This is a genomic window from Agrobacterium tumefaciens (assembly GCF_005221325.1).
Classification (GTDB): Bacteria; Pseudomonadota; Alphaproteobacteria; order Rhizobiales; family Rhizobiaceae; genus Agrobacterium.
In genome coordinates this window covers 1,734,729-1,965,414 of the sequence record NZ_CP039889.1, presented here as the reverse complement: position 1 = coordinate 1,965,414, position 230,686 = coordinate 1,734,729, and the positions used below count along the sequence as shown (strand labels likewise).

Annotated in this window: 207 protein-coding genes (2 of these 207 only partly in view); 78 read left to right on the top strand and 129 right to left on the bottom strand. The window is 60.0% G+C overall.

The features are described 5' to 3' along the window. A protein-coding gene (locus CFBP5499_RS23965) for a LysR family transcriptional regulator (protein WP_080827809.1) crosses the window boundary here: on the top strand, positions 1-419 show its 3' portion. 475 nt of this gene lie to the left of the window's left edge; only the last 419 of its 894 coding nucleotides appear in the window; its start codon lies off the left edge, out of view; it ends in the stop codon at positions 417-419. Between the two features lie 68 nt (positions 420-487). Here the strand turns inward: CFBP5499_RS23965 and CFBP5499_RS23960 are convergent, their stop codons facing one another. The 9 genes from CFBP5499_RS23960 to CFBP5499_RS23920 form a co-directional block, all read right to left on the bottom strand. Further along, complete coding sequence (locus CFBP5499_RS23960) at positions 488-1,441, bottom strand: substrate-binding domain-containing protein (RefSeq protein WP_080827810.1); 954 nt, start codon at positions 1,439-1,441, stop codon at positions 488-490. 86 nt (positions 1,442-1,527) lie between these two features. Continuing rightward, a complete protein-coding gene (locus CFBP5499_RS23955) occupies positions 1,528-2,529 on the bottom strand; it encodes an ABC transporter permease (RefSeq protein ID WP_080827811.1) in 1,002 nt (333 codons plus the stop codon). 52 nt (positions 2,530-2,581) lie between these two features. After that, the gene (locus CFBP5499_RS23950; RefSeq protein WP_080827812.1) at positions 2,582-4,105 is read right to left on the bottom strand and encodes a sugar ABC transporter ATP-binding protein; all 1,524 of its coding nucleotides are present in this window, start codon (positions 4,103-4,105) and stop codon (positions 2,582-2,584) included. A 188-nt stretch (positions 4,106-4,293) separates the two neighbouring features. Then, entirely contained in the window at positions 4,294-4,923 is a 630-nt protein-coding gene (locus CFBP5499_RS23945) for a TetR family transcriptional regulator (RefSeq protein ID WP_080827813.1), read from the bottom strand. A 115-nt stretch (positions 4,924-5,038) separates the two neighbouring features. Continuing rightward, positions 5,039-8,173 (bottom strand): efflux RND transporter permease subunit, encoded by a 3,135-nt coding sequence (locus tag CFBP5499_RS23940; RefSeq protein ID WP_080827814.1) that lies wholly within the window; start codon positions 8,171-8,173, stop codon positions 5,039-5,041. 11 nt (positions 8,174-8,184) lie between these two features. After that, positions 8,185-9,375, bottom strand: a complete 1,191-nt coding sequence (locus CFBP5499_RS23935) for an efflux RND transporter periplasmic adaptor subunit (RefSeq protein ID WP_080830103.1) — start codon at positions 9,373-9,375, stop codon at positions 8,185-8,187. 442 nt (positions 9,376-9,817) lie between these two features. After that, a complete protein-coding gene (locus CFBP5499_RS23930) occupies positions 9,818-11,323 on the bottom strand; it encodes a sensor domain-containing diguanylate cyclase (protein WP_175416876.1) in 1,506 nt (501 codons plus the stop codon). A 169-nt stretch (positions 11,324-11,492) separates the two neighbouring features. Further along, on the bottom strand, positions 11,493-12,317 hold the full coding sequence (locus tag CFBP5499_RS23925) for a bifunctional allantoicase/(S)-ureidoglycine aminohydrolase (RefSeq protein ID WP_080827816.1): 825 nt from the start codon (positions 12,315-12,317) through the stop codon (positions 11,493-11,495). Positions 12,318-12,408: 91 nt separating this feature from the next. Continuing rightward, a complete protein-coding gene (locus CFBP5499_RS23920; RefSeq protein ID WP_175416875.1) occupies positions 12,409-13,455 on the bottom strand; it encodes a class I SAM-dependent methyltransferase in 1,047 nt (348 codons plus the stop codon). Between the two features lie 315 nt (positions 13,456-13,770). Between CFBP5499_RS23920 and CFBP5499_RS23915 the strand changes: the two genes are divergently transcribed. Next, positions 13,771-15,765: a putative bifunctional diguanylate cyclase/phosphodiesterase gene (locus tag CFBP5499_RS23915; protein WP_080827817.1), complete on the top strand. Its 1,995-nt coding sequence runs from the start codon at positions 13,771-13,773 to the stop codon at positions 15,763-15,765. A gap of 43 nt (positions 15,766-15,808) precedes the next feature. Here CFBP5499_RS23915 and CFBP5499_RS23910 read toward each other — a convergent pair whose 3' ends face one another. Further along, on the bottom strand, positions 15,809-16,885 hold the full coding sequence (locus CFBP5499_RS23910; RefSeq protein WP_175416874.1) for an Ldh family oxidoreductase: 1,077 nt from the start codon (positions 16,883-16,885) through the stop codon (positions 15,809-15,811). Between the two features lie 92 nt (positions 16,886-16,977). Further along, positions 16,978-19,752 carry a DNA translocase FtsK gene (locus CFBP5499_RS23905; RefSeq protein WP_080827818.1) on the bottom strand — a complete coding sequence of 925 codons (2,775 nt, stop codon included), beginning with the start codon at positions 19,750-19,752 and terminating at the stop codon, positions 16,978-16,980. 466 nt (positions 19,753-20,218) lie between these two features. Between CFBP5499_RS23905 and CFBP5499_RS23900 the strand changes: the two genes are divergently transcribed. Beyond that, positions 20,219-21,163 (top strand): rhodanese-related sulfurtransferase, encoded by a 945-nt coding sequence (locus tag CFBP5499_RS23900; RefSeq protein WP_080827819.1) that lies wholly within the window; start codon positions 20,219-20,221, stop codon positions 21,161-21,163. 150 nt (positions 21,164-21,313) lie between these two features. Here CFBP5499_RS23900 and CFBP5499_RS23895 read toward each other — a convergent pair whose 3' ends face one another. From CFBP5499_RS23895 to CFBP5499_RS23825, 12 genes are all read right to left on the bottom strand, one after another. Next, on the bottom strand, positions 21,314-23,557 hold the full coding sequence (locus CFBP5499_RS23895) for a bifunctional diguanylate cyclase/phosphodiesterase (protein ID WP_175416873.1): 2,244 nt from the start codon (positions 23,555-23,557) through the stop codon (positions 21,314-21,316). Between the two features lie 195 nt (positions 23,558-23,752). Next, on the bottom strand, positions 23,753-24,532 hold the full coding sequence (locus CFBP5499_RS23890; RefSeq protein ID WP_080827820.1) for a MetQ/NlpA family ABC transporter substrate-binding protein: 780 nt from the start codon (positions 24,530-24,532) through the stop codon (positions 23,753-23,755). A 33-nt stretch (positions 24,533-24,565) separates the two neighbouring features. After that, entirely contained in the window at positions 24,566-25,234 is a 669-nt protein-coding gene (locus tag CFBP5499_RS23885) for a methionine ABC transporter permease (protein ID WP_010973896.1), read from the bottom strand. Next, positions 25,224-26,339 (bottom strand): methionine ABC transporter ATP-binding protein, encoded by a 1,116-nt coding sequence (locus CFBP5499_RS23880; protein ID WP_175416872.1) that lies wholly within the window; start codon positions 26,337-26,339, stop codon positions 25,224-25,226. Before CFBP5499_RS23880 ends, CFBP5499_RS23885 begins: the two co-directional genes overlap by 11 nt. 293 nt (positions 26,340-26,632) lie before the next feature. Further along, on the bottom strand, positions 26,633-27,262 hold the full coding sequence (locus tag CFBP5499_RS23875) for an NAD(P)H-dependent oxidoreductase (RefSeq protein WP_080827822.1): 630 nt from the start codon (positions 27,260-27,262) through the stop codon (positions 26,633-26,635). Positions 27,263-27,548: 286 nt separating this feature from the next. Beyond that, positions 27,549-28,703, bottom strand: coding sequence for an IS4 family transposase (locus CFBP5499_RS23870; RefSeq protein ID WP_080824456.1), 1,155 nt, complete (start codon positions 28,701-28,703; stop codon positions 27,549-27,551). Positions 28,704-28,834: 131 nt separating this feature from the next. Next, entirely contained in the window at positions 28,835-30,214 is a 1,380-nt protein-coding gene (locus tag CFBP5499_RS23865) for a GH1 family beta-glucosidase (protein WP_080827823.1), read from the bottom strand. An 802-nt stretch (positions 30,215-31,016) separates the two neighbouring features. After that, positions 31,017-32,327 (bottom strand): xylose isomerase, encoded by a 1,311-nt coding sequence (xylA, locus tag CFBP5499_RS23850; RefSeq protein WP_080827824.1) that lies wholly within the window; start codon positions 32,325-32,327, stop codon positions 31,017-31,019. Between the two features lie 237 nt (positions 32,328-32,564). Next, a complete protein-coding gene (xylB, locus tag CFBP5499_RS23840; protein ID WP_080827825.1) occupies positions 32,565-34,019 on the bottom strand; it encodes a xylulokinase in 1,455 nt (484 codons plus the stop codon). A gap of 47 nt (positions 34,020-34,066) precedes the next feature. After that, entirely contained in the window at positions 34,067-35,089 is a 1,023-nt protein-coding gene (locus CFBP5499_RS23835) for a LacI family DNA-binding transcriptional regulator (protein WP_080827826.1), read from the bottom strand. A 231-nt stretch (positions 35,090-35,320) separates the two neighbouring features. Continuing rightward, a complete protein-coding gene (locus CFBP5499_RS23830) occupies positions 35,321-36,904 on the bottom strand; it encodes a DHA2 family efflux MFS transporter permease subunit (RefSeq protein WP_080827827.1) in 1,584 nt (527 codons plus the stop codon). Between the two features lie 21 nt (positions 36,905-36,925). After that, positions 36,926-38,143, bottom strand: coding sequence for an HlyD family secretion protein (locus tag CFBP5499_RS23825; protein ID WP_080827828.1), 1,218 nt, complete (start codon positions 38,141-38,143; stop codon positions 36,926-36,928). Between the two features lie 160 nt (positions 38,144-38,303). On the opposite strand from CFBP5499_RS23825, the gene CFBP5499_RS23820 reads away from it, so the two are divergent. The 5 genes from CFBP5499_RS23820 (at position 38,304) to lysS (ending at position 45,325) form a co-directional block, all read left to right on the top strand. Then, on the top strand, positions 38,304-38,990 hold the full coding sequence (locus CFBP5499_RS23820; RefSeq protein ID WP_080827829.1) for a TetR/AcrR family transcriptional regulator: 687 nt from the start codon (positions 38,304-38,306) through the stop codon (positions 38,988-38,990). A gap of 181 nt (positions 38,991-39,171) precedes the next feature. Then, positions 39,172-39,930, top strand: a complete 759-nt coding sequence (locus CFBP5499_RS23815) for a TerC family protein (RefSeq protein WP_080827830.1) — start codon at positions 39,172-39,174, stop codon at positions 39,928-39,930. 242 nt (positions 39,931-40,172) lie between these two features. Beyond that, on the top strand, positions 40,173-41,945 hold the full coding sequence (locus CFBP5499_RS23810; RefSeq protein WP_080827831.1) for an SLC13 family permease: 1,773 nt from the start codon (positions 40,173-40,175) through the stop codon (positions 41,943-41,945). A gap of 211 nt (positions 41,946-42,156) precedes the next feature. Next, positions 42,157-43,614 (top strand): glutamate--tRNA ligase, encoded by a 1,458-nt coding sequence (gltX, locus tag CFBP5499_RS23805; protein WP_080830107.1) that lies wholly within the window; start codon positions 42,157-42,159, stop codon positions 43,612-43,614. Positions 43,615-43,825: 211 nt separating this feature from the next. Further along, a complete protein-coding gene (gene lysS / locus CFBP5499_RS23795) occupies positions 43,826-45,325 on the top strand; it encodes a lysine--tRNA ligase (protein WP_080827832.1) in 1,500 nt (499 codons plus the stop codon). Positions 45,326-45,570: 245 nt separating this feature from the next. On the opposite strand, the gene CFBP5499_RS23785 is transcribed toward lysS, so the two are convergent. Further along, a complete protein-coding gene (locus CFBP5499_RS23785; RefSeq protein ID WP_233284232.1) occupies positions 45,571-46,500 on the bottom strand; it encodes a hypothetical protein in 930 nt (309 codons plus the stop codon). Positions 46,501-46,784: 284 nt separating this feature from the next. Here CFBP5499_RS23785 and CFBP5499_RS23780 point away from each other — a divergent pair, with 284 nt between their 5' ends. The 5 genes from CFBP5499_RS23780 (at position 46,785) to CFBP5499_RS23760 (ending at position 50,656) form a co-directional block, all read left to right on the top strand. Then, the gene (locus CFBP5499_RS23780) at positions 46,785-47,675 is read left to right on the top strand and encodes a metal ABC transporter substrate-binding protein (protein WP_175416871.1); all 891 of its coding nucleotides are present in this window, start codon (positions 46,785-46,787) and stop codon (positions 47,673-47,675) included. After that, the gene (locus tag CFBP5499_RS23775) at positions 47,672-48,580 is read left to right on the top strand and encodes a manganese/iron ABC transporter ATP-binding protein (protein WP_175416870.1); all 909 of its coding nucleotides are present in this window, start codon (positions 47,672-47,674) and stop codon (positions 48,578-48,580) included. Before CFBP5499_RS23780 ends, CFBP5499_RS23775 begins: the two co-directional genes overlap by 4 nt. Further along, positions 48,561-49,421, top strand: a complete 861-nt coding sequence (locus CFBP5499_RS23770; RefSeq protein WP_080827836.1) for a metal ABC transporter permease — start codon at positions 48,561-48,563, stop codon at positions 49,419-49,421. The genes CFBP5499_RS23775 and CFBP5499_RS23770 overlap by 20 nt, the downstream gene beginning before the upstream one ends. Next, entirely contained in the window at positions 49,418-50,272 is an 855-nt protein-coding gene (locus CFBP5499_RS23765; protein WP_080827837.1) for a metal ABC transporter permease, read from the top strand. Before CFBP5499_RS23770 ends, CFBP5499_RS23765 begins: the two co-directional genes overlap by 4 nt. Before the next feature lie 210 nt (positions 50,273-50,482). Continuing rightward, the gene (locus tag CFBP5499_RS23760; protein ID WP_003499086.1) at positions 50,483-50,656 is read left to right on the top strand and encodes a DUF1328 domain-containing protein; all 174 of its coding nucleotides are present in this window, start codon (positions 50,483-50,485) and stop codon (positions 50,654-50,656) included. Positions 50,657-50,709: 53 nt separating this feature from the next. Here the strand turns inward: CFBP5499_RS23760 and CFBP5499_RS23755 are convergent, their stop codons facing one another. Beyond that, positions 50,710-51,441 carry an SDR family oxidoreductase gene (locus CFBP5499_RS23755; protein WP_003499083.1) on the bottom strand — a complete coding sequence of 244 codons (732 nt, stop codon included), beginning with the start codon at positions 51,439-51,441 and terminating at the stop codon, positions 50,710-50,712. A 196-nt stretch (positions 51,442-51,637) separates the two neighbouring features. Between CFBP5499_RS23755 and CFBP5499_RS23750 the strand changes: the two genes are divergently transcribed. Further along, the gene (locus CFBP5499_RS23750) at positions 51,638-52,405 is read left to right on the top strand and encodes an IclR family transcriptional regulator (RefSeq protein WP_080827838.1); all 768 of its coding nucleotides are present in this window, start codon (positions 51,638-51,640) and stop codon (positions 52,403-52,405) included. Positions 52,406-52,510: 105 nt separating this feature from the next. Here CFBP5499_RS23750 and tal read toward each other — a convergent pair whose 3' ends face one another. Continuing rightward, positions 52,511-53,476, bottom strand: a complete 966-nt coding sequence (tal, locus tag CFBP5499_RS23745) for a transaldolase (protein ID WP_080827839.1) — start codon at positions 53,474-53,476, stop codon at positions 52,511-52,513. Positions 53,477-53,683: 207 nt separating this feature from the next. Between tal and CFBP5499_RS23740 the strand changes: the two genes are divergently transcribed. Beyond that, positions 53,684-54,688 carry a sugar-binding transcriptional regulator gene (locus CFBP5499_RS23740; RefSeq protein WP_175416869.1) on the top strand — a complete coding sequence of 335 codons (1,005 nt, stop codon included), beginning with the start codon at positions 53,684-53,686 and terminating at the stop codon, positions 54,686-54,688. On the opposite strand, the gene CFBP5499_RS23735 is transcribed toward CFBP5499_RS23740, so the two are convergent. The 4 genes from CFBP5499_RS23735 to CFBP5499_RS23720 all read right to left on the bottom strand — a co-directional run bounded on the left by CFBP5499_RS23735 (position 54,685) and on the right by CFBP5499_RS23720 (position 56,754). Then, the gene (locus CFBP5499_RS23735) at positions 54,685-54,972 is read right to left on the bottom strand and encodes a type II toxin-antitoxin system mRNA interferase toxin, RelE/StbE family (protein WP_080827841.1); all 288 of its coding nucleotides are present in this window, start codon (positions 54,970-54,972) and stop codon (positions 54,685-54,687) included. The two genes, CFBP5499_RS23740 and CFBP5499_RS23735, sit on opposite strands and share 4 nt — an antisense overlap. Positions 54,973-54,977: 5 nt before the next feature. After that, positions 54,978-55,214: a CopG family ribbon-helix-helix protein gene (locus CFBP5499_RS23730; RefSeq protein ID WP_080827842.1), complete on the bottom strand. Its 237-nt coding sequence runs from the start codon at positions 55,212-55,214 to the stop codon at positions 54,978-54,980. A gap of 52 nt (positions 55,215-55,266) precedes the next feature. Beyond that, positions 55,267-56,139, bottom strand: a complete 873-nt coding sequence (locus CFBP5499_RS23725) for a methylated-DNA--[protein]-cysteine S-methyltransferase (RefSeq protein ID WP_080827843.1) — start codon at positions 56,137-56,139, stop codon at positions 55,267-55,269. A 132-nt stretch (positions 56,140-56,271) separates the two neighbouring features. After that, positions 56,272-56,754, bottom strand: a complete 483-nt coding sequence (locus CFBP5499_RS23720; RefSeq protein ID WP_080827844.1) for a DUF2244 domain-containing protein — start codon at positions 56,752-56,754, stop codon at positions 56,272-56,274. Positions 56,755-56,791: 37 nt separating this feature from the next. On the opposite strand from CFBP5499_RS23720, the gene nth reads away from it, so the two are divergent. After that, the gene (gene nth, locus CFBP5499_RS23715) at positions 56,792-57,574 is read left to right on the top strand and encodes an endonuclease III (RefSeq protein ID WP_080827845.1); all 783 of its coding nucleotides are present in this window, start codon (positions 56,792-56,794) and stop codon (positions 57,572-57,574) included. Here the strand turns inward: nth and CFBP5499_RS23710 are convergent. Then, on the bottom strand, positions 57,536-58,273 hold the full coding sequence (locus tag CFBP5499_RS23710; RefSeq protein WP_080827846.1) for a sulfate transporter family protein: 738 nt from the start codon (positions 58,271-58,273) through the stop codon (positions 57,536-57,538). The genes nth and CFBP5499_RS23710 overlap by 39 nt on opposite strands. A 298-nt stretch (positions 58,274-58,571) precedes the next feature. Between CFBP5499_RS23710 and CFBP5499_RS23705 the strand changes: the two genes are divergently transcribed. Beyond that, complete coding sequence (locus CFBP5499_RS23705; protein WP_080827847.1) at positions 58,572-59,405, top strand: MurR/RpiR family transcriptional regulator; 834 nt, start codon at positions 58,572-58,574, stop codon at positions 59,403-59,405. Positions 59,406-59,475: 70 nt separating this feature from the next. Here CFBP5499_RS23705 and CFBP5499_RS23700 read toward each other — a convergent pair whose 3' ends face one another. From CFBP5499_RS23700 to CFBP5499_RS23655, 10 genes are all read right to left on the bottom strand, one after another. Next, positions 59,476-61,050 (bottom strand): FGGY-family carbohydrate kinase, encoded by a 1,575-nt coding sequence (locus tag CFBP5499_RS23700; protein ID WP_175416868.1) that lies wholly within the window; start codon positions 61,048-61,050, stop codon positions 59,476-59,478. A 57-nt stretch (positions 61,051-61,107) separates the two neighbouring features. Continuing rightward, entirely contained in the window at positions 61,108-61,827 is a 720-nt protein-coding gene (locus tag CFBP5499_RS23695; protein ID WP_080827849.1) for an HAD family hydrolase, read from the bottom strand. 7 nt (positions 61,828-61,834) lie between these two features. Continuing rightward, complete coding sequence (locus CFBP5499_RS23690; RefSeq protein WP_080827850.1) at positions 61,835-63,319, bottom strand: mannitol dehydrogenase family protein; 1,485 nt, start codon at positions 63,317-63,319, stop codon at positions 61,835-61,837. Positions 63,320-63,444: 125 nt separating this feature from the next. Next, positions 63,445-64,443 carry an ABC transporter ATP-binding protein gene (locus tag CFBP5499_RS23685; RefSeq protein ID WP_080827851.1) on the bottom strand — a complete coding sequence of 333 codons (999 nt, stop codon included), beginning with the start codon at positions 64,441-64,443 and terminating at the stop codon, positions 63,445-63,447. A gap of 12 nt (positions 64,444-64,455) precedes the next feature. Continuing rightward, positions 64,456-65,280 carry a carbohydrate ABC transporter permease gene (locus CFBP5499_RS23680; protein WP_080827852.1) on the bottom strand — a complete coding sequence of 275 codons (825 nt, stop codon included), beginning with the start codon at positions 65,278-65,280 and terminating at the stop codon, positions 64,456-64,458. A 12-nt stretch (positions 65,281-65,292) separates the two neighbouring features. Then, positions 65,293-66,165, bottom strand: coding sequence for a carbohydrate ABC transporter permease (locus tag CFBP5499_RS23675; RefSeq protein ID WP_080827853.1), 873 nt, complete (start codon positions 66,163-66,165; stop codon positions 65,293-65,295). A gap of 167 nt (positions 66,166-66,332) precedes the next feature. Continuing rightward, positions 66,333-67,646, bottom strand: coding sequence for an ABC transporter substrate-binding protein (locus CFBP5499_RS23670; RefSeq protein WP_080827854.1), 1,314 nt, complete (start codon positions 67,644-67,646; stop codon positions 66,333-66,335). Positions 67,647-67,790: 144 nt separating this feature from the next. After that, complete coding sequence (locus CFBP5499_RS23665; RefSeq protein WP_080827855.1) at positions 67,791-68,744, bottom strand: sugar-binding transcriptional regulator; 954 nt, start codon at positions 68,742-68,744, stop codon at positions 67,791-67,793. 304 nt (positions 68,745-69,048) lie between these two features. Continuing rightward, positions 69,049-70,899 carry an ABC transporter ATP-binding protein gene (locus tag CFBP5499_RS23660; RefSeq protein WP_080827856.1) on the bottom strand — a complete coding sequence of 617 codons (1,851 nt, stop codon included), beginning with the start codon at positions 70,897-70,899 and terminating at the stop codon, positions 69,049-69,051. Positions 70,900-70,947: 48 nt separating this feature from the next. Beyond that, a complete protein-coding gene (locus CFBP5499_RS23655; protein ID WP_080827857.1) occupies positions 70,948-72,111 on the bottom strand; it encodes a M20 aminoacylase family protein in 1,164 nt (387 codons plus the stop codon). Positions 72,112-72,416: 305 nt separating this feature from the next. Here CFBP5499_RS23655 and CFBP5499_RS23650 point away from each other — a divergent pair, with 305 nt between their 5' ends. From CFBP5499_RS23650 to CFBP5499_RS23640, 3 genes are all read left to right on the top strand, one after another. Next, positions 72,417-74,126 carry a peptide ABC transporter substrate-binding protein gene (locus CFBP5499_RS23650; protein ID WP_080827858.1) on the top strand — a complete coding sequence of 570 codons (1,710 nt, stop codon included), beginning with the start codon at positions 72,417-72,419 and terminating at the stop codon, positions 74,124-74,126. A 137-nt stretch (positions 74,127-74,263) separates the two neighbouring features. After that, positions 74,264-75,274, top strand: coding sequence for an ABC transporter permease (locus tag CFBP5499_RS23645; protein WP_080827859.1), 1,011 nt, complete (start codon positions 74,264-74,266; stop codon positions 75,272-75,274). Next, complete coding sequence (locus CFBP5499_RS23640) at positions 75,267-76,187, top strand: ABC transporter permease (RefSeq protein WP_080827860.1); 921 nt, start codon at positions 75,267-75,269, stop codon at positions 76,185-76,187. Before CFBP5499_RS23645 ends, CFBP5499_RS23640 begins: the two co-directional genes overlap by 8 nt. Before the next feature lie 68 nt (positions 76,188-76,255). Here the strand turns inward: CFBP5499_RS23640 and CFBP5499_RS23635 are convergent, their stop codons facing one another. The 14 genes from CFBP5499_RS23635 to CFBP5499_RS23570 form a co-directional block, all read right to left on the bottom strand. Beyond that, positions 76,256-76,606 carry a ribbon-helix-helix domain-containing protein gene (locus CFBP5499_RS23635; protein WP_065117712.1) on the bottom strand — a complete coding sequence of 117 codons (351 nt, stop codon included), beginning with the start codon at positions 76,604-76,606 and terminating at the stop codon, positions 76,256-76,258. Positions 76,607-76,677: 71 nt separating this feature from the next. Continuing rightward, the gene (locus tag CFBP5499_RS23630) at positions 76,678-77,244 is read right to left on the bottom strand and encodes a DJ-1/PfpI family protein (RefSeq protein WP_175416867.1); all 567 of its coding nucleotides are present in this window, start codon (positions 77,242-77,244) and stop codon (positions 76,678-76,680) included. Positions 77,245-77,340: 96 nt separating this feature from the next. Next, positions 77,341-78,738 (bottom strand): amidase, encoded by a 1,398-nt coding sequence (locus tag CFBP5499_RS23625; RefSeq protein ID WP_080827861.1) that lies wholly within the window; start codon positions 78,736-78,738, stop codon positions 77,341-77,343. 52 nt (positions 78,739-78,790) lie between these two features. After that, complete coding sequence (locus tag CFBP5499_RS23620; protein WP_175416866.1) at positions 78,791-79,612, bottom strand: ABC transporter permease; 822 nt, start codon at positions 79,610-79,612, stop codon at positions 78,791-78,793. Beyond that, the gene (locus CFBP5499_RS23615) at positions 79,609-80,559 is read right to left on the bottom strand and encodes an ABC transporter permease (protein ID WP_080827862.1); all 951 of its coding nucleotides are present in this window, start codon (positions 80,557-80,559) and stop codon (positions 79,609-79,611) included. Before CFBP5499_RS23615 ends, CFBP5499_RS23620 begins: the two co-directional genes overlap by 4 nt. Before the next feature lie 193 nt (positions 80,560-80,752). Further along, on the bottom strand, positions 80,753-82,288 hold the full coding sequence (locus tag CFBP5499_RS23610; protein WP_080827863.1) for an ABC transporter substrate-binding protein: 1,536 nt from the start codon (positions 82,286-82,288) through the stop codon (positions 80,753-80,755). A gap of 207 nt (positions 82,289-82,495) precedes the next feature. Next, positions 82,496-83,398 (bottom strand): LysR family transcriptional regulator, encoded by a 903-nt coding sequence (locus CFBP5499_RS23605; protein ID WP_080827864.1) that lies wholly within the window; start codon positions 83,396-83,398, stop codon positions 82,496-82,498. A gap of 177 nt (positions 83,399-83,575) precedes the next feature. Continuing rightward, positions 83,576-84,325, bottom strand: a complete 750-nt coding sequence (locus tag CFBP5499_RS23600; RefSeq protein WP_080827865.1) for an ABC transporter ATP-binding protein — start codon at positions 84,323-84,325, stop codon at positions 83,576-83,578. Continuing rightward, positions 84,322-85,158 carry an ABC transporter ATP-binding protein gene (locus tag CFBP5499_RS23595; protein ID WP_080827866.1) on the bottom strand — a complete coding sequence of 279 codons (837 nt, stop codon included), beginning with the start codon at positions 85,156-85,158 and terminating at the stop codon, positions 84,322-84,324. Before CFBP5499_RS23595 ends, CFBP5499_RS23600 begins: the two co-directional genes overlap by 4 nt. After that, the gene (locus tag CFBP5499_RS23590; protein WP_080827867.1) at positions 85,155-86,087 is read right to left on the bottom strand and encodes an ABC transporter permease; all 933 of its coding nucleotides are present in this window, start codon (positions 86,085-86,087) and stop codon (positions 85,155-85,157) included. Before CFBP5499_RS23590 ends, CFBP5499_RS23595 begins: the two co-directional genes overlap by 4 nt. Beyond that, positions 86,084-87,151 (bottom strand): ABC transporter permease, encoded by a 1,068-nt coding sequence (locus CFBP5499_RS23585; RefSeq protein ID WP_080827868.1) that lies wholly within the window; start codon positions 87,149-87,151, stop codon positions 86,084-86,086. The genes CFBP5499_RS23590 and CFBP5499_RS23585 overlap by 4 nt, the downstream gene beginning before the upstream one ends. Before the next feature lie 18 nt (positions 87,152-87,169). Beyond that, positions 87,170-88,810, bottom strand: a complete 1,641-nt coding sequence (locus CFBP5499_RS23580; RefSeq protein ID WP_080827869.1) for an ABC transporter substrate-binding protein — start codon at positions 88,808-88,810, stop codon at positions 87,170-87,172. A 49-nt stretch (positions 88,811-88,859) separates the two neighbouring features. Continuing rightward, entirely contained in the window at positions 88,860-89,915 is a 1,056-nt protein-coding gene (locus CFBP5499_RS23575; RefSeq protein ID WP_080827870.1) for a dipeptidase, read from the bottom strand. Between the two features lie 203 nt (positions 89,916-90,118). Beyond that, positions 90,119-90,826: a phosphoribosyltransferase gene (locus tag CFBP5499_RS23570; RefSeq protein ID WP_080827871.1), complete on the bottom strand. Its 708-nt coding sequence runs from the start codon at positions 90,824-90,826 to the stop codon at positions 90,119-90,121. 212 nt (positions 90,827-91,038) lie between these two features. Between CFBP5499_RS23570 and CFBP5499_RS23565 the strand changes: the two genes are divergently transcribed. The 3 genes from CFBP5499_RS23565 to CFBP5499_RS23555 all read left to right on the top strand — a co-directional run bounded on the left by CFBP5499_RS23565 (position 91,039) and on the right by CFBP5499_RS23555 (position 94,097). Then, positions 91,039-92,211, top strand: a complete 1,173-nt coding sequence (locus CFBP5499_RS23565) for a M20 aminoacylase family protein (RefSeq protein WP_175416865.1) — start codon at positions 91,039-91,041, stop codon at positions 92,209-92,211. Positions 92,212-92,435: 224 nt separating this feature from the next. After that, the gene (locus tag CFBP5499_RS23560) at positions 92,436-92,897 is read left to right on the top strand and encodes a hypothetical protein (protein ID WP_130932530.1); all 462 of its coding nucleotides are present in this window, start codon (positions 92,436-92,438) and stop codon (positions 92,895-92,897) included. A 6-nt stretch (positions 92,898-92,903) separates the two neighbouring features. Further along, positions 92,904-94,097, top strand: coding sequence for a hypothetical protein (locus tag CFBP5499_RS23555; protein ID WP_080827874.1), 1,194 nt, complete (start codon positions 92,904-92,906; stop codon positions 94,095-94,097). 64 nt (positions 94,098-94,161) lie between these two features. Here the strand turns inward: CFBP5499_RS23555 and CFBP5499_RS23550 are convergent, their stop codons facing one another. The 8 genes from CFBP5499_RS23550 to CFBP5499_RS23515 form a co-directional block, all read right to left on the bottom strand. After that, positions 94,162-95,955, bottom strand: a complete 1,794-nt coding sequence (locus CFBP5499_RS23550) for an adenine deaminase (RefSeq protein ID WP_080827875.1) — start codon at positions 95,953-95,955, stop codon at positions 94,162-94,164. Beyond that, on the bottom strand, positions 95,952-96,872 hold the full coding sequence (locus tag CFBP5499_RS23545; RefSeq protein WP_080827876.1) for a nucleoside hydrolase: 921 nt from the start codon (positions 96,870-96,872) through the stop codon (positions 95,952-95,954). Before CFBP5499_RS23545 ends, CFBP5499_RS23550 begins: the two co-directional genes overlap by 4 nt. Before the next feature lie 2 nt (positions 96,873-96,874). Then, positions 96,875-97,900, bottom strand: coding sequence for an ABC transporter ATP-binding protein (locus CFBP5499_RS23540; RefSeq protein ID WP_080827877.1), 1,026 nt, complete (start codon positions 97,898-97,900; stop codon positions 96,875-96,877). Beyond that, positions 97,893-98,672 carry an ABC transporter permease gene (locus CFBP5499_RS23535; protein WP_006315562.1) on the bottom strand — a complete coding sequence of 260 codons (780 nt, stop codon included), beginning with the start codon at positions 98,670-98,672 and terminating at the stop codon, positions 97,893-97,895. The genes CFBP5499_RS23540 and CFBP5499_RS23535 overlap by 8 nt, the downstream gene beginning before the upstream one ends. Next, on the bottom strand, positions 98,669-99,496 hold the full coding sequence (locus tag CFBP5499_RS23530) for an ABC transporter permease (RefSeq protein WP_080827878.1): 828 nt from the start codon (positions 99,494-99,496) through the stop codon (positions 98,669-98,671). Before CFBP5499_RS23530 ends, CFBP5499_RS23535 begins: the two co-directional genes overlap by 4 nt. A gap of 165 nt (positions 99,497-99,661) precedes the next feature. Further along, positions 99,662-100,684 carry an ABC transporter substrate-binding protein gene (locus tag CFBP5499_RS23525; RefSeq protein WP_080827879.1) on the bottom strand — a complete coding sequence of 341 codons (1,023 nt, stop codon included), beginning with the start codon at positions 100,682-100,684 and terminating at the stop codon, positions 99,662-99,664. After that, positions 100,681-101,742 (bottom strand): LacI family DNA-binding transcriptional regulator, encoded by a 1,062-nt coding sequence (locus CFBP5499_RS23520; protein WP_080827880.1) that lies wholly within the window; start codon positions 101,740-101,742, stop codon positions 100,681-100,683. Before CFBP5499_RS23520 ends, CFBP5499_RS23525 begins: the two co-directional genes overlap by 4 nt. A 134-nt stretch (positions 101,743-101,876) precedes the next feature. After that, positions 101,877-102,797, bottom strand: a complete 921-nt coding sequence (locus CFBP5499_RS23515; protein WP_080827881.1) for a LysR family transcriptional regulator — start codon at positions 102,795-102,797, stop codon at positions 101,877-101,879. Positions 102,798-102,893: 96 nt separating this feature from the next. On the opposite strand from CFBP5499_RS23515, the gene CFBP5499_RS23510 reads away from it, so the two are divergent. The 3 genes from CFBP5499_RS23510 to CFBP5499_RS23505 all read left to right on the top strand — a co-directional run bounded on the left by CFBP5499_RS23510 (position 102,894) and on the right by CFBP5499_RS23505 (position 105,058). Then, positions 102,894-104,081 (top strand): acyl-CoA dehydrogenase, encoded by a 1,188-nt coding sequence (locus CFBP5499_RS23510; RefSeq protein ID WP_080827882.1) that lies wholly within the window; start codon positions 102,894-102,896, stop codon positions 104,079-104,081. A gap of 81 nt (positions 104,082-104,162) precedes the next feature. Beyond that, the gene (locus tag CFBP5499_RS30155; protein WP_173990039.1) at positions 104,163-104,303 is read left to right on the top strand and encodes a hypothetical protein; all 141 of its coding nucleotides are present in this window, start codon (positions 104,163-104,165) and stop codon (positions 104,301-104,303) included. A 26-nt stretch (positions 104,304-104,329) separates the two neighbouring features. Continuing rightward, positions 104,330-105,058, top strand: a complete 729-nt coding sequence (locus CFBP5499_RS23505) for a 4'-phosphopantetheinyl transferase family protein (RefSeq protein WP_080827883.1) — start codon at positions 104,330-104,332, stop codon at positions 105,056-105,058. Positions 105,059-105,074: 16 nt separating this feature from the next. Here CFBP5499_RS23505 and CFBP5499_RS23500 read toward each other — a convergent pair whose 3' ends face one another. From CFBP5499_RS23500 to CFBP5499_RS23450, 11 genes are all read right to left on the bottom strand, one after another. Further along, positions 105,075-105,470, bottom strand: a complete 396-nt coding sequence (locus tag CFBP5499_RS23500; protein WP_080830111.1) for a c-type cytochrome — start codon at positions 105,468-105,470, stop codon at positions 105,075-105,077. Between the two features lie 69 nt (positions 105,471-105,539). Then, on the bottom strand, positions 105,540-106,100 hold the full coding sequence (locus CFBP5499_RS23495) for a gluconate 2-dehydrogenase subunit 3 family protein (RefSeq protein WP_080827884.1): 561 nt from the start codon (positions 106,098-106,100) through the stop codon (positions 105,540-105,542). Then, positions 106,100-107,785 (bottom strand): GMC oxidoreductase, encoded by a 1,686-nt coding sequence (locus CFBP5499_RS23490; protein ID WP_080827885.1) that lies wholly within the window; start codon positions 107,783-107,785, stop codon positions 106,100-106,102. The genes CFBP5499_RS23495 and CFBP5499_RS23490 overlap by 1 nt, the downstream gene beginning before the upstream one ends. Positions 107,786-107,935: 150 nt before the next feature. Continuing rightward, positions 107,936-108,790, bottom strand: a complete 855-nt coding sequence (locus CFBP5499_RS23485; protein ID WP_175416864.1) for a sugar phosphate isomerase/epimerase family protein — start codon at positions 108,788-108,790, stop codon at positions 107,936-107,938. Between the two features lie 122 nt (positions 108,791-108,912). Continuing rightward, positions 108,913-110,082 carry a Gfo/Idh/MocA family protein gene (locus CFBP5499_RS23480; protein ID WP_080827887.1) on the bottom strand — a complete coding sequence of 390 codons (1,170 nt, stop codon included), beginning with the start codon at positions 110,080-110,082 and terminating at the stop codon, positions 108,913-108,915. A gap of 11 nt (positions 110,083-110,093) precedes the next feature. Beyond that, complete coding sequence (locus tag CFBP5499_RS23475; RefSeq protein ID WP_080827888.1) at positions 110,094-111,143, bottom strand: sugar phosphate isomerase/epimerase family protein; 1,050 nt, start codon at positions 111,141-111,143, stop codon at positions 110,094-110,096. Between the two features lie 33 nt (positions 111,144-111,176). Next, entirely contained in the window at positions 111,177-112,199 is a 1,023-nt protein-coding gene (locus CFBP5499_RS23470) for a LacI family DNA-binding transcriptional regulator (RefSeq protein WP_080827889.1), read from the bottom strand. A gap of 3 nt (positions 112,200-112,202) precedes the next feature. After that, a complete protein-coding gene (locus tag CFBP5499_RS23465; protein ID WP_080827890.1) occupies positions 112,203-113,171 on the bottom strand; it encodes an ABC transporter permease in 969 nt (322 codons plus the stop codon). 1 nt (position 113,172) lies between these two features. After that, a complete protein-coding gene (locus CFBP5499_RS23460; protein WP_080827891.1) occupies positions 113,173-114,117 on the bottom strand; it encodes an ABC transporter permease in 945 nt (314 codons plus the stop codon). Next, positions 114,114-115,607: a sugar ABC transporter ATP-binding protein gene (locus CFBP5499_RS23455; RefSeq protein ID WP_080827892.1), complete on the bottom strand. Its 1,494-nt coding sequence runs from the start codon at positions 115,605-115,607 to the stop codon at positions 114,114-114,116. Before CFBP5499_RS23455 ends, CFBP5499_RS23460 begins: the two co-directional genes overlap by 4 nt. A 103-nt stretch (positions 115,608-115,710) precedes the next feature. Beyond that, positions 115,711-116,733: a substrate-binding domain-containing protein gene (locus tag CFBP5499_RS23450; protein ID WP_080827893.1), complete on the bottom strand. Its 1,023-nt coding sequence runs from the start codon at positions 116,731-116,733 to the stop codon at positions 115,711-115,713. Positions 116,734-117,030: 297 nt separating this feature from the next. Between CFBP5499_RS23450 and CFBP5499_RS23445 the strand changes: the two genes are divergently transcribed. Next, positions 117,031-117,426, top strand: coding sequence for a (R)-mandelonitrile lyase (locus tag CFBP5499_RS23445; RefSeq protein ID WP_080827894.1), 396 nt, complete (start codon positions 117,031-117,033; stop codon positions 117,424-117,426). Between the two features lie 157 nt (positions 117,427-117,583). Beyond that, positions 117,584-118,459 carry a hypothetical protein gene (locus CFBP5499_RS23440; protein WP_080827895.1) on the top strand — a complete coding sequence of 292 codons (876 nt, stop codon included), beginning with the start codon at positions 117,584-117,586 and terminating at the stop codon, positions 118,457-118,459. Here CFBP5499_RS23440 and CFBP5499_RS23435 read toward each other — a convergent pair. Then, entirely contained in the window at positions 118,449-119,513 is a 1,065-nt protein-coding gene (locus tag CFBP5499_RS23435; RefSeq protein WP_080827896.1) for a LacI family DNA-binding transcriptional regulator, read from the bottom strand. The genes CFBP5499_RS23440 and CFBP5499_RS23435 overlap by 11 nt on opposite strands. A 139-nt stretch (positions 119,514-119,652) precedes the next feature. On the opposite strand from CFBP5499_RS23435, the gene CFBP5499_RS23430 reads away from it, so the two are divergent. The 6 genes from CFBP5499_RS23430 to CFBP5499_RS23405 all read left to right on the top strand — a co-directional run bounded on the left by CFBP5499_RS23430 (position 119,653) and on the right by CFBP5499_RS23405 (position 125,819). Beyond that, the gene (locus tag CFBP5499_RS23430) at positions 119,653-120,687 is read left to right on the top strand and encodes a Gfo/Idh/MocA family protein (RefSeq protein WP_080827897.1); all 1,035 of its coding nucleotides are present in this window, start codon (positions 119,653-119,655) and stop codon (positions 120,685-120,687) included. Between the two features lie 12 nt (positions 120,688-120,699). Next, positions 120,700-121,602 (top strand): sugar phosphate isomerase/epimerase family protein, encoded by a 903-nt coding sequence (locus tag CFBP5499_RS23425; RefSeq protein ID WP_080827898.1) that lies wholly within the window; start codon positions 120,700-120,702, stop codon positions 121,600-121,602. A 62-nt stretch (positions 121,603-121,664) separates the two neighbouring features. Beyond that, on the top strand, positions 121,665-122,897 hold the full coding sequence (locus CFBP5499_RS23420; RefSeq protein WP_080827899.1) for an ABC transporter substrate-binding protein: 1,233 nt from the start codon (positions 121,665-121,667) through the stop codon (positions 122,895-122,897). 113 nt (positions 122,898-123,010) lie between these two features. Next, a complete protein-coding gene (locus CFBP5499_RS23415; protein WP_080827900.1) occupies positions 123,011-123,913 on the top strand; it encodes a carbohydrate ABC transporter permease in 903 nt (300 codons plus the stop codon). Then, the gene (locus CFBP5499_RS23410) at positions 123,910-124,737 is read left to right on the top strand and encodes a carbohydrate ABC transporter permease (protein WP_080827901.1); all 828 of its coding nucleotides are present in this window, start codon (positions 123,910-123,912) and stop codon (positions 124,735-124,737) included. The genes CFBP5499_RS23415 and CFBP5499_RS23410 overlap by 4 nt, the downstream gene beginning before the upstream one ends. Then, positions 124,734-125,819 (top strand): ABC transporter ATP-binding protein, encoded by a 1,086-nt coding sequence (locus CFBP5499_RS23405; protein ID WP_080827902.1) that lies wholly within the window; start codon positions 124,734-124,736, stop codon positions 125,817-125,819. Before CFBP5499_RS23410 ends, CFBP5499_RS23405 begins: the two co-directional genes overlap by 4 nt. Positions 125,820-125,894: 75 nt before the next feature. Here CFBP5499_RS23405 and CFBP5499_RS23400 read toward each other — a convergent pair whose 3' ends face one another. Then, positions 125,895-126,560, bottom strand: a complete 666-nt coding sequence (locus CFBP5499_RS23400; protein ID WP_080827903.1) for a transglutaminase-like cysteine peptidase — start codon at positions 126,558-126,560, stop codon at positions 125,895-125,897. A 232-nt stretch (positions 126,561-126,792) separates the two neighbouring features. Here CFBP5499_RS23400 and CFBP5499_RS23395 point away from each other — a divergent pair, with 232 nt between their 5' ends. Then, entirely contained in the window at positions 126,793-127,809 is a 1,017-nt protein-coding gene (locus CFBP5499_RS23395) for a DUF1402 family protein (RefSeq protein ID WP_080827904.1), read from the top strand. Positions 127,810-128,186: 377 nt separating this feature from the next. Further along, the gene (locus CFBP5499_RS23390; protein ID WP_080827905.1) at positions 128,187-129,743 is read left to right on the top strand and encodes a TerC family protein; all 1,557 of its coding nucleotides are present in this window, start codon (positions 128,187-128,189) and stop codon (positions 129,741-129,743) included. A 3-nt stretch (positions 129,744-129,746) separates the two neighbouring features. On the opposite strand, the gene CFBP5499_RS23385 is transcribed toward CFBP5499_RS23390, so the two are convergent. Continuing rightward, positions 129,747-131,417, bottom strand: a complete 1,671-nt coding sequence (locus CFBP5499_RS23385; protein WP_080827906.1) for a metallophosphoesterase family protein — start codon at positions 131,415-131,417, stop codon at positions 129,747-129,749. Positions 131,418-131,676: 259 nt separating this feature from the next. Here CFBP5499_RS23385 and CFBP5499_RS23380 point away from each other — a divergent pair, with 259 nt between their 5' ends. From CFBP5499_RS23380 to proP, 3 genes are all read left to right on the top strand, one after another. Further along, entirely contained in the window at positions 131,677-133,635 is a 1,959-nt protein-coding gene (locus CFBP5499_RS23380; protein WP_175416863.1) for a putative bifunctional diguanylate cyclase/phosphodiesterase, read from the top strand. 166 nt (positions 133,636-133,801) lie between these two features. Continuing rightward, a complete protein-coding gene (locus CFBP5499_RS23375; protein WP_080827907.1) occupies positions 133,802-134,098 on the top strand; it encodes a PRC-barrel domain-containing protein in 297 nt (98 codons plus the stop codon). 165 nt (positions 134,099-134,263) lie between these two features. Continuing rightward, entirely contained in the window at positions 134,264-135,784 is a 1,521-nt protein-coding gene (gene proP, locus CFBP5499_RS23370) for a glycine betaine/L-proline transporter ProP (RefSeq protein ID WP_175416862.1), read from the top strand. Positions 135,785-135,888: 104 nt separating this feature from the next. Here the strand turns inward: proP and CFBP5499_RS23365 are convergent, their stop codons facing one another. The 13 genes from CFBP5499_RS23365 to CFBP5499_RS23305 all read right to left on the bottom strand — a co-directional run bounded on the left by CFBP5499_RS23365 (position 135,889) and on the right by CFBP5499_RS23305 (position 150,381). Beyond that, the gene (locus tag CFBP5499_RS23365; RefSeq protein WP_080827908.1) at positions 135,889-136,614 is read right to left on the bottom strand and encodes an SDR family oxidoreductase; all 726 of its coding nucleotides are present in this window, start codon (positions 136,612-136,614) and stop codon (positions 135,889-135,891) included. A gap of 57 nt (positions 136,615-136,671) precedes the next feature. Continuing rightward, positions 136,672-138,282 carry an FGGY-family carbohydrate kinase gene (locus CFBP5499_RS23360; RefSeq protein ID WP_080827909.1) on the bottom strand — a complete coding sequence of 537 codons (1,611 nt, stop codon included), beginning with the start codon at positions 138,280-138,282 and terminating at the stop codon, positions 136,672-136,674. Positions 138,283-138,372: 90 nt separating this feature from the next. Further along, positions 138,373-139,104, bottom strand: coding sequence for an SDR family oxidoreductase (locus CFBP5499_RS23355; RefSeq protein WP_080827910.1), 732 nt, complete (start codon positions 139,102-139,104; stop codon positions 138,373-138,375). A gap of 39 nt (positions 139,105-139,143) precedes the next feature. Continuing rightward, on the bottom strand, positions 139,144-140,121 hold the full coding sequence (locus tag CFBP5499_RS23350) for an ABC transporter permease (RefSeq protein WP_080827911.1): 978 nt from the start codon (positions 140,119-140,121) through the stop codon (positions 139,144-139,146). Further along, the gene (locus CFBP5499_RS23345; protein ID WP_080827912.1) at positions 140,111-141,613 is read right to left on the bottom strand and encodes a sugar ABC transporter ATP-binding protein; all 1,503 of its coding nucleotides are present in this window, start codon (positions 141,611-141,613) and stop codon (positions 140,111-140,113) included. Before CFBP5499_RS23345 ends, CFBP5499_RS23350 begins: the two co-directional genes overlap by 11 nt. A 71-nt stretch (positions 141,614-141,684) precedes the next feature. Beyond that, the gene (locus CFBP5499_RS23340) at positions 141,685-142,596 is read right to left on the bottom strand and encodes an ABC transporter substrate-binding protein (RefSeq protein ID WP_006315917.1); all 912 of its coding nucleotides are present in this window, start codon (positions 142,594-142,596) and stop codon (positions 141,685-141,687) included. Between the two features lie 97 nt (positions 142,597-142,693). After that, a complete protein-coding gene (locus CFBP5499_RS23335) occupies positions 142,694-143,578 on the bottom strand; it encodes an AraC family transcriptional regulator (protein WP_080830114.1) in 885 nt (294 codons plus the stop codon). 370 nt (positions 143,579-143,948) lie between these two features. Next, positions 143,949-145,001, bottom strand: a complete 1,053-nt coding sequence (locus CFBP5499_RS23330) for an NAD(P)-dependent alcohol dehydrogenase (RefSeq protein WP_080827913.1) — start codon at positions 144,999-145,001, stop codon at positions 143,949-143,951. A 347-nt stretch (positions 145,002-145,348) separates the two neighbouring features. Further along, complete coding sequence (locus CFBP5499_RS23325) at positions 145,349-146,647, bottom strand: FtsX-like permease family protein (protein WP_080827914.1); 1,299 nt, start codon at positions 146,645-146,647, stop codon at positions 145,349-145,351. Then, the gene (locus tag CFBP5499_RS23320) at positions 146,644-147,333 is read right to left on the bottom strand and encodes an ABC transporter ATP-binding protein (protein ID WP_080827915.1); all 690 of its coding nucleotides are present in this window, start codon (positions 147,331-147,333) and stop codon (positions 146,644-146,646) included. The genes CFBP5499_RS23325 and CFBP5499_RS23320 overlap by 4 nt, the downstream gene beginning before the upstream one ends. 4 nt (positions 147,334-147,337) lie before the next feature. Next, the gene (locus CFBP5499_RS23315; protein ID WP_080827916.1) at positions 147,338-147,802 is read right to left on the bottom strand and encodes a hypothetical protein; all 465 of its coding nucleotides are present in this window, start codon (positions 147,800-147,802) and stop codon (positions 147,338-147,340) included. A 114-nt stretch (positions 147,803-147,916) separates the two neighbouring features. Then, complete coding sequence (locus CFBP5499_RS23310) at positions 147,917-149,671, bottom strand: alkaline phosphatase (protein ID WP_080827917.1); 1,755 nt, start codon at positions 149,669-149,671, stop codon at positions 147,917-147,919. Between the two features lie 119 nt (positions 149,672-149,790). Then, complete coding sequence (locus CFBP5499_RS23305; protein ID WP_175416861.1) at positions 149,791-150,381, bottom strand: TetR/AcrR family transcriptional regulator; 591 nt, start codon at positions 150,379-150,381, stop codon at positions 149,791-149,793. A 122-nt stretch (positions 150,382-150,503) separates the two neighbouring features. On the opposite strand from CFBP5499_RS23305, the gene CFBP5499_RS23300 reads away from it, so the two are divergent. Then, complete coding sequence (locus tag CFBP5499_RS23300; protein ID WP_080827919.1) at positions 150,504-151,733, top strand: MFS transporter; 1,230 nt, start codon at positions 150,504-150,506, stop codon at positions 151,731-151,733. 49 nt (positions 151,734-151,782) lie between these two features. On the opposite strand, the gene purU is transcribed toward CFBP5499_RS23300, so the two are convergent. The 6 genes from purU to CFBP5499_RS23270 form a co-directional block, all read right to left on the bottom strand. Then, on the bottom strand, positions 151,783-152,652 hold the full coding sequence (purU, locus tag CFBP5499_RS23295) for a formyltetrahydrofolate deformylase (RefSeq protein ID WP_420043089.1): 870 nt from the start codon (positions 152,650-152,652) through the stop codon (positions 151,783-151,785). Between the two features lie 119 nt (positions 152,653-152,771). Continuing rightward, positions 152,772-154,040: a serine hydroxymethyltransferase gene (gene glyA / locus CFBP5499_RS23290; RefSeq protein ID WP_080827920.1), complete on the bottom strand. Its 1,269-nt coding sequence runs from the start codon at positions 154,038-154,040 to the stop codon at positions 152,772-152,774. A 17-nt stretch (positions 154,041-154,057) separates the two neighbouring features. Continuing rightward, a complete protein-coding gene (gene soxG / locus CFBP5499_RS23285) occupies positions 154,058-154,612 on the bottom strand; it encodes a sarcosine oxidase subunit gamma family protein (protein ID WP_175416860.1) in 555 nt (184 codons plus the stop codon). Positions 154,613-154,625: 13 nt separating this feature from the next. Further along, positions 154,626-157,616, bottom strand: coding sequence for a sarcosine oxidase subunit alpha (locus CFBP5499_RS23280; protein ID WP_080827922.1), 2,991 nt, complete (start codon positions 157,614-157,616; stop codon positions 154,626-154,628). Further along, a complete protein-coding gene (locus tag CFBP5499_RS23275; protein WP_080827923.1) occupies positions 157,613-157,933 on the bottom strand; it encodes a sarcosine oxidase subunit delta in 321 nt (106 codons plus the stop codon). The genes CFBP5499_RS23280 and CFBP5499_RS23275 overlap by 4 nt, the downstream gene beginning before the upstream one ends. A gap of 11 nt (positions 157,934-157,944) precedes the next feature. After that, on the bottom strand, positions 157,945-159,198 hold the full coding sequence (locus CFBP5499_RS23270; protein ID WP_080827924.1) for a sarcosine oxidase subunit beta family protein: 1,254 nt from the start codon (positions 159,196-159,198) through the stop codon (positions 157,945-157,947). Between the two features lie 85 nt (positions 159,199-159,283). On the opposite strand from CFBP5499_RS23270, the gene CFBP5499_RS23265 reads away from it, so the two are divergent. After that, complete coding sequence (locus CFBP5499_RS23265; protein WP_175416859.1) at positions 159,284-160,330, top strand: GlxA family transcriptional regulator; 1,047 nt, start codon at positions 159,284-159,286, stop codon at positions 160,328-160,330. 11 nt (positions 160,331-160,341) lie between these two features. On the opposite strand, the gene CFBP5499_RS23260 is transcribed toward CFBP5499_RS23265, so the two are convergent. The 9 genes from CFBP5499_RS23260 to CFBP5499_RS23220 form a co-directional block, all read right to left on the bottom strand. Further along, the gene (locus tag CFBP5499_RS23260; RefSeq protein ID WP_080827926.1) at positions 160,342-160,674 is read right to left on the bottom strand and encodes a cytochrome C oxidase subunit IV family protein; all 333 of its coding nucleotides are present in this window, start codon (positions 160,672-160,674) and stop codon (positions 160,342-160,344) included. 14 nt (positions 160,675-160,688) lie between these two features. Next, positions 160,689-161,411, bottom strand: a complete 723-nt coding sequence (locus CFBP5499_RS23255; RefSeq protein ID WP_080827927.1) for a heme-copper oxidase subunit III family protein — start codon at positions 161,409-161,411, stop codon at positions 160,689-160,691. A gap of 10 nt (positions 161,412-161,421) precedes the next feature. After that, positions 161,422-162,126, bottom strand: coding sequence for a cytochrome c oxidase subunit 3 (locus CFBP5499_RS23250; protein WP_080827928.1), 705 nt, complete (start codon positions 162,124-162,126; stop codon positions 161,422-161,424). After that, positions 162,123-163,901 carry a cytochrome c oxidase subunit I gene (locus CFBP5499_RS23245; protein ID WP_080827929.1) on the bottom strand — a complete coding sequence of 593 codons (1,779 nt, stop codon included), beginning with the start codon at positions 163,899-163,901 and terminating at the stop codon, positions 162,123-162,125. The genes CFBP5499_RS23250 and CFBP5499_RS23245 overlap by 4 nt, the downstream gene beginning before the upstream one ends. 55 nt (positions 163,902-163,956) lie before the next feature. Continuing rightward, positions 163,957-164,772: a cytochrome c oxidase subunit II gene (locus tag CFBP5499_RS23240; RefSeq protein ID WP_080827930.1), complete on the bottom strand. Its 816-nt coding sequence runs from the start codon at positions 164,770-164,772 to the stop codon at positions 163,957-163,959. A 129-nt stretch (positions 164,773-164,901) separates the two neighbouring features. After that, positions 164,902-165,288: a c-type cytochrome gene (locus CFBP5499_RS23235; protein ID WP_080827931.1), complete on the bottom strand. Its 387-nt coding sequence runs from the start codon at positions 165,286-165,288 to the stop codon at positions 164,902-164,904. 103 nt (positions 165,289-165,391) lie between these two features. Continuing rightward, positions 165,392-166,207, bottom strand: coding sequence for a DUF2189 domain-containing protein (locus tag CFBP5499_RS23230; RefSeq protein ID WP_080827932.1), 816 nt, complete (start codon positions 166,205-166,207; stop codon positions 165,392-165,394). 275 nt (positions 166,208-166,482) lie between these two features. Next, on the bottom strand, positions 166,483-167,316 hold the full coding sequence (locus tag CFBP5499_RS23225; protein WP_080827933.1) for an aldo/keto reductase: 834 nt from the start codon (positions 167,314-167,316) through the stop codon (positions 166,483-166,485). A gap of 81 nt (positions 167,317-167,397) precedes the next feature. Continuing rightward, positions 167,398-168,579, bottom strand: a complete 1,182-nt coding sequence (locus CFBP5499_RS23220; RefSeq protein WP_080827934.1) for an MFS transporter — start codon at positions 168,577-168,579, stop codon at positions 167,398-167,400. Between the two features lie 155 nt (positions 168,580-168,734). Here CFBP5499_RS23220 and CFBP5499_RS23215 point away from each other — a divergent pair, with 155 nt between their 5' ends. Next, positions 168,735-169,643 (top strand): LysR substrate-binding domain-containing protein, encoded by a 909-nt coding sequence (locus CFBP5499_RS23215; protein WP_080827935.1) that lies wholly within the window; start codon positions 168,735-168,737, stop codon positions 169,641-169,643. 78 nt (positions 169,644-169,721) lie between these two features. After that, entirely contained in the window at positions 169,722-170,846 is a 1,125-nt protein-coding gene (locus CFBP5499_RS23210) for a zinc-dependent alcohol dehydrogenase family protein (RefSeq protein WP_080830115.1), read from the top strand. A 25-nt stretch (positions 170,847-170,871) separates the two neighbouring features. Here CFBP5499_RS23210 and CFBP5499_RS23205 read toward each other — a convergent pair whose 3' ends face one another. Then, complete coding sequence (locus tag CFBP5499_RS23205; RefSeq protein WP_080830116.1) at positions 170,872-171,771, bottom strand: LysR family transcriptional regulator; 900 nt, start codon at positions 171,769-171,771, stop codon at positions 170,872-170,874. Between the two features lie 188 nt (positions 171,772-171,959). On the opposite strand from CFBP5499_RS23205, the gene CFBP5499_RS23200 reads away from it, so the two are divergent. Both CFBP5499_RS23200 and CFBP5499_RS23195 read left to right on the top strand, forming a co-directional pair. Continuing rightward, positions 171,960-172,652 carry a type 1 glutamine amidotransferase domain-containing protein gene (locus CFBP5499_RS23200; protein WP_080827936.1) on the top strand — a complete coding sequence of 231 codons (693 nt, stop codon included), beginning with the start codon at positions 171,960-171,962 and terminating at the stop codon, positions 172,650-172,652. An 80-nt stretch (positions 172,653-172,732) separates the two neighbouring features. After that, on the top strand, positions 172,733-173,572 hold the full coding sequence (locus CFBP5499_RS23195; protein ID WP_080827937.1) for a type 1 glutamine amidotransferase domain-containing protein: 840 nt from the start codon (positions 172,733-172,735) through the stop codon (positions 173,570-173,572). 144 nt (positions 173,573-173,716) lie between these two features. On the opposite strand, the gene CFBP5499_RS23190 is transcribed toward CFBP5499_RS23195, so the two are convergent. The 6 genes from CFBP5499_RS23190 to CFBP5499_RS23165 form a co-directional block, all read right to left on the bottom strand. Continuing rightward, entirely contained in the window at positions 173,717-174,391 is a 675-nt protein-coding gene (locus CFBP5499_RS23190) for a 4-carboxy-4-hydroxy-2-oxoadipate aldolase/oxaloacetate decarboxylase (protein WP_080827938.1), read from the bottom strand. Positions 174,392-174,486: 95 nt separating this feature from the next. Next, a complete protein-coding gene (locus CFBP5499_RS23185; RefSeq protein ID WP_080827939.1) occupies positions 174,487-175,323 on the bottom strand; it encodes an ABC transporter substrate-binding protein in 837 nt (278 codons plus the stop codon). A 28-nt stretch (positions 175,324-175,351) separates the two neighbouring features. Then, positions 175,352-176,116 carry an amino acid ABC transporter ATP-binding protein gene (locus CFBP5499_RS23180; RefSeq protein WP_080827940.1) on the bottom strand — a complete coding sequence of 255 codons (765 nt, stop codon included), beginning with the start codon at positions 176,114-176,116 and terminating at the stop codon, positions 175,352-175,354. Further along, on the bottom strand, positions 176,113-176,871 hold the full coding sequence (locus CFBP5499_RS23175) for an amino acid ABC transporter permease (protein WP_080827941.1): 759 nt from the start codon (positions 176,869-176,871) through the stop codon (positions 176,113-176,115). Before CFBP5499_RS23175 ends, CFBP5499_RS23180 begins: the two co-directional genes overlap by 4 nt. Continuing rightward, positions 176,868-177,575: an amino acid ABC transporter permease gene (locus CFBP5499_RS23170; RefSeq protein WP_080827942.1), complete on the bottom strand. Its 708-nt coding sequence runs from the start codon at positions 177,573-177,575 to the stop codon at positions 176,868-176,870. Before CFBP5499_RS23170 ends, CFBP5499_RS23175 begins: the two co-directional genes overlap by 4 nt. Next, positions 177,572-178,351, bottom strand: a complete 780-nt coding sequence (locus CFBP5499_RS23165) for an SDR family oxidoreductase (RefSeq protein ID WP_080827943.1) — start codon at positions 178,349-178,351, stop codon at positions 177,572-177,574. The genes CFBP5499_RS23170 and CFBP5499_RS23165 overlap by 4 nt, the downstream gene beginning before the upstream one ends. A gap of 240 nt (positions 178,352-178,591) precedes the next feature. On the opposite strand from CFBP5499_RS23165, the gene nac reads away from it, so the two are divergent. Beyond that, positions 178,592-179,497 (top strand): nitrogen assimilation transcriptional regulator NAC, encoded by a 906-nt coding sequence (gene nac / locus CFBP5499_RS23160; RefSeq protein ID WP_080827944.1) that lies wholly within the window; start codon positions 178,592-178,594, stop codon positions 179,495-179,497. Positions 179,498-179,544: 47 nt separating this feature from the next. On the opposite strand, the gene CFBP5499_RS23155 is transcribed toward nac, so the two are convergent. The 8 genes from CFBP5499_RS23155 to CFBP5499_RS23120 form a co-directional block, all read right to left on the bottom strand. Continuing rightward, positions 179,545-180,750, bottom strand: a complete 1,206-nt coding sequence (locus CFBP5499_RS23155; protein ID WP_080827945.1) for a pyridoxal phosphate-dependent aminotransferase — start codon at positions 180,748-180,750, stop codon at positions 179,545-179,547. A 45-nt stretch (positions 180,751-180,795) separates the two neighbouring features. Further along, positions 180,796-181,563: a 5-oxoprolinase subunit PxpA gene (locus tag CFBP5499_RS23150; RefSeq protein WP_080827946.1), complete on the bottom strand. Its 768-nt coding sequence runs from the start codon at positions 181,561-181,563 to the stop codon at positions 180,796-180,798. Between the two features lie 30 nt (positions 181,564-181,593). After that, positions 181,594-182,589, bottom strand: coding sequence for a biotin-dependent carboxyltransferase family protein (locus CFBP5499_RS23145; RefSeq protein ID WP_080827947.1), 996 nt, complete (start codon positions 182,587-182,589; stop codon positions 181,594-181,596). Further along, positions 182,586-183,293, bottom strand: a complete 708-nt coding sequence (gene pxpB, locus CFBP5499_RS23140; protein ID WP_080827948.1) for a 5-oxoprolinase subunit PxpB — start codon at positions 183,291-183,293, stop codon at positions 182,586-182,588. The genes CFBP5499_RS23145 and pxpB overlap by 4 nt, the downstream gene beginning before the upstream one ends. Continuing rightward, entirely contained in the window at positions 183,290-183,724 is a 435-nt protein-coding gene (locus CFBP5499_RS23135) for an acetyl-CoA carboxylase (RefSeq protein ID WP_080827949.1), read from the bottom strand. Before CFBP5499_RS23135 ends, pxpB begins: the two co-directional genes overlap by 4 nt. Continuing rightward, entirely contained in the window at positions 183,721-185,112 is a 1,392-nt protein-coding gene (gene accC, locus CFBP5499_RS23130; protein ID WP_175416907.1) for an acetyl-CoA carboxylase biotin carboxylase subunit, read from the bottom strand. Before accC ends, CFBP5499_RS23135 begins: the two co-directional genes overlap by 4 nt. Next, positions 185,112-185,555, bottom strand: coding sequence for an acetyl-CoA carboxylase biotin carboxyl carrier protein (locus CFBP5499_RS23125; RefSeq protein WP_080827951.1), 444 nt, complete (start codon positions 185,553-185,555; stop codon positions 185,112-185,114). The genes accC and CFBP5499_RS23125 overlap by 1 nt, the downstream gene beginning before the upstream one ends. A 311-nt stretch (positions 185,556-185,866) precedes the next feature. Further along, positions 185,867-186,220 (bottom strand): antibiotic biosynthesis monooxygenase, encoded by a 354-nt coding sequence (locus CFBP5499_RS23120; RefSeq protein ID WP_175416858.1) that lies wholly within the window; start codon positions 186,218-186,220, stop codon positions 185,867-185,869. 124 nt (positions 186,221-186,344) lie between these two features. Here CFBP5499_RS23120 and CFBP5499_RS23115 point away from each other — a divergent pair, with 124 nt between their 5' ends. Continuing rightward, positions 186,345-187,232: a LysR family transcriptional regulator gene (locus CFBP5499_RS23115; protein WP_080827952.1), complete on the top strand. Its 888-nt coding sequence runs from the start codon at positions 186,345-186,347 to the stop codon at positions 187,230-187,232. A 103-nt stretch (positions 187,233-187,335) separates the two neighbouring features. On the opposite strand, the gene CFBP5499_RS23110 is transcribed toward CFBP5499_RS23115, so the two are convergent. The 4 genes from CFBP5499_RS23110 to CFBP5499_RS23095 are packed head-to-tail and all read right to left on the bottom strand — an operon-like array spanning position 187,336 to position 189,904. Then, on the bottom strand, positions 187,336-187,911 hold the full coding sequence (locus CFBP5499_RS23110; protein ID WP_080827953.1) for an NUDIX domain-containing protein: 576 nt from the start codon (positions 187,909-187,911) through the stop codon (positions 187,336-187,338). Positions 187,912-187,936: 25 nt separating this feature from the next. Beyond that, entirely contained in the window at positions 187,937-188,782 is an 846-nt protein-coding gene (locus tag CFBP5499_RS23105) for a PhzF family phenazine biosynthesis protein (RefSeq protein ID WP_080827954.1), read from the bottom strand. A 55-nt stretch (positions 188,783-188,837) separates the two neighbouring features. Next, positions 188,838-189,467, bottom strand: coding sequence for a LysE family translocator (locus CFBP5499_RS23100; RefSeq protein WP_080827955.1), 630 nt, complete (start codon positions 189,465-189,467; stop codon positions 188,838-188,840). Between the two features lie 17 nt (positions 189,468-189,484). Further along, on the bottom strand, positions 189,485-189,904 hold the full coding sequence (locus CFBP5499_RS23095) for a VOC family protein (protein ID WP_080827956.1): 420 nt from the start codon (positions 189,902-189,904) through the stop codon (positions 189,485-189,487). A 135-nt stretch (positions 189,905-190,039) separates the two neighbouring features. On the opposite strand from CFBP5499_RS23095, the gene CFBP5499_RS23090 reads away from it, so the two are divergent. After that, the gene (locus CFBP5499_RS23090) at positions 190,040-191,386 is read left to right on the top strand and encodes a PLP-dependent aminotransferase family protein (RefSeq protein WP_080827957.1); all 1,347 of its coding nucleotides are present in this window, start codon (positions 190,040-190,042) and stop codon (positions 191,384-191,386) included. A 20-nt stretch (positions 191,387-191,406) separates the two neighbouring features. Here CFBP5499_RS23090 and CFBP5499_RS23085 read toward each other — a convergent pair whose 3' ends face one another. Beyond that, positions 191,407-192,303, bottom strand: a complete 897-nt coding sequence (locus tag CFBP5499_RS23085) for a LysR family transcriptional regulator (protein WP_080827958.1) — start codon at positions 192,301-192,303, stop codon at positions 191,407-191,409. Positions 192,304-192,411: 108 nt separating this feature from the next. Here CFBP5499_RS23085 and CFBP5499_RS23080 point away from each other — a divergent pair, with 108 nt between their 5' ends. The 8 genes from CFBP5499_RS23080 (at position 192,412) to CFBP5499_RS23045 (ending at position 201,728) form a co-directional block, all read left to right on the top strand. After that, the gene (locus tag CFBP5499_RS23080; RefSeq protein WP_175416857.1) at positions 192,412-193,494 is read left to right on the top strand and encodes a 4-oxalomesaconate tautomerase; all 1,083 of its coding nucleotides are present in this window, start codon (positions 192,412-192,414) and stop codon (positions 193,492-193,494) included. Positions 193,495-193,539: 45 nt separating this feature from the next. Continuing rightward, positions 193,540-194,541, top strand: coding sequence for an ABC transporter substrate-binding protein (locus CFBP5499_RS23075; RefSeq protein ID WP_175416856.1), 1,002 nt, complete (start codon positions 193,540-193,542; stop codon positions 194,539-194,541). A gap of 63 nt (positions 194,542-194,604) precedes the next feature. After that, on the top strand, positions 194,605-195,372 hold the full coding sequence (locus CFBP5499_RS23070; RefSeq protein WP_371507030.1) for an ABC transporter ATP-binding protein: 768 nt from the start codon (positions 194,605-194,607) through the stop codon (positions 195,370-195,372). Then, complete coding sequence (locus tag CFBP5499_RS23065) at positions 195,359-196,135, top strand: ABC transporter permease (RefSeq protein WP_080827961.1); 777 nt, start codon at positions 195,359-195,361, stop codon at positions 196,133-196,135. The genes CFBP5499_RS23070 and CFBP5499_RS23065 overlap by 14 nt, the downstream gene beginning before the upstream one ends. A 287-nt stretch (positions 196,136-196,422) precedes the next feature. After that, positions 196,423-198,018 (top strand): peptide ABC transporter substrate-binding protein, encoded by a 1,596-nt coding sequence (locus CFBP5499_RS23060; RefSeq protein WP_080827962.1) that lies wholly within the window; start codon positions 196,423-196,425, stop codon positions 198,016-198,018. Between the two features lie 54 nt (positions 198,019-198,072). After that, a complete protein-coding gene (gene oppB, locus CFBP5499_RS23055) occupies positions 198,073-198,996 on the top strand; it encodes an oligopeptide ABC transporter permease OppB (protein ID WP_080827963.1) in 924 nt (307 codons plus the stop codon). Beyond that, complete coding sequence (locus CFBP5499_RS23050; RefSeq protein WP_080827964.1) at positions 198,989-200,119, top strand: ABC transporter permease; 1,131 nt, start codon at positions 198,989-198,991, stop codon at positions 200,117-200,119. Before oppB ends, CFBP5499_RS23050 begins: the two co-directional genes overlap by 8 nt. A gap of 1 nt (position 200,120) precedes the next feature. Beyond that, positions 200,121-201,728 carry an ABC transporter ATP-binding protein gene (locus CFBP5499_RS23045; protein ID WP_175416855.1) on the top strand — a complete coding sequence of 536 codons (1,608 nt, stop codon included), beginning with the start codon at positions 200,121-200,123 and terminating at the stop codon, positions 201,726-201,728. Positions 201,729-201,827: 99 nt separating this feature from the next. On the opposite strand, the gene CFBP5499_RS23040 is transcribed toward CFBP5499_RS23045, so the two are convergent. Further along, entirely contained in the window at positions 201,828-202,352 is a 525-nt protein-coding gene (locus tag CFBP5499_RS23040; RefSeq protein WP_080827965.1) for a GNAT family N-acetyltransferase, read from the bottom strand. A gap of 226 nt (positions 202,353-202,578) precedes the next feature. Here CFBP5499_RS23040 and CFBP5499_RS23035 point away from each other — a divergent pair, with 226 nt between their 5' ends. From CFBP5499_RS23035 to CFBP5499_RS22995, 9 genes are all read left to right on the top strand, one after another. Further along, complete coding sequence (locus tag CFBP5499_RS23035) at positions 202,579-203,637, top strand: LacI family DNA-binding transcriptional regulator (protein ID WP_080827966.1); 1,059 nt, start codon at positions 202,579-202,581, stop codon at positions 203,635-203,637. Between the two features lies 1 nt (position 203,638). Continuing rightward, positions 203,639-205,249, top strand: coding sequence for an FAD-dependent oxidoreductase (locus CFBP5499_RS23030; RefSeq protein WP_080827967.1), 1,611 nt, complete (start codon positions 203,639-203,641; stop codon positions 205,247-205,249). Positions 205,250-205,278: 29 nt separating this feature from the next. After that, complete coding sequence (locus CFBP5499_RS23025) at positions 205,279-206,538, top strand: ABC transporter substrate-binding protein (RefSeq protein WP_080827968.1); 1,260 nt, start codon at positions 205,279-205,281, stop codon at positions 206,536-206,538. 54 nt (positions 206,539-206,592) lie between these two features. Beyond that, positions 206,593-207,519, top strand: a complete 927-nt coding sequence (locus CFBP5499_RS23020; protein WP_080827969.1) for a carbohydrate ABC transporter permease — start codon at positions 206,593-206,595, stop codon at positions 207,517-207,519. Beyond that, positions 207,509-208,351 carry a carbohydrate ABC transporter permease gene (locus CFBP5499_RS23015; RefSeq protein WP_080827970.1) on the top strand — a complete coding sequence of 281 codons (843 nt, stop codon included), beginning with the start codon at positions 207,509-207,511 and terminating at the stop codon, positions 208,349-208,351. Before CFBP5499_RS23020 ends, CFBP5499_RS23015 begins: the two co-directional genes overlap by 11 nt. 15 nt (positions 208,352-208,366) lie before the next feature. Beyond that, positions 208,367-209,410, top strand: a complete 1,044-nt coding sequence (locus CFBP5499_RS23010; protein ID WP_080827971.1) for an ABC transporter ATP-binding protein — start codon at positions 208,367-208,369, stop codon at positions 209,408-209,410. Positions 209,411-209,423: 13 nt separating this feature from the next. After that, positions 209,424-209,906 carry a hypothetical protein gene (locus CFBP5499_RS23005; RefSeq protein ID WP_080827972.1) on the top strand — a complete coding sequence of 161 codons (483 nt, stop codon included), beginning with the start codon at positions 209,424-209,426 and terminating at the stop codon, positions 209,904-209,906. A gap of 214 nt (positions 209,907-210,120) precedes the next feature. Next, a complete protein-coding gene (locus CFBP5499_RS30150) occupies positions 210,121-211,119 on the top strand; it encodes a hypothetical protein (RefSeq protein ID WP_175416854.1) in 999 nt (332 codons plus the stop codon). Positions 211,120-211,344: 225 nt separating this feature from the next. After that, positions 211,345-212,967 (top strand): EAL domain-containing protein, encoded by a 1,623-nt coding sequence (locus CFBP5499_RS22995; protein ID WP_080827973.1) that lies wholly within the window; start codon positions 211,345-211,347, stop codon positions 212,965-212,967. Between the two features lie 88 nt (positions 212,968-213,055). Here the strand turns inward: CFBP5499_RS22995 and CFBP5499_RS22990 are convergent, their stop codons facing one another. After that, positions 213,056-214,960: a helix-turn-helix domain-containing protein gene (locus CFBP5499_RS22990; protein ID WP_130932531.1), complete on the bottom strand. Its 1,905-nt coding sequence runs from the start codon at positions 214,958-214,960 to the stop codon at positions 213,056-213,058. 115 nt (positions 214,961-215,075) lie between these two features. Between CFBP5499_RS22990 and CFBP5499_RS22985 the strand changes: the two genes are divergently transcribed. The 7 genes from CFBP5499_RS22985 to CFBP5499_RS22955 all read left to right on the top strand — a co-directional run bounded on the left by CFBP5499_RS22985 (position 215,076) and on the right by CFBP5499_RS22955 (position 222,949). Next, a complete protein-coding gene (locus CFBP5499_RS22985) occupies positions 215,076-216,299 on the top strand; it encodes an MFS transporter (protein ID WP_080827975.1) in 1,224 nt (407 codons plus the stop codon). 9 nt (positions 216,300-216,308) lie between these two features. Next, a complete protein-coding gene (locus CFBP5499_RS22980) occupies positions 216,309-217,700 on the top strand; it encodes an amidohydrolase (protein ID WP_080827976.1) in 1,392 nt (463 codons plus the stop codon). A gap of 341 nt (positions 217,701-218,041) precedes the next feature. Further along, positions 218,042-219,073 (top strand): amino acid ABC transporter substrate-binding protein, encoded by a 1,032-nt coding sequence (locus tag CFBP5499_RS22975; RefSeq protein WP_080827977.1) that lies wholly within the window; start codon positions 218,042-218,044, stop codon positions 219,071-219,073. An 18-nt stretch (positions 219,074-219,091) separates the two neighbouring features. Then, complete coding sequence (locus CFBP5499_RS22970) at positions 219,092-220,276, top strand: amino acid ABC transporter permease (protein WP_080827978.1); 1,185 nt, start codon at positions 219,092-219,094, stop codon at positions 220,274-220,276. After that, positions 220,273-221,367 (top strand): amino acid ABC transporter permease, encoded by a 1,095-nt coding sequence (locus tag CFBP5499_RS22965; RefSeq protein ID WP_080827979.1) that lies wholly within the window; start codon positions 220,273-220,275, stop codon positions 221,365-221,367. Before CFBP5499_RS22970 ends, CFBP5499_RS22965 begins: the two co-directional genes overlap by 4 nt. 312 nt (positions 221,368-221,679) lie before the next feature. Beyond that, positions 221,680-221,868, top strand: a complete 189-nt coding sequence (locus tag CFBP5499_RS22960; protein WP_080827980.1) for a hypothetical protein — start codon at positions 221,680-221,682, stop codon at positions 221,866-221,868. Between the two features lie 34 nt (positions 221,869-221,902). After that, complete coding sequence (locus CFBP5499_RS22955; protein WP_080827981.1) at positions 221,903-222,949, top strand: isopenicillin N synthase family dioxygenase; 1,047 nt, start codon at positions 221,903-221,905, stop codon at positions 222,947-222,949. Between the two features lie 114 nt (positions 222,950-223,063). On the opposite strand, the gene CFBP5499_RS22950 is transcribed toward CFBP5499_RS22955, so the two are convergent. Further along, entirely contained in the window at positions 223,064-224,038 is a 975-nt protein-coding gene (locus CFBP5499_RS22950; RefSeq protein ID WP_080827982.1) for a fatty acid desaturase, read from the bottom strand. A 233-nt stretch (positions 224,039-224,271) separates the two neighbouring features. Between CFBP5499_RS22950 and CFBP5499_RS22945 the strand changes: the two genes are divergently transcribed. Genes CFBP5499_RS22945 through CFBP5499_RS22925 form a run of 5 tightly spaced genes read left to right on the top strand, consistent with a single transcriptional unit; the run spans position 224,272 to position 229,632 of the window. Next, positions 224,272-225,834 (top strand): ABC transporter substrate-binding protein, encoded by a 1,563-nt coding sequence (locus tag CFBP5499_RS22945; protein WP_080827983.1) that lies wholly within the window; start codon positions 224,272-224,274, stop codon positions 225,832-225,834. 42 nt (positions 225,835-225,876) lie between these two features. Then, a complete protein-coding gene (locus CFBP5499_RS22940; protein WP_080827984.1) occupies positions 225,877-226,857 on the top strand; it encodes an ABC transporter permease in 981 nt (326 codons plus the stop codon). Next, positions 226,854-227,687 carry an ABC transporter permease gene (locus CFBP5499_RS22935; RefSeq protein ID WP_080827985.1) on the top strand — a complete coding sequence of 278 codons (834 nt, stop codon included), beginning with the start codon at positions 226,854-226,856 and terminating at the stop codon, positions 227,685-227,687. Before CFBP5499_RS22940 ends, CFBP5499_RS22935 begins: the two co-directional genes overlap by 4 nt. Further along, a complete protein-coding gene (locus tag CFBP5499_RS22930) occupies positions 227,684-228,658 on the top strand; it encodes an ABC transporter ATP-binding protein (protein ID WP_080827986.1) in 975 nt (324 codons plus the stop codon). Before CFBP5499_RS22935 ends, CFBP5499_RS22930 begins: the two co-directional genes overlap by 4 nt. Beyond that, on the top strand, positions 228,655-229,632 hold the full coding sequence (locus tag CFBP5499_RS22925; protein WP_233284231.1) for an oligopeptide/dipeptide ABC transporter ATP-binding protein: 978 nt from the start codon (positions 228,655-228,657) through the stop codon (positions 229,630-229,632). The genes CFBP5499_RS22930 and CFBP5499_RS22925 overlap by 4 nt, the downstream gene beginning before the upstream one ends. Here CFBP5499_RS22925 and CFBP5499_RS22920 read toward each other — a convergent pair. Beyond that, complete coding sequence (locus tag CFBP5499_RS22920; RefSeq protein WP_080827988.1) at positions 229,614-230,420, bottom strand: phosphate/phosphite/phosphonate ABC transporter substrate-binding protein; 807 nt, start codon at positions 230,418-230,420, stop codon at positions 229,614-229,616. The genes CFBP5499_RS22925 and CFBP5499_RS22920 overlap by 19 nt on opposite strands. An 84-nt stretch (positions 230,421-230,504) precedes the next feature. Between CFBP5499_RS22920 and CFBP5499_RS22915 the strand changes: the two genes are divergently transcribed. After that, positions 230,505-230,686 carry the start of an FAD-dependent oxidoreductase gene (locus tag CFBP5499_RS22915; RefSeq protein WP_080827989.1) on the top strand. Its footprint extends 1,432 nt past the window's final position, so the window shows 182 of its 1,614 coding nt (coding positions 1-182); its start codon is at positions 230,505-230,507; its stop codon lies beyond the right edge, outside the window.

The window sequence follows — 230,686 nt, the reverse complement described above, 5'->3', positions numbered from 1 at the left end:
CCGATTTCCGGGTCTATGCGGTGGCGACGGCGGATTTCGTGGCGAAACACGGGCCGCTCGACGGGCCACAGGATTTTGCCCGCGTGCCCTTCATCATCGACACCAATACCCGCTTTCATAATACCGTACGTTATTTCGAACCGGATGGCGGCTCGAACTCGGTCGCCATCAGCGGGCCGATCGAGGTCAACAGCCCGCAGGCAACGTTGCGCGCCGCCCGCGCCGGGCTCGGCATCGCCATGGTGCCGGATTTCATCGCCCGCCCGCATATCCAGTCGGGTGAGCTGGTGACCCTGTTCGACGACTATATTTCCAAGGATCGCGGTATCTATGCGGTCTATCCGCACCGCCGTTACCTGCCTGCCAAGGTGCGCAGCTTCGTGGATTATCTTTCGGCGTGGTTTCGCAAGAGCGGCTGAGGAATGGTTTTCATCAGCCACCAATAAAAACGCCCGCCTTCCAGCGGGCGTTTTCACGTATGGGATTCTCAGAACGGCGAATCCGGGAAGTAGAACTGCTTGGCATTGTCCTTGGTGATGAGCGTCGCGTCGAGAATATACTCTCCGGCAACCGGCACCTGATCGTAGAAATGACCTGCTGTCAGCTGCATGGCGGTCGCCACCATCGCCGGCGGATAAAGCACATCGACCGGCACCAGCTTGTCGCCGTCCATGACCTTCTTGATCATGTCCTTCGAACCGGCGCCCGCAACGATATACTTGATATCGGTGCGTTTCGCCTGCTGGATCGCTTCCAGCACGCCGATCGCCATGTCGTCGTCCTGACACCAGACGACATCGATCTTCTTGTATTTGGTCAGATAGTCCTGCATCACGCGGAAGGCGTCGTCGCGGTTCCAGTTGCCGTACTGGCGGTCGAGAACCTTGACGCCGGAGCCGGCGATACCCTTGTCGAAACCATCCTGGCGCTGCTGGTCGATCGGGATCGGCAGGCCGCGAATGACCACCACCTCCGCATCAGGCGTGGTCTTCTTGATATATTCGCCCGCCACCTGTCCGAGTGCCGGGTTGTTACCCGCGACATAGAGATCGCGGATGGAATTGTCGTTGACGCTCGGCGCGCGGTCGACCAGCGCGACGAAGGTGCCCTTGTCCTTGATTTCCTTGATGGCGTTGACCAGCGGATCGGGGTCCGACGGCAGCACGACCAGCGCGTCCAGCCCCTGCACTGCAAGATCCTGAAGCGCGTTTGCCTGGTTGGCGGCATCCGGCGAGGTCTTGACGATGACGTTGAGCCCCGGATGCTCCTTCATCAGAAGCTTGGCCACGCGCTCGGCGTGATAAACGACGCCCGCCGTCCAGCCATGGTCGGCCGCCGGAATGGACACGCCGATCGTAACCTTCTTGTCCTGCGCATGAGCAGAACCCGCAAGGACGGCAGCCAGCGCGACAAATGCCACGCCGATGAATTTTCTACGCATAGTCTCTTTCCTCCCAAGACCGGGGCGTTCCTCCTCTTACAACCGCGCCTGCCCCACATGGCGCGGCCAAACTCCCCATCCTCCCGCTACCTGCGGCTCAAAGAGCGCTGCACCAGCATGGCGATGATGATGATCGCGCCCTGAATGGCACCGATCAGATATTCGCTGACGAAGTTCGACAGGATCATGATGTTGCCGACGATCTCCAGAATGAAAGCGCCGCAGATCGTACCCCAGATGCGACCCACCCCGCCGCGCAGCGCCGTGCCGCCAACGACAACGGCGGTGATGGCCTGCAATTCCCACAACATGCCTGTCGTGGCGGATGTGGAGGCAAGGCGCGGCACGTAAAGCAGCACGGCAACCGCGACGCAGAGCCCCTGCACCACATAGGCAATCGTGCGGACCCGGACGACGGAAATGCCGGAATAACGCGCCACATCCTCGCTGGAGCCGACAGCGGTCAGATGCCGGCCGTAACGGGTGCGGTAAAGCACGAAGGCAGCGATGGTGGCCGTCACGAAAATCACGACGACCGGCACCGGCACGCCGAGGATATTGCCGAAATAAATCGGGCGATAAAGCGTCTGGATTTCCGGGTTGCGCAAGGTGATCGCTCCGCCCTGCGATAGCCAGGTGGTCAACCCGCGATAAATGCCCATGGTGCCGAGCGTGGCGATGAAAGGCTCGATGCGGCCAATGGTGGTGATGAGACCATTCGTCAGCCCGCAGGCCGCCCCGATTGCAACGGCCAGTACCATGGCCGTGAGCAGCATCAAGAGCGGGCTGGCGATGACGCCGCTGTTCATGAACAGGATCATCAGGCTGGCGACGAAAGCGACCATGGCGCCGACGGAAAGATCGAGCCCGCCCGACGTGATGACATAGGTGGCGCCAAGCGCGATGATGGCAATGAAGGCGCTGCGGGTCACGACATTCAAAAGATTGTCGATGCCGATGAAATTCGGATTGGCGATGGTGCCGAGCACCAGCAGCAGGGCCAGCGCCACGAAAGGCGCAACGGCGCGCAGGTCCCAGTCCTTCGAGGTCTTCGGCGTTTTGCCGTTATCAAGTGCGGCCTCAGTCATATGTCCCCTCAATTGTCTTTTCTTCAGGCCTTATTCGAATGACAGGCGGGCCTCAGGCGAATTCCTGCGTATGAACGCCCGTTGCCAGCGCCACGATGTCGTTTTCGGTCATCCGCTCGCCCGCCACCTCGCCGACGATCCGGCCCGAACGCATCACCAGAATACGGTCGCAGATGCCGATCAGCTCCGGCATTTCAGAGGAAACGACGATGATCGACCGCCCCTCATCCGCAAGGTTCGCGATGAAACGGTAAATCTGCTCCTTGGTGCCGATATCGATACCGCGTGTCGGCTCGTCGATGATGACGATGGACGGATCGAGCAGCATCATCTTGGCCAGCAGCAGCTTCTGCTGGTTACCGCCGGAAAGCTGCCCCGCAAGCAGGTCCTTGCGGCCGGTACGGATGTCGAAATCGCGCACCGCGTCGTCCAGCGCCTGCGCCTCCCGGCGGATATCGATCTGAAACAGCCGGCTGAACTTGTTGAGTGAAGCGAGTGTGAGATTGACCCGCAAATCCTTGGTCAGGAGCAATCCCTTGCCCTTGCGATCCTCGCTCAGATAAACGATGCCGGCCTTCAGGCTGTCCTCCGCCTTCGCGAAATGCACGGGCTGGCCGAGATGGCGAATATTTCCGCGCCCGGCCCGCAGGCCAAGTATCCCTTCCATCAGCTCCGTTCTGCCCGCCCCGACCAGGCCCGCAAAACCAAGGATTTCACCCTTGCGCAGGCTGAACCCGGCATCCTGCGCATAACCGGGAACGGTAAAATGCTCCACCTGCAAGACCGGTTCGTGCTCGCCGCCGGCATGCCGGTCCGGATAGAGCTTGGCGACATCACGCCCCACCATCAGCCGCGCCATATCGGCCGGCTGCAGTTCCGATGCCGGATGCGAGGCGACCAGTCGGCCATCACGCAGGACAGTCACCCGGTCGGCGATCTCCTTCACTTCAGGCAGGCGGTGCGAAATATAGAGCACGGCCACGCCCTTGGCCCTGATGTCCCTGATGACATTCAGCAGCGCATCAGTCTCAATGGGCGTGAGGCTGGCGGTCGGCTCGTCGAAAATGACGACGCGATGCGGCACGAGCAGAACACGGGCAATCTGCACGAGCTGCCGCTGGGCAATCGAAAGGCTGCCGACGATGGCGTCCGGATCGATCGTGCCGCCGAGATCGGCTATCGCCTGTCGAGCTCCGGCCCGCATGGCCCGGTCGTCCATCATCGGGCCCCGGCGCAATTCGCGACCAAGATAGATGTTCTGCGCTACCGTCAGATCCGGCGCCAGCAATATTTCCTGATGCACGAGGACGATGCCGCGATGTTCGGCGTCCACAGGTCCGCTCAGCGCAACGGCTTCGCCATCGATGCGGATTTCCCCGCCCGACGGCTTCTCATTGCCAGCCAGGAGCTTCATCAGCGTCGATTTGCCGGCACCGTTTTCACCGATGATCGCGTGGACCTCGCCGGCCCGCACCGCAATCTCGATATCCTTCAGAACCTGTACCGGACCGAAGGACTTCGACAGCCCAACCGTCCGGATCAGGGTCGGGTCTGGAGATTCGTCAGCAAAAGCCATGTGCCGTCACCGATATCCAGCGGAAACGGACGGCGCTTGCCCCTTGATTATACCTGAAATGATCATCTGCGAACTCCTCCCAAAGCTCGAAGAAGAAGCTAGCGTCCGTTTTGAGGTACGTAAAGCAATTTTCGCTGGTCTTTTAGAATACACTGAAATTTGACCGGCGCGGCAGGGTGATTCAGCGTTTAGGTCAAGGTGGCAGGAGGACGCTGGAACCCCTTCATGAGGCGATGCATGGCCTCGGCCCCTTCCTTGACCAGATCGAAACGTTGACCGAACAGCAGCCAGTCGTAAACGATGCCTTTCAGCAGCCAGTAAAGCGCACCGAGCGCCGACTCCGCCGTCCAGTTGTCATTGAAGACACCCTCCGCTTGTACACGCTGAAAAGCGGCCTCCAGCACATCCTTGTGGTGACGGTCAAGCTCTTCCTGCGCGTGCAGGACCGGGGCGAACTCGTCGGAGTAATTGGTGCGCAGGCTGATGGTCATGATGCGCTGGCGTTGTTCGTCTTCTGCCAGAAGCGCAAGCCACTTGCACGTCGCCTCCTCGATCTTGGCCAGCAGTGCTGTCCCCTTGAGGTCCGGATCGCCAAAATCCAGCAGATCCGATTCCGGCAGCGCCACGGATTCGTAAAGGCCGATAAAAAGGTCGGTCTTGCTGGAAAAATGCCAGTATATCGCGCCGCGCGTAACACCGGCCGCGGCCGCCACCTCATCAAGAGAGCTATTGGCCACGCCCTTTTTGAAGAACACCCGCTCGGCGGCGGCAAGGATCGCCTGACGCGTCTCTTCTGCCTCGGCCTTGGTTCGGCGCATGCTGATGTCTCCTTTCAATCACGGCACGGTGCTTTCGCACCGTGCCTCTTTGCGGTGCCGGGCTGTCAATCAGATGAATGCTTCATCGGATATCAACTCGGCCTTCCCATTCGTTTTATTCGGCCAGCGATACGGCGTCAGCAGCAATCTTGTCGTCCTTCTTCCGATCCCCGAAAAACTTCATGACAAAGACGAAGAACACGGGAACGAAGAAGATCGCGAGGATGGTCGCCGAGATCATGCCGCCGAGAACGCCGGTGCCGATGGCGTTCTGGCTCGCCGCACTGGCGCCCGATGCGATTGCCATCGGCAACACGCCGAGCGAGAAGGCGAGCGAGGTCATCAGGATCGGCCGGAAGCGCAAATGCGCCGCCTCCACCGTCGCATCATAGGTGGATTTTCCCTCCGCCCGCAAATCCTTGGCAAATTCGATGATCAGGATCGCATTCTTGGCCGAAAGGCCGATGATGGCGACAAGGCCGACGAGGAAGTAGACGTCGTTCGGCATGCCGCGCAGCATCACCGCCGCCACCGAACCGATGACGCCGAGCGGCACTACCAGCATGACGGAAAGCGGAATCGACCAGCTTTCGTAAAGCGCTGCCAGAAGCAGGAAGACGAACAGCACGCTGAGGCCGATCAGCGCCGGCGCCTGCGAACCCGACTGGATTTCCTGCAGCGACTGGCCGGTCCATTCGAAACCGAAACCGCCAGGTAATTCGCGCGCCAGACGCTCCATTTCGGCAATCGCATCACCGGAGGAGTAACCCGGTGCGGACTGTCCGCCGATACGGATCGCCGGATAGCCATTATAACCGACCACCTGCGAGGGACCGCGAACCCATTCAACAGAAGCGAATGAGCTGACCGGCACCATGCCGCCATTGGCATTGCGGACGTTGAGGTTCAAAAGATCCTCGGTCTTCATGCGCTGACCCTGTTCCGCCTGCACCGTCACGCGCTGCATGCGGCCGGCATTGGGGAAGTCGTTGACGTAGGACGACCCCATATTGGCCGAGATGGTGGCGTTGATGTCGCTGAAGGTCACACCGAAGGTATTGGCCTTTTCACGGTCGATGATGAGGTTGACCTGCGGCGAATCCGGCATGCCTTCGACACGCAGGCCGGCGAGAACAGGGCTTTGCTGCGCGGCCGCCATCAGCTGCGCTCCGGCGGCGCTCAGCGCCGCTTGTCCCGCACCCGCGCGGTCCTGCAGGCGGAAGGTGAAGCCGCTGGAATTGCCGAGACCCTGAATGGGCGGCGGCGACAGCGTGAAGGCCATGGAACCCGGCAGGCCCCACAGCTTGCCGTTGATGCGTTGTGCAATGGCGGATGCGGAATCCTCCGGCCCGCGCTCGCTCCAGTCCTTCAGCGTCGCGAAGGCGAGACCGGCATTCTGACCGGAACCGGAGAAGGAGAAGCCCGACACCGCAATCACACGATCGACCGCCGGTTCCGCGAGAAAGATCTTTTCGATCTGCTGGATGGATTGCAGCGTGCGTTCGCTGCTGGCTTCCGCCGGCGCCTGAATATCAACGATCAGGTAACCCTGGTCTTCGTTCGGCAGGAAGGAGCTCGGCAATTGCATATAGGCCCAGCCAAGACCGGCAAGCAGCGCCGCATAGATGATCATGAAACGGCCGGAACGCTTGATGATGCTGCCGACCGAAGACGAGTATTTATGCGAGGCCTTGTCGAAGCCGCGGTTGAACCAGCCGAAGAAGCCCTTCTTCTCATGATGGCCGGCCTTGATCGGCTTGAGGAACGTCGCGCAGAGCGCAGGCGTGAGCGACAGTGCGAGGAAGCCCGAGAACAGGATGGAGACCACCATGGTCAGGCTGAACTGCTGGTAGATGATGCCGACAGCGCCGGGGAAGAAGGCCATGGGCACGAACACCGCCGTCAGAACCAGCGTGATGCCGATGATGGCGCCGGAAATCTGGCCCATCGCCTTGCGGGTCGCCTCCTTCGGCGACAGATGCTCTTCCGCCATGATGCGCTCGACATTTTCCACCACGACGATCGCGTCATCGACGAGAATGCCGATGGCGAGAACCATGGCGAACATGGTGAGCACGTTGATGGAGAAACCCGAGACATACATGATGGCGCAGGTGCCGAGCAGCGCCACGGGCACCACCAGTGTCGGAATGATGGTGTAGCGGATGTTCTGGAGGAAGACGAACATCACCACGAAGACGAGGATGATCGCCTCCACCAGCGTGTTGATCACCTTCTGGATCGAGATTTTCACGAAGGGGCTGGTGTCGTAGGGAATTTCATATTCCAGACCCGCCGGGAAATACTGCGACAGCTCCTCCATGGTGGCGCGCACGCCCTCAGAGGTCTGCAGCGCATTGCCGGTGGGCGACAGCTGCACGCCGATGGCCGCACTGGGCTTGCCGTTCAGGCGGCTGGAAAAGGCGTAGCTTTCGCCGCCCACTTCCACCCGCGCCACATCCCGCAGCCGCACGGACGAGCCATCCGGATTGGCGCGCAGCACGATGGAGCCGAATTCCTCCGGCGTCGTCAGCTGGCCCTGCACGTTGACGGTGGCCGAAATCTGCTGGCCGATCGGGTTTGGCGACGCGCCGATGCGGCCCGCCGCAACCTGCGAGTTCTGCGCCTGAATGGCGCCGATCACGTCGGACGAGGTGAGGCTGAGGCCGAGCATCTTGTCCGGGTCCATCCAGATGCGCATGGAGCGCTGCGTGGCAAACAGCTGCGCGCTGCCGACGCCCGGCACGCGGCGCAATTCGCCGACCACGTTGCGGCTGAGATAGTCACCGAGGCCGATGGCGTCGGTATTGCCATCGACGGAGGTGAGCGCCACCATCATCAGAAACGAGGTGCCTGCCTGCTCAACGCGCAGACCCTGCTGCGTGACTGCTTGCGGCAGACGCGGCTGAACGCGGGCGATGCGGTTCTGCACCTCCACCTGCGCTTCACCGATATTGGTGCCCGGCGCGAAGGTGACGTTGATGGAAATGCTGCCTGAGGATTCAGAGGTCGATTCGAAATAAAGAAGCCCCGGAACCCCGTTCAGCTCTTCCTCGATGGGACGCGTGACGCTCTGATAGATGTCTTCCGGCGCAGCACCGGGATAGGTGGTCGCTATCGAAATCTGCGGCGGGGCAACATTCGGATATTGCGCAATCGGCAGCATGGGAATGGCGAGCAGGCCCGCCAGCATGATGAAGATGGCGACGACCCAGGCAAAAATGGGCCGATCGATGAAAAAACGTGCCATGAAATCGGTCCTTATTGCTTCGCGGCCGGGGCAGCGCCCTCGCTGCCGGCGGCGGCAGTGACATCGGGCTCCGCAGACCACGGCTCAGGCTTCACCTTGGCGCCCGGCGAGGTCTTCTGGAAACCTTCGGCAACGACACGGTCGCCCTCCTTGAGGCCTTCCGAAATCACCCAGCGGTCGCCGATGGAGCGGCCAACGCTGACGCGCCGCTGTTCGACGGTATCTTCAGCATTGACGACAAGCACGCTCGCCTGCCCGCCCGCATCACGCTGCACAGCCTGCTGCGGCACGGCAAAGGCCGCTTTCTCAATGCCCTGCTGGATCTGGACGCGGACATACATGCCCGGCAGCAGATCGCCGTTCGGGTTGGGGAATTCGCCGCGCAACGTCACCTGACCGGTGGTTTCATCCACAGCCGCCTCCGAAAACAGCAGGCGGCCGGGAACCGGATAACGGCTGCCGTCATCAAACAGCAGGTTGACTTCGGCCTCGTTCGCGCCGGTCATCAGTTGACCGTCCTGCAGCGCCTTGCGCAGGCGAATGAGATCAGCGGCGGGCTGGGTGAAATCGGCATAGATCGGATCAAGCTGCTGGATCGTTGCCAGGCTTTCCGAACCGGTGGCGCTGACCAGCGCACCTTCGGTGATGCGCGCCCGGCCGATGACGCCGCTGATAGGGGCTTTCACGTCGGCATATTGCAGATTGAGCTTTGCTTCCGCCACGCCGGCTTCGGCCACCGCCACTTCGGCATCGGCCTGCGCCAGCAAAGCGACGGCATTGTCGAATTCCTGCTGCGAGCCGACATTGGATCGGCGCAACTGCTGCTGACGGTCTGCGGTCTGCCGCGCCTGCAACTGCGCGGCCTGCGCCCGGCGCAACGTGCCTTCGGCGCTATCGACGCGCACCTGGAACGGCGCGGGATCGATCCGGTAGAGCACATCGCCCTCCTTCACCAGCGAGCCCTGCTCGAACACCCGCTCCACGATGATGCCGGAAACGCGCGGGCGCACTTCGGCAAGCCGCGTCGGCGCGATGCGTCCCGGCAATTCGTTGGTGATTGGCAGTTCTTCCGGCTTCACGGCCACAACCTTGACCGCGCCGGGCGGCGGAGCGCCGGGCGCGGACGCCTGCTCGTCGCTACATCCGACCAGAACGATGCCTGTCAACAACACCGCTACGATCTGCCCAAATCTCTTCGCCATACTGCGCTCCGAATCCACAAAATAGGTCACATTTACATACATACTAAGACGTATGTAAAATTTCGGCAATAGAATTGTTGCAGTGCAAAAGCGCTCTCACGCGCTTGTGAAGATGTGTGGGCCCCTGACGGAACCAAGGAAGAGCGGAACCGTGAAATGGGTGGGAGAGTCGGACCAATTGCGCCGACGTCATCCTCGGGCCTGTCCCGAGGATCTGCCAACGTATTGATTTTATTCGACGTGGTTAGATCCTCGGCACAAGGCCGAGGATGACGTTGAGTGAATGTTCGCCCTTCATCACCGACTTCATGGGGAGAGCGACCTGCCCGGAAACTTAAACCGGACAGCAGTGGGACAAGCCCGAGGATGACGTCGAGACGATGCAAACCGTCGCGGAAGACAAGAACGCCTCGCGCCTTGATGCGCCCTCACCGCGTCATCCTCAGAATAGACGCTTCAGCGAGGTGGTTTCCGGCTGCGCGCCGCTCTTCGTCGTATCGCTATTGTCGGCGGAACGGTTGCGCAGGGCTGCGTAATAGGCGTTCTTCTGTTCATACATATTCATGTCGGCCCGGCGCACCAGCGATTCCATGGCCTCGCCGGCTTCACTCGTCGCCACGCCCAGCGACAGGCTGAGCGGCGCGCTGGAATAGAACTGGTTGTTGATCTTCAGTAACTCATAGACCGTTTCGACCATGGCTGCGGCCACCTGCTTGTCCGCGCCGGGAAGAAGGATGGCGAATTCGTCACCGCCGATGCGCGCGGCATGGTTCGGCGCGGTCACCACGCCGTTCAGCACCTCGCCCATGCGCCGCAGCAGGGCGTCACCGGCATCGTGGCCGAGCTTGTCATTGGCGTCCTTCAGGCCGTTAAGATCGATGACGATGGCCGAAACGGGCCTGAGCGCACTGCGCTCCAGCCGGTTCAGCTCGTCCGAATAGAAGGCGCGGTTATGCAGCTTGGTCAGCACATCGTGCTTGCCGAGATATTCGAGATAGGCTTCCGCCTTCTTGCGCGCGGTAATATCCGTCAGCGCCACCTGCACCAGCGACCAGTCCCGCTCATGGCCGGGGAAGACGGAGAAATGCAGGAGAACGTGCCGCTCCGAACCATCAAGCGCATAGTTCACCACCTCGCGGTGGTGGGTGAGATTACCGTTCCAAAGCTCGATCAGCTGTTCCCGGAACGGCTTTTCCATCTCGCCGCGGAAAATATCGCCAAGCCGCTGCAACAGGACCTGCCGGTCCGGCGCGCAGAAAAGATCGAGCGTCGCCCGGTTGACATCGATGACGCGGATTTCGCTCATGCATTGCCGCACAAATTCGGGATGCACATCCATGAACACCCGGAAATCGACGATGCCGCGATCCCTCACCTCCTCGATCAGCCGACGAACGCGGCTGAAATCTTCCACCCACAGGGAGACCGGCGAATGTTTGAACATGCCTTCGGCATAACGGCGGTTGAGAAGCTCCTTGCGGCGGGCCTCCTCCCGCTCCGTCACATCCTCGGTGGTCAAAAGCAGCCGGCCGAGCGTATCCTCGTGGCCGGGAATGACTGCGCCGCGCAGCTGGATATCGAGCCGCCTGCCGCCGATCGAATAATTCACCGCATTGCTGGTGAATTCCGTCCGACCGGCCCAGAGTTCGGAAAGCTCGTTCACATGGCTTTCCAGCATGTCGTCGCGAAAAATCCGGTGCAGATTGTCGACAAGATGCGCCTGGTCGCGGGCCTCGAACAGTTCCAGCGTCTTGGCATTGACTGCGATCACGCGGATTTTCTGCGAACAGGCTGCCACCCGTGATAAATCTTCCAGAAGAAAGGCCCTGATATCTTCGACACCGTCGGCCCGCCAGATATCGAACTGGCTCTTCACCGCGCTGAAATCTTCGATCCACATCGCCACGGGTGCAAGATTGAAGACATTGGTATCGATCGTCTCACTCATACGGGCATTCTTCTCGAAAAGTAGATGCAGGCGGATGCCGGAATGGTACGGAACGGCGACAGCCGCCCGCATATCGGGATTTATTAGGGATATTCGATTTTACGCAAGCAATTATCGCGCAAACCGCCGGATTGCGCGATAATTCACGGATTTCGCCGATGGATGCCCGTTACCAGAGCTTCACATGGCGGTTCACATCCTTGTAGAGCAGGTAACGGAACCGGCCCGGCCCACCCGCATAACAGGCCTGCGGGCAATAGGCGCGCAGCCACATGAAGTCGCCGGCCTGCACCTCCACCCAGTCCTCGTTCAGCCGGTAGACGGCCTTGCCTTCCAGCACATAAAGGCCGTGTTCCATCACATGGGTTTCCATGAACGGAATGGTCGCGCCCGGCTCGAGGGTGACGATGTTGAGATGCATGTCGTAACGCACATCTTCCGGATCGATGAAGCGGGTCGTCGCCCATTTGCCATCCGTGTCAGGCATGGCCGACATGGCGTTCTCATCTTCATGCGTGAAGATCGCCGGTGGCGGCTCAAGACCGTCAACCGCCTGGAACGCCTTGCGGACCCAGTGGAACTTGACGGGCGCCTTGCCCGAATTTTTAACCTGCCAGCGCGCGCCGGCCGGCAGGTAGGCGAACGAGCCCTCCCGCAGCGCATGCTGCACGCCTTCGAACACCACGGTCATCTCGCCTTCCACGACGAAGATCGCGGCTTGCGCCCTTTCGTCCGGCTCCGGCCGGTCGCTGCCGCCGCCCGGCTGCACCTCAACGATATATTGCGCGAAAGTCTCGGAAAAACCGGTCATCGGCCGAGCGATGATCCAGGCCCGCGTGCCGGTCCAGTGCGGCAGCACGCTCGTTACGATATCGGACATCACGGTCTTGGGGATGACGGCATAGGCGGTCTTGAAAACAGCCTTGCTCGACAGCAGTTCCGTCTGCCCCGGCAGACCGCCCATATCCGAATAATATCTCTTCATTTCAGCCATTCCATTCTGCAACGCATTCGGCGCGGATTCTTAAGGCCGCGACGAGGTTTAAGCAAATGGTTATTGGCAGGCGGAGACCGGCCGAAGGATGTCACGCCTTCTTCCGCATCGTCGCATAGACGATGTTGTGGTTCTCGCCGAAAAACACCTCTGCCTCGATGCTCGAGGGGTCGGCACTGGCATTGACGATCCGCCACATATCCGCCTTGGAGCGCAGGAGCAGCGCCCAGTTCATGAAGGTTTCCATGTAACCATCGACGACGATGTCTTCGGAGAAATTGGCGAAGAGGAACATGCCGCCGGGTTTCAGCATCTCCATGCAGCGCCGTGTCAGCTTGATCGCCACGCGATCGTTCAGATAATCATAGAGACCCGCCGCATAGATGAGATCGAAACTGCCGAGTTCCTGTGTCCGCAGAACGATATCACGCACCGAACCATCGATCGCCTCGATGCAGGTGCCGTTGAAATCGCGGGCGACGGAGCCGACGCTGAGCGGGTCCTGATCAAGCGCCACCCAGCGCTTGATCCCGCCTTCCTTCAGCGCCGCGGAGGCATCGGCCTCGCGCAGATGGCCCGAGGCGATGGTGAGGATTTCCGTCTCCCTGCCGTGCCGGGCGGCGGCCTCATCGACAAACCGCGTCAGCAGATCGCGCCGCTCGCGCACGGCAACCGAGGAACTCGCATCCTTCGTATAGTCGTAAAGGGCCGCGCCGAGCGGGGTCGCTTTGTTCACCTGCTCGGCGACGCTGGGATGGCCATAGATGAAATCCAACAATTGCGCGTCGCCCGAATAACCACGCGGCTTTTCGAAGGACCAGCGCGTGAAGGGGTCTTCCAGAAAATGGCGCGACACGGGGTGATTCTGTACCAGCGGAATCAGTTCAGCCCACACGCTGGAGTGGAGCTTCTCTCGCAGGAGATGAAGTGCACCCGCCGTCCGATGTATTATCTCACGTACTGAAACACGATTGTCGAATTGCTGTTGTGCCAATTCGAGAATGAGCGCCACCTCTGCTTTCGCAACTGCGAACTGCTCATCGAATGTTTCCGTTTTGCGCGCAAAAATCTCTTTTGCGACAGTATCCGGGGTAATCAGACTTGCCCCGTCAAGATTTTTCTTCTTTACCCGCACCACATCAGCCTCCAGTATTAACACATTGTTAACTATACGTTTCTGGGAGACGGATGGCCACTCGCTTTCGATTTTTCGGCGGTGTAGGGATACATTAGTAAATTAGCGTACTTTTTTGGTCACACTCGTGGGCAGGGGAGAAAGCGGATACGTGATTTAGTGAAACTTAATGTTGCGAACGTATGATGCGTTCTTCCTCCCGGTGTCTTCCGCTCACATTGGGACAGATCGACAGGAACCCGCGCCGGTGCATTAGTGCACGGAAAAGTGGAATAAGCAGTTACTTGAATAAGTATACGCAACACTATGGGAAAGTGCATGAAGCACACATTGGGAGAGGTGAGTGGACAGCAAGACTATCGGCGGCCGGACTCCCGGTTTTCTGATGAACTTCTTGCCCTTTACCAGCAGGAAGGCGAGCGTAGCCGCCGCGGTTCAATCCGGCGGGGCCTGTGGACTGCCGTTTTCATCTATATGCTGTTTGCCGCAACCGACATCATTCTGATACCCGACGTCGCGTTTTATACCATTCTCGCGCGCTTCATCGTCGTCCTGTCATCCTTGCTGACCCTGGAGATCCAGCTGCGCAAGGGCGCCAGCACGGCAGCCCTCGACCTTACCTGCGCCACCGCGCTGGTCATGGGCTATATCGGCTGGCTGCTGCCTTCGCTTTTGACCGACAATCTCGAAAACATGTCCTATTACATGGTTTTCGGGGCGATCTTCATGATGGGCGCCAATCTGTTCTTCAGCTTCCGCTTCCATCTGTCGCTGGTGTCATCAGGCATCATTCTGGTCACCTATTTTCTGGCGGCGACGCAGTTTCCCGAGGATATTTTCTACAAATTCGCGTTCGGCACCTTCTACATTTCGTGCTTCGTCTTCACCTCCTATGTGAACTGGAACCTCAACCGCGAGCGTTACCATGTCTTCCTCAACGCGCTGGAGGCAAAGGCGCAGCAGAAGGCGGCCGATGAGCGTGGGCAGGCGCTGTTGCGACTTTCCAACACCGATTCCCTGACCGGCCTGCAGAACCGCCGCGCCATCGACCATCATCTGCGCCTGCTGTGGGACAATTGGAGCAAGAAGGAAGAGGGCTTTGCCGTCCTTCTGATCGACGTCGACTTCTTCAAGAAATACAACGACCGCTACGGCCACCAGGATGGCGACAAATGCCTGATGACGGTGGGCAACGCGCTGCAGGATGCCATCATCGATCACGGCGCCTCCATCGGCCGTTATGGCGGCGAAGAGTTCATCGTGCTGGCGCCCTTCAAATCCAAGCAGCAGGTGGGCGAGCTTGCCGAGACCATCCGCCACACCGTCGAAGAGCTTTCGCTTGCGCATGACCAGCGCCGCGACGGCACCTTCGTCGTCACCGTCAGCATCGGCGCCTCCTTCACCCGCCCCAATCCGGACGGCAAGCTGGAGAAAATCATCAACGAAGCCGACCGTGCGCTCTATATCGCCAAGGGCAACGGCCGCAACTGCATGAAGCTGTTCGATCCCGAAGATCCGCAGACCAGCGATGAGACCGAGAACATTGCCGCCCTGCTGAAGATCGCCATCGCGGAAAATCTCGTTTCCCTCGTCTATCAGCCGATCCTCAACATCTCCACCAACGAGACAGCGGGGGTCGAGGCGCTGATGCGGCTTCGCCTGCTGGATGGCAATTCGGTCTCGCCCGGTATTTTCATTCCGATTGCCGAACGCACCGGCACGATCATGGAACTGGGCCTGTGGACCATCAAGACCGTCTGCAAGCAGCTTCTCGCCGATGACAGGGTGGATGTCGTCAGCGTCAATGTCTCGCCGATGCAATTGAAAAATCCGGGTTTCGCCACCTCGGTGGCGGCCATTCTCGTGGAAGCCGGCATTGCCGGCAACAGGCTCGCCTTCGAGATCACGGAAGGCGTCGACATGGAAATGCATTCCGACGTATTGCGCTGCCTGAGCGACCTGAAGACGCTCGGCATCAATATCTGGCTGGATGATTTCGGAACCGGTTTCGCCGGTCTTTCCTGGCTGCGCATGACGGATTTCGACACCGTCAAGATCGACCGCTCCTTCCTGCAGGACAGCAACACGCCGCGCGGCCGGGCGATGCTGCAGGACATGATCCGTCTCATCCGCAATCGCGGCCACAAGATCCTCATCGAAGGCGTGGAAACGGAAGACCAGCTGAGGCTCGTGCGCCAGATGGAGATCGACTACGCGCAGGGCTATTATATTGGTCGTCCGGTCGTCGCCGAAAGACTGGGCGCGGCGGCAACGCCCTACCCGCGCCCCAACATGCTGCTGCGCCCCGCATGATCCTGCGACGGCAGCGGCAGGCTGCCGTCATGCACAGGCCGCTTTAATGATAGGCGGGCAGGCTGACCGAGAACTTTTCCGCAAGCTCCGAAAAGGCCGCCCGTGTGACGGGATCGACCGGCGCGCCTTCCCTCTCGCGTTTTGCCGCAACCGCCCATTCCCGGTCGCCCGGCGCCATGACCTTGCAATCTTCGCGGGCGGGTGATCCGCGCAGCACTTCGAGATAACGCTTCATGCCCTCGTCGAACACGTCGCGCTCCAGGAAGGCCTCCGGCTTCAGCGCCAGAACGAAGGCTCCGAGCCCGCGCGGCGTTGAAAAATCCGGACCGCCCATGGGGGCGAGATCGAAGCTGAGTTTCATGCCGGAGAGAACGGCGCTGAAAATCTCGACCACGCCCGCCAGCGCCGCCCCCTTGAAACCGAATTCACCGCCGACGGGGGCAAGCATCTCGGCCGCATTGGGATCGCGCGTATCGACGCCGTCGCCATCCGAGGCGACACCTTGCGGCAGTTGCTGGCCAAGGCTCCGGTAAAGCAGAACGCGGTTATACGGCACGGCGCTGGTGGCCATATCCAGCAGCCAGGGCATGTCATCCGCCGCCGGCACGCCGACGGCAATCGGGTTGGTGCCGTGGAACCGCATGGCGCCATCATGCAGGCGCACGAAACTGTCCGAATTGCAGAAGGCAAGGCCGATATAACCCTGCCGGGCCGCTTCCAGCGCGTAAGCACCGGCCGGGCCGAAATGCGAGGAGTTGCGGATGGCCACCGCGCCAATGCCGAATTTCTCCGCAAGCACCATGGCATTCTCCATGGCCGCATAGGTGGCGCGGGCGCCATGGGCATGGTCGGCATCGATCGTTTCCACCGCCCCGAAGCCGGAAACGCGGCTGATCTGCGGCCGCCGATTGAGACGCCCGCCTTCAAGAGCAGTGACATAATGGGCGAGCAGGCGCACGCCGTGGCTATCCACGCCAAGCCTTGTGCCATGCATCATGGCGCGGGTCGCCGCGTCGGCCGTTTCCTCATCCGTGCCGACGGCCAGAAAAACCGTGCGGCAAAACCGCTCCAACTCGTCCAGCCTCGCCAGAACAGAGGCCGTTTCGTTACCGTGCACCATGAGGGAACCCTACCCAATTCCAGAATCTATGCCGCACAGGCTATTCACGGGGCGCGTTTTTGCAATCGAATATCGCGCGCCCCAGGGCTCAATCAGTCTTCGGCCCCCATGGCATCATAGGAAGAGCGCTCACCGGCGATGATGGCGCGCTTGCCGACATGGTTGGCAGGCCCGACAATGCCTTCCTGCTCCATGCGCTCGACCAGCGAAGCGGCACGGTTATAGCCGACGGACAGGCGGCGCTGGATATAGGAGGTCGAGCACTTCTTGTCGCGCATCACCACCTTGACGGCTTTCTCATAGAGATCGTCGCTGTCTTCCTCGCCCATGGCGGTCTTGTCGAAAACAGCGGCTTCCTCTTCCACCTCTTCATCGGCCTCATCAGCATCTTCCGTCACGGTGCCGAGATATTCCGGGCGACCTTGGGTCTTCAGATGCGCCACGACCTTTTCCACTTCCTCATCGGAAACGAAGGGGCCGTGGACACGGGCGATGCGGCCGCCGCCCATCATGTGCAGCATGTCGCCCTGGCCGAGCAGATGCTCCGCGCCCTGTTCGCCAAGGATGGTGCGGCTGTCGATCTTCGAGGTCACCTGGAAGGAGATGCGGGTCGGGAAGTTCGCCTTGATCGTGCCGGTGATGACATCGACCGACGGGCGCTGGGTGGCCATGATGAGGTGGATGCCGGCAGCACGCGCCATCTGTGCCAGACGCTGGATCGCGCCTTCGATTTCCTTGCCGGCGACCATCATCAGGTCGGCCATTTCATCGACGATGACGACGATGTAAGGCATGGCCGTGAGGTCCATTTCCTCCTGCTCGTAAACCGCTTCGCCGGTGGCGCGGTCAAAACCGGTCTGTACGTTGCAGAATACGGTCTCGCCCTTGGCGCGGGCGGCAGCCGCCCTTGCATTGTAACCATCGATATTGCGCACGCCGAGACGCGACATCTTGCGATAGCGGTCTTCCATTTCGCGCACGGCCCATTTCAGTGCCATGACCGCCTTTTTCGGATCGGTGACAACGGGCGTCAGGAGATGCGGGATGCCGTCATAAACGGAAAGCTCGAGCATCTTCGGATCGACCATGATCAGGCGGCATTCTTCAGGCTTCAGACGGTAGAGCAGCGACAGGATCATGGTGTTGATGGCGACCGACTTGCCCGAACCGGTGGTGCCGGCGACGAGCAGATGCGGCATCTTCGCGAGTTCGGCGATGACGGGTTCGCCGCCGATGGTCTTGCCGAGGCAGAGCGCGAGCTTCTGGCGGGTTTCGGCGTAGTCCGTCGCTTCAATCAGTTCACGCAGATAGACCGTCTCGCGCACGGGGTTCGGCAGTTCGATGCCGATGACATTGCGACCGGGCACAACGGCGACACGCGCCGAAAGCGCCGACATGGAGCGGGCGATATCATCGGACAGACCGATGACACGCGAAGACTTCACGCCGGGGGCCGGTTCGAATTCGTAAAGCGTCACGACCGGGCCGGGACGGACATCGATGATCTCGCCCTTGATGCCGAAATCCTCAAGCACGCTTTCGAGAAGCCCGGCGCTCTGCTCCAGCGCTTCGGGCGTCATGGTCGTGGTCTGCTGGACGCGGGCCTGCTGCAGAAGATCGATGGAGGGATATTCATATTCTCCCTCGGCAAAGACCGGCGCTTCGCGGAACATCGGCTGCGAGGCCTGGATGGGGGCGCGAGCGGCGAAACGCGGCTCCGCCACTATTCTTTCTGCCGGCTGGCTTTCAATCGGCTGGCTTTCAAGCGCCTGGACTTGCTCGACGGGCCGCTGTGGCTCGACAAACACGGCGGCCTCCGCCACCGGCTGTGGCGTGATCTCTGGTTCGGCAGCCGGAACGGCGGCATGACGCACGCCGATTTCCCGGTAAAGGCGGATTGCGGAACCGCCCGGCACGGTAACGACCGGAGGTTCGGACGAAAGCACGACGGCAGCGGCAGCGGGCATAGAAACGGCAGAGACGGACGCCGTCAGCGCCGGGTTCGTCAGAACGGGGTTTGCCAGGGCGGGATTTGCCAGGGCGGGACTTGTAAGAGCCGCATCGGCGAAACTGGCGCGCAGATTGGCGGGAATGGTCTCAACTGCCCCACCCGGCAGATCGAGCGTCATGACTTCCCAGAATAGCTCATCCGGCAGGTAAGCCGCAAAGGCTGGGACGGACGCAGCCGGCACGGTTGCCTGCGCGTCAGCGGTGGGCTGGACGGCGGGCAGCGGCTGAACGGGGGAAAATACCCGCTGTACCGGCGCTTCCACGTTGGGCACGGGCGTCTGGGCCGGCGCCAGCGAGGCGGCAGCGGCTTCTTCCGCCTGTTTGCGGGCAAGCTCCAGACGCAATTTATAGGTCAGCGCCCTTGCACCGCGCGCATCAGGCGGCTGCGGCAGAAACGGCATGCGTTGCGGCGGCACGCGCTGCTCTGCCGTTTTTACGACCGGCTGTGATGTGACGACGGTTTCTTCCTGCGCCATCGCCTCCGGCTCTACCGTTTCCGGCACGGCGACAGCGACGACTTCCTCTTCGGAAATAGTAGGCTCTTCCGGAAGATTCGGCGTCTCGACCGGCATGCGGCGGCTAAAGGCGCTTTCCGGCGTGCGGGTGAAGCGCACATTGGGGCCGAGCACAAAAGCATTCTGCCAGCCGGGCATTTCGGCGCGGCCTTCAATGGCGTCGGCGGCGCTGACATCGGCATTCGGCCGGGGCGCGGCTCCTGCCTTCATCGTGGCCGTCTGCTGCCCGGCAGCTGTCTGGCCACCGACATGACGAGCCTTCTCGCTCCCCTCCCCTGCGCTATTGGACGAATTCTGGAATCTGGATCGGGAGAAGCTCATGGCAGCGTGCACACTCATCATAAACGTACATATTTCGATCTCCCTGAAATAGAAAATAAAGGTTAATTACCCCTTTCCAAACGCGACCACCGAGGCAGATTTTCACTGGACCAAAAGACACAGAAACCATTCAAACAATTGTTTTATTTTATTATTTTTATTTTTTGAGGCTGGATATTTACCGGCGTTTAGAAAAGAGTGGGGCAACCCGGTGCAAGTGCGATAACAAAATTCGAAAACTTGTCCTGCCTCACCCTCGGGCTTGTCCCGAGGATCGGCAAGGTTTCAATTTTACACGCCGTGATCGGATTTTTGGGAAAGGCCCGAGGATGGCGGAAGGGAGGCCTCGCCTCCTCCTCGATGGCGGATTGGACGTACGAACCGCCCCCCTTTTGCCCCCCTTCGTCGAATATTTGACGATTTTCAAAATAGCGCGATCCGCTGATAAATATTGCTTTGCGGCCGCCGTCGCTGTATTTCAGCGCCCATGACCGACACGACCATTCTCCCTCGCCCGGAAGTCTCTGGTGATTTCCTTGTGGCCGCGCTTTATCATTTTGCCCGCCTGCCGCGGTTCGAGAGCCTGCGCGAGCAGCTGTTCGAGCTCTGCCAGAAAAACGGCGTGAAGGGCACGCTGCTGCTCGCCGCCGAAGGCATCAACGGCACGATTGCAGGGCCGGATGCGGGTATTCATGCCGTCCTCTCCTTCCTGCGCGCCCAGCCGGAATTTGCGGCACTGGAGCACAAGGAAAGCCGTGCCTCGCACATGCCTTTCGTGCGGCTGAAGGTGAAGCTCAAGAAAGAGATCGTCACCATGGGCGTGCCGGATATCGATCCGAACCGCATCGTCGGCACCTATGTCGATCCGCGGGACTGGAACGCGCTGATTTCCGATCCTGATACCATCGTCATCGATACCCGTAATGACTACGAGACCGCCATCGGCATCTTCAAGGGCGCGGTCGATCCGCAGACGAAAACCTTCCGCGAATTTCCCGACTGGGTGAAGAACAATCCCGGCCTGCACAACAAGCCGAAGATCGCCATGTATTGCACCGGCGGCATACGCTGCGAAAAGGCCACGGCCTTCATGAAGGAACAGGGTTTCGATGAGGTCTATCACCTCAAGGGCGGTATCCTGAAATATCTGGAAGAGGTGCCGGAAGAAGAGAGCCTCTGGGAAGGCGCCTGCTTCGTCTTCGATGAGCGCGTGTCCGTGGTGCACGGCCTTGCCGAAGGCGACCACCAGCTCTGCCACGCCTGCCGCAACCCGATTACGCCGGAAGTGCGCCTGTCGCCCAAGTTCGAGGAAGGCGTGTCCTGCCCGAGCTGTTACGACGAGCGCAGCGAAGACGACCGCCAGCGTTTCCGCGACCGGCAGCAGCAGATCGAGCTGGCAAAGACGCGCGGTGAGCGGCATCTGGGGCGCTGAGCCGAGGCTCTCGCCATTCTATCCTCCGTCATGCCGGACTAGATCCGGTATCCAGCCACGGCGCGTCCGCGCCGTGAGAAGAGTCTTCGCAATCGAGGACTTGATCGCACTGGACCCCGAACTAGTCCGGGGCGAAGGGGTTCACATCACTCAAGCCCCTGCCCGCAGCGCAAAGAGCGGTGCATCCTGCCCATCCAGCATGGCAGTGATATCTTCGGCAGCAACCGGCCTGGAGAACAGGTAACCCTGCAATTCATCGCAGCCGCACAGATGCAGGATGGCCGCCTGCTCTTCGGTTTCGATGCCTTCGGCCGTCACCGGAATATCGAGCGATTTCGCCAGCGCCACGGTGGCCTGCAGCATTTCCAGCGACCGGCCGCCCTGATCGAGCGCCATGACCAGCGAGCGGTCGATCTTCATGCGGTCGAAACCGAAGCGGCGCAGATAACCGACGCTCGCAAAACCGGCGCCGAAATCATCGAGCGCTATATGCAGGCCGAGCTGTTTCAGCTTGTCGATCGCCGCACTTGCGCGCTCCGGATGCTGGATGAAATACCCCTCCGTCATCTCCAGCCGCAGCCTTTCAGACGGCGTCTGCGTCGCGTCTAAAATATCCGCGACATGGCCGGAAAAGGCTGGATTGCGGAACTGCACGGGGGAAATATTCACCGATAGCTTGATGGAGGGCCATTGCCGTGCGGTCTCGCAGGCCTTGCGCAGAACCAGAAGGCCGAGCCGGTCGATCAGACCGCTGGTCTCGGCGGCGGCAATGAAAATATCCGGCGGCACGAAGCCATAACCCGGCCGCTGCCATCGGGCCAGCGCCTCCACGCCGGTAATGCAGCGCGTGGCGGCGTTGACGACCGGCTGGTAAACCACCTGTATCTCGTCGTTGAGAATTGCGGCGCGCAGATCCGCTTCCAGCTGTAATTTTTCCTCACGCAGCGCATCCATCTTCAGCTCATAGGAGACGTAGCGCCCGCGTCCGTTCTCCTTGGCCTGATACATGGCCATATCGGCACGGCGCAACAGCTCCTCGCCATTGATATCGCCGGCGCGGGAAACGGACGTCCCGATGCTGCAGCCGATGCTCGCCACCCTCTCGCCAATGCTGAAAGGCTCGGTGAAGAGTTCGAGAAGCGCCAGACACAGCTTGCGGCCTTCCGCCCAGACATCGTTGCCCTGAATGGCGATGGCGAATTCATCGCCGCCGAGACGTGCCAGCACCGCACCCTCGGGCACCAGCACCCGCAGCGCCGCCGCCACGCCCTTGATCAGCCGGTCGCCGGCGGCATGGCCATAGGAATCATTGATTTCCTTGAAGCCATCGAGATCGAGATAAAGCAGCTTGATATCCGTCTTGTCGTGGCGGGCCTTGCCGACCATGCGGTTCAGGCGGGCAAACAGCCCGGCGCGGTTGTCGAGCCCGCTCAACCGGTCGCGCAGCGCCTCTTCCCGTGCCGCCGCCTCATCCGCCTTCAGCCGGTCGAGCGTAGCCGAGCCGATGATGAGAAGCACCAGGAAAAACGTGCCGGCAATGCCGAGCGCGGTGAAGACCACCGGCCGCGCCTCATGAAAACTGACATCCCCCGGCAGATGCGAACGCCAGACGAGCCGTGCCAGCACCTGCCCCAGCGGATTGACGATATCCACATGGTTGGCGGCAGGTCCGTCGCCATATTGAAGTTCCAGTCCCTCGACGACGTAATTGCGGGCGAGCTTATCCACCGTCGCCTGTTTGAGGTGACGGGCGAAGATCAGATAACGACGCTCAGCGCTATCCGTGGCCAACGCGCCGGATTTGAGCCGCACAAGCGCGACACCGGCAGCGGCGATGCCGTCTTCGGTTTTGACGAAACCGGTCACCTGCGAGGTAATGCCCGGACGCATGGCCTGCACTCGTTCGATCATCTCCTTCAGGCCAGCGGCAAAATAGCTGTCATAGGCCCATTTGGCCGGTTTGCCGTCCTGATAGGCCATGCGGACGCTGCCGTTCTCATCGACAATGACGGCCGTATCGAAAAGATCGCTATTGACCGTCATCTCGCCGTAATTGCTGGCCACCCAGTCGAAGCGATCAGGAGCATAGACGTACTCGGCGGCGTCGTCCCAGGCGGCGTAGTCGTTGAGCGTGGCGCCAAGCTGTTCGCGGAAGGTGACGAGAGCACCCGCCGTCGTCTCGCGTGAGCGGGCATTGTCGAGCAGATTGGCCTTTTCGCGGACCTGGCTGAGAGCGGAGAGGACGAGCGCGGTGACGATGAGAAGCACCAGCGCGAAGGTGGACAATACGACGCCGACGGCGGTTCTGCGCCCGACCGGCAAATAGTCCCCAATGTTGCGCGGCGCAATCCGCATAAAATCCCCTTTGAAAGCATCATCTTGCGAAGGAAACATTCAAAAGGCGTTAAACTGCCTTGGAGCGACGCCCCAAAAAACAACGGGTATAAACCGATAGTCCGGGCAAGTGACTGAAAAATCCTTCCCTAAAATGGCGGGGGTTTTCATGGAAAGCGGCTTATCGCCTTTCCCTAAACAAAAAACCTCCCCCGCGAACGGGAGAGGTCCTCATTTCCACAATGTGGCAGTTTCTTACCAGGACGGGATGACCGTGCCGTTGTACTTTTCCAGAATGAAGGCCTTCACTTCCGGGCTCTGGTAGGATTCGACCAGAGTCTTCACCCAGGGCTTGTCCTTGTCCTGTGCACGAACGGCGATGACATTCGCATAAGGGGACTTTTCGCTTTCGATGGCGATGGAGTCTTTCTTGGGGTTCAGGCCGGCAGCCGTCGCATAGTTGGTGTTGATGACCGAAGCGTCGGTGTCATCAAGCGAGCGCGGCAGCTGGGCGGCGTCAAGCTCGACGATCTGGATGTTCTTCGGGTTTTCGGTGATGTCGGCAGGCGTTACCTTAAGGCCGGCTTCTTCCTTGACCTTCAAAACGCCCTTGGAGGCGAGCACCAGCAGCGCACGGCCGCCATTGGTCGGGTCGTTCGGAATGCCGATCGTCGCGCCGTCCTTCAGCTCGTCAAGGCTCTTCACCTTTTTCGAATAAACGCCCATCGGGGTGGTGATGGTGGTGCCGACGCTGACGAGATCGAACTTGCGGTCGGCGATCTGGTTGTCGAGGTAAGGCTGGTGCTGGAAGGAATTGGCCTGCAGCTCGCCATCATTCAGCGCCTGGTTCGGCACGACATAGTCGGAGAATTCGATGATATCGATATCCAGACCCTTGGCGGCCGCGATCTTCTTCACCTGTTCCATGATCTGCGCATGCTCGGCGGGGGTTACGCCGATCTTGATCGTCTCTGCCAGCGCCTGACCGGCGGTGAAGAGAGCGGCGAGCGAAGCCGCGAGAATGAGTTTTTTCATGGGTGTCTCCTTGGGTTGTTATTATAAATGCAGTTAATTCTTGCGGGTCCGCTTGTCGAAGCTGCGCGCCAGCCGGTCGCCGGCGCTCTGCACCAGCTGCACCAGCACGATCAGCACCAGAACCACGGCCAGCATCACGTCAGGCATGAAGCGCTGGTAACCGTAGCGGATGCCGAGATCGCCCAGCCCGCCGCCGCCGACCGCGCCGACCATGGCCGAATAACCGATGAGGCTGACCAGCGTGAGGGTGAGCGCCAGCGTGATGCCGGGCTTGGCTTCAGCGAGCAGCACCTTGGTGACGATCTGCAACGGTGTCGCGCCCATCGCGCGGGCGGCCTCGATCAGGCCCTTGTCCACCTCGCGGATCGCCGCTTCCACCAGCCGCGCGATGAAGGGCACGGTCGCGACCGTCAGCGGCACGATGGCCGCACTGGTGCCGATGGACGTGCCGGCAACCAGCCGGGTGAAGGGAATGATCGCCACGACGAGGATGATGAAAGGTGTGGAGCGCGCGGCGTTCACGATGAGGCCGAGGATGCGGTTGGTCATTGGTGCGGGAAACAATTCGCCCTTGCCGCTGGTGGCAAGGAAAACGCCCATCGGCACGCCGATGATGGACCCAACGATGCCGGCGACCGCAACCATGTGCAGGGTCTGCCAAAGGCCCTTGAAAAGAAGGTTGAAGATCATATCAGGCGACATAACCAAGCACCTCCGTGTGAAGACCGGTTTCCGCATAAAAGCGGTTGGCGCGGGCGGTGACCTCAGCCGAGGCGGGATAGGAGACCACGAGCGAACCGAAGGGTTCGCCGGAAATTTCCTCGATGGTGCCGGCAAGGATGTTCACGTCAGGGCCGATTTCAGCAACGAGACGGGCCGTCAGCGGCTGGAAGGCCGTCTCGCCAAAGAAGACCAGACGCACCAGAACGCGGTCGCCTTCCGCCGCCTGCGGCTTCAGCCCCGAGGTGACCCAGTGCGGCAGCTTCACGCCGACAGAGGACGACAGCAGGCTGCGGGTCGTCTCGTGTTTCGGCGCGGTGAAGATGTCGAAGGTCGTGCCTTCCTCAACGATCAAGCCCCTGTCGATGACAGCCACCTGCGAGGCGATGGTTTTCACCACTTCCATCTCATGGGTGATGAGCAGCACCGTCAGGCCGAGTTCGGCATTAATCCGCTTCAGCAGTTCGAGAATGGATTGCGTCGTTTCCGGATCGAGCGCTGATGTCGCCTCGTCGGAGAGGAGCAGCTTCGGCTGCGTCGCGAGCGCGCGGGCAATGCCGACGCGTTGCTTCTGACCGCCTGAAAGTTCAGCCGGATAACGCTTCGCCTTGTCCGAAAGGCCGACGAGATCGAGCAGCGGCGCGACGCGCGTTTCGATCTCCTTCTTGCCCATGCCTGATATTTCGAGCGGCAGGGCCACATTGTCGAAAGCGGTGCGCGAGGACAGGAGATTGAAGTGCTGGAAGATCATGCCGACGGAACGGCGCAGCGTGCGCAGGCTCTTTTCATCAAGCGCCGCGACATCGACGCCATCGACGACCACACGGCCGGCCGAGGGCTTTTCAAGGCCGTTGGCGAGGCGGATGAGCGTGGATTTGCCCGCGCCTGAGCGTCCGATGATACCGGTGATGGAGCCTTTCGGCACGGTGTAGTCGATACCGGCAAGGGCTGCGAAGCCGGGCTTGCCGTCGGCGCCTCCAAAGGTCTTGGTCACGCCTTCAAACGTGACCATCGGCTCCTTTGCCGCCCCTTGCGGGACTGCCTGTTCTGGGCGCGCGGGCGAGGCCGCACTGGATGGAAAACTCATTGTGAACTCTGGGAATGCGTGACGGATCGGGTCTCAAAAAATCCTGTTGCGGTGCTGAACCGCTCTCTTCATGCAGCCTTCGGGCACATTCGATGACAGCTGATTTTCCGGGTCATTTCGTCAGGCTTTCACTCAGAAATGCCGGGGATCGGCAATTCGATGGCGCATACTTGCCCGCACACGCCACCTTTTAACAGGGATGTTTTTTCAATTATCTGAAAACAGAGAAAAAATCTACCGCAAAGCCGCGCAAGCGGCCCTGCGGCAGTAACACTTTTGCGAATAATCTGAAATCAGACGCGGCTGACGAATTCATCTGCCGGGCGGCGCACCTTCTTGAGGTTCACCAGCCAGTCGCCTTCCGGCTGACGATACCCGAGCGGCAGGATGGTGACGGAGCGCAGGCCCTTCTCACGCAGGCCGAGAATCTCGTCGAGCTTGGCAGGATCAAAACCTTCCATCGGGGTGGAATCCACACCCTCGAAGGCGGCCTGGGCCACGGCCATGCCGAAGCCGATATAGGCCTGACGGGCAGCATGTTCGAAATTCACCTGCTCGTCGCGCTGCGGATAGGTGGACAGCAGCATCTGGCGATAGGCTTCCCAGCCTTCATTCTTGATGCCGCGCTCTTCATTGACCAGATCGAACATGTGGTTGATCCGCTCTTGCGTGTAATTGTCCCACGCCGCAAAGACCAGCAGATGCGAACCATCGGTCACCTGCGCCTGGTTCCAGGCGATCTCGCGGATTTTTGCGCGCACTTCAGGATCGGTGACGACGATCACTTCGAAGGGCTGCAGGCCGCTGGAGGTGGGGGCAAGCCGCGCCGCCTCGACAATGCGCTCGACCTTGTCTTCCGAGACCGGCTTGGAAGGATCCATTTTCTTGGTGGCGTAACGCCAGTTGAGTTTTTCGATAAGCATCTTCGTTTTCCCTGGGAGGACCAGCCCGCCCTGCCCCTTGACCGGCAGAAACGGACGCTACGCTTCGCAGCCCGTCTCACATAGGAGACGGGACGGCGCGTGCAAGCAGGCACCGCCGGGTAACCGATAAAAAAGTTTGGAAAACTGATAATAAGGAGATAGAACTTTATTGCGTGAGCGCCTTGCATCCTCTCAACGTCATCCTCGGCCCTGTGCCGAGGATCTAATCACGTTGAATAAAATCAGCAGGCAGCAGATCCTCGGGACAAGCCCACTGCTGTCCGGTTTAAATTTCCATTCCGAGAAGTGTCATCTGTCTTGGATCGGCGGTTTTCGCTGGTGGCGGCCTTGTGAGGCTGTCGGTTCTTCGGCGATGCATAAGATTGGCGCGCACCAGGCGTGCGAATGCCAGTGGGCTTTGGACGAGTTTCTGGTCTGCCTGCGCCATGCGCAACAATAGATAGGCGATGAGCGCCACGGCGATCTGAATGCGCACGGCGTTCTCGCTGTTGCCAAGGAAATGCCGAATCCTCAGCGTCTGCTTGACCCAGCGAAAGAACAGTTCGATCGCCCAGCGCCGTTTGTAGAGATCGGCGATCTCCTGTGCGGGCGCGTCGAGATCGTTGGTCAGCAGTCGCAGCACCTTGCCCGTCTGCGTCCTGACTGTGATCTCCCGCACGGGGTCGCCAAACCGATTGCGGCGGCTTGCCGCCATGCGGGCGGGCAGAAGCCCGATGCGATCGAAGAGGACGATGCCATCGCCGCTGACAGCTTGCTGGCTTGTTACGGTCAGCTTCGTATGGGACTTGAACCGCGTGACGATGCGGCAGCCGGCCTTGTCGAGCGCCGCCCACCAGCCGAAATCATAATAGCCAAGATCGAACACATAGGTCGCACCCGCCGCGATCGGCATGGCCTTGGCGGCTGTGATGTCGTTGACATTGGCGGGCGTGACCGCCGCATAGATCGGTCGCTCGGCATCGGCGTCGTAGACGACGTGAACCTTGGCGCCGCAGGCCTGATGGGAAAACCGTGCCCAGTCGCACCCGGCTCCGCTCAGCCGAACGCCGGTCGCGTCGATGAGATAGGTGGCCTCCGACACCGACCGGCGCAACCCGCGGCCCGCGCGGGCGACCATCTCGCGAAACAGACCGGCAAAGACCTCGCTTGAGCGCCGTGCATTGGCATCGCACAGCGTCGAGCGCGACACCGGCCTTGCACCGACGTGATAAAGCCGCGCGGCATGGCTTTCGAGGCCGCCGACGATCTCGCGCAGACTGACGGCTCCGGACAACTGGCCGTAAAGCAGGGCGATGAACTGGCTCTTCGTTGACAGCCGGCGCACATGCTTGTCGGCGCCATGCTCATCCACAAGCCTGTCGAACCTGCTCCACGCCACCCGCTTCAACAGATCGTGGAATACGCTATTGTAGTGCCGCACGGTGTTTTTCCTGTTCGTGTCCGAGATCGTCGCCAAACGTTCGAATACGAGTAGAATCAACACCGTGCGCCATGTCTACAAATTTAAACCGGACAGCAGTGGGACAAGCCCGAGGATGACGGTGGAGAGTATCACCCCTTCATCACCCCATGGTTGCCCTTCGGAAAGCCCGAAGCCAGCGCGCTGTACCACTTCCCGCTGTTCTTCAGTGTACGTACCTGCGTGTCATAATCCACATGCACCAGACCGAAGCGCATGCGATAGCCCTCGGCCCATTCGAAATTATCCATCAGGCTCCAGGCGAAATAACCGCGCATCGGATAACCGTCGCGGATGAGATCGGCGACGATGCCGAGATGTTCGGCGTAATAGTCGAGACGCGGCTGGTCATCCACTTCGCCGTTTTCGACGCCCATATTATAGCAGGCGCCGTTTTCGGTGATGTAGCATTCCGGCAGGTCGTAACGTTTGTAGAGTGTCTCCACCAGCGACTGGAGCGCCGGGGCGTAAACCTCCCAGCCGATATCGGTTTTCACATCGCTGACGGCCGGGGCCAGTGCGGTGGCGGGAAACTCCGCATCCGGCGTCGCATCGTCCGCAACGCGCATCGGCGTGTAATAATTCAGACCCCACCAGTCGAGCTTCTGGCTGATGATGGCGAGGTCTTCCGCCTCCACGACAGGCATGCGATCACCGAGCGCTTCCATCATTTCAGCCGGATATTCGCCCTTGAAGACCGGATCGAAAAACGCACCGTTGTGGAACTGGAATGCCCGCTCAGTGGCCTTGAGATCGGCCTCGCTGTCGGAAGCCGGGATGACGGAATGGGCATTCAGCACCAGTCCCACCGGCACTTTCGGCGCGACATGGCGGGATGCCTCGACACCGAAACCATGGGCGAGATTGATGTGGTGCATGGCGGCAAGGGCCGCTTCCATGTTGCGCTCGCCCGGCGCGTGAATGCCGTAGAGGTGGCTCAACCACACCGCACACCAGGGTTCGTTGAAGGTCGCCACCGCATCCAGCCGGTCACCGAGGCGGGCCATGACGGTTTTCGCATAACGCTGGAAGGCGTGCGCGGTGGAGCGCGAGGCCCAGCCGCCGTCGCCCATCAGGGTCAGCGGCAAATCCCAATGGTAGAGTGTCGCATAGGTCTTGATGCCGCGCGCCTTGCAGCCATCAACGAGGCGGTCGTAGAAATCCAGACCCTTTTCGTTGATCGGCCCGAAACCATCGGGAATGATGCGCGGCCAGGCGATGGAGAAACGATAGGCCTCGACACCCATCTCCTTGATGAGATCGAGGTCATCCTCCCAGCGATTGTAATGATCGCAGGCGATATCGCCATTGTGTCGCCCGAAGACATGGCCCGGCATGTTGCAGAAGGCATCCCAGATGGAGGGCTTGCGGCCATCGGCCTTGGTTGCGCCCTCGATCTGGAACGAGGCGGTCGCAACGCCGAACAGGAAATCACCGGGGAAACGGGCAGCAAGCGCTTGGGGATCGGTCATCTGAGAGCCTTTCTATCCATCGAGCGTAAAAAGATCAGCAGCGGTTTAGACCATGTCGTCTGCGAGGTACAGCCGCGCTGGCAAAATCTACAACGTTTCAGGATGCGCGGTTAACAAGTCCAAAGCGCTTTGCATACACAAATGCCGCCGCAGCGGTTTAGCCGGCGGCGCAAGGCATCAGCCCGGCGAATGCGGATGGAGTGGGTAAGTGGTGGAGGTTTGTTGCATTCACCGGGCCTCGTCATCAGTGCCGTGCCCTTCGGTCTTTTCACGGCATCTATCCGATCAGCCCTTCCCGCCTCTGGCCCGGCGGGATGCCTTTCGGAAACACGGTTTGCCAGAACCATGCTTGTCGATACCGGCCTCCGGTTCGCAAAGGGCGCCGCGCGTATCGCCCTTCCGTTCCGGTTGCGGGAAGAATGATGCGGCCAAATGGGCTGACGGGGATGAGTGGGGACGTATTTTTCGGGAAGTTGCTGAAAAGCAAGGAGGGGTGGCGCGGAATTATCCTCACCTGTGAAAGCCTGACAGGGAGCGAGCCGCCTTATCCGGCGTGCGACCTTCTTCATCTCGCTATGGAATGGTATCTGCAGCATCAGGGCAGGAGACCGAATGGGCGGCATCCTGCATATTCAACGTCATCCTCGGGCTTGTCCCGAGGATCCAACCACCTCTCAATCAATTGAGAGGTTGCAGATGCTCGGGACAGGCCCGAGCATGACGGAAGAACGGTTTCGCAACTTGAACCAGCCTGTGAATGGGGGAGGTTCCCCCATCCACTGTCTTTGAACGAACCGGTCCGTCAAACGTAACGATTGACCACGTTTTCGAGATATTCCTGGCGACCGGACTTCGGCTGGGGATTGATATCCTGGCGCTCGACAAGCGCTGCGATCTCTTCGAGCTTCAGCTCGCCGCGCAGCATCTTCTGCGCTTCGGCGGAATCCCACTTGGCGTAACGCTCGGAAAGCGGCTTGGAAAGCGCGCCGTCCTCGACCATCTTCGCCGCCGCCTTCAGGCCGCGGGCGCAGCAATCCATGCCACCGATATGGCCGATCAGCAGATCCTGCGGATCGAGCGACTGACGACGGAGCTTGGAATCGAAATTGGTACCGCCATTCTTGAAACCGCCACCGGCGAGAACATGGTAATAGGCGAGCGCCATTTCCGGCACGTTGTTGGGGAACTGGTCGGTATCCCAGCCGGACTGGTAATCGTTGCGGTTCATGTCGATGGAGCCGAAGATGCCGAAGGCATTGGCCATGGCCAGTTCATGCTCGAAGGAATGGCCGGCGAGGATGGCGTGGCCCTGCTCGATATTGACCTTCACTTCCTTTTCAAGACCGTTCTTCTGCAGGAAGGCATAAACGGTGGCGACGTCATAGTCATACTGGTGCTTGGTCGGCTCCTGCGGCTTCGGCTCGATCAGGATCGTGCCTTCAAAGCCGATCTTGTATTTGTACTCCACCACCAGATTGAGGAAGCGGCCGAGCTGGTCGAGTTCGCGCGACAGATCGGTGTTGAGCAGGGTCTCGTAACCTTCACGACCGCCCCACAGAACATAATTCGCGCCGCCGAGCTTCTTGGTGGCGTCCATGCAGGTCTTCACGGTCGCGGCGGAGAAGGCGAAGACGTCAGGGTCCGGATTGGTCGCGGCACCCGACATGAAGCGGCGGTTGGAGAAGAGGTTGGCCGTGCCCCAGAGAAGCTTCACGCCGGTATCGGCCTGCTTCTGGGCAAAATAATCAACGATCTCGTTGAGGTTCTTGGTGTTCTCGGCGAAGTTCCGGCCTTCCGGGCGCACATCCGCGTCATGGAAGCAATAAAACGGCGAACCGAGCAGCGAGAAGAATTCGAAAGCGACATCGGCCTTCAGCTTGGCAGCCTGCATCGTGTCTTCAAACCACGGGCGCTCAAAGGTCTGGCCGCCGAAGGGGTCACCGCCCGGCCAGGTGAAGGTGTGCCAATAGGCGACCGCAAAACGCAGGTGATCTTCCATGCGCTTGCCGGCGACGATCTCGTCGGGATTGTAATGGCGGAAGGCCAGCGGGTTGGTGCTGTCGGGGCCTTCATATTTGATCTTGGCGATATCGCCGAAGAAGCCTGTGGTCATTGGGTGGTTCCTCCTCTTGGGGTGGGTTGTGTGGTGTTTTGTATAGGTTGGAGGGTGTGGCTCACCCCCCTCTGTCCTGCCGGACATCTCCCCCTCAAGGGGGGAGATCGACAAGCGGCTACGTCTTGTCCTCACGCGAGGCTGAAGACGGAGCGAGAGGTAGCGTCCTGCTGATCTCCCCCCTTGAGGGGGAGATGCCCGGCAGGGCAGAGGGGGGTGAGCCGCACGCTCCGCGTCTCAATGCGAAAGCGCCCGAATAGCCGGATAAAGCGCATGATACCGCCGGTATGCCTCTTCATAAGCCCCAGCCAGATCAGCCACCGGCTCAATCGTCCGCGCCGTTTCCGGCTGCGAGCAAACCGCCACCGGATCAGCCCCGGTCGCGGCAATCAGGCCGAGACGCGCCGCACCGAAGGCCGCGCCGAAATCGCCCTCGGCGGGAATATCCACCGGCACGCCGAGCGAGGTGGCGATCGAAGCCAGCCAATAGGCCGAGCGCGAGCCGCCGCCGATGGCGGTGACGCGCGAAATCGAGGTGCCGGCAGATTTCAGCGCTTCGAGATTGTCCCTGATCGCAAAGGTAACACCTTCCAGCACGGCCTGGGTCAGCGCCTTGCGGTCGCTTTCATGCGAAAGACCTATGAAGGAGCCGCGGATGGCAGCGTCGTTGTGCGGGGTGCGCTCGCCGGAGAGATAGGGCGCGAAAGTGACGCCGGAGGGCGCAAGCAGCGTTTCGCCGAGTTCACCGGTCAGATCGGCGGCGGACTGGCCGGTGAGGCGCGAATACCAGTTCAGCGCATCCGTGGCGGAAAGGATGACGCCCATCTGGTGCCAAGTGTTGGGCAGAGCGTGGCAGAAGGCGTGCACAGCGCTTTCCGGCTTCGGCAGGTAGGTCGCATTGGCGGCGAAGAGCACGCCCGATGTGCCGAGCGACACGAAGGCATGGCCTTCCTTCACCGTGCCCATGCCGCAGGCCGACGCCGCATTGTCGCCCGCGCCGCCGGCGACGACGGCACGGCCGGAAATGCCCCATTCGCCGGCGAGTTCGGCGCGAAGAACGCCCGCCTCATCGGTGCCTTCCACCAGCAACGGCATGTGTTTTTCATCAAGCCCGGTGGCGGCAAGCAGTTCGGGTGACCATTTGCGCGCGCCGGTATCGAGCCAGGAGGTGCCGGCGGAATCAGACATTTCCGAGATATATTCGCCGGTCAGCCAAAGGCGGAGATAATCCTTCGGCAGCAGCACCTTGGCCACTTTCGCGAAGATTTCAGGTTCGTTCTTCGCCACCCAGGCAAGCTTCGGTGCGGTGAAACCGGGGAAGACGATATTGCCTGTGATCTTGCGGAAACGCGGATCGGCATCGAGCGCGGCGGCTTCGGCATGGGAGCGCGTGTCGTTCCACAGAATGCAGGGGCGCAGCACCTTGCCATCGGCATCAACAAGCGTCGCTCCGTGCATCTGGCCGGAAAGGCCGATGCCCTTCACGGCGGCAAGCTCTTTCGCAAACTTCTGCTTCAGGCCGGCAACGGCGGTTTTTGTCGCGGCGATCCAGTCCGCCGGGTCCTGTTCGGACCAGCCGTGATGCGGGCGCGAAACATCCAGCGAGCCGTTGGCCGAGCCGATGATTTTCTGATCGCCGTCCATCAGCAGGGCTTTGACGCCTGACGTGCCAAGATCGAGACCGAGATACATGTATTTCTCCATTCCGGCGCTCCATGCGCCACTTCCAGCCTATTTGCTCAAGGAAGATTGTCCCTGAGGAATATGTCGATACGGATACGTTCCTGCGCGGCGATAACGGGCAGGCCATCGGCGCGCGCCTTCAACACGCGGATGGCGCTGCGCACCTCGTGGCCGGCATCCTGGTTGAGCACGGCATCAAGCAGCCCTTCCCTCAGCGCACTGGCGGTGTTTTCCGTCAGCTCATGGGCGATGACCGAAAGCGCTCTTTCGCCATCTGCGGCCCCAAGCGCGCGAATGAGACCGCGATTACCGGCGCCGAGACTGTAGATGCCTGACAGTGAGGCATTGCCCAGCGCCTCGCGCACCAGCGTCTCGACGGTGAGCGGATCGTCCCTGCCCTCCAGCACCGGCAACAGCCGCACCTGCGGAAATTCGGTTTCGATGACGGCGCGAAATCCTTCCAGACGTTCACGATGGTCACGCACCAGCATGGAGCCGGCAACGACAGCGACATCGCCGCCGCGCCCGGAGAGGAAACGCCCCATCAGGCTCGCCGCCGTGCGCCCGGCCGCGACGTTGTCCACGCCGGCATAATGATCGCGCCGCGAACCGGAAAGATCGGAGACCAGCGTCACCGTGGCGATGCCATCTTCCGCCAGCCGGTCGGCGGCTTCGGCCACATCTTCAGAATCGGTGGCGACGAAGGCGACGCCGGATGGCTTTTCCCGTCGCGCAACCTCGAGAGCCTCGGTCAGCGCCGCGGCATTGAAGGGCGGCACCTCGATGACGCGGATGGCTGTGCGCTCCAGATGGGAGCGGCTGGCCGCAGCCCGCACCTCGGCGCGCAATGTCGCCATGAAGGAATTGTCATTGCCCGGCAGAATGAAAATCATGGAATAGTTGCGGCCCTTGGCCAGATTGGCGGCGGCGATATCGCGCACATAACCAAGCTCGGCAATGGCCGCTTCCACCCGCGCACGCGTGGCGGCATGCACGCCGGGGCGCATGTTCAGCACCCGGTCGATGGTGGCGAGACTGACGCCCGCGCGCTCGGCGATATCGTGAACTGTCGGCTTCATGGCTCCTCCCTCCCCTTTGCATATCCAGCTTTGCCGCCGCCGTAAATCAAAAAATGATGTACGTACCTCACATTTCACGGAAAGCCGGATGATGAATTGAGCGTGGCTCTTTTCACGCGTTGCGGCGGGAGAAGAAAGAGGCGGCCCTCCCGTTCCCTCCATATTCAAAACAAAAAAGGGGCCGTCATTTCCGACGGCCCCAGCTCTGCGGTGGATGGGAGGGGATTTTTATCAGTGCGCCGCGTCTGGCGGCGGCGCTGCCTTGGGTTTCTGGATCAGCACGGTCATGAAGATCAGGCTGGAGAACAAAATCGTCAGCGCGAAGAACACATCCGCGAAGGCCAATATCCAGGCCTGCTGCGAGACCATGCCGACCATTTTCTTGACCGCGACGGACGCGCCGTCCAGCCCGTAGGAATCGTAGTTGGCGCCTACACTGTTCAGCCATTCCAGCGCCTTCGGGTTGGAATAGCTGATATGTTCGGCCAGCCGCACATAATGGTCGTCCGTGCGCTGCGACAGCATGGTGTTGATGATGGCAAGACCGACCGCGCCGCCGAGGTTACGCGTGAGGTTGAACAGGCCGGACGCGTTGCGGATACGGGCCGGCGGCAGGGTGCCGAGCGCGATGTTGTTGATCGGCACCATGCACATCATCAGGCCGAAACCGCGCAGGATCTGCGGGATCAGCAGCTCGTAGAAATCCCAGTCGGTCGTGACATAGGTCATGATCCATGTGCCGCAGCCGAAGCTGATGAAGCCGATGGCCATCATCGCCCGCGGATCGAGCTTGGTGGAGACCTTGCCGGCGATCGGCGCGGTGAAGAACATCGCAAGACCTGAGACGAACATGGTCTCGCCGATCATCAGCGCATCATAACCCCTGACCCGGCCGAGATAGAGCGGATAGAGATAGGTCAGCCCGTAAAGCCCGATGCCCATAACGAAGGAAAACAGCGAGCCGATGGAGAAGTTGCGGTCCGCGAAGGCGCGAATATCCACCACGGGGAATTCCACCTTGAAGGCGCGCCAGAAGAACACCACAGCGCCGATGACCATGGCGACGGCGCCAAGGACGATATGTTCGTCGTTGAACCAGTCCTTGTTGTTGCCCTCTTCCAGCACATATTCCAGCGAGCCGAGGAAGACCGCCATGGAGATCAGACCCCACCAGTCGAACTTCTTCCACAGCGAACGCTCCGGCTTGTCGAAATCGATCAGGCTCCAGGTGAGGATGGTGACGATGATGCCGGGGATGATGTTGACGAGGAACAGCCAGTGCCAGGAAAACGCATTGGAGAGATAACCGCCGACCGTCGGGCCGATGGTGGGCGCAAGCGTGGCGACCAGACCGATGATCGGCGAGACGACCGAGCGCTTCGAGGGCGGGAAAATGGTGAAGGCGGCCGCGAAGACCGAAGGGATCATGCCGCCGCCGATAAAGCCCTGGATCGCGCGATAGACGATCATCTGGTCGATATTGGTGGCGGTGGCGCAGAGCGCGCTCGAAAGCGTGAAGCCGGCCGCACAGGTGGCAAACAGCACACGCGTGGAGAGGATGCGCGCCAGCGTGCCCGACAGCGGGATCATGATGACTTCGGCGATCAGATAGGAGGTCTGCACCCAGGCAATCTCGTCCGAGCCGGCACCGAGGCCAGCCTGGATTTCCGCAAGCGAGGCGGAGACGATCTGAATGTCGAGAATGGACATGAACATGCCGAAGACCATCGCGAAGAACGCGATGAGCCTGCGCCTGTCCATCGGGGGATCGGCGGGGATGGACGCCCCGCCCGTACCGACAACCGTAGCCGCCATGATCTTGCCCTCAACGAAGCCTTACTTGGCCTGCGGGTTAACTTGCGCCGTTTTGGTGGTTTCCGGTGCAGTCCGGGTATCGACATCGACGACGACGCTGAGGCCTGCGCGCAGATTGTGCTTTTCAAGGTCTTCCTTGGAGAAGACGATACGAACAGGCACGCGCTGGATGACCTTGGTGAAGTTGCCCGTGGCATTTTCCGGCGGCAGCATGGAGAAGACCGAACCCGAACCGGGCGAGATCGACTGCACGGTGCCCTCGATCGTCGCATCGTCGAAGGCGTCGACATGCACGCGCACCTTCGAGCCGGGCACGACGCGGGCAAGCTGCGTTTCCTTGAAATTGGCGTCGATATAAAGCTCGTTCATCGGCACCAGAGAAGCCAGACGCTTGCCGACAGACACCAGATCGCCGTTCTGCACCGCCAGATTACCGATGACGCCGTCATAAGGCGCTTTCAGAACCGTGAAGGAAAGGTCGCGGGCGGCCTTGTCACGGGAAAGCTGCAGCGAGCGGATGGTGCTTTCGGCTTCCTCGCGCTGGGCGCGCAGAAGTTCGACATTGGCCTTGGCCGAGGCGATGGCGGCATCACCGGCCACGACATTCGCCCTGGCCTGATCGAGCGCGACCTGCGCATTGTCGGAAGCGGCAACCGTGCCGACATCCTTGGCCTGCAACTCGCTGGCACGCTTCTGGGTGATTTCAGCACCGCGAAGCGCGGCATCCAGCGCGCCCTTCTGGGCAACGGCCTGTTCCTGTGCAGCCTCGCCGCCGATGATCTGCGCATCGATGCGCTTCAGCGACAGTTCCTCGGTGCGGATCTGGGCCTCGGCCTGATCGAGCGCGATGCGATAATCGCCATCGTCAAGCGTCACCATCGGGTCGCCCGCCTTGACTTCCTGGTTTTCGACCACGTTGACCTTGGCGACATAACCCGAGACCTTCGGCGCGATGACGGCGATATCACCTTCAATATAGGCGTCATCAGTCGATACCATGAAGCGGCCGTCGATCCACCAGTTGTAGCCATACCAGCCGGCACCGGCGAGAAGGGCGATCGCGAAGATCGGCAGAAGCGGCGAACGCTTCTTCGCCTTCGGTGCGGCAACGGTGGGAGCCGGGGCCGCCTGCTGCGGGGCGTCTGCCGGTTTTGCCGGGGAGGTCTCGGCCTTGGCGGAGATGTCCGCTTCTTCCGCATCGTTGACGGCGCGAACCGCGCTATTCTTCTGGGCCGACATGAGAGCTTACCGTGATAAATTGAAGAAAGTTTTTCGAACTGAACCGTTCGGTTCGATTGACATAATCTCTTTCCTGACACATATCAAGTGTTATCGAACTGATTGGTTCGACGTTCGGTTAATTTTTTTTACGTCATTACGATGCTAAGGGGCATCAGTGATGGCAGGCGAAGACAGGGATATGGAGACGGAAACGGAAACGGGCTGTCCGGGCAACACCGCCGGGCGTTTTGCGGCGGGCGAAGACCCAGCCAAGCGCGATCAGATTTTTGCCGGCGCCTGGCGTGTGTTCAAGCGCAAGGGCTTTGATGCCGCCAGCATGAACGACATCACGCGGGAAGCCGGCGTTTCCAAGGGAACGATCTACGTCTATTTCTCCAACAAGGAGGATTTGTTCGTCGCCCTCATCGACCAGCACCGGCAGGAATTCGCCGCCTCCATGCGAAACATTCTCGCCGGCACCGAGGAGGTACGCGACGGCCTCAGGCAGTTCGGCACGGCCTTCGCCAACAAGATGATTTGTTCCGACATGATCCCGGCCATGCGCTCGGTCATCGGCGTCATCGACCGCATGCCGAAGCTGGCGCAGCGTTTCTTCATCGCCGCACCCAATAACGTCCGCACCGTGCTTCAGGATTTCATCGAGCATCAGGTCGCGCTCGGCCATCTGAAGGTCGATGACGTTGAACTGGCCGCCCGGCAATATATCGAGCTTTCCACCGGCACCTTTTTCAAGCAGCGCCTGTTCGGCGAGATCGACGGCCCGGTTCCCGACGAGGAACTGGAACGGGTGATCGGCAGCGCCATCACTGTATTCATGGCCGCTTACGGAACCGACAAGGCCTGAAATCATTCAGCAACGTGGAGCCCGACCGGTAACGGAATGGCGCCCGATGCGCGGTTTGCGCGAAATTTCGATGAAATCTTGCCAAACACAGGAGCCATCTCCTTGTTTCTCGCGTATTGCGCTATAAATTCCACCCACCGAATATTCGGGTGGCCTTGTTGCTGAAAGGAAAAATTCCCTGATGGAGTCCGTTCTCCCGCTTCTGTCCGACCCCGCCGCCTGGGTGGCGCTTGTCACTCTGATCGTCATGGAGGTCGTGCTCGGCATCGACAACCTGATCTTCATCTCCATCCTCACCAACAAGCTGCCGCCGGAACAGCGAGAAAAAGCCCGCAAGATCGGCATCGGACTTGCGCTCATTATGCGCCTTGGCCTGCTCGGCACCGTGGCGTGGATCGTGCAGCTCACCACGCCGGTCTTCGAAGTCTTCGGCCATGCCTTCTCGTGGAAGGACATGATCCTCATCGCCGGCGGTCTCTTCCTGATGTGGAAGGCCACCAAGGAAATCCACCACAATGTCGATCCTGAAGACCACAAGGAAGACATGGTGGGCGGCCCGGCCGCGATGAATTTCGGCGCCGCCATCGGCCAGATCCTGCTGCTCGACCTCGTTTTCTCGGTGGACAGCATCATCACCGCCGTCGGCATGACCCCGCATCTGCCGATCATGATCGTCGCGGTCATCGTCGCCGTTGCCGTGATGCTGCTTGCAGCAACCCCGCTTGCCAACTTCATCGAGCGCAACCCGACTATCGTCATGCTGGCGCTCGCCTTCCTGATGATGATCGGTACGACGCTGATCGCCGAAGGCATGGGCTTCCATGTACCCAAGGGCTACGTCTATGCCGCCATGGCCTTTTCGGCACTAGTGGAACTGCTCAACATGCTGGCCCGCAATGCGCGCCGCCGTAAGAAGGCGGGCGCGGGCGAGGTTCACTGACTTAATTTTCTCCGTCATGCCGGACCTGATCCGGCATCCAGCCAGCCCAAGTCCTTGGGCTGGCAAGACTCCTCCCGCCGCGCAGACGCGCGTCGGCTGGATACCGGCTCAAGGCCGGTATGACGGAGGGATAGGAATGACGACCCTCCTCTGCGGAACCGCTTCACCCCACCTTGCGTTCTTCGATATCATCACCGATAGAGCCCTTTATCGGTGCCTCACCTTCGAAAGCATAAGCAAGCATGACGACCGACCAGATCCTCGCTTTCACCGTCATCGCCGGCATGATGGTTGCGTTCATCTGGGACAGGTTCCGTTACGACGTCATCGCCTGCAGCGCATTGCTGGTGGCCGTGGCGCTTGGTGTCGTGCCCTTTAACAAGGCTTTCTCCGGTTTTTCCGACGATATCGTGATCATCGTGGCCAGTGCGCTGATCGTCAGTTCGGCCGTGGCGCGGTCGGGCATCGTTGACATGACGATCAAGAAATATTTCCCGGAAATGCATTCCAAGAGCCTGCAGCTGGCCTTTCTGATGATCGTCGTTGCCATCATGTCGGCCTTCATCAAGAATATCGGCGCGCTCGCCATCATGATGCCGGTCGCCTTCCAGTTCGCCCGCAAGTCGGGCAGCCCCGTTTCTTATTATCTGATGCCGATGGCCTTTGCCGCGCTCTTGGGCGGGCTGATGACTCAGATCGGCACCTCGCCCAACATCGTCGTTTCCCGGCTGCGCGAGGAAATGACCGGGCAGAGCTTTTCCATGTTCGATTTCACCCCCGTCGGTGCCGGCCTGACGGTGATCGGCATCTTCTTCCTGACCTTCGGTTACCGGCTGCTGCCGGTGCGCAACCGTCAACAGGCATCCGTGGAGGATGCGCTCGACCAGGCGGCCTATACGGCGGAGGCGACGCTTCCGGCCGACAGCACCTTTGCAGACAGGCCGCTGCGCGAGCTTTTGAAACAGGCGGATGGCGACGTGATCGCCAGCACCATCCTGCGCGGGCCGAGACGCATCTCCCCCTTCCCCGACGTCAAGCTGAAGGCCGGCGACACCGTTCTGCTCGAGGGCAGCCCCGAGGGGCTGGACCGCATCGTCTCGCAGGCGAAGCTGCTTTTATCCGGCAAGCCGCTGATGGAGAATGGTCAGAAAACCGCCGATCTCATTTCCATGGAAGCGGTGATCAGCAATGAATCGGTGCTATCAGGTATTTCCGCGCGTGAGCTTTCCTTGTCCTATACGCGCGGCGTCAACCTCATCGCGGTCAGCCGTCGCGGCCAGCGTGTGAGCCAGCGGCTCTCTGACCTCACCTTGCAGGCGGGCGACGTCATTCTTTTGCAGGGCAGCCGCAAGAACCTGCCGCAGGTGCTGCAGGAATTTTCGCTGCTGCCGCTGGCGCAGCGGGAAATCCTGCTTGGCGTGCAGCGCCGCGCGCTTTTGCCCGTCTTCGTGCTGGCCGCCGCCATGCTGGCCGCCGGCAGCGGAGTGGTGCCGGTTTCAGTTGCTTTTTTCGCCGCCGCCTTCCTGATGATCATCGTCGGCGCGATACCGCTAACCGAAGTCTATAAATCGATCGACGGGCCGATCCTCGTCATGCTTGCCGCCCTTATTCCCGTCAGCGATTCACTTCGCACCAGCGGGGCCAGCGAACTGATCTCCGCCTGGCTCGGTAATGCGGCGCAGGGGCTGCCGCCTTTCGCAGCGCTCGGCATGATCCTGCTCACCGCCATGGCGGTGACGCCCTTCCTCAACAATGCCGCCACCGTGCTGGTCATGGCCCCCATCGCCGCCGGTTTCGCTACCACGCTCGGTTTCCGGCCGGAGGCCTTCCTGATGGCGGTGGCAATCGGTGCCGGCTGCGATTTCCTCACCCCCATCGGCCACCAGTGCAACACGCTGGTCATGGGCCCGGGCGGTTATCGTTTCAGCGACTATCCGCGTCTTGGCCTGCCGCTGTCGATCATGATCGTCATCGCCAGCATTCCCATGCTGCTTTACGTCTGGCCGGTGAACTGAGGCCGGGCGGCAGGACCGGACGACCCCTCGAGACTCCATATTTCCTTGACGCCTGCGGCAGAATATGGCCTAAGCCGAAGCCGAACGGGAATATGAAAAAGGCGCTTTCTTTTCGCCTTTCGACATGATGTCCTGCCGCATCCAAACGAAAACTCCGTGATATCAGGGTGAACCGTCCCGATGTCACTCCACGTCACGACGAGTGAATTTCATGACCACTTCCGGCGTTCGCGTCCGCATCGCACCTTCCCCCACCGGCGAGCCGCATGTCGGCACCGCTTATATCGCGCTGTTCAACTATCTCTTCGCCAAGAAACATGGCGGCGAGTTCATCCTGCGCATCGAGGATACCGACGCCACCCGCTCGACCCTTGAATATGAGCAGAAGGTGCTGGAGGCGCTGCGCTGGACCGGCCTCACCTGGTCGGAAGGCCCTGACGTCGGCGGCCCTTACGGCCCCTACCGCCAGTCCGAGCGCAAGGCCATGTACTGGCCATACGCCGAAGAGCTTCTGGAAAAAGGCCATGCCTTTCGCTGTTTCTGCACGCCGCAGCGTCTGGAAGACATGCGCGAAGCCCAGCGCGCCGCCGGCAAGCCGCCGAAATATGACGGCCTTTGCCTCCACCTGAAGGCAGAAGAAGTCACCGCCCGCGTTGCCGCCGGCGAGGCCAATGTCGTGCGCATGAAAATCCCGACCGAAGGTTCGTGCGATTTCCACGACGGCGTTTACGGCGATGTCTCGATCCCCTGGGATTCGGTTGACATGCAGGTGCTGATCAAGGCCGACGGCATGCCGACCTATCACATGGCCAACGTCATCGACGACCATCTGATGAAGATCAGCCATGTGGCGCGTGGCGAGGAATGGCTGGCCTCGGTGCCCAAGCACATCCTGCTTTACCGTTATTTCGGCTGGCAGGAGCCGGTGTTCATGCATCTTTCCCTGATGCGCAACGCCGACAAGTCGAAGCTTTCCAAGCGCAAGAACCCGACCTCGATCTCCTATTATTCCGCGCTCGGTTACCTGCCGGAAGCGTTGATGAACTTCCTCGGCCTGTTCTTCATCCAGATCGCCGAAGGTGAAGAGCTGCTGACCATGGACGAGCTGGCGGCAAAGTTCGATCCGGAAGCGCTTTCCAAGGCCGGCGCCATCTTCGACATCCAGAAGCTGGACTGGCTGAACGGCCGCTGGCTGCGTGAAAAGCTTTCGCCGGAGGAATTCATTTCCCGCACGCTGGAATGGGCGATGGAAAATTCCCGCCTGACCGAAGGCCTGAAGCTTTCGCAGAGCCGCATTTCCAAGCTCGGTGAATTGCCGAACCTCGCCGGCTTCCTCGTGTCGAGCGATGTTGGCCTGACTCCGGCTTCGTTTGCCGGTTTGAAAAGCAAACCGGAGGAAATCCACGAGATCCTCACCACGGTCGCCGCCGACCTCGAAAAAATGCCGGACTGGAATGTGGAAGCCATCGAAGCCGAGCTGCGCGATGTGGCTGAACGCACGGGCAAGAAGCTGCGCGTCGTGACCCCGCCGCTTTTCGTGGCGGTCTCCGGTTCATCGCGCTCGCTGCCGCTGTTTGACAGTATGGCGCTGCTTGGCCGCTCCGTGGTTCGCCAGCGACTGAAGGTGGCAATTGCCGTTGTGGCCACGATGGTTGGCAGCGGAAGCTGATAATTTGGTGTTGGCGGTCACGCCGGCATCCTAGAATACCCCCCTCTGCCCTGCCGGGCATCTCCCCCACAAGGGGGGAGATCGGATGCTGAACCCGCTCGTTCAATGGGCAAGGTGCCAGCCACTTGTCGATCTCCCCCCTTGTGGGGGAGATGCCCGGCAGGGCAGAGGGGGGTAACCGCAACGAACAAGCCCTCTGAAGGCGAACACAATGAACGACAAGACAACCGAAACCACCGCCCTTTCCTCCGACGCGACAGAAGTGCGCCGCCAGAAACTTGCGCTGCTGCGCGAGCAGATCGGCGACGTCTATCCGGCGCATTTCCACCGCACGCTGACCAATGCGGAGCTTTCGGAAAAATATGCCGAGATCGAAGCCGACGTCGAAACCGGCGATACGGTGACGGTGGCGGGCCGCGTTTATTCCTCGCGCAATTCCGGCATGTTCATGGATATCCATGACGCCTCGGGCAAGGTGCAGATATTCTCCCACAAGGATACGACGCCGGAAGCGGCGCGCAATCTTCTGCCGATGATCGATATTGGCGACATCATCGGCGTGACCGGCAAGGTGCGCCGCACCAAGCGCGGCGAGCTGACGATCAATGCCGAAGAAATCACCATGCTGACGAAGTCGCTGCTGCCGATGCCGGAAAAGTGGCATGGCGTCTCCGATATCGAACTGCGTTACCGCAAGCGCCACCTCGACATTCTCTCCAATGAGGACTCCAAGCTGCGCTTCCTGCAGCGCTCGAAAATCCTTTCCGGCATTCGCCGTTTCATGGAAGCCGAAGGCTTCCTCGAAGTGGAAACGCCGATGCTGCAGACCGTTTATGGCGGCGCGACAGCCGATCCGTTCAAGACCTTCCATAACACGCTGAAGATGGACATGTATCTGCGCATCGCGCCGGAACTGTTCCTGAAGCGCACGCTGGTATCAGGTCTTTCCGACAAGGTCTTCGAAATCAACCGCAACTTCCGCAACGAAGGCGTCTCTACCCGGCACAATCCTGAATTCACCATGATGGAGTGCTACTGGGCCTATGCCGACTACGAGGACATCATGGGTCTCGTGGAGCGGCTGTTCGAGACGCTGGCGATTGCCCTGCATGGCACCACCGAGGTGGAATTCCAGGGCCAGACGATCTCCTTCAAGGGTCCGTTCAAGCGCGTGCCGATGCCTGATGCTGTGAAGGAAGCAACCGGCATCGATTTCCTCGCCATCAAGACGGATGAGGAAGCCCGCGCCGCCGCCAAGGCCGCCGGTTTTGCCGTCGAGAAGGACTGGACCTGGGGCGAATGCCTTGCCTTCATCTTCGAAGAGAAGGTCGAAGGCACGCTGATCCAGCCGAGCCATGTGACGCATTTCCCCAAGGACATTTCGCCCTTCGCCAAGGAGGTGCCGGGTGAACCGCGCCTCGTCGAGCGTTTCGAAAGCTATTGCAACGCCTGGGAAGTGGGCAACGCCTTCTCCGAACTCAACGATCCGGAAGAGCAGCGCCGCCGCATGGTGGAACAGCTGGAACAGGCGCACGCCCGCGGCGAAAAGGACAAGCAGCTGGACGAGGAATTCCTCGACGCCATCGACCAGGGCATGCCGCCCGCCGGTGGTCTCGGCATTGGCGTCGATCGCCTGATCATGCTGCTCACCAACGCCCCGTCGATCCGCGACGTCATCCTCTTCCCGGCCCGCCGTAACAAGGCGGACTAAGTGGATCAAGCCAGGCGGCCAAATAAGCCGCCTGCTCTTGATGGATGTTCTTTGACATCCAGGCTGTCAGCAGCTCGCGCTCACACTCAACGTCATCCTCGGCCTTGTGCCGAGGATCTAACCACGTCAATAAAATCAATACGTTGCAGATCCTCGGGACAGGCCCGAGGATGACGGTAGAGCATAAGGGACCAAGAGAGCAAGACAGCCCGGATGTCAAAGACATCCCATCGCGGCCGCTATCTTTAATGCCCCGACTTCCCCACACCCGGCTCTTCCGCCGCGGCATTCTCACCAGCCGCCGCCTTCTCCTCCGCCGCTTGCGCAGTCGTCGAGCCTTTTCCGAAGATCAGTGATTTCAGATAGGACAGGCTGAAGATACTGCTGCCCTCGGCTTCCGGCGTCGAGGTCAGAAGTTCGTCGGTGACGGGTTCGCCATGCGCTTCGGGAGACGGGGTTTCACCATTGGTTTCCGGGCCCGCTTCGCCATGGCCGCTCTCTGCCGGGGCGGCGCCGTGTTCGCCGCCGGCCTCGCCCTTGTTTTCGCCATGACCTTTCGTGGCCTTGCCCTCGTGACCTTCAGAGCCGGCATCCAGCACCGGGGTGGCGCAATCGGCGGAATCGCTGAGGCTTGCTGCCATTGCTTCGGTATCTTCTAGCGGCAGATCGATGCGCAGACCATAAAACTGGCCGCTGCCATTGGCCGCGCCATCGTAATAAAAGGCGGAATAACGATGGGCGTTCGCGCCTTCGGGAATTTTTGCCGGGTCGGGAATGAAGACCACCTGTGCGGCAATGGCGCGGCCGCGCATTTCCGAGCGCAGCTGCGGGCCGTTCTTGTCCAGCACGGAAACCTGCACCAGATCGGGCTTCTGCTTGTCGTAAACCGCCCTTGCAACACGAAGCGCGGTCTTCAACCGCTCGGGGCCGTCACCGCCGCCGGTGCGGATGAATTTGCGCACCCACAAGGCGCCGTTCTTGCGGATGTTGACTGTCTGGACCGCGTCGCAGGAAAGCCCGTTGGTGGAGGCATAGGATGGACCAAGCAGCCGATCGCTGCCGATGAACACGGCAGCAGAACCGGTCGCACCCGCCAAAAGCAGGATCCCGCCTCCAATCATAACGAGCTTGCGCGAAAACCGCATTCGTCCGAACACAGCTTTCACCCGCAACATCCTGCCATCAAGTACCCCGTCTTACGCCCTCACCCCAAAACGTGGCTCGAAAGACGAGGAACACACGCGGGACAAGCCACGGACCACGCTGTCCGAGCCCTGCGATAGTGCCGCTTTCTCATTGAAAAAAGTTTAACCCGCCCGCCACCGCGCGGGCAAAAACGCACCAATTTCGGACATTTCCGAAATCAGCTAAATTGCGAATGATTTGCAATAGCGTTGACAAGTGTGATTCTATAACAGATGGTACTGCGAGTTAATCGCAACAAAAATCGGTGACAGACGTGAACCTCCATAGAATCCGCCATGCCCTTTTTGCTTTTTCGCTTTTCCTGCCGGCCGTTGCCGTCGCGCAGGAAAAACCGAAGGTGGTCACCACTTTCACCATCATCGCCGATATGGCGCGCAACGTGGCGGGCGATGCGGCGGATGTGGAGAGCATCATCAAGCCGGGTGCGGAAATTCACAATTACCAGCCGACACCGCGCGATATTCTTAAAGCCCGCAAGGCCGATCTGGTGCTGCGCAACGGTCTCAATCTGGAATTGTGGTTCGAGAAGTTCCTGACCAATCTCTCCGGCGTGCCTGATGTGACGGTGAGCGAGGGCGTGGAACCCATGGCGATCAGCGGCGGCGCCTATCAGGGAAAGCCCAATCCACACGCCTGGATGTCGCCCGATAACGCCTTGATCTATGTGGAAAATATTCGAAAGGGCCTTGCCCAAATCGACCCTGCCCATGCCGATGTCTATGCCGCCAATGCCAAGGCCTATTCGGATAAGATCAAGGCCACCGTGCAGCCGATCCGCAATACGCTTTCGGTTCTGCCTGACAACAAGCGCTGGTTGGTGACGAGTGAAGGCGCCTTTTCTTATCTCGCCCGTGATTTCGGCTTGAAGGAACTGTTCCTTTGGCCGGTCAATGCCGATAGCCAGGGCACACCGCAACAGGTTCGCGGCGTGATCGACGCCATGCGCGAGCACAATATCCAGGTCATCTTCAGCGAAAGCACGGTTTCCGCCGATCCCGCCCAGCAGGTGGCCAAGGAAACCGGTGCAGCCTATGGCGGCATCCTCTATGTGGATTCGCTGAGCGAGGCAGACGGCCCGGTTCCGACCTATCTGGACCTCCTGCGCGTAACGAGCGAGACCATCGCCAAGGGACTGTCTTCATGAGAATGGGCAGTAAAAAATCCGGCGGCGGCCTGACGGTTCAAAATGCGACAGTGACCTATCGCAACGGCCACACCGCATTAAGAAACGCCAGCTTTTCCATCCCCCGCGGAACGATCACTGCACTTGTCGGCGTCAATGGCGCCGGCAAGTCCACGATTTTCAAGGCGATCATGGGTTTTGTGCCGCTGGCCGCCGGTTCCGTCTCGATTTTCGACCTGCCGGTGAAGGACGCGCTCAGGAAAAACCTTGTCGCTTATGTGCCGCAGGCCGAGGAGGTGGACTGGAGCTTTCCGGTGCTGGTGGAGGATGTGGTGATGATGGGCCGTTACGGCCACATGAATTTCCTGCGCATCCCGTCGAAACGCGATCACCAGATGGTCGAGGAAGCGCTGAAACGCGTCAACATGCTCGATTATCGCAAGAGGCAGATCGGCGAGCTTTCCGGCGGGCAGAAGAAGCGGGTGTTTCTGGCCCGCGCGCTGGCGCAGGAAGGCCAGGTCATCCTGCTGGACGAACCTTTCACCGGCGTCGATGTGACGACGGAAGAACAGATCGTCGTGCTGTTGAAAGCGCTGCGTGACGAGGGCCGGGTCATGCTGGTCTCCACCCATAATCTCGGCAGCGTGCCGGAATTCTGTGACCGTGCCGTCTTCGTCAAGGGCACGGTTCTGGCATCGGGCAAGACGGCGGATACCTTCAACGAGGAGAACCTGCAAAAAGCCTTTGGCGGCAGCCTGCGCCACTTCGTGCTGGGTGGGGCGGACCTGCATAGCGATGCCGATCCGCGCCGGGTGAAAGTGATTACCGATGACGAGCGTCCCTTCGTGATCTACGGCAAGAATGGCCAGAACGGGCATGAGGCACAGGCTGCGAAAGAAAAAGTCGATGATAAGCAGTCTTCTTGAGCCCTTCACCTATGGCTATATGCTGAACGCCATCTGGGTCAGCGCGCTGGTCGGCGGCGTCTGCGGTTTTCTCTCCGCCTATCTGATGCTGAAGGGCTGGTCGCTGATCGGCGATGCGCTTTCCCACGCCATCGTCCCTGGTGTGGCCGGGGCCTATATGCTCGGCCTGCCCTTTTCGCTGGGCGCCTTTCTTTCCGGCGGGCTTGCAGCCGGTTCCATGCTGTTCCTGAACCAGAAGACACGGCTGAAGGAAGACGCGATCATCGGGCTGATCTTCACCTCGTTTTTCGGGCTTGGCCTGTTCATGGTGTCGCTCTCGCCCACCTCGGTGAATATCCAGACCATCGTGCTCGGCAATATTCTGGCCATCACCGCCGAAGACACCATCCAGTTGGCGCTGATCGGCGGCATCAGCCTCCTCGTGCTGGCGCTGAAGTGGCGCGATTTCATGGTGGTGTTCTTTGATGAGAACCATGCGCGCACCGTGGGGCTGAAACCGGAAGTGCTGAAGGTGATCTTCTTCACCCTGCTCGCCGCCTCCACGGTTGCCGCTTTGCAGACGGTCGGCGCCTTCCTCGTCGTCGCCATGGTGGTGACGCCGGGCGCCACTGCCTATCTTCTGACCGACCGTTTCGAACGGCTGATCCTGATGAGCCTCATCATCGGCGCGGCCACCAGCTTCGTCGGCGCCTATCTCAGCTATTTCCTCGATGGCGCGACCGGCGGTGTAATCGTCGTGCTGCAGACGGCGATCTTCCTTGCCGCCTTCGTCTTTGCGCCCAAGCATGGCCTACTGGCGTCGCGCGCCAAGGCCCGCAGGGCACTGGAGGAAACGCCATGAGCGACTATCTCGAACTCGCCATCCTGCCATTTCAGCTACCTTTCATGCAATATGCCTTCGTCATCACGCTGATGATCGCGGTGCCGATGGCGATGCTGTCCTGTTTTCTGGTGCTGAAGGGCTGGTCTCTGATGGGGGATGCGGTCTCCCATGCCGTGCTGCCCGGCGTGGTGGTGGCCTATATCGCCGGCATACCCTTATCCATCGGCGCCTTCATCGCCGGCATGATCTGTGCACTCGGTACCGGTTTCATCAAGGAAAACAGCCGCATCAAGGAAGATACAGTGCTGGGCATCGTTTTTTCCGGCATGTTCGGGCTGGGGCTGGTGCTGTATGTGAAGGTGCAGAGCGACGTGCATCTCGACCATATCCTCTTCGGCGACATGCTCGGCATTGCGCCATCAGACATGCTGGAGACGGGTCTGATCGCACTTTTCGCCACGCTGTTCCTTGGCATCCTGCGCAAGGACCTGCTGGTCAACGCCTTTGATGCGCAGCATGCCAAAGCCATCGGCCTGCCGGTGCGTGTGCTGCATTATGGTCTGCTGATGGTCCTGTCGCTCACAGTCGTCGGCGCATTGAAGGCGGTGGGCATCATCCTCTCGGTCGCCATGCTGGTGACGCCTGGCGCTATCGCCTTCCTGCTGACCCGGCGGTTTTCCGCCATGCTGCTGGTGGCCATTATCGTGGCGGTCGCCTCATCACTGGCGGGCATATGGGTAAGTTTCCTGATCGACAGCGCGCCGGCCCCCACCATCGTGATGTTCATGACCCTTGCTTTCGTCGCCACCTTCATCCGCACCACCTGGAAGGCCCGTAGGATCGATGCTGCGGGGGAAACAGGCTTCTAGAGCATTTCCGGCGAAAGCCAGTTCACCTGAAATGCTCTATCTCTTTGTTTTTGCGCAGTCCGGACGCAAAACCGCTAACGCACTTTTGCTGGACGTGCTCTAAAACAACGATTTTTGCGGGCGTGTGGAACATTTTCGCCTTTTGCGCGTCATTTTGCTGAGCCTGTCGCGGGGCGGCGGGCTCGGCAAATTATGCAAAGGGGAAGCGCCATGCTGAAGTGGGCTCTTATTTTCTTCGTTATTTCTTTGATCGCAGGCGTATTCGGCTTCACCGGCATTTCCGCGGCGGCCGCGGGCGTGGCCCGCATCCTGTTCTTCATCGCCGTGGTAATCTTCCTGGTCTTCCTCGTGCTTGCACTGATGGCCGGAAGCGCCGTCGTCTGAACAAAAAAGGCGACCGGTTTTCACCGGTCGCCTCTCTCTTATTCCATCGATAATCAGCCCGTCCAGCCGCCATCGATCACATGGATCTGGCCGGTGGTGAAACCTGCTTCGTCGGAAGCGAGATAGGTGACGAGTGCTGCGATTTCTTCCGGCGTGGCGATGCGACCCATCGGCTGGCGGGCGATGAAATCGGCCAGCGCCTGTTCGTAATTGCCGGTGGCGCGCAGGCGGTCATGCAAAGACGGGCTGTCGACCGTGCCGGGGCAGATGGCGTTGCAGCGAATACCCTTGGTGACAAAATCGGCGGCAATCGCCTTGGTGAGACCCACCACGGCAGCCTTGGAAGCCGTATAGGCGAAACGGTTCGGCACGCCCTTCACACTTGAGGCAACCGAGGACATGTTGACGATCGCGCCCTTGCCCTTTTCCAGCATGCCGGGCAGGAAGGCGCGGCAGGTGCGGTACATTGCCTTGGCATTGAGATCGAAGGAGAAATCCCAGTCCTTCTCTTCACAGTCGAGAATGGTGCCGGAATGAACGAAACCGGCGCAGTTGAACAGCACATCCGCATGGCCGATATCGGCAGCGAAATCCTTGACGCCATCACCGTCAAGCACGTTCAGAACCCGGGTTTCCGCACCTTTGAGCGTCGAAAGCGCCTGCTCGTTGATATCGGTGGCGATGACGCGCGCGCCGAGCGATATGAAACGCTCCGCCGTCGCCCGGCCGATACCCTGGCCGGCGGCGGTGATCACCACTGTCCGGCCGTTAAAATCCTGCACCATGAATAGCCTCCCGCTAAAGCCGACCGCCAGCGTGGCCGAGCCGTTGAATTTCAGTGATCTCAAATATGGATCGACAATTCATATGTAAACGCGGTATTCATATGGCGTCAAGCAAACTTGCGCGGATGCGGGGTATCGGGCAACCATATTTTAAACCACCCCGCCCGGCGCGCATCAGAAACACCATCGAGGCCAGATGACCGACGACGACAGCGAAAGATATCGCGCCCCCGCCCTCGACAAGGGATTGGACATTCTCGAGCTTCTGGCCCGCACGGATGGCGGGCTGACACAGATCGAGATCGCCAAATCGATCGGAAAGAGCCCCAACGAACTCTACCGCATGCTGGACCGGCTGGTGCGACGGGGTTATGTGCAGCGGCTCGACGGCGACCGGTTTTCGCTGACGCTGAAAATGTTCGGGCTGGCGCATTTCCATGCGCCGATCCGCCGGCTTGTGTCTTTCGCAGCACCTGTCATGCGTGATTTTTCCGCAAGCGCCGAACAGGCCTGTCATCTCGCCGTTTATGATCGCGGCAGCGTCGTCGTCATCGCCCAGCAGGAATCTGCCACCTATTGGGCCATGTCCATGCGGGTCGGCGCGCAGATGAGCCTGTTCCACACCGGCTCCGGCCATGTGCTTCTGGCCTTCCAGACGGATGCGCAGCGCGAGATCATGATGACCGAACAGGTGCGCGGCAGCGGCGAGACCGTGCCACCAGACCTTGCCGAGCGGCTGCGGCAGGTGCGCAGCAACGGTTTTGAATCCATGGACAGCCTGCAGACCGCAGGCGTGCGCAATATTTCCGCTCCTGTTCTGACGCTGGATGGCTCAGCACTCGCCGTCATCACCTGCCCCTATATCACCACGCTTGGCGGCAAGGCCCCAACGCGGGAGGTCTGTGAACAGCTGATCCGCGACGCGGCAAAACGCATCTCCGAAGTGGTGACGGGAAGCGCCTGAAAGGCACAAAAAAACGCGACCGGCAGGGACCCGATCGCGTTTCAATTGACTGGAGATTTATGTCTCGTAAACGCAGAGGGAACGCGGATGGTTCCCCCTTTTTTGTCAGGCGGCGGCGGCCGTCAGTTCCTTGCGGACCATCTCGCGCAGCGTCACCAGATCCTTGGCGAACAGGCGGATGCCTTCGGAAAGCTTCTCGGTGGCCATCGCGTCTTCGTTCATCGCCCAGCGGAACGCCTTTTCATCGAGCGACTGCAGCGGCTCGGCCTTGACATTGTCAGGCGAAAGCTTGCGCTCGAGCTTGCCATTGTCCTTGTCCAGCTCTTCGAGCAGCGCCGGGCTGATCGTGAGGCGGTCGCAACCGGCCAGCGCTTCGATTTCGCCGACATTGCGGAAAGACGCACCCATGACAACGGTGCTGATGCCATTGGCCTTGTAATAATTGTAGATGCTGCGCACCGAAACGACGCCCGGATCGGTCTCGGCGGTGTAGGTCTCACCGGTCGACTTCTTGTACCAGTCGAGGATACGGCCGACGAAGGGCGAGATGAGGAAGACCTTGGCTTCGGCGCAGGCAATCGCCTGGGCCTGCGAGAACAGGAGCGTCAGGTTGCAGTCAATGCCTTCGGACTGCAGAACTTCGGCAGCCTTGATGCCTTCCCAGGTGGAGGCCAGCTTGATGAGGATGCGTTCACGCTCGATGCCGCGCTCCTTATAGGAGGCGATGATGTGGTGTGCCTTGGTGATGGAAGCCTGCGTGTCGAAGGACAGGTCGGCATCGACTTCGGTCGAAACGCGGCCGGGAACGAGACCGGCAAGGGCTGCACCGACGGAAATGGCCAGACGGTCGGCAACCGCAGCAACAACGGCGTCGGACTGGCCGCCCTGCTTCCTGCCCCAGGCGACAGCTTCCTTCACCGCATCGGCAAAGGCCGGCGTGCCGAGCGCTTTCAAGACGATGGTCGGGTTGGTGGTGCAATCCACCGGCTTCAGGCGTGCGACCGCCTCGATGTCGCCGGTATCGGCAACAACCGTGGTGATGGCGCGAAGTTGTTCGAGTTTGGACGTCATGGCGAATGATCCTTCATGATCTCTGGTAAACTTGCTCAGCCGTCTTTTCGTTCCCGCACCGGGGGTGCGCCCAAGGCCGAAATCACGGTTCTGTCCGGCTCCGACTATCGCAAGCGGCGCGGTCGAAAGTCAAGACATTTGCGCATCGCAATTGACATAAGTTTCATGCCTGCGATACTCGACCGCACATAAGGAATGGCGAAAACCGTGGCGAAACTGAGAAGAGAGACCCATACGACCTACTCGGAAGCGGCTTCGCTGAGGCTGCGCGCGGCATGGCTCTATTATAACCAGGGCATGACGCAGAAGGATGTCGCCGAGAAACTGGGGATCAGCCGCTCCACCGTCATCCGCCTGCTCGATGAGGCGATGAAACGCTCGGAAGTGCAGATATGGATCAATGAGGGTATCGAGGATTTCGTGTCGCTGGCCGGCCAGCTGGAGGCCGCCTATGGGCTGGACGAGGCCGTCATCATCCCCTCGCCCGGCTCGTCTCCCGCCAGCCCATCTCCCGCAAGCAAGGCAAGCGCGGAAGGCACCGCCAAGGCCGTCGGTCTCGCACTCGGGCAGTTCCTCTCCGAAGTCGTGCCAAACGGCGCCACCATCGGCGTCGGCTGGGGGCGCACCATGACCGCCTCACTCTCCAGTTTCCGCCCGCCGCGCCGGGAAAACTGCAAGGTCGTCTCACTGCTCGGCGGTATCGTGGCCGTGCACCAGACCAACCCGCTCGATTACACCTGGCGGCTGGCAAGCGCGCTCGGGGCGGAATGTTACATGTTCCTCGCACCGCTTTTGGTGGATTCGGTCGAGACCAAACGGGCGCTGATCGAAAAATGCGGGCTGGCGACGCTTTACGATCTCGCCGAGACGCTCGATCTTGCCATCGTTTCCTGCGGCGATATCGGCCCGCATTCCACCTCGCTGTCGGAAGGTTTCATCTCCAAGGAGACCCTGCGCGAACTCGTCGATGCCGGCTGCGTCTGTGACACCATGTTCAACTTCATCGATGCCGAAGGCCGCTCCGTCGATCATCCGATCAACCAGCGCGCCATGGCGATCGATCTCGATACGCTGCGCAAGGCCAAACACATCGTCCTCGCCTCCGGCGGCGCCCACCGCGCCACCGCCATCCGCGCGACGATCAAGCGGATCGGGTGTAATACGCTGATAACGGACGAAGCGGCAGCGCGGGCTTTGATGGAACTGGTTTAGGCGTCGTCAGGCCATTCACGGGCGGCGTGTTGCACGAACAGAATTTCGACCTGTTTCTCCGTGACGCGATAGGCGACGATGTACGGCAGCCCAGGAATAACCAACTCTCTGGTTCCTTCGATTTCGCCACTGCGCCCGAGATGAGGATTATCGGATAAAAGACGTGCCGTCGTCTGGTGAATTACTCTAACGACTTTTGCTGCCGCGCGCGGATTACGTTCGGCAATATAGTCGCCTATGGCATCAAGTTCCCGGAGATAACGGCGCGTCCAAATCAACCGCACGCGTTTCAGACCTTGGCATATTTATTCAGAACGACGTTGATCTCTTCTTCAGTAACAAACTCCCCTGCATCGGCCTCTGCCAATCCTGCCCTCACGCCGCTCGTCCATTTCTCTTGCCAGGCCAGAGAACGTCCATGTGAAAGCGCATCTTCTATGATGCGGCTTGGTGTCGAATTCGAGCGCTCAGCCAAGATATCCAGCCGGTGTTTAATATCGTCGGGAAGTTCAATCGTGCTTTTCATGGGCCAAGAATAGCCGATCCCAAGGAGATCGGCAAAGACAATTAAGACCCAATCAAGCCTTCCCCGTTTCCCATCCCAGCATCGCCCGCTTGCGGGTCAGGCCCCAGTGATATCCAGTCAACGCACCGCTTTTGCCGACGGCGCGGTGGCACGGAACAACGAACGAGACCGGGTTTGCCCCAACCGCGGCACCTACGGCTCGGGATGCGGTGGGCTGGCCGATATCGCAGGCGATGTGCGAATAGGTGACGGCGCGGCCCATCGGGATTTTCAGCAGGCTTTCCCAGACGCGCACCTGAAAATCCGTACCGAGCAAAACCACGCGCAACGGCTTGTCCTCTGTCCACAGCGACGGTTCGAAGATGCGCGCGGCATAGGCCGCGGTCGCTTCGCGATCCTCGACATAATCCGCATTCGGCCAGCGGCCGGCCATATCCTCGAAACAGGCTCTTTCCTCGCCCGGATCGGCAAAGGCGCAGCCGGCAAGACCACGATCGGTGATCATGACCAGTGCAAGCCCGAAAGGCGAGGCGTGAAAGCCATAACGGATCGTCAGCCCGCCGCCTTTCGCCTTCCATTCGCCGGGCGACATGGCCTCATGGGTGACGAACAGATCATGCAGGCGGCCCGGGCCGGACATGCCGACCTCGATCGATGTTTCAAGCAGCGGCAGGTCCTCTTCGCGCAGCAGCCGCTTGGCGTGATCGAGCGTCACGGCCTGCAGGAAGGCCTTGGGCGAAAGGCCGGCCCAGCGGGTAAAGGTCTTCTGCAATTGCGTCGGCGACTGGCCGAGTTCTGCGGCGATGGCTTCGAGGGAGGGTTGATCGCGATAATCCAGCGTCAAAAGCTCGATAACCCCGCGCACCGTCTCGTAATCGGAGCCGATGGGGGTGATGTCTTCGTTCAGCATTATGTTGGCGTTCATCGCATTTCTCCTAACGGGGAAGAGAAAACCATTAAAGCGCGCCAGTCTCCACCCGTTTCTTGCGCCATGCTCCGCTTCTGCCGTCATACAGGCCTCAAGCCGGAATGATGGAGGGAGAGCGCGATTATCCGCTCACATCCTCCGCCGCACAGTCGCAAGCGCGCCGCCGAAGGCCTTCGCAAAGCTTTCCCTATCATCCGGATTGAGGAACGAGCCGATATCGGTCGCCCGTCCCTCGCCCGTTACATGCATGGAAACGATACCGATCTCGTCATGCCGCCTCACCCGGAAGCGCGCCCAGAACGGATTGAAGCGATATTCCACCATGCGCCCGGCGGGAGAAAATTTGCGGATCGACAGGTTGGTGCGTGACACGCTGACCTCCTCCCGCGCTTTCGCCGCCCGGTAATTGGCGCGGAAGGCGATATAAAGCAGCAGGAAATCCACCCCGAAAAACAGGCCGACCGGCCAGGCTCCGGTGGCGAGGAAAAAGCCGCCATAGATGAGGCAGGCAAATGCGGACAGGATGAGAAGCAGCCGGAAACCTCTTCTGCCAAGCGAACGATGCGGAACAAGTTCCGCCGCGAAAATCGGCTGATCGTTGAGCGTATCCACGTTGATTTCCTTCGGGCGGGCTGGCTATAGATAGTTCATGACAGTCGCCAAAAAACGATCCAGCACCCAAACCTTGAAAAAGTCAAATACGACATCCACCCGCAAGCCGATGCGCGTGAAGACGATCTATTCGAAGGACGAACTCACCGAAATCTTCCGCCGTTTCTCCATTCAGCGGCCGGAGCCGAAAGGCGAGCTGGAACACACCAATCCCTTCACCCTGTTGGTAGCAGTAGCGCTTTCCGCCCAGGCGACCGATGTGGGGGTAAACCGGGCCACAAGGGCGCTTTTCAAGGTGGCAGATACGCCCGAAAAGATGCTGGCGCTCGGCGAGGAAGAACTGATCGGCCATATCAAGACCATCGGCCTTTATCGCAACAAGGCGAAAAACGTCATCGCGCTGTCGCAGATGCTAATCGACAATTTCGGCGGAGAAGTGCCGAAAACCCGCGAGGAACTGGTAACGTTGCCGGGGGTGGGCCGCAAGACGGCCAATGTGGTGATGTCGATGGCCTTCGGCGTGCCCACGCTTGCGGTGGACACGCATGTATTTCGTATAGCCAACCGGCTCTGTCTTGCGCCGGGCAAAACCCCTGACGAGGTTGAAGACCGGCTGATCCGCATCATTCCCGAACAATATCTGTTCCATGCGCATCACTGGCTGATCCTGCACGGGCGTTATTGCTGCAAGGCGCGCAAGCCGGAATGCGAGCGCTGCGTGATTGCCGATATCTGCAAGTCGCCGGAAAAGACCTTCGATATTCCCGCACCGCTGGTGGAATTACCCGCGCAGTTGTTCGGTGCGGCCAGCGGCGAATGAGGGATCGCGCCGGCTGACGGCCTTGTGCAGATGCACCATCATCGAGGCGGCAAAAAGCGGCGTCAGCAGATTGAGGAACGGCACCGCCAGGAATGCCGCAATCACCAGCCCGGCCATGAACACCGTGGTGCGGTGCTTCACCCGGAACAACCGGGCGTCAGCGGGCGAGCGGAAACGCATGGCCGCGAACTCGAAGAACTCCCGGCCGAGCAGATAACCATTCACCAGAAAAAACGCGATGAGATTGACGCCCGGCACCAGGAGCAGCAAAAGTGCGACGAGGTTGCCGGCAATGACCACGCCGAAAAACTTGATCGATGACAGCACGGCTTCGCTGATCGGCATTGCCTTGCCGGGCGGATCATCCGGATAGGTCTTCTTTTCCACCACTTCGGCGACATCATCGAGAAACAGGCCGGCGATGACCGCCGTGACCGGCGAGATGAGCAACGCCAGCGCCAAGGCAAGCCCGATGCCGGCGAAAATGGCAAAAACAAAGGTCAGCCAGCCGGCCCAGTCAGGCACGCCGGGGATCAGCGTATCCACCCATGGCAGGGCGAAATAGATAAAGATGGAGCGGATCGCGAACCACAGCGCCGCCAGCACCAGCAACGTCAGCCCCAGCACCTTCCAGAATACCGACCGGGTCTCGGTAGCAAAGAGATTGTGAAATGCCAGCCGCGCCGCATCAAATATCATTCGGAACTCCCTTGACGCCTCTGGCGTTGAAACTCTCTCCTCAACGAGATAGGCGCTGACCGCCCGCTCCGCAAGGCGGGGCGCAAAGACCCAAGCTGTTGGGAATTAAACCGCAGATGGAATTTCCCTTGAATAAAAGGTAGCCCTAAAATATAATAATCCATCTACTATAATTCGCATTCCGGTCCGGTGGAGGACATGGCCGGGAAAGCTCGCCCCCACCGTCAAATCGCGGTTCGCACGCTTTCACGGGCGCGCGAATGCATCATCGTTCAATAACTATAAAATAAACGAGGCGTTGGTGGAAAAGCTGTTGTTGAATCTTACGCGCGCCATGAAGGCAGGCACCCCTTCAGAGCGCAAGATTGCCAAATATCTGATCGAGCATCTGGATGAGTTGCCGTTCGAAACGGCACAGACGCTGGCCGCCAAGCTCAGCCTCAGCCCGATGACGGTCGGCCGGTTCCTGCGTTCTCTGGGATACCGGCAATTCAGCGATATCCGTGCCGACCTGCGCCACGCGGAAGAAACCGTCGGCGCAGACGAGCCCATGCCGACCGAAGGTGGCGAACGGCACTCCAACCCGTTCTCACAGCTTCTGTCGCAGCAGATCCAAGCCATCCAGACCGCCTTCGACATGACCACCCAGACGATCTGGCGTCTTGCCATGAACGAGATCACCGCCGCGGGCGATGTCTTTCTGGCGACCTCTCCGGAAGGCCTCGATGCCAGCAGGCATTTTTACGGGCGGCTGCTGGAGTGCCGGAGCCATATTCATTACCTCGGCAGCGACAATGCGGCCTATGTCGCCCTGTGGGATTTCGATCCCGCGCGCACCCTGCTCGTCATCATGGATTGCGGCGGCGACCTCCTGCCCCTGCAGCGCCTGTCGGCCATGGCCCGCAAGGGCGGCTACAGGACACTTTTGATCACCACCCGTTTTTACGAATGGGGACCGGAAAGCGTCGATCTCTGTCTTGCCATGCCGCAGAGCCAGAATAGCGGCCAGGGCCTGCTGCAACTGGTCTCCCTGCTGGAATTCACCCTCTGCGCGCTGAGCGCCGGGGCGGACGACGCCGGCAGGGCCCGGGCAAAAAACCTCGCAGCCCTGAAGCGCTCACTGCGCAGCTGACCGGCAAGGCGTGTAGCAGCGTCGATATGGATCGAGCGGCACCCGTCAGCCGTCGTTCCATCCTGATAAATCAAAGACTTTCCAGTTCCTGGCGATGCCGGTACATGGCGAGGAAACGGCGATAATCCCGCTCGTAATGCGCCGTCAGCGCCGGATTGCCCGAGATTTCCGCATTGCCCGGATACATGGCGGCCCCTGCCGCCGCGAGGCTCGCATGCACGCCGCCGGCCGTCGCCGCCGTCATCGCCGTGCCGAGCAGCACCGCGTCAGCGGTGGCGGGAACCACGATACGTTTGCACGTCACATCGGCGTAAAGCTCCATCAATAGCGGGTTCTTCACATGCCCGCCGGTAACATGCAGCGTTTCCACCGCATAACCGAAACGCTCCATGGCATCGAGCACATGGCGTGCGCCGAGCGCGATCGCGACCGCGGTACGCCAATAAAGACGGCAGAGGCTGTCGAAGGAAGTATCGAGCGTCAGCCCGCTGATGACGCCGACCGCATGCGGATCGGCAAGCGGTGAACGGTTGCCGTGGAAATCCGGCAGAACATGCAGCCGGTCCGCAAAGGCCTCACCCTCCAGTTCGCGCAACTCGGTGACGCGCGCAACGATGCGGGCATGCAAAGCCGTATCCGGCTCGCCACCCGCCGCATGCATGCGCACGATATGATCGAGCAACGCGCCGGTGGCCGATTGCCCGCCTTCCACCAGCCAGTGGCCGGGCAGCACCGCCTGCCAATAGGGGCCCCACAGGCTGCGGCCCGGCATCGGCTGCGCGGACATGGCGACAAGGCAGCTCGACGTGCCGGCTATCAGCGCAACATGTTTGCCGACATCCTCGGCAAGGCATCCGCCCAGGGCACCGAGCGTGCCGGCATAGGCATCGATCATGCCCGCCGCCACCTGGCAGCCGGTGTCGAGACCGAGTTCGGCAGCAGCCTCCGGCGAAAGCGGGCCGATGGCACACCCCGGCATGACTGTGGTTTCGGGCAGGCCTGCCCGTTCCTTCAGGTCGGCAAGTCCGGCAAACGCCAGATAATCCGCCTGCCAGCCGGGATTTTCCTGCGCCAGGAAGTTCCATTTCGCCGTCTGCGTGCAATTGGAGCGCTGTGCCGAGCCGGTCGCCTTCCAGGTGAGGAAATCCGCAAGATCGAAGGCGAAGGACATGCGCTCCCAGCTCTCCGGCATATGCGCCTTCAGCCACATCAGCTTCGGCATCTGCATTTCCGGCGAGACGCTGTTGCCGGCGAAATCGAGCACCCGATGGCCCGATGCCGTCAGCCGGTCGGCCTCGCTGATGGCGCGGTGGTCGAGCCAGACGATGGTATCGAAGCGGTCTTCACCGGTCGTGGAAACCGAAACCGGCTCACCCTCTCCATCGCGGATGACGAGTGAGCAGGTGGCATCGAAGCCAATGGCGGCAATGCTTTGCGGCAGGACGCCGGCATCGGCAAGGGCCGCCTTCACGGCAATGCAGACGGCATTCCAGATGTCGGTGGAATCGTGCTCGGCGTGGTTTTCACGCGGCCGCTGCATGAGGATGGGATGGGTGGAGCGCGCGAGCAGCCGGCCAGCCGGATCGAAAATCCCGGCCCGGGCGCTCGCCGTACCGACATCGACAGCGACGAGATTTTGACGCATCAAGACTGCAATTCCATCCCTGGCGCAACGACCTGGCGGCGACGGGCAAGATCAGGTTCAACCTGCGTCACGTTCCACCTGGCCGTCAAAACCGCCCCTCCCCACATAGCTGCCGACAAGTTGGACCAAATCCGGCATGGCGTCAAACACGGCGTCTGCCGCGAGACCGGCGATCTTTTCACGGAATGCGGGAAAGCGCGCGTGCGACCCGCCGGTGAAGGCAAAAACGCCCATGCCCGCCGCCTTTGCGGCGGCAATGCCGGCCGGGCTGTCCTCGATCACGATACAGTGACGCGGCTCGACGCCCATGGCGCGCGCCGCATGCAGGAAGAGATCGGGGGCCGGCTTGCCGTTCTTCACCATGGTGGCGCTAAAGACATGTGGTTCAAATTTGTCGATCAGGCTCGTCAGCCCCAGCGAATAACGGATGCGCTCCGGCTGGCTGGATGACGCGACACAGCGTTTCAGCGGCAGAAGCCGGTCCAGCGTCTCGGCAATACCGTCGATCGGCTTCAACTCGGTGCGGAAGCGCTCGAACAGCGTCGCCCGCATATGGTCGAGAAAATCGATGTCGGTTTCGACACCATAATCCTCGAACAAAGTCGCCGTCATGCTGGCGACGCTGCGGCCGAGAAAGCGCTCATAGGCTTCCTCCTCTCCCATCGTCACGCCGAGATGGGAGAGCATGTCGAGAAGCACCGCAATCGAAACCGGCTCGCTATCGACGAGAACGCCGTCGCAGTCGAAAATCAGCAGAGGCCCGGTCTCGTCTTCCATCTCATGGTCACTTTTCAGCCAGCTTGTCATCCAGATAAAGCTGCAAGGTCTTCGCAGTGCCTTCTTGCCACAGCGTCTTCAATGCATGGGCGAAGCGTTTACGGAAAAGCGCCGATTCGGCAACTGCCCCGAAAATATCGTCTAGCGCGAGGAAGGCCATCGGATCGTCCTTGGCCTTGATGGCCGCCGCCTGCAGGCGCTCGGCGCTGGCATCGTTGAAGGTGATCTCTTTGCCGCTGTCCGACGTGCCGTAGAAATAACGGCACCACAGCGCCGAAACCAGCGAAAGGCCGATGATATCCTCGCCGCGCGACAGCCGGTCAGCAGTGGAAGGCAGGATGAATTTCGGCTGGCGGTTGGAGCCATCCTGCGCCAGGCGCGGAATGGTGTCCCCAATCTTCGGGTTCAGGAAACGCCGCTCGATCAGCGCGAAATAGTCGTTGAGATTGGTATCAGGCACCGGCGGAATGACCGGGATGATTTCGTCCTTTTCCAGCTTTGCGAGAAACGCCCGGATCAGCGGATGCTCCATCGCCTCATGGACAAAGTGGATGTCGAGCAGTGCCGCCGGATAGGCGATTGCCGCATGGCCGCCATTGAGGATGCGGATTTTCATGTGCTCATAAGGCGCGACATCCTGCACGAACTGCACGCCCGCCTTCTCCAGCGCCGGGCGACCGGCGGGGAAATTATCTTCCATCACCCATTGCTTGAACTCTTCGCAGAAGACCGGCCAATTGTCCTCAGTGCCGAAATCGTCGCGGGCGATATTGCGTTCGCGCTCGCCGGTAGCGGGGGTGATACGGTCAACCATGGAATTCGGGAAGGCCACGTTTTCGCTAATCCAGTTGGCGAAGGCCGGATCGGAGAGTGCTGCCAGCCCAACCACAGCGTTTTTGGTGACCTTGCCATTATGGGGGATGTTGTCGCAGGACATGACGGTGAAGGGCTGCAGGCCCCTGTCACGCCGCGCCTTCAGCCCTGCAACGATGAAGCCGAACACGGTTTTCGGCGCGGACGGGTTCTTGCCGTCTTCGGCAATGGCCGGATGCTGCGGATTGAAGGAACCGGAGGCATCGATGAAATAACCGCCTTCGGTAATCGTCATCGAGACGATGCGGATTTTCGGATCGGCAAGCGTGTCGATAGTGGCCTTGATATCACCGACCGGCAATATGTCGATCATCGGCCCGGTAACGCGCGCGCCGGTGCGGTTATTGTCCTGCTCCACGACAGTGGTCAGAAAATCCTGTGCAGCAAGCTTTTCGCGCATCGTGGCATCGGAGGGAAGGACACCGGCACCGATGATGGCGAAGTCATGGTCCGCACCGGTGTTGAACAGGTCATCCAGATAGACCGCCTGATGGGCGCGGTGGAAATTGCCAACGCCGAAATGCACGATGCCGGCGGACAGATCGGCGCGGGAATAGGCCGGAACCGCCGCCGTCTTTCTGGCTTCTGCAAGCGTTGCGAGGGAGAGTTTGCATGTCATGTCACGATCCTTGAAGGGGAAACGTTGGTCGTGCCGATCGCCCTGTTGCCGGGCAATCGGCCTGTCGGAGCACCGCCCGCCGCCAGAAGGCAGCCAGGCAGCAGAGCTTTCGGAGTTGCCACCTCCTAGATCGCCAACCCCTTGTCATCGAACCTGTGGATTTTGCTGTCATCTGGGGTGATGAAGACGGTATCGCCGTGTTTGCATTCGAACTCGCCATCGGTTCTGGCGGTGATCGGGCCGATGCCTGATACCTCGAGGTGCAGGAAGGTATCGGAGCCGAGATGTTCGGCAACCGTGACCTTGCCCTGCCACAGGCCGCTCTCCTTCGACAGCACCAGATGCTCGGGCCGCACGCCGGCGGTGGTAGCGTTCTTGCTGCGGGCGAAGTCGCCGGTCACCAGGTTCATGCGCGGTGAGCCGATGAAGCCGGCGACGAAGAGATTGGCGGGGGTGCGGTAAAGCTCCATTGGCGAACCGACCTGCTCGATATTGCCGCGGTTGAGGACCACGATCTTGTCGGCCATGGTCATGGCCTCGACCTGATCGTGGGTGACGTAGATCATCGTCGTCTTCAGCGTGTTGTGCAGTTCGGAGATTTCCAGCCGCATGGTGCCGCGCAAGGCCGCATCGAGGTTGGAGAGCGGCTCATCGAACAGAAAGGCTTTCGGTTCGCGCACGATGGCGCGGCCGATGGCGACACGCTGGCGCTGGCCGCCAGAGAGCTGCGAGGGCCGGCGTTCGAGATAATCGGTGAGGTTCAGCACCCGGGCGGCATCCTCGACCTTTTTATCGATCACCGCCTTGTCGAGCTTGGCCATCTTCAGCGGGAAGGCGATGTTGTTCCTGACACTCATATGCGGATAAAGCGCATAGGACTGGAACACCATGGCAAGGCCACGCTCGGCCGGGGCCTTTTCGGTGGCGTCATTGCCGTCGATGACGATCTTGCCGCCGGAGACGTCCTCCAGCCCGGCAATCAGCCGCAGCAGCGTGGACTTGCCGCAGCCGGAGGGACCGACGAAGACGACGAACTCGCCGTCGTTGATATCGAGATCGATCGACGGGATGACTTTCGCCTCACCGAAGAGCTTGGACACGTTCTGAAGGGAAATGCTGCCCATGTTTGTCGTTCCTTATTTCACGGCGCCAAAGGTCAGGCCACGCACGAGTTGTTTCTGCGAGAACCAGCCGATGACGAGAATGGGGGCGATCGCCATCATCGAGGCGGCCGAAAGTTTTGCCCAGAACAGCCCCTGCGGGCTTGAGAAGGAGGCGATGAAGGCGGTCAGCGGCGCGGCATTGGTGGTCGTCAGCCGGATAGTCCAGAAGGATTCGTTCCAGGCGAGGATGACGTTCAAAAGCAGCGTCGAGGCAATGCCCGGAACCGCCATTGGCGTCAGTACATGGACGATCTCGTTCCACAAGGATGCGCCATCCATGCGGGCTGCCTCCAGAATCTCGCCGGGGATTTCCCGGAAGTAGGTGTAGAGCATCCACACCACGATCGGCAGGTTGATGAAGGTGAGCATGACGGTGAGGCCAATACGGGTATCGAGCAGGCCGGCATTGCGGAATATCAGGTAGATCGGCACAAGAACGGCGACGGCGGGCATCATCTTGGTGGAGAGCATCCACATCAGGATGTCCTTGGTGCGCTTGGTCGGCGAGAAGGCCATGGCCCAGGCGGCGGGAATGGCGATGATCAGCGCGATGATCGTCGAGCCGAGCGACAGCACAACCGAGTTCATGAACGGCTTGAAGTAATCGCGCTGGGTCTGGACCGTCACATAATTCTCAAGCGTGCCCGATGGAAGAAGGCTGAAGCCGGCGATCGCCTCCGGCTCGGTCTTGAGTGAGGTGAGGAAGGCGTAAAGGATCGGGAAGAACAGCAAAAGCGCCACCGCCCATGCCGCGATGGAAAAGCCGATCTTTGCGCGTGTGGTTGTCTTGCGGGCCATGATCGGTTCTCCTTAACGGTCGAGGTTCTTGCCGACGGCGCGCATCAGGAAGATGGCGACGATATTGGCGAGCACGACGGCGATGATGCCACCGGCCGATGCGCCGCCGACGTCGTAACCGAGAAGCGCGGTGCGATAGATGAGGAAGGCAAGGTTGGTCGAGGCATAACCCGGCCCGCCATTGGTGGTGACGAGGATTTCCGCGTAGACGCCGAGCAGGAAGATCGTCTGGATGAGAATGACGACGGTGATGGCGCGGGCAAGATGCGGCAGGGTCAGATAGATGAAGCGGTTGACGAAATTGGCGCCATCCATCTCGGCCGCTTCCTTCTGCTCGCCATCGAGCGACTGCAGGGCGGTCAAGAGGATCAGTGTCGCAAAGGGCAGCCATTGCCAGGCGACGATGATGATGATGGAGAGCAGCGGAAACTGGGCGAACCAGTCAACCGGCTGGAAACCGAAGAAGCGGGAGAGATCGGCAAGCACGCCGTAACCGGGATGCATGATCATGTTCTTCCACACCAGCGCCGCGACAGGCGGCATGACGAAGAAGGGCGAGATGATCATGATGCGCACGATGCCCTGGCCGAAAATGTCATTGTCGAGCAGAAGCGCAATGGCGATGCCACCGATAACGGTGATCAACAGCACGCCGCCGACGATCAGCAGCGTGTTCCAGATCGACTGGAAGAAGGCCGGGTCGGTGTAGAAATACTGGTAATTGAACAGGCCGGCAAAGCTGACATTGGCAGGGTTCAGGAGATTGTAGTTCTGGAACGAAAACCACAGGGTCATCGCCAAAGGCACGATCATCCACACCAGAAGCAGCAGAACCGAAGGCGCAAGCATGACCCGCGCAAGGCCGCTCGTGTTTCGTGTTGCCATTGCACTCACCTCCCCTTGGGCCGAGGCGTCACGACATGCGCCCGGCATATCCGGAAGAACCGGCTCATTCTTGTTTTGATTTGAAAGGCATTAAAGCCGAATAGTGGCTTCCGACCCTGAGAGTTCGCTGCCCGGCACTCGGGGCCGGACAGCGATCTTCGGGAGGATTACTTGATGTAACCGGCGCGCGTCATTTCACGCGTCGCGGTCGACTGGGCGCCCGCAAGCGCATCGTCAACGCTGGACTGGCCGGCAACGACCGCCGAGAACAGCTGACCAACCGTGGTGCCTAGCGCCTGGAATTCAGGGATCGCCACGAACTGTCCACCGGTATAAGGCACAGGCTTTACGGTCGGCTTGGTGATGTCGGCGGCATCCATCGCGGCAAGCGTCGGCTTGGCGAAGGCGGCTGCCTTTTCATAATCGGCATTCTTGTAAAGCGAGGTGCGGGTGCCCGGAGGCACGTTTGCCCAGCCTTCCTTGGAAGCGACGAGCGTGGTGTAGTCCTTGCTGGTCGCCCAGGAGATGAATTTCTCCGCAGCTTCCGCCTTCTGCGAGCTTTTCGGGATCGCAAGGTTCCACGACCACAACCAGTTGCCGTGGTTCTTCAGCTCGCCATGCGTCGGGAAGAGCGCATAACCAACCTTGTCGGCAACGGTGGAATCCTTCGGGTTGGACACGAAGGAAGCGGCGACCGTGGCGTCGATCCACATGCCGCACTTGCCCTGCTGGAACAGCGTCAGGTTTTCGTTGAAGCCGTTGGAGGAAGCACCGGACGGGCCGGCATCCTTCATCAGATCGACGTAGAACTGCAGCGCGCTCTTCCATTCCGGCTGATCGAACTGCGGTTTCCAGTTTTCATCGAACCAGCGGCCACCGAAGGAATTGGTGAGCGCACTGATGAAGGCCATGTTCTCGCCCCAGCCGGCCTTGCCGCGCAGGCACATGCCGTTGATATCGGCCTTGCGCTCGGTAATCTTGCGGGCCGCATCACCGATGAATTCCCAGGTCGGCTTTTCAGGCATCTTCAGGCCGGCTTTTTCAAACAGGTCCTTGCGATACATGATCATGGCGGATTCGCCGTAGAAAGGCGCCGCGTAGAGCTTGCCCTCAGCGGAGAGACCGCCACGGATCGCCGGCAGAATGTCATCCACATCGTATTTGTCGCCGAGCTTTTCGAGCGGCAGCAGCCAGCCCTGCTTGGCCCAGATCGGCACTTCGTAATTGCCGATGGTCATGATGTCATATTGGCCGCCATTGGTGGCGATATCGGTCGTCACGCGCTCGCGGAGAACGTTTTCCTCGAGCGTGACCCATTCGACCTTGATGTCGGGGTTCTTTGCCGTGAAGTCGGAGGTCAGACCCTGCATGCGGATCATGTCGCCGTTATTCACGGTTGCAATGGTCAGCGTCTCGGCGGAAGCAAGGGTCGTAAAGGCGAGTGCCGAGCATGCGCCCAGCAAAATGGTCTTCAATGTCATATCTTCCTCCCAGAAGAAAAATGATGAGCATTCGCTTTGCTCTGGGGCATTTACTCACCCGGAGAGCAAAAATGTCAAGCAACATCCTGTGCTGCGACGCACAGGGAAAAACCAAGCCATTGATTTTGCGTGTTTAATTTTTGCTCAATGTGTGAGCAAATATTCGCCTGCCGCTTCGTCGGTGATGAGGCCGTTCAACAGGCCACCCCTCAACGCCGCCAGAATCGAGGCGTTCTTGCGCGCGCCCTGCGCCATGCCGATGACGGTGCAGGTATCCCGTGAGGGGATGGGAACGGAGGCGACACGCTCGTTGACGGAGTGCTCGAGAATGCGACCTTCGGCGTCATATATCCAGCCGCAGATTTCACCCACCGCACCGCTCGCCATCAGCGCCTTCATCTCATCGACACCGAGGAAACCATCAACGCAGAGCGGCGCATTTTCGCCGAGTTCCCCGACACCAACGAAGGTGACGTTGGCGGCAGCGCCGAGCGCCAGCGTGGAGCGCACCATGGACTGGTCATGCAGCAATTCACGCTCCTCCGCCGACGAGCACAGAACTGGCAGCGGCATCGGGAAATGCCGCGCCTTGATGGCATCGGCCATGCTGAAGATGACGTTGTAATAGGCGGCAGAACCGTCCGGCCCGATATTGCCGGTGAGTGAGACGATGCGATGCTGCGGGCACTCCATCGGCGGCAACTGGTCCACGGCGGCCTTCAAGGTACGGCCGGTGCCGATGGCGAGCACGATGGGATCGGCATTTTTCAGCCAGCGCTCGATTTCCGCCGCGCCCGCCTCGGCGATACCGACGGTGGAGGAAACGCCGGCCGGATCGCTCGGCACCACCTCGATATATTTGAGGTCAAATTTTTGCCTGAGTCGCTCAGCCTTTTCGAGACAGGCGGCAATGGGGTGATCGAGCCGCATCTTGATGAGATGCTCCGCGACGGCGAGCGACACCAGCCGCTGTGCCGATTGCCGGGAAATACTCATGGCAGCGGCAATCTCATCCTGCGTGCGGCCGGCGACATAATAAAGCCAGCCGGCGCGGGCCGCATCATCCAGCCGTCCATGTGCGTCGTTTCGTCTGGCCATGCCGCCGCCCTCTGAGAATTATGCTTGTCGCATTTGCTGGCATTTTTTTGCGTCGGCTGTCAAACGGCGGGATGCGGAAGGGAACGTTCGGTAGGACGAAAAGCTTCGTCGCAGCGGTGCGGCATATTTCTTCTCCCCGCCGGGGAGAAGGTGGCCCGAAGGGTCGGAATGAGGGGCACCCTCTCCGGATTTCGGGACGCTCGCCCCCTCATCCCGCTGCCGCGACCTTCTCCCCGGCGGGGAGAAGAAACCAAGATGCGCCCGCTCGGTCCCTTACGGATCACTCAATTCGGCACGCGCTCAATCAAGCCGCTTCCTGCACCAGATGCCCCGCCGAAACCTCCCGGTAACGCCGCTCAGGCGGCACATAATCCACCGGGCGGATCGGGCTTTTGATCTCGTCCGTGGCCATATTGCGCCGTATCTGCCGCCGCGCCGGGTCCGGCACCGGAACGGCAGACATGAGTTTTTTCGTATAGGGGTGCTGCGGATTGTCGAACACCGCGGCGCGCGGACCGATCTCGACGATCTCGCCGAGATACATCACTGCCACCCGGTGGCTGACGCGTTCGACGACCGCCATGTCATGGGAGATGAACAGGAAGGCGAGGTTGAGGCTCTGTTGCAGGTCGAGCAGCAGGTTGCAGACCTGCGCCTTGATCGAGACATCCAGCGCCGACACCGCCTCGTCGGCAACGATGACCTTGGGATCGAGCATCAGCGAGCGGGCAATGGCGATGCGCTGGCGTTGGCCACCGGAAAATTCATGCGGGAAACGCTTCATCATATCCGGGCTGAGGCCCACCTTTTCCATCAGGTCTGCCGCCTTTTCGCGCGCCTGCGGCTTGGCTCCGAGCCGGTGCTCGATGAAGGGCTCCATGATTGCCGTGCCGATGCTCATGCGCGGATCGAGCGAGGCGAAGGGGTCCTGGAAGATCATCTGCACGCTGCGGCGCATGGTGCGCAACGTCGTCCGGTCGAGTTTCAGCACCTCGTAACCGTCAAGCGTGACATTGCCCGATGTCGGCTCGATCAGCCGGGTGATCGACCGGCCCGTGGTGGACTTGCCGCAACCCGATTCCCCGACAAGAGATAGGGTTTCACCCTCTGCGAGATCAAAGGAGACCTTCTCCACCGCATGCACGGCGCCGGATTTGCGGCCGAACAGGCCGGAGCGGATATCGAAGCGCGTCGTCAGATCCCTGACCGAAAGAATGGGCGTCTTGCCGCCGGACACCGTGTCCTTCGTCTCCACCACCGGCTGGCTCTCGCCGGTCTTGATATCGATGATGGGAAAACGGGCGGGCAGCACTCGCGATCTCATCGAACCCAATTTCGGCACCGCCGAAAGCAGAGCGCGCGTGTAAGGATGGTGGCCGCGATGGAAGATGTCGGCGGTCGTGCCGGTTTCCACCACATCGCCACGGAACATGACAATGGTACGATCCGCCACTTCCGCCACCACACCCATATCATGGGTGATGAACAGGACCGACATGCCCTCCTCTTCCTGCAATTGCTTGATGAGGTCGAGAATCTGGCCCTGAATGGTCACATCAAGCGCGGTCGTCGGCTCATCGGCGATCAGCAGTTTCGGTTTGGAGGCGAGCGCCATGGCGATCATCACGCGCTGGCGCATGCCGCCGGAAAACTGGTGCGGATAATCGTCGAAACGGTTCGCCGCATTGGGAATGCGGACCTTTTCCAGAAGACGGATAACCTCGGCTCTCGCCGCGGATGACGAGATATCCTGATGCACGGTCAGCGCTTCCGCAATCTGTTTGCCGATCGGGAAGATTGGGTTGAGGCTGGTCATCGGTTCCTGGAAGATCATCGAAATGTCCTTGCCGCGAACCTTGCGCATCTCCTCTTCCGGCAGCGCCAGCAGGTCGCGCCCGCCGAGCATGACCTTGCCTTCGATGCGGCTCGTCTTTTTATCGAGCAGCCGCATGATGGACAGTGACGTGACGCTTTTACCCGAGCCGCTTTCACCGACGATCGCCACCGTCTCGCGCGGCGCGATCTCGAAACTCATGTTGCGGACGACGGATTTCCAGCCGCTATCAACGCGGAAGGAGGTGGTGAGATTCTGAACCGACAGAACCGGGCTTACCGAACCGCCGGTCTGTTCCATTGAAGTTGCCGCCAAAAGCATGCCGTTCTCCTGAAAAGCAGAAGGCGGCCATGAAGGCCGCCGGATGTCTTATGCAGCAAGTGCGGTTTCGGCCATCGAAACCCAGTAGCTGATGCCATAAGGCAGTGCATCATCGTTGAAATCGTAAGCCGCATTGTGCAGGCCGGCGGTATCGCCGTTACCGATGAAGATGAAGGCGCCGGGGCGCGCTTCCAGCATGTAGGAGAAATCCTCCGCCCCCATATGCGGGTTGGGATTGGTGTTGACGGCATTGACCCCGGCCACGCCCATCGCCACGCCGGTCGCAAATTCGGTTTCGTCTGCGTGGTTGAAGGTTACGGGATAACCGCGGTCATATTTCACCTCGGCCGTCGCGCCATGCGCCATGGCGGTGGCTGTCGCGACTTCCTTCAGTCGCTTTTCGGCGAAATCGCGGGTTTCCGGCAAAAGCGTGCGCACCGTGCCCGTCAGCGTCACGGAACCGGGGATGACGTTGGAGGCCGTGCCGCCATGGGTGGTGGCGACGGTGACGACCAGCGACTTCAACGGGTCCGTCTCGCGAGAGACGATGGATTGCAGGGCGATGATGATATAGGCCGAGGTCAGCACCGGGTCGACGGAGAGATGCGGAGCGGCCGCATGGCTGCCCTTGCCGGTGATGACGATCTCGAAACTATCCGCCGCCGCCATTGTCGAGCCCTTGCGGATGGCGAATTGGCCGACCGGGATGCCCGGCTCGTTATGCATGCCATAGACCTGCGAAATGCCGAATTTCTCCATCATGCCGTCATTGAGCATGGCAAGCGCCCCTGCCCCGCCCTCTTCGGCCGGCTGGAAAATGACCGCGACGGAACCCTTGAAATTGCGGGTCTCCGCCAGATATTGCGCCGCGCCTAAAAGCATGGCGGTGTGCCCGTCATGGCCGCAGGAATGAGCCTTGCCCGGCGTCTTCGAAGCCCATGGCTTACCGCTGGTCTCGAGGATCGGCAGCGCATCCATATCGGAGCGGAAACCGATGGTCGGGCCATCCCCGTGCCGGCCCTTGATGATGCCGACCACGCCGGTCTTGCCGATACCGGTCTCGACAACGTCGCAGCCGAAGGACGTCAGTTTTTCCGCCACGAATTTCGACGTTTCGAAGACATCATAAAGCAGTTCCGGGTGCTCATGCAGGTGACGCCTCCAGCCGGCAACGTCTTCCTGCATTTCAGCCACACGGTTCAATATCGGCATTCTCTTTATTCCCTTTTTAGTTCCCCGCCGGGTTGTCGGACGACATATTGCGTTTGGAATTTCCGCTTTTGCAAGCATGAATCTTGATAGATGAGTGAAAAATAGGCCGAATGGCAAGCGGCTCAAATTTTGTTCACCAATGCGACTTTTGCGCTTGATTTTCAGAAAAACTACAATAGCATCACCTGAAATGGAGGATTATTCCTCAGTAAAGTCAAATACTTATAATAACAGACTTTGCACATGACGACGGGAAAAGCGTCAAACATTCGAACAGATAAAATCCAAAAAGGGGAAAAATCACCATGAAGAAACGCAGCATTCTCTTTGCCAGCACGGTGGCAGCGATGGCCTTGGCGGGGTCTGTCGCCCATGCCGAGCGCGGCAGTGACGGCGAACTGAAGATCCTGTTCTGGCAGGCCGTATCGACACTTAACCCTTATCTTTCCGCTGGAACGAAGGAAGTCTACAGCTCGTCCATGGTCATCGAGCCGCTCGCGCGCTATGACGAAAAGGGCGAGCTGGTGCCGACGCTGGTGAGCGAGATTCCGACGGTCGAAAATGGCGGCGTCGCAAAGGATCTGCTCAGCATGACGTGGAAGCTGAAAAGCGACGTCAAATGGTCGGACGGCACGCCACTGACCGCTGAGGACGTGATTTTCACCTGGAAATATTGCAAAGCACCGGATGGCGGCTGCGCGCAGGCGGCGCAATATGAAGGCGTGAAAAACGTCGAGGCGATCGATCCCCACACCGTCAAGGTCAGCTTCACCGAACCGAAGCCCTATCCTTACTCCGCCTTCGTGGGCGCGCAATCGCCGGTCATCCAGAAGAAGCAGTTTGAAAATTGCCTCGGTGCTGCCGCCCCCGGCTGCACCTCCGCCAATTTCGGTCCCATCGGCACCGGGCCTTTCATGGTAAAGGATTTCAAGCCGAACGACGTTATCAGCTACGTCGCCAATCCCAATTACCGCGATCCGTCCAAGCCTGCCTTTGCGACCGCCACGCTGAAGGGCGGCGGTGACGCCGCCTCCGCTGCGCGCGCCGTGCTTGAGACGGGCGAATTCGATTATGCCTGGAACATGCAGGTGGAGCCGGAAATTCTGGCCACCATGGTCGCCGCCGGCAAGGGCAAGCTGGAAACCGCCTTCGGCACCCAGGTCGAGCGCATCAACCTCAATTGGTATAACCCCGATCCCGCTCTGGGAGACAAGCGCTCCACCAAGGAAGCCGGTCCCCATCCAGCCCTGTCCGACCCGGCCGTCCGTCGCGCCCTCTCGCTCGCGATCGATCGCGACATCATCGATGAAGCAGGTTATGGCGAAGCAGGCAAACCGACCTGCAACATCGTGCCGGCCCCGGAAGCTGTCGCTTCCACCAAAAATGATAGCTGGTGCCTGAAACAGGATCTCGAAGGCGCGAACAAGCTGCTGGACGATGCAGGTTGGGTCAAAGGTGCCGATGGCATCCGCGCCAAGAACGGCGTGAAGCTTTCCTTCCTCTACCAGACCTCCACCAACTCCGTTCGCCAGGCGGCGCAAGAACTGGTGAAGGACATGTGGTCGCAGATCGGCGTTGCGGCTGAACTGCGCAATGTCAGCGCCTCGGTTTTCTTCGGCGGCGATCCGGCAAGCCCGGACACGTTCCAGAAGTTTTATGCCGACGTTGAAATGTACACCAACAACTTCGACGGAACCGACCCGGAAAAATATCTGGCGGAATGGCTGTGCGACAAGATTCCCGCCCCCTCTAATGGCTGGCAGGGACAGAATGTTCCGCGTTATTGCAACCCGGAATTCGACAAGCTGGTGGGTGTCCTGTCCAGGACGACAGATTTCGCCAAGCGCGGGGAAATCGCCAAGCAGCTGAATGACATGCTGACCGAAGAAGGCGCGCATATTCCGCTCATCCACCGCGGCAGCGTCTCCTCGCATTCGCTGACGCTGGAAGGCGTTCGCATGAATGCCTGGGATTCGGAACTCTGGAACGTCGCGGACTGGTCCCGCAAGAAATAACACGCAGATGCGCCGGCTCCCAAATGGGGCCGGCCTTCTGCATGCCCTGGACCATGATCTGAGGACACATTTGCAGCGTCACGGCGAAGACACTCCCAATTTTCGCCCTGCCGCGCTCTGGGTCTGGAGAGTTTCAGATGTTTACCTTTACGCTCAGACGGCTCGCCTTTGCCGTACCGACGTTGCTCGTCATCAGCTTCGTCATCTTCGCGCTGCTTGATCTGGCGCCCAACGACCCGACCGGCGACCTGCCGCTTACCATCCCGCCAGAGGTGCGCGAGCAGATCCGCGCCTCGCTTGGCCTTAACCAACCCTTCTTCATCCGTTACCTGATGTGGCTGCAGCAATTCTTCATCAACGAACCGCTGAACCTCCTGGAAAAGTTGACCGGCTGGCAGATTGGCGATGGCAGCCGCACGCGGATCCTCTCGTGGGCGACACGCAGCCCGGTGGTCGATCTCGTCATTCAACGCATGCCGCAGACGCTCTGGGTCGTCGGCCTCGCCTATCTCTTCGGCGCGCTTCTGGCGATCCCGATCGGCGTCATCTCCGCCTATAAGCAATATTCGATCTTCGATCAGATCGGCACCTTCATCTCCATGGTCGGTTATTCTGTCCCGACCTTCTTCACCGGCGTGCTACTGGTCGTCATCTTCAGCTCGTATCTGCAATGGTTCCCTTCCGTCTACGACACCAATCTGCAGGTCAGGGACTGGGCGAGTTTTGTGGCGCAGGTGAAACAGATGTTCCTGCCGGTTCTGGTATTGACGCTCTACAACGTCTCACAGATCAGCCGTTTCGTGCGCGCCTCCATGCTCGACAATCTGCATCAGGATTATGTGCGTACCGCGCGTGCCAAGGGCGTGAAGGAAAAGTCCGTTCTGCTGGTTCACGTTCTGCGCAACAGCCTGATCCCTGTCGTGACCGTCATCGCGCTCGGTGTACCGACGATCTTTTCCGGCGCGATCATCACCGAACAGATTTTCCGCGTGAACGGGCTTGGTCAATTGCTGATAACGGCCGTTCAGGGCGCGGACATTCCGCTGGTGCAGACGCTGACCTTCATCTTCGCGGTGCTGATCGTGCTCTTCAACCTGATTGCCGACGTGTTGTACGGCATTCTCGACCCGAGGATCCGCTATGACTGACGCCACCATCGCAGCGCCGACGGTTGCAGCCACACCCACACAATCCGCCCTTGCCGATATCTGGAAACAGTTTCGCGTCCACAAGGGCGGCGTGGCGGGGCTTTTCGTCTTCACCTTCATCCTGCTTGCGGTCTATGTCGGCCCCTATATCCACACCGTTGCGCCCAACGCCCTCAACGTGAAGGCGCGCAACCAGTGGCCGTCGCTGGCACATCCCTTTGGCACTGATAATCTCGGCAAAGACATGCTGGCGCAGGTTCTGGCCGGCGGGCGCATCTCGCTTGCTGTCGGCATCACCGCCATGCTGCTGGCGCTGTTTCTCGGCACGCTGGTGGGCGTGCTATCAGGTTATTTCCGCAGGCTCGATGGGCCGCTGATGCGGTTGACAGACCTCTTCCTGGCCCTGCCGCTTTTACCGCTACTGCTCGTCATCCTGATGCTGTTCCGCGATACGCTGCGCACCGCCTTCGGCCCGGAAACCGGTATCTTCATCCTGATCGTCTTCGTTATCGGGATAACCAGCTGGATGCATACCGCGCGTATCGTGCGCGGTGATGTGCTGACAATCAAAAGCCAGGAATTCATCATGGCGGCGAAATCGAGCGGCATGCGCGAATATCGCATCATCATCAGGCATATCCTGCCGAATGTGCTGAGTTCGATCATGGTCTCGGCCACGCTCGGCATTGCCGCCGCGATCATCACGGAATCGGCGCTATCCTTCCTCGGCCTCGGTTTCCCGTCCGATTTCCCGACCTGGGGGCGGCTATTGTTCGATGGTGCCAACTTCCTGCAATTAACGCCCTCGCGTGTGTTGTGGCCGGGGCTGGCGATTTCACTGACGGTCCTGAGCGTCAACTACATCGGCGACGCCGTGCGTGATGCGCTTGACCCGCGGGCGCTGAAGAGCTGAGCCGCCGCATCCCTGCGCTTGTCACAGGGATGAGGTGGAGTGGATGTCGCGGCACAAAAAAGACGCGCCTAGTGGTAATTCACCTTCTCCGCATCGAGAATGCTGTCCGCATCCAGCGCCGCAATCGGAATATCTGTCCGTGCCGGAATATCGCCGGAGAGTTGAAGCGCAAGATAACGCCCGCAGCAGACCCGCAGGAACGAGGTGAAGTTGCCGAGATCGTGCCCGGCATCGATCGATTCATTATAAAGCTTGGCGATCAGCTGAACGCTGTTCATGCCGTCGCGGCGCGCGATCTCGTCCAGTGTCGTCCAGAAGAAATTTTCAAGCCGCACACTGGTCACCATGCCATCGATCCTGAGCGACCGTGTATGGCTTTCCCAGAGTGTCGGGTCTGCTTTGATGAAAAGCTTGCACATGGTTTCCTCCCTCACCACGCTCAAAAACATAGGCGGAAAACGGGGCCGGCAAAAGCCCCGTTTCGCTGGTCTTATTTGCCGAGCACCGCCATGAATTGCGAAAGCCAGGCCGGATGCGCCGGCCATGCGGGCGCCGTCACCAGCTTGCCGTCGGTGAGGGCGGCATCGATGGCGATATCGGCATAGGTGCCGCCCGCCTGCTCCACCTCGGGGCGGCAGGCGGGATAGGCCGAGCAGGTGCGGCCCTTGAGCACACCGGCGGCCGCCAGCAATTGCGCACCGTGGCAGACGGCCGCCACCGGCTTGTCGGCCTCGAAAAAGTGTTTCACCGCCGCCAGCACGTCCGGATTAAGGCGGAGATATTCCGGCGCGCGGCCGCCCGGAATGACCAGCGCATCGTAATCCGCCGCCTTGATATCAGCGAAGGTGGCGTTGAGCGCGAAATTGTGGCCGCGCTTTTCCGAATAGGTCTGGTCGCCTTCGAAATCGTGGATGGCCGTGGCGATGGTCTGGCCCGCCTTCTTGCCGGGGCAGACGGCATGCACCGTGTGGCCGACCGCAGCCAAGGTCTGGAACGGCACCATGGTCTCATAGTCCTCGGCGAAATCGCCGGTGATCATCAAAATCTTCTTCGGCATGTTTGCTCCTCCCATTTTCGAATGCCTTTCAGTACCCTAACAGGCAGGACGGAGATGCGGGTATTATGGCAATACTACATGTCCAGAAAGGCACGATCAGCGACGCTGTGGCGGCTCCGGCCAGCGCCGCACACCACCGCCCCAGCTCTCGAAGGCCTTCGAAAGCCGGAGCACAAACAGGTCCTCATAACGTGGGCCGACGATCTGCAACCCGATGGGCATTCCGGATGTCGAGAAGCCGCAATTGATCGAGGATGCCGGCTGTTCCGACATGTTCCACGGCACGGTGAAGGCAATATGTTCGAAGGGCCGCTCGGGGTCGTTGGTGGGCGAGGCCCAATCTGCGGGGTAGGAAACGATGGGATTGACGGGCGAAATCACCACATCAACCGATTGCATCAACCGTCCGCAAACCTTACGCATTTCCATGGTCTGGTTGAAACCGAAAACGGCACGCGCGCCGGAGACATCAGCGCCCTTTTCCGCCCATTCGTGAATATAGGGAAGGATCGCAGCACGGCGATCCGCGCTCAGCGCCGCCATGTCGCCCCAGAATTTCGCGCGCCAGAAATCATCCAGCCCATCCAGCATATCCCGCGTCAGCACGGGCTCGACCGGGATGATGATGGCGCCTGCCGCCTCGAACAGCTTGGCTGCCGCCACCACTGCGTCGCGCACCTCTTCATTGAGCGGTAGGCCGCAGCCGGCATCCAGCATCAGGCCGATTTTCAAGCCCTTCACATCGATATCGAGATTCATCCAGTCGATGGCGTTTGGCGGCAGCGATGTGCCGTCGCGCCAGTCCGGGCGGGAGAGCGTTGCCATGGCATAAGCGGCATCCGCGACGGTGCGGGTCATCGGCCCGGCGCAGCGGCCGGTATAATAGGGATCGACGGGTATGCGACCCTGACTTGGCTTGAAACCGAACAGCCCGGTCCACCCGGCCGGCAGCCGCACCGAGCCGCCAATATCCGTGCCGATATGCAGCGTGCCATAACCCGCGGCACCCGCCGAGGCCGCACCGGCACTGGAGCCGCCGGGGTTCTGGGTCGGATCCCAAGGGTTGCGGCTAAGCTTGTGGAAGCTGGAGAGGCCGGAAGAGAGCATGCCGTAATCCGGGCAGGTCGTCTTGGCATAGAGGATCGCGCCGTCTTCGCGGCAGCGGGCAGCCACCGGTGCGTCCTCCAGCGCCGGCACCAGTTCCACCGCCTTTGTGCCAAGCGGCACGGGATGGCCTTTCGTTGCGATGAGTTCTTTCAGCGAGACGGGAAGTCCATCAAGCGCACCGAGCGTTTCGCCGCTGTGCCAGCGCTGCGTCGAGGCTGCCGCCTGCCTGCGGGCATCTTCCGGGTCATAGGCGTAAAGCGCATTCACGATAGGCTCGAAAGCCTCGATCCGCGCTTCCACCGCCTGCCAGTATTCCGAGGGCGACAGCTTCTTTTCCCGGTAGAGCGCCAGGATTTCGAGCGTGTTGAGGTCTATGAGATCGGTCATGGCATCGTCTCGTCATAAAAACAGAAATAGGGGCGGTATCGGCTTGAGGCCGTCAGCTGGTATCGCGCGGGTCAAGCAGATCGCGCAGGCCGTCGCCGAGAAGATTGAGGCCGAAGACGGCGAGCGCAATGGCAAGGCCCGGCATGATGGCAAGCCAGGGGGCCGCACCGAGATAGGTCTGGGCATCCGCCAGCATCCGCCCCCAGGTAGCGGCGGGCGGCGGCATGCCGAGACCGAGGAAGGAAAGGCCTGCTTCCGTCAATATTGCAAGACCGAGCTGGATCGTCACCTGCACGATGATCTGGTTGGAGATATTCGGCACGATATGAAAAAGCGTGATCTTGGCGCGGTTCTGGCCGATGCTGGTGGCGGCGGTGATATACTCCCGCGCCCATATCTGCAGCGCGGCACCCAGCGTCAGCCGCGCGAAGACCGGCACCATGAAGGTGGCGATGGCGATGATGGCGGTAAAGCGCCCCGTGCCGATGAAGGCGCCGAGCATCATGGCCGAGAGGATCGGCGGCACGGCGAAGATGATGTCGCAGATGCGCATGATCACGGTTTCGGTAAAGCCGCGCAGGGCTGCGACCGCAACACCGATCGTCGTGCCGATAAAGGCGCCGATGGCGACGGCGGCAATGGCGGTGGAGAGCGAGTTCCACGCACCGGCCATCAGCATGGAGAGCACATCGCGGCCGAAATGATCCGTGCCGAGACCGCCATAAACCAAGGGCGATTTCAGCTTCTGGACGATCTGTATCTTGGTTGGCGAAAGCGGCGTCCAGACCAGCGACAGCAAAGCGACGGCGACGAGAAAGCTGGTGACGGCGATGCCGACAACGAAGGCCGGGCGGCGGCGGATAAATCGCATCATCGCGCACCTGCCCGCAATCTCGGATCGATGAAGAGATAGGCGATATCGACCACGAAATTCATGATGATGACCAGCGCCGAGAAGAACAGCACGACGGATTGCATCACCACGATATCCCGCTGCGTCAGCGCCTGATAGGCAAGCCGCCCGAGACCCGGCAGGTTGAAGACATTTTCCACCAGCACCGCACCGGCAATGAGAAAAGTGAATTGCAGGCCGATCATGGTGACGACGGGGATCATCGCGTTCGGCACCGCATGCCGCCACAGCGCCACCCGCTCGCTTAAGCCCTTGGCCCGGGCGGTGCGCACGAAATCCTCGTTCATCACCTCCAGCACGGCGGAGCGGCAGACGCGGGTGAGAACACCGGCCTGCGACAGCGCAAGGGCGATTGCCGGCAGCACCAGCGCCACAAGCCCTGCCGAAAAGCTTGGGCTCCAGCCGGGAAAACCACCCGATGGCATCCAGCCGAGCGTGGTGGAAAAAACGATGATGAGCAGCAACCCAACCCAGAAGCCGGGCACGGCAATGCCCACATGGGAGAACAGCCCGGCCGCAAAATCCAGCGCCCCATTGCGGTTTTTCGCTGCGGCGACGCCGAGCGGAATGGCAATAGTAACAGACAGGCAGATGGCGAGCAGCGCAAGCGGCAGGGTGACGGCCAGCCGCTCGATGATCAGTCCCGCCACCGGCACGCCATAGGTATAGGATTGCCCGAGATCGCCCCGGAAGACACCAGCCAGCCAGTGGAGGTAACGCAGCGGCAAGGGCTGATCGAGACCCATCTGCTTTTGCAGGGCCGCCAGCGTATCCGGGCTTGCCGAAGTGCCGAGCATGATGGCGGCCGGATCACCCGGCAACAGACCCATGACGAGATAGATGATGAGGGAGACGGCAAACAGCGTGATGACGAGGCTTACGAGACGCCGGATGAGGACGGCTAACATCTGGCATCTGCTCCTTGCGTGGTTTTGTTTGCTTTGGCGTCTGCCACTCTGCTTCCCGTCATTCCGGCCTTGAGCCGGAATCCAGCCGTCGCGCGTCTGCGCGGCGAAGAGAGTCTTTTCAGCCCAAGGACTTGTGCTGAACTGGATGCCGGATCAGGTCCGGCATGACGGAGATGGAGAATATCCGCAAACCCTACTCTTCCCAATGCACTTCCGTCAGCACATTGGAGGGAATAGGCTCGTTTTCCCACAGCCCCTTCACCTTCCTGTCCCATACGCCAAGTTTGGGCATCACGAACAGGAACAGCGCCGGCACATCTTCGGCTAGGATTTTCTGGGCGTCACCATAGAGCTTCTCTTGCTTGCCGGCATCCGCCGTCTTTTCCACATTGGCGATGACCTCGTTGAAGGCCGGGTTCTTGTAGTTGAAGTAGTACGGATCGCGGGCATAGATATCGATATCCATCGGCTCGGCATGGGCAACGATGGTCATGTCGTAATCCGCGCCCTTCAGGACATCCGCCACCCATTTGGCCGGAAACTCGGTAGTCTCGATGGTCATGGTGACACCGATTTCGGCCAGCATCGCCTGCAGGATTTGCGAGGTGCGCTGGGCATAGGCCATTTGCGGGGCTTTGATGGTGAAGCTGAAACCATCGGCATATCCCGCTTCCGCAAGCAGCGCCTTGGCCTTGTCTATATCGAAGGGGTAGACGCCAGTCGTATCGACGTATCCGCGGTCATTCGGCGTATAGTGGCTGCCGATGGCCGTGCCGTAACCGGACCAGGCGCCTTCGATGACCGTGCCGCGATCCACCGCCATCATCAGCGCCTGGCGCACACGCTTGTCGCTGAAGGGTTTGCGGGCATTGTTCATGCCGGCCACGACCTTCAGCTCGGTATTGCCGACAAAGGTGCCGAGGCGCTTATCGCCGTCAAAGGAGGTCATCAGTTCCGGCGCGCCGAATTCCGGGAAGGCATCGATATCGCCTGATTTCAGCGCCGCCGCCTGCGCCTGCGGATCGGCGACGAAGCGGAAGGTCGCCTTGTCGAGCTTTACCGCCACGGCCTTGTCCCAATAGGCGGCGTTCTTTTCCAGCTCCACCTTGTCGCCCTTCGCCCAGCTGACGAATTTGAACGGGCCGGTGCCGACGGGCGCGGTGCGATTATTGTCAGCGCTCTTCGGCGCGACCATGACGGAGGCTGGCCAGCCGAGCCAGTAGATGAGGCTGCCGGCGGGCTGCTTCAGTTTCAGCACCAGCGTGTCCGCGTCCGGCGTCTCGATGCTGTCGATTGCCGCAAAGAAGCGCTTCTGCGGGTTGACGGAAGCTTCTCCGCGCGCCCGGTCCAGCGAAAACTTCGCGACGGCGGAATCGAACGCCTCGCCGTCATGGAAGGTCACACCCTTGCGCAGCTTGAAGGTGTAGCTCTTGCCGTCAGGCGAAATCTCCCAGCTTTCGGCAAGCTGCGGCTTCACCTTGCCCTTGCTGTCGATGGTGACGAGACCTTCGAAAATATTCTGCCAGGTGACCTGACCGATCGCGACGGGGGCGGCAATGGTCGGATCGAGACCGGTCGGCTCCACCGTCATGCCGAGCGTCAGGGCGGTTTTCGGCGCGGCTTGCGCCTCCGCAATCGAAAGCGGCAGCCAGAGCGCCGTGCCCAGTGCGAGCGTCAGCGCGGCACGGCGGGAAAGCCTTGCCGCCTGCGAAAGATAAATGCGTGGCATCCTTAATCCCCTGTCTGGCGGCCGGGGCATTTTTGCCCTTCCAAAGACCACCCGTTGCAAAAAGAGTGTCATGTTGCAGGCGCACACACAATCTCCGTTTTTGTGTGCTCCGTGTAGCTGAAATGGCTACACGGAATTGCGGGTGGAAATCAACCTTGTGGGCAATTCCCGAAGCTGGCTAATTCCTCTCCCCGCCGGGAGAAGAAACTACCCCGCCGTCGCCTCACGCATGAAACGCTCGATGAAATCGGCAAGCTTGGAGGCGGCGAAAGAAAGCTGCCGGTCGGGAGCAACACAGAGATCGATCTGGGTGTGGATGCCCTTCTTGCCGGAAAGCGGAACGGCGACCATCTGGCCGCTGCGAATTTCGCGCGCCACCGAAAGCGCCGGCAGCAGCGTGGCAGCGGCATGGCCGAGCACCAGCTCCTTCAACATCTCCAGCGAACTGGTGATGAAGACGGGATCGAGCTCGATGCCGGCATCGGCAAACAGCGCATCGAAGGCCTGCCGCGCCGCAAAACTCTTGTCCGGCAGGGCAAGCGGCAAGCCAGCCAGTTCCTTCAGCGAAACTTCCGGCTGGGCGGCGAGCGCGTGGCCGGCGGGGAAGATGACATCATAGCTGATGCGGGTGCGCGAGCGCACCTTCACGCCGGAAACCTTCGGCGCGAACAGGCTGACGACGAGGTCTGCTTCCGCCGCACCCAGCGCCTCCATCGCCTGCCGGGCGCTGGTAATATGCACCTCGAACCGCAATTTTGGGAATTTCAGGCTGAACTGCGCCAGCACCGGCGCCAGAAGGTTCGCCACCGTCGCGCCATTGGCATAGACCGTGACCCGGCCGCGCTGCAGGCCTTTGAGATCGTCGATCAGCTGGTGCACATGGTCGAGTTCCCGCAACGTCTTGCCAGCGCGTGCGGCGAGCAGCTCTCCCGCAGCGGTCAGCTTCACGCCCCGGCTGGAGCGCTCCACAAGCGGCGAGCCAAAATAATATTCGAGGTTCTCGATCTGACGGCTGACCGCCGTTGGTGCGACATTCAGGTTTTCCGCCGCGGCGCGCATGGAATTGGTGCGGACGAGTTCGTCGAAATACATCAAGGCGCGCAGTTGCATGGGGTGGATACCTTGTTTTGGCCGACACTGTCCGTCATGCCGGGCTTGACCCGGCATCCAGCGCGATCAAAGACTTGATCGCAATAGAGTCTCTAACCGTGCAGACGCGCGGTCTCTGGATTCCGGCTCAAGGCCGGAATGACGGAATATGTCATTTGACCTGACTATAGCGGCAGTTCAAGCGCGTTTGAAACCCTCGCTCGCCACCAGCAGCTGCCTTGTATAATCCGCGCTGAACTCGCGGCTTTCCAGCGCCTCGGCTTCCAGCATTTCCACCACCTTGCCGCTTTTCATCACCGCGAGCCGATCGCACATATGGCTGATGACGCCGAGATCGTGGCTGACCATGACGAAGGTGAGGTTGCGGTCCTTGCGGGCCTGTTCCAGAAGGTTGAGGATTTCAGCCTGGATGGAAGCATCGAGCGCCGAAGTCGGCTCATCCAGCAACAGGATTTTCGGCTCGACGATCAGCGCGCGGGCAATGGCGATGCGTTGCCGCTGGCCGCCGGAAAGCTGGTGCGAATAGCGGAAACGGAAACCGGAGCCGAGGCCCACCTCGTCCAGGGCGCGGGCGATACGCTGCTCGCGATTGTCGAGACCATGGATGACGAGCGGTTCGAGCAGCAGCGCATCCACCGTCTGGCGGGGGTGCAACGAGCCATAGGGGTCCTGAAACACCATCTGCACGTCGCTATAAAAGCTCTTGTCGCGGTGCTTGCTGGAATAGGAGCGCCCCGCCACCATCAGCGAACCTTCATCGAAATGGTTGAGGCCGGCAATGGCGCGCAGCAGGGTGGATTTGCCGGAACCGGATTCGCCGACGATGCCGAAGGATTCGCCCTCGGCGACATCGACGCTGACGCTGTCGAGCGCGATGTAACCGTCGAAATCCACCACCATGTCTCTGATAGAAAGAACTGTGCTCATGCGCGCCACTCCGGCTTGCGTTCCAGAACGGGCAGCGGATGCCGGTGGCCGCCGATCTGCGGCAGGCAGTTCAACAGGCCCTGCGTATAGGGGTGCTTCGCTTCCTTCAGATTGGCGGAAGACAGTTCCTCCACCACCTTGCCGGCATACATGACCAGAACACGGTCGCAGAAGGAGGAGACGAGTCTCAGATCATGGCTGACGAAGATCAGCCCCATGCCACGGTCGCGCACCAGCTTGTCGAGAATGTCGAGCACTTCCAGCTGCACCGTCACATCGAGCGCCGAGGTTGGTTCGTCGGCGATCAGAAGCTCCGGACCGCAGACCAGCATCATGGCGATCATGACACGCTGACCCATGCCGCCGGAAACCTCGTGCGGATAAAGATCGAAGACGCGCTCGGGGTCACGGATCTGCACGGCTTCGAGCATCGCAAGCGTGCGCTGGCGCGCTTCGCTTGAGCTGATATTCTCATGCGTCCGCAGGGTTTCCATGATCTGGCGGCCGATAGTCATGACCGGGTTCAGCGAATATTTCGGGTCCTGCAGGATCATCGCCATGCGCTTGCCGCGCATGATCCGCCGCTCTTTTGCGGAAGCCTTTAGCAGATCGATATCACCGAAACGCAGGGTATCAGCCTCGATGCGCGCGCTTTTCGGCGTCAGCCCCATGATGGCGCGGCCGGTCTGCGACTTGCCGGAGCCGGATTCGCCCACGATGCCGAGGCGCTCGCGCCCAAGCGTGAAGGACACGCCGCGCACCGCTTCCACCAGCCCGGTGCGGGTGGGGAAGGACACACGGAGATTATCTACGGTCAGAAGCGGCGCGCTCATTGGTTCGCCTCCTTGGGATCCAGCGCATCGCGCAGGCCATCGCCCAGCAGGTTGAAACCAAGGCTGACGATCAGGATCGCGATACCCGGCATGGCCGCAACCCACCATTGATCGAGAATGAAACGGCGGCCCGAGGCGATCATCGCGCCCCATTCCGGCAGCGGCGGCTGTGCGCCGAGACCGAGGAAGCCGAGGCCGGCGGCGGTGAGGATGATGCCGGCCATATCCAGCGTCACACGCACGATGAGCGATGACAGGCAGAGCGGCATGACGTGCTTCAGCACGATGCGGAACGGCGATGCCCCCATGAGCTTCACCGCGGCGATGAAATCGGAATTGCGGAAGGTCATGGTTTCAGCACGGGCGATGCGCGCATAGGGTGGCCACGAGGTCACCGCAATGGCCAGCACCGCATTTTCGATGCCCGGCCCGAGCGCCGCCACCAGCGCCAACGCCAGAACAAGTTTCGGAAAGGCAAGAAAGATATCGGTGATGCGCATCAGAATGGCATCGACCCAGCCACCGGCATAACCCGAGACGGTACCGACGATGAGCCCTATGGGTGCGGCGATGATGGCCACCAGCAACACCACGAACAAAGTGAGCCGCGAACCGTGAATGAGGCGCGAGAGAATATCGCGCCCCTGATCATCGGTGCCGAGCAGGTAGCCTTCCGTGCCGGGTGGCAGGAGCCGAGCATTGCGCAGGTCACCCTGCACCGGGTTATGCGGTGCCAGCACATCGGCAAACAGCGCGACGAACAGCAGCGCGATGATGATGGCGAGCCCAAGCAGTGCCAGCCGGTTTTCCGAAAACCGCCGCCAGATGACATAGGCACGGCCAAGGCGCGCCTGTTTGCGCGAGGCCGGCCGGTCGGAGAGCAGCCACTCACGGCTATAGGGTCTGAGTGTATCGGTCGAAATTGTCATCGGCTGCGCGTCCTTGGATCGAGCGTCCGGTAAAGCAGATCGGAGAAGAGATTGATGCCGACGAAGATGGTGCCGATCACGATCGTGCCGCCAAGAACGGCATTCATATCCGCATTCTGCAGGGAATTGGTGATGTAGAGGCCGAGCCCCGGCCAGGCGAAGATGGTTTCGGTCAGCACCGAACCCTCCAGCAGACCGGCGTAAGACAGCGCAATGACGGTCACCAGCGGCACGGCGGCATTGCGCAGCGCGTGGAACCATATGATGCGCGTTTCCGAAAGCCCCTTGGCACGGGCCGCGACGATATATTCCTGGCCAAGCTCGTTCAGCATGAAGGAACGCGTCATGCGGCTGATATAGGCCAGCGAGAAATAACCAAGCAGAGAGGCGGGCAGGATGATGTGGCGGAACAGATCCCACAACACGTCCCATTGCCGTTGCCAGATCGCGTCGATCAGGAAGAACCCCGTCACCGGCGTGAAAGTGAATTCATAGACGATGTCCATGCGGCCGGGATAAGCGACCCATTGCAGCCGGGCGTAAAACACCAGCAGCGCGAGTAGGCCGAGCCAGAAGATCGGCACGGAATAGCCGATGAGGCCGATGACGCGCACGACCTGGTCGGCAAAGCTGCCGCGCTTGACGGCGGCAAGCACGCCGAGCGGAATGCCGAAGACGGCGCCGATGATCGTGCCGATCGTGGCAAGCTCGATCGTCGCCGGAAACACCCGCTTGATATCCTCCATGACAGGATTGGTGGTGAGGACGGAGATGCCGAAATCACCCGAAAGCGCCTGCTTCAGATAAAGCAGAAATTGATGCCAGAGCGGCAGGTTGAGGCCGAGCTGCTCACGCACCCGCTCGACCACATGCGCAGGCGCACGGTCGCCGACGATCGCCAGTGCGGGATCGATCGGCACCACGCGGCCAATGAAAAATGTGACCGCCATCAACCCCAGAAAGGTGGTGATGACGGTGACGGCGAAGCCGAGAATGGCCTTGGCACGGGCGTTGGCACGGCGTTTGCCCTGCCTCGCCCGGCTGTTTGCTTCAACGATGCTCAAGAGACCGATCCTTCCGGATCATTCCTTGGAGATCGTATAGACGTAGTTGGTGTCGAAGCTCGGTCCGAGTTTCAGGCCCTTGAGCTTGGCGGAATAACCGGCCACTTCCGTCTGCTGGAAGATGATGACGAAGGGACCCTTCGCCAGAACTTCCTTCTGCAGGTTCTGATAGATCGCCGCACGCTTGGCGCTGTCCTTCTCCAGCAGAGCCGACTGGGTTTCCTTGGTCAGGTCAGGAACGTCCCAGGCGTTGCGCCAGGCGAGCGTCTTGTTCTTGCCTTCATCCGAATTGTCGTAGTTGATGGTGAAGGTTTCCGCATTCGAGTTCGGGTCGAAATAGTCCGAACCCCACTGGCCAATGTAGATATCATGCGTGCGGGCGCGATATTTCGTCAGCGTCTGCTTGCCGTCACCCGGAATGATTTCGAGCTTGATGCCGGCCTGCGCCAGCGTCTGCTGCACGCTTTCGGCAATGCCGGTCACCGGCTGCGTGTTGCGCACATCCATGGTCACGGTGAAGCCGTCCTTCAGGCCGGCCTTGGCGAGAAGTTCCTTCGCCTTGGCGACGTCGAGCTTGTAGGGGTTTTCGTCAAGCGCACCCAGCTGGCCCTTCGGAAGGAAGGTCTGGTGGATTTCACCGATACCCTTGATGATCGTCGCGCCGATCGCGTCGTAGTCGACCAGATATTTCAGAGCTTCGACCACTTCCGGCTTCTTCAGGTTCTCGTTCTTCTGGTTGAGGCTGAAGTAATAGACAGTGCCCTTCGGCGCAGAGGTGATAGCAAGGCCTTCCTTCTTGGAAACGGCTTCCATGTCGCCCGGCTCGAGGTTACGGGCAACGTCGATATCGCCGTTTTCAAGCGCCAGGCGCTGGCCCGAGCTTTCCTTCATGTGGCGATAGACGACGCGCTTCAGCTTCGGCTTCTCGCCGTAATAATTCGGGTTGGCTTCCAGAATGACGGCCTCGTTAGCCTTCCAGCCGAGGATCTTGTAGGGGCCGGAACCGGCATAACCGGTTTTCAGGAATTCATTGCCGAAATCCGTGTCGTATTTGTAATCGGCGCTCGGCGTGACCGACTTCGCCTTTTCGGTGACGAGCTTCTTGTCGACCACCGAAGCGACGGTCGCGGTCAGCACGTTCAGCACGAAGCTCGGCGCATAGGGCTTGTCGACCGTGAGCACGAATGTGTTTGCATCCGCAGCCTTGGCTTTCTCGTTAACGTTATCGCCCTTGAGGCCGAACTGTGTCAGCAGGAATGCCGGCGACTTGTCGAGCTTCACGGCACGCTCGAAGGAGAAGGCCACATCATCAGCGGTGACCGGATTGCCGGAGGCGAATTTCAGGCCGGATTTCAGCTTGAACGTATAGGTCAGGCCGTCCTCGGAGGTCGTCCAGCTCTCGGCGAGATCACCGATAACCTTGGAGGTGTCGTCGAGATTGATGGAAACGAGCTTGCTGTAGGTGTTACCGGTGACTTCAGCGGCAGACAGTTCGAATGCTTCGCCCGGGTCGAGCGTGATGATGTCGTCGATGGCGAAACCTTCCACCAGCGTATCGGCCGGCGTGGCGGCAAAAGCGTGCGGTGCGGAAAACATCATCAGCGACAGGGCAGCGCTGGTGCTAAGGATCCGCATGGATTTGTTGAGCGATTTGATCATAGGATCTCCCCTTTTGTTATGAGATTGATTTGGTTCGCTTAAACTGTTTTCAGGCCGCTTCGTGCCAGGCCTGAGACAAAACACGCAGCCAGTTTTCCCGGCATATTTTAGCAAGCTCTCCATCACCGTAGCCTGCCGATTTCAGTGCCGCAACCAGATTGTGGTTGCCGCTGGCATCGGCCACTCCAACGGGCACCGTCGCGCCGTCGAAATCCGATCCGAGGGCCACGCAATCGATGCCCATGCGTTCCACCATATAGTCGATATGGCGAACCATATCGGAGAGCGGCGTATCGGCAATGTCACGCGCATCGGGCCTGAGCATCGTGACGGCATAGTTGAGACCGACGAGCCCGCCGCTCTCTCTGATGGCATCCATCTGCCGGTCGGTGAGATTGCGCGCGACGGGGGTAAGCGCATGCGCGTTGGAATGGCTGGCGATCAGCGGCTGGTTGGTGGTCTTGGCCACATCCCAGAAGCCCTTTTCGGTGATATGCGCGAGATCGATGAGAATACCGAGGCGGTTGCATTCCTTCACCAGCGCGAAACCGGCATCGGTGAGGCCGGGCGCAGTATCGGGCGACATGGGATAGGAAAACGGAACGCCATGGCCGAAAATATTGTGCCGGCTCCAGACCGGGCCGAGCGAGCGCAGGCCGGCGGCATAAAACACCTCCAGCGCATCGAGATCGGCGCCGATCGCCTCGCAGCCTTCCATGTGCAGCACGGCGGCGAAAACATCCTCAGCAAAGGCCTTACGGATGTCGGCCGTGGAGCGGCAGAGCCGCCAGGCACCGGCGCGATCGAGCCGCAGCGCAATCGCCGCCTTTTCCATGGCGATGTCGAGGGAAGGCAGGCGCTCAAGCGGAGAGGCAAGCGGCGTGTCGTAATGGCCCTGTTCGTCCGGTTCCTGCAGGACCAGATCGCCGGAGGGGATATAAATGGCGCAGATGCCACCGCCGAGACCGCCTGCCCGTGCGCGCGGACCATCGATATGACCTTCGCGCGTGCCGTTCTTGAATTCGGCCACGGGATCGGCACCGGCCTTGCTGTTGCGCCACAAACGAAGCAGCACATCATTATGACCGTCAAACACTGCATGCATGGGAAGAAATTCCAGTCATCGGCAAGAACAAAGGGGTGCGGGCAGACGCCGGGATGACACCGCGCGTAAGCAAACCGGCGTTATTCGCCGACCGCTTTTGTCTGTCGGAAGCGATCTTAGGACGATCTCCCGGAGCTCCGCAAGACACAAATTAGGCCCGGTGAAATTATCACCACTTGCCTTTTGCCGGAACTTGCGAAACGTCAAGCGCGCCAGCCGCCTTCCGCTTTTGTCAGCAGCGGCGTGGCAAAAACGCCCCTCACCCGCTCCGGCCATTCCGGCCCGAAAGCGGCGATTTTTTCCCGCCAGCGATCCGATTGCAGCATGGCCGCACCGATGACGGCGGGGCGGATGCCGGAGGCGGCGAGAAGCGAAAGACCTGATAGAATGGAACTGCCACTGGAGATCACATCATCCACCAGCGCCACCCGCCGGCCCTCGATCAAGGGCAGCATGCGCGGATCGATATAAAGCCGTTTTTCCTGCCGGGTGGTGATGGAGGACATCGGCACCGACAGCTCCTCCAGATACCAGAACTTGCGCGAGGTGCCGAGCGGCACGTAACGGGAGTGGCCAAGATGGCGGGCAACGGCGGCGGCGAGCGTCAAGCCCAGCGTCGGCAGGCCGATCACGACATCCGGGCTGAAGGGCGCGAGCCTGGCGGCCAGATCAGCCGCCAGCGCCTCCAGCACCTCGAAGGAGGCCTGATTGACGATGAGCGATGCCAGCGCATGTTCCCCATCCGCAAGCGGCCGGATGGGCAGGCAGATCTGCCTGTTGTCATCCAGTTCCGCCGGAAAGAAGGTGGAATGCGGACCCGCCGTTGCAAAAGTGCCGGGCGGAAGAATGTCCTGCCAGAACTCGTGCGGCACGGCGGGAGACTGGGCGACGGGCGATGCGGATGACGGCATCGGTTTTCCTTTCAGGAGCGGAATGGCGCAAGGCGGATATAGTCTCTCCCGCCGAGCCAACCCCGTTTGGCATAATCGGCATTTCAGCAACCGCAAACATGCGACGGGTTCATTTCATTGGCTTTTTCCGCTAGAACGGAAACAAAGCAACAGGCATTCGGACAAACCCACCTATGACGCGGGTTTTTCCCATATTCAAGGACAAGGTTCCCATGAGACTGCTGGACCGGATCGGCGAGGACCTGCCATTCCTGACGGAGCTTCGTCATGATCTGCACGCACATCCGGAACTCGGTTTCGAGGAGGAAAGAACAAGCGCCATTGTCGCCGATCTGCTCGAGCGCGCCGGGCTGAAGGTGCATCGCGGTCTCGGTGGTACAGGTGTGGTCGGCACGTTGCAGGTGGGTAACGGCACCCGCAGCATCGGCCTGCGGGCCGATATGGATGCGCTTGCCATGCCTGAGGTGCCCGACCGGCCCTATAAATCGAAATTTCCCGGCAAGATGCATGCCTGCGGCCATGACGGTCACACCGCCATGCTGCTGGGCGCTGCACGTTATCTTGCCAAGACCCGCGACTTTTCCGGCACCGTGCATTTCATCTTCCAGCCGGCCGAAGAAGGCCGGGGTGGTGCGAAAAAAATGGTGGAAGACGGGCTTTTCAACCTGTTTCCCTGCGATGCGGTCTATGGCCTGCACAATATGCCGGGGCTTGGGCTTGACGAAATGGCCGTGGTGGAAGGCCCGCAGCTTGCCTCTTCCGACAGCTGGCGCGTCACCTTCAAGGGCATCGGCACCCATGGCGCCAAGCCGCATCTCGGCCGTGACCCCATAACGGCGGCGGGCACCTTTCTCGCCTCGCTGCAAAACATCGTCGGCCGCGTCATCGATCCTTTGCAACCCGCCGTCGTCAGCGCCTGTTCGGTGCAGGCGGGCGACCCGCAGGCGCTCAACGTCATTCCCGATCTCGTTGAAATCGGTGGTACGGCGCGGGCCTATGCGGCAGATGTGCGCAACCAGCTGGAGGCGGAAATCGGCCGGCTGGCGAAGGGCACGGCGGCGATGTTCGGCATCGAGGCGCATTACGAATTCATCCGCCGCATTCCCCCCGTCATCAACGATGCGGACACGACCAAACGGGCGCTGCGCGCCGCAAAGACCGTCTTCGGCACGAAGGCCCGCACCGCCTTCCCGCCCTCGACCGCCGGCGACGACTTCGCCTTCTTCGCCGGCGAAGCCCCCGGCTGCTACGTCTGGCTCGGCAACGGCCCGGCGGTGGATGGCGCGCTGCACCACAACACCTCCTACGACTTCAACGATGCGGCCATCGTGCCCGGCGTCGCGTTCTGGGCGACATTGGTGGAGCAGGAACTGGCGGCGGATTGAAAGTGGCCGTTCCGGCAGAGAAACCGGGACAGCCTTCAAACGTGAAGTCTCCACACAACAATCATTCCGGGGTACCGAAGCACAACAATACTTAAAAATATTGACGTATCCCGATGCACATACATCAATATTCAATGGACCCAACCAATTAATTAGTGTAAATATGCGGAATATTCGCATTTACTATTCAGATTCTGCTCAACAATTTCAAACGGGCAATCATTATGGCAAGACTTGTTGTGCCACAGAGTGCGATCACCGGGCGGTTGGCCTCCGCCAAATCATTGAAAAATCTTCCTCCCGATGACTATCGCGACCGTCTCGTCAAATATATCCCGGCTGAATCCGTCGCGCTCTACGTCGCCGTCGATAAAATGGTCAATTCCCACTATGGGCTGAGCGCGCTGACGACAGACAGCGTCATCTCCACCCAGGCCGTTATCGTTAGCTGGGTCATTCTGGCCCTCGGCATCATCGGTACGCCCATCTATCTTCGTCAACGGAAACTGCCGGGCCAGCCCTGGGTGCTGAATGCCAGCATCTCAACCATCGCTTTCGTGCTCTGGGCCTACACTTTGAGCGGCTCGGTCTTTCTCGTACACGGCTGGTACAGCGTTTTTGCGGCCGGTCTGCTCGCGCCGATCTTCACCTTCGTAGCGGGTTTTTTCGAACCAAGACCGGAGTAAGCAGCCATGCCGACCTATGAGGACTTGCGAGCCTATTTCGACGCTTCCGAAGCCATGACACGACTGGCGCAGGCGGCCTCGGAAATCCCCATCGTGCATGGCTTCACGCTCGACGTGGATCCATTATGGATGCTGCTTTACGACTTGGAAGACGGTGTCTTGCCGGACAGCGAACGCTACCGGTATGAATATCTTCTCGACGGCCGTCCGTTCCGCGACTGGTGGAGGTTGCCCCTCGCCTTTCCCGAGTGGCCATTCCAGACACCTTACCAAGGATACAGGCGCCGTGACCTCAAGCGTGACGTCTCGCTGTGGGCTGCAATCCCCCGCCCCACGAAAAGTGGGCCGGTCGTGATGACTATTGTTTACGGCCCCTTAAAAACTCCGGTAAAGGGCGCGGCTGCGATAGGGGAAGATGACGGCGATATCGCCGCGCTTCGCCAACTGACCACTCTCGTCAACCAAAGCCCCGCCGCCGCCCGCATCGAGGAACGCCCAAGGGCGCGGTTTGCCTTTGCGGGGGGCGACGAAATCACTACCAGCGCCGGTGAAACCGGTACCTATGGCGGGACGCTGACCAACGCGCACAACAAGAAATACGGCATGACCTGCGCCCATGTCGCCGACACCGGCGACGACATTTTCGATGTGTCGGGGAAACGGATCGGTACGGTGATACATCACACCAAGCTCCATCCCCTGCCGGCACAGACGGTCTGCGATCCGGTTGCCCTGCCAGTGCCAAACCCCTATCCCGGCAATAGCGGTTCGGTGAATATGTTCGACTTCTCGCTGATCGAACTTACCGTCGCTCCGGCAGCGTCTTCATTGGCCGGGGTGGCCGCCAGCCTGACATCGGGGCAGAACGTCACGCTCAAGGGCAAAAGCGGTATCTATAAATGCAAGCTCGGCTCGCTGGCGATCAGCTACGCTTTCACGGATGGCAGTTCGACCTATTGTTTTCGCGACCAGATCGAACTCAAGCCGCAGCCGGTCATCCCGATCGGCGGCGCCCTCGGGCATCTCGTCACCCCCATGCCTACGCAGGGCGATTCCGGCGGCTGGGTTTTGACGGATGACGCAACGCCACTCTGGGCCGGCGTGTTTTTCGGTGAGGATGGCAGTCGCGGTTATTTCTCGCGTGCCAGCTGGGCACATGACTGGGCCGAAAAACAAGTTAAAGGCTCCCTCTCCGTTTAAGTTCCGCCCCACGTCTGAACCCACTCGCAGGGGTGGAAAAGAGCCTGCGGCAAATGCCGGGCGTTCACTCCACCACTGCAATCACCGGACTTTCCATCACCTTCCCCGTCAACACATCGGCAATGCCCATATCCGTCTGGTGCGGGCCGATATTGCAGGCGAGCGTGGCGCCGAAGCAGGCCTTGAAGACGAGATAGGGCGGCTGCCATTCCACCACCTTGCCCACGGCTTCGCGCAAGTCCTCGAAAGCCCGCGCCACCTCTTCGAGCGGCGCATCGGATACGAGGCCGGAAAACGGCAGCGGGAGGAGCGCGGTAACCTTGCCCTTAGAAGTGACGGCCATGCCGCCGCCGGTGCCGATCACCGCATTGGCGGCGAGCGCCATGTCTTCTGCATTACCACCGAAGACGGTGAGGTTGTGGCTGTCATGCGAGACGGTGGTGGCGAAGGCGCCGTTCCAGCGTCCCCAGCCGGTGAGGAAGCCGGTTTTTGTGATGGGCTCGGCCTTGCCGTGGCGGTGGGTGACGGAGATCATCGTCGCACCTTCGGGCGGAACCACGAAACCGTCCTTCACATCGGCTTCCGTCTCACCCCATTGCGTGAAACGCGGGCGGTCGATGGTAGCGAGGCGTACCTTCGCACCTTCGGATTTTACCCTGACATCATCGGCCATGCGTGGCGGAAGCTTCATCGAGCCTTCGAGTGCGGTCGTATCGCAGGCGGGAATGTCGACCAGCATGCTGCCGCCTTCTGCAACGGCCCGACCGCTTACGAGCACATGACGGGCGGTAAAACCGCTCAAATCCTCGAAAACGGCGATATCAGCGCGGCGGCCTGCAGCTATGAGGCCAAGATCGGGACGGCCAAGCCTTTGTGCGGCATTCAGCGTAGCGGCGCGCAGCGCCCATTCGGACTTCAGGCCATAACGCACAAGACGGCGCACCACATCATCCAGCCCGCCGCCGTGCAACAGGTCGTCCGGGAAGACATCGTCGGTGCAGAGCGTCACCGTCTGCGGCAGGTGGCCGAGCGTATTCAGCGCCTCCACGAATTCCGGCAGCAGGTGATCGTGCGAACCGCGCAGCTCGATCGTCAGCCCTGCCCTGAGCTTCGCCATCAGGTCTTTGCCCGAGACAAGCTCGTGATCGGAAGAAACGCCCGCCGCCATGAAGGCATTGAGATCGGCATCCTTCAGGCCACGCGCATGGCCGCAGACCAGCTTTTCCGAGGCGAGCCCGGCCTGGACGATGCCGCTCATGCGCGGATCGCGTTCGATGACGCCGCGCATGTTCATGATTTCCGCAATGCCGCCGATTTCCGGCCAGGAGAGGAGATCGGTCAGAATAGCGGCATCGAAATCCGCGCCGCCACGCTCCAGCCCCGGTGCTGACGGCACGCAGGAAGGGGCGAGCAGAATGGCGCGCAGCGGCAGGTTTTCGATCGCCCTCGCCGCCCAGCGCACGCCTTCCACACCGTGCACATTGCCGAATTCATGCGGGTCCCAGACGATTGTGGTGACGCCGCGGGCAACCACCGCCGCCGCATAGGCGGCCGGCGTGATCATCGAGCTTTCGATGTGCATATGCGTGTCGATCAGCCCCGGCGAGACATAGGCCCCGGCCGCGTCGATCACCTGCGCGGCATCCCTGCGGCTTGCCGGTTCGTGCACGCTGGCGATCAGCGCGCCGACGATGCCGATATCGGCAGGGCGAAGCTCGCCCGTCACCACATCCACCAGCGTTCCGCCGGTGATGAGAACATCAAAACGCTGATCACCACGCGCGGCGGCAACCGCACGGGCGCGCAGGGTGTCGTCGTTGAGATCGGCGGGTTCAGCCAGGCGGATTTGCGCACTCATCGGGCGGCCTCCCGGCGCAATGCCTCGAGAACAGCGGACTTCGCGGCTTCCGCATCAACAGTGGCGGCAAACCGGGCGTTAAACCCTGTCACCTTCTCCGCGCGTGTCTCGACCACGGTTCTTCCCCGCGTCAGCGAGGCATGGAGTTCGACATCGATGCGCGCCTGCTGCCAGCCAAGATGATCGGAGATGAAGCCGACTGCGGCGACGGGATCGTAAAGCGCCATGGCAGCCCTACCGCGGCTGGTGGCAATGCCGATGAAACCATCAAGCAGATCGGCAATCAGCCCGGCATTCCTGCCGCCGGCAGTGCGGATCGGCAGCACATCGGCCGGCGAGGCCGTGACCTTGCGGCAGGCATCGAGATCAACCATGCGCAGCGGCAGGCCGTGGGCGAGCACGATGGCCAGCGCCTCGGGATCGGCGAAGGCGTTGAATTCGGCCGATGCCGTGTGGTTGCCGCTGGTGACCCCGCCCCCCATCCAGGTCAGGTCGGAAATTCTGGCGGCAAGATCGGGTCGCGCGAGACACAGGGCGGCGATATTGGTGAGCGGGCCGAGTGCGAGAATGCGCTTTTCGCCTTCCTCCTCCAGCCAGTTGCAGAGTGCGGCAAAGGCATCGCTTTTTGGCAGAGCCGGCGCATCCGGCAGGCTTTGGCCGGCGGTCGGAATGCCGCTTTCACCGAGAATCGACTGCGCGGTTTCGAGTGCGCCAAGCACCGGCATGGCGCGGCCCTGATGGATCGGCATCGACCAGCCGAAGGCAGCAACAGCGCCTGCGGCATTGCCGCAGACGGCGTCCAGGGTCGCATTGCCGAAGACCAGCGAGATGCCATCAATGGTAAGGCCCGCCGATTGCACCACCATGATGGCGGCGATATCGTCAAAGCCCATATCGGTATCGATCCACACGCCCATGGTCAGTTGAACACCTTCAGGCTTGCCGCCTTTTCGACCGGCAGGTCGAAGGCGAGCGTATCACCGATGGCGTGCGCAACAAGGGCGGCGTCGGTTTCCGCCTTGATGGGACCAAGCGGCGTATCGAGCAGATATTCGCGGCTGTTGCCGGCAAAGGATGTGCCGCGCACGGTTCCCTGGAAAGGACCTGAACCAAGGGTTACCATGCGCGGCCGCCAGGCCAGTCCAGATGCTGAAGGGACTGGTCCGGTAAGCGGTATCGTGCCGTTTGCGGTTTTCAGCGCGCCGCTTTCCAGCGCGAAGATGTTTTCAAAGCCGACGAAATCCGCCACGAAAGACGAAACCGGCGCGTTATAAATCTCTTCCGGCGTACCGATCTGCTCAATCTTACCACCCTTCATGACGACAATGCGGTCGGCCAGCGCCAAAGCCTCGATCTGGTCATGGGTGACGAAGATCATCGTCACGCCGGTTTCCTTCTGCACACGCTGCAATTCGGTGCGCATTTCAAGGCGCAGACGGGCATCGAGATTGGAGAGCGGCTCATCGAGCAAGAGCACCTTCGGCTCCATGACCATGGAGCGTGCCAGCGCCACGCGCTGCTGCTGGCCGCCGGAAAGCTCCGCCGGTTTGCGTGATGCGAAATTGGACAAGCCCACCGATTTCAGGCCGGAGGCAACCTTGTCCTCCAGCGCCTTGCCGCTCATGCCTTTGAGCTTGAGGCCGAAGGCAACGTTTTCATAGACCGTCAGATGCGGGAAGAGCGCATAGGACTGGAATACCAACCCGACGGCGCGCTTGTTGGCCGCGACCCGGGTAATATCGGCTCCATCGAGATCGATGCGCCCGCCCGCCACCGGCATCAGCCCGGCAATGGCGCGCATCGTCGTGGTCTTGCCACAGCCGGAGGGCCCGAGAAGGGCGAGCAGCTCGCCCTTGCGGATATCGAGATCGAGATTCTTGACGGCGACATTGCCGCCATAAGCGAGCGAGACTTTGTTGAGCGAAAGGTAATTTGCGTCAGACATAACGGGAGAACCCCAGAAAACGTTCGGCCATGAAGACGATGCCGATGGAAAGGAAGGCGAGCAGCGAAGAAAGCGCTGCAACGGAGGGATCGAAGACGATTTCCATGTAGCCCAACATGTCGATGGGCAGCGTGCGCACGCCGGGACCAGACAAGAACAGCGACACCGGCACCTGGTTGAAACTCGTTACGAAACCGAGAATGAAAGCCGACAGGATACCGCCGCGGATATTGGGCAGCACCACCCGGAAAAACGCGCCAAGCCGCGACGAGCCGAGCAGCACCGCGGCCTCCTCGATATCGGACCGAAGATTGTTGAGGCTGGCTGACACGACCCGCACCGCATAGGGCAGGATGAGCGCGGTGTGGGCGAGAAACAAAGCAAGCGTGATGCCGATGCCGAAGGGCACGACGAAATACCGCAGCAGCGCTAAGCCGACGATGATGCCGGGCACGATGATCGGCGCGGAAACGATGGTGCGCACGGTTTCGGCAAAGGGCAGCTTGTAGCGCGACATGGCGTAGGAGGCCGGGATACCGAGGATGAGCGCCGTGAAGGTGCCGCCGATGGCGAGGAACATCGACATGGCGAAGCTTTCGCGAAAACTTTCGACCGTGAAGACCTTGGCGATCCATTTCAGCGAAAAGCCCTGTGGCGGAAAGGCGAGCGTATCGCCGGCCGAAAACGAGGCCGCAACGATGATGAGGAACGGCCCGATCAGGAAACCGACGACAAGAAGGAGCGTGAGCGGAATGAAGAGCTGCCGGGTCATTTCTTGTTCCTTGCGGTAGCGATGCGCTTCAGCAGGATATTGGCGGCAAAGCTCATGACGATCAGGATGAAGGCGATGACGCTGGCGGCGACGAAGTTATTGGAGACCGTGACCTGCTGGTAAAGCAGGGTTTCAAGCATCAGCACCTTGGAACCGCCGAGAATGGCGGGCGTGATATAGGCCGTCAGCGAACCGGTGAAGACCAGCGTGCCGCCGACGACCAGCCCTTCCTTGGTGAGCGGCAGGATGACCTTCCAGAACACCTGCAACCAGTTGGCGCCGAGCACGCGGGCAGCCGCGATCGTATCCTTCGGCATGTTCTCCAGCGCGCTGATGAGCGAAATGATCATCAGCGGCAGGAACAATTGCAAAAGGCCGATGAAGACAGCCGTTTCGGAAAACAGGATGCGGATCGGCGCATCGCTCAACCCAACCGCCTGCAGCGCCTGGTTGACGATGCCGGTTCTGCCGAGAATGACGATCCACGCATAGGTTCTCGCCACCGGCGAAATCATCAGCGGCAACACGACGAGATTGACCACATGGCCCTTCTTGCCCGGCGACAGGTTGACGATGGCGAAAGCCGCCGCATACCCAACGACCGCCGAGACGACGGTGACGAGCGCACCGAGCTTCAGCGTGCGCAGGAAAACCGTCTGGTTCAGCGGATCGGAAAAGAATGCGGCATAGGCCGACAATGTCCAGCCGTCAGCGGTGCGAAAGCCCTCCGACAGAAGCATGAAGACTGGCACAAGAAAGACCGCCGCCGCGAAAATTGCGGCGGGCAAGGCAAGCGCCAGCGCTTCGGCCCGGTTCTGAAACATGGGTTTATTCCCTGAACGGCCTGAAGGCCGGTTGTTACGGCAGCCGGACGGACCGACCTGCAAAATGGCGGGTGGAAAAGCGGTCAGGGGACGACCGAACCGCTTTTCCCGGAATGGAGCCGTCCTTACGGACGTTTGATGCCCCATTCCAAACGGTGAAAGGAGTTACTGGCCGACCTTGGCGTTCCACTCCGACAGCCACTTGTCGCGGTTATCAAGCGTCACGTCGGACGGAATGAGCTGCAGGCTGCGGGCGGTTTCGTCACCATAGGTGATGTTGTTCGCCACCTCATCGGACACCTTGACCTGTTTGTTGGTCGGGCTATCCACCAGCTTTTCAGCCAGCGCCTTCTGAACGTCGGTCGACAGCCAGAAATCCATGAATTGCAGCGCAAGCTCCTCGTTCTTTCCGCCCTTAGGCACCACGAGCACGTTCATGCCGCCGGTCTGGCCTTCCTTGGGCGTTGCCCAGGCGAGCGGCAGATCAAGCTTGGTGAAAGGCGCCCAGGAGAAGCGGCCGATCGGCGCTGCCCAGATTTCTTCCTGCTGCATGAGCTGCACCAGCTGCGAGGACTTGACGTAGAAGGTGACGATATCGTCCTTCTTCTCACCCACAGCCTCGATGGCGCCAGCAAGATCAGGTGTATCCTTGCCGATGGCCTTGCCCAGCATGTAAAGCGCCGGCGGGCCCTGGTTGGTGGTGACGTTCGGGAAGGCGACGTGGTCGACAATGCCGTCCTTCAAAAGATCGGCCCAGCTGTCGATCTTCATCTTGTCCGTGCGGTAGACGATGGAGGTGGCGTAGAAATTGACGCCGACGCTCATGCCGTCGCCATTCGGATCCTTGGCAATGTCGTAGAGGTTTTCGATATTCGGAACCTTGGACGCGTCGATCTTCTGGATCAGGTCCTTGCGGGTGGCGGAGAGGGCATCGGCCATGGAAACGATGGCGAGATCGACAACCGGATTGGCCTTGTTGGCCTCCATCTTGGCCAGTCGCTCGACGCTGTTACCGGTCTCAACCACCAGCTTGCAGCCGCATTTCTGCTCGAAAGGCGTATAGACCAGTTCCTTGAATTCATCCTGCGCAAAGGCGTAGACGGAAATCGTCAGCGTCTTGTCCTGCGCCTGCGCCGCTCCCATCGTCAGCATCAGGGCGGTGCCCGATGCAAAAATGATTTTTTTCATGGTGTGAGTTCTCCTGCTGTCGTTTTTTTGGCTTCAATCGCATCATGCTTTGTCTTGCCGGTGGAACCGCGCATGATCAGCGCCATCGGTACTTTCGAGACTTCCGCGGTCACTTCGCCCGCGATGCCGTTTTCGCCCGCGCTGTCGATGGCGCGCAGCAACGCTCCAACCGCCAGATCGGCGATGCGGCCCATGTCCATGCGCATGGTCGTGAGCGGCGGGGTGACGACGGCGGAAAAGATGAGATCGTCAAAGCCGGTGACACTTGCCTCTTCCGGCACCTCGATGCCCTCGCGCTGCAATTCGGTCAGCGCCCGCAGGGCATGCAGATCGGAAACGGCGGCAAAGGCGGTAAAACCATCCGCCACCAGATCGGCAAGCCCCAACCGGCAGCCCGCCCCGTCAGCCTCTTCGATGCTGTCGATCCAGAGCGTCCGGGTCACGCAGACCTTGCCGAGACCATCCCGAATGCCGCCGAGACGGTCGTTCTGCACGTTGGAATCCCGGTTTTTGCCCACCAACACCACCTTGCGGTGGCCAAGGCTTGCCAGATAGTCACCCACCTGCCGGCCGCCATCCCAATGGTCGGCGGCGACAGTATTGCCTGGTGTCGAAGGGCTGTCGATGACGGCAACCGGGCAATCGACGTCTGAGATACGCGTGCCGCGACGGGGAACAATCACCATGCCATCCACCCCGCGCTCGATCAGCCGATTGATGGCGTCCGTCTGCATGGCGATCTCGCCGCGCGCATCGGCAATCAGCACGCCGTAGCCGGCGGAGACAGCCGCCTTTTCAATGGCCTGGGCAATCTGCGGGAAGAGAGGGTTGGCGATATCGGGCAGTACCAGCCCCAGAACGCCCGATCTGCCGGTGCGCAGCGCCCTGCCCGCCGAACTCGGCACATAACCCAGTTCGCTGGCCGTCCTGCGGATACGCTCCACCAGATCAGGTGAAACGCGGCCCTTGCCGGAGAGTGCATTAGACACCGTTGCCACCGACACGCCGAGTGCCGCTGCTATCGCGCTCAGATTGGTGGCAGGCCGTGACGACGCCATGGATGGTCCGGAAGGGCTGATTAAACGTTTAATCATGATAAGCGAGGCGCGGGCCGCTGTCGAGTCCTTCGCCGGCGAAATGCGGCGAAAAGCTGGGCACAAGGGTTAAATGCCCGAAAAAAGAGCGATTATTTTTACAAGGCCTGGGTGCTGGCTGCGCGATAAGCCTCCACCTGCCGCACCAGCCAGTCACGAAACAGCACGACCGGGGCGTGATTGGCACGCGAAAGCGGCGCCACCGCATAATAGGAACTGGGGCTTCGTGCCTGATGATCGAAGGCCTTCACCAGCTGGCGGGACTTCAGTTCATTATCGATCAGGAACAGCGGCATCAGCGCCACGCCAAGCCCGGCGATACAGGCCTGCGCCACGCTGGAAAATTGTTCGAAACGCATGCCCTGTGGCAGCGCGAGTGACAGGCCGAGACTTTCGAACCAGTGACCCCATGCTCCCGGCCGCGACGCCATATGCAGCAGAGGCAGGGCGGCGATATCCTCCCCCTTTTCCACCGGGTGGGCGCTGAGGAATTGCGGGCTGCAGACCGGCGCGACCATTTCATGCATGAGAAAGGTGCTTTCAGCCCCCGGCCAGTCGGCCTGGCCGATATGGATCGCCATATCCAGCTGCTCACGCTCAAAGTCGAACTGGCCGATGCGGGTGGCGAAATTGATGGTGATTTCCGGATGGTTCGCCACGAAATCCGGGATACGCGGCAGAAGCCAGCGGGTGCCGAAGGTGGGCAGCATCGCGAGGTTCAGCGTATTGCCATGCGTTTTGGTCATGATCTGCAGCGAGGCGGAGCGTATCTCGCCAAGCGCCGAGGCGATGGATTTCGCATAAGCACGGCCTTCGGTCGTCAGCGCCACGCCGCGCGCGCCGCGCTCGAAAAGCCGCACGCCAAGCTGTTCTTCCAATGACATAACCTGCCGGCTGATCGCCCCCTGTGTCAGCGCCAGCTCATCGGCCGCAGCTGAAAAGCTACCGAGCCTGGCAACGGAATCGAAAGCGGCGAGCGCGCTGGTGGATGGCAGGAGTTTACGGCGGAGAGACGTCATGACCTATTACTATAGGTAATGCAAAAATGAGTAAACATGGCTTGTGCGCATGGGCTGGGATAAGAATAATCCGGCCAGCAAATCCGGAGGCATAAAGTGAGCGAACGCGCAGCATTCAATTGGCAGGACCCTTTTCTGCTGGAAGACCAACTGACCGATGACGAGCGGATGATCCGCGACAGCGCCGAGGCCTTCGGCAAATCGGAACTTTTGCCGCGCATCTCGGAAGCCTATCTTTCCGAAACCACCGAACCGGAACTCTTCCGCCTGATGGGCCGCACGGGTCTGCTTGGCGTCACCCTGCCGGAAGAATATGGCGCGGCCAATGCCAGCTACGTGGCCTATGGTCTCGTCGCCCGCGAAGTGGAGCGGATCGACAGCGGTTACCGCTCGATGATGAGCGTGCAGTCCTCGCTCGTCATTCACCCGATCTTCGCTCACGGCTCGGACGAACAGAAGAAGAAATACCTGCCGGGCCTCGTTTCCGGCGAACTGATCGGCTGTTTCGGCCTCACCGAGCCGGACGCCGGCTCCGATCCGGGCGGCATGAAAACCCGCGCCGAAAAGATCGCAGGCGGATATCGCCTGCGCGGCTCGAAGATGTGGATTTCCAACGCGCCGATCGCCGATGTCTTCGTCGTCTGGGCGAAATCGGAAGCTCATGACAATGAGATCAGGGGTTTCGTGCTGGAAAAGGGTATGAAGGGTCTTTCCGCCCCGAAGATCGGCGGCAAGCTTTCGCTGCGCGCCTCTATTACGGGCGAAATCGTCATGGATGGCGTTGAAGTCGGCGAAGACGCGCTGCTGCCCAATGTTTCCGGCCTCAAAGGCCCGTTCGGCTGCCTCAACCGCGCCCGCTATGGCATTTCCTGGGGCGTGATGGGTGCCGCTGAGGATTGCTGGTTCCGTGCCCGGCAATATGGCCTCGACCGCAAGCAGTTCGGCAAGCCGCTCGCTGGCACGCAGCTTTACCAGAAGAAGCTTGCCGACATGCAGACCGAAATCGCGCTCGGCCTTCAGGCATCGCTGCGCGTCGGCCGGCTGATGGATGAACATAAGATGGCCCCGGAAATGATATCCATCGTCAAGCGCAACAATTGCGGCAAGGCTCTGGATATCGCCCGTCAGGCCCGCGACATGCATGGCGGCAACGGCATCCAGATCGAATACCACGTCATGCGCCACGCGCAGAACCTCGAGACGGTCAATACCTATGAGGGCACGCATGACGTCCACGCGCTGATCCTCGGCCGGGCGCAGACCGGCATTCAGGCGTTTTTCTGAGGCTTCCTCCGCATCGTTTACACCACGAAAAAAAAAGGCCTTCGAAGACCGCTTCGAAGGCCTTTTGTTTTTCGAGTTCGGATGCCGACGTTCCAAGCACTTGGCGAGGGGATTGCAAGACCGGATGATATGACCGATAGGATGCTGTTTCTCGCCTCCCGTCATGCCAGCCAGGTGATGATTCACCAGATCACGGTTGACGAGGCGATGCTCCCGGCCTGACCCGGCCGGTGAAACAAGGGGAGGTTATGGCGATCGTGCCGGCATCTTATCACGAAACCGCTTTCTACGATGCACCGGAGGCCGTCTGGCCCTGGCCGGATAACAGCGGCGAATGCCATTGCCTCACCCTTCGCTATAGCCCCGACGACGAACCCAGTGCCGATATGGCCGCTTCCCTGCCGCCGCAGCTTCTGCGGGCGGTGCCCAAACGCAAGGCGGAGTTTCTGGCGGGACGCAAATGCGCGGCGGAAGCCATACGCCGTCTCACCGGGCAGGCAATATTTCCCGGGATGGGCGAAGACCGTGCGCCGATCTGGCCTGAAGGCGTGGTCGGCGCGATTTCCCACAGCGGTGACCGGGCGATCGCCCTTGCCGGCGCAGGCAGCAGGTTTCTCGGCATCGGCATCGATATCGAGAAGCTGTTGAGCGAAGAGGAAGCCGCCGATATCGCCACGCAGGCCTTGACGGCACATGAGCTTTACAGCCTCGGCACCGGTATCGATCCGTTCATGACCGGGCTGATTTTTTCGGCGAAGGAGAGCCTGTTCAAGGCGCTTTATCCCACTGTCAGACGGCTTTTCTTTTTCGAGGTGGCGGAATTATCCGCTTACGATGAGGAGGGTTCAGGAACCCTGCGGTTGACCGCCGACCTGGACGGCGGATGGCGCAAGGGAACAGAGGTTCCCTTCCGCTTTGGCCATTTCGAAGGCTTTCTGCTCACCCGTATCCTTCTCCCGCCAAGGGACGCGCCATGACCAGACAGCCCGCCGCTCACTCAGCCGGTTTCGAAGCAGCGCTTTCGATATAGGCGATGAGATTGTCCAGATCTTCCGGCTTGCTGATGCCAGCCAGCGCCATCTTGTTTCCGGGTATTTTCTTTTTTGGCGCGCTCAGAAAATTCCGCAATTCTTCCGGCGTCCAGACGAGTCCGTCCTCACCCGCTTTTTTCATCGCGCCCGAATAAGTATAATCAGGCACGCCGCCCGCTGCGCGGCCGATGATGCCGTTAAGCTGCGGACCGACCCTGTTTTTGGCGCCCTCACCGATGGCATGACAGGCGGAACAGCGCTTGAAGACCGCTTCCCCTTTGGCAACATCGCCCTGCGAAAGAGCGGGAATGGCGCTTGCGGTCAGCATTGCCGCCGCGATGATTGATATATTACGCATCATGTCATCCTTGTCTTGCCGCATGAATGCGGCCCGCCCGCAAATGTGGACGGGCCAGTGGTTCTCTGTTCAGGTCGTGCCCCAGGCAGGCGTGCCCTTCTTGTAGGGAACGCGGTCTTCGAAACCTCCGGGAATCTCGTCGTAAACGAGAACTTCCGTCGCACCGATCTTCGAGGTGAAGAAACCCAGCAGCGTCAGCTGCTTGACGAGGGTAAAGGAATGCGGCTTTGTCGGCGTCTGTTCCGCCTTGGCCTGCTTGTCCAGCGCGGAAAGCAGCCCCTGCCGCTGCTCAGCCGTCAAATCCAGAAAACCTTTTTTGTGGTCGGTCTGACTGCGCTTCTCGATTTCAGGGATTGCCGAAAGGAAGAGCGTCCGCTGCTCGTCGGTGTAACAATCGGCGGCATAGACGGCCATGAATGCACCCACTTCAGCATCCTTCGCACCCGGCGTGGATGTGCGGGGAATGATGGTTTCCGCCACCTCGTCCAGAAACCGGATTTCCTCCGGGCTGAACACATGGGCAGCGCCGGTGGGCTTGGCAGCGTTTTCGGCGGCCGTCAGGACATCCGCGCCGATCAGCGGAAGGCCGGTGGCAATGGCTATCAGTTTCAGTAGTTCGCGTCTGTTCATCACAGGTTCCCCTTCTTGCGTTCGGAAACGGCAAAATCGGCCGCACGCGCCGTCAGCGCCATGTAGGTCAAGGACGGGTTGACGCAGGAGGCCGAGGTCATGCAGGCGCCGTCCGTGACAAAGACGTTCTGTGCATCCCATACCTGATTGTTGCCGTTGAGGACGGAGGTTTTCGGGTCGCGCCCCATGCGGGCCGTTCCCATTTCATGAATGCCCATGCCCGGCGCATAGCTGCCCCGCGCGGGCTTGACGTTCTTGATGCCGACCGCCTCGAACATCTCGACGGCGTCATTGACCATGTCTTCGCGCATGTCGAGTTCGTTCTGCTTCATCTCGACATTCATGGAGAGGACCGGAAGGCCCCATTTGTCCTTTTTCTCATGATCGAGCTTCACGCGATTGTCGTGATAGGGCAGCATTTCACCGAAGGCGGTCATGCCGATGGTCCAGCCGCCGGGCTCGGTCAGCGCTTCCTTGTAGTCGGCACCGATATTGAGTTCGGCGATCTCCCGCTCCCAGCGCGAACGGCTGGCGGAGCCCTGATACCCGAAACCGCGCAGATATTTGCGCTTGTCGTCGCCGGTATTGCGGAAACGCGGAATATAGAAACCCGCCGGGCGGCGGCCCTTGAAGTAGAAGTCCTCGAAACCTTCCACCTGGCCGGTGGCGCCCATGCGGAAATGGTGGTCCATCACGTTATGGCCGAGTTCGCCCGAACTGCTGCCGAGCCCGCCTTCCCAGACATCGGTCGCCGAATTCATCAGCACCCATGTCGAGTTCAGGGTCGAGGCGTTGAGGAAGATGATGTCGGCGGTATATTCATAGGTGAGGTTCGTCTCGGCATCGATGATCTCGACACCGCGCGCTTTCTTCTTATCCTTGTCGTAGAGGATTTCCTTGACGATGGAAAAAGGCCGCAAAGTGAGATTGCCGGTGGCGACTGCCGCAGGCAGGGTCGAGGCTTGCGTGCTGAAATAGCCGCCGAAGGGACAGCCCAGCCGACACTTGTTGCGGAACTGACAGCGCGTGCGGTCCTGATCGGGAAGTTCCTGCGTGATGTTGGCGCAGCGTGAATTGATGAGGTGGCGCTTACCCTTGAACGCCTTCTTCAGCCTGCTGGCCACATCCTGCTCGACAAAATTAAGCGGAATGGGCGGCAGGAATTCGCCGTCGGGCAGAATATCCAGCCCCTCGCGGCTGCCGGAAATGCCGGCAAAACGCTCGACATAATCATACCACGGAGAAACGTCCTCATAGCGGATCGGCCAGTCGACGGCGATGCCGTCTTTCGCATTGGCCTCGAAATCGGTCTGCGACCAGCGATAGGTCTGGCGTCCCCACAGCAGCGAGCGGCCACCGACATGATAACCACGGAACCAGTCGAAACGCTTTTCCTCGACATAGGGCGTTTCCTGCTCATTGGCCCACATGCCGAGGGTCGCCTCTTCCAGCAGGTAATCGCGGCTGAGGACGGGATATTTCGCCTTCATTTCCTGCGTGGCGCGGTTGCGGTGGGGGTAATCCCAGGCTTCCTTGTCGGCATTCTGATAATCGGTAACGTGCTCGATATTGCGGCCACGCTCCAGCATCAGGACCTTCAGGCCCTTTTGCGTGAGTTCCTTCGCGGCCCAGCCTCCACTGATGCCTGAGCCGACAACAATCGCATCATAATGATTGTCTGCCATGATAACTCCTCCGAGTGGTCTTTGGGAAAAACTCGACGAGACGAAGCGCTTCCCGTCGCAATGCGGCGGAAACTGGATATGCGTCTGTCGAACCTCATGCGCCCCGGCGAAACCCGCCGCCGGGGAGCGGTTCTGGTTTACTGGCAGTGTTTACTGAATGGTCGGGAGGCGCTCATTGAGGAACGCGTTACCCTTGGTCAGCACCGCTTCGGCATCGAGCGGAAGATCGTGCTCAAGGATGAACCATTTTGCGCCAGCCTGTTTGGCCGCCGGCAGGATCGTTTTCCAGTCGAGCGTACCGGTGCCGAGTGTGGCAAAACCCCGCTCGTTTTCCGCCGTGCCGGCAGGTGCGTTGTCCTTGGCGTGGATGGCAAAGACCTTGCCCTTCAAGGTGCCGAGGAATTCGGCCGGATCATTGCCGCTGCGCGCCACCCAGGCGACATCGACTTCGGCGTGCAATTTCGGACCGGCGGCATCGAGTAGCAACTCAAGCGCCGTCTTGCCGTCGAACTTGACCATTTCAAAATCGTGGTTGTGATAGGCCATGGAGAGGCCTGCCGCGGAAAGCTTGTCCGCGTAACCACCAAGCTCCTTGCCAAAGGCGGTCCAGCCAGCGGCATCCTTCGGGCGGTCTTCCGGCTTCAGGAACGGCACGGTCACGACAGGATTGCCGACGGCCTTCTGTTCGGTGATGACCTCATCGAGGTTGCCGCGCAGCTTGTCGATCGGCACATGCGAGGAAATGACCCTGATCTTGTGCTTTTCCAGCAGCGCGTTCAGCTCGCTGGCGCTGACCTTCTGCAAATCCACCGTTTCCACGGCCGAAACGCCGGCGCGGTTGAGAATGGTCAGCTGCTCCTCAAGCGTTCCGGAATTGCGCAGCGTGAACATCTGCGCGGCAATCGGCAGCGTCTTGCTGTCCTCGGCAAAAACCGGATTTGCGAAACCGGCCGCCAGTCCGACGACGAATGCCATGCCTGCAAGTTTTGACTTGAACGTTTTCAAACGCGTAACTCCCTTTCCGTTTGATCAATCTGACGACACGCCCGCCATTGCCGGTCTCATGAACCGGGTCATGCCGGGCACAGCCTCAACTGCCCGCGCCGTCTCCTCCGATGGGCTGCGACCTAGATGTCGATCCCGACCCAGGTCGAGGTCTGGCTGGAGCGAACGGCCGCATCGATGAATGCGAGACCCGCAAGGCCGTCCTCCATGCCGGGGTAAATCACCTCCCCGGCGACTGTCTTTCCCTCCCTCTTTGCGATGATTGCATCTGCGGCTTCGCGGTAGATCGTCGCAAAACCCTCGAGATATCCTTCCGGGTGCCCTGACGGCACACGGCTGACACGGTTGGCGGCGGCACCTGCCCCCGCGCCGTTGCGGGTGATAAGCCGCTTCGGTTCGCCATAGGGCGTAAACCACAGCTCGTCCGGCACCCGGTGGTGCCATTCAAGTCCGCCCTTGTCGCCATAGACCCGGAGCGACAGCGCGTTTTCGTTGCCGACCGCGATCTGGCTCGCCCAGAGCATGCCCTTGGCGCCGCTTTCGTAACGCAACAGAATATTGGCGCTGTCATCCAGCTGCCGGCCCGGCACGAAGGACGTGAGATCCGCATAAAGGCTTGTCGGGATTTCGCCCGTGACGAAGGCAGCGGCATTGAAGGCATGGGTGCCGATATCGCCGATTGCCCCGCCGGCGCCGGAGCGGCTGGGGTCGGTGCGCCATTCCGCACCCTTTGCACCCGTCTTTTCGACGGCTTCCGTCAGCCAGTCCTGTGCATATTCGGCCTGAACGTGGCGCAGCTTGCCGATGGATCCATCAGCGATCATCTCGCGCATCTGCCGCAGCATCGCGTAGCCGGTGTAATTATGCGTCAGGATGAACAGGCTGTCGGACGCCCTGACGATCTCGGCCAGCGCCTTCGCCTCTTCCAGCGTCGCGGTCACCGGCTTGTCGCAGATGACGTGGATGCCGGCGTCGAGAAATGCCTTGGACGGGGCAAAATGCAGGTGATTGGGGGTGACGATGGCGACCGCCTCGATACCGTCTTCACGGCCGGATTCTGCCGCCGCCATCTCCTCGAACGACGCATAGGACCGCTCCGGCGCAATGCCAAGCAGGGTCGCCGAAGCGGCCGCACGCGCGGGATCGGAGGAAAGCGCGCCGGCCACCAGCTCGTAACGGTCATCCAGCCGGGCCGCGATGCGGTGCACCGCGCCAATGAAGGCGCCCTGACCGCCGCCGACCATGCCGAGACGGATGCGACGGCTATCGAATTTTGCTGTTTTGGGAGACATGGGATTTCCTTTCAGAGACCGAGAAGGCGACGGTTGGCGGCATCATCGACACCGCTTTTGGCGAAATCGTCGAAAGCCCGCTCGGTCACGCGGATGATGTGGTTTTGAATGAAGCCTGCACCCTCACGCGCGCCGTCTTCCGGGTGTTTCAGTGCGCATTCCCACTCCAGCACTGCCCAGCCGTCGAAGTCATATTGGGTGAGCTTGGAAAACACCGCGCCGAAATCAACATGCCCGTCGCCGAGCGACCGGAAACGGCCCGGCCGGTCCACCCAGCTCTGATAACCGCCATAAACGCCGGAACGGCCAGTCGGATTGAACTCGGCATCCTTGACGTGAAAGGCACGGATACGCTCGTGGTAAACGTCGATGAAACCGAGATAATCCATCGCCTGCAGCACGAAATGCGAGGGATCGTAGAGCAGGTTGGCACGCGGGTGGTTACCGGTAGCTTCGAGAAAGCGCTCGAAGGTGATGCCGTCATGCAGGTCCTCACCCGGATGAAGCTCATAACAGAGGTCAACGCCATTCTCCCCGAAGGTATCGAGAATGGGTGTCCAGCGCTTGCCGAGCTCGGCAAAGGCCATTTCGACAAGGCCTGCCGGGCGCTGCGGCCACGGGTAAACGAACGGCCAGGCCAGCGCGCCTGAGAAAGTCGCATGACTCTTGAGGCCAAGATGCTGCGAGGCTTTCGCCGCACATTTCAGCTGAGTGACGGCCCATTCCTGCCGCGCCTGCGGTTTGCCGCGCAGCTCTGCCGGCGCAAAACCGTCGAACATCTCGTCATAGGCCGGGTGAACGGCAACAAGCTGGCCCTGAATATGGGTCGAAAGCTCGGTGATCTCGATACCCATCTCGGCGAGGCGGCCTTTGATGTCGTCGCAATAGGTCTTGGACGCAGCGGCTTTTTCGAGATCGAAGAGTTTGGGATCGGTCGGCACCTGAATGCCCTTGTAACCGAGGGAATCCGCCCATTGGCCGAGATTGTCGAGCGTGTCGAAGGGGGCCTTGTCCCCGACAAATTGCGCGAGGAAAATCGCGGGGCCTTTGATCGTCTTCATGTCCTTGCACTCCTTGCATTCACAGTCTGGCCGCTACCGATGCGGCGGGCGGCAGGGCGCGACCGAGCCGCGCACCACGAGTTCCGTATCCAGCACGATGGTTTCGGCCGTGCGTTTGCCGTTAAGCCGGTCCACCATCAGCGCCATGGCCTTACGGCCCATCTCCTGCCGGGGTTGGCGCACCGTCGTCAGCGGCGGTTCGAAGGCGTTGGCGAAAATGATGTCGTCGAAGCCGATGACGGAGACATCGGCCGGAACCGACAAGCCCCTGCCCCGCAACTCGCTGATCGCGCCAATCGCCATCTGGTCGCTCGATGCGAAGATCGCGGTGAAGGCGATGCCACCTTCGAGAAGGCCTGTAATCGCCTGACGACCGGCCTCGATGCTGTAATCGCCCGTCACCACCAGTTCATCGGTGTAAGGAATGCCAGCCTCGGCAAGCGCTGCGCGGTAACCGTCGAAACGCTCCTGCGCCAGACTTTCGGGCACGGGGCCGGCCAGATGCACGATCCTTTGATGTCCCGCCTCGATGAGGTGGCGCATGGCGTTGATGGAGGCGGCGCGGTTATCCACCTTGACGGTGGGCAGCGCGAGGCCGGGCACGGTTTCCGAAGCGATGACGATCGGCGGCAGCACATCGCCCTGATCGAGAAGCTCGGACGGGAACTGGCCGGTCATCAGGATGAGGCCATCGGCATGTTTTTGCCTGACCATATCGATGTGGGTCGCCACGCGGTTCTCGTCGTTGCGGGCATCGCCCATCAGCACCTTGAAGCCCGCTTCACCAGCCGCTTCCTCGACGCCCTTGTAGATTTCGAGATAAAACGGGTTGCCGATATCGCGAACGAGAAGGATGACGGTGTTGTTGGATTGACGCCGGAAGCTTGCCGCCTGGGCGTTGGGGACGAAGTTCGCCTGCCGCACGGCGTCGAAAACCTTCTTTCGGGTTTCCGGGCGAACCTTGTCGGGTTGTTGCAGCGCCCGCGATACGGTCGCGATGGAAACGCCCGCGAGAGCTGCAACTTCTCTGATATTCGAACCTTGGTCTTTGCTCATCTGTCACACACGCAACTGCTTTTGGCGGCCATAAAGCAGCATCAGCGCTAGCAACGTGACACCGAATATGATCTGCCGTGCCCATACATCGAGGTTGAGCGTTATCAGTACGCTTTGCAGAATGGTGAGCGCAACTGCCCCGGCCATGGTTCCGACATATCCGCCCGCACCGCCGGCAAGCGAAGTGCCGCCGATGACAACAGCGATGATCGACGGAAGCACATATTGGTCACCGACTGAGATGAAAGAGGTGCCGGTATAACCGATGACGCAGACCCCGGTCAGCCCGGCAAACAGGCCGGAGAGACCATAGAGCAACGTGCGGATCAGGGAGACCGGCAAACCGGTGAGCGTTGCCGCCCGTTCGTTGGAGCCGATGGCATAGATGGCGAAACCGAAGGCCGTGCGGCGCAGCACGAACAGCATGATCGCGGCGATGCCCAGCCAGACGAAGAGCACGCCGGGAATACCGAAGATGAGCGGACGGTTGATGAATCCCGCCAGCAGGGGTGCCGCCGCACCTGATGGAACGCCCTGCGAATAGACCACCAGCCCGCCCTGAATGACCGCCGTCATGCCGAGCGTCATGACCAGCGGCGGAATGCGCACGAAGGTGATGCCGAGGCCGTTGATGAGGCCGATCAGGAAGGGAATGCCGCCGGCAACGAGAATGGCAAGCGGAATGCCGGCATTCTGGCCGTTCATCATATTACCGGCAAGAACGGCACCAAGCGAGATCATCGCGCCGACGGAAAGATCGATGCCTTCGCGCCCACCGAGGATGACGAGGTTCTGGCCCGCCGCGACAATGCCGAGAATGGCGGCAATCGTCAGCAGCCGCACGATCTGCGAGCCCTGCGCAAAGCCGGGCGACAATAATTCGCCGACCAGCAGCAGGAAGGCTGATGCGCCAATGGCAATGGTCAGGGGATCGGTGATGATGGTTTTGAGTTGCAAGCCGGGATTGGTCATATCAACGCCTCGTCACCAGAACGCCGCCGGCCAGCGCCGTCAGCACGATCAAACCCTGCACCAGTGTCTGGTACTCGAAGGGCAAGCCCGCAAAGAAAATCACATTACCGATCATGCCGAGCACCAGCGCACCGGCGATAGACCCCGTCGAACTGCCAAACCCGCCGGAAAGTGCGGTGCCGCCCAGAACCACGGCCGAAATGGAGGAAAGCGCCAGACTTGCGCCGAGCAGAGGATCGCCCGAGGCCGTCTCCCCGGTGAGGCACAGCGCAGCCAGCGCCGAAAACAGGCCGGAAATCATGTAGGCGCCAATGCGGATACCCGAGAGGCGCAGACCCGTCTGGAAGGCGCCGGTGCGATTACCGCCGACAGCCAGCAAATGGGTGTGGAAGGGAATGCGCGACACGATGAGCGTGAAGGCGATGCCGGCCAGCAGTACCCAGAGGACGAAGGGCAAACCGATGAAGCTGCCGGAATAAGTCTGCCAATAGGCTTCCGGCACCGGAAGGCCGGCCTGCGGCAGCACCCAGATAGCCAGCCCGGCGAAAATGATGCCGGTTGCGAAGGTCGTAACGATCGGCTGGAAGCGCAGGCCTGATATGAAGAGGCCATTGACCAGTCCACACAGCAGCCCGACAGCCGCACCCGCCGCCATGCCGGCGAAGACGGCACCCGTCGTGCCACCGAGTGCGGCGATGACGCTGACGGTGACGACATTGGCGAGCGCCACGATGCTGCCGACCGACAGATCGATATCTCCGGCCAGAATGACATAGGTCTGGCCGATGGCCACCAGGATCAGCGGCAGAAATGTCGTCAGGTTCGATTGCAGCACGGAGGGCTGAACAAAGGATGGCTGCAGAAACGTGTTCACGGCAACGAGCACGGCCAAAACGAAGAGGGTGATGATCCAGGGTTGCCTGCGCAGAAAACCGGACGAACTCATGCGGCGTCTCCATAGGCGGCGCGGGTCATGTTGACGGATGTCATGTCGGCTCCGGTCAGTTCCGCAGAAATACGTCCACCGTTGAACACAAGAATGCGGTCGGCATATTCGAGGATTTCCGCATCTTCCGAGGAATAAAGAAGGATGGTCGCGCCAGCATCGGCCTGCTGCCGCATCAGCGCGAAGAGATCGGCCTTTGCGCCGAGATCGATGCCCTTGGTCGGATCGTCGAGCAGAAGCAGCTTGGGCGATGTGGCGAGCCAGCGGGAAATGAAGATCTTCTGCTGGTTGCCGCCGGAAAGCGTGCCGATGGCCATGTCCATGCCGGCAAACTTCGTCTTCATATCATCAGCGACCTGCTGTACGCGCGGCCTCAGCGTTGCCGGCCGGACCAGCCGCATCTTCTCGCGCACCATCAGCGCGGCGACAAGATTTTCGAAGATCGACCGGCCCTGAAGAGACGCGTCGCGCCCACGGTCGCCCGAGACATAGGCAAAACCGTTGTGGACCGCCTGCGAAGGCTTGCCGACGATGATTTCGCGGCCCTCGAACCGGACTTGCCCCGTTGCAAAGGGGGTGGCGCCGAAGAGGCCTTTCAGCAAGGCCGATTGTCCCTGCCCCTGCAAACCAGCCAGACCGACGATTTCGCCCGGATAGGCTTCCAGAGAGACGCCGCGAACGCCTTCGCCCGCAACGTCGGTCACCTTTAGGCTCGGTGCGGCAGCGGCGCGTCCCTGCTGGCGGGCGGGTGCGGCGCGGACATCACCGACCATATCATGCACGACGGCTTCGCGGGTGGTAGCCGCGGTGTCGAGTTCGGAAATCGTCGCACCGTTGCGCATCACAGTAATGCGGTCGCAGACGGCAAAGACCTCGTCGAGACGGTGGGAAATCATGATGGTGGAAACACCGTCGGCCTTCTTGGCCCGGAGTATCTCGAAAAAGCGCTGGGACTGGCGGCCATCGAGTGCCGCCGTCGCCTCGTCCATGATCATCAGGCTGGCATTCTGAGCGAAGACCTTGAGGATTTCGACGAGCTGGCGCTGATCCGGCGGCAGATTGCCAACGATCGCATCCGGCTCCAGCCCCTCACCCGCCACGCCGTCAAACAGCGCAATCAGCCTGGTCGCCTCGGCCGTCAGCGCCTTGCCGTCAACAAAAATGCCGCGTTTCGGCTCGCGGCCGAGAAAGATGTTATCGGCGACGGAAAGCTGCGGAATGAGGCTCAGCTCCTGATAAAACAGGGCGATGCCGGCATTCTCCGCGTCACGCGGACTTTTGAAGCGCACTTCCGTGCCGTTGAACCGGATCGTGCCGCTGGTTGGCGCGACCGCGCCCGCAACGATCTTGCAAAGCGTGCTCTTGCCGCAACCATTGGCGCCCAGCAGCGCGTGAATTTCACCGCGACCGACGGTCAGCCTGCCGGCCGAAAGCGCGCGCACGGCACCAAAATTCTTCGTTATGCCGGCCGCTTCCAAAGCGTTCGCCATCGCAAGTCCCCGAATAATGCTTGTTACAGGCGGATGGCCAAGGCCCTTTCCGCACTCGAAATTCCGGTTCGGGCCGGCGTTTGCCGCCGGCCCGGTACGGATATTACTTGAAGAACTCGCCTGCCTGCTCCGGCGTCACGGTTGCCGTGACGGACCAGTAGCCGGGCTTGCCATCGGCGGCCTTGATATTGTCGGCAAGGTTGTCGTTGCTGACGAAGGGGATCGGAATATAGATGGCGTTACCATAGGTGCCGCCGAAGATACCGTCCTTGAATTCCTTGCCCTGCAGCTTCAAGACAGCGACATTGAGCGCGCTGGCCATGACACCAGGAGGATTGACCGAAGCGCCGGAATTGAACTTTTCCTTTTCCCAGCGGGTCATGAAGTCCTTGCGGATTTCACCGGTTGCGGCAATGTCCTTGGTCTTGCCGGCGCCCTCGATGGCGCGCCATGCGCCGTCCGCCATGCCGTCCTGCACCCAGACGCCGCTGATGTCGGGATAGGTAGCGAGCAGGTTCTGCATGGCCTGCTGGCCCTGCGCCTGATCCCAGCTCGCATTGGCTTCGTTCAGCACCTTGATGTCAGGATATTTCTTGAACACCTCACGGTAACCGGCGACGCGGGCTTCGTTTGCCGGGTTGCCGGCGATGCCGTTGATGGCGACCACGCTTCCCTTGCCCTTCAGCGAATCCGCAAGCCATTGCGCGGATTGCGCCGCCCATGCCTTCTGGTCGATGCCGACATAGATCGCATCCTTGGAGGACACTTCGGCGTCGGTGGCGATGACGAGGATGTTACGCGCCTTGGCCTGCGCGAAGATCGGATCGAAAGCGGTCGGGCTGCCGGGATTGATGAGGATCGCATCAACGCCCTGGTTCATGAAATTGCGGATATGGCCGATCTGCCCCTGCACATCGACATTGCCGCTCTGAACGACGACTTCGACCTTGACGCCCTTTTCGCCCCACGCCTTGGCGGCGGCCTGGGCCTCTTCGATCATCTGCGTGCGCCATTCGCTGCCGACGAAGGAATTGGAAAGACCGATCTTGAAGCTCTGCTCCTGCGCGTGCACGGACGTGCCGGCCGCCAGCACCATCGCGGCGGCAGCCATCAAATGTCTAAACATGAAAGTTTGCTCCTCCAAGCACGGTTCTCAATGATGAAACCGTTTACATTGGCGAATGTAACCGGTTTCATATTCGAGTCAATCCCGAGAATGATTTTTATCGGGATAGGTGTGAGGGAGCGAAATGCCGCCCGGCAGCTATGGAAAAGGCACCAACTATGAGCAAAGATAACCCCTTCAAAAACGGGATATAAAGACGCACACCAGCCTGCCGCGTGATCGGCTCTTCACTCCCCTGTGGACAAAAGGGGCATTCCCGCATCAAATCGCCGCACGAGACTCGTCAGGAGAATGACCATGGAAATATTGCGCTCGGGAACACGGGCATCGGCCAAAGGCCCGGACGGCTGGTTCACCGGTACGGTCCGCATCGATCCCCTCTTCAACCCTTTCGATGCCGAGCGGGTGCAGGGTGCCCAGGTCACCTTTGAACCCGGCGCGCGCACCGCCTGGCACACCCACCCCCTTGGCCAGACCCTGATCGTGGTATCCGGCCTTGGCCGCGCGCAGCGTGAGGGTGGGCCGGTGGAGGAAATTCGGCCCGGCGATATCGTGTGGTTCGCACCGGGCGAAAGACACTGGCACGGCGCAGCACCCAATATGGCCATGACCCATATTGCGCTTCAGGAGGTGAAGGACGGCAAGGTGGTGGACTGGATGGAACATGTGTCGGATGATCAATACGGCAGTTGACGAAGTGGCGGCGGGTGGCTCAGTGCCGTTTCGCCCTGCCCGCTCGCGACACGTTCTGAAACCGCCATGCCAAAGATAGCGAAAGCCATATGGCTTGAATCATCCATGCCAGTATAAAACTTTTTCATCCTGTTGATGGAAACCCGGGGGATATCGGATGAATTCAGGACGTCGTGGAGTTCTCGCATTTCTGGGCGGGCTTGTGCTGGCAAGGCCGTCTCTCAGCGCAGCATCAAGCAAGCCGGCAGCCTTTGCCGCCTCCCGTTCCAGCTACAAGCCGCGACATATCCTTTGTTTTCTCGGCCCTGAAAACGGGCTGGAGGCGCTCCAGAAGAGTGCCCGCGCCGCGATCGGTGATTTTGCGCCGGATTTCAGCCTCGACGAGGATTATTCGCAGGATGAGCCGGACGACCGGATGGACCGTTCCTTCAATGTCTGCTGGGACCGCGTCGACCCCGATGCCTACCAGCCGGAAGATGAGGAGGCCGTCGCCAGGCACGGCTCGGTTCTTTATGTGCTTGGCCCGTCCATGGATGCCGAAGCAGCCGTGAAGACAACCACAGATGCCCTCAGATTCGTACAGCATATGCTCGACAGCGGCGCCATCGCCGTGAAGGGGGAAAGTGCAGGCGTTGCCCATGGAGCAAGGCGCTGGAAGCAGCTCTTCGAGCAATCGCGCAGCGAAGCAGCTGCCGATGATGGAATGGCGCTTGCCAGAACCTGCCGTCTGGCTTTCGCGCGCCGCCCCATAGGCGACGATGCCGAGGGTATGACGAGCGTGGGGTTTCACCTGATTGGATTGCCAGATGTGCAGGTGCGCTTTACCAAAAATGGGGATCAGCCGTCCACGAACGCCGAACAGTTGAAGATCGCTGCGTTGATGGACGATGTCGCCGATCAAATGGCGCGTGACGGCGTCGAGGCAGCCGTGAAGGATCGTCGCGCCACCCTCGCCGACGACACACGGTATGAGGAAGACGAATATAAATTCAATCCTTTTGGCGTCGTCAGCATTAACGACGTCAAGCTTTGACGCCACCGGACGCAGCGGCCTGTGGAGCAGGCGCGGGATCGCTCTCGCCTGGCACCAGAAGCATGGGCCAGACGCAATGACGGGCCTGCTCGGGATAAAACGGCGCATAGGCCGGCATGGTCGACAATAGCGTCTGCGCCACCGTCACGCCGAGATCATGCAGGGACATGCGGAAACTGGTGAGGCGCGGCTCGAGAAACTGGCCGCGTGGACCATCGCGGAAGCCGATGACGGCGAGATCCCGCCCCGTTTTCAGGCCCGCTTCCGCAAGACGGCGATAAAGACCGACCGCCATCAACTCGTAGATCAGCACGATGGCCGTTGGCCGGGGCCGCATCTGCAGCCATTCGCTGGCGGCGTGATAACCGCCCTGCTCGCTCGATTTGGCGCGGATGACCAGGGAGGAATCATAGGCGATGCCATTGTCTTCCAGCGCGCGCCTGTATCCTTCCAGAAAAACGTAACCGAGATTGATATCGCTGTCGGGCGCAGCCACAGCGATCGAACGATGCCCGGCGGCAACAAGCCGGTCGACGGCATTTTTCGCCACACCCTCGAAATCGAGGTCGATCCAGGCGTGATCATCGCTGGAAGCTGTTCGGCCGAGCGCCACGAAAGGCAGGCGGTTCTGCTTCAGGAAATCGACACGTTTGTCGGTGCGCCGGGTCGCGGAAATGATCATCGCATCCACCATGCGGCGAGCCACCATGCGCTTCAAATATTCATCCGGATCCTCCTCCCCCGGGCAGGGCAGCACGATGAGATCGAGATTATGTCCGGAAAACACGCTTTGCAGGCCATCCGTCACACCCAGAAAGAAGTTGTCGGAGTTTTCAACGGTCTGCGCGTCGCTGCCGGTCATCAGGCCGATGACATTGGTGGTTCCCTGCCTGAGGCTGCGGCCGGACTGGTTGGCGACATAACCGAGCTTTTCCGCCGCTTCGAGAACACGGCGTCGCGTCTCTTCGTTCACATCGGGCTTGCCGTTCAGGGCACGGGAAACGGTGCCTATCGATATCTCCAGATAGTCGGCAAGCTGCCGGATTCCTTTCATGCATTCCCCTCCCAGGCCTGACGCGAAATCAACGCGTCTCTTAACGGTCTTGACATATCTAACATCGTTGGCATAGTCTCGTAAACGTTTACGACGCTCTGCGCAAAGAGGAGTTTGCAAAAGAGCCCGGGGAGATGAGATGACAGTTAATGCGGTTTTATGCGGGTGCGGAGCCATGGCCAAAGGCTGGTTGCGCGCCATTCAATCCACGCCGGAAATCGCCGGCGCGATAAGGATCGCCGGGCTGGTTGATCTGAACGAGGGCACGGCCCGCGCACTTGCCGAAGAATTCGCTCTCACTGACGCGGTCATCGGCACCGATCTTCGCGCGGTTCTTGCTGAAACGAAAGCCGACATCCTTTTTGATATCGTCATCCCGCAGGCACGCTTTGCCGTGGTTCAAGCCGGTCTCGCGGCCGGATGCCACGTCCTCAGCGAGAAGCCGCTTGCCGCCTCGATGGAGGAAGCCGCCACGCTGGTGGAGCTGGCGAAAAAAGCCGGCAAAATTCATGCTGTGGTGCAAAACCGGCGGTTTATTGCCGGTATCCGGCGGCTGCGCCGCGCACTGGAAGACGGCGTCATTGGTGACCTGACGGCCATCCATTGCGATTTCTTCCTCGGCCCGCATTTCGGCGGCTTTCGTGAGGAGATGAAGAACGTCCTGCTTCTCGACATGGCGATCCACACCTTCGATGCAGCCCGTTTTGTTGCCAATGAAAAGCCCCTTTCCGTCTTTTGCGTGGAGAAGAACCCGGTCGGCTCCTGGTATGCCCATGGGGCGAGCGCCAACGCCATTTTCGAATTCTCAAATGATGTCGTCTTCACCTATCGCGGTTCATGGTGCGCCGAAGGCGAGCGGACCAGCTGGGAAGCGCGCTGGCGGCTGATCGGTTCCAAGGGCATGATCCTCTGGGACGGCGAAGACAATTTCTCCGCCTCCGTGGCCGGGGACGAACCGGGGCTTCTGCGTGGATTTAAGACCGTAAACGTTTCCGATGCCGTTTCCGAGAAGGACACGCGCGGCCATGCCAGCGTCATTCTCTCGTTCCTCGAATCCATCCGCACGGGTGAGATGCCGGAAACGGCCTCCTTCGACAACATCAACAGCCTTGCCATGGTGATCGGCGCGATCGAAAGCGCCCGCCTCGGCCAGCGTGTTTCCATTGCAGCATAAGGACTGAAAGACGTGAGCAATCCGGCAACATCCATCCGCATCGGCACCATGGTCAGCGCCAGTAAGGGACAGGCGGCTGAGCGCATCGGCCAGATCGCCGATCTCGGCTTTGAAAGCTTCGAGCCATTCTTCTGGCAGACGACCAATGGGCAGGACCTTGCCGAACTCGGCAAGCGCTGCCTTGAGGCAATCGGCGACCGTGACATCACCATCGGCACGCTCGGCATGTTCGGCAATCCGCTTGAGGAAACCGAGATCGACCTTGAGACATTGCAGGGCTGGAAAGACTGTATCGACAACGCCCATCATTTCGGCGCCACCTGCGTTGCCGGGTTCACCGGCAGGCTGCGCGGCAAACCGCTGCCGGAAAGCCTGCCCAGATACAGGCAAATCTGGAGCGAGCTTGCCAAGCGCGCCGCCGACAAGGGCGTGAAGATCGCCTTTGAAAACTGTGCCATGGACGGCAACTGGCAGACAGGCGACTGGAACATCGCGCATAATCCCGATGCCTGGGAACTGATGTTCAACGAAACGCCGGATGAGCACATCGGCATCGAATGGGAACCCTGCCACCAGATGGTCTATCTCATCGATCCGCTGCCGCAGATCCGCAAATGGGCGGACAAGATTTTCCATGTGCACGGCAAGGACGCGACCATTCGCTGGGACGTCATTCGCGAGCACGGCATTTTCGGCAAGGAGAAATTCGTCTTCATGCGCACGCCGGGCTTCGGCGACAGCAACTGGACGGACATTATTTCCGAACTGCGCCTCGCCGGCTGGTCCGGCTCGATCGACATCGAAGGCTGGCATGACCCGGTCTATCGCGACGCGCTGGAAATGACGGGCCAAGTGCATGGCCTGAACTATCTGAAAAAATGCCGCGGCGGCGATTTCGTCGTCGATCCGACATAACGGAGACCTTTCGGGAGAAGGTTTCCAGATAAAGCAGCGACGATAACCAAGAGGAGGAGATTATGGGTATCGCGAAATACATGATGGCCGGTGCGCTTGTTCTGGCAAGCGTATCTGCCGGTGCGATGACTGCGCATGCGGAAGATGTGACCTTGACCTTGTGGTCGCTGGATCGTGATATCCAGCCCGCGCCGAACCTCATCAAAGAGTTCAACGCGCTCAACAACGGCATCAAGATCGAATATCGGCAATTGCAATTCGATGATGTGGTGAGCGAATCCATGCGCGCCTATTCGACCGGCAATGCACCTGATATCATCGCCATCGATAACCCCAACCACGCCATGTTCGCCTCACGCGGCGCCTTTCTCGACGTGACGGACATGATTGCGAAGTCGGATGTCATCAAGACGGAAAACTACTTTCCGGGTCCGCTGAAATCGGTGACGTGGGACGGCAAATATTTCGGCGTTCCGAAAGCGACGAACACGATTGCGCTTTATTACAACAAGGACCTGTTCAAGGCCGCCGGTCTCGATGCGGCAAAACCGCCGCAGACCTGGGACGAGCTGGTGGATGCTGCCCGCAAACTCACCAACCCCGCGAAGAATGTCTACGGCATCAGCTTCAGCGCCAAGGCGAACGAGGAAGGCACCTTCCAGTTCCTGCCCTGGGCGCAGATGGCGGGCGCGACCTACAAGAACATCAACACCGATGGCGCGGTGAAGGCGCTTGCGACGTGGAAAACCCTGCTCGACGAGAAGCTCGCTTCGCCGGATACGCTGACGCGCAGCCAGTGGGACTCCACCGCTACCTTCAATGCTGGCAACGCGGCCATGGCAATCTCCGGCCCCTGGGAAATCGACCGCATGCTCAAGGACGCCAAGTTCGATTGGGGCGTGACGCTGCTGCCGGTTCCGACACCGGACGCGCCGCGGTCTTCGGCCATGGGCGACTACAACTGGGCGATCTTCTCCAAGACCAAACATCCCGCCGAAGCCTTCAAGGCGATCGAGTTCTTCGCCTCGAAGGACAAGGACATGTTCAAGAACTTCGGCCAATTGCCGGCACGTTCCGATATTCCGGTTCCGCCCACCGGCAATGCGCTGAAGGACGAAGCGCTCAAGACCTTCGTTGAACAGCTGAAATATGCGCAGCCGCGCGGTCCCTCACCGGAATGGCCGAAGATTTCCAAGGCCATCCAGGATGCCATCCAGGGCGCCCTGTCGGGTCAGATGACGCCGAAGGCGGCACTTGATCAGGCCGCTGAAAAGATAAAGCTGGTCGACGGCTGATCCATATGGGTAGGTGGCCGGGTTCATCCGGCCCCATCCACGGGTTCCTCCCGGTGGGGCTGCCTGCTGCGACATGCAGCGGCGGCCCCGATCGGAGCTTGTGAGGATGTTTCATGAAAAAACTGTTTTCCAGCGTCAACGACGGTCGCGGGTTCGACATCGTCCTTGTCGCTTTTCCTTTGGGCTTCCTGTTCGTCATGGCGGGACTGCCGCTCATCTACAACATCGTCATGAGCTTTCAGGAAGTCGATATGTTCAGTCTGGGCACCTTCGTGCGCCCATTCGTCGGCTTCAAGAATTATGTCGATCTGTTCCGGCAGCCGGAAACCCTACCGATCCTGATGAACACCGTCACCTTCGTGGTCGCCTCGATTGCCGGGCAGTTCGCCATCGGTTTCGGACTTGCGCTGTTCTTCTGGGTGAATTTTCCGGGCGCCACCTGGCTGCGCGGCCTGTTCCTCGTGTCCTGGGTCATGCCCGGCCTCGTCGTCGGCGCGATCTGGAACTGGATCCTGTCGGGTGATTTCGGCGTCCTGAATTTCTTCCTGCGGGAAAGCGACCTGATATCGGGCAATATCTTCTGGCGTTCGGACGCGAATTTTTCGCTCTGGGCCGTCGTCATCGCCAATGTCTGGCTCGGCACCTCCTTCAATATGATCCTGCTTTCGGTGGGCCTCGCCTCCATTCCCGGCGATCTCTACGAGGCGGCGGAACTGGATGGCGCCAGCGCCTGGCAGCGTTTCTACACCATCACCCTGCCGATGATGCGCTCCACCATCGGCGCGATCGTCTCGCTCGGCCTGATCTTCACGCTGCAGCAATTCGATCTTTTTGCCGCAATTACCGATGGCGGGCCGAACAACAGCTCCAACGTGGCGCAATATTGGGCCTGGGATCTTTCCTTCCGGCAATATGATTTCGCCAAGGGCGCGACGATATCCGTCATCATGATCGTTTTCGTCATGCTGGCTTCCGTCGTCTATGTACGCTCGACACGGCATGAGGTGCGCGGATGAGCATCACCAACCGCAACCGCCTGATGCTGGCAATCGCCATCATTCTCGCGATCATCTATCTCTTTCCGCTGTACTGGATGTATCTGACCTCGCTCAAAAGCGGCTCGGAAATGTTCGCCAATCCGCCCGCCTTCTGGCCCGGCGACCCGCAATGGCAAACCTATGCCTATGTCTGGGAAAGCCGCAACATGGGGCGTTACCTGTGGAACTCTGTATTGATCGCCTCCAGCGCGGTGCTGCTGATCACCATTCTCGGTGTCGGCTGCGCCTATGTTCTCGCCCGATATCGAAATGTCTGGGTGGATATCGGCCTGTTCCTCATCCTCATGCTGCAAGTCCTGCCGGCATCGCTGATGATCACGCCGATCTTCGTCGGCTTCTCGCAATTCGGGCTTCTGGACTATCCGCGCCTGTCGGTCATCCTTGCCATTGCGGCCAAAAGCATGCCCTTCTTTGTCGTGCTGGTGCGCGCCACCTTCATGGCCGTGCCGCAGGAGCTGGAAGAGGCAGCACTTGTGGATGGTAACTCGCGGGTCGGCGCTTTTTTCTACATCGTGCTGCCGCTGGCCAGAAACGGCATTCTCGTCAGCGCCATTCTCATCTTCATGCAGGCCTTCGGTGAATTCGTTTATTCGAAATCGATGATCCAGGCAGCGGAATTGCAGCCAGCCAGCGTCGGCCTCAATTCCTTCATGGGCCCCAATACCAGCGAATGGAACAACATCATGGCCTATGCGACCATGTATGTGACGCCCATTCTCGCCCTCTTCATTCTCTTGCAGCGCCGCATCGTGTCCGGCCTGACATCAGGAGCGCTCAAATGACCCTTCAGATCGAACTTTCCGGCGTCAACAAATATTACGGCGCTTTCCATGCTCTGAAAAATATCGACCTTTCCATCAAGAAGGGCACCTTCGTCGCACTTGTCGGTCCTTCCGGCTGCGGCAAGTCCACCCTTTTGCGCTCGCTGGCCGGGCTGGAGAGCATCTCGGCAGGCGATATGCGCATTGCCGGCACGCTCATGAACGGTGTGCCGCCGCGAAAGCGCGATGTGGCCATGGTGTTCCAGTCCTATGCGCTCTATCCGCATATGACGGTGGAGGAAAACCTCACCTATTCGCTGCGCATGCGCGGCGTCGCCAAGGCAGAAGCCCGCAAGGCAGCGGAAGAGGTTGCGGCCACGACCGGACTTTCCAAGCTGATGAAGCGTTATCCGCGCGAACTCTCCGGCGGCCAGCGCCAGCGTGTGGCCATGAGCCGGGCGATCATCCGCAACCCGCAGGCCTTCCTGTTCGATGAGCCGCTTTCCAACCTCGATGCGGCGTTGCGCGTCCATATGCGCAAGGAAATCCGCGCGCTGCATGATCGCCTGCATGCAACCTCGGTCTATGTCACGCATGACCAGATCGAGGCGATGACCATGGCCGATCATGTCGTCGTCATGCGCGATGGTGTGATCGAGCAGCAGGGCACGCCGCTCGAACTCTACGACCGCCCGGTCAATCGTTTCGTTGCAGGCTTCATCGGCTCGCCGGCGATGAATTTCATTCCGGCCGTGGTCAGCCCGGACGGCGCTTCGCTCCTGCTGCAATTCGGCGAAGGCGAGCCGCAGCAGTCCATCGGAAACCCGGCTCCCTTACCGCCCGGCAAGCGCATCATTGTCGGTATCAGGCCGGAACATATCCGGCCCGCAACAGCAATCGGTGCGGCGCTGACGTTACCCGTTTCGGCCGTGGAAACCACCGGTTCTGCCACTTTCCTCACCCTCGGCACATCGACCGAAGTGGTCATCGCGATACAGGGACGCAGTGAGGTCAGGAGCGGCGAAGTCGTCGGCCTCGACATCAACCCGACCGACCTGCATTTGTTCGATGAAGAAACGGGAGCCGGCCTCGGAGGCCGGTGAAGCGAAACATGCGGCATATTGGGACCGGACAGCCCCTTTGAGGGCTTTCCGCGTCCACAATGAGAGGCGAAAGCTTCAGCGCCCCATGATGATGTCGAGGATGTTGCGACGCGAGGTGGCGGAGGTGGCGGTGGCGCGGCCAACCTCACGGGCGGCGATGGCGGGCGAACCGGAGCCTTCAATATCCACCCACCGACCGGCATGCTCCGTGGATTGACGCTTGAGATAGGTATAGGGCGTTTCGTCCCAGCGAAAAATCTTCGACTTCATATTGTCGAGAATGAAATCTCCGCGGTCAGTTCTCACCGTGAGGATGGCGTGGCCATCGCCTTTTTCGTCCCTGACGACGGTGATCAGCAGGTCGGAAACCGGCAAACCGGCATCCATAAGCCGCTTCCGTTTCTCCAGCGCAAGGTCCTCGCAGTCTCCCGCGCCGTTATAGGGATATTCCCAATAATCTTCGTAACCCCACACTTCCATGTCGGTCCGCTGGTCAATCTCGGTATTGACGGCATTGTTGACCGAAACGAGGGTAGCCCAGACATCAGGGGTAAGACTGAGCGGCGGCATTTCCTTGATCGGCTGGCATTCAGCCGAATGCCGCTGGCAGAAGTCATAGTGCCCGACGGGTTGTGACGTGATCCTGCCCGTCTGCATCGAGGGAGACGCCTGCGCCGGCGCGGCCAAACCCACGACGGCCAGAATGAAACATGCTTGCAGCGATTTGATGAGATGGGTCATGTTCGTCTCCTGACGACATGAGCTATCCGTGGCGACTTGAGGTCCCATGAAACAAAATGCTCGACTTTTAACGACTCCGAAAATTCCGGCCCGGATGGTTGCAGAAGGAGCGGCGACAGCATTCCGGGCGGCAACAACGGTAAAGTGAGCGGCGGCAACTTGCCACGCGCAGGCGGCCTGCCTTAAGAAGGAGCCCTCACCGCAACACGACCCCCATCATAGAGAACGCTGTATGAGCCTGTTTGCGAAGTCCACCCGCGCGGCCGCTGTCCTTCTGGCGCTGACCTTCCTGCCTTCTTATGCCGCAGCCCAGCAGATGGTCGTTGTGCCCCCCGGTAACCGCTCGGCAGAACAGCCCGAAATACCGCAGGCCTCGGCCATCAGGACGAAAGCCTTCTCCACGACCTACGAGGAAAAATTCCGCAAGACGGTCGATCTCCTGAACAGTGAACCCGGCCTGCTGGGCAAGATCAGGAAGGCCGGTGCGGCCTACGGCATCGACCCGATCCACATCGTTGGCGCGATCGTCGGGGAACATACCTTCAACGTCTCGGCCGTGGATCGCATGCAGACCTATTATATCAAGGCCATCTCCTATGCCGAACTCGATATCAAGTTCAGCTATAACGGCGTGGCCCTGAAGACATTTCTCCAGCGGCCGGAATTCCGCTCCTGCGAAGCCCTTACCACCACGTCGGAACAATGGAGCTGCCGCGATACCGTCTGGGACCAGAGCTTCCGTGGCAAGGTAGTGGATGGCGCGAGCTATGAGGCAATCTCCTTCCAGCGGGCCTTCTTCCAGCCCTTTTACGCGGGGCAGACTTTCGGGCTCGGCCAGATCAGCCCGCTGACGGCCCTGCAGGTCACCGATCTCGTGAACAAAACGAGCGGCCTGCCGAAACTCTCGGCAGACAGGCCGAAGGATATCTACCGCGACGTCATGGATCCCGACCGCAGCATCCTCTACATCGCCGCCATCATCAGGGATTCCATCGACGCCTACAGGGAAAAGGGCTTCGACATTTCCGGCAACCCCGGCATCACCGCCACGCTCTACAATGTCGGCCAACCAAGACGACGCGCGGAACGACTGCGGACCGCCGTGGATGCCGGCGCAAAAAAACTGCTGCCGGTTGAAAACTATTATGGATGGCTGATCAACGACCGTCTCGACGTCCTGAAAAACATTCTCGACGGCAAGGCCCTCGACCGGCGCACGACCTCCGATATCGGCGAGAAAAAGCAATAACGGCCTTTTTCCGCCGAACAGCCGGCAATCGCTCAGATTGCATGGCGCTGGGTGGTTTCGGTAAATAATCGCGCATTTTGCGCGCAAAAATTGCTGAACCGCATCGTTTCGGCAGCAAAAAATCGAAAACCGCTTTTCCAACCGTCGAAAATTTGCTAGTTGGACCGGCACAAGAATTTACTGATAGTGGGATAAATCCGCCCTATGCCTGACGAAGGCGACAGTACCGACAGTAGTCAACACCGAACGAGGCTGGCTCGCATAACGCGACGCCAGCCTCGGATTTTCTTGTTTTCCTTAAAGCAGATGCTTCCACCCTCGGATGTTCGGTCCGGGGTTTTGCGCGTTCGCACCCATTCCCATAAAGGCTCCTGAACATGGAATTCCTCGCAGATCCGAATATATGGATCGGCCTCGTCACCCTTATCGTTCTCGAAGTCGTCCTCGGCATCGACAATCTCGTCTTCATCGCGATCCTTGCCGACAAATTACCGCCGCACCAGCGCCATCGGGCGCGGATCGTCGGCCTGTCGCTTGCGCTCATCATGCGCCTCCTGCTGCTGTTTTCGATTTCATGGATCGTCACGCTGACGCGGCCGCTTTTCACCGTCGCGGATTTCTCCTTTTCCGGTCGCGATCTCATCCTCATCCTCGGCGGCGCCTTCCTGCTCGCCAAGGGCACGATGGAACTGCACGAACGGCTGGAGGGTGACCAGAAGCCGAAACAGGGCAAGGTGGTGCATGCGGTCTTCTGGCAGGTCATCGTGCAGATCGTCGTGCTCGACGCCGTCTTCTCGCTCGACAGCGTCATCACCGCCGTCGGCATGGTCAATAATCTCTGGGTGATGATTACCGCCGTCTGCGTGGCCATGGCCGTGATGATGGCGGCTTCGCGGCCGCTGATGGCCTTCGTGTCGAAACACCCGACCGTGGTCATTCTCTGCCTTGGTTTTCTCCTGATGATCGGCTTCAGCCTGATCGTCGAGGGTTTCGGTTTCCATCTGCCCAAGGGTTATCTTTATGCCGCCATCGGTTTTTCCGTGCTCATCGAGGCGGCAAACCAGATCGGCCGGCGCAACCGTGAAAAGCGCATCACCGCCGGTGATATGCGCGAGCGCACCTCCGATGCCATTTTGCGACTTCTGGGTGGCCGGATCGGCGAACAGCCGTCCCTTGGCGAGACCGCCGACGTTATTGCCGCGCAGGCCGCGCAAGGCGATTTGTTCAAATCCGAAGAAAAGGACATGATCCGCGGGGTGCTCACGCTTGCCGAACGCCCCGTCATCTCCATCATGACGCCACGAACGGAGATCGACTGGCTCGATATCGACGCCGATCACGACACGTTAAGAAGCCGCCTGCTGGAACTCGACCATTCCCGGCTGATGCTGGCGCAGGGCAAGCTGGACTCCTTCCTCGGCGTCGCCGCCACCAGAGACCTGCTACGCGATCTGCTGCATGACGGAAAACTGAACCTCGAACGCTCGCTGCGCGAACCCCTTGTCGTGCATGAAAGCGCCACGGCCTTGCAGGTCATGGAACAGCTGCGCACATCGCCACTCCAGATGGCCGTCATCATCGACGAATACGGCACGCTTCAGGGTATCGCCACGCCCACGGACATCCTTGAGGCGATTGCGGGCGAGTTTCCGGACGAGGGCGAAGAAGCCCAGATTTCCGGCCTCAATGAAGATGGCTCCTGGCTGATCGACGGAACCGTCGATATCCGACGCGTCTCCTATCTCCTTGATATCGATCTGGTGGATGATGCCGACCGTTACTCCACGATTGCCGGCTACATCCTCTGGCGCCTCAGCCGCCTTCCCGAAATCGGCGAACGTATTTCCGGCGAAGGGTTCGAGTTCGAGATCGTTTCCTGCTCGGACAGGAACATTGAAAAAATACGGGCATGGAACACCAGCCTTGCCGCTTGACGGTCACACGGAAACAGGCTCGTGTTTCCGTGCAGGCTCAATCTCCACGCGCCGCGGGCTCGCTTCGGCGCGATCGAGAAACAGGCCGAGTGCAGCAAAGAAGATTTCGAGAAAACTTTTAACGGAACCGTCATGGCGATCAGCCTCGCGGCCGAGACGCTCAGCCAGTATCCGGTAAAGGGTAAGCCGCTGAGGCGCGATATGTGGCAGGGCCAGCCCCACGCCCTGGCGCAGGCAATACCAGTCAGTGATAAGCTCGATCATCGGCATATCGGCCTGTTCAGAGGCAATGCTCTTTTCCCCGAGTAGGCCAACGACATCCCGCACCGTTTTACCGGCCATCGCCGCAACGAATTCCGCCCTCCATTCCCGGGGGAAATAACGATGCGTGATCAATGCCCGCTGGTGGGCGCGCAGAAAGCCGCCGTAATCGCGCGCCGCAAAGGCCCGGTCCTGCGCCTCGCCGGCAAGTGTCATTTCCTGCGCATATCCACGGCAGATGCGGCCATTCACCGGCAGATGGGCCATCTCCACCGTTTCCACGGCGATTTCCTGACGCGACGGGTGGACGACCTTGAAAGCCGGTGGGAAAGCGACGAGCGACGGAACGGCGATATTGGTGAGTGATTTCTCCCCCTTCCTGCGCCGTGTAACCCCTTCCACATGCAGATGCCCGCTGAAATGCACGGCAAGTCCGGCCTTTATCAGCGCGTTCTCCACCGCCTTGCGCGGCATGCGCCGCACGGCGGTGGTTTCGCCGAACAGGGCGCTTTCCACGCTGATTGCACCATCAAAGGGATCGAGCGCCGGATAATGGGAAAAGCCGAGCAAAGTCTTGCCGAGCGCTTCTGCCCTGGCGCGCACATCGGCGATCCAGTCGAGAATGAACGGTTTGCAGCGCAGAAGCGCATTCCAGCCGGCGCCGGTGCTGTCGATGAAGGCCGCCTCCTCGCCTCGTTTAAAGCTGCCGTCGCGCGGTTCGAAAATATTGGCGTCGATCATCATGAGCCAGAGGCCAGGCTCCGGCTCGACCAGATAGGAGGCATCCATCAGAGTATAGACATTGCGGCCGTCGAGGGAGCGCACCTCATAGAGCCGGTCCTGCGGCGCATCGGAGAGGCCGAAAGGTGTTTCCCAATGCAGATAATCCGGCTGTCGGAAATAACCGAAGGCCGTCATGGGGCCGAGACCTTCCGGGTAGCCTTCGCAATACATGCGCTCGCTGATAACGACCCGTTCCCCTGCCCGGTTCGCATCGCTCGAGACGGAGAGGCGCTCGCCGTTCTCCACCAGGAACTCCTTGGTTTGATGCCGGCCGCACGGCCCGAAAACATCGTGGTTTCCGGGCAGCGCATAAAAGGCGGTGCCATGGGCATCGCGATGGCGCTCAAGAATGCCCTTCAGCGTTTGTGTCGTCGCGCGCTGGCCGTCATCGGTGTAGTCGCCCAGCAGCACCACATGGCGAATGCCGCGCTGCCGCACCTCTTCCAGCGCCGCGTGCAGCGCATCGGCGCTCTCGTTAAAAACCCGGGTGGAGTCGCGCGTTTCCGACCAGCTGCGCATGGTGATGCGCTGGCCATCGACCTCGATCCCAGTAAATCCGAAATCCGCGGCCGTGTCATGAAAATGCGCGTCGGCAATGACGGCAACGGAAGGAAGCAAAGATGTCAGCATGAGTAAACGGTCTTTCTGCCAAGCAATTCGAGATAACCATCGGAACGGCCGTTCAATGTTTTAAAGTTTGTCGAACCCGACCACAATATGATCCGGATGCTGCTGCAACGGCATTTAACGGCGAAAATGGCGGTATGTTGCGAAGATACGTAGCTGCACCTTGCAGTTGATGCAGTTGTCTCCCGGTTAACCCTGTGTATTTCCAATGATGTAACTGGGCTTATGCTACCGATGTCGTCCTGTATTTGATGAGCCATAAATGAAAATACTGATCGCCGTACAAAAACTGCTCGACTTCATGTCTGTTCGGTCTGACAATCCCGACCTTTTGAAAGCGCAGTACAGAGCCTTCACCCGGCAGATGCCGATGATGTATTTCATTTTGCTCTCAAGCACATGGGCGCTTGCCATTACGCATATGCAATTGGCGCCGCTTTGGCTCACCGTCGGGGTTCCCGCCGTTTTTACCGTCGGCTGCACCCTTCGGGTCGCTTTCTGGTGGAGGACACGGGGTATCGATCCCCGGCCGGAGATGGCACTTGCCGCCCTTCGCCGCACCAACCGCCTGGCCGCCGGCATCGCGCTCGCCTTCACGCTTTGGTCTTTTTTGCTGGTGCCCTATGGAGATGCCTATACGAGATCCCATGTCGCCTTCTACATGGCGATCACCGTCATCTCCTGCATTTTCTGCCTGATGTATGTGCGGTCCGCCGCCTTCACGGTGACACTCATCGTCAATGGCGCTTTCATCGCCTTTTTTGTGGCGTCACGGCAACCGACATTCATTGCCATCGCCATCAACGTTCTGCTGGTCTGTGCCGGCATGATGTCCATCCTGCTGACCAATTACCGCAACTTCGAGCGCATGGTCGTTTCACAGCAGCGCACGGAGGCGCTCAGCAACGAAAACCTGCTGCTTGCCAATATCGACAGTCTGACGGGACTGCCGAACCGCCGCGCCTTTTTCGCCCATCTTGAGGCCGAGCTCGAAAATGCCCGAGAAAAGGGAACCCGGCTGGCGCTGGGGGTCATCGATCTCGACGGCTTCAAGCCGGTCAACGATCTCTACGGACACTCGGTGGGAGACCGGCTGCTGATCAATGTCAGCAAGCGTCTCACCGACAATCTGAAAGCCAGCAAGGCTTTTCGACTAGGCGGTGACGAATTCGCCATCGTCGCCCCGATCATACCGGATGACGTGCAACTCGTCGCGAACGCCAATGCGATTTCCGAAGAATTGAGGGCGCCTTACCATATGCCGGAGGGAACGGTGCATGTTTCCGCATCGATGGGAATAGCGGTCTTTCCGCACCTCGCCTCCACGCTGGAGCAGCTTTTCGACAGGGCGGATTATGCCCTTTACCATGCCAAGAAAACCCGGCGCGGCGATGCCGTCCTGTTTGATGCGGAACACGAAAAGCAGATCAATATCGAAGCCCGCATCGAGAATCTGCTCAAGCAGAGCGATGTGAAAAACGAACTTTCGGTGATGTTTCAGCCGATCGTGGATATACGCGACGGAAAAACGGCGGGCTTTGAAGCGCTGGCCCGCTGGCACAGCCCGGTTCTCGGGCATGTGCCGCCTGCGCAATTCTTCGCCATCGCGGAACGGGCCGGCATCGTGAGTTCGCTGACCCGGCCGCTTCTGAAGATGGCACTGGCGTCGGCATCGGCATGGGATCCTTCCCTGCGCCTCTCATTCAACCTTTCCGCCCAGGACCTCAACTCCCACGAGGGCGTGCTGTCCCTGATCGGCATCATCGAAAATAGCTGTTTCGACGCCCGCCGTCTCGATCTTGAAATCACCGAGACGGCCTTTGCCCATGATTTCGAGCAGGTGAGGCAATCGGTCGATATCCTGCGCCGTCTCGGCTGCGGCATTTCACTTGATGATTTCGGCACCGGATATTCCAGCCTCACCCGGCTGCACGCATTGCCGTTGACCAAGATCAAGATCGACCGCAGCTTCGTCACCGATCTGCACGAAAGACCAGCCAGCTACAAGATCGTGAAATCGCTTCTTGCCCTCAGCCGGGACATGGAGCTGGAATGCGTGGTCGAAGGGGTGGAAACGCCAGCAGAACTCGCCACACTGGAAAGCCTCGGCGCCACGCTGGTGCAGGGCTATATTTATGCACCGCCGCTGAGGGAGTGGGACGTGGCCGAGTTTCTTTCGGGGCAAATACGCGTAGGCCGCACGGCCACCGGCAAAAGCTAGAACATCCATCTGGCGCGAGTTCCTCGTCCGCTTTGACAAAGACACTCTTGCGACCCCCAAAATGCACCGATCAGAAATAACCTGTCTCCGCCAGCCGCGATATTGGATGGAACGGTTTTGCAGTGCGGGAGTTTGTTTTGTGCAAACCAAGACAGGAGGAAGAACGATGGACCATACCAATCACGTACGCCTGGTTGAAACGGAACTCACACCCTCGGTGCTCGAAGGCGCGACCGTTTATGGTGCGGACGACCACAAGGTCGGCAAGGTTGACCATGTCCACGGCGTTGGGGCCGGCAGCACCGCGATCATCGATGTCGGCGGTTTTCTCGGCATTGGCGCAAAGCCGGTCGCAGTCCCGCTCAGCGACCTTGATTTCATGCGCGACGAGGACGGCGACGTCCACGCAGTGACCTCATGGACCAAGGACCAGCTGAAGGACATGCCTGAGCATCACCACTAAACCATCCCACCAGACTTCAGAAGCGCCCGGCCATTTGCCGGGCGTTTGTTTATATGGGCGCACCACGTCCCCCGTTCCCCTTTGCCGGCAGATGGAACACTTGCGCATGTGAGGCATTTTCATGGCGCGCAATAATCGATTGCGCAGCATTCAAGGGGACAACAATTGAACAGTCAGATTCAGGCCAGCCCGCTGAGCATTGACGACGTGACAGTCATTGATGACGAGAAGGTCAAAAAAGCGGTGACGGCAGCCGCCCTCGGCAACGCCATGGAGTGGTTCGACTTCGGCGTCTACGGTTTTGTCGCCTATGCCGTCGGCAAGGTCTTCTTTCCCGAGGCCGCTCCCGCCGTTCAGACGGTCGCGGCGCTTGCGACATTTTCGGTGCCGTTTCTCATTCGTCCGCTGGGCGGCATTTTCTTCGGTGCGATGGGCGACAAGTTCGGGCGACAGAAAGTCCTCTCCCTCACCATTATCATCATGGCCGCCAGCACCTTCTGCATCGGTCTCATTCCGGGCTATGCGACCATCGGCATATGGGCGCCCATCCTACTGCTGCTCTGCAAGCTCGTTCAGGGCTTTTCCGTCGGCGGCGAATATACCGGTGCGGCCATCTTCGTGGCGGAATATGCGCCGGACCGCAAACGCGGTTATCTCGGAAGCTGGCTCGATTTCGGTTCGATTGCCGGCTTTGTGCTTGGCGCTGGGTTCGTCGTGCTACTCAGCACCGCCATGGGGGAAGCGAAATTCATCGACTGGGGCTGGCGCATCCCGTTCTTCCTGGCCGCGCCGCTCGGGCTCATCGGCCTTTATCTCCGCCACGCCGCGGAAGAAACCCCGGCTTTCACCGAACGGCTGCAGCGTGCTGAAGAAGAGGATCGCCAGTCGCTCAAGGAGCGGCCGATGGTGCCGATCGCGGAAATTGCCAGAGAGCATGCCCGATCGCTGGCGATCTGCATCGGCATGGTTCTCGTCACCAACGTGACCTATTACATGCTGCTCACCTACATGCCTACCTATCTGTCGAAAACGCTTGACTACAGCGAGGATCACGGCGTTCTCATCATCATCGCAGTCATGGTCGGCATGCTGTTCGTCCAGCCTGCCATAGGGTTGCTGAGTGACCGGATCGGCCGCAAGCCGTTTCTTGCCGTCGGCAGCACGGCGATCCTGTTATTCTCGCTGCCGGCCTTTCATCTCATCGCCAGCGGCCAGGTGGTGCAGATATTCTTCGGGCTGCTTATTCTCGCAGTCGCACTCAATTGCCTGATCGGCATCATGGCCTCGACCCTGCCCGCACTCTTTCCGGCCCGCATCCGCTACAGCGCGCTGGCAATCGCCTTCAACATCTCGATCATCGTCGCCGGGCTGACACCAACGGTAACCGCCTGGCTGGTGGAGGTGACCGAAAACATCTACATGCCAGCCTATTACCTCATGGTCGCAGCCGTTTTCGGCATCGTCACGACCTTCTTCCTAAAGGAAACGGCCAACCGGCCGCTTTATGGCGATACACCGAATGCCTCCAGTCGAAAGGAAGCGAAATCGCTTCTGGCCGAGCAATATCTGCATATCGAAAAAAGCGTCGAAGAGATTGACGAGGAACTCGTCAAACTGGAGGAGCAGAAGAAGATACTGCAGGCCAAACGCGACGAACTCGTCGGGCGTCATCCCGACCTGACCTGACAACGCCGCATCCTAAAATGAAATGCGCGGCGATGCATCTTGCACCCCGCGCATTCATTTTAGTGGTTTTCAGCGATCCGCTTTGAGACCAGCTGTGACCTGTCTCAAACGGCGAGGAAACCGCCATCGACGGGCAATACGGCGCCGGAAATCATCTTGCTGTCATCCGAGAGCAGCAGCGCGATGCTTTGCGCCACCTCTTCGGCTTCGGCAAACCGGTTGAGCGGATGGCGAACCATCATTGGTTGGCTCTTTGCGGGATCGTTCCACGCCTCCGCGGCCAGTTCCGTGAGTGTGATGGTCGGTGCGACAGCATTGACGCGGATGCCATGCGGGCCGAGTTCCTTCGCCAGAACACGGGTTGCTCCCTCAAGTCCCGCCTTCGACGCCGCATAACACAGGTGATCCTGAAAACCGCGATGGCCGGCGATGGACGTGATGTTGACGATGGCGCCACCGCCGCCATTTGCGACGCGGGCGCGGGCAAATTCCTGGCAGGTGACGAGCGCAGCGCGCAGGTTGATGCCGAGAACGGCTTCATAACCCGCATCGCTCATGTCGAGCACGCTTTCCAGCACGTTGATGCCGGCACTGTTGATCAGGAAGTCGCACGGGCCAGCTTCCGCCATGGCGGCACGGGTGGCGGCGACATCGGCAAGATCGACGCGGATCGAACGGCCGCCGATTTCGCTTTTCAGGCTGTCGAGATCGGACTGCGTGCGGCTGATCGCCACCACTTCCGCACCGCGCGCGGCCATCAGTTGCGCGCAGGCGCGGCCGATACCTTTGCCTGCGCCGGTGATGATGACGGATTTTCCGGAAAACTGCATGGAATCCTCGTTATTTTGCGGCCGACACGGCCGGATGATCTAAGTTTGCGACAGCGCTCAGGAGTGGTCGGCGGCACGAATGGCGCGCGCCGCATTCTGCAGCGCCAGAAACGCGTCGTAACGCGCCTGGTGGACCTTTTGAAAAGCAGGATCGGGTGCAGCACAGCTGGCGATGCGCGACATTGCGGGCATGGCGGCCATCAGGTCGGGATAGGTTCCGGCGGCAACCGCGCCAAGCATGGCCGACCCCAGAAGCACGGGCTCTTCACATTCGGTGAGTTCGACCGGAAGCCCGGTCGCATCCGCCAGCAACTGCCGGGCAAGCGGATGTGCACCCGCCCCACCGCTGACGCTGATGGTTTCCACCGGCGCGCCGTTGCGGGCCTGCGTCTCGATGATCTGGCGAAGCCCGTAACCGAGGCCGAGAAGCCCCGCCACATAAAGCGCAACGAGAGAATCCACGCCGGTCTCCATGCCATAACCGGCAATGACGGCACGGGCATGCGGATCGGCAAAGGGCGCTCGATTGCCAAGGAACTCCGGCACCACATGAAAATCTTCGGCGATCTCAGCTGCGGCGGAAGCGGATGCGGCAAGGCTGAGAGCGCGGTCGGCGAGCCAGACCGGCAAGGCTTTGCCTTCCTTGTCGGCAAGCGCCCTCGCCTCGGCAAAGGCCGGGTGCAATTGCACGAGGTAATCGATGGCTGCACCGGCGGCGGACTGGCCGCCTTCATTGAGCCATGCGCCGGGAACCATGGCGGAATAATAGGGACCCCAGACACCCGGCACGAAAGCGGGTTCAGCGGTGGTGGTCATGGTGCAGGACGAAGTGCCGAAGACATAACCGAGGCATCGCAATGCATCGCCGCCCGCAGCCACCGTGCCGACACCGCCGGCATGGGCGTCTATCAGGCCCGCGGCAACGGCCGTGCCCGCAACCAGCCCCATGGCCTTTGCGGCATCTTCCGTCAGGCCCGCGCCCAGCGCCGTGCCGGGATGGACGACGTTTTCACCGATGCGGCGGAAGCCCTGCTCGGCCAGATCGCCAAGGCCGATCTTGGCGAAATATTCCGCATCCCAGCGGTTTTCATGGGCGAGATAGGTCCATTTGCAGGTTACCGTGCACGCGGAACGATCGAGCGCGCCGGAAGCCTTCCATGTCAGAAAATCCGTCAGATCGAAGAAATGCTCGGCTCGCGCATAGATATCCGGCCTGTTTTCGCTGAGCCACAGCAGCTTGGGCGTCTGCATTTCCGGGGAAATGCGGCCGCCGACATATTTCAGCACGGCGTGTTCGCCGGCATTGATCCGCTCCGCCTGTTCAACGGCGCGGTGATCCATCCAGACGATGATATCGCGTTCGGGATGATCAGGGGCGCCGACCGACAGGGTCTCATCATCAGGCCCGCGAACAACCAGCGAGCAGGTGGCATCGAAACCGATGCCGGCAACTTCGGCCGGATTAATGCCGGTGCGCGAAACGCTTTCGCGCACGCTGTCGCAAACCGCCTGCCACACCTCACCGCTCGACTGTTCGGCAATGCCGCCATCCTCGCGGTGCATGCTGATCGGGCGCTTGGCGGTAGCGAGAAGCTTACCTGCGACATTGAAGACACCGGCCCGCGCCGAGCCTGTCCCGACATCGACGCCAACAAGGTAGGAAGCCATTTGCGATACTCCTCGGAGCGGATCATCCGGTGCTTGAACGATATGGAGCGGCTGGACCGGTTCCGATTTCCCCAGCCGCTCCAGAGGTTTTTAAACGCGGTCGAAGTTGGTCGGAAGAACCAGCATGTCGCGGATGGTGACGGTGCGCTTGCGCGTCAGCATGTAGATGACCGCATCGGCCACTTCGCTCGCATCGATAAGGCTACCCGATTCCTTGGCCTTGCGGAGGTTTTCCTCCGGCCAGTCCGCCAGAAGTGCGGAGACGACCGGGCCTGGAGAGACCTGCGCAACGCGCACGCCGTGCGGGATCATCTGGCGGCGCATGCCCTGCACGAAGCTGGTGATCGCCCATTTCGAGCCCGAATAGACCGGCTCCCAATAGGTCGGGAAATGCCCGGCGATCGAGCAGGTGACGATGATATCGCCGGTCTTGCGCTCCGACATGTGCGGCACGACGGCCTGAACGTTCTTCATGACGGCGTTGACGTTGAGGTTCAGCATCTTGTCGATGGCTTCGGGCGTCGTCTCGGTCAGCTCGCCACCGATATAGGTGCCGGCATTGCAATAGAGAATGTCGATATGATCGACTTTCTTGAGGATTTCCGGGATCATGGCATTGCAGCTGTCCGCGTCCAGAAGGTTAGTGACCTGCGGAATGGCGCGGTCGCCCAGCTTGGCGGCCAGATCATTCAAGGCTTTCTCGTTCCAGTCGACCATGACCACGGTTGCGCCCTGTTCCAAGAGCGCTTCTGATGTGGCAAGCCCGATGCCGGATGCGGCGCCGGTGATGACCGCGATCTTGCCTTGCAGCGATTCAGACATTTAATTCTCCTGCGTTTATGAAGGTGTTTCCGGGCCGGCTCAGCGCCATTCGCGCCCGATATAGATGGCCAGCAGAATGATGCCGCCCTTGATGACATCCTGCAGATAGGGGTTGATGCCCATCAGGTTGAGGCCGTTATTGAGAATGCCAAGCAGCACCGCGCCGATCAGCGTGCCGAGAATGAGCCCCCTGCCGCCGGCAATTGCCGTACCGCCGAGAACGACGGCCGCAATCGCATCAAGTTCGAAGCCGACGCCGGCATTGGGCTGGCCGCTCATCAAGCGACCAGTCAAAATAAGGGCGGCAAAAGCTGCCGTGACGCCCGAGATGCCATAGACGGCAAGCTTGACGCGCCGGGTCTTCACACCCGAAAGGCGCGCCGCCAGTTCGTTGCCACCAAGCGCGTAGACGTGGCGGCCGAAGGCCGTGCGCTGCAACAGCACCCAGGCCACGGCATAAATCACCACCATGATGATGACAGGCACCGGAACGATGCCGACACGGCCGACGCCGAACCAGGAAATCCAGCTCGGAATGCCGCTGACCGGATAACCGCCGGAATAGATGAGGCCAAGGCCGCGCGCCATGCCCATGGTGGCGAGCGTGACGATGATGGCCGGCATCTTGCCCCAGGCTACAAGCGCCCCGTTGAAGATGCCGATACCGAGACCGATGAAGAGGCCAGCCGGCAGGGCAACCGCGGGAGACAGACCGGTATTCACCATAAGCCCGGCCGACAGCGTGCCGACAAGCGCCATGACCGCACCGACCGAAAGATCGATGCCGCCGGTGAGAATGACGAAGGTCATGCCGACGGCGAGAATGCCAACGACGGAAACCTGTCGCAACACATTCATGATGTTGTTGACGCTGAAGAAATTGTCGCTCGCAAGCCCCATCAGGATGGATACGACAATCAGGCCCGCCAGAGGCAGGGCGAGCGGTGAACGCAGCATGGCGCTGAGACTGAAACCGCCCGTTTTCGCGGCAACGCCGGTGTTTGCATCAAGCGACATGTTCAACTCTCCCGGTGGTGGCGTTTGTCATTATTGTTTCTGAATTGATATCCGCACCCTCGACGGTGGCGACGATGCCGCCGGAGCGGAAGACGCAGACCCTGTCGGACATGCCGATCACTTCCGGCAGTTCCGAGGAGATCATGATGATCGAATGGCCCCTGGCGGCAAATTCGCGCATCAGCGAATAGATTTCCGCCTTTGCGCCGACATCGATACCGCGTGTCGGCTCGTCGAAGATCAGCACGCGCATGTCATGGTTCAACCAGCGAGCGATGACGATCTTCTGCTGGTTACCACCCGACAATGTATCAACGCGGGCGTAAGGTCCCTGCGCCTTGACCTGCACCTGCGCCATGGCCTTCGTCGTGTGCTCCAGTTCCTTCTTGAGATCGAGGAACCAGTGGGCCTTGCGGTATTTGCGGTAATTGTTCAGCGAAATATTCTGCAGAATGGAGAAACTCGTGATCAGCCCCTCCTCCTTGCGGCTTTCCGGCAGCAGGCCAATGCCGCGCATCAACGCATCATCGGGGCCGGATAAACGCGTATCCACGCCATCGAGCTTGATCTTGCGGCGCGAGGCCGAATGCGCGCCGAGCATGGCGAGAACCGTTTCCGTGCGGCCCGAGCCGACGAGCCCGGCAAAGCCGAGGATTTCGCCCTTGCGCAGCGAAAAGCGGGAGACGGGGCCGCCTTTCTTCAATTGCAGCTCTTCGACTTCGATCACCTTTGCAGCGGAAGGGTCGAGCTGCGGCTTCGGCGGGAAGCTGGCTTCGATGCGCCGGCCGACCATCATCTCGACCAGACGGTCATTATCGACCTCCGACGTCAGGCAGGAGCCAATCAACTCGCCATCGCGCAGAACGGTGATACGGTCGCAGATTTCGAATATTTCTTCGAGATGGTGCGAAATGAAGATGATCGCCACGCCCTGACGGCGCAGTTCGCGCATGACCTTGAACAGGTGCTCTGTCTCGGAGGGCGTGAGCGTCGCGGTCGGCTCGTCGAGCACGAGGATGCGGGCATCCAGCGACAATGCCTTGGCGATTTCGACAAATTGCTGCTGGGCAACCGAAAGGCGGTGCACCGGCACGTCGAGCGGAACATCCACGGCCAGACGGCCCATGATTTCGGCCGCGCGCTTGCGCATGGCGCCCTTGTTCAAAAGGCGCAGCGGGCCGCGGATTTCGCGGGCAAGAAACATGTTTTCAACGGCATTGAGATAGGGGATCAGGCTGAACTCCTGAAACACGATGCCGACGCCGGCGGCAATCGCCTCGTCATAATTGGCGAAGCGGCGATCCTTGCCGTCAATGCGGATCGTTCCCTCGGAGGGCTGCAAAATGCCGCACAGGATCTTCATCAAAGTCGACTTGCCGGCACCGTTCTCGCCCAGAAGCGCATGCACCTCGCCGGCGCGCGCCTCAAGGTCGACGCCGCGCAGGACTTCGATCTTGCCAAAGCTTTTTCTTATTCCATTCAGTTCCAGCATTTCACCCTCCTCAATGGTCGGGATTTAACCCCGCCCCCGCACAAGACGGGGACGGGGCCTGGGAGGAGTTCTTACCAGCTGAACTCACCGGCGTTCTTGCTGTCAACGACCATGACGTCGATCGGGACTTCCTTCGGCACGACGCGGGCGCCCCACTTCTGGGCAAGCGCCATGGCAAGGCCAACACGCACCTGGTCACGCGGGAACTGCGCGGTGGTCTCGATGAAAGGGCCACCGTCGGCAATTGCCTTCACCGCTTCCGGAGCGCCGTCTACCGAGGTCAGCTTGATGTCCTTGCCGGAACCCTGGATCGCGGCAAGCGCACCCATTGCACCGCCATCATTCACCGAGAAGATGCCGGCGAGGTTCGGACGCGACTGGATCATGTTTTCAACGACGCCGAGAGCGACCGAGCGGTCCTGACGGCCGTTCTGCGTATCGACCAGCTTGATGTCGGCGAATTCGGCGAGAGCCGCCTTGCAACCTTCGACGCGCTGAAGGATCGGCACGACCGGGATACCGTCGAGGATTGCGACTTCACCCTTGCCGCCGAGCGCGTCACCGAGGTGTTTGCACGACTTGTAGCCCGCGTCACGGTTCTTCGAGCCGACGAATGTGTCGACCGGGCCGTTTGCGTTGGCGTCAACCGCCACGACAATCACGCCGGCGGCCTTGGCAGCGTGAACGGCGGCTTCGATGCCGGCACTGTCGGTCGGGTTGAGGAGCAGGATGTCGATCTTCTGCTGAAGCATGTCTTCAACATCGGAAATCTGCTTTGCGACATCATGGCCAGCGTCGGTGACGACGACGTCAGCACCGATGCTTGCGGCGGCTTCCTTCAGCGCTTCCTGCATCGATACGAAATAGGGGTTATTCAGCTCCTGGAAAGTCATGCCGATTTTCAGCTTTTCCTGCGCCAGCGCCGGAGCGGCCATCATTGCAATTGCGGCTGTCGCCATCAGAAACTTGGATTTCATTTTCATCTCACTCTTCCTCCCATTAGGAAAGTTGGGGCAACAAGTGCCCGTTTCCGGACAGACCTCTGCCCGAATTCTTAGAAATTGGCGATGTGTCGCTGGTTTACTCCGCCATCACAGCTGCCTTCTGGGCCGCAAAAATGGTTCGGAACCTCGACGGTGACATTCCCTTGAGTTTGAGGAAATGCCGGTTGAAATTGGAAAGGTTGGAGAAGCCAACATCGTAGCAGACCTCCGCCACCTTCACATCCTGATCCGCCAAAAGCATCTGGCAGGCGAGATCAATGCGTAACTGATTGCGATACCGCACCAGCGTCGTACCCGTATGGCGCTTGAAGGCGCGGGAAAAGGCGCTCGGGCTCTGGCCAACCATGTCGGCCAGATCGATTTCCTCGACCTGCTCGGTCAGATGTTCGCGCAGATGCGACAAAGCGCGGTTTATGCCGCTATCGCCAATGCCCGTCAGATCAAGCTCGTAGCTCAGGCTTGCCAGCACCTCGGATGTCGGCGCATTAACCAGCAGATCGAGAATTTCCCAGAAAAGCGCCAGACGCGTCAGGCCCTGCGCCTCGATGAGCCGAAGGATCAGCGGACGAACGCGGTCGCTCGTCTCGTCGTCAAAGAGAATACCGCGACGGCTGCGGTCCAGCAGGACGCGCACCACTTCCATCTCAGACATGGAGGCGCAGGCATCCTCGATAAAACTCTCCGGAAACTGGATCACGAGGGAACGTGTCGGCACGATTTCGTCAGGCTCGATCTCGCTGATCCAGTTCTGGGGGAGATTGGGGCCGGTCATGATAAGCTGACCGGGGCCGAAGCGGCCGACGAAATCACCGATATAAAAGGTGCCTGATGTCGCGACGACCAGATGAATTTCATATTCGGGATGATAATGCCAGCGCACGGTGCGGAACGGATAGCCATGCCGCCAAGCAGCGAAAGATTCGCCCTTGCGGATGTGCACCAGTTCCAGATCGGGCTGCATCATAGTTCCTCCCATTCATACGTCCGCCGCATTCACGGAGCGGGCCATTCCTCTTTATGGCTCGTCCCAGGCGTTGATGAGGAGCATAGGGCGGGCCGTGGCTAAACATCCACATCACGCCGAAGAAATTGCTGATACTTTTTTGACTCATTTTTGTCGAGAAATGAAGAGTCGCCCGATAGGACTGATTACGGACGCGGCGAAGGCGGCGATTTTTTCGCTCAATTTGCCGTGATGCGCTCAAACAATGCGCAACCGAATAAGATTTCTGGTGAAATTTTGACGTGTGGCCCGCCGGATGCCGGCAGGCCACACTCATACTTTTCCGTAACGTCTTTGCCGCTCATTCATCAGCGGCAAGCCATGTCCGTTATTGCGGCATCACGATCTGCAGTTTCACATCCGTTTCGCGCGCTTCCACCGCGCGGTCGAAACCGGCAATGCTATCTTCGAAGGGAATTGTCGCGGAAATCAGCGGCTTCAGGTCGACCTTGCCGGAGGCGATAAGCGCCACGGCGCGGTCATAGACATTGGCGTAGCGGAATACCGTCTCCACCCGCAGCTCCTTGGCCTGCAGGCCGACAATATCGACCGGAACCGGATCGACCGGCATGCCAACCAGCACAATGGCGCCGCCCGGACGCGCCAGTTTCGCCATGCCGAGCACGGCGGGCGCCGCGCCTGAGCATTCGAAGACGATATCGCAGCCCCAGCCATCCGTGGCGGCCGAAACTGCTTCGGCAAGGTTGCGCTCGCGGATGTTGACGGTCTCGATGCCGTCATAGGCGGCGATGATATCAAGCTTCGGTTGAGCGAGGTCGGCAACGATTACCTTGGCGCAACCGCCGGCAAGTGCTGCCAGCGCCACCATCATGCCGATCGGACCTGCGCCCGTGACAACGGCGATATCACCTGGCTGAATGCGTGCCCGCAGCGCTGCCTGCATGCCGATGGCAAAGGGTTCGACCATCGCGCCTTCGGCAAAGGACACATTGTCTGGCAGCTTGTAGGTGAAGGCGGCGGGGTGAACGATCTCAGGCGTCAGGCAGCCATGGATCGGGGGCGTCGCCCAGAATCGGACAGCGGGATCGACATTATAGATGCCAAGCTTCGAGGCCCGAGATGTGGGATCGGGAATACCTGGCTCCATGCAAACGCGGTCGCCGGCCTTCAGATGGGTAACGTCGGAACCGGTTTCGATCACCGTACCGGACGCTTCGTGGCCCAGTACCATGGGTGCGTTGACGACGAAGTGGCCGATCTTGCCATGGGTATAATAATGGACATCGGAGCCGCAGATGCCGACCGTATGGGTGCGGATGCGCACATCCTTCGGTCCGAGTTCTCCCGATCCTGCTCCACCCGGAATATCAAAATCCCTGAGCGAGAGCTTGCCTTTTTCTTCCAGCACCAGTGCCTTCATCTCATCCTCCATGGTTTGCGATACGCCTGGCAGCGAATTCAGTAAGCGTGATGGCGTGCAACTTCGGCAAAAGTAAATAGAAATCCGCCGGATCGGCGGGTTTTTCTTCGCGAAGGAAAAACTGTATCGAGACGCCTGCGATTTCTCATCACTGGCGGGATGCCGTAGCCTTTCGGGACCGGGACAGAGGGCATGATTCGTCCGCCGATACGGTACGACATTACATCCCACAGGGCTTGCCGGCCGCCCCCCCTGGAACTCCCCGCCCGGAAATCGCTCGGCATCGGCAGCAATTGTGCACGTAACGCGATCTGCTTGTGGCATTAAAACACGCCAGTATCGTTGTCTTAGGCCCGCAGCGCGGCGGCGGGCGACTGGCGATAGGCGAGCAGTGCCGGTATTGCCGCAAGAATAGCGGCAAAGCCCAGCAGGAAGAACGCAAGACGCAGATCCTCTCCGGTGAAGCCAACAGGGAGGATCACACCGCTTTTTGCGGTGAAGAGCTGCGCCCCAATATGGGCAGCACCCAATCCCAGCAGAAAACCGATGCCGACGCCAAGCGCCACCAGAAAGAAGAGCTCCAGCCAGACGATGGCGAAGACCGAGCCACGGGGCGCACCGAATGCCCGCAACGCGCCGATCTGTCGACGCCTTTGCCCGACATGGATGACCGTTACCAGCATCAGCGCCGCCGCCACCAGCCCTTGCGAACCGGCGGCAACTGCGCTCAGCACCGCCTTGGCGTCGCCAAGCGTCGCATAAAGGCCGGTCAGCACCTCGCCCGGAAATACGCCGAGCGTATTGCCGCTGCGATACTCCTGTCGCAGGCGATAGGCATCGGCAATCGTCTTCGGCTTGACGAGAATGGCCGGCAGGCCGGGCAGGCCGTCGCCAAAATTCTCGACGATCGGCGCATCAAGATCGATACCGCCATGATGCTCACCATCTTCATGAGCGTGATCGTGACCGCCCCCGTGTTGGTTTTCGCCGGCATGTGCATCCGCATCGCCCTCACCATGTCCGTGCTCATGACCATGATCCACACCGAGGCCATGAACGTGCCAGACGGCCTGGATCGGCACGAGAATGGCGCGATCCCAGGGCGTGCCTGTTGGCTGCAACCTGCCGACAACCGTATAGGCGATCTCGGTATGGGTGTGGCCGCCGGTCTCGGCACTGCCATGCATCGGCTTGATCTCGGCACCAATGGAGAGATTGACGGCGGCCCCAAGCACGGCCTCACCTTCCAGCACGAAGATTTTGCCCTCGGCAAAACCCGACGTCGTATTGCTGACGAGGCTCGTCGTCGTGCCAACAATGGGGTAACCGGCGAAAGAATCGCCAAACCCGACCGGCGCGGCCCAGGCAACGCGCGGATCGGCGGCAAGCCGGGTGAGAACGGCACCATCCACGAGCGGCAATGGCGCTGCCTGCAGGAAGATGGATGAGAGGACCAGCTGGGTTTCGCTGCCGGCCGCGCCGATGACGAGATCGAATTTATCGGCGGCGCGGGCACTGCCGAGGCGCAGCGACCGTTCCTGCAGCGTGACCGCCACACCAAGCGCGGTGGCCAGCGCAACAAGCAGAACCACAACGGCCCCGCCCAGCCACAGGCGACGCAGGTCGGCGAGGATGAAGCCGATCATGCCGCGATCTCCTTCTGGTCCGTATCGGCGACGATACGGCCGCCGCTGAGGGTCAGACCCCGGTCTAGACGGCCGATCAGATGCTGGTCGTGGCTGGCGACGATCAGCGTGCTGTGGGTGCTAGCCGCAACAGAAAGCAGCAAGTTCCCGACGGCCTCGCCGCTTTCGAGATCGAGGCTTGCGGTCGGTTCGTCGGCGATGATGACGCCGGGGCTGCGCAGCAAGGCCCGCGCAATGGCGACACGCTGCATTTCACCCCGCGACATGGTTTCGACGTGCTGCCCGGCGCGTTTGAGGCCGACGGTCGCAAACAGGGATTCGGCGCGCTTCATCAGGTCCGCATCCGCCACACGCGACAGGCGGGCGGGCAGCAGGATATTATCCAGCGCGGACAGGCCGGGAAAGAGATGAAACTCCTGCATGACAAGGCCGATATTGGCGGCCCGCCAGCTGTCGCGGCGACCCTCCGACAAGTCAGCGATATTCTGCCCGCCCCAGACGACACTGCCGGTCTGCACGCGCTCAAGACCGGCGATGATGTTGATAAGGGTGCTCTTTCCCGAGCCGGAGCCGCCCGTTAGCGCAACGCGGCTGCCGGCGGCGATGTGCAGATGGTCGAGAACGAGGACCGGCGCAGCAAGCCCCGGAAAGGACACGGCAAGATGATCTATTTTCAGGGACAGCATGGTCTCAAACCACCGCGTATTCTGCCTGGCGAATGCGCAGCAGGCTAACGAAACCGGTCTCGGGATCGGTCCATGAGCCCGTTTCCAGCGTGCCGCGCACTTCGATCGTCTGGCCGGGCTGGGTAAAGGTCTGTTTCTCGCCGAGATAAACGACGACGATATTGTCCGGCCAGTCGGCATCCGTGGAGCAGAACGGGCAGATCGACATGGGTATTTCGGTCAGCACGAAAAACTGCGCTTCGGCCTTCAGCGGCGGCGCCATGAAACCGCGTATGGCGATTTCCTTGCCCTTCAGCTCCTTGACCTTTTCCGAAAATTCCAGCCCGAGGACGCTGACCTTGCCGTAGAGTTCGTCAAAGGTGAGGTCGCTTGTCGCCTGCGCGCGCGTGCCGGCGGCCAGCAGCGGCAGACCGGCGATGAGACCCAATGTCTGGCGGCGGTTAAACCGCGCCTGATCAAGCTTGCCCATGACCATTCTCCTGTTTGAAAGGTCTTTCATCGCCAACCGCCGGGACCGGCAATGCAAAACCGCAAGTGACGGCAAGGGCACACCATGGGGGTGCGCCCTTGCCCGGTTCATATCTTAGTTGGTCTGCTTCGCGCCGAGTGCGAAGGCCTCGGCAAGACCCTTGTAGACATCGCTCTGTTCCATATAGCCACGGAAGCCTTCGGCACCGGGGCCTTCGGCCTGCAGCACGACGTCGTCAACGGCGTGGACGCCGCTGTCCGAGCTCTTCGGGATGATGCCGGTGACGAACACGGCGCCGGGAACATCCTTGTACTGCTCGTTGGCGATATATTCCTTCTTTTCGTTCTGGACGGCGGGCGTGAACGGGCCATCGAGCTTCGGACGGAAGGTTTCGTAGTGGTCCGGACCGTTATTGGCGTTCAGGAACAGACGACGGGAAACGTCGACACTATCAGGATAGCCATCGCCGTCCTTGTCTTCGTAGTTCGGGAAACCGGCTTCGGCATAGGTGCCCACTTTTTCGCGCATGTCGGTGCCGGGCTTGTTGTCATCAACGGTGCCGATGATGGAAACGCCATGCGTGTGGTCGCCGGTGACGATGATCAGCGTATCGGGGTTCTTCGCCGCAAATTCGCGGGCGATGCCGATGGTCTTGTCGAATTCGATCGTATCGACAACGGCGCGATCCCAGTCGAGCGGGTGGGACATCTTGTCGACATTGGCCGCTTCAACCATCAGGAAGAAACCTTCCGGGTTCTTCGACAGATTGTCGAGCGCGACCTTGGTCATTTCAACGAGACCGGGCTGATCCGGGAACTTGGCCGTGGTGCCCTTTTTCAGGAATTCGCGGTCAAGCGTGGTATCCATGTTGCCGGTGTGGAACAGGCCGAGGATCTTGCCGGTATTGGTGCCGGAAGCAGCGGCGAGTTCCGTTTTGCTGGTCGCCAGCGTGTAGCCAGCTTCCTTGAACATGGCGATATAATCCTTGTCGTCCTTGCGCTTGGAACCCGCCGTGGCCTGCGGCAGGAAATAAGCGGAACCGCCGCCGAAAAGAACATCCGGCTTCACGTCGAACAGCATGCCATTGATTTCGGCCTTGTCGCCGCGCTTGCGGGTGTGGGCAACGACAGCAGCCGGTGTCGCATCTTGCACTTCGGCGGTGGAAATGATGCCGATCGACTTCTTGGTCTGGCGGCGCAGCGCTTCGGCCAGCGTTTCCACCTTCGGATCGTCGAGCGAGGCCGGGGTGCGGTCGGCATAAACGCCGATGGCGTTCACGGCGGTCTTGTGACCGGTCATGTAGGCCGACATGGTGTTGGCGCTGTCGGTGGCGACGGCGTCAGTGGCGGAGGTGCCGACGAAAGCGACCGGCGGCACGTCGTCCATGTTGAGACGGCCATTGGCCTTGCCCTCGGTCATGCCCTTGGACATGATGCGGGCGGCGGTGCGATGGGCAACGGACAGGCCGTCGGCAATCAGGAAGATGACGTTCTTGGCCTTCGCCTGGGCAGGCGTGCCATAAACGGTCCAGGTGACGTTCTTGGTTTCGGCACCGGCCGAAACTTCGACCTTGTAGTCACCGGCATTGGTGAGCGTCACGCCACGCAGGATAACGGCCGAACCCAGCACCTTGTCCTTGTTTTTTTCCTCGGCGACGAATTCCGCGTCCTTGCCGAGAGCAGCCTTGTAATCCTGGCCATTGACGGTGATCTTGATGTCTTCCGGCTTCACGACGGAAGCGAACTCGACTTTGAAATCGAACGGCGAACCGGTCAGGATCGTAGCACGATCAAGCGGATAAACCTCGGCAGCCTGAACGGCGCCGGCAAGAACGGTCGTGGCGACCAAAGCAGCAACGATTTTGCGCATATTCCCCTCTCAAGACGTGTGAAAACCACGTCCTGTCCTAGACCCGCCAGATGACAGTTGCATGACTTGCAGCCAGCCATATTGTGCGTTGCAGGAATTCGGAGGCCTCGTACCTAGGATCAGCCTTTGATCCGCAGTCCCTCCAGAAAAGTCCGGAAACTCTTCACCGCGCGTTTCGAGGTCGTTTCGGGGTCGTCGGAATTTGCGATCCACTGGGCGGCGCTACTGCTCGCCGCATTGATGAAGCGGGCACATGCCTCCGGATCGATGTCGCCGATTGTGCCCTCTTCCTTCAGCGCGCTGAGGCTGCGCGCAACGGCCGAGATGCAGCCATTGGCATTTGGCCAGCGGGATGGATCGCCGAGCACCGCCGGCCCGTCGCGAAACATGATCCGCTGGATTTCCGGTTCAAGAGCCATGCGTACATAACCGACATTCTCTTCGACAAAACCCTCCCACGGGGTCTCAGCACTAGACGAAATGTCGCAAAGCCTCTTTGTCATCTCCGCGTCGATCTCGGCCACAACGGCCATCAGCAGGCCCTTTTTATCGCCAAAATGGTGATAGAGCGCGCCGCGCGTGAGACCTGCCCCGGCGGTGAAGTCGTCCATCGAGGCTTCCGCATAACCGACGCTGCCAAAAGCCTTACGGCCGGCAGCCAGAAGCTTCGCCCGCGTCTCGGCAATCATTTCACTGCGAGGTTTGCGCACTCTTTTCTCCAATCTTCACATACGAAGCGTATATTAGTTGACATATGCTCCGTATGCAATTATCTCATTTACATACGCCACGTATGTATGTGGTGGACACCCGTTGAACAAGGTGCACTCCGATGTCTAATCCATACAGAGAAATTTTCCGCGCTCCAGGTGCAAAAGGCTTTTCCGCTGCGGGTTTCTTCGCCCGCCTTCCCATCGCCATGGCCCCGATCGGTATCGTCGCCATGCTGTCGCAGACCCACGGGGAATATTGGCTGGCCGGCGCCGTTTCGGCCACCTTCGCCTTGACCAATGCCGCTGCGGCACCACAAATCTCCCGGCTGGTGGATCGCAAGGGGCAAAGCCGCATCCTCATCCCCGCCACCATCGTCTCGGTCATCGCCTTTGCGGCGCTGATCATCGCGACAAATCAGAGATGGCCGGCCTGGACATTGTTCCTGTCCGCGTTCCTTGCCGCCGCCATGCCGAGCATTCCCGCGATGATGCGCGCCCGCTGGACGGAAATCTTCCGCGACCGGCCGGAACTCAATACGGCCTTCGCCTTTGAATCCGCCGCAGACGAGCTTGTTTATATCGCCGGTGCATCGCTATCCGTCGGCCTTGCGGTTTCGCTCTTTCCGGAAGCCGGCATGATGATCAGCACCACCTTCCTGGCGCTCGGCACCTTTGCCTTCCTGCTGCAACGCGCGACCGAACCGAAAGTGCGGCCGGTGGAAAGCGGACACCGGCAGCGTTCGGCCATATTCCTGCGCCCGGTCCAGATCATCACGCTCGCCCTGATCTTCGTCGGCTCGACTTTCGCCACGGCCGAGGTGAGCGCCGTCGCGATCACCAAGGAGCTTGGCCAGCCGGAAGCCGCCAGCCTCGTCATCGGCGTTTATGCCATCGGCTCCTTCGTGGTCGGCCTCATTCTCGGTGCGATCAATCCGAAAATGCCGCTGCAGCGCCAATTGCTGATTGCCGTCAGCGTGCTTGCGCTCACCGCGCTGCCGCTCCTCGTCGCCAATACCAGCGTTGCCCTGCTCGCCTTTGCCGTCTTCCTAAGCGGCGTGGCAATCTCCCCCGTCTTCATCACCTCATTCGGCCTGATCGAGCGCCGCGTGCCGGAATCGATGCTGACGGAGGGTGTCACCTGGGTCATGACCGGCATTGGCATCGGCATGGCGTTCGGCGCTTTCATCTCCGGCTGGGTGATCGACAATTTCGGCGCGGATAACGGTTTCTGGGTATCGGTTGTCGCGAGCCTGACCACAGTCGCCATCATCGGGCTCGGTCAGCGTAGCCTGTCGGGAGAAACACGGGATTCGGGCTCGGCACCTGCCGTACAGCAGCCTGCGGAATAAGAATAACCTCTTCAGACAAACCGGAATTGAATGGGCTGAGACTGCGGGATCAGCCCATTCGCTCGGATACATGTTCCCCGGGTGATGCGGGGAAGACGACTGTCCTGTTTCCGTTCAGGAAGACCCGCTGATGAATATGAGCGTGGATGGCGCGCGCCAGAACCTGGCTTTCCACATCGCGTCCCAGGCTCACATAATCCATCGCGCTCTGGGCATGGGTGACGCGGATCGTATCCTGCTCGATGATCGGCCCTTCATCGAGATCGGCGGTGACATAATGGGCGGTCGCGCCGATCAGTCTCACCCCGCGTTCATAGGCCTGCTTGTAAGGGTTGGCACCCTTGAAAGACGGCAGGAAGGAGTGATGGATATTGATGATGCGACCCGACATCTCCTGACACAGCCGGTCCGACAAAACCTGCATGTAGCGCGCCAGCACCACGAGTTCGGCGCCCGTATCCCGCACCACCTGCAGGATCGCCCCTTCCGCCTCGGGCTTGGTTTCCGGCGTGACACGGATGTGATGGAAAGGAATATCCTCGTTCACCACCTGCTTCTGGTAATCGAGGTGATTGGAGATCACCGCGACGATCTCTACCGGCAGCGCGCCGATGCGGGAGCGATAAAGCAGATCGTTCAGGCAATGGCCAAAGCGCGAGACCATGATCACGACCTTCTTTTTTTGCGAAAGATCGTGAATGTCATAATCCATATCGAAATCGGCCGCGACAGGACCGAACCCGTCCAGCAGCGCTTCCCGTCCCGATCCCTGCTCGGAAACAAAGCTCAGCCGCATGAAAAACCGGCCGGTCTCCTGATCGGTGAATTGCGAACTGTCGTTGATATTGCAGCCGGACTTGGCGAGATAACCGGAGACGGCGGCGACGATGCCGCTGCGGGCCGGGCATGAGACTTTCATGATATAGGTGTTCAAATCCTGCTCCCCTGACTGATGAACGCACGGATTGATCGTCCATCAACCGCCCGGCTGCGATCTTGGATGCCGGTCCCGAATATATCCAGGACCGGCAGAGTGATTTACGAGACGTAGATCGGGAACGCCTCGCAAAGCGCGGCAACCTCTCCCCGCACCTCGGCCTCTACCGCGATGTCGCCCTCGGCATTCGCCGCCAGCGCGTCGATGACACGCAGGATCAGCACGCCGATCTTTTCGAACTCGGCCACGCCGAAACCGCGCGTGGTGCCGGCCGAGCTGCCGAGCCGGATGCCCGAGGTGACGAACGGCTTTTCCGGGTCATTAGGAATGGAGTTCTTGTTGCAGGTAAGTCCCGCCCGTTCCAGCGCGATTTCGGCAATCTTGCCCGTGACGCCCTTCGGGCGCAGATCGACCAGCACCATATGGCTGTCGGTTCCGCCCGAGACGATACCGAGACCACCATCTGTCAACACCTTTGCCAGCGCCTGTGCATTCGCGATGACCTGACCGGCGTAATCGGAAAATTCCGGGCGCAGCGCCTCACCGAAAGCCACGGCCTTGGCGGCGATGACATGCATCAGCGGGCCGCCCTGATTACCGGGGAAGACGGCCGAGTTCAGCTTCTTGGCGAGATCGGCGTCATTGGTCAGGATCACGCCGCCCCGCGGGCCGCGCAATGTCTTGTGGGTTGTCGAGGTGACGACATGCGCATGCGGCACCGGGTTCGGATATTTGCCGCCGGCGATCAGGCCGGCATAATGGGCCATATCGACCATCAGATAGGCGCCGACTTCATCGGCGATCTCGCGGAAGCCGGCAAAATCGATCTGGCGCGGATAGGCAGATGCGCCGGCCACGATCAGCTTCGGCTTCGTTTCCAGCGCCTTTTCCCGCACCTTTTCCATGTCGATCAGATGCGTCTCGGCATCAACCTCATAAGAAACGACATCGAACCACTTGCCCGACATCGTCACCGGCGAACCGTGGGTCAGGTGGCCGCCATGGGCAAGCGAGAGGCCCATGATGCGGTCGCCCGGCTGCAGCAGCGCCAGAAACACCGCCTGGTTGGCCTGCGCGCCGGAGTGCGGCTGCACATTGGCGAATTCCGCGCCGAAAAGCTGCTTCAGCCGCTCGATGGCGACCGCCTCGACCTTGTCGACAAATTCGCAGCCGCCATAATAACGCTTGCCGGGGTAACCCTCGGCATATTTGTTGGTCAGCACCGAGCCCTGTGCCGCCAGAACATCGGCGGAAACGATGTTTTCCGAGGCGATCAACTCGATCTGCGTCTTCTGGCGGTCGAGTTCCTCGGCGATGGCATCAGCGATCACCGTGTCCGAAACGGTATTGTGTGACAGGCGGTTGAGCATGGTTTTCTCCTCCAAGATCAGACGATGTCGGCCGCAAGTTCCTTGCAGCCGGTTTCAAGCAAATGGCCAAGATGCGATACGAAGCTGTTCCAGACATCCATGCGGAAACGGTTCTCCGCATCACGCCACAGCACCACGGTCACACCGTCGAAAATCGTCCGGCGTCCCTCGCCGACGGCAATCGTCTCGATATCGCGGGCACAGCCCAGCGTCAGCAATTCGGCGGCCTGCGGACCCTCGATCAGCAGCGTGACTTCGCGCCCGGAAATATCAACGAGACTGTGTGGATTGCTGGCATAAACGCCCGCGCAGGCGGCGACCAGCCGGTCGATTTCGCTAATCGGCGCAAGGATGGTCCATTCATCCGGGCCCAGTCGCAGGGTCTCGGTTTCACCTGAAGCGGCGCGGGTGCCGATCCGGTCGGGCAAGCTCAGGCCAAGGGCGGCACTGAGCGGCGCCAGATCGCCGCGCGCGCGCAGCGACAGCCGCGCCTGCGCGGCCAAGATGCTGACCCGGGCTGCTTTGCTCTCGGCCAGCGTGCCGGGAACGGGGGAGGAAACGCGCATGTTCATTGTCATCTCCGGGTCAGATTTTCAGGCGGGTGTTTTCAGGATCGACAAAGACCATCCCGGTGATTTTCGCGGCAATGGTACGGTCCAGCATGGGAATATAGACGGTCTCGCCCATACGCTCGTGCCCACCTTCCACCAGCGCCAGCGCAATCGGCTGGCCGGCCGCATCCGAATGATAGGAGGAGGTTACATGCCCCACCATCTTCATCGGGACCGGCTGTTTCGCATCAAAGACGATCTGCGCGCCCTCTTCCAGCTTCGAGCGGTCTTCCGTCAGAAGACCGACGAGGTGGCGGCGGCCCTTGGCGACGAGATCGGGGCGGGCAAGGCCGCGCTTGCCGACGAAATCGGGCTTGTTCTTGCCCACGGCCCAGCCCATCGCGGCGTCATAGGGCGTCACCGTGCCGTCAGTATCCTGACCAACGATGATGTAACCCTTTTCGGCGCGCAGCACATGCATGGTTTCCGTGCCATAGGCGGTGATGTCGTATTGCTGGCCAGCCTCCCACAGGATTTCCCAGAGCTTGCGGCCGAGAGGTGCTGGCACATTGACCTCGAAACCGATCTCGCCGGTGAAGCTGACGCGGAAAAGCCGCGCCGGCATGCCTGCCACGGTGCATTCCACGCAGGACATGTGCGGGAAGGCCTCTTCCGTCAGCTCGACGCCTTCCACCAGCGGCGCGAGCAGCTTTGCCGCATTCGGGCCGTTCAGCGCAATGGTGGACCATTGCTCGGTGGTCGAGGTCAGCCAGACATTGAGATCAGGCCATTCGGTCTGGAGGTAATCCTCCATCATGTTCAGCACGCGGGCGGCACCGCCTGTCGTGGTGGTGACATGGAAACGGTCCTCGGTCATGCGGCCGATAACGCCATCATCACGGATGAAGCCGTCATCGCCGAGCAGCAGGCCGTAACGGCAACGGCCGGCGGCGAGCTTCGTCCAGGGATTGGTATACATGCGGTTCATGAACTCAACCGCGTCGGGGCCGACCACCTCGATCTTGCCGAGCGTCGAGGCGTCGAAAATGCCGACGCTCTGGCGCACCGCCCGGCATTCGCGGCCGACGGCCGCATCCATGTCTTCGCCAGGCTTCGGGAAATACCAGGCGCGACGCCATTGCCCGACAGGTTCATAGACCGCGCCATGCTCCTTAGCCCAGCTGTCGATCTGTGTCTTGCGCGTCACCTCGAAATGCTCGCCGCGGTGATAGCCCGCGAAAGCACCGAAGGTCGTTGGCGTATAAGGCGGGCGGAAGGTGGTCAGCCCCACCTGCGGCTGGGGTTTGCCAAGCGCTTCCGCCGCGATATTGAGGCCGTTGATGTTCGACATCTTGCCCTGATCGGTGGCCATGCCATTGGTCGTATAACGCTTGACATGCTCGATGGAGCGCATGCCCTCGCGCACGGCGAGCCGCAGGTCCTTGGCAGTCACATCATTCTGGTAATCGACGAAAGCCTTGGCCTTGCCGGCGTCGCGGTCACTCGGAAGCTCGGTATGCGAGACACCGCTGCCGATACGATCATGATCCACCGCATGGCTGGAAACGCTGGTGATCTTGCCGAGGGCTGCGACAACTTCGCGACCCCGCTCCGCACCGTCCTTCAGCGCGGCCCCGATGCCCCAGAGCCCGCGTCCGGCGCCCGCAATCACGCAATCTTCATTTGTAAGGGCGGGCAGGAAGGTCGTCCGCTCGTCGTCCCAGGCAAGCTTGCCCTGCGTGTGGGAGAAGAGATGCAGCGACGGCGTCCAGCCGCCCGACATCAGCACCGCGTCGCAGGCAATAACCTGTCCCGCAGCGACCGTGGAAGCATTCACCGGATTGACGCGGACCGACTTGACGCGCAGCCGCCCCGACGTCGCCGTGACCGTATGCGACAGCTTGACCGGAATACCGAGCGCACGCGCCTCGTTCACCAGCTCCTCGCGCACCTTGGCGCGGGTGTCGACAATGGCCTGCACGCGCGCGCCGGCGCCGTGAAGATCGAAAGCGGCATACCAGGCGCTGTCATGGCTCGTCGCCACCACCGGGCGGTTGCCGACCTTGACGCCGTAACGGTTGAGATAGGTCTGGGCCGCGCCTGCGAGCATCACGCCCGGCCGGTCGTTGCCGTGGAAAACCAGCGGCTTTTCCAGCGCGCCCTGCGCCAGCACCACCTGACGCGCCCGAACCCGCCACAGGCGTTCACGCGGCGTATCCTTCGGCACGGTTTCAAGATGGTCGGTCAGCTTTTCGCAAAGGCCGATCATGTTCTGGTGGTAATAGGCAATCGCCGTCGTGCGCGTCATCACCTTGACGCCCTGATCCTTCAGGGCCTTCAATTCATCCGCCAGCCAGGTCCATGCGGGCTTGCCGTCAATCTTCGCCTGGGGTTCAGACAGCAGCGTGCCGCCGGCTTCGGCATTTTCATCGACCAGCACGACCTTGAGACCATCGACCGCCGCCGCACGCGCGGCGGCGATACCGGCAGGACCGGCACCGACGATCAGCACGTCGCAATGCAGGTTGCGCGAGGCGTAGGTATCAGGGTCTTCTTCCTTGGGGGAGACGCCAAGGCCCGCGGCTGCGCGGATGAAAGGCTCATAGACCTTGTTCCAGAAGCTCTTCGGCCACATGAAGGTCTTGTAGTAGAAGCCGGCCGAAAACAGCATATAGGCCATGTCGTTAACAGCGCCGATATCGAATTTCAGGCTCGGATATTTATTCTGCGAGGTGGTTTCCAGCCCGTTCCAGATTTCCTGCACCGTAGCGCGGGTATTCGGCTCGAACCGACCGGCGCTACGGCGGGTGCCGATCAGCGCATTCGGCTCCTCGGAACCCGCCGCCACCGGGCCGCGCGGGCGGTGGTATTTGAACGAGCGGCCCATCAGATGCACGCCATTGGCGAGAAGCGCGGAAGCGACGGTGTCGCCCTTGACGCCGCGATAGGTCTTGCCGTCGAAGGTGAAGCTCACGGAACGGGCAGCATCCACCCGGCCACGGCCGGAAACGCGATAGGAATTCATTTCGACACCTCGGAGCTTACTGGTGCGCGTGTCAGGGAAGACAGTTCAGGGCGCGGCTCACCCGCGCGATAGGTCGTGAGGAACCGATCGCTCACCGTGTCGCGCACGGCGTTGAAGAAGCGGCCGCAGCCATGCAGGTGCCGCCAGCGCTCGAAATGCGGACCTTTGACGTTTTCGCGGATGAACAGGAATTCCTCCCATTGTTCATCGGTCTGCGACGAGGGGTCAGCGGCGCGGACGATATGCGCCTGTCCGGCATAGGTGAATTCGGCTTCGGGCAGCGTTTCGTTGCAATAGGGGCAACGGATCAAAAGCATGGGTCAGCTCCTCAATGCGCCACGGCGGCGGCGGCGGCCTCGTCGATCAGGCGGCCGGAGCGGAAGCGTTCCAGCGTGAATGGCGCGTTGATCGGGTGCGGTTCGTTTTTGGCGATGGTCCAGGCGAAGGTATGGGCAGCGCCCGGCGTGGCCTTGAAACCGCCCGTGCCCCAGCCGCAATTAACATAAAGCCCGTCGACCGGCGTCTTGCCGAGAATGGCCGAACGATCCGGCGTGACATCAACGATGCCGCCCCATTTGCGCAGCATCCGCATGCGATTGAAGATCGGGAAGATTTCGACGATGGCCGCGATCGTATGCTCGATCAGCGGCAGGCCGCCGCGCTGCGAATAGGAGGTGTACTGGTCCGTGCCCGAACCGATCACCAGCTCGCCCTTGTCGGACTGGCTGATATAGGCGTGGACCGCATTGGACATGACCACGCAGGGGAAGATCGGCTTGATCGGCTCCGACACCAGCGCCTGCAGCGGATAGCTTTCGAGCGGCAGGCGGACGCCGGCCGTATCCATGACGACAGATGTGTGACCGGCGGCCGAGACCGCGACCTTCTTCGCCTTGATGAAGCCGCGCGCCGTTTCCACACCGGCGACCGAGCCGTCGGCGTTACGGCGAATGGCGGTGACCGGGCAGTTCTGGATGATATCGACGCCGCGGGCGGCGGCACCGCGCGCATAACCCCAGGCGACCGCGTCGTGGCGCGCCGTGCCCGCACGCTCCTGCAATGCGCCGCCCATGACAGGGTAACGGGCATTCGGCGAAAGGCTCAAGGGCGGGCAATATTCCTTGCATTCTTCCGGGCTGAGCCAGCGATTGTCGACGCCGTTCAGGCGGTTGGAATGGATATGGCGTTTGAAGCTCTGCACATCGTGGACATTATGCGCCAGCATCAGCACACCGCGCCGGGAATACATGACGTTGTAGTTCAGTTCCTGGCTGAGATTTTCCCAGAGATCGACGGCGTGGTCATAAAGACGGGCGCTTTCGTCATAGAGATAGTTGGAACGGATGATGGTGGTGTTGCGGCCGGTATTGCCGCCGCCGAGCCAGCCCTTATCGATGACGGCGACATTGGTGATGCCGTGCTGACTGGCCAGATAATAGGCCGCACCCAGACCATGGCCGCCGGCACCGACGATGACCACGTCATATTCGGCTTTCGGCTGGCTGTCGGGCCATTGCTCGTCCCAGTTCTTGTGGCCGGTCAGGGCGTTCTTCAAAAGATTGAAGGCATTAAAACGCGTCATAGCGGGACCCGATGGTTGGAAAATCTCGTGTCTCAAAAGCTAGGAGCATTTGTCGCACCCCGGCTGGACAATCGCGTCTGTTTGCATGAATATTTGCGCCATGACCTCGCACAGAACCAGAAAACGCCTCAGCGTCGCCTTCCTGCTTGCCGATCGCTTCACGCTTTCGGCCTTCGCGAATTTCGTCGATGTGCTGCGTCTTGCCGCCGACGAGGCCGACCGCTCCCGGCCGATCCTGTGCGAATGGTCGGTGCTCTCGGCAACGCTCGGCAGCGTGCAGTCGAGCTGCGGCGTGAAAGTGCAGCCGGATACGCGACTGATCGATGCCGGGCACTACGATTATATCGTCGTTGTCGGCGGGTTGATCAGCGACCACAGCGCCCTGCCGCCGGAAGCGCTGCGTTTCCTGAAGGATCGCGCAGCGGCGGGTATTCCGATTGTCGGGCTTTGCACCGGCGTTTTCATCCTGCACGAGGCCGGCCTGCTCGACGGCTATCGCTGCTGCGTGAGCTGGTTCCATCGCCAGGATTTTCTTGATCGTTTCGATACGGTGCAAATGGTCTCCGACCAGATTTTCGTGATCGACCGCGATCGGCTGACCTGTTCCGGTGGCCATGGCGCCGCGCATCTGGCCGCCTTCCTTGTCGAGCGCCATGTCGGCCAGTCCGCCGCCATCAAAAGCCTCAACATCATGATGATCGACAGCGCGCTGAGCGGTGAAAAGCCCCAGCCCGGCCAGCAGAGCGCGCGCAAGGCCAATGATCCCCTGGTGAAGAAGGCGATCCTGCGGATGCAGCAGAATATCGAGGTTCCGAGAACCGTGCTGGAACTGGCCCATGATCTTGGCCTTGGCCGCCGCAGCCTCGAACGGCGTTTCCTCAATGACCTGAAGGCGACACCATCAAAGGTCTATCTCGAACTGCGGCTGGATCGCGCCCTGTCACTGCTGCGCACGACGCATGACCCGATCACCCAGATCGCGCTTGCCACCGGTTTCTGTGACGCGCCGCATCTTTCCCGCACGCTCAGGACCGAGCGTGGCTTTACCCCCAGCGAATATCGCAAGACACAGGCTGGCCACACGGCAACCGACGAGGAATTCGCCGTCGGCGTGCTGCTTCCCCAGTCCTGAACGGCCGGGCTCTACGAACCGGCGCCCATGAAGGTCAGCCGGGTGAAGACGGTATAGCTGGATTCCGAGGCCATCAAGGCTGCGAAGACGAGCACGAGGACCGGGGGAAGCAGGACGACATAGATCAGGACCAGCCGTTCCCAGGCCAGATGCATGAAGATCGCGATGATGAGCCCCGCCTTCAGCAGCATGAACAGGATGATCAGCGACCATCGAGGATAGCTCTGAATGCCGAGATAATCGACCAGATAGGAAAAGGTGCTGAGGACAAAAAGCAACCCCCAGGCCACCATGTAAAGCCTTATCGGATGCTGCTGTCCCTGTTGTGTCTGTTGCTCTGCCATGATGCCATCCTCACTCACCACAGATAGAAGAATGCAAAGATGAAGACCCACACCAGATCCACGAAGTGCCAGTAGAGCCCCATGATCTCGACGACCTCGTAGTGCCCCTTCCGGCTGGTGAAAAATCCGCGCCTTCCCTCATCGAAATCTCCCCGCCATACCTTGCGCGCGATGATGAGGAGGAACAGCACGCCGATCGAGACATGGGTGCCGTGAAAGCCGGTGATCATGAAAAAGGACGAGCCGAATTGCGCTGCACCCCACGGGTTTTCCCATGGGCGCACGCCCTCTGCGATCAGTTTGCTCCATTCGAAGGCCTGCATTCCGACGAACGTCGCGCCGAGTGCGGCCGTCAAGACCATCAGAGCAGCGGTTTTGCGGCGATCGCGGCGGTATCCGAAGTTGACGGCCATGGCCATCGTGCCGCTGCTGCTGATGAGAACGAAGGTCATGACGGCGATCAGGATCAGCGGAATCTCCCTGCCGCCGATCGTAAGAGCAAAGACCTCGCTCGGATTGGGCCAGGCGACGGTGGTCGACATGCGCGCCGCCATATAGGCCAGGAGAAAACAGCCAAAAATGAAGATGTCGCTCAGGATGAAGATCCACATCATCGCCTTGCCCCAGGAGACGTTCTTGAACGCCCGCTGGTCCGATGATAGATCGGCGGCGACGCCGCGCAGTCCCGTGGGCCGCAGATGCGGATCGCTTGCAGGTCTTTCCACGGATACGGTCATGATCGACTCCTTAACTGACCAATTGACGGCAGAGATCGACGAAACTGTTCGCCCAGCCGGCGAAAAGCGCAAAAAGGATGAGCCAGACAATCAGCATGAAATGCCAGTAGATGGCGCACAGCTCCACGCTGAGGCGTATCCGTGCCGACAGGGGCGCGGTCCGGGCGCGTATTGTGGTGCGTCCAAGCACGAAAAGCCCACCCGCTATATGCAGGCCGTGCAGCCCTGTTATCATGTAGAAGAAGCTGTTCGATGGATTGTCCGCCAGCACGTAACCTGCGGAGGTCAGTTGCCGCCAGGCCATGAACTGTCCGGCGACGAAGAGAAGGCCCGTCACGAAAGCCGTCGCAAGCGCCGCGTTCAGCCTGTCGCGGTGAATGGCGCCGGCTTCGGCCTTCGCCCATTGCAGCGCCAGACTGCTGGCGGCAAGCGCGACGGTGTTTGCCCATAACAGCCCGGGGATCGGGATGCCCCACCAGTCTGTACCGCCCATGCGGCCGAGATAGGCGCTGATGAGCAGCGCAAACAACGCACCGACGACGCCCAAAAAAACACCGAGCCCGAGTTTGGCGATCACCACCGGCGATCCCTGCAGCTGCGGCGTGTCGCCTGCCGGCCCCGCTTCCAGCCACGGTTTCGAGGTCAGCCGCTGTCCCGCCATCCACCAGCCGATGATGCCGGCGATCCCTGCCATGAAAATGAGAATGGCGATCATGGCGAGGCCCTCGCGGACGACCCGGTTGCCACCGGCTGGTTTTGCGGCAGGAAATCCTCATCCGCGCCGGGCACGCTGTAATCATAGGGCCAGCGATAAACGACAGGCAGGTCCCTGCCCCAGTTTCCGTGGACCGGCGGGGTCTGCGGCGTCTGCCATTCCAGAGTCGTCGCCCGCCATGGGTTGCCGCCAGCCGGTTTGCCCGAGCGCAGGCTCCAGGCGAGATTGAACAGGAACAGCAGTTGCGCCGCGCCGACGATCAGCGCAGCAACGGAAATGAACATGTTCAGCGTATGCGCAGATGGTGGAATGAAAGCGGTCTCGCCCAACTCGTAATAGCGGCGTGGCACGCCCATCAGCCCGAGATAGTGCATCGGGAAGAAGATGGCATAGGCGCCGAGAAAGGTGATCCAGAAATGGATATGTCCCATCGCCGTGTTCAGCATCCGGCCCGTGACTTTCGGATACCAATGGTGGATCGCCCCGAAGATCACCATGATCGGTGCGACCCCCATCACCATGTGGAAATGGGCGACGACGAACATGGTGTCGGAAAGCGGCACGTCGACCACGACGTTACCGAGGAAGAGACCGGTCAATCCGCCATTGATGAAGGTGACGATAAAGGCGAGCGCAAACAGCATCGGAAGGTTCAGATGGATATCGCCGCGCCACAGCGTCAGCACCCAGTTATAGACCTTGATCGCCGTCGGGACGGCGATGATCAGCGTCGTGGTGGCGAAAAAGAAGCCGAAGTTCGGGTTCATGCCGCTGACATACATATGATGCGCCCAGACGACGAAGCTCAGCGCCGCGATGATGACGATCGCCCAGACCATCATCCGGTAACCGAAGATATTCTTGCGCGCATGGGTGCTGATGAGATCCGAGACGATGCCGAAGGCCGGAAGCCCGACGATATAGACCTCCGGATGGCCGAAGAACCAGAACAGGTGCTGGAACAGGATGGGGCTACCGCCCCCCTGCTTCAACTGTTCGCCCATCTCGACGATGGAGGGCATGAAGAAGCTGGTGCCGAGCAGCCGGTCGAACAACATCATGACGGCGGCGACGAGGAGTGCGGGGAAGGCGAGCAGCGCCATGGCGGTCGCCGTGAATATGCCCCAGATCGTCAGCGGCATACGCATCAGCGTCATGCCGCGCGTGCGCCCCTGCAACACGGTGACGACGTAATTCAGCCCGCCGAGGGTGAAGCCGATGATGAACAGGATCAGCGACGACAGCATCAGGATGATGCCCCAGTCGCGCCCGCCCGGCGTGCCCGAAAGCAGCGCCTGCGGCGGATAAAGCGTCCAGCCGGCCCCCGTCGGCCCACCGGGCGCGAAGAAACCCGCGACCAGCACGATGACGGCGCAGAGATAGAGCCAGTAGCTCAGCATGTTCGCATAGGGAAAAACCATGTCGCGCGCACCGAGCATCAGCGGGATCAGGTAATTGCCGAAACCGCCGAGAAACAGCGCGGTGAGCAGATAGATCACCATGATCATGCCGTGCATAGTGATGAACTGATAATAATGTTCCGCGTCGATGAAGGAGAAATAGCCGGGAAAACCGAGCTGCAGCCGCATCAGCCAGGACAGCACCAGCGCAACCAGGCCGATTGCCGTGGCCGTCAGGAAATATTGAATGGCGATGATCTTGGCATCCTGGCTGAAGACATATTTCGTCCACCAGCTTTTCGGGTGATAAAGCTCGACGTCCTCGACTTCAGCGGGCTCGATGGCCTGCCCGGCAACGGATCCAGTCTCGACCATATTCCATCCTCCCTATTCCCTCCGATACGGCTTTTCCTTCCGGTATGCATGGTGCTCATCTCGCCGCCGGTATTTCCACCGAGGCCAGCAATTTCGAAAAAGTCGGCTGCTGCTCCAGCCAGGCCTGATAGTCAGCCTCGGTATCGACGATGACGGTGCCACGCATCTGCGGATGTCCGACGCCGCACAATTCCGCGCAGAGAACCTCGAAGGTTCCCGTCCGCGTCGGGGTAAACCAGTAATAGGTGACCGAGCCGGGGACCATGTCCATCTTGGCCCGGAACTCCGGCACGTAGAAATCATGGACGACATCAATCGCCCGCAGCAGCATTTTCACCGGCCTGCCGACAGGCAGATGCAACTCACCGCCTTCAACGATGACATCGTCCATTCCGGCGGGATCGTTTTTGTTCAAACCGAGCGGATTTTCCGGCGTGATGGCCCGCGTATCCGCCCGCCCGAGCCGACCGTCCGCTCCGGGTAGCCGGAAACTCCATTGCCATTGCTGACCGACGACTTCCACCTCGCTCGCACCATCAGGCACCGTCACGAACTGGTTCCACACGAAAAGGCCAGGCAGAAGCATTGCCGCCACCCCGACCCCGGTGCCACCCGCCAGCCACGCTTCCAGACGCCTGTTTTCCGGCTGGTATGCCGCCCGGTTTCCGGCGCGGTGCCTGAAGCGGAACACGCAATAGGCGACGAACAGAACGATGGCCGAGAAAACAAAACCGGTGATCCAGAAAGTGATGATGATCGTATTGTCGATATAGCTCCAGTTGGAGGCGATCGGCGTCCACCACCAGGGGCTCAGCAGGTGGAATGCGATCGATCCCACCACCAGCAGAACGAGAACCACAACGACAGCCATCGTCTCCTCCCTGACCCGGCCGCGAATATCTCCACGAGCCTGTCGCGAAGCATATTAGCATTATCTCATTAACAGGCCGTCCGGGCAATTGCGGTAACGGCAGCGGCTCGTCCCGCCCATTTTATCCAGCTATTTCGAATATTGCTTCAGATAGGCGATCAGATTGGTGATGTCGGTGTCGTCCTTCAGTCCGACAAAGGCCATCTTCGTGCCCTTCACCTTCGTCTTGGGGTCGTGCAGATAGTCGCGCAGCGATGTCTCGTTCCATACCAGACCCGTCTTGCCCGCATCCTGCATCGCCTGCGAATAGGCGAAGTTCGGGTGTGTGCCGGCGGTCCTGCCGAACAGGCCGTTCAGCGAGGGACCGACCTTGTTCTGGTCCGTTTCGGCGACATGACAAATGCCGCATTTTTTGAAAACGGTAGCCCCGGCGGCAGGATCGCCCTCCTGCGCGCCGACCTCGATCGGGAAAGCAATGGCGAAAAGCAGACAGATCGGAAGAAAACGATACCACATGGCATCCTCGCACTCTCCATGGCCATCCCGACCGTCACGGCCCCCTTTGAGCGGGAGCCGCAACGGCAAGGAGGATGATCTACGGATAGATTTCCTTATGAATTCAAGGCTTGTGGCCTGGATAACCGGGGACGATCAATTTTCGATAGAGGTGCCAGGTCGAATGTCCGAGGATGGGCATGACGACCGCAAGGCCGATAAAGGCCGGGATCGTGCCCACGAAAAGCAATGCCGCGACGATCAGGCCCCAAAGCGCCACCGGAACCGGATTGGCAAGCGTGGCGCGTATGCTCGCATCCACCGCCGCGACTGCACCGACATCCCGGTCAAGCAGCAGCGGAAACGTCACCACCGTTGTCGCCAGCACGATGACCGCGAAAACGAAACCGGCCAGATTGCCCCAGATGATGAGGGAAAGGCCCTGCGAAGTGGTCATCACATCCGACACAAATGTCGAGAGCGAGGCGGGACCGGCCGCATCGAAAGTCGCTGTATAGATGCTTTGCGCAACAATCAGCCAGACCGCGAAAAGCGCAAGCAGCATGACGGCGACCGCGACGATCGACGGCATGGCCGGAGAGTGACGAACCTCCAGCGCGTGGCGCCATGAGGTATCCAGCCCCTGCTCGCGCCGCCTGCTGATCTCATAAAGGCCGATGGCCGCGATCGGCCCGATCAGCGCAAAACCCGACATCAGCGGATAAATCAACGGCAGCAGATTTGCACCGGAACTCCACATCACCAGAAAAACGCCGGCAATCGGATACATAAGACAGAGAAAGACATAGTGGGATGGCTTCTCCTTGAAGTCATCAAGTCCCAGCCGCAACGCATCGACAATATCTGCAACGCCGATCTTGCGAACTTCCGGGCGAGTAAATTCTCCGCTCGCACCGGCCATGACATGGAATGCCGTCATAGCACTTCTCCTCCTGCGCCATGATCCGGCTGGCGGCACCGGAACGCCCGGTGACTTTATCCGTGCGTCAAACCGCAACCGGCTGACTTGTAATTTATCAAATTCTGCCGCCTTTGTCGCCTGCTGTTTAAGTTGCAGAAATCAGAGGTCTGCGTCGCCTCCGAGGGCCGGCAAGAGGCGAAGCGAACTCTCCCCAGCTGCCGAAGACGCGTTCCATCCACAATGGGCATTTGAACGAATGAAGGGAGAGGCAGGATGCCCCTCCCCTCCCATTATCAGGCAGCCTTGTCCCAGACCGGCGCAAGGCCGTCCGGCGAGACGATGCGGCCGCCGGGAACGGCCAGCGCGTGGATGGCGGCCATTTCATCGACCGAGAGTGCGAAATCGAAAATCGCGAAGTTTTCGGCAACGCGGGCCTCATCGACCGTCTTGGACAGCGCAATGACGCCCTCCTGCTGAACGAGCCAGCGCAGCACCACCTGCGCGACCGATTTGCTGTGTCGGGCACCGATATCCCTAAGGACGGCGTCGTTAAAGACCTTGCCGTCGGCCATACCATAATAGCCGGTGATCGACATGCCGGCTTTCTTCGCCGCGGCGATGACGACGTCCTGGTTGATGTAGGGATGGTATTCTATCTGGTTGGTGACGATCGGAGCCTTGGAGAGCTTGATCGATTCAGCCATCAACTCGGTATGGAAGTTGGAAACACCGATGTGGCGAACCTTGCCGGCTTCCTTCACCTCGTTCAGCGCGCCGATCTGCTCGGCGAGCGAAACCGCTTCATTCGGCCAGTGCAGCAGAAGCAGATCGACATAATCGGTCTTCAGCTTCTTCAGGCTCTCGTCAACGGATTTGATGAAGGCGTCATGCCCGTAATTCTCGACCCAGACCTTGGTGGTCAGGAAGATATCGCCGCGCGCCACACCGGAATTGACGATGGCTTCGCCGACTTCCGCTTCATTGCCATAGATCTGCGCGGTGTCCACATGGCGGAAGCCAACCTTCAACGCATGCGGAACAATCCTGAGAACATCGGGGCCGGGTATGCGGAAGGTGCCGAAGCCGAGGGCCGGAATAGTGGCGCCGTTGGCGGTTACAGTGTGCATTGGTTTCTCCTTGGTTTTTAGTTGAAGCTTTAGAGGGTGGGCATGGATGACAATTCAGCTGTCACACCAAACTTGCCAACGTCAGGCGGCCTTCAGCACGGGGGCCGCACGGCGGTCGAGTGCGTTGCTCCAGATGGTCAGCAGCAGGGCGACCGCGACGAGGATGGCGCCGACCCACGGGGTTGATACGAGACCCAACGGCGATTCAACGACCAGACCGCCGAGCCATGCGCCGATGGCGATGCCGAGATTGAAGGCGGCGATGTTCAACGCCGAGGCGACATCGACGGCACCCGGACGGTGTTCCTTGGCGAGCTGCACGACATAAAGCTGCAGCCCCGGGACGTTGGCAAAGGACAGGAAGCCGAGTGCTGCCAGCGTGATGAGGGTCAGGACCGGCGAGACGGCCGTGAAGGAAAAGACGAGCAACACGATGGCTTGCGCCAGGAAGAGGCCGATCAGCGCCTTGACCGGGTTGTGGTTGGCGATCTTGCCGCCGCCGATATTACCGGCAGCGATGGCAATGCCGTAGAGCACAAGGATCAGGCTGACGCTGGATTCGGAGAAGCCGGTGACATCCTGAAGGATCGGCGCCAGGAAGGTGAAGGCGACGAAGGTGCCACCGTAACCGAGAGCGGTCATGGCGAAGACGATGAGCAGACGACCGGAGCCGAGAACACGGACCTGATCGAGAATGCTCGCCGGAGGGGCTTTTTTCAGCGTATTCGGCAACAGGGCGGCAATGCCGGCAAGAGCAACGATGCCGAGAGCGGCCACGGCCCAGAATGTCGCACGCCAGCCGAAGACCTGACCGATATAGGTGCCGAGCGGCACGCCGGTGACGATGGCGACGGTCAACCCCATGAACATCATGGCAATCGCGGAAGCGCGGCGGTTTTCCGGCACGAGATCGGCGGCAATGGTCGCGCCGACAGAGAAGAAGACGCCATGGGCAAAGGCGGCGATCACGCGGGCGACGAGTAACATCTCATAGCTGAGCGAAAGGGCCGCGACGGTATTGCCGACGATGAACAGGGCCATCAGGCCAAGCAGCAGCGGCTTTCTTTCAATCTTGCCGGTGAGCGCCGTCAGGATCGGCGCGCCGAAGGTGACGCCGAGCGCGTAAACGCTGACGATGAGGCCAGCAAGCGGCAGGGTGATGTGGAGGTCGTTCGCCACCGTTGGCAGAAGGCCGACAATGACAAATTCCGTTGTTCCGATCGCATAGGCCGCGATCGTCAAGGCGAAGATGGCTAGGGGCATGACAGGTTCCTCTCCGCTCACCGCCCGGGTGAGGGTTGCAGGGACAGCGTCGCTGTCGGTTGGAATTGCTGTGATGCAATATGGTCGAAGAGGGCTTGTGTGATAATCGACACTATTGGATAAATAGCTTTGAATTGAATTCACAGGTTGGGTAGATGGACAATCGTACCGGCGAAATGGAAGTGTTTGTAAGCGCTGCGGAATTGCAGAGTTTTTCGGCAGCGGGACGACGCCTGAAGCTCTCGCCATCGGCCGTCAGCAAGCTCGTCACCCGCATCGAGGACCGGCTCGGAACCCGCCTGCTTGTCCGCTCCACCCGAATGATGACGCTGACGCCGGAGGGAGAGGTCTATCTGGCACGCGCCCGGAGAATTCTGGCCGATATCGCCGAGACGGAGCAGATCGTGGCGGCGGGCGGAAAACTGGTGCCGCGGGGATTGCTGCGGGTGAATGCTTCCGTTGGCTTCGGCGAACGGTATCTCCTTCCGCTCGTACCGGCCTTTCTCGAACTTTATCCCGAAGTCCAGCTCGATATCTCGCTGACCGACGGCATCATTGGCCTCATCGAGGAGCGGACGGATATCGCCATCCGCTCCGGGGCCATGGATGATTCATCCCTGAAAGCCAGGAAATTGCTCGAAAGCCGGCGGGTCATTATCGCTTCGCCCTCCTACATAAAACGGCATGGAATGCCGAAAACACCAGCCGATCTCGCCGCCCATAATTGCTTCAGTTTCAACTTCCGGCGCAGCCTCAATGAGTGGCCGTTCCGCGATCCGGGATCGGCGGAAATCTACCGCCTGCCGGTATCCGGCAACAGCTCCGTCAACAGCGGCATGATCATGCGCTGGCTCTGTCTTGCTGGTAGCGGTCTCGGCCGGGTCGGCCAGTTCCATGTCCAGCCCGATATTGATGCCGGGACGCTCGTCCCCGTGCTGGAGGACTACAATCCCGAAGATGTCGAAGAAATCCATGCCGTCTTCGCCGGACATGAGCACCTTGCGACTCGCATCCGCGCCTTCATAGACTTTCTGGCTGAACATGTCGGCAAGGACCGGGCATAGCGGCTGAAGGAATTGCGCATGTTCTCAATGCTGTGGGAAAATGGCATTGATGAACGACTTTACGGGGAGGCAGAAAGAATGCAGGTCAAAGCCGCGATGTTGCGAGAGACGAATATGTCTCACCCTTACGCCACCAGCAGGCCGCTTGCGATCGAAGAGATCGAGCTTGCTCCGCCCGGTCCGGGCGAAGTCCTCGTCCGCATCCGTGCCGCGGGCCTCTGCCATTCCGATCTTTCCGTCATTAACGGTGACCGGCCCCGCCCGATGCCGATGGCGCTCGGGCACGAAGCGGCAGGCGTCGTCGAGGCACTGGGCGAAGGCGTGCGCGATCTCGAGCCCGGCGATCATGTCGTCATGGTCTTCATGCCGAGTTGCGGGCATTGCCTGCCCTGTGCGGAAGGCAGGCCCGCCCTGTGCGAGCCGGGCGCCGCCGCCAATGCCGCAGGCAGGCTGCTGGGTGGCGCCACCCGCCTGAACTATCATGGAAAGGCCGTCCACCATCACCTTGGTGTATCGGCCTTTGCCGAATATGCCGTCGTGTCGCGCAATTCGCTGGTCAAGATCGACCGCGATCTGCCCTTTGTCGAGGCGGCGCTTTTCGGCTGCGCGGTTCTCACCGGCGTCGGCGCTGTCGTGAATACGGCCAGGGTCAGGGCCGGCTCGACTACCGTCGTCATCGGGCTTGGCGGTGTGGGCCTTGCCGCGGTCCTCGGTGCGCGGGCGGCGGGCGCCAGCAAGATCGTCGCCGTCGATCTTTCCGAGGAAAAGCTTGCGCTTGCCAGCGAACTGGGCGCGACCGCGGTCGTGAACGGACGCGATGAGGATGCCGTGGAGCAGGTTCGCGAGATCACCTCCGGCGGCGCTGATTATGCCTTCGAGATGGCCGGGTCCGTTCGTGCCCTCGAAAACGCTTTCAGGATGACGAGGCGCGGCGGCACCACCGTTACCGCCGGTCTGCCGCCGCCGGGTGCTGCCCTGCCGGTCAATGTCGTGCAGCTCGTCGGCGAGGAGCGGACGCTCAAGGGCAGCTATATCGGCACCTGCGTGCCAGTCAGAGATATTCCGCGCTTTATCGCCCTTTATCGCGATGGCCGGTTGCCGGTGAACCGCCTTCTGAGCGGCAGGCTGAAGCTAGAAGACATCAATGAAGGGTTCGATCGTCTGCACGACGGAAGCGCCGTTCGGCAGGTCATCGAACTCTGAAACCGGCAGCACAGCCCGCTCGCGATTATTTCTCCGCGAGAAAGTCGATGAGCGTGCGTGTCGCCGCCGACAGGCGGCGGTGCGGAGCAAAGATCAGCGAAAAAGGCCGGGAGCGGCCCTGCGCATGATCCAGCACCTCGACAAGACGCCCCTTTTTGACGCGGTCACGAATGATGAAATTATAGGTCTGGCAGATGCCAAGTCCGCTTTCGGCCAGGGACACGACACCCAACACATCGTCAAGCACGCGGATGCGGCCGGGCGGCGTCCAGTCCAGATCGCGACCGTCGACATGAAACAGCCACGGCGCGCAACGCCCCGTGCTCGGCATCACGAAAGGCAGACACTGGTGTTCCGCCAGGTCCTCGACATGCCGAGGGATGCCCGCCCGTTCGAGATAATGCGGGGCTGCAACTAGACGCAACGGCGCATCTTCCAGTTTGCGCGCCACCAGCCCGCTATCGGGCAAGGGGCCGAGGCGGATCGCCAGATCGTAACCTTCCGCCACCAGATCGACGTTGCGATTGGTGATGCTCAATTCGATCTGGACTTCTGGATAGGCCTGCATGAAACGCTCCAGCATGGCAGGCAGCCGGTAGTGGCCATAGGTCGTCGGTACGCTGATGCGGACATGGCCGGTCAACGAGGCTCCCGTCGGCCCCTGAATTGCCCGCTCCGCATCGTCGATCATCGAAAGCGCCGCGCGTGCCTGTTCGAGATAGGCGCGACCTTCATCCGTCAAACTCAGGCGCCGTGTGGTTCGCCGCATCAGTTGGGCGCCAAGCCGGATTTCCAGACGGGTGATCGCCCTGCTGAGAACCGATGCCGTCGTCGCAAGCGCAACGGCCGCTTCGGTCATTGAGCCTTTTTCGGCAACGGTGATGAATGCCTCCACATCGCCGAGATGATCAAACCGCCGCCCCATTTTGGCCCCTTGCGAATAAGTCAGCTTTCTGGAGCCAGACTTATCTTCGATCACCGCGTCAATAAAGCGATTTCGTCTTCTCAGGAACAAATGAATTCCCTGAAGGCGCATTTATCCGCTCCATCGGCTTCAATATGTTGCTTCATCACAGGCCATCCAGCCTCATCCTCTGATGTCAGGAGCAATTCATGACAAGTGCAACTCAGCCTATCAAACCGGTTCTCTTCGTCCTCACCAGCCATGGCACCAAGGGCGAGACGGGTGAACCCACCGGCTTCTACCTTGGTGAAGTCACCCACCCGCTCGCCGTTCTCGACGCCGCCGGTATCCCCGTCGAACTCGCTTCCATCGATGGCGGCGAGCCGCCGGTCGATGGCCTCGATCTCAATGACCCCAGCAATGCGCATTACTGGAACAGCGAGGGCTTCCGCCACGCCATTCGCAACACGTCGCGCCTTGCCGATCTTGACCCGAAAAACTACGCGGCGATCTTTTTCGCCGGCGGGCACGGCGCAATGTGGGACTTTCCGACAAGCCCGGCGGTCAACAGCCTCACCTGCGGCATTTACGAGGCGGGTGGCGTTGTCGCTGCGGTTTGCCACGGCCCTGCGGCCCTGGTGAATGTCACGCTGAGTAACGGCGCCCATCTCGTCGCCGGCAAGAATGTCGCCGCCTTCACCGATGACGAGGAACGGGCCGTCAAGCTGGACAGGATCGTTCCTTTCCTGCTCGCCAGCACGCTGACGGCGCGCGGTGCACATCATCATCCGGCCGCCGACTGGACGGCGAAGGTCGTTGTCGATGGAAGGCTGGTCACGGGCCAGAACCCGCAATCGGCGACCGGCGTCGGCGAAGCCTTGCGCGACCTCCTGACCGCCTGAACGGCATCACCACACCACGAATAACACATCAGCGCTCCCCGCCCATGCGGGGCAGGGAGTGTCCATGTCTGGAGAAAAACATGAAACCCATCCGCACTTTCGCCCTCGCCCTTGCTCTTGGAACCAGCGCATTTAGCGCACAGGCAGCCAATGTCCTGGTCGTCCTCTCGGATTCCGATCGCCTCGACCTCAAGGACGGCAAGGTTTTCGAGACCGGCTTTTATCTCAACGAGTTGATGCAGCCGGTAAAGGCGCTGCTGGACGCCGGTCACGACATCACCTTCGCCACGCCGAAAGGTAGCGCCCCTACCCTCGACAAATCTTCGGTGGACAAGATGCATTTCGGTGGCGACGTCGCCGCCATGGAAGAAAGCAGCGCGCTGCTCGAAAAACTCAACCTGACCTCGCGGGAAAAATCGCCGGTCGTCAGCCTCGCCCGCGTTGAGCAGATCGGTTACGACCACTTCGACGCCGTCTATGTGCCGGGTGGTCACGCGCCGATGCAGGACCTTCTCGTCAGCCCGGAACTGGGCAAGCTCCTGACCGACTTCCACACCAAGGGCAAGACCACGGCCCTTGCCTGCCATGGACCGATCGCGCTGCTGTCCGCCCTGCCCGATGCGACAGCCTTCACCGAAAAACTTGAGACAGGCGATGCAGCAAAGGCCAAAGGCTGGATCTATGCCGGTTATAAGATGACTGTCATCAGCAATGAAGAAGAAGGCATCGCCAAGGGCCTGCTGAATGGCGGCGAGATGAAATTCTACCCGCAAACGGCCCTGGAAGCGGCCGGGGGTGACTTCAGCAGCAACCAGACGCCATTCACATCCCACATTGTGACCGACCGCGAACTGATCACTGGCCAGAACCCCGCTTCCGCTCCGGCTGTGGCTGAAGAGCTGCTGAAGCGCCTGAAATAAGCCAGGCAAAGAAGACGTAACGGTAACGGCCATTCGCCAGTCAGCCATTGGAATCCTGCCATTGGCTGACTGCCTACATTCCGCAGTTTACCTTTGGCGGTTTTCGCCAAAGGAATGACTGAACGGCGGTTCTCTGTTCCAAAGTCAGATATCGACAACGAGCCCTTTCGCCTTCAGCACGGGCTCCAGATTGCTGACCTCGATCACCGATTTGCCCTGTTTGTAGGCTTCTATGAAACCCGCCTCGGCATCCTCACGGGCCTGCGACAGCCGTGCGGCTTCCTGTGCCTCTGCACGACGCACCACAACCAGTCCGTCGGCATCGCCGACGACAATATCGCCGGGATTGATGATCTCGCCGCCAACGATAATGCTGTCGTTCACTGCCGCAATGGTTTCCTTGACGGTCCCTTTGATGCAGACGCTGAGGGAAAACACCGGGAAACCGAGGTCTCGCAGTTGCAGCGTATCGCGCACGCCTGTGTCCGTCACCAAACCGCCAATACCTTTTGCGAGGCAGGCATTGGCGAGCACGTCACCGAACGAACCCGCTTCCTCATATTCGCCGGCCGAAACGACAATGATATCGCCGGGCTTGGCGTAGTTGATCGCAAGCTGCAGCATGATGTTGTCACGCGGCGCGCATCTGACGGTGAAAGCGGGGCCGCACAACTTCATCCGGTAATCGACGGGCTTGAGACGGGAGGACAATGCGCCCCTTCGACCCTGCGCCTCATGGATGGTGGCGGGTGAAAACTTCGAAAGCGCTTCGATGTCCGCCTTGCTTGGCCGTTCTGCGATATCTTTAATGTGGATCATAAAACCTCCCACGGTAAGGCTGGCGGCGGGAACGTCCCGCCGCTTGCATTTGAGTTTAAGTGGATGTTGAAATCGATGCCGCGGATGCCGGCAGATCAGGGGATGGGGTCGAACTTCAGCTCGGAAAGCGGGACAACCTTGTCGGTGCGGGTCATCTTGTATTCCGTATCCGGACCGAGCCACTTGTTCCAGATCGCGTTGATCTCACCATCGGCATCGAGCTTGCGGAGAATTTCATTGATCTTGGCAGTGAGGGCCGGATTGTCCTTCGCCATGCCGATGCCGATCGGCTGATAGAGCATCGGCTCTTCGATCATCCGCATGGGCTTGCCCTTGGTCTTGGATTCATTGACGAATTTCGTGGTCGTCATGGTGTTGGCCACCATGCCGCGCGCCTTGCCCTGCTGAACGGCAAGATAGGCGGACGCCGTATCCTGGAAGGTCAAGGGCTCCGACTTGTTGAGCTTGATCGACATTTCCGAAGTCGAGCCCTTGGTCGAAGCGACACGCTGGCCTTCATAATCGGACTTCTTCTTGCCGGCATCATCGACCGGAACGATCAGCATTTCCTTGGCGAGATAATAGGGATCGCTGAACTGGATCTGCTCGGCGCGGCTTTGTGTATAGGCAAGATTGGCAACGGTGATATCGACGCGGCCAAGCTTCACTTCAGGAACGCGGGCCTCGACCGATACGGGCTTCACCTCCGCCTTGACCCCAAGCTCCTTGGCAATGGCTTTGCAGAGATCGACATCAAAACCGGCCATCTCGCGGGTTTTCGGATCCGGCGCGGCAAAGGGAACAACATCGGCGAAGGTCGCGCAGCGCAGCACCTTGTTCGCCGTGATGGTATCGAGTTGATCCGCTGCGGCGGGCGAAGCGGCAGCCGTTCCCAAAACTGCGGCGGTAAGTGTAAGGCATTTCCAGTTCATTGCTGTTCTCCTTTGTTATTGGCTGTTATCAGTGACGCAGATCGGCGAGGAACCGCTGCGCGCGCGGATGGCGGGGTGTCTTGAAGAATTCTTCCGGCGTCGCTCTTTCGAGTATTTCTCCGGCATCGATGAACCAGATGCGGTCCGCAACTTCACGCGCGAACCCCATTTCATGGGTGACGCAGAGCATGGTCATGCCTTCCGCCGCCAGGCCCTTCATGACGGCCAGCACTTCGCCGACCATTTCCGGATCGAGCGCGCTGGTGGGCTCATCGAACAACATGACCGGCGGCTCCATGGCGAGCGCACGCGCAATCGCCACACGCTGCTGTTGCCCGCCGGACAATTGACCAGGATAAGCGCCTGCCTTGTCGGCGAGGCCGACACGCTCAAGCAGCGCAAGTGCCTTTTGCCGCGCGATATCAGGCGAAACACCTTTGACGCGGATTGGTGAAATCGTGACGTTTTCGACAACGGAAAGATGCGGAAACAAATTGAAACTCTGGAACACGAACCCGATGCGGCTGCGCAGAAGGTTCAACTCCCTGGTGCGCGTGGCGGCGTGAATGTCCCGCCCATCGAGCGTAATCGAACCGCTGTTGATTTCCTCCAGGCGATTGACGGTGCGGATCAGGGTCGATTTGCCGGAGCCGGAAGGTCCGCAGATGACAACCACCTCACCGCGCGCAACTTCGGCGTCGATGTTCTTGAGGACCTGATAGTCGCCATAACTCTTGCAGACATTCGAGATACGGATCGTCTGCTGAGGCGTCGCTGATGCGGTCGTGGTCATGGCTGCTCCGTTAAGATTTTGGCCTGCGTCAAGGACGCCTGATGCGGGCGGCCCACCACGCCGGCGCGGCGGCGGGCAATGCGGCGTTCGACGGCGTTTGCGAGATAGGTCAGGCTCCAGCAGAGGGCGTAATAGACCACCGCAAGAATGAGAAATACCTGGAAGGGCTGCGTCAGAAGCTGGTTATTCACCTGGCTGGCTGCGAAGGTGAGATCGGGCACGTTGATGACATAACCGAGCGTCGTGTCCTTGATCGTCGCCACGAAGGTCGAGATCATGCTCGGGATCATGTTGAAGAGCGCCTGCGGCAGGATGATGAAGCGCATCGCGCTGCCGTAGCTGTGGCCAAGCGCTTTTGCCGCATCCATCTGCCCGACGCCGAGGGCAACAATGCCTGCCCTTACCACTTCACTCAGGAATGCGCCCTGATAGACGACAAGCGTTGCCAGCATGATGGCAAAACTTGGCACATCGGCCCCGGTCCAGAGAGGAATGAGGAAATAGGTCCACAGAATGAGCATCAGCAACGGCACGCCGCGCGTGACATAGACCAATGCCGTCACCGGCCACCGCAGGACGCGCAATGTCGACAAACGTGCGAGCGCCATGAGGATGCTCACCGGAAAAGCGAGAGCGATGGCGAGCGCCGAGAGAATGAGCGTATTCACGAGCCCGCCGAGAGGCCCATTCGGATATTGGCCGATCAACAGCAGCAGCCAGTAATCGTGAATGATGGTGATGATATCCCCGATCATGCGCGCGCCCTCAAGGCCGGATCAAGACGCATGGACAGATAGGCGCCAGCCCCCATGATCAACAGCGAGAAGAAGAGATAGAGAACCGTGCCGACGAGGTAGATTTCGAAGGTCTGAAAACTCAGATTTTCGATTTCCTTGACCGCATGGGTCAATTCCGACGCGCCGATGACAAGAGCGAGACTGCTGTTCTTGAACAGGGAGACGCTGTGATTGATGAGCGGAGGCAGCGCATTGCGCACGCCCTGCGGCATGATGATGAAACGCATCGCCGAGAGATAGCTGTGTCCCAGCGCCTTTGCCGCTTCCATCTGCCCCGGACTGACCGAGCGGAGACCGGAACGCAGATCCTCGCTGAAATAAGCCGCCTGACACAGGCCGAGGCCCACCACGGCGAAGATTGCTTCAGCATTATGATCCGTCAGCCAGCCTGTCAGGCCGGAAGGCAGCAAGGTGAAAATACCGAAGTACCACAACATCAACTGCACCAGCGTCGGCACGTTGCGATGATAGGAAACATAGGCTGCGACAAGCCGATCCCCGAAGCGCGAAGGCGAAAAGCGGATGCAGAGCAGGATGAGCGCAAGCGACATGGCAAGCGACCACGAACCGACGAAGATGATGAAGGTCATCTCGATGCCGTGCACCAGCATCGCGATATATTCCTGATTGCTCAGGATAGCCGAAAGGTCAAAGCCGCTCACGGCTTTTGCTCCTTCTTTGTACCGTCCTCGGCTACTGCCTGGGGCTTGGCTGTTTGAAGGCCGCCCATGACCTGCAATGTCGGGGTAATTTCCATATGGCCGATATTGACCGCAACCGGCGCGGCAATGGCAAAACCGATCGCGTCGGCAATGTCTTCCGCCTTCGGCAATTCGAAACCGTCGATGAAACGCTCGCGCACGCTCGGATCATTGCCGTGGACGTGGTTGAAAATATCCGTCGCCACACGGCCGGGGCAGATTTCCGTCACGCGCACGCGCTTGCCGAATGCATCGATCCGCAGCTGGTTCGAGAGCATGGCGACGCCAGCCTTCACCGCGTGATAGGTGGAATTGCCGCCGAAATTATAGTTTCCAGCGATGGACGAGATATTGATGACGTGGCCGCGATCGCGCTCAACCATGCCCGGAACGATCAGCCGGCAGATGTGAAGGACGGCGCGCAGATTGACGTCGATCAGAAGATCGATATCGGCTTCATCCGCCTCGAGAAATTTCTTCGGGCGATCCACGCCGGCATTGTTGACCAGAATATCAAACTCTACCCGGCTTGCCAGGTCGGCAATCGCAGCACGATCCGTCACGTCGATGACATGCGCGACACACCCGGTCCGATCGGCCAGCTCCTTCAATGCATCGGCACTACGGGCGATGGCATGGACTTCAATGTTTTCGCGACGCAGCCGCTCGACGACTGCAGCGCCGATACCGGACGAAGCGCCAGTGACCAATGCGGTCTTGTAATCGGAAAATGGCATTCTGATCCCCTTGTCGTTGCCATAGAGATTAGCGAAGCTTTATTTGCTTGCCTAAGACCGATTACTTTTGGAGTAATAAGCAACTTTTATGGAGCCCGAAGCGCCATGGTTTCCGGGCAAAAAGGCTGATGGAATCCGGTTCACACAGGTTTTCTGGAAATTCCGGTTCCCGGTTCGCATTGCAAAACGGGGGCGACCTTGTAGATTTGCCGCAGCACAACCGAAATCATCATCATCGCAATGGATATCAGGCGTCTCAAATCCTTTATCGTCATCGTGGATAGCGGCAGCATCACGCGCGCGGCCGATATTCTGCACCTTGCCCAGCCGGCGCTGAGCCAGCAGCTGGCCGCACTCGAAGAACATTTCGGCCAGAAACTGCTGATTCGCAGCCAGCAGGGTGTGACGATGACGGATGCGGGACATGCGGTTTACCGCCATGCGCAAATCATTCTGCGGCAGATGGAACAGGCGCAGGTCGATGCGGCAGCGGCGGGCAATTCGCTTGCGGGCCGTGTTTCGGTCGGCCTGGTGCCTTTCAGCAGCGCCGCCACATTGTCCGTCGATCTGCTGGCCGAGACGCGAAAACGGCATCCGGGCATTTTGATCCACCTGACGGAAAGCGTCGGACAGACCTACAGTCAGATGATCATGAACGGCCGTCTGGAAATGGCCTTGATTCACGGCGTCGGCCCAATCAAGGGCGTGCGCTTCGAGCCTGTCCTCAGTGAAGAATTCTATCTTGTCGCCCACCGCAACTTCGCAATCGAAGCGGATATGAAACCGGTGCCCATCGGCGCACTGGACGGGCTGCCGATGCTGTTGCCGCCGAGTTATAATTTCGTGCGCCGCGCGGTGGACACCGCATTTACGCGCAGCCGGATCAATCTCAAGGTCGTCGCGGAAGTCGAGATCGTCAGAACGCTGGCCCGCGCCGTCGCAAGCGGCCTTGGCGCCACGATCATGCCAAAGGCGATAGCCGACCGTATCGTCTCGGAAACGGGCGAACCGCTTGTCTGCCGGCTTCTGTCTCCGCGCATAGAAGAGACATTGTCCCTCTGCACATCTGATCAAAACTCCCTGTCCGAGCCGGCTTTTGCGGTGAAGGACATTCTTGTGGAACTGACAGAGAATCTGAAACTCTAAACATCTCCCGGTCTCGTCACATCGGACCGGGAGATGTGTTGCATCAATCAGCGCATGTCCTGACAAAACTGAGCGATACGCGCGCATCCTTCGCCCAGCATCTCCATGCTGGTGGCATAGGACAGGCGGAAATAGGGGCTCATGCCATAGGCGGCACCCTGCACCGTGGCGACGTGATGCTCATCCACCAGCGCCATGACGAAGTCGACATCGCTTTCTATCTTGCGTCCGCCCTTGGTGGTTTTGCCAATGAGGCCGGAAATATTCGGATAGATATAGAAGGCGCCCTCCGGCTTGTGGCAACGCAGGCCGTCGATCTCGGCCAACTGGCCAAGAACGAAGTCGCGTCGTTCCCGATAGATCGCGGCTCTTTCCTTCAGCAGATCCTGGGGGCCATCCAGTGCGGCAATGGCTGCGGCCTGTGTGACGGTGGTGATGCCGCCGCCATTCTGGCCGTTGACGTTGCTGATGGCCGCAATGAGTTCCTTCGAGCCACTGGCGCAATAACCAAGCCGCCAGCCCGTCATGGCATAGGCCTTGGAGACACCGTTCATGGTCAGCACGCGGTCGTAAAGCCGCGGTTCCACATCGGCGATCGTGCCGAACTCGAACCCGTCATAGACGAGATGCTCGTAGATATCGTCGGTCAATATCCACACATGGGGATGACGCAGCATAACCTCGGCGATTGCCGCCATCTCTTTCCGCGAGCAGGCCGCACCGGTGGGATTGCTGGGGAAGTTCAGGAAAAGCCACTTGGTGCGCGGCGTGATCGCGGCTTCGAGATCTTCCGCGCGCAACTTGAAACCTGCCTGCTCGAAGCAGGGCACAGGCACAGGAACGCCACCGGCAAATTTGACGATATCGGCATAGCTGACCCATGAGGGTGCGGGAATGACCACCTCATCACCCGGATTGCAGGTGGCCAGCATGGCATTGAATATCACCTGCTTGCCGCCGGCGGAGACGACGATCTGGCTGGCATCATAGGTCAGGTTGTTGTCGCGCTTGAATTTCCGGCTGATCGCGGCCTTCATCGCCACCGTTCCATCCATCGGCGGATATTTCGTTTCACCATTCAGCGCCGCGGCATGCGCGGCTTCGATGGCATGGGCGGGGGTTGGAAAATCCGGCTCACCGGAGGAAAGGCTCACGACCTTGATCCCTTTCGCGGCCAGTTCCCTGGCACGCTGGGTCATGGCGGCGGAAGCGGAGATGGAAACATTTTTCAGGCGATCAGCGGTGGAAGGCATCTGGGTAATCTTTCGATGAGATGGAAACAACAGACAGCGACCCGGTCAGGCCGCAAGTTCGGCCGCAGGCGCAAGAGTGGCGCCGGAAGCCTCGATTTCACTGCGGATGATGCGTGCAAGCTCCAGAGAACCGGGCGTATCGCTGTGGACAAGGATCGAACGCGCAGGCATGGCGATGATCGAGCCATCGATGGCCTCGACCTGACCATGGGTCAGGAACCGTCGAACCCGCGCGCGAACTAACACCTCGTCCTTGACCAATGCGCCGGGCAGTCCCCGCGCCACGAGCTTGCCTTCGGCATCATAGGCACGATCCGCCAGAAACAGTGCCAGCGTCTTGAGGCCAGCGCGTTTCGCCGCCCTTTCGATTTCACTTTCGGGCGTGACGAACACCACAAGTCCCGGATCGACAGTGGAAATGGCATTCATCATCAGATCGGCCAGTGCGGGATCACGATTGACCATATTGCCCATCGCCGCATGAAAGCTGAAATGGCCGACCTTCATCCCCTCGGCCCCGGCAATCGCCATCAGCGCGCCGAGCTGGTAAAGCATCTGCTGGCGCAGCTCGTCAGGTTGGAACGGCATTTCCCGCCGTCCGAAACCGGCGCGATCCGGCAGCCCCGGATGAGCGCCGATGCCGACACCATTCGCTTTCGCCAGACGCACCATCCGGGCCATCGTGTCAGGGTCACCGCCGTGAAAACCACAGGCAATGTTGGCGGACGACACGATCTTCATCATCGCCTCGTCATCGCACAACCGGTAAGGACCGAAGCCCTCACCCATGTCGGAATTCAGATCGATCTTCATCGCATTCTCCTTCGATCCGTTCACCTGCCGTCAGGCCATTGCCTTCAGCGCCCGCTTGACCATGTGTGACGTCTGCCTGATATCCTCGACATAGCTGGCAACCGCCTGCTCCACGGCCCGCGCTTCAGCATGGGTCGAGCGTACGAATTGCAACCGGCTGCCGATCCGCGCCTGCCCGAGCCGCCACAGATCGCATTCGATCACGCCGGCAACCTTCGGATATCCGCCCGCCGTGTTGGCGTCACTCATCTGAATGATCGGCTCTCCCCCCGGCGGCACCTGAACCACACCCGGAACAACCCCGTGGGAGCGCATTTCGATTGTCTCCGTCGGCTTGATCGGCTCCCCGGACAAGCGATAGCCGGTGCGGTCGCTGCGGGATGAAATGCGCCATGTCTGGCTCCAGAAAGCCTCGCCATCGGACGCGAACAGCCCATGTTCGCCAGCGGGTATCGCGCGGATCTGCAAGACACCTTCATCTGCCGGAGCGAATACGTCACGCAAGGCGATGGTAGGTTCGATAACGGCGATACCGCTTGCCGGCAGCGGCAAAGCATCAGGAAGCGTGCCGATCCCCAGCCTGTCACCCTTAACAAGCGGACGCCCGGCATTGCCGCCGAATCCGCCGCGCAACGCCGTGCTCCGCGACCCCATCAGCACCGGAACATCCACACCGCCTGCAACAACAATATAGGCGCGCGCGAGGCGCGGCGGCTGTCTCAGTTCCAGAACCTGTCCTTCGGCTGCCACATGGGTGCACCATGGAAGCAGCTCTCTGCCATCCAGCAGCAGATGACCATCTGCTCCGGTGACCGCAAAGACCGCACGGGCTTCAAACCGCATTTTGAACGGAAAGGTCTGGACCTCGATAGCGGCCGCATCGTCGGCATTGCCGAGGAGGATATTGCCGATTTTGACGGCAAGCGGATCCATGGCGCCGCATGCGGAGACACCGATGTCGCGATAACCCGGGCGTCCGAGATCCTGCACCGTGTTGAAGGGACCCGCTTCGATGATCTCGATCATAGCTCGATCCTCGCCGGCACGAACCGCACGATATCGCCGGGCGCCATCAGGGCAGGCGCCGACGATGCCGGGTCAAACATCTGCAGTTCCGCGTGGCCGATGGAGTTCCAGCCATTCGGACCCGTCAGCATCGCCACACCGGTCTGCATCCCGCCGATGGTCACGCAGCCCTTTTCCATTCTGATGGATGGCACCGTTTTTCTGGGCATGTAAATTCGGGGATCAAGACCGTGCAGATAACCGAAACCGGGGGCACTGCCCAATGCGAAGACACGATAGGTCGCCTCATGATGGAGGCGCACCACCTCGCGGTCGCTCAAGCCGGAAAAATCACAGATGGCGGCAAGATCGGTCGCGTATTCGCCACCATAATGCACCGGGATTTCGATGGTTTTGCCAGTCAGGTCGAGGCTCCGGGCGCTGTTCCATGCCTCCAGCAGACGCCCCACGACACTGTCGGGATCATCGGGCGTTTCCTTGAAGATCGTCAGAAGATTGGTCATGCCGGGGATGATTTCCGCAACATCCGGCCAGTTGCTGACCGTTTGCGACAAGGCCCAGATCCAGCGCTGCGCGGGCAGATCAAACTCGCCCGGTGCTTCGAGCAGAAAGGAACGGGAGCCGATGAAGGAAATGCGTGCCTCTCCCTTGGTGAGGGGCAGGGTGTCATGCAGCGGCGCAAGAATATTCGGCGTAGCAATCATGATTGAGGCTCGATTTCGAACAGGGGATCGCCAAACCCGACCAGCGCATCCGGCTCCGCAAGCCGTCTCTTCACGACGCCCGGGCAACCGGCAGATACGGGAAGCAGAACGGAGCCTATGCGGATGAAGCCGAGAACATCGGCACTGCTAATCGAACGCGGGAGATGATCGGTCTCGACCGATGCTGAGGGGTGAGAAGAACAGAAACGACCAGCCATCGGCGCTTTGACAATCACGGCCGCGGCAGCGGCAGCGGTTTCAGCCGATGAGGGTTTCACCACCGAAGCGGCCTGTGCACTGTTGCCGGTGGCAACAACGAGGCGCAAATGCCCCCTGGGCGTTGAGATTTCAATACCGTCCACACCCGCCGCCGTCAGGGCTTCGGTCAGGGCCGCGATGGTGGCGGTATCGGTAAGGTCGAGCGTACTCATGCCACCCTCCGTTGCTTGAGCCATTTCTCCAGATAATGAATATCGGTTTCACCACGCGCAAAAGCCTCGTCCTCGAAGAGGGCGCGCAGGAACGGCAGATTGGTCGAAATGCCGTCAATTGCCGTCTCGGCAAGCGCTTCGCGCATCTTCGCCATCGCCTCGCTGCGGGTTGGCGCATGGACGATGAGCTTGGCGATCAGGGAATCGTAATAGGGAGAAACCCTGTAACCCTCATGGATATGGGTATCGACACGAATGCCCTGCCCCTGAGGCCACGAAAGGCTAGCCACGACGCCGGCGGAAGGCAGGAAAGTCTGCGGATCTTCCGCGTTGATGCGGCATTCGAAGGCGTGGCCTTCGCATTTCACATCCTGCTGGCGCAAATCCAGTTCTTCCCCCTGGGCCGCCCTGATCTGCGCCTGAACGATGTCGATCCCGCTGGTCATTTCGGTCACGGGATGCTCGACCTGCAGACGCGTATTCATCTCGATGAAATAGAACGATCCGTTCTCGTAGAGGAATTCGAACGTTCCGACGCCTCGATAACCGATCTGCTGGCAGGCCTCGACGCAGGATTGTCCGACGGACCGGATCACCTCAGGCGAAATGCCGGGCGCCGGCGCTTCCTCCACCACTTTCTGGTGGCGGCGCTGCATCGAGCAGTCGCGATGTCCCAGCCAAACGGCATGTCCATGGGTGTCGCACAGGACCTGTATTTCAATGTGTCGCGGATGCTCGAGGAATTTTTCCATGTAGAGTGCCGGCGAGCCGAAAGCCTGACGGGCTTCCTCGCGTGTCGTGGCAATCGCCTCATGCAGCGAGCCGGCATCCGGCACAACCCGCATACCCCGGCCGCCACCGCCGCCGGCAGCCTTTACGATGACGGGATAACCGATTTCCTGCGCAATGTTTTCGACGGCAGCCGGGTCGTCCGGCAATGCCGTATCAGGACCTGGAACACACGGCACATCAGCGGCAATCATCGCCCGTTTTGCAGCGATCTTGTCGCCCATCGTCGCGATCGATGATGCATCCGGCCCAATGAAAACGAGGCCGGCTTTTTCGATAGCGTCCGAAAAGGCGGTATTTTCGGACAGAAACCCGTAACCGGGATGGATCGCCCCTGAAGATGTCAGCCGCGCGGCAAGCAGGATGGCATCCTTGTTGAGATAACTTTTTCCCGCAGCGGAAGGGCCGATACAAAGAAAACTGTCGGCAGTCCGGACATAGGATGCGCCCCTGTCCGCCTCGGAGCATATTGCGACGGTTTTTAACCCGAGCTCATAGCAGGCCCGCTGGATTCTCGCCGCTATTTCACCCCTGTTCGCAATGAGAACCGTATCGAAGCGTTTCTCGGCAGGTGTCGTATTTTTGAAGACCTCCACCATCATACGATCTCCGCCAGCACATCGCCCGTCTCGACCTCGCCGCCATCCACATCAGTCAGATATGCAATTCGGCCCGCATGCGGCGCGGCAATGGTGTTGAAGACCTTCATCGCCTCGATGATGAAGAGGGTCTGCCCCTCTTCGACATGATCGCCGACATTCACGAACGGCTGCTGACCCGGAGCCGATGAACGATGCAAAACACCAAAAACCGGCGCCTTAACGGTGGAGGTCGAACCCGCGCTCACGACAGAAGCTGAAACATCCGCAGAAGAAGCCGGCCCGGCAACTTCGCCTTCGGTCGATTTCGTCTCGGCAACAGTCGCCGCCTGCCCGACGGTTCGGAAAATCCGGACCGTCACTTTTTTTTCCGCAACCGTCAGCTCCGTGACGTTTGTCCGTCCAACGAAATCGATCAGCGTTTTTATCTTCGGCAGGTCCATGGCACACTCGGCATTTCAGAGAGCCTTTCGCGATCGCCATTCAAACGATGCGTGGCTGCCTACCTGGGTACACGATAGCCAATATGATGGGGTCAAACGAAGTTTTAATGGACCCAGTGCTTGGGGGTCGTGACGGTGGCTGGATGATCACCGCCGTTGCTCAATTCACTCAAATCTACTCGGCGGAGAAGAGGTGGATTTTCTTCGAAGCGGGGACAGGATGAACTGTTTGGTCGCCAACAGGGGGAAAATTCCCCCTGAACAGCTTGCGACCTGACAGGCTCTTTAAAAAGCCGATGCCGCAAGGCCGGTCACACGGCCTTGAGTTTGGGAAGAACCAGATCATCGACCGTGTAGGTATGGAATTCGCTTTTCGAAACCGTGTCCAGCTTGCGGAATTTTTCAACGAATGCCGGGTCGGTAAAGAATTCATCGACGTTGCCGGCACCCTGGATAGCCTCGACATTGACGACCGTCTGCCCATCCGTGCTTTTCGCAAGGCTGCTCCAGAGGAACCCTTCTTTCCGTTCGGCGACGTAATGTACGACGTCCTGAATAATGGCGAAGGCTTCTTCCTGTTTTCCGGGGTGGACGTGAATGACGTTGACGATGAAGGTCGTAGGGGCGGGAGAGCCGGTGAAGGCTGCAAGAGGTGTCGTTTCCATAAGTATCTCCATTTTAAAGCCCGGCCAATTCAGCCGCGGCCACATCTGGATATCGAGAGGAAAATAGCGGATAAACAGGCTGCTATTCGCAACATACTGGAAGAAAATTCCTTAATTGGAGATCATGGACAAGCTCGGAACACTCGGCATATTCATTCAGGTCGCGGAAGCGGGAAGCTTCGTGGCGGCCGGACATCGTCTTGGCATTTCCGGGTCAGCCGTCGGCAAGGCCATCGCACGTCTGGAGGACGAACTGGGTGTGCGATTGTTCAATCGCTCGACACGCAGCATGACCCTGACGGAGGATGGCGGTTTTTTCCTCGATACATGCCGGCGCATCCAGTCGGAATATGAGACGGCTCAGGCTCAACTATCGAGATCGCAGGCCATTCCGCGCGGGCAGCTGCGTGTCAGCCTTCCCCTGGCGGGCATGCTGCTGATGCCGACAATATCGGCCTTCATGGAGACCTATCCGGACATCAATCTCGATCTGGATTTTACCGATCGCCTGGTCGATGTCATCGAGGAAGGGTTCGACGCCGTCATCCGGACAGGCGATATCAGGGACACGAGGCTGATGAGCCGCAAGCTCGGCACCTTCAAACACAGGATCGTGGCGGCACCCGGCTATCTCGAAGCGCATGGCCGGCCCACGGCTCCCGAAGATCTTGTCCGGCACCGCTGTCTCCACCACCGTTTCGCGAATTCCGGAAAGTTTGAACCGTGGCCGCTGGTTCGCGACGGGTGTGAGATCAGGATCGATCTACCGGTTGCGACCGTTGCAAGCACGCTGGAGCCCTTGATCTATCTCGCGGAGCGATCATTCGGGATCACCTGTCTTCCTTCATTTGCCGTGGCATCCGAAATCGCCGAGGGGAAACTGGTTTCGCTGCTGGACGACTATGTGGCCGATACGGGGACCTTCTGTGTACTCTGGCCGACCAATCGATATCTGTCCCCAAAAGTCAGAGCGTTTGTCGACTATATGGCCGCCAATCTTTTCGCCAGATGATCGAGAGCGTCGGATCGGTCCGGCGCTTTCACGCCGGGCCGAAAAACGTTTTTGAGGAGGTGGCCACAATGGTGAACCGGGATCAGAGCGACCCGTGCTTTTCCTACAAAAGCCGGATGGCAAGATGCTGGAGCAGAATGATCGTCTTGGCGTCGCGAATATCGCCACGATCGATCATCCGCATCGCCTCCGGCAGGGGGATTTCGAGCACATCGATATCTTCTCCCTCGTCAGCGGAGCCACCGCCCTCGCCCACTTTGTGGGTGTCGGCATATTCGCCGTGGAAAAAAGCGAGATATTCGGTGACCGAGCCGGGGCTCATATAGATATCGAACAGGTGTGTGAGTTCGGAAACCTCGTAACCGGTCTCCTCCATCAGTTCCGCACGCATTCGCGTCGCCGGTTCTGCGCCTTCGAGCAGCCCTGCCGGTGTCTCGATCAGTGATTCCAGACCGCCATTCAAGAGAACCGGCAACCGGAACTGGCGGGTCAAAAGGACATGTCCGCTTGCCGGATTGTACAACAGGCACGTCGCGCCGTTACCGCGATCATATGCCTCCCGGGTCTGCTTCTGCCAGCTTCCGTCCCGCAGCCGGAGTTCATATTCATACTTGGTCAGCCGGCCCCAATCATCCGCCAACACGCGTTCGGAAATTGGGCGGTAAACACTGTCATTCATCAAGTCACCTCGTTTTCATCTGTCTTCAAAGACCGAGCAATCGGCCTTCGACATGTGTGCGTGTTTCACCACCCACCCATATTGCACCGATCTCATCGCGGCTGAGGTAAACACGACCCTGCCGACCGAGACGCGTCCCCTGAGCGGCGACATAATCTGCCGCAACCATGCCCGTGGCAAACAGCCATTGCGCCAGCGAGGCATTGAGGCTTCCGGTAACGGGATCTTCGGCGATGGAGCCCAGATGATCGCTGAAGAAGGCGCGAACCTCGAAGGCAGCTTCGTCGCCTTCCGTGTAAGGACCAACCACACCGACATCAATGCGGTCAGGCCAGCTGCGGACCGGGTCAAGATCAAGCACCTTTTCCGCCGATGCCAGCCTGATCCCCAGCCATCCGGGACCATTATCGATCCAGGCGGCATCGACAATATCGTGGGCCTCGATCCGCAACAGCTGCCGCGCCTCTTCCAACTCGGCCGGTGTCGGCGCACCGGAACGGATGAGCGGCGGGGCGGCAAAGGAAAGCCGCCCCTGCGCGCGCCTGATCGGGACCAGCCCGGCACCGCATTCCTGAATGATGGCCGTTTCGTTTTTGGGCGAACCATTGGCGGACAGCCATGCGTGGCAACTGCCCAGCGTGGGGTGCCCGGCAAAGGGCATTTCCCTGTCCAGCGAAAATATCCGGACACGGTAGTCGGCCTCTGAATGGGTGGGCGGCAGTAGAAATGTGGTTTCGGACAGGTTGAACCACCGCGTCAACAGCTGCATTTCATCCGTCGTCAGGTTGTCGGCGCCCGTGATGACGGCCAGCGGATTGCCGGAAAGCGGCCCGGAGCCGAATACATCGATCATATGGATAGCAAAGGTCATGACATCGTTCTTTCAGTTCAGATCAACGGGCAGTCGTGGACGCAGGGTGAGGCCTTCAACTCTGCCAGACAAGCAGTCTAAGACCCGCAACCGCAAAGACCGCAGAGAGCACGGCGTCGATCCAGCGCCGTAATCTGGTATAGAGTGCAATCATCGAGGCGGTCGAGAAAAGCAAGGCATAACCACCGAACACGGTTACGCCGAGAATGGCACAGCCGCCGATGATCGCCGGTAACATGCCGGCGGGCGCGTCCGCGCGAAACCCGAGCGACATGATGGCTATCCACGACAGGATGGCCTTGGGGTTGCCGATATGCATGAAAAGGCCCTGCCGATAGAGTGATCGATAGCGCGGCGCCGCGCGCTCCGCAGTCGTTCCTGCAAGATCGGAGACCGGTTTGAGGGCTGATCTGCCGGCGCGTAAGGCCAGATACAGCAAATAGACGCCGCCAACGATCTTGATGACGAAAAGCGCCTGGGCATAGACGGTGAGTACGGCGGACAGACCGGTCGCCGTCAGGATCGCCCAGAACAGCGAACCGGTGATGACGCCGGCCGCCAAAGCAAGGGCAGGCAGACGGCCGTTGCGCATCGCCGTTGCCATGATTGCCATGTTGCTTGGCCCGGGACTGGCGGTAGCGATGAGATAGGTGCCGTAGACGAGGGCAAGCTGGCTGGCGAACATGTCGGTTTCTCCGGAAATCAAGGGCTTCCCCGCTCGTGCGGGAGATCACCGCGATGGACGATATGGACCTTGTTCCCATCGGGATCACGCAGATAGGCGCCGAAATAACCTTCGCCATAATGCGGGCGCGGGCCCGGACCACCTTCGTCCGTTCCACCATGAGCCAAACCGCCGGCATAGGCCTCATTCACCGCGTCTTTCGATGGCGCCAGAAAGGCGACCATGCCACCATTGCCAGCGGTTGCCGCCTCCCCATTGAAGGGGCTATAGACGTAAAACCGCGGCAATGGGGCGTGCGTCGTCACCCAGCAAAGTGCCGCAGGCCCCCCATCGGGTGTGATGGCCCGACGTATCAGGCCAAGCGGCGCGAGCACGGCGTCATAGAAATATCCTGCCCGCTGAAGATCACGCGTTCCGACGGTTATGTGGCTGAACATTCAAACCTCAATGCGCCCGCCATATGGCTGTCGCCTGTTGCTAACTGTGGATTTCATCCAGCGCCGTCATAGCTTATGTTACACTTCTTGGTTATTGAAATAGTGTAACGTGACACTTTTAACGAGGTTGAGACCGTGCTGCTGCAATCCCCTTGGGTGCCTCGCCTTGCAGATATCGAGGCGAATGCCGCCGAGCGGCTGGTGCTGGCACTTGCCGACGATATCATCGAGGGACGGTTGACGGGCGGTGTGCGCCTGCCTGCCCATCGTGATCTCGCGTGGAAACTGGGCGTGGGTCTCGGCACTGTAACGAAAGCCTATGCCGTTCTGGAACGGCGCGGCCTGACCCGCAGCGTCAAGGGTCGGGGAACATTCGTGGCGCTTCAGGAAGCACATAACGACCGGCAGATCGACCTCTCGTCCAACGCGCCGCCGGCCACGCTCAACGCCCGTATTCTGGCAAAAACGCTGACCGGCATCGCGCGCAAGATCGATGCGGATCATTTCAATCTCTATGCGCCGCCCGCAGGCCATGTGGAACATCGGCGTGTTCTGGCCCGTTGGCTCGCGACACTCGGCCTGTCCGTCGATCCATCGCATCTGGTGCTGACGAGCGGTGCCCGTCAGGCGCTGTCATTGGCCTTCGATCTTGCCTGCGGCCAGGATGGCCTGCTGCTGACCGAGCGGATCACCTATCCCGGCGCGCTCGCGCTGCTTCGGCGCAAAGGGTGCAGGGTGCAGGGTGTGGAGATCGATGCCGAGGGGATGGTGCCGGAGGCACTTGCCGAAGCGCTCGCTGGCATGGAGCCGGGCGGCGGCAGGGCGATCTATCTGACGCCGACGCTGCACAATCCGACAACCGCCACCATGGGTATGGCGCGGCGGCATGCCATTGTGGATATCTGTCGCCGGGCCGGCGTCTGGATCATCGAGGACGGTGTTTATGCGGCGTCCGACCCGGTTTTCACCCCATTGGCGGCATTGGCGCCTGACGTTTCGTTTCATGTGAATGGCATGTCCAAGTCGCTCGGTCCCGGCTTGCAGATCGGAGTGCTGGCGCTGCCGGCGGGACAGAAGGATGCCGCGGAAAATCTCTTGCAGGATGCGCCGATGGCCCCATCAGCACTTTCCTGCGCGGTGGTTGAGGACTGGCTGACCACCGGCGTCATCTCATCGATCCAGCGCGATCTGCGCCACGAGGCGCGGCGACGCTCCAGCCTCGCGGTTTCCCTGCTGGATGCGAGCGAGCTTGTCTCGCATCCCGATGCATACAATGTCTGGCTGCCGATGGAGCGTGCAGCCGCCAACGGCTTTGTATCCACCGCCGCGGCAAGCGGCATAAGGCTGACCGCACCGGATTCCATGATGGCGGATACGCAAGATCAGGCAAGCGGCATCAGGTTTTGCCTCGGCGGCCCATCATTCGACGACCTGACCGGGGCGCTGACGGTCCTGGCAGGGTTGCTGAAGCGGCGGGTCTGATGGAGCCGCAACGCATCCATTCAGGGTGTTTTCCACGTCTTCAACAGCATTTGCACAAATTTTTCCGCAGCCGGAGACAGCGCGCTGCTGCGCCTCTGCACGATGCCGATCGTTCGGGAGACCACGGGATTTACGATCGGCCGCGTGACGAGAAACGGGTGGTCATCCTGCGGGGTGGCCAATCGCGGCAGCACGGAAATACCCAGCCCGGCTTCAACGAGACCGAGTGATGTGTTGAGGTGAGTCACCTCGTAGAACCAGTTCAGCTTCAGATTGTGTCGCGCAAGCGCGCCGTCGAGAAGCGTTCTGTTGCCGCTGGAGCGATCGACAACGACCAGCGGGTGTGGCTCCAATTGATCCCACTGGATCGTTTCGAAAGCCGCCAGAGGATGGTCTTTCCTCATCGCCAGCACAAATGGGTCATCGATCAGCGGCTCGAACGCCAGATCGGGATCGGAATTGCCCATCAGGTTAATCCCGAATTCCACCTCGCCACGGGCAACCGCCTGCAAGCCCTCGTTTGCCGTCAGGTCTCTGATACGCAGCCGGATATGCGGATATTGCTTGCTAAAGGTTTTGATGACGGTGGGTAGAAAGTAGAATGCCGCAGTCGGAACACATGCCATCGTAATAAGGCCGCGCCGCTGCGCTCCGTCCTTCATTGCAAAAAGCGATCCGTCAAACTCTTCCAGCATGCGCCGGACAAGCGGCATGACCTCCTGGCCCATCGCCGTTGGCGCGACGTGGCGCGTGGTCCTTTCGAGAAGCGGCGCACCAATGGCCTGCTCCAGTTTCTGGATGCGCCGGGTGAGTGCCGGTTGCGAAATATGCAGCGCATCAGCCGCTCTGTGAAAACTCTCAAATTCAACCACAGCTTGAAAAGCCCGTAAATCAAGAATTTCGCAATTGATGCTCATATCGCAATAATACCTCCGAACATTGCATTTAACAGATTATACTTCTTTCCTCATATTGCAACAACGCGGCGCATTGATCCGCCAAATGCAAGATTGAGGCTCCCTTCCATGAATGATCTACTCAAGATACCCTGTGTGCTGATGCGCGGCGGAACATCGCGTGGACCGTTCTTTCTCGCCTCCGATCTTCCCCGCGATCAGGCGGCACGGGATGCGGCACTACTCTCCATCATGGGGTCCGGCCATCCGCTGCAGATCGATGGCATTGGCGGCGGCAATCCGGTCACGTCGAAAGTGGCGATCATTGGCCCTTCCACGGTCAAGGGTGCCGACATCGACTATCTTTTCGCGCAGGTCCGCACCGATAGGCAATATGTCGACTATTCGCCCAATTGCGGAAATATGCTGGCTGCCGTCGGCCCCTTCGCGATCGAGGCCGGGCTTGTGGAAGCGCAGGGCAATGACACGCTGGTGCGTATTCACAATGTGAATACCGGCAAGCTGATCGAGGCGAAGGTTCCGACACGCGGCCGCGAAGTGATCTATCTCGGCGACGCTTCGATCGACGGCGTACCGGGCCTGGCCGCACCCATCGCCCTGACATTCATGGATGCCGCAGGTGCCAAAACCGGTAAGTTGCTGCCAACAGGCAAAGCCGTCGATATGATCGATGGCGTGGCGGTAACGGCCATCGATTGCGCCATTCCGATGGTGCTCATGCGCGCCGCCGATCTTGGCGTGACCGGTTATGAGGAACCGCGGGCACTTACCGTCAACCGCGATCTTGTCGAGCGCATGAGCCACATCCGTGTCGAAGCGGGCAAGCTGATGGGCATGGGCGACGTGACGGACATGGTCATTCCAAAGCCGGTGCTCATCGCGCCAGCCCGCAGAGGCGGCACTCTTTCGGTCCGATACTTCATGCCGAATGAATGTCATCCCGCGCTTGCAACGACCGGCGCAGTCGGCATCGCAACTGCGGCCGTCACCGAAGGCTCTGTTGCCTATGAAGTGGCTGGAGGCCTCTCGGTGCCGACACTCGTCCGCATCGAACATCCTGCCGGCCGCCTCGACGTGCAGCTGGAGATGCGGGAGGGAGCAATAACCGCCGGGCTTGTGAGAACGGCGCGCAGACTTTTTGAAGGCTTTGCCTTCGCCAAGCCGATCGCTGCAATTGAAGACGCAGCTTAAATACAGCCATATTGACCCAAAACATGAAACAGGGAGGAGACCCTCATGCGTAAATACCTGCTTGCAACCGCGGCGCTCTGTGCGCTGGCAGCATCCGCGAATGCCGAATCCGTCAGGATGAGCGTAGGCTCATACAACCTCAACAATCTGCCTTTCCCCGTGGCGGCCAGCCTCGGCTTCTATAAGGACGAGGGACTTGATGTAACCACCGAGAACTTTGCCCAGGGTGGATCGAAGGTGCTTCAGGCACTTGTGGCCGGCTCCACCGACGTCGCCGTCGGCTTCTACGATCACACGATCCAGATGCAGTCGCAGAACAAGCATGTCGTGGGCTTCGTGCAGCTCGCCCGTAACTCCGGTCTGGTTCTCGCTGGCAAGAACGACACCGACTTTGATCCGGCGAAGCCCGATACGATCAAGGGCAAGAAGGTCGGCATCACCTCGCCCGGCTCCTCCTCGGACTTCTTCATTCGTTACTACATGAAGCAGCACAATCTGAGCGACAACGAAATCTCCATCATCGGCGTCGGTTCGGGTGCGGCCGCCGTTGCCGCTCTGCAGCAGGGCAAGATCGATCTGCTCGTCAACTACGACCCCGCGGCGACCATCGTCGTGGAACGTGGGCTGGGCAAGATCCTCATCGACGCCCGCAGCGATCAGGGCGCCAAGGATGTCTATGGCGGCATCTATCCGACATCAGTCCTTTATGCGACGCAGGACTATATCGATGCACATCCCGAGGTGATCCAGAAGGTCACCAATGCCACGGTTCGGGCGTTGCACTGGATGAAGCAGCATTCGGCCGAAGAAATCGTCGAAAAGCTTCCCGATGATTTCGTGTCCGGTGACAAGCAGACCTACATCAAGGCCGTCGAAGCGGCCAAGGCGATCTTCTCCGAAGATGGCAAGTTCGAGCCTGCCGATCTCGAAACGCCGCTGGCCGTTCTGAAGAGCTTCAACGATGCGGTCGCAAAGGCGACGATCGATCTCAACACCACCTATACCAACAAGTTCGTCGAGGCTGCGGCCTCGAAGGCCGCAAATTGAGAGGCCGCGATGTCTTCGCCAGCTAGAAAGCTAGAGCCCGTGACGGAACTCAAACCCCAGCCGATGGTGGCAATCGATGACGTGACCATGGCATTTGGTTCGTTCGTTGCCGTTCAAAACGTCAACCTTAGGGTTGGCGATGGAGAGTTTCTCTCCATCGTCGGCCCCACCGGATGCGGAAAATCCACCATCCTCAACGCCATCGCAGGGCTGCTGAAGCCTGCGCAAGGCAAGGTGTCAATCGACGGTACGACCGTCCAGGGCGTACAGAACACCATCGGATATCTGTTCCAGCAGGATGCGCTTCTCCCGTGGAAGACGGCGTTTCAGAATGTGGAACTCGGCCTGATGTTCCGTGGCGTTGCCGAGAATGAGCGGCGCGCCAAAGTTACGGCCTGGCTCGAAAAGGTCGGCCTCAAGGGTTTCGGAGACCGTTTTCCGCACCAGCTCTCGGGTGGGCAGCGCAAACGCGTGCAGATGGCGCAGGCGCTCATCACCGAGCCGAAGGTCATCCTGATGGACGAACCCTTCTCTGCTCTCGATATCCATACACGCCACCTGATGCAGAACGAATTGCTGCGCCTGTGGCAGGAGGACCGCCGTGCGGTGGTCATGATCACGCATGATCTGGAAGAGGCAATCGCACTCGGAGACCGCGTCGTCGTTCTCGCGGCCGGCCCGAAGAGCCGCGTCATCGAAAGCTTCCCCGTTGATCTCGAACGGCCCCGAAACGTCGCCGAAATCAAACTCGATCCCAAATTCATGACGCTCTATCGCGATATATGGGCGTCCCTGCGTGGCGAAGTGGAGAAAAGCTATGCAAGCCGTTAATGTTCGTATCATCCAGGTCACTCTCCTGGTCGTTCTTCTGGGCGGCTGGCAACTCGGCGTAAGCTCCGGTGCCATTGATCGCTTCTTCTTCCCCGCACCCCATGACATCGTCAAACAGGTGATCGACTGGGTTGCCGATGCCGGGTTTTATAAACATGTCGGCATCACGCTCAGTGAAACGGTGCTGGGCTATATCATCGGCACGGGTCTTGGCGTCGGCGCCGGCGTCTGGCTTGGCCTCAGCCCCTTCGTCGCCCGCGTGCTCGATCCGTTCATCAAGGCGGTAAACGCCATTCCGCGTGTCGTTCTGGCCCCGATCTTCGTTCTCTGGCTGGGGCTTGGCCTCTGGTCCAAGGTCGCTCTTGCGGTCACGCTCGTTTTCTTCGTCACCTTCTTCAACGCCATGCAGGGTGTGCGTGAGGTAAACCCGGTCGTGCTGTCCAATACCCGCATTCTCGGCGCCAAGCGCTCGGATCTGCTGCGTCACGTCTACTTCCCGGCTGCGGCGAGCTGGATATTGTCGTCGCTGCGCACCTCTGTCGGCTTTGCCGTGGTCGGCGCGATCATCGGCGAATATCTGGGGGCCTCCGCAGGCCTCGGCTACCTGATTGCCCGCTCCGAAGGTAACTTCGATGCGGTCGGCGTCTTCGCAGGCATCATCATCCTTGCGGTTTTCGTCCTGATCATCGACCTCATTCTCGATGTGGCCGAGAAAAAGCTCATCACCTGGCGGCCGAATGCGGGTGAAGAACGACCTGCTTAAGATTTAAATCCGGCTTCAAATCAAGCGGGGCGGCCAATCGGTCGCCCCGCTTCTTTCGTTGGTGCAGCTAGCAGGCCGTGCCACCATCCATGCCGTTTTCGCCCACGTCGTGACGATCAACGTCCCGTCGATCAGAAGTTCGGCTATTTCGAAAACAGCATCATAAAATGTACCTTCGGGGCCACTGAAGTTGTGGGTTCCGCATCAACTCACAATTTATTGTGGTTGCACTCCAGAGAAATTTGGCCTTGTTTGTGGGCTCAAAATACTCACGGGGAAAGAAAACAATGTCCATAACAACAACAGTTCGCACTACTCTGCTGCTAGGATCACTTCTGCTCGGCGCCAGTTCCGCACTCGCGGAAACAGTTCTGCATCGCGGCAATTCTGGGGAACCGCAGACGCTCGATCAGGCTCAAACTTCGATCAACATCGAAGCCTTTATCCTGAAAGACCTTTATGAAGGTCTCACCATTTATGATGCTGCAGGCAAGATCGTTCCCGGCACGGCGGAAAGCTGGACCTTGTCTGACGATGGCACCGTCTATACCTTCAAACTGCGTGCGGATGCGAAGTGGTCGGATGGCACGCCGGTGACGGCTGGAGATTTTGTGTTCTCCTACCAGCGTGTGGAAGACCCCAAGACCGCAGCAAAATATGCGAATATCCTTTACCCGATCAAGAACGCCGAAAAGATCAACAAGGGCGAAACGCCGGTTGACCAGCTTGGCGTGAAGGCCGTGGATGACAAGACGCTTGAAATCACACTCGAGCGCTCAACACCTTTCTTCCTTGAGCTTCTTGCTCACCAGACGGCACTGCCGATCTCCAAGGCGAGCTATGAAAAGAACGGCACGAACTTCGTAAAGCCGGGCGTCATGGTCTCGAACGGTGCTTACAAACTCGAAGCACATGTTCCCAATGACAGCCTGACGGTCGTCAAGAACACCGATTTCTGGGATGCATCGAACACCAAGATCGACAAGGTCATCTTTTACCCGATCGACGACCAGGCCGCCTCCGTTCGTCGTTTCGAAGCAAAGGAAATGGACCTCGCATACAACTTTTCTGCGGACCAGATCGACCGCCTGAAGAAGTCCTATGGCGAGCAGGTTCACGTTTCGCCGACGCTTGCGACCTATTATTACACCTTCGATACCCGCGAAGCGCCGTATAACGACGTCCGTGTCCGCCAGGCGCTGTCCATGGCAGTGGACCGCGATTTCCTCGCCAAGGAAATCTATAGCGGTTCCCAGGTTCCGGCCTACTCCATGGTTCCCCCGGGTATGGATTCCTACGGTGAACCGGCGAAGGCCGATTTTGCCACGCTTTCGCAGCTTGATCGTGAAGACGAAGCGCTCAAACTCATGAAGGAAGCCGGTTACGGTGAGGGCGGCAAGCCGCTTTCCGTCGAAATCCGTTACAACACCAACCCCAACCATGAACGCGTCGCGACGGCTATCGCGGATATGTGGAAGAACACTTTCGGCGCGAAGGTGTCGCTGGTGAACCTCGACGTTGCCTCGCACTATGGCTACCTTCAGGAAGGCGGCAAGTTCAACGTGGCGCGTGCCGGTTGGGTTGCCGACTACGCGGATGCGGAAAACTTCCTCGCCCTTTCGGTATCCTCCAACAAGACCTTCAACTATTCGAAGTTCAACAACGCCGAATATGACGCACTGATGCAGAAGTCCTATAACGAGAAGGACCCTGCCGCTCGCTCCAAGCTGCTGCATGAGGCAGAAACAATCCTCATGAAGGAACAGCCGGTCGCTCCGCTTCTGACACAGGCCGATCTCTGGCTGGTCTCCAACCGTGTCAAGGGTTGGGTGGACAATGCTGCCAACGAACACCTCAGCCGCTTCCTGAGCGTTTCCGAATAAGCAGCACTGGCACGGTGGCCAACACCACCGTGCCATGCCGGAGCCCGAAAAACCATGATCTCGTTTATTCTGCGCCGTTTGGCGAGCGCCGTGCCGACTTTGTTTATCGTCGTCACGATTTCGTTTTTCCTGATGCGTTTCGCGCCGGGTGGTCCGTTCAATCTTGAACGTCCCCTGCCGCCGCAGACGATGGAAAACCTGATGAGAACCTATCATCTGGATGAGCCATTATGGCGCCAGTATCTCATCTATCTCGGCAATGCCGTTACCGGCGACTTCGGTCCGAGCTACATTTACAAGGACAATACCGTCGCGCAATTGATCGGCAAAGGCCTGCCCTATTCGCTGGAACTCGGCAGCTACGCGCTTTTGCTGGCGCTGGTGGGCGGCGTTCTCGCCGGCACCCTGGCCGCGCTCCGGCAGAACAGTGCCTTCGATTTCTCGATCATGTCGATTTCAACGGTTGGCATCACCGTGCCGAACTTCGTTGTGGCGCCTGTTCTCACGCTTGTCTTCGCCGTGATACTCGGGCTTCTGCCCGCAGGCAGCTGGGGTGATGGATCGCTCAGATATCTCATTCTTCCAATGATCGCACTCGCTTTGCCGCAGCTTGCGGTTATTGCGCGTCTGACGCGTGGTGCCATGATCGAGGCTCTGCGGATGGACCACATTCGCACCGCCAAGGCTTATGGTCTTCCGGCGCGCAGCGTGGTCGTGCTGCACGCCATGCGCGCGGCCATGCTGCCCGTCGTTTCTTATCTCGCGCCCTGTGCCGCGGCTCTCCTGACGGGTTCGGCGGTCGTCGAGACGATCTTTACAATCCCGGGTGTCGGCCGCTACTTCGTTCTTGGCGCCATCAATCGCGACTACACCCTGGTGATGGGAACCGTGGTTCTCGTCGCCATTTTTGTCATCGTGTTCAATCTCCTGGTCGATATCCTCTACGGCCTGCTTGATCCGAGGGTTAGACATGACTGATATCCCCGGCACTGTTGACCATCAACCGTTGGTGAAAAGCCGAAGCCTGTTCCAGCTCGCAGCCCTGCGTTTCAGACGAAACAAGGCGGCCATGGCGGGTTCGATCATGCTCCTGCTGATCACGCTTTTCTCCTTTATCGGCCCGAATTTCCTCACCCACACCTATGATCAGGTGTTCTCGTCCTATGTCTCGGTGGCCCCAAGCCTTGAACCGCGCCCTGACGTGAACAACCTCCAGGGCGTGATGGAGGGCGTTGCCGGCCGGGCGCGCGTGGAGCTGAAGGAATTTTCCGTTGAAGGGCAGACCTTCACGGCAACCATCACCTCCAGCAGCGCAATAGACCCCCGCGCCACACGCTATTTCGACCGCGCCAACGAATTTGAAAACACCAGGGTCGTGGCCACCGAAGACGACGGCCGAACGCTGAAGCTGGAGGGCGACGTCAACCGCGAATACTTCTTCTTCGGCACGGATTCGAACGGTCGCGACATGCTGGCCCGCGTCATGCTGGGCGGGCAAATCTCGATCGCTGTCGGCATTCTGGCCAGCCTCGTTTCGCTCGGGATAGGCGTCCTTTACGGCGCAACTGCGGGGTATATCGGCGGGCGTGTCGACAATGTGATGATGCGTTTCGTCGAAATCCTCTATTCGCTGCCCTTCGTCTTTCTGGTCGTCGTTCTCGTGGTCTTCTTCGGCCGCAGCTTCATCCTGATTTTCCTGGTGATCGGTGCGGTGGAGTGGCTGGATATGGCGCGTATCGTCCGTGGCCAGACGCTTGCTCTGAAACGGCGGGAATTTGTGGGCGCGGCCCAGGCCTTGGGTTTGACCGACTGGCAGATCATCCGCCGTCACATCATTCCCAATACGATCGGGCCCGTCGTGGTATTCGTCACGGTCGTCGTGCCCAAAGTCATTCTTCTGGAAAGCTTCCTCTCCTTCCTCGGCCTTGGCGTGCAGGCGCCGCTGACGAGCTGGGGGGCGCTGATTTCCGAAGGTGCCAACAATATCCAGTCGGCCCCGTGGCTACTGATATTTCCGGCGATCTTCTTCGTGCTGACCCTGTTCTCGCTCAATTTTGTGGGCGACGGGTTGCGTGATGCACTCGATCCCAAGGATCGTTGACATGAATACGACATCTGAAACCATCCTCACCGTCCGCGACCTCAAGGTTGAATTCACCACGCCTGATGGCACGGTGAATGCCGTCAAGGGCATCGATCTTGACGTCAAACAGGGCGAAACGCTTGCCGTCGTCGGCGAATCCGGTTCCGGCAAGAGCCAGACCATGATGGGCATCATGGGGCTGCTGGCATCAAACGGCATAATTCAGGGCTCGGCAAAATATCGTGGGCGCGAGCTGATCGGTCTGCCGGTCAACGAGCTGAACGATATCCGGGGCGCGAAAATCACCATGATTTTCCAGGAGCCGATGACCTCGCTCGATCCCCTCTACCGGATCGGCGCGCAAATCGCCGAACCGATCATCCACCACAGGGGTGGCAGCAAAAGGCAAGCGCGTGCGCGCGTTCTCGAACTCCTGAAGCTTGTGGGAATTCCTGAGCCGGAGCGGCGTATAGACAGCTACCCCCATGAACTTTCCGGGGGCCAGCGCCAGCGCGTCATGATCGCCATGGCGCTCGCGAACGAGCCGGACATTCTGATTGCGGATGAGCCGACCACTGCGCTTGACGTGACGATCCAGGCGCAAATCCTCGACCTTTTGAAGTCGTTGCAGCAACGCTTCGGCATGGCCGTCGTCCTGATCACGCACGATCTCGGCGTGGTCCGCCATTTCGCCGATCGCGTCGCCGTCATGCGCCGCGGGGAGATTGTCGAGTCCGGCACAACGGAAGATATCTTCGAGCGCCCACAGGCGGACTACACCAAGATGCTTCTCGATGCGGAACCCAGCGGGCACAAGCCTGCAGTCGGCAGCGAAGCACCGGTGGTTCTCTCAGGCAAGAATGTGACGATCGACTATAAAATTCCGGGTGGGTTCCTGTCGAAGTCCAGCAAGTTCCGGGCCGTCGACAGCGTCAATGTCAACCTTCATCAGGGACAGACCATCGGCATCGTCGGTGAATCCGGATCGGGCAAGTCCACGCTCGGTCGCGCGCTTCTGCGTCTCATCGTTTCGGATGGCCGCATTTTCTTCGGCAAGACGGAGATCACCGGCCTTGACCGAAAGGCCATGCGGCCATTGCGGCGGCATTTGCAGCTCGTGTTTCAGGATCCCTATGGCTCGCTTTCGCCAAGACAGACGGTCGGTGAGATCATCACCGAAGGGCTGTTTGTGCATGAGCAACAGCTCAGCCGGGCGGAGCGGGACAAGCGAGCAATCGAAGCACTGAAAGAAGTCGGTCTCGATCCCGCTGCCCGCAATCGCTACCCTCACGAGTTTTCAGGCGGACAACGTCAGCGTATCGCAATTGCCCGTGCGATCATCCTCAAGCCTGAGGTCGTCATCCTCGACGAGCCGACATCCGCGCTGGACCGCTCCGTGCAGGGACAGGTCATCGACCTGCTGCGCGATCTGCAGAAGACGCACGGCCTTTCCTACATCTTCATCAGCCACGACCTTTCAGTCATCAAGGCCATTTCGGACTACGTCATCGTCATGAGGAACGGGAAGATCGTGGAGGAGGGAGAAACGGACGCCATATTCAACAGGCCGGCGGCTGACTATACCAAAACACTCATCAAATCGGCGTTTTCGGCGGAAGTGGCGTAATAGTTCAGCGAGCGCGCAAGATTTGTCTCAATGCCTAAAGCGACCCGGCGCTTCTGGCACGAAGCGGCCCGCATATTAGTCGGTGAAAGTGAAGAACTCTCACCGATTTTCACTGATATACAGGTGACGACTGACTACGTTTCCGCTTTCTGCGCGCCGCTTTTGATAAATTTCCAGCCTGTCATGCACTCGTTCTGCGACCTTTTGTGAGGGTATGTTTTCAGGGCTGGTAATGCTTACCACTCTACGCAAACCCAGACTACGAAATGCATAGTCGCGGCAGGCAATTGCCGCTTCGGTTGCCAAGCCCATTCCCCAGTATTCACGCCACAGGTGATAGCCGATTTCGGGCTCAAGGCCCGCCGGGGTCTCTTGCAGAGTAATCCCGCAATCACCAATGACCTCCCCCGAAACCGCATCCACGACTGCCCAGAGACCAAATCCATGCTGTGCATAGCTGTCGAACGCAAGCTTCTGAAACCAGGTGCTTATTTCTGATGGTGACTTGGTGCCTGGATAGAACTGCATGCACTCCCGATCAGCGTAAATTCTGCCCAGTGAAACGAGGTCAGCACTTTCGACTTGGCGCAGATGCAACCGTTCGGTCTTCATGACGATTGGCATAGGGACCTCATGAATTGCGGCTTCGCGGCCGGGAGTTGATCGTTACTTAAATTTAGAGCACCGCAAGCGCAAAGCAAAGGCTCGCGCCGCAGGCTGACGTTTGACGCGCGCAATGAAAATCCATTTCTCCCACCCCGCGTCAACCTCTTGACACGTTCCTGGCAATGTCGTTTATACGTATAAGCAGCTAATACGAATTAGCAGCGCATCAGAAAATGAGGTTCCGATGGTTAGGCGGTTGACGCAACGTGATATTGCGATCTTCGCGGGGGTCAGTCAGGCGACGGTTTCACTCGTACTCAACGAGGCGAAATCCGCTGAAGGCCGCATTCCGCCGGAAACGCGAGAGCGTGTGCTGAAGGCCATTCGGGACACCGGTTATGTGGCGGACCCCATCGCGCGCAGCATGGTCAAGGGTGCCAACCGGATCCTGGGTGTGTTCACCTATCAGCCGGCGTTTCCGATTGCGCAGGCCGATTTCTACACGCCTTTTCTGATGGGAATAGAGGAGGAAGCGGAGAGGTTGGGCTACGACCTTCTGCTGATGACGGCGGCGGCCCGCGACGATAACGGGCGCAAGCGTATCTTCGGGGAAACGGGGCGGCTTCGACTTGCCGACGGATGCCTGATTTTGGGCAGCCAGTTCGATCGCGATGAGTTGGCCCAACTGGTTGCCGGTGACTATCCCTATGTTGCAGTCGGTCGCCGTGACGATGCCGGCGGGCCGGTGCGTTATGTGGGCGCGGATTACGTGACAGCCACGCATGCTCTTGTGCGAGAGGCGCTTGCCGCCGGCCATCGACGCTTCGCCTTTATCGGCGCAACGGGTCCGGCGGAATCCATCAGCGACCGCTGGCGTGGTTTTCTGGCTGCAATCGAAGGTGCCGCGGAGCTGGTCTATTCCCATGAAAGTGAAAATGGCGATCCGGCCGAGCAACTGACCGCCGTTCGCGCCAGCGGAGCAAGCGTCGTTTTTTTCGCCGAAGTGGCCGAAGCCGTGGTCTTCGACAATCATGCCCGTGCACAGGGGGTGAGCGTCCCCGGCGATCTGTCCATCGTGGTGCTGGGCAGCGGCACGCGCACGCATACGCTCCGGTTGCAACGCGTCTTTACCTCCTATGCCATCCCCCGCGAAGAGATGGGCAGGCAGGCGACGTCCATGCTGGTCGAAACCCTTACCAGCCCCCCCGGCCCCGTACGGCAGATATTGCTGGGCTGTGACATCGTGGCGGGCGAAACGCTTGCTTCCCCAACTCAAGGCCCAACTCAAGGAAAGAGAACCTGACGTGAGAGAGTACAATGCAGACATTCTTGTGGTTGGCGGCGGACTTGGCGGCGTGGCCGCGGCGCTTGGAGCCCTGCGCAACGGCCGCAGCGTTATCCTGACAGAAGCATTCGAATGGATTGGCGGCCAGCTGACCAGCCAGGCCGTACCGCCCGACGAGCACAGCTGGGTCGAACAATTCGGGATCACGGCCAGCTATCGCGCCCTGCGCACGGGCGTCCGGCAATATTACCGCGACCACTATCCGCTGACGGACGTGGCCCGGGCCGATCTGACACTCAATCCCGGTGACGGCAATGTATCTCGCCTGTGCCACGAACCGCGCGTTTCGCTGGCGGTGATGGAGGCGCTGCTTGCCCCTTACGCGGCGGGCGGCAAGCTGACCATCCTCAAGCCCTATGAGCCGATCGCCGCGGAGGTCGACGGCGATACCGTGCGGGCCGTGACGCTGCGCCATTGCAACACGGGCGACCTCGTTTCCTGCTCGGCCCGCTACATCATCGACGCCACCGAATTGGGCGATCTGCTGCCGCTGACCGCAACCGACTATGTCACTGGTTTCGAAGCGCAATCCGAAACCGGCGAGCCGAGCGCACCGGCGGAAGCGCAACCGCACAATCAGCAAGCCGTCTCGATCTGTTTCGCCGTCGATCAGGTTGACGGCAATCATGTCATCGACAAGCCCGCCCGGTACGACCACTGGCGTCAGGTTGCTCCCGAATTCTGGGGCGGCCCGCTGTTGAGCTGGGACTCGCCCAATCCACGCACGCTGGAACGCAGCCGCCGATTTTTCGATCCCAACCCGGTCGACAATGCAACACGCGACGTTGCCGACCAGCGCCACAGCGCCGGTGATATGAGCCTGTGGATATTCCGCCGTATTGCCGCCCGCCACACGTTTCGGCCGGGCGCCTATACCAGCGATATCTGCCTCGTGAACTGGCCGATGATCGATTATTTCGAGGCGCCGATCATCGACGTTACCCCCGAACAATATGCCGAGCGGCTGGCGGATGCGGCAAGCCTGTCCTATTCGATGTTCTACTGGATGCAGACCGAGGCACCTCGCCCGGATGGTGGCCAGGGTTTCCCGGGTCTGCGCCTGCGTGGCGACATTACCGGCACGGAACATGGCCTGGCCATGGCGCCCTATATCCGTGAAAGCCGTCGCATTCGTGCCCTGACCACGGTGGTCGAACAGGATTTGTCGCTTGCGGTGCGCGGCGATCGCGGCGCGGTGCATTACCGCGACAGCATCGGTGTCGGCATGTACCGCATCGATCTGCATCCCTCGACGGGCGGCGATAACTATATCGATGTCGGCGCCTGCCCTTTCGAAATTCCGCTGGGTGCCCTTATTCCCCGCCACAAAACGAACCTGCTGGCGGCATCCAAGAATATCGGCACCACGCATATTACCAATGGTTGTTACAGGCTGCACCCGGTCGAATGGAACATCGGCGAAGTGGCCGGCATGCTGGCCGCCTATTGCCTCGACAAGGACGAGACCCCGCATGGCGTGCATGCCGATGAAAAGCGGCTGGCGGAGTTCCATACACACATCGAACGCCAAGGGGTGGAGCGCCATTGGCCTGATATTCGCGGCTACTAGCCAAAACGTATAATCTGGGAGGATTATTCATGCGCAGGACTATAGTCAAAATTGCATTGACCGGTTTTCTGGTCACGTCAGGGCTGGTTTCGCCGGCTTTGTCGCAGGAATTGCGGATGGCCATCTGGAGCGCCAACGAAGCCCATCTGGCCCTGTTCAACGAGATTGCCGATGAGTTCGAGGCCAGCCATCCCGGCGTCAAGATCAACTACGATTCACTTGCATACGAAGGCTATGCCACCACCCTGACCACCCAGATCGCCGGCGGCAATCCCCCCGATCTGGCCTGGCTGTTCGACACGACCGCGCCTGACTTCATGGCGGCCGGGGCGCTTTATCCCCTCACCGAAACCTTTGCCAATACGCAAGGTTACGACATGGGCGACTTCCCTCCGGCAACCCTCACCGCCTGGTCGTATGAAGGAACACAATATCTCTACCCGTTCTCGACATCACCCTTCGGCGTCTTCGTCAACAACGACATGATCCGGGCGGCAGGCGCAAAGACGCCCGCCGAGATGATCGCTGCCGGCGACTGGAACTGGGACAATGCCATTGCGACGGCCGCGAAAGTCGCGGCCACCGGCAAACAGGGATTGATCATTCGTGATTTTGAATACAAGGCCTGGGAGAACCTTGCCGAAGTCTATACCGGCTGGAATGCCTATCCCTGGTCGAAGGATACCAAATCCTGTGCTTTTGCCAGCCCGGAGATGGTTGATGCCATGCGCTTCATCCACGATGCGATCTTCGTGGAGAAAGCCATGCCGGGACCGGGTGTTTCGGCCGATTTTTTTGCCGGGGATGCGGCGATGACGACCACCCAGATCAGCCGCGCGGCGCTGCTGCCGAAAGGCGACAAGGCTTTCGACTGGGATCTCGTGCCGTTGCCTACAGGACCTGCGGGTGACTATGCCGTTACAGGTCGGGCAGGCATCGGCGTCATGGCCAGCGGGAAAAACCCTAAACTGGCGGCAGAATTCCTGGCATTTTTCTCCTCCAAGCCTAATGTAGCCAAACTCGCGCGGTTTTTCCCGCCGGCACGGCAGAGCTTGCTTACCGCCGATGTACTCGCGGCCGCCAATCCATTACTGTCGCGTAAACAGATAGAGGCCGTGGTCATTCGCGGCGTCGCCACCGGTCAATCGACGCAGCAGGTCCGCAATTTTGCCCGGCTGCAACAGACTGTTCGCGCCAGCCTCGACGGTCTCTGGAGACCAGATGCCGATGTCGCGGCTGTCCTGAAAGCGCTTTGCAGCCGTTTGGACCCATTGCTGGCGGCGAATTGACGCTTCGTAGCCATCCGATTTTCCGCCGATGCGAAAGACAGAAGGAAGAAAGCCATGGCGCTTGCCCTCCAAACATCGCAAACACAGGCTCGGCGTAGCTTCTGGACCATGGCGCGCCGTGATGCCGCCACCGGTTATCTGTTCATAGCGCCGCAACTCATCGGTATCGTTGTCTTTGTGCTCGTGCCGCTGGTGCTGGTCTTCTGGTATTCACTGCATGAGTGGAACGTGCTGGCGGGATCGTTCCGGTTCACCGGCACCGCCAACTACCAGAAGCTGCTCAGCGACCCGGCCATGGGCGAAGTGCTGGCCGTGACCGCCGTGTTCTCGGCCGGGCTTGCCCTGCTCAATATGAGCCTGGCGCTGGGACTTGCGTTGCTCCTGAACCAGAAGCTCGCCTTCATGACCCTGTTCCGCACGCTGTTCTTTTCGCCTGTGGTGGTGTCGCTGGTCGCCTGGACAATCGTATGGAGCTTCTTGCTGCAGAACAATGGCGGCATCAACGGCCTCCTGCAAATGATCGGCATCGAAGGTCCCAACTGGTTGCGTCACCCCACGACGGCGATGATCTCGGTCATCGTCGTGCAGGCGCTCAAGAATCTCGGTCTCAACATGATCCTGTTTCTTGCCGCACTACAGGGTGTGCCGCGTGAACTGTTCGAGGCTGCGCGCGTCGATGGTGTGCCGCGCTTCAAGCAGTTCTATCGCATCACCCTGCCGATGATCAGCCCAACGATCCTCTTGGCCTCCATCGTCACCATCGTCGGTGCGTTGCAAGTCTTTGCGCAGATCATGATCCTGACCCAGGGCGGGCCGGGCTTTTCCACGACGGTTCTCGTTTATTACCTCTATCAGCAAGCCTTCCAGTTCTACCTCTTCGGATATGGCTCGACACTCTCCATCGTCCTGCTGGTCATTGTCGGCGCGCTCACCTTCATCCAATGGCACTTGCGCAGAAAGTTCGTATTCTATGAAAACTGAACTCAGCCCACGCGCGCAGGCGCTGATCTACTTCATACTCTGCGTGCTGCTTGTCCCCTTCGTCTTTCCGACCTGGTGGATGGTAACGTCGTCGGTCAAACCGGTCAGCCAGATATTTGCCTTTCCGCCGGATATCTGGCCACGCGCCTTCGATTTTTCGTCCTATTCCGAGGTCTTCAAAATACAGCCCTTCGCGTTGCAATACTGGAACTCCGCCTATATCGCCGCAATCGTCACCGTCGGCACCATGGCTGTGGCTTCAATGGCGGGATATGCCTTTGCGCGTATCCGGTTTCCCTTCGCCAACGCCATCTTCATGGTGGTGCTGGTGGGATTGCTGATCCCGTCCGAAGTGACGCTGGTTCCTTTGTTCCGGATGTTTCTCAAATGGGGCATGATCAACACACACTGGCCGCTGATCCTGGTGCCGATCTTCGGCGCGCCGGCGGTATTCGCCACCTTCATCATGCGCCAGTTCTTCATCTCCTTACCCGTCGAACTGGAGGAAGCTGCTCGGGTCGATGGGCTCGGCCGGTTCAAGATATTCTGGACCATCGCCCTGCCGCTTGCCCGTCCGGCACTGGCTGCCGTTGCGATCTTCACATTTCTCGGCAGCTGGAACCTCTATCTCGAACCCATCGTCTTCCTCTCCAGCCCCGACAAGTTCACACTGCCCCAGGCACTGACCCAATTTACCGACGCCTATGGCGGGCCGATGTGGAACATCCAGCTTGCCGCCGCAACGATGACCGCCATCCCCGTACTCATCGTCTTCATCGTCGCGCAGAAACAATTCGTCGAAGGCCTCGCCCATACCGGCCTCAAAGGCTAACCGAAAGGCTGACCCATGGCACCCGTTACCCTTAGATCCGTCAAGAAAAGCTATGGCGCATTCGCCACCATCCATGGTGTCGATATCGATATTGCCGATGGCGAATTCGTTGTCCTCGTCGGCCCTTCGGGCTGTGGCAAATCCACTTTGTTGCGGATGATCGCAGGCCTTGAAACCGTGACCAGCGGCGATATCTCGATCAGCGGCCGTGTCGTCAACGAGATCGAGCCAAAAGACCGCGACATCGCCATGGTCTTTCAAAACTATGCGCTTTATCCGCATATGAGCGTGGCCAGAAACATGGCTTTTTCGCTTGAGCATCGCGGCGGCAGCAAGGCCGAGATCACTGAGCGGGTGAACTGGGCGGCAGACATATTGGGGCTGACGCCACTGCTCGAACGGTTCCCCCGCCAGCTTTCCGGCGGGCAACGGCAACGCGTCGCCATGGGTCGAGCGATCGTCCGCAATCCGCAGGTTTTTCTGTTCGATGAACCGCTCAGTAATCTCGATGCCAAGCTGCGCGTCGTGATGCGTGGTGAAATCAAGGGGTTGCACCAGCGTCTGGGCGTCACCACCGTTTATGTTACGCATGACCAGGTGGAAGCCATGACCATGGCCGACAAGATCGTGGTGATGAATGCCGGACGGGTCGAGCAGTGCGGGGCGCCGCTCGAGCTCTATGACCGGCCGGCCAATCCGTTTGTCGCCGGCTTCATCGGTTCGCCGGCGATGAACTTCATCGAGGGACGACTCACCGCCAATGGCTTCGAGGCTGACGGCGTCGTCCTGCCCCTGCCCCCTGGCCCCGTCTCGGGCGATGCGATATACGGCATCCGCCCGGAACATTTCGAACTGGCCAACCATGGCCTCACCGCGACCGTTTTGCTGGTCGAGCCAATGGGGTCGGAAACGCAGGTGACGATGATGCTCGGCCGTCACAAGGTCATCGGTATTTTCCGCGAGCGTGTACAGGCGCAGCCGGGCGCGACGATCCAGGTTCAGCCCGATCTGGCATCGATCCACCTGTTCGATGCCAGAACCAGTCAACGCCTCAACTAGCGGACCACTCGTCATGACACGCCATCGCAAACCAGGCCTGAAGACGAACCGCTCCGACACGCCACCTCCCGGGATATTTTCACCATCCGAAATTGCATCGGATCCCTCATGGGTTCCGGATATGGCCGCTTTGGGCGAGCCGGCAATGACTGCGGAAACCTATATTGCCGCCTATCTTGCGGACGTCGATGCATGGTGGTGGTCAACGAACCTGCATCACGAGCCAAGAGGTTCAGTGTTAAGACGCACCCTTGCCATTATCGCGCAAGCAAAGATGCCCGATCACGAACGAGCGCTCGGCCAATTGGGTGTCGACCCGCTGGAAAATATGATGTCCGATGAGCTGCTCGATCTCTTGAGAGCCTGGATGCCGTTCACGCCCGCAATGTGCTACGCCCTCGGCTGCGTGCGGATGGAATTCGAACCGCCCGAACTGCAACACCGCCTGAGTGCAATGGTCGCGGAATCGCGACCCAGGACAGTTCTCAATGATTAAAAATCACTGCCCACAGGAGCGGTATGGCGTTGTACTTGGGATAGACAGTATCAAATCGGCATGTCAGGTGTTGGAAGAGCAGTAACCGGAGGGCATGTAAATTCGCACGAACGTAACGCGCCGCACTATCGGTCTGGCCCCTTCCCTCTTTCTTGCTGTCGGGCTGATATTCCAGCCAACGATAGCAGTCGGCCCCGCGCAGGCGGCGGAGAGCGTGACTGTTCCGCCTTATGCGCCTGCCGTCGGGACTGAACTTCACTATCGCGTCCAAAAGACGACCGAGACCGACATGTCGCTTTGGTTCGACAAGCCGGAAGCATCGGCCGTTGTCATGCGTGGCGATTTCCGTCAATCGGCAACGGTGCTGTCACGGTACGACGAGGGCATGCGGGTGCAATGGAAGCTTTCAGCCGACATTCCCCCGGATGCAACGGACGCTGCCGATTCCTATCCGATGAACGCCATGTTTCGCAATTCACTTGCCGCCTACGGTGTTCAGCAATTGGAATTCGAGACCGATCCGAGCGGTACTCCGACGGCGCTCGTCGGCGCGGATCAAGTCGTCGCCAATATGGAAAGGCTGCTGTCCACATCTTCGCCAGATAGCACAGCCTCTCGCATGCTTCAGACCGTCAAAAGTAACCCACTCACTATTATCGACGTTCTTGCGCCGGAAAGCATGATCCTTGCGCTTGGGCAGTCTTCCGAAGCTTTCACCACCGATATCGGGCGGGAGTGGACGGTTGAAGGCAATGAAGAGTTGAAAGGCATGCTCGTTCCGACAAGCACCGTCTGGAAACTCGAAGCCGCCGATAAGATCAGGCAAACAGCCACGTTCACCGCGAAGATAACCTACGATCCGGTTGCCCTTATGCAATCGCAGCGATCTTCGATCGACGGCATGATCGCAAGTTTCGGAGACCGGGCGAAGCAACTGACCGAAACTCAGTTGGCGGAGGTCAGAAGCGCCGAAAAGTCACGGACCGTGACCTATGTGAATTCAACACGCGACGGCTCCACGCTCGAAGTCCTGGAAAATACCGTCGCAAGTGTCGGCGGCATGACGGTCACTGTGGCTGTGCATGTCTGGCAAGAGGACCAGCCACCGGTCCTGCCTGCTCCGCATGCGTGGAATGCCAGGACCCTGTCTGGCCAACGTGTTGAACCCCTGTTCAAAAACAATGCGCGACCTTCGATCGATCTGGATCAGTAGGCCGCACCTTTGACCGACCGGCCGGTCAGGATCGTCGGACCTGTGATCCTTGCGCCGCAGGAATTGGGCTCTTCACTTCGCTTTCGGGACCGAAAAATTGTTGGCCGGTGCCTTTGTCAGCTTCTTGTATCCGGATGACCGAAGGCGTTCACTCTCCCTCTGCCCATAGCAAAAATTAAGGCGAACACGACTATAAATGCACAGGATCCCTTTTGGAGAGTGACGATGCGGGCTCGACGTTGGCGTGTAATAGCCGTGGGGATAGTTCTGGCCCTGCTGGGAGCAGCACTTCCCATTGCCGCCATGGCCTGGACCTCCTGGCGGGTCGCCGTCCAAAAGGAACTCGACATTCTGGACCTCGTTGCCCAAAGGGCACTCGCGCGCGCCGGCAATACATTCAAGGAAGCGCAAGGCGCACTGGAAGCAATTGAAGCCGCGCATCTTCCTGCGTGTTCGGATCAACACATCGCGCAAATGCGGATCGTGACGATCAACGTCCCGTCGATCGAGGAGATCGGCTATTTCGAAAACGACGTCATCAAATGTACCTCCTGGGGCGGCACCACGGGAACCATCTCAAAGTCCCATGTCGACTACGTCACGCCCGAAGGCATCGAAGTAACATTGCGGATTGAGCCGGCCGTCAGCCATGGCGACCGGATGACCAGTCTGCACCTCGGCCATCATAACGCGCTCGTCGCCCCTTCCCGCTTTGTCGACATCATGCTGCGAGACGGAATGGCCCTTGCGCTCCTCAACGATCAGGAGCAGGTCATCAGCACGCAGAACCAGCCGGATGCGGACATTGTTGTCGCACTCGCGGCGCAGGCGAGCCGAGGGATCAACGATGCCTCGCTCTATTCGGTTGTAAAAGACGGTGGGCTGACGGCGGTCGTTCTCGAACCGAGAGCGGCGATCCGAGAGAAACTCGCACGCGAGCTGATCGTTCTTTTACCGATCGGAGTATTCATTGCATCCTTTATCGTCGGCATAATCGTGTGGATGTCGCGCAAGCGGTTGTCGCCACAGGCTGAATTGGAAATCGCGGTCCGGAAGCGTGAATTTGTCGTCCATTATCAGCCGATTATCGACCTCAAGACCCATATATGCGTTGGCGCGGAGGCACTCGTCCGCTGGAGACGGCCAGACGGCACACTTGTCAGGCCAGATCTTTTCATTCCCCTCGCCGAGGAAACGGGATTGATAGAGCCGATCACCGATCAGGTGGTCGAGGCCATTATTGCAGACATCGGCTCGATACTCGTCGCGGATCGCACCCTGCACATCGCCGTCAATCTCTGTGCCGAGGATGTCAAAACCGGACGAATTCTGGAGTTCATCGACCAGCGTCTGAAACCTGCCGGTATCCGCAAGCAGCAAATCTGGCTCGAAGCGACGGAGCGCGGGTTCATCGACATCGATGCGGCGCGCATCACGTTGGATAGAGCACGCAAAGCCGGGCATTCCGTCGCAATCGATGATTTCGGAACCGGCTATTCCAGCCTTCAATATCTGCAGGGGCTTCCCCTCGACGCCCTGAAAATCGACAAGTCCTTCGTCGATACGATCGGCAGGAATACGGCGACCAGCACCGTTACGCTCCACATTATCGGGATGGCGCGCGAACTTGGACTGTTCTCCGTCGCCGAAGGTATCGAGACCGAGGAACAGGCAGCCTATCTACGGGAACACGGTGTGGATTTCGGTCAGGGCTGGCTTTTTTCGAGACCCCTCCCCGCCGAGAAATTTATCGTCTTCCAGCGGCACAACAAATCAGCATACGGCGCTGCTCCTGAAGTCATCCAGGCGACGCCTGTCGAAAAAGCGGAAAAGAGCCCCTCACTCTGATAGTCATGTGTCGGTTCCGCGTGGCGTTGCACCCCGAATTCGACGTGGTTCCATGCATGCATCAAAGAGCCGATCCCTGTGACAAGGTTCAGCCGGAGTAAGTTGAATAAAGCTGGCACGCGACGCTTAAAAGCGTGAAGTCTTCTGCGTTCGAAATTTTTCGGCCGGTCAGCGTTTCGATTCTGGCAAGTCGTTGATACAGCGTATTGTTATGTATCTTCAGATAGGCAGCTGTGCGCGTGGCGGATTTTCCCTCTCGTACATAGCTGCGCAAGGTCTCAAAGAGAAATTCGTGTTTCTGGTCGTGAAGAAGCGGAGCAAGAACCTCATGGACAAAGTCGATGATTTCATGCCGGTCGCGTCCACTCAACAGAGCTTCGATCCCCATATCCTGATGTGACAATATCCCTGACTGTCCGCGCCGCACGAGGCATTCGGCAGCTCGTTGCGCCTGAGTTTTCGCCATCGAGTGGAATTCGGTCAGGTCGTAAACCACGCTTGCGCCCATCTGGATATCAAGGTGCAACACCCTGTCCATCATGGCGTTGAGATTTCTGGCAAGTGCAGCCGCAGTGGACGCGGAGAAGACTATGATAATCTGATCGTCCTGATGAAAAATAAGCGCATTCGACAGCTTGATCGCGTTCTGCAGATTTGTTTGAGACCTGTGGAGAGACAGTCGAGCGTCAGGCGAAAGTGGACCAGACACTTTCGCGACAAGGATCTGATGGAAGCGCTCCAACCGGAACCCGAAATGGTCGAGGCGGCCACGACTATCGACGCCTTTCAAAATATCCTCGAAATAGGCTCTCTTGCTTGCGTTCAGGACATCGAGCCTCGACATGTCGCGGACAAAATCCAATGCCACGAACGCAGAAAGCGTGCCGAAAAGCGCCCGTTGAAAGAGCACATCCTCAATGGGGCGGAAATGAAAAAAACCCACGGGGGCTTCAGCGACTTCAACGATCTGCTCTAGACTGTCGCGGTGATCTGTCCAGCCTTGGGACCGGTGGTCGACGCCGAGCACGTTCTCAAATCGAAACTCGACGCCGAACAAGCCTGCAACCAGATCCAGCCGCTCTACCAGACTTCCGCTGGTGGAAAAAATACGTAAAAGCTTGTCGTGCAACTCCACGGCGCGGTCGAGTTCGGCATTCTTGCTTGCCAGGTCGCTCCGCATTTTTTCAAGCCGGCTCGATGTCGCGATAGCGTTCTTATAGGTGAGCGAACGCTTATACGCGACGGCAACCTGAGCAGCCAATGATTCCAAAACCGTACGGTCAAACGGCGAGAAGGCGCCGCGCGGTGAAAAGCACAATGTGGTCAATGTGCCAAGGCGCTTGCCTTCCGCGGCAACAGGCACGCAAAGCAAGGCGTTGGCAATCTTCGACCGTTCCATGAAAGACTGGCTTTCGGGGCTCATCACACGGTGGGCATCAATGATGTTCTGCCTTCCATTGTGAATGGCAGGGACACCGGTTACGAAGACCTCGCCGGAGACGGATTCATTCGGCTGCAAGCGGTAATGCGTATAGTCATCCGGCAACCCTTGATGCGACACCGGGTTAAGATAACCGCTTTCCTCGTCGAACAGCCGAAAGACGCCGGCATCCGCATGCGGCAGCACGTTCATTACCTCAGCAAGGACACTATGGACAATTTCCTGATCGTCCAGGGAGTTGATCACCGCGGCATTGACAGATGCCAGCATTTCCACGGTCTTGGTCTGTACGGCAATGACCGCCTCCTGAACGGCAGCAACGACCCGCGTGGTGACCTGTTCGCCGTGCTCGGCGGAAACCTCGAAAATCGTGCGTTTTGCCGTAAAATAGGAGTGGTCGATCACCAAACGGAACGTGTCGTCGCTTCGCTCAATTATGTGGGACAGCAGGGCGACTGTCTGCTCAGTTTCCACGTCGACATCTTCAAAGCGCAGCACGCCTTCGTGCTGCATTCTGCTCAGCTCCGGATGAGAAGACAGCGTAATTTCCAAGGCGACCTCATGGTGATCTACACATATTATTCTCTGGTATTATAGAGGAATAAACATCGATTTTTTCCCTGGCAATGCGACAAAGGCACAAAGTCAAAAAAAGGGAACTTCTGATATGTTTTCAAAAATACAGCGTCGTCATGTCATCATAGGAATGTTGTTCCTGTGCTGGGTCGTGGGTTTCATCGACAAGACCGCCATCAATATCGCGATCATTCCCATCAGCGAGGAGTTCGGCCTTTCCCCTGATCATCAGGGTATGATCATCAGTGCCTTTTTCCTGGCCTATTCGATGACGCAGCTGATTGGCGGCTACCTGGTGGACCGCTTCGGGGCGCGGCGCGTGCTGAGTTCCGCCGTAGCGGTCTGGTCGCTGGGAACGGCCGTATCAGGTGCTGTTCACAACGCCGTAGGCCTTGCTGCGGCACGCGCCGTGACCGGCGCCGGCGAGGCAGTCTTTCCCGCAGGCGGCTCCGTGGCGATCACCGAACACTTCGAGAAGTCGCAAATGGCGCGCGCCAAGTCGGTCCTCCAGTCAGGAGCGTCAGTTGGTTTTGCGGTTGGTTCCATCGTCATTACCGCTTTGATCGCGGCACACAGCTGGCAGATGATGTTCTTTGTCCTCGGCGGCGTCGGGCTTCTCCTCTCGGCAGCGCTATTCTTCGTCATGAAGCCGGCGAACGACGCGCCTGTCGTCAAGGAGAAGGTGGCGAAGGTTTCGGAAAAGAAGCGCATCGGTGCGCTGTTGAAAAACTCGCTGACTTGGAAGATCACGCTGGTTTATTTCTTCACCAACATCGTGTTCTGGGGTCTGCAGTCATGGCTGCCATCCTACTGGGTGAAGGTCAAGGGCATGAGCATGGTGCAAATGGGCGCCTACTCGATGATCCCACCGGCGCTGGGCTTCATCTCGTTCCTGACCTGCGGCTGGCTGCTCGACCGCTTCTTCCACCAGAAGGAAAAGTATCTCATCTGCATCGGCTCAGCCGTATCGGCGATATTCATCTATCTCATGGCCAATGAGGAATCCATTCCGCTCGCCTTCGCCTATCTGACGGTTTCGAACGTTTTCCTGAATGCGATCTCGATCAGCGTGTTCGTCAGCATCATGAAGCATTTCCCGCAGAACACAGTGGGTACAGCAACGGGTCTGATCAATTCGCTCGCGCAGCTCGGCTCGTTTGCATCTCCCATGCTGATCGGAGCCATCCTTTCGGCAACCAATCAAAATTACGGGATTGCGTTTTCGGTGATCGTTGCCTGCGCAGTTCTCGTCTGCGTTATCGCCACCACCTTTCCCGCCGTTCACGGCAACAAGCCTGTCGAACAGACCGCCTGAAGGAAGCAAATGACCTATCTCGACATTATCGAACGGACCGTCGCCACCCAATCTGACAATCTGAAGTCGGTGTCCGATGCAATCTGGTCCTTTGCGGAAATCCGTTATGAAGAGACACGCTCGGCAGCACTTCTGGCGGATGAACTGGAAAAAGCCGGCTTTGACGTCACGCGCAATGCCGGCAATATAGAGACAGCTTTTGTAGCCAGTTATGGCGATGGCCAGCCGGTCGTTGCGATACTGGGCGAATTTGATGCGCTGACAGGCCTCAGCCAGAAAAGCGGCGTTACCCATCACGATCCCGTCGTCGCAGGCGGCAATGGGCATGGCTGTGGTCACAACCTGTTGGGCACCGGCGCGCTCGCCGCCATTCTTGCCCTCAAGGCCTGCAAGGACGAACTGGGGCTGGCGGGCACGATCCGTTATTATGGTTGCCCAGCCGAAGAAGGCGGTGGCGGCAAAGCGTATATGGCGCGCGAAGGATTGTTCTCCGATGTCGATGTGGCTTTCACCTGGCATCCGTGGGATGAAAACCTTGCCTATAACGCCCGCATGCTGGCAACCAACCAGCTCTATTTCTCCTTCCGGGGAACGAGTGCTCATGCAGGTTTTGAACCTCACCTGGGACGCTCGGCGCTGGACGCCGTCGAACTGACCAATGTCGGCTGCAACTATCTGCGCGAACATATCATTCAGGATGGCCGCATTCACTATGCCATCACCGATACCGGCGGACGGGCACCGAATGTGGTGCAGGCGCAGGCGCAGGTGCTTTACAAGATACGCGCGCCGCGGATGGATCAGGTCCGCGACATCACCGAACGGGTGAAGGATGTCGCTCGCGGTGCAGCCCTGATGACAGGCACCGAGCTTGAGATTACTTTCGACGCCGCCTCGGCAGACCTTGTGCCCAACGTCACTCTGGCGCGCATGATGCATCAGGAGTTCGAAAAAATCGGCGTCGCCGGTTTTTCCAACAGCGAAAAGGATTTTGCTGGAAATATCCAGAAGACATTATCCAGTGAAGTTCAGGCCCGCATTGCCAAACGTAGCAAAGTCCTTTCGGAGGATCTGAACGCCTTTGAAGAGGTGCCTACTTTCCTGCACGGCTCGACCGATGTCGGTGACGTCAGCTGGCTCGTTCCGACGGGTCAGGTATATGTTGCGACCGAGGCTTACGGCACGCCGCCGCACACCTGGCAGATGGTCTCGCAGGGAACTTCGGGTTATGCCCACAAGGGTATGTTGCAAGCCGGCAAGGTTCTTGCCGCCTCTGCCGTGCGTGCGCTGACTGATCCGGAACTGATCACCAAGGCGAAGGACGAACACCGCGAGCAACTGGCCGGAGAAAGCTATATCCCGCTGATACCGGCAGATGCCACACCGCAACGTCTTCGCTGACCATCTCCGGCCTCTCCGCGATAACGCCATCCCAGGAGGCGCTCACTTCGAGGGCGATTGAGAACTTTCCGAGATCCGGCACGCGCCGGATCTCGTTAACGCCCTCGCAGCTATCAAGGATAGTGCAGCCACGCGGATGGCCTTGAAGCCATCACTTCCATCGAGAGTAACGGCGTGCCGACAATTCAAAAAATAAGCAATTGCCTTTTCTAAAAGCACGCATTTCGGGTAATCGATCCCTCGTTTATATATTCCATAAAATTACTATACTACCAGGTTCCGGCCATCGGGGGATCATCGGTGGGCGGTAAACCTGATCATTTCATCAGGAGCATTTTTAGATGTCATCTCAGGGATTTATCGGCGGCGTCGTCAGATCGACCATTGCCGCGGCGCTGCTGGCGTCCGCAACATTGTCCGGCACGGCCCATGCCGGCCCGACACTGGACAAGATCAATCAGCGCGGTACGATCAAGGTCGGGGTCGGCACGACGCCGGGCTTCTTCTCGCCGGACAGCAACGGTCGCTGGCAGGGCTTCTTCATCGATTACGGCCGCGCGCTCTCCATCGCCGTCTTCGGCAATCCGGACAAGGTCGAATTCACCAACTCCTCTCCCCAGCAGCGCCTGCCTGCGCTGCAGAGCGGTGAATTCGACGTCCTGCTTTCGGGTGTCACGGTAACCGTTACCCGCGCCTTCAAGCTCGGCTTCCATTTTGGTCCGACGATTTTCTATGATGGCCAGGGCATTCTGGTCCGCAAGGATCTTGGTGTCACCAAGGCCGCCGATCTGGACGGCGCCACCATCGGCGCCCAGAGCGGCACGACCGGCGAACTCAACGTTGCCGACTTCTTCCGCAAGACCGGCAAGAAATTCACGCCGGTCACGATCGAGGATACCGGACAGTTTATCGCGGCGCTGGAGTCCGGACGCGTCGATGCCATCACGCAGGATTCCTCCGATCTCGTCGGCAAGCGTACCCAGTTGAAGAAGCCTGACGACTACATCGTTCTGCCCGAACGGCTGTCGAAGGAGCCGCTGGCACCCGCCATTGCCGGCGGTGACGACCGCTGGCTGGAAGTCGTGAACTGGACCGTCAACGCCACCATCCAGGCGGAAGAATGGGGCATTACGTCCAAGAACGTCGATGAGTTTCTGAAGTCTCCCGACCCGGCAATCCAGCGCTTCCTCGGCGTCGATCCTTCGCTTGGCGAGGCCATCGGCCTTGATCCCAAATGGGCCTATAACATCATCAAGACGGTCGGCAACTATGGTGAAATCTTCGACCGGCATCTGAAGCCGCTCGGCTGGGATCGCGGCTACAATCGCCTCTGGACCGATGGCGGCCTGCTTTATTCGCCACCCTTCCGTTGAGACGGTCGAGTTTCAAAGATGTCCTCAATCGCAACGCCGGGCCCTCGCAGGCCCGGCATCTATCGTCGGCTGCTCATGTGGTGGGGCCATCGCCCTATCGCTCAATTGGCGGTCATCGCCTCATTTATCGCATTGCTCGTCTATCTCGGGATCAACGTCACGACGACGATGGCGCGCATCGGCGTCTCACCGGGGTTTGATTTTCTCTGGCGTTCGGCAAATTTCGAAATCGGCGAAAGTCCGATCACTTTCGCCGCCGGCGATCCATATCTTCGTGCCATGCTGGCGGGCCTGCTTAACACGCTGAAAGTGTCGTTGATCGGCTGCATAGCCGCGACTATTCTAGGCGTAGCCGTGGGCGTCGCGGGCCTGTCAGGAAACCTGCTTCTCGCCTCCCTTGTACGCTGGTACGTGGAGTTGATCCGCAATACGCCGCTGCTGCTGCAACTCTTCTTCTGGATTTCCCTCGCCAAGGCGTTTCCGGCACCGCGTCAGGCGGGTGCTTTGCTCGGATCGGTCTATCTGACCAATCGCGGCGTCTATGTACCGGCCGTCTCCATCGAAGACCTCCCGGTCACTGGGCCGGTGTTTGTGACGCTGATCGTCTTTGCCCTTGGCCTTATGCTCGTCGCGCTGTCCCATTTGAAACGGCTGAACGGGCAAACCATGGCTATCGCCACTCTCGCCGTGCTTGCAGCAGCAACCACCGCTTTCGTGGCATCAGGAGCGAAGCTGACGTTTGAAACGCCCGCATTGGCGGGCTTCAACATCCGGGGCGGCTATAATCTGACGCCGGAATTTGCCGCACTCCTGACAGGTCTCATTGTAAAGTTCTCCGCCGCGATCGCAGAAATCGTCCGGGCTGGCATCCAGTCGGTCAATCGAGGCCAGTGGGAAGCCGCCCGCGCGCTCGGCCTGCACAATGGACAGATCATGCGGCTGATCGTGCTTCCGCAGGCGCTGCGCGTCATCACCCCGCTCGCCACGTCGAGCTATCTCGATCTGACGAAGGATTCCAGCCTGGCGGTCGCAATCGGTTACCCGGATCTCGTCAGCATCGTCAACACCACCGCCAATACGACCGGTCAGTCGCTGGAAGCCCTCATGATCCTCATCGGCACCTACCTCGGTATCAATCTGGTCGTTTCCGCCCTCATGAACCAATACAACAAGAGGGTTGCACTGAAGGGAACGGCACGATGACCAGGCAGGCCGGAAACATCGCCGCCCATCGGCTTCATGGGCGTCTTGGCAAGCTGCGAAACGGCCTCTTCGGCACGCTTTCCAACACCGCCATCACTCTCCTGACACTGGCAACCCTGATTTGGCTTCTGCCACCCTTTTTCCGGTGGGCCCTGCTTGACGCGACATGGAGCGGAACATCTGCGGACTGTGCCACGCGCGACGGCGCCTGCTGGGCTTTCATTGCCGCCAAGCTGCGTTTCATCGTGTTTGCCTTCTACCCGCCGGAACTCCAATGGCGTCCGGCGCTAGTCATTCTGATCCTGATGGCCTTGCTCGTCACAAGCGCGCTCCCGCGTTTCTGGCGCCGGGAACTGCTGCTCGTCTGGCCTGTTGCGGCTCTGGTTTGCTGGATGCTCTTGACCGGCAGTCCGGGAGGCGCTCCAGTTGCGTCCAACCAATGGGGCGGGCTGCCGGTGACGCTGTTTGTCTGGGCCATCTGCTTTGCGGCCGCGACGCCGATCGCGATCCTTCTGGCGCTCGCCCGCCGCTCGAGCCTCGGCGGACTGCGAACGCTTTCCATTGTCTATATCGAGGTGATGCGCGGCACACCCATGGTCGCCATCCTCTATGTCGCCATGCTGATCCTGCCTATGGCACTGCCGGAAGCACAGTTCGACAAGATGATAAGGGCGATGATCATGATCACTCTTTTCTGGGCAGCCTATATAGCGGAAGTCGTGCGTGCCGGCCTGCAGGCGATACCATCCGGTCAGCAGGAGGCGGCCACCGCGCTGGGGATCGGTTACTGGCGGACGATGCATCTCGTCGTTCTGCCGCAGGCATTGCGGATCGTCATTCCCGGCATGGTCAATTTGGCAATCGGTTTCCTGCTGGCAACGTCCCTGCTCGCGGTTATCGGCGTTTTCGACCTGTTGAACGCCGCCCGCGCAGCGGCAACCGATCCGGGCTGGCTCGGCTTTTACAATGAAGCCTATCTGCTTGTAGCCCTTATCTACTTCGCGATCTGCTTTGGCGCGTCCCGGTACAGCCTGTGGCTGGAGCGCCTGCTGCGAAACAGACCAACCCAAAGGGAAGGGAGGAGGGAATGACAATTCCCTGACCGGTCTTTTTTGAGATAATTACCTACGCAGGCTCACGAATATGGAGAAACATAGATTTTTCTTCCGATTCGACATCAAAATCAGTGGTTCCATTGCTCAAAGTAGTATATATTTTTTATAGAAATTACAGCAAAAGGAACTTCGGAAATGGCCTTTGCATCCGCTTCGCCTGCATCGACGTCAGGCCATATCCATCCTTCCAGATCGTGTTGTCGCTTCTCCCTGCCCCGAATGCGGGCGCCGTCGAAAGACGGTCCGTACCGAGCAAACCAACAAAGCCCAGATTGGCGGAGAAGCGAAATGCAAAGACAAACGATCGAATATCAGGGACTGCCGGTCGGCATTGCTGTCCCCAGCGATAACAAGCTGCGGTTCATCGCGGTCAAATTCCACGTCATCGATCTTGATAACCGGCAGTTCGCCAGCGTCGCGGAGCTGAAATCAGCCATCCAGGCACATCTGCACGGCGAACAGGCATTGGCCGCCTGAGCGACAGAAACCACCCAACAGCCGGAAACAGGACATGGCATTTCAAACCGCGCCCATCGAAAATACGGCTTCGCTGCCGACACTCGACCTTTCCCGTTTCCACTCGCCGGGAGCACGTAATGAATTTGTCAGCGACCTACGCAACGTGCTCCACGACCATGGTTTTTTCTATCTCACCGGCCACGGTGTCGATCCCCGGCTGATTGACGACGTGCTGTCGACGTCGAAACGGTTTTTCGCCTTGCCGCTTGAGGAAAAGCTCAAGATCGAGATGGTGAAATCGCCGCATTTCCGTGGTTACAACCGGGCGGGTCAGGAGCGCACGCGAGGCGAACAGGACTGGCGGGAACAACTCGATATCAATACCGAAGGCGAACCGGCAAAGATCGGCCCGGACTCCCCGCCATGGAAGCGGCTGTTTGGACCCAATCAATGGCCGGAGGCTTTGCCTGAGCTCAAACCCCTGCTGCTGCGATATCAGGCGGAGGTAACGCGGATCGGCATAGATCTTCTCAAGGCGATTGCGGCCGCTCTCGGGCAGCCGGAAAATGTCTTTGCCGAGATTTACGAGCCACAACCGACGCAGCTTCTCAAAATCATCCGCTATCCCGGACGAGATGTCGCTGAAACCGATCAGGGTGTTGGCGCCCATAAAGATGGCGGCTTCGTCACCGTGCTTCTGCAGGACACGACACCGGGGCTGCGGGTACGCACCGAAACAGGCGAATGGATCGACGCACCGCCGGTGCCCGGAACCTTTATCATCAATACCGGTGAATTGCTGGAACTCGCCACCAACGGCTTCGTTCGGGCAGACGTTCATGACGTCGTGGCACCGCCGGCGGGAGTGGAGCGCTTCTCCGTCGCCTTTTTCCTCGGCTCGCGTTATGACGCGACAATACCGGTCATCGAATTACCGGACGAGCTGAAACGCTCCGAACGGGGCATTACGGTTGATCCCCTGAACCCGATTTTCCGGGAGGTCGGGCAGAACCACCTCAAGAGCCGTTTGCGCTCGCATCCCGACGTCGCGCTCGCGCACCACGCCGATCTTCTGCCTCCGGAACAAAAAACCGCTTAGTCCGGTCCATATCGAACGCCACCCCGACCGGATTCATTCCCTGACGATAGGCTTGCTGGTGCGCATTGATTTCGATGCCGCCTATCGGGGTGAGGTAGGCTTCCCCCCATAGGTTCAAACATCCTTCGTCGCAGCACCGACGGGCGATGCGTCAAGATGGCGAGGATGACGGGGATCGTCATGGGGCTTCAGGAAGAAGCGGCGAGCAACATCGAGATAGCCGTCATAGACCAGACCGCCATTGATCGTGACAAGCGTGTTTCGATGACGACGGTAGAGAACCGGAATGCTGTACCAGGGAACGGCAGGCAATTTGTGATGCAGCACATGCAGATTGTTGTAGAGAAACAGCAGCCCGAACAGCGGGCTGTTCTCGACGATCGCGGTGCGCTCATCCTGATGATCGGCATAACGGTGTTCCGCATAGGACCGCAGCCTGCTCAGCGCCGCACCCACATAAACAAAACCGAAAAAATAGAGCCAGAACGGCATTCCGCATATCCCCACCACCCAGATCAGAATACCCGCAACGCCAACCGCATGCCGGGCCCAAAGTACCGTCCGTGCCCTGTCGCCCCTGAAGACCAGAGATGCCTCCTGCGCCAGGAAATTAACGATCATGACCAGCGGGCCAAGCGCCAGTCGTCCGAGCAAGGTGGTGTTCCAAAGCGCCAGATATCGGCCGATCACCCCCATTTTTTCCCAGGCCGCCTGCGTGAAATAGGAGGATTCCGGATCTTCGATCGGATCGGTCAGATGTTCGTCGCGGTGGTGGGTCAGGTGCCCTTCCCGGTAAATGGCATAGGGCAACCAAAGGGATAAAGGCGGCCAGCCGATCGCATCGTTGATAGTGCGATAACGGGTTGGATGCCCATGAATGACCTCGTGCTGGAGCGATCCATGCCAGGCGACCAGCCATCCGCCAAGGGCAATCACGACGAGAACCGGCAAAGCTTGCCAGAACCACGTCACTGCCAGAAAGCCGCCATAGATGACGACCGCCAGAGCCACCGTCTGCCATTCGATGCGGGCAATGGCTGGAGAGTTGGTGGACGAGGAGAAGATATCAGGAGATGGAAGACGGGACATGAAGCAGGTTCCGGCTGAGACGGGTTTCGCGCACCACTATAAGGCCGGGCGCTGGCGGCCGCGCCGCACGGCTTTGCAGCGGAGACGACAAAAAGGGAAAAATGGTTTTGAACAAGGGCCCTACGGAAAATATTTATTCTATAAAATTTGTAGGTTATTGGCTTTAATCCCTCCATCGAATTGGTGAGAGCCGCCCAACCGTTGGCAGGCGCTCCATACCGGAGGGACATTTCTTGACATTCAACACCACACGCCGGCAGGTGCTCGTCGGCGGCGCGTCCATTGTGGGTCTTGCTGCTCTTGGCGGCATTCATCCCGCTTTCGCCAACACCGACCGCTCCAGGATCGTCGTCCGCGTCGAGAAAGACCTTTCAAATCTCGATCCGGCCAACCGCTCAGGCCCGATCGATCTCAACGTTCTCTGGTCGGTGCAGCAGGGCCTGATTTCCTTCAAGCCGGGCTCGACGGACTGGGAACTCGATGCCGCCGAAGAACTGGAACAGGTAAGCGACACCGAAATCCGTTTCAAACTGCGAAGCGGCCTCACCTTTACCGACGGTTATGGCGCACTGACCGCCGAAGACGTGAAATTCTCCTTCGAGCGTTTCCTCAAGCCCGATGCCGAAGGCAAGCCCGTTACCTATGCCAAGGACTGGTCGGCCCTTGATCGCGTCGAAATCACCAGCCCCCTCGAAGGCCGCATCATCCTGAAGCAGCCGGCACCGGCGCTCTATACGATCGCGCTCGCCGATGGGTCAGGCCGGATCATTTCCAGAAAGGCGTTCGAAGCGCTGGGCAAGGATATCGCCACAAAATTGATCGGAAGCGGCCCCTATGTGCTCAAGGAATGGGTTCCGCGCGAGCATTTCACTCTGGAAATCAATCCCAACTACAAGGGACCGATCAAGCCGCACTTCCAACAGATCGTCGGCAAACCGATCGGAGAGCAAAAGACATCGGAGATCGCCTTCCAGTCCGGCGAGATCGACTTCACTGCGATCGATCCCGAAAGCGGCAACGCGCTGGCGAACCTGCCGGATGCAAGCGTGACGGAAATTCCGGCCATCGATTATGTCTGGTTTGGCCCGAATATCGAGAAGGCACCGTTCAACGACATCCGCGTCCGTCAGGCTATCCGCTACGCGGTCGACATCGACGCGATCCTGCAGGGCGCCTATTCCGGCATCTATCCGCGCGCCAATTCGCTGCTGGCGCCAAGCCTGCTCGGTTACTGGAAAGAAGCGCCGGTCTATGCGCGAGATATCGAAAAGGCGCAGGCATTGCTTGCCGAAGCCGGGCACCCGAACGGCTTCAAGACAAAGCTTACCATCGAAGCAACGGCACGATATGAGGCGATTGCGCAGATCATTCAGGCCAATCTCTCCGAAGTCGGCATCGAGGTGGAGATCGAGGCGCTGGAATCCGCTGCCTACTGGGCGCTTGGCAAAAACGACGCCAGCAAGGATCTCGAACTCTCACTCGTCAAATTCAACGGAAAGTTTGACCCCGGCTTCCAGACACAGTGGTTCACCTCAGCGCAGGTCGGCCAATGGAACTGGCAGCGTTGGAAGAACGCCGATTACGATGCGCTGCACGAAAAGGGCGGCGTCACGGTCGATCCCGCCGAGCGTGAAAAGATCTATATCGAAGCCCAGAAACTGCTCGACGAATCCGCAGCCTTCATCTGGATCACGCACAATCTGAATGCTTTTGCCTCACGCAAATGGCTGAAGCCCGGTGTTCTTCCGAATGGCAACAACTGGCTTTATACGGCCTTTACGGAAGCGACGGCCTGATCCGGTGCGTGTTTTCTCCATGACTGACAGGGACGTGCTGCAATGAGGAGCGCATCCCTGCACATTCATCTCGCCTTCAAGCTGGTTACGGCGCTTCTCGCCGTGGCCGGCTCCGTTGTTTTATTGATGGCGCTCACGCGGCTGATCCCTGGCGATCCCGCAACGGTAATCCTCGGTTCACGGGCAACACCCGAGGCCGTGGCGGCACTCAACGCCCGCATCGGTCTCGACAAGCCACTGATCGAGCAGGTGTTCAGGTTTTTCGGCCAGCTTGTTTCCGGCGATCTCGGCGAAGACGTCTTTAACGGCCGGCCGGTCATCAGCCTTGTCGCGGCAGCACTACCAAATACGGTGGCGCTGGCCGTTTCCGCCATGCTCTGCGCCATCGCGCTCGGCGTACCGCTTGCACTCATCTCCGCCCGCTGGCCCGGCGGCAGTACAGACCGGCTTGTCGCCTTCCTGAGTGTCGGCTTCATCTCAACGCCCAGCTTCGTCGTCTCGGTGTTCCTTCTGATGATGTTTTCGGTGAAGCTGCGGTGGTTTCCGGTGCTGGGCGCCGGCAACAGTGGCGATATCGGCGACCAGCTCTGGCATCTCGCCCTGCCGACGGCGGCGCTGGCCGCCGGCTGGATCGGTTATATCGCCCGTCTGCTGCGCGCCTCCCTGCTGGAAGTGCTCGGTGAAAACCAAATCCGCACATTGCGGGCCTATGGTGTCAGCGAGACGAAAATCCTGGTGAAATATGCCCTGAAACCGGCGATATTGCCCACCGTCGCAGTGCTTGGCATGGGTTTTGGAGAACTTCTCGGCGGGGCGGTCTTTGCCGAAGTCATTTTCAACCGTCCCGGTCTTGGCTCATTGATCTATGATGCCATCCGCACCCGCAACTACCCGGTGGTTCAGGGCGGCGTCTTTGTCATCGTGCTGCTTTACGTCCTCACCAATCTCATTGCGGACCTTTCCCAGAGCCTGCTCGATCCGCGCGAGCGCGGCCGGCTCTTGTCCGGGAGGCAACAGCAATGAATGTCCTCCACGACCTTTCCCGCCGGCCCGGCGGCACCTTTGCGCTCTTTGCGGTCACGCTGCTCTGTCTGATGGCAATCGCTGCTCCGCTGATCGCGCCCTATGGTCCGAACGCGATCGCACCGGCCAGCCGGTTCATGGACCCGTCGCTGCAACATCTTCTGGGGACCGATCATCTCGGGCGCGACATATTAAGCCGTCTTATCTACGGCGCGCGGGTCGCACTCGGCATTTCTCTTTCCGTCATCGCCATTTCGCTGACAGCGGGTGTCGCACTCGGCGTGGCCGCCGCCCTCTCCTCGCGCGTCGTTGATCTCTTCATCGTCGGTATCTTCGATGTCGTGACGTCGTTTCCAAGCATCATCCTCGCTCTGGCGCTCGTCGCCGTCTTCGGCCCGGGTCTCGGCAACGTCGTCCTGCTTGTCAGCATCGTCTTTATCCCGCATTTCGGCCGGGTCGCCCGCGCCCAGACGATCGCGATCCGCAACAGCCCCTTTATCGAGGCAGAAAGGGTCCTTGGTGCGGAAACGTGGCGGGTCGTCCTGCATCACGTCACCCCCAACATCATCGGCCCGATTTTCGTGCTGGCCTGCATGGATATCCCCGTCGTCATCACCATCGAGGCGGGGTTGAGCTTTCTCGGTCTCGGCGTGCGCCCGCCGCTCGCAAGCTGGGGCAACCTGCTCAATGACGGCTACACCTATCTCGACCAATCGGTATGGCTCGCCACCTTTTCCGGTCTGTCGCTGATCCTGGCGACACTCGGCTTTGCACTTCTCGGTGAAGCCCTGCGCGACACGCTCGATCCGAAGCTGAGGAAAAGCCTGTGACAGACGTCCTCCTCCACATCGAAAACCTCAACGTATCCTACAGGGGTGCCGGGCACAGCGCGCATATTATCGACGGCATCGATATCACCATTGGCCGCGGCCAGTCCGTCGGCCTCGTCGGGGAAAGCGGCAGCGGCAAGTCAACAGTCGCATTCACCTTGCTCGGCCTGCTTGCCGATAATGCGGAAATCTCCGCAAACCGTGCGGCCTTCGACGGACGCGAGACAGGCCTGACATCAGGGGAAACAGCAAGGCTGCGCGGCACCGATATAGCAATGGTCTTTCAGGACCCCATGACCGCGTTGAACCCGATGTTCACGATCGGCACGCAGCTCGTCGATATCCAGCGCCGGCGATTTCCAAAGGAAAGCCGGCGAACGCTCTGGGCACGGGCCGAAGCGGTGCTTTCCGATGTGGGCTTGCAGGATGCGGCGCAGCGCATGCATCGCTATCCGCACGAATTTTCAGGCGGTATGCGGCAACGTGTCGTGATCGCCATGGCGCTTCTGGTTGAACCGAAACTGTTGATTGCCGACGAACCGACGACCGCGCTCGATGCCACTGTCGAAGCGCAGGTGGTGGAGATGCTGCATCGGCTGCGGCAGCGGACTGTCGCTTCCATGCTGGTCGTCAGTCACAGCATGGGGCTGATTGCCGAACTCTGTGACAGCGTCATCGTGATGTATGCGGGAACGGTGGTGGAAAGCGGCAAAGTAGCGGACGTCCTGCATCACCCGCACCATCCCTATACCCGGGCCTTGCTTAACTGCGAGATAGACCCTTACGCCTCGTTCGATCGTCGGCAGAATCTTGCCACCATCCCCGGTACGGTTCCCGATCCAGCCGATCGGCCACAAGGCTGCATCTTTGCGGAGCGATGTCCCTCCCGCCACGACCGTTGTACGGAAAAGCCGCCGCGTCGGCAGGCGAAGACCGGACAGAGCCTCTTCTGCTGGCTGGAGGCGGCATGATGAATACCCCTGCCCTTTCCCTGAAGAACGCGGTGATCCGTTATGACCGGCTGGTTGCCGTCGATGGCGTGTCGCTCGATCTGTTCTCCGGTGAAACCCTCGGACTTGTCGGAGAAAGCGGGTGCGGAAAATCGTCCCTCGCCCGCGCCATCGTCGGGCTTCAGCCGCTTGCCGCCGGTACGCTTTCGGTTGAGGGAGAGACGCTCGCCAATGTGACGGCGACCCGACGCAACGATCTGCAGCGCCGCATCCAGCTATTGTTTCAGGACCCCGCCGCCTCGCTTTCACCGCGCATGAAGGTGCGCGCGCTTTTGGCCGAACCGCTTAAAATCCGCAAAGTGCATTCGGCCGAAAGCTGGGCACGGATATCAGCGCTTGCAGAAAGCATCGGTCTCGGCGAGCAGCTTCTTTCACGCTATCCGCATCAGTTGAGCGGCGGGCAGGCGCGACGTGTGGCGCTTGTGCGTGCGCTTGCGGCCGAACCCTCGATCATCGTTGCCGATGAACCGACGGCTGGCCTCGATATCTCCATTCAGGGCGAATTGCTCAATCTCCTGCGCGTGCTTCGCGATCGTCTGAAGCTCAGCTATCTGCTCATCTCCCACAATCTCAACGTCGTTGGCCGCGTTACCGATCGTGTCGCCGTGATGTATCTTGGACAGATCGTCGAGAGCGGGCCGACATCCGATCTTTTTCGCAACCCCGCGCACCCCTATACGCAGGCGCTGCTCTCCGCCAATCTCACGCTTGATCCCAGCCGCCGGCGGGAGCGCATCGTTCTTTCCGGAGAATTGCCAAGCCCGGGCAACCCGCCCTCCGGCTGTCGTTTCCACAAACGCTGTCCGCTGGCGCGCCCACGCTGCACAACTGAAGTTCCAGCGCTTCTTTCCACCGGCTCATCGGGCCGCAACGTCGCCTGCCACTTCCCGCTCACAGCGGAAGCGGAAGTTCTGGCTCAGGCGATAACGGGGTAACCATGACGCGCGGCATCCCGATCAAACTCGGCCAGCACCTCATAGTCGGCGTCGCCAAGCAGGCTTATGCCGCGCAGCGAAAGTGTATCGCAGATGTGGGCAAGCTCAGGGTCGGCAATAGTCTCCGCCAGCGCGCGTCGCAGCATCACCAGTTCCATTGCCGGTGTCGCAGAAGCGGTGATGAAGGGCAGACCCGGCCCCTTTACCGTTTCGGCAAGGATGCGGACGCCCGCGACCCGTTGAGGATCGAAACGCAGGGTGTTGCCGAAAGTGACACAGTCTATGGAGGCGATATCTGCCTCACCCCTCGAAACCACATCGATGCTCGCCAGATGACCGCCTGTTTCCTCCACCGAAGAAAAGAACCGGCCGCCCTTGGCATATGGCGCCACAAAAGCGCGGAAGAGGTTGTAGCCGGAATTGCTGCCCGGCTCGTTGATGGCGGCCCGTGCACCCCGCAGTTCCTCGATCGACTGCACCGGCGACGACGCATTGACGATGATGAAGCTGCATTTGAGCGGGCCGTCGCAGCCGGGCAGGTTATAGACGGGGGTGGCCACCAGTTGCACCTTGCCGCGCAGGTGGCGCACATAGGGATATCCGCAGGTCTGGCCGAACAGCAGATCAGGCCGCAGCCAGGCTTCGTCGTAGCGGATTTTCTCATCCAGCGTCTGCGGCGCATCGACGCCGCCGGCACGAAGGCGCTTGCCCAGCGCCGCCCAGAACAGCGCCGTCGCCTCTTTCACCGGCGGAGGGCTGGCATACATGGCAAGGCTGGCGAGCGACATGGCGGAACTCCGGAAAACAACTTAAAAACCTATGCAATACATAGATTTAAAGCGCAATGCGATTTCTTCGAAAGGAAGCCTGCCGTGAGCCTGCCCTTGCAAGACACCCGCTCTTCGCCTCCCGCCACCAACATCACCTGCGACGTACTCGTCATCGGCGGAGGGCCTGCCGGCTGCTGGGCGGCATTGGAGGCGACCAGCGCGGGAGCAACCGTCGTTCTGATCGACAAGGGCTATTGCGGCAGCTCCGGCGCGACAGCCTCGGC

What these genes read in the sequence shown, in the direction of transcription:
- CFBP5499_RS23275 (WP_080827923.1), bottom strand. Translation starts at nt 157,933, where the DNA reads ATGCTTTTGATCCGTTGCCCCTATTGCAACGAAACGCTGCCCGAAGCC.
- CFBP5499_RS23385 (WP_080827906.1), bottom strand. Translation starts at nt 131,417, where the DNA reads ATGCTGACATCTTTGCTTCCTTCCGTTGCCGTCATTGCCGACGCGCAT.
- CFBP5499_RS23675 (WP_080827853.1), bottom strand. Translation starts at nt 66,165, where the DNA reads ATGGCAACACGAAACACGAGCGGCCTTGCGCGGGTCATGCTTGCGCCT.
- CFBP5499_RS23060 (WP_080827962.1), top strand. Translation starts at nt 196,423, where the DNA reads ATGTCCATAACAACAACAGTTCGCACTACTCTGCTGCTAGGATCACTT.
- xylB (WP_080827825.1), bottom strand. Translation starts at nt 34,019, where the DNA reads ATGTATCTCGGTCTCGATCTTGGCACGTCAGGCGTCAAAGCCCTGCTG.
- CFBP5499_RS23545 (WP_080827876.1), bottom strand. Translation starts at nt 96,872, where the DNA reads ATGGGCGTGTGGATCGATACCGATATGGGCTTTGACGATATCGCCGCC.
- CFBP5499_RS23710 (WP_080827846.1), bottom strand. Translation starts at nt 58,273, where the DNA reads ATGATATTTGATGCGGCGCGGCTGGCATTTCACAATCTCTTTGCTACC.
- CFBP5499_RS23320 (WP_080827915.1), bottom strand. Translation starts at nt 147,333, where the DNA reads ATGCTGTCCCTGAAAATAGATCATCTTGCCGTGTCCTTTCCGGGGCTT.
- CFBP5499_RS23210 (WP_080830115.1), top strand. Translation starts at nt 169,722, where the DNA reads ATGCAGGTCAAAGCCGCGATGTTGCGAGAGACGAATATGTCTCACCCT.
- CFBP5499_RS23225 (WP_080827933.1), bottom strand. Translation starts at nt 167,316, where the DNA reads ATGCACACTGTAACCGCCAACGGCGCCACTATTCCGGCCCTCGGCTTC.
- CFBP5499_RS23540 (WP_080827877.1), bottom strand. Translation starts at nt 97,900, where the DNA reads ATGTCTGACGCAAATTACCTTTCGCTCAACAAAGTCTCGCTCGCTTAT.
- CFBP5499_RS23910 (WP_175416874.1), bottom strand. Translation starts at nt 16,885, where the DNA reads ATGGTGCACGGTAACGAAACGGCCTCTGTTCTGGCGAGGCTGGACGAG.
- CFBP5499_RS23495 (WP_080827884.1), bottom strand. Translation starts at nt 106,100, where the DNA reads ATGAACAGACGCGAACTACTGAAACTGATAGCCATTGCCACCGGCCTT.
- CFBP5499_RS23360 (WP_080827909.1), bottom strand. Translation starts at nt 138,282, where the DNA reads ATGGCTTCCTACCTTGTTGGCGTCGATGTCGGGACAGGCTCGGCGCGG.
- CFBP5499_RS23405 (WP_080827902.1), top strand. Translation starts at nt 124,734, where the DNA reads ATGACCCTTCAGATCGAACTTTCCGGCGTCAACAAATATTACGGCGCT.
- CFBP5499_RS23270 (WP_080827924.1), bottom strand. Translation starts at nt 159,198, where the DNA reads ATGACGCGTTTTAATGCCTTCAATCTTTTGAAGAACGCCCTGACCGGC.
- CFBP5499_RS23110 (WP_080827953.1), bottom strand. Translation starts at nt 187,911, where the DNA reads ATGAATGACAGTGTTTACCGCCCAATTTCCGAACGCGTGTTGGCGGAT.
- CFBP5499_RS23885 (WP_010973896.1), bottom strand. Translation starts at nt 25,234, where the DNA reads ATGTCGCCTGATATGATCTTCAACCTTCTTTTCAAGGGCCTTTGGCAG.
- CFBP5499_RS23250 (WP_080827928.1), bottom strand. Translation starts at nt 162,126, where the DNA reads ATGATCGCCATTCTCATTTTCATGGCAGGGATCGCCGGCATCATCGGC.
- xylA (WP_080827824.1), bottom strand. Translation starts at nt 32,327, where the DNA reads ATGACCACAGGCTTCTTCGGCGATATCGCCAAGATCAAATATGAAGGC.
- accC (WP_175416907.1), bottom strand. Translation starts at nt 185,112, where the DNA reads ATGGTGGAGGTCTTCAAAAATACGACACCTGCCGAGAAACGCTTCGAT.
- CFBP5499_RS23025 (WP_080827968.1), top strand. Translation starts at nt 205,279, where the DNA reads ATGCGCAGGACTATAGTCAAAATTGCATTGACCGGTTTTCTGGTCACG.
- CFBP5499_RS23045 (WP_175416855.1), top strand. Translation starts at nt 200,121, where the DNA reads ATGAATACGACATCTGAAACCATCCTCACCGTCCGCGACCTCAAGGTT.
- CFBP5499_RS23925 (WP_080827816.1), bottom strand. Translation starts at nt 12,317, where the DNA reads ATGGCTGAAATGAAGAGATATTATTCGGATATGGGCGGTCTGCCGGGG.
- CFBP5499_RS23240 (WP_080827930.1), bottom strand. Translation starts at nt 164,772, where the DNA reads ATGGCTGTCGTTGTGGTTCTCGTTCTGCTGGTGGTGGGATCGATCGCA.
- CFBP5499_RS23260 (WP_080827926.1), bottom strand. Translation starts at nt 160,674, where the DNA reads ATGGCAGAGCAACAGACACAACAGGGACAGCAGCATCCGATAAGGCTT.
- lysS (WP_080827832.1), top strand. Translation starts at nt 43,826, where the DNA reads ATGAACGACAAGACAACCGAAACCACCGCCCTTTCCTCCGACGCGACA.
- CFBP5499_RS23230 (WP_080827932.1), bottom strand. Translation starts at nt 166,207, where the DNA reads ATGACGGCATTCCATGTCATGGCCGGTGCGAGCGGAGAATTTACTCGC.
- pxpB (WP_080827948.1), bottom strand. Translation starts at nt 183,293, where the DNA reads ATGATTGCTACGCCGAATATTCTTGCGCCGCTGCATGACACCCTGCCC.
- CFBP5499_RS23085 (WP_080827958.1), bottom strand. Translation starts at nt 192,303, where the DNA reads ATGAGCATCAATTGCGAAATTCTTGATTTACGGGCTTTTCAAGCTGTG.
- CFBP5499_RS23450 (WP_080827893.1), bottom strand. Translation starts at nt 116,733, where the DNA reads ATGTTTAGACATTTGATGGCTGCCGCCGCGATGGTGCTGGCGGCCGGC.
- CFBP5499_RS23265 (WP_175416859.1), top strand. Translation starts at nt 159,284, where the DNA reads ATGAATATTTGCGCCATGACCTCGCACAGAACCAGAAAACGCCTCAGC.
- CFBP5499_RS23180 (WP_080827940.1), bottom strand. Translation starts at nt 176,116, where the DNA reads ATGACCACGACCGCATCAGCGACGCCTCAGCAGACGATCCGTATCTCG.
- CFBP5499_RS23515 (WP_080827881.1), bottom strand. Translation starts at nt 102,797, where the DNA reads ATGACGTCTCTCCGCCGTAAACTCCTGCCATCCACCAGCGCGCTCGCC.
- CFBP5499_RS23570 (WP_080827871.1), bottom strand. Translation starts at nt 90,826, where the DNA reads ATGCCGTCATCCGCATCGCCCGTCGCCCAGTCTCCCGCCGTGCCGCAC.
- CFBP5499_RS23125 (WP_080827951.1), bottom strand. Translation starts at nt 185,555, where the DNA reads ATGGACCTGCCGAAGATAAAAACGCTGATCGATTTCGTTGGACGGACA.
- CFBP5499_RS23760 (WP_003499086.1), top strand. Translation starts at nt 50,483, where the DNA reads ATGCTGAAGTGGGCTCTTATTTTCTTCGTTATTTCTTTGATCGCAGGC.
- CFBP5499_RS23645 (WP_080827859.1), top strand. Translation starts at nt 74,264, where the DNA reads ATGTTTACCTTTACGCTCAGACGGCTCGCCTTTGCCGTACCGACGTTG.
- CFBP5499_RS23415 (WP_080827900.1), top strand. Translation starts at nt 123,011, where the DNA reads ATGAAAAAACTGTTTTCCAGCGTCAACGACGGTCGCGGGTTCGACATC.
- CFBP5499_RS23525 (WP_080827879.1), bottom strand. Translation starts at nt 100,684, where the DNA reads ATGAAAAAAATCATTTTTGCATCGGGCACCGCCCTGATGCTGACGATG.
- CFBP5499_RS23635 (WP_065117712.1), bottom strand. Translation starts at nt 76,606, where the DNA reads ATGTGCAAGCTTTTCATCAAAGCAGACCCGACACTCTGGGAAAGCCAT.
- CFBP5499_RS23500 (WP_080830111.1), bottom strand. Translation starts at nt 105,470, where the DNA reads ATGCGTAATATATCAATCATCGCGGCGGCAATGCTGACCGCAAGCGCC.
- CFBP5499_RS23095 (WP_080827956.1), bottom strand. Translation starts at nt 189,904, where the DNA reads ATGTTCAGCCACATAACCGTCGGAACGCGTGATCTTCAGCGGGCAGGA.
- CFBP5499_RS23375 (WP_080827907.1), top strand. Translation starts at nt 133,802, where the DNA reads ATGGACCATACCAATCACGTACGCCTGGTTGAAACGGAACTCACACCC.
- CFBP5499_RS23005 (WP_080827972.1), top strand. Translation starts at nt 209,424, where the DNA reads ATGACACGCCATCGCAAACCAGGCCTGAAGACGAACCGCTCCGACACG.
- CFBP5499_RS23785 (WP_233284232.1), bottom strand. Translation starts at nt 46,500, where the DNA reads ATGTTGCGGGTGAAAGCTGTGTTCGGACGAATGCGGTTTTCGCGCAAG.
- CFBP5499_RS23945 (WP_080827813.1), bottom strand. Translation starts at nt 4,923, where the DNA reads ATGCGCCGAACCAAGGCCGAGGCAGAAGAGACGCGTCAGGCGATCCTT.
- CFBP5499_RS23460 (WP_080827891.1), bottom strand. Translation starts at nt 114,117, where the DNA reads ATGAGTTCGTCCGGTTTTCTGCGCAGGCAACCCTGGATCATCACCCTC.
- CFBP5499_RS23650 (WP_080827858.1), top strand. Translation starts at nt 72,417, where the DNA reads ATGAAGAAACGCAGCATTCTCTTTGCCAGCACGGTGGCAGCGATGGCC.
- CFBP5499_RS23630 (WP_175416867.1), bottom strand. Translation starts at nt 77,244, where the DNA reads ATGCCGAAGAAGATTTTGATGATCACCGGCGATTTCGCCGAGGACTAT.
- CFBP5499_RS23150 (WP_080827946.1), bottom strand. Translation starts at nt 181,563, where the DNA reads ATGAAGATCGATCTGAATTCCGACATGGGTGAGGGCTTCGGTCCTTAC.
- CFBP5499_RS23345 (WP_080827912.1), bottom strand. Translation starts at nt 141,613, where the DNA reads ATGCTGGAACTGAATGGAATAAGAAAAAGCTTTGGCAAGATCGAAGTC.
- CFBP5499_RS23690 (WP_080827850.1), bottom strand. Translation starts at nt 63,319, where the DNA reads ATGACATGCAAACTCTCCCTCGCAACGCTTGCAGAAGCCAGAAAGACG.
- CFBP5499_RS23955 (WP_080827811.1), bottom strand. Translation starts at nt 2,529, where the DNA reads ATGACTGAGGCCGCACTTGATAACGGCAAAACGCCGAAGACCTCGAAG.
- CFBP5499_RS23355 (WP_080827910.1), bottom strand. Translation starts at nt 139,104, where the DNA reads ATGTCTGAATCGCTGCAAGGCAAGATCGCGGTCATCACCGGCGCCGCA.
- CFBP5499_RS23835 (WP_080827826.1), bottom strand. Translation starts at nt 35,089, where the DNA reads ATGAAGCCGACAGTTCACGATATCGCCGAGCGCGCGGGCGTCAGTCTC.
- glyA (WP_080827920.1), bottom strand. Translation starts at nt 154,040, where the DNA reads ATGCTCAACCGCCTGTCACACAATACCGTTTCGGACACGGTGATCGCT.
- CFBP5499_RS22980 (WP_080827976.1), top strand. Translation starts at nt 216,309, where the DNA reads ATGACCTATCTCGACATTATCGAACGGACCGTCGCCACCCAATCTGAC.
- CFBP5499_RS23075 (WP_175416856.1), top strand. Translation starts at nt 193,540, where the DNA reads ATGCGTAAATACCTGCTTGCAACCGCGGCGCTCTGTGCGCTGGCAGCA.
- CFBP5499_RS22985 (WP_080827975.1), top strand. Translation starts at nt 215,076, where the DNA reads ATGTTTTCAAAAATACAGCGTCGTCATGTCATCATAGGAATGTTGTTC.
- CFBP5499_RS23220 (WP_080827934.1), bottom strand. Translation starts at nt 168,579, where the DNA reads ATGCCCCTAGCCATCTTCGCCTTGACGATCGCGGCCTATGCGATCGGA.
- CFBP5499_RS22920 (WP_080827988.1), bottom strand. Translation starts at nt 230,420, where the DNA reads ATGTCGCTCGCCAGCCTTGCCATGTATGCCAGCCCTCCGCCGGTGAAA.
- CFBP5499_RS23895 (WP_175416873.1), bottom strand. Translation starts at nt 23,557, where the DNA reads ATGTTTCCTTCGCAAGATGATGCTTTCAAAGGGGATTTTATGCGGATT.
- CFBP5499_RS23565 (WP_175416865.1), top strand. Translation starts at nt 91,039, where the DNA reads ATGAGACTGCTGGACCGGATCGGCGAGGACCTGCCATTCCTGACGGAG.
- CFBP5499_RS22940 (WP_080827984.1), top strand. Translation starts at nt 225,877, where the DNA reads ATGAGGAGCGCATCCCTGCACATTCATCTCGCCTTCAAGCTGGTTACG.
- CFBP5499_RS23215 (WP_080827935.1), top strand. Translation starts at nt 168,735, where the DNA reads ATGGACAATCGTACCGGCGAAATGGAAGTGTTTGTAAGCGCTGCGGAA.
- CFBP5499_RS23300 (WP_080827919.1), top strand. Translation starts at nt 150,504, where the DNA reads ATGTCTAATCCATACAGAGAAATTTTCCGCGCTCCAGGTGCAAAAGGC.
- CFBP5499_RS23590 (WP_080827867.1), bottom strand. Translation starts at nt 86,087, where the DNA reads ATGACAATTTCGACCGATACACTCAGACCCTATAGCCGTGAGTGGCTG.
- CFBP5499_RS23465 (WP_080827890.1), bottom strand. Translation starts at nt 113,171, where the DNA reads ATGACCAATCCCGGCTTGCAACTCAAAACCATCATCACCGATCCCCTG.
- CFBP5499_RS23410 (WP_080827901.1), top strand. Translation starts at nt 123,910, where the DNA reads ATGAGCATCACCAACCGCAACCGCCTGATGCTGGCAATCGCCATCATT.
- CFBP5499_RS23670 (WP_080827854.1), bottom strand. Translation starts at nt 67,646, where the DNA reads ATGACATTGAAGACCATTTTGCTGGGCGCATGCTCGGCACTCGCCTTT.
- CFBP5499_RS23070 (WP_371507030.1), top strand. Translation starts at nt 194,605, where the DNA reads ATGGTGGCAATCGATGACGTGACCATGGCATTTGGTTCGTTCGTTGCC.
- CFBP5499_RS23875 (WP_080827822.1), bottom strand. Translation starts at nt 27,262, where the DNA reads ATGCTTATCGAAAAACTCAACTGGCGTTACGCCACCAAGAAAATGGAT.
- CFBP5499_RS22960 (WP_080827980.1), top strand. Translation starts at nt 221,680, where the DNA reads ATGCAAAGACAAACGATCGAATATCAGGGACTGCCGGTCGGCATTGCT.
- CFBP5499_RS23830 (WP_080827827.1), bottom strand. Translation starts at nt 36,904, where the DNA reads ATGGCGGCTACGGTTGTCGGTACGGGCGGGGCGTCCATCCCCGCCGAT.
- CFBP5499_RS23730 (WP_080827842.1), bottom strand. Translation starts at nt 55,214, where the DNA reads ATGAAAAGCACGATTGAACTTCCCGACGATATTAAACACCGGCTGGAT.
- CFBP5499_RS23080 (WP_175416857.1), top strand. Translation starts at nt 192,412, where the DNA reads ATGAATGATCTACTCAAGATACCCTGTGTGCTGATGCGCGGCGGAACA.
- CFBP5499_RS23620 (WP_175416866.1), bottom strand. Translation starts at nt 79,612, where the DNA reads ATGATGCGATTTATCCGCCGCCGCCCGGCCTTCGTTGTCGGCATCGCC.
- CFBP5499_RS23655 (WP_080827857.1), bottom strand. Translation starts at nt 72,111, where the DNA reads ATGCCGATATTGAACCGTGTGGCTGAAATGCAGGAAGACGTTGCCGGC.
- CFBP5499_RS23340 (WP_006315917.1), bottom strand. Translation starts at nt 142,596, where the DNA reads ATGAAAATGAAATCCAAGTTTCTGATGGCGACAGCCGCAATTGCAATG.
- CFBP5499_RS23535 (WP_006315562.1), bottom strand. Translation starts at nt 98,672, where the DNA reads ATGACCCGGCAGCTCTTCATTCCGCTCACGCTCCTTCTTGTCGTCGGT.
- CFBP5499_RS23815 (WP_080827830.1), top strand. Translation starts at nt 39,172, where the DNA reads ATGGAGTCCGTTCTCCCGCTTCTGTCCGACCCCGCCGCCTGGGTGGCG.
- CFBP5499_RS23480 (WP_080827887.1), bottom strand. Translation starts at nt 110,082, where the DNA reads ATGTCTCCCAAAACAGCAAAATTCGATAGCCGTCGCATCCGTCTCGGC.
- CFBP5499_RS23555 (WP_080827874.1), top strand. Translation starts at nt 92,904, where the DNA reads ATGCCGACCTATGAGGACTTGCGAGCCTATTTCGACGCTTCCGAAGCC.
- CFBP5499_RS23380 (WP_175416863.1), top strand. Translation starts at nt 131,677, where the DNA reads ATGAAAATACTGATCGCCGTACAAAAACTGCTCGACTTCATGTCTGTT.
- CFBP5499_RS23820 (WP_080827829.1), top strand. Translation starts at nt 38,304, where the DNA reads ATGGCAGGCGAAGACAGGGATATGGAGACGGAAACGGAAACGGGCTGT.
- CFBP5499_RS22935 (WP_080827985.1), top strand. Translation starts at nt 226,854, where the DNA reads ATGAATGTCCTCCACGACCTTTCCCGCCGGCCCGGCGGCACCTTTGCG.
- CFBP5499_RS23625 (WP_080827861.1), bottom strand. Translation starts at nt 78,738, where the DNA reads ATGACCGATCTCATAGACCTCAACACGCTCGAAATCCTGGCGCTCTAC.
- CFBP5499_RS23330 (WP_080827913.1), bottom strand. Translation starts at nt 145,001, where the DNA reads ATGAAGGCACTGGTGCTGGAAGAAAAAGGCAAGCTCTCGCTCAGGGAT.
- CFBP5499_RS23440 (WP_080827895.1), top strand. Translation starts at nt 117,584, where the DNA reads ATGAATTCAGGACGTCGTGGAGTTCTCGCATTTCTGGGCGGGCTTGTG.
- CFBP5499_RS22995 (WP_080827973.1), top strand. Translation starts at nt 211,345, where the DNA reads ATGCGGGCTCGACGTTGGCGTGTAATAGCCGTGGGGATAGTTCTGGCC.
- CFBP5499_RS22965 (WP_080827979.1), top strand. Translation starts at nt 220,273, where the DNA reads ATGACCAGGCAGGCCGGAAACATCGCCGCCCATCGGCTTCATGGGCGT.
- CFBP5499_RS23365 (WP_080827908.1), bottom strand. Translation starts at nt 136,614, where the DNA reads ATGCAGTTTTCCGGAAAATCCGTCATCATCACCGGCGCAGGCAAAGGT.
- CFBP5499_RS23120 (WP_175416858.1), bottom strand. Translation starts at nt 186,220, where the DNA reads ATGGAAACGACACCTCTTGCAGCCTTCACCGGCTCTCCCGCCCCTACG.
- CFBP5499_RS23505 (WP_080827883.1), top strand. Translation starts at nt 104,330, where the DNA reads ATGGCGATCGTGCCGGCATCTTATCACGAAACCGCTTTCTACGATGCA.
- CFBP5499_RS23660 (WP_080827856.1), bottom strand. Translation starts at nt 70,899, where the DNA reads ATGCTTTTGGCGGCAACTTCAATGGAACAGACCGGCGGTTCGGTAAGC.
- CFBP5499_RS23950 (WP_080827812.1), bottom strand. Translation starts at nt 4,105, where the DNA reads ATGGCTTTTGCTGACGAATCTCCAGACCCGACCCTGATCCGGACGGTT.
- CFBP5499_RS23520 (WP_080827880.1), bottom strand. Translation starts at nt 101,742, where the DNA reads ATGGCGTCGTCACGGCCTGCCACCAATCTGAGCGCGATAGCAGCGGCA.
- CFBP5499_RS23185 (WP_080827939.1), bottom strand. Translation starts at nt 175,323, where the DNA reads ATGAACTGGAAATGCCTTACACTTACCGCCGCAGTTTTGGGAACGGCT.
- CFBP5499_RS23750 (WP_080827838.1), top strand. Translation starts at nt 51,638, where the DNA reads ATGACCGACGACGACAGCGAAAGATATCGCGCCCCCGCCCTCGACAAG.
- CFBP5499_RS23420 (WP_080827899.1), top strand. Translation starts at nt 121,665, where the DNA reads ATGGGTATCGCGAAATACATGATGGCCGGTGCGCTTGTTCTGGCAAGC.
- CFBP5499_RS22975 (WP_080827977.1), top strand. Translation starts at nt 218,042, where the DNA reads ATGTCATCTCAGGGATTTATCGGCGGCGTCGTCAGATCGACCATTGCC.
- CFBP5499_RS22955 (WP_080827981.1), top strand. Translation starts at nt 221,903, where the DNA reads ATGGCATTTCAAACCGCGCCCATCGAAAATACGGCTTCGCTGCCGACA.
- CFBP5499_RS23400 (WP_080827903.1), bottom strand. Translation starts at nt 126,560, where the DNA reads ATGACCCATCTCATCAAATCGCTGCAAGCATGTTTCATTCTGGCCGTC.
- CFBP5499_RS23615 (WP_080827862.1), bottom strand. Translation starts at nt 80,559, where the DNA reads ATGTTAGCCGTCCTCATCCGGCGTCTCGTAAGCCTCGTCATCACGCTG.
- CFBP5499_RS23825 (WP_080827828.1), bottom strand. Translation starts at nt 38,143, where the DNA reads ATGTCGGCCCAGAAGAATAGCGCGGTTCGCGCCGTCAACGATGCGGAA.
- CFBP5499_RS23040 (WP_080827965.1), bottom strand. Translation starts at nt 202,352, where the DNA reads ATGCCAATCGTCATGAAGACCGAACGGTTGCATCTGCGCCAAGTCGAA.
- CFBP5499_RS23930 (WP_175416876.1), bottom strand. Translation starts at nt 11,323, where the DNA reads ATGAGTGAGACGATCGATACCAATGTCTTCAATCTTGCACCCGTGGCG.
- nac (WP_080827944.1), top strand. Translation starts at nt 178,592, where the DNA reads ATGGATATCAGGCGTCTCAAATCCTTTATCGTCATCGTGGATAGCGGC.
- CFBP5499_RS23470 (WP_080827889.1), bottom strand. Translation starts at nt 112,199, where the DNA reads ATGAGCAAAGACCAAGGTTCGAATATCAGAGAAGTTGCAGCTCTCGCG.
- CFBP5499_RS23915 (WP_080827817.1), top strand. Translation starts at nt 13,771, where the DNA reads ATGAAGCACACATTGGGAGAGGTGAGTGGACAGCAAGACTATCGGCGG.
- CFBP5499_RS23155 (WP_080827945.1), bottom strand. Translation starts at nt 180,750, where the DNA reads ATGCCTTCCACCGCTGATCGCCTGAAAAATGTTTCCATCTCCGCTTCC.
- CFBP5499_RS23575 (WP_080827870.1), bottom strand. Translation starts at nt 89,915, where the DNA reads ATGCATGCAGTGTTTGACGGTCATAATGATGTGCTGCTTCGTTTGTGG.
- CFBP5499_RS23865 (WP_080827823.1), bottom strand. Translation starts at nt 30,214, where the DNA reads ATGACCGATCCCCAAGCGCTTGCTGCCCGTTTCCCCGGTGATTTCCTG.
- CFBP5499_RS23595 (WP_080827866.1), bottom strand. Translation starts at nt 85,158, where the DNA reads ATGAGCGCGCCGCTTCTGACCGTAGATAATCTCCGTGTGTCCTTCCCC.
- CFBP5499_RS23610 (WP_080827863.1), bottom strand. Translation starts at nt 82,288, where the DNA reads ATGCCACGCATTTATCTTTCGCAGGCGGCAAGGCTTTCCCGCCGTGCC.
- CFBP5499_RS23200 (WP_080827936.1), top strand. Translation starts at nt 171,960, where the DNA reads ATGACAAGTGCAACTCAGCCTATCAAACCGGTTCTCTTCGTCCTCACC.
- CFBP5499_RS23725 (WP_080827843.1), bottom strand. Translation starts at nt 56,139, where the DNA reads ATGAACGCCAACATAATGCTGAACGAAGACATCACCCCCATCGGCTCC.
- CFBP5499_RS23475 (WP_080827888.1), bottom strand. Translation starts at nt 111,143, where the DNA reads ATGAAGACGATCAAAGGCCCCGCGATTTTCCTCGCGCAATTTGTCGGG.
- CFBP5499_RS22950 (WP_080827982.1), bottom strand. Translation starts at nt 224,038, where the DNA reads ATGTCCCGTCTTCCATCTCCTGATATCTTCTCCTCGTCCACCAACTCT.
- CFBP5499_RS23770 (WP_080827836.1), top strand. Translation starts at nt 48,561, where the DNA reads ATGATAAGCAGTCTTCTTGAGCCCTTCACCTATGGCTATATGCTGAAC.
- CFBP5499_RS23205 (WP_080830116.1), bottom strand. Translation starts at nt 171,771, where the DNA reads ATGGGGCGGCGGTTTGATCATCTCGGCGATGTGGAGGCATTCATCACC.
- CFBP5499_RS22970 (WP_080827978.1), top strand. Translation starts at nt 219,092, where the DNA reads ATGTCCTCAATCGCAACGCCGGGCCCTCGCAGGCCCGGCATCTATCGT.
- CFBP5499_RS23145 (WP_080827947.1), bottom strand. Translation starts at nt 182,589, where the DNA reads ATGATCGAGATCATCGAAGCGGGTCCCTTCAACACGGTGCAGGATCTC.
- CFBP5499_RS23695 (WP_080827849.1), bottom strand. Translation starts at nt 61,827, where the DNA reads ATGGAAGACGAGACCGGGCCTCTGCTGATTTTCGACTGCGACGGCGTT.
- gltX (WP_080830107.1), top strand. Translation starts at nt 42,157, where the DNA reads ATGACCACTTCCGGCGTTCGCGTCCGCATCGCACCTTCCCCCACCGGC.
- CFBP5499_RS23190 (WP_080827938.1), bottom strand. Translation starts at nt 174,391, where the DNA reads ATGATCCACATTAAAGATATCGCAGAACGGCCAAGCAAGGCGGACATC.
- CFBP5499_RS23175 (WP_080827941.1), bottom strand. Translation starts at nt 176,871, where the DNA reads ATGATCGGGGATATCATCACCATCATTCACGATTACTGGCTGCTGCTG.
- CFBP5499_RS22925 (WP_233284231.1), top strand. Translation starts at nt 228,655, where the DNA reads ATGATGAATACCCCTGCCCTTTCCCTGAAGAACGCGGTGATCCGTTAT.
- CFBP5499_RS23435 (WP_080827896.1), bottom strand. Translation starts at nt 119,513, where the DNA reads ATGAAAGGAATCCGGCAGCTTGCCGACTATCTGGAGATATCGATAGGC.
- CFBP5499_RS23010 (WP_080827971.1), top strand. Translation starts at nt 208,367, where the DNA reads ATGGCACCCGTTACCCTTAGATCCGTCAAGAAAAGCTATGGCGCATTC.
- CFBP5499_RS23640 (WP_080827860.1), top strand. Translation starts at nt 75,267, where the DNA reads ATGACTGACGCCACCATCGCAGCGCCGACGGTTGCAGCCACACCCACA.
- CFBP5499_RS23335 (WP_080830114.1), bottom strand. Translation starts at nt 143,578, where the DNA reads ATGCAGCCCGATCTGGAACTGGTGCACATCCGCAAGGGCGAATCTTTC.
- CFBP5499_RS23325 (WP_080827914.1), bottom strand. Translation starts at nt 146,647, where the DNA reads ATGATCGGCTTCATCCTCGCCGACCTGCGTCGCCTGTGGCTGGGCGGG.
- CFBP5499_RS23960 (WP_080827810.1), bottom strand. Translation starts at nt 1,441, where the DNA reads ATGCGTAGAAAATTCATCGGCGTGGCATTTGTCGCGCTGGCTGCCGTC.
- CFBP5499_RS23115 (WP_080827952.1), top strand. Translation starts at nt 186,345, where the DNA reads ATGGACAAGCTCGGAACACTCGGCATATTCATTCAGGTCGCGGAAGCG.
- CFBP5499_RS23035 (WP_080827966.1), top strand. Translation starts at nt 202,579, where the DNA reads ATGGTTAGGCGGTTGACGCAACGTGATATTGCGATCTTCGCGGGGGTC.
- CFBP5499_RS23765 (WP_080827837.1), top strand. Translation starts at nt 49,418, where the DNA reads ATGAGCGACTATCTCGAACTCGCCATCCTGCCATTTCAGCTACCTTTC.
- CFBP5499_RS23490 (WP_080827885.1), bottom strand. Translation starts at nt 107,785, where the DNA reads ATGGCAGACAATCATTATGATGCGATTGTTGTCGGCTCAGGCATCAGT.
- CFBP5499_RS23020 (WP_080827969.1), top strand. Translation starts at nt 206,593, where the DNA reads ATGGCGCTTGCCCTCCAAACATCGCAAACACAGGCTCGGCGTAGCTTC.
- CFBP5499_RS23880 (WP_175416872.1), bottom strand. Translation starts at nt 26,339, where the DNA reads ATGAGTTTTCCATCCAGTGCGGCCTCGCCCGCGCGCCCAGAACAGGCA.
- CFBP5499_RS23905 (WP_080827818.1), bottom strand. Translation starts at nt 19,752, where the DNA reads ATGATGAGTGTGCACGCTGCCATGAGCTTCTCCCGATCCAGATTCCAG.
- CFBP5499_RS23550 (WP_080827875.1), bottom strand. Translation starts at nt 95,955, where the DNA reads ATGAGTGCGCAAATCCGCCTGGCTGAACCCGCCGATCTCAACGACGAC.
- CFBP5499_RS23605 (WP_080827864.1), bottom strand. Translation starts at nt 83,398, where the DNA reads ATGCAACTGCGCGCCTTGATGTATTTCGACGAACTCGTCCGCACCAAT.
- CFBP5499_RS23015 (WP_080827970.1), top strand. Translation starts at nt 207,509, where the DNA reads ATGAAAACTGAACTCAGCCCACGCGCGCAGGCGCTGATCTACTTCATA.
- CFBP5499_RS23775 (WP_175416870.1), top strand. Translation starts at nt 47,672, where the DNA reads ATGAGAATGGGCAGTAAAAAATCCGGCGGCGGCCTGACGGTTCAAAAT.
- soxG (WP_175416860.1), bottom strand. Translation starts at nt 154,612, where the DNA reads ATGAACATGCGCGTTTCCTCCCCCGTTCCCGGCACGCTGGCCGAGAGC.
- purU (WP_420043089.1), bottom strand. Translation starts at nt 152,652, where the DNA reads ATGAAAGTCTCATGCCCGGCCCGCAGCGGCATCGTCGCCGCCGTCTCC.
- CFBP5499_RS23350 (WP_080827911.1), bottom strand. Translation starts at nt 140,121, where the DNA reads ATGTCGCTTGATGCAAACACCGGCGTTGCCGCGAAAACGGGCGGTTTC.
- CFBP5499_RS23135 (WP_080827949.1), bottom strand. Translation starts at nt 183,724, where the DNA reads ATGAGTACGCTCGACCTTACCGATACCGCCACCATCGCGGCCCTGACC.
- CFBP5499_RS23560 (WP_130932530.1), top strand. Translation starts at nt 92,436, where the DNA reads ATGGCAAGACTTGTTGTGCCACAGAGTGCGATCACCGGGCGGTTGGCC.
- CFBP5499_RS23685 (WP_080827851.1), bottom strand. Translation starts at nt 64,443, where the DNA reads ATGGGCAGCATTTCCCTTCAGAACGTGTCCAAGCTCTTCGGTGAGGCG.
- CFBP5499_RS23900 (WP_080827819.1), top strand. Translation starts at nt 20,219, where the DNA reads ATGACCGACACGACCATTCTCCCTCGCCCGGAAGTCTCTGGTGATTTC.
- CFBP5499_RS23700 (WP_175416868.1), bottom strand. Translation starts at nt 61,050, where the DNA reads ATGCGTCAAAATCTCGTCGCTGTCGATGTCGGTACGGCGAGCGCCCGG.
- nth (WP_080827845.1), top strand. Translation starts at nt 56,792, where the DNA reads ATGACAGTCGCCAAAAAACGATCCAGCACCCAAACCTTGAAAAAGTCA.
- CFBP5499_RS23665 (WP_080827855.1), bottom strand. Translation starts at nt 68,744, where the DNA reads ATGGCCAGACGAAACGACGCACATGGACGGCTGGATGATGCGGCCCGC.
- CFBP5499_RS23430 (WP_080827897.1), top strand. Translation starts at nt 119,653, where the DNA reads ATGACAGTTAATGCGGTTTTATGCGGGTGCGGAGCCATGGCCAAAGGC.
- CFBP5499_RS23105 (WP_080827954.1), bottom strand. Translation starts at nt 188,782, where the DNA reads ATGACCTTTGCTATCCATATGATCGATGTATTCGGCTCCGGGCCGCTT.
- CFBP5499_RS23315 (WP_080827916.1), bottom strand. Translation starts at nt 147,802, where the DNA reads ATGGGCAAGCTTGATCAGGCGCGGTTTAACCGCCGCCAGACATTGGGT.
- CFBP5499_RS23395 (WP_080827904.1), top strand. Translation starts at nt 126,793, where the DNA reads ATGAGCCTGTTTGCGAAGTCCACCCGCGCGGCCGCTGTCCTTCTGGCG.
- CFBP5499_RS23195 (WP_080827937.1), top strand. Translation starts at nt 172,733, where the DNA reads ATGAAACCCATCCGCACTTTCGCCCTCGCCCTTGCTCTTGGAACCAGC.
- CFBP5499_RS23280 (WP_080827922.1), bottom strand. Translation starts at nt 157,616, where the DNA reads ATGAATTCCTATCGCGTTTCCGGCCGTGGCCGGGTGGATGCTGCCCGT.
- CFBP5499_RS23580 (WP_080827869.1), bottom strand. Translation starts at nt 88,810, where the DNA reads ATGATCAAATCGCTCAACAAATCCATGCGGATCCTTAGCACCAGCGCT.
- CFBP5499_RS23445 (WP_080827894.1), top strand. Translation starts at nt 117,031, where the DNA reads ATGGAAATATTGCGCTCGGGAACACGGGCATCGGCCAAAGGCCCGGAC.
- CFBP5499_RS23310 (WP_080827917.1), bottom strand. Translation starts at nt 149,671, where the DNA reads ATGCGCAAAATCGTTGCTGCTTTGGTCGCCACGACCGTTCTTGCCGGC.
- CFBP5499_RS23530 (WP_080827878.1), bottom strand. Translation starts at nt 99,496, where the DNA reads ATGTTTCAGAACCGGGCCGAAGCGCTGGCGCTTGCCTTGCCCGCCGCA.
- oppB (WP_080827963.1), top strand. Translation starts at nt 198,073, where the DNA reads ATGATCTCGTTTATTCTGCGCCGTTTGGCGAGCGCCGTGCCGACTTTG.
- CFBP5499_RS23235 (WP_080827931.1), bottom strand. Translation starts at nt 165,288, where the DNA reads ATGTGGTATCGTTTTCTTCCGATCTGTCTGCTTTTCGCCATTGCTTTC.
- CFBP5499_RS23390 (WP_080827905.1), top strand. Translation starts at nt 128,187, where the DNA reads ATGGAATTCCTCGCAGATCCGAATATATGGATCGGCCTCGTCACCCTT.
- CFBP5499_RS23255 (WP_080827927.1), bottom strand. Translation starts at nt 161,411, where the DNA reads ATGACCGTATCCGTGGAAAGACCTGCAAGCGATCCGCATCTGCGGCCC.
- CFBP5499_RS23100 (WP_080827955.1), bottom strand. Translation starts at nt 189,467, where the DNA reads ATGTTCGCCAGCCAGCTTGCCCTCGTCTACGGCACCTATCTCATCGCT.
- CFBP5499_RS23680 (WP_080827852.1), bottom strand. Translation starts at nt 65,280, where the DNA reads ATGGCCCGCAAGACAACCACACGCGCAAAGATCGGCTTTTCCATCGCG.
- CFBP5499_RS23455 (WP_080827892.1), bottom strand. Translation starts at nt 115,607, where the DNA reads ATGGCGAACGCTTTGGAAGCGGCCGGCATAACGAAGAATTTTGGTGCC.
- CFBP5499_RS30155 (WP_173990039.1), top strand. Translation starts at nt 104,163, where the DNA reads ATGCCGACGTTCCAAGCACTTGGCGAGGGGATTGCAAGACCGGATGAT.
- CFBP5499_RS23810 (WP_080827831.1), top strand. Translation starts at nt 40,173, where the DNA reads ATGACGACCGACCAGATCCTCGCTTTCACCGTCATCGCCGGCATGATG.
- CFBP5499_RS23935 (WP_080830103.1), bottom strand. Translation starts at nt 9,375, where the DNA reads ATGGCGAAGAGATTTGGGCAGATCGTAGCGGTGTTGTTGACAGGCATC.
- CFBP5499_RS23755 (WP_003499083.1), bottom strand. Translation starts at nt 51,441, where the DNA reads ATGGTGCAGGATTTTAACGGCCGGACAGTGGTGATCACCGCCGCCGGC.
- CFBP5499_RS23890 (WP_080827820.1), bottom strand. Translation starts at nt 24,532, where the DNA reads ATGAAAAAACTCATTCTCGCGGCTTCGCTCGCCGCTCTCTTCACCGCC.
- tal (WP_080827839.1), bottom strand. Translation starts at nt 53,476, where the DNA reads ATGACGTCCAAACTCGAACAACTTCGCGCCATCACCACGGTTGTTGCC.
- CFBP5499_RS23065 (WP_080827961.1), top strand. Translation starts at nt 195,359, where the DNA reads ATGCAAGCCGTTAATGTTCGTATCATCCAGGTCACTCTCCTGGTCGTT.
- CFBP5499_RS23165 (WP_080827943.1), bottom strand. Translation starts at nt 178,351, where the DNA reads ATGCCATTTTCCGATTACAAGACCGCATTGGTCACTGGCGCTTCGTCC.
- CFBP5499_RS23245 (WP_080827929.1), bottom strand. Translation starts at nt 163,901, where the DNA reads ATGGTCGAGACTGGATCCGTTGCCGGGCAGGCCATCGAGCCCGCTGAA.
- CFBP5499_RS23050 (WP_080827964.1), top strand. Translation starts at nt 198,989, where the DNA reads ATGACTGATATCCCCGGCACTGTTGACCATCAACCGTTGGTGAAAAGC.
- CFBP5499_RS23600 (WP_080827865.1), bottom strand. Translation starts at nt 84,325, where the DNA reads ATGAGCACAGTTCTTTCTATCAGAGACATGGTGGTGGATTTCGACGGT.
- CFBP5499_RS23940 (WP_080827814.1), bottom strand. Translation starts at nt 8,173, where the DNA reads ATGGCACGTTTTTTCATCGATCGGCCCATTTTTGCCTGGGTCGTCGCC.